The organism is Janthinobacterium sp. GW822-FHT07H11 (genome assembly GCF_058798615.1).
Genome location: NZ_CM179507.1, coordinates 5,180,270 through 5,405,765 on the forward strand (window position 1 = coordinate 5,180,270; position 225,496 = coordinate 5,405,765).

General features: G+C 64.3%; 209 protein-coding genes and 2 tRNA genes (2 of these 211 cut by a window edge). 126 read left to right on the plus strand and 85 right to left on the minus strand.

Annotation, left to right across the window (positions count from 1 at the left end):
- From AC3RCJ_RS22785 to AC3RCJ_RS22800, 4 genes are all read left to right on the plus strand, one after another.
- Positions 1-618, plus strand: partial view of a protein kinase domain-containing protein gene (locus tag AC3RCJ_RS22785; protein ID WP_492961074.1) — the 3' portion only. It extends 1,623 nt beyond the left edge of the window; only the last 618 of its 2,241 coding nucleotides appear in the window; its start codon lies beyond the left edge, outside the window; its stop codon occupies positions 616-618.
- On the plus strand, positions 615-1,172 hold the full coding sequence (locus AC3RCJ_RS22790) for a hypothetical protein (protein ID WP_492961076.1): 558 nt from the start codon (positions 615-617) through the stop codon (positions 1,170-1,172). Before AC3RCJ_RS22785 ends, AC3RCJ_RS22790 begins: the two co-directional genes overlap by 4 nt.
- A gap of 395 nt (positions 1,173-1,567) precedes the next feature.
- Positions 1,568-4,258: a DNA mismatch repair protein MutS gene (gene mutS / locus AC3RCJ_RS22795; RefSeq protein ID WP_492961078.1), complete on the plus strand. Its 2,691-nt coding sequence runs from the start codon at positions 1,568-1,570 to the stop codon at positions 4,256-4,258.
- The gene (locus AC3RCJ_RS22800; RefSeq protein WP_492961080.1) at positions 4,255-5,307 is read left to right on the plus strand and encodes a hypothetical protein; all 1,053 of its coding nucleotides are present in this window, start codon (positions 4,255-4,257) and stop codon (positions 5,305-5,307) included. Before mutS ends, AC3RCJ_RS22800 begins: the two co-directional genes overlap by 4 nt.
- 182 nt (positions 5,308-5,489) lie before the next feature.
- Here the strand turns inward: AC3RCJ_RS22800 and AC3RCJ_RS22805 are convergent, their stop codons facing one another.
- Positions 5,490-6,035: an FKBP-type peptidyl-prolyl cis-trans isomerase gene (locus AC3RCJ_RS22805; RefSeq protein WP_034783360.1), complete on the minus strand. Its 546-nt coding sequence runs from the start codon at positions 6,033-6,035 to the stop codon at positions 5,490-5,492.
- A gap of 93 nt (positions 6,036-6,128) precedes the next feature.
- Between AC3RCJ_RS22805 and AC3RCJ_RS22810 the strand changes: the two genes are divergently transcribed.
- Complete coding sequence (locus AC3RCJ_RS22810; protein ID WP_492961082.1) at positions 6,129-7,250, plus strand: JmjC domain-containing protein; 1,122 nt, start codon at positions 6,129-6,131, stop codon at positions 7,248-7,250.
- A 354-nt stretch (positions 7,251-7,604) separates the two neighbouring features.
- A complete protein-coding gene (locus AC3RCJ_RS22815; RefSeq protein ID WP_071650198.1) occupies positions 7,605-7,859 on the plus strand; it encodes a hypothetical protein in 255 nt (84 codons plus the stop codon).
- Between the two features lie 173 nt (positions 7,860-8,032).
- Here AC3RCJ_RS22815 and bamC read toward each other — a convergent pair whose 3' ends face one another.
- The 8 genes from bamC to AC3RCJ_RS22855 form a co-directional block, all read right to left on the minus strand.
- On the minus strand, positions 8,033-9,226 hold the full coding sequence (bamC, locus tag AC3RCJ_RS22820; protein ID WP_492961084.1) for an NlpB/DapX family lipoprotein: 1,194 nt from the start codon (positions 9,224-9,226) through the stop codon (positions 8,033-8,035).
- 81 nt (positions 9,227-9,307) lie between these two features.
- Entirely contained in the window at positions 9,308-10,186 is an 879-nt protein-coding gene (gene dapA, locus AC3RCJ_RS22825) for a 4-hydroxy-tetrahydrodipicolinate synthase (RefSeq protein WP_492961086.1), read from the minus strand.
- A gap of 84 nt (positions 10,187-10,270) precedes the next feature.
- Positions 10,271-10,843, minus strand: a complete 573-nt coding sequence (locus AC3RCJ_RS22830; RefSeq protein WP_492961088.1) for a class I SAM-dependent methyltransferase — start codon at positions 10,841-10,843, stop codon at positions 10,271-10,273.
- Positions 10,844-10,885: 42 nt separating this feature from the next.
- The gene (locus AC3RCJ_RS22835) at positions 10,886-11,563 is read right to left on the minus strand and encodes a site-2 protease family protein (protein ID WP_492961090.1); all 678 of its coding nucleotides are present in this window, start codon (positions 11,561-11,563) and stop codon (positions 10,886-10,888) included.
- 83 nt (positions 11,564-11,646) lie between these two features.
- Positions 11,647-12,270 carry an L-threonylcarbamoyladenylate synthase gene (locus tag AC3RCJ_RS22840; RefSeq protein WP_492961092.1) on the minus strand — a complete coding sequence of 208 codons (624 nt, stop codon included), beginning with the start codon at positions 12,268-12,270 and terminating at the stop codon, positions 11,647-11,649.
- Between the two features lie 38 nt (positions 12,271-12,308).
- Complete coding sequence (htpX, locus tag AC3RCJ_RS22845) at positions 12,309-13,193, minus strand: protease HtpX (protein ID WP_492961094.1); 885 nt, start codon at positions 13,191-13,193, stop codon at positions 12,309-12,311.
- Between the two features lie 219 nt (positions 13,194-13,412).
- Positions 13,413-14,246, minus strand: a complete 834-nt coding sequence (locus AC3RCJ_RS22850; RefSeq protein WP_492961096.1) for a 3',5'-nucleoside bisphosphate phosphatase — start codon at positions 14,244-14,246, stop codon at positions 13,413-13,415.
- Positions 14,247-14,336: 90 nt separating this feature from the next.
- Positions 14,337-15,212: an alpha/beta fold hydrolase gene (locus tag AC3RCJ_RS22855; RefSeq protein ID WP_492961098.1), complete on the minus strand. Its 876-nt coding sequence runs from the start codon at positions 15,210-15,212 to the stop codon at positions 14,337-14,339.
- Positions 15,213-15,441: 229 nt separating this feature from the next.
- Here AC3RCJ_RS22855 and AC3RCJ_RS22860 point away from each other — a divergent pair, with 229 nt between their 5' ends.
- The 5 genes from AC3RCJ_RS22860 (at position 15,442) to AC3RCJ_RS22880 (ending at position 21,074) form a co-directional block, all read left to right on the plus strand.
- On the plus strand, positions 15,442-15,966 hold the full coding sequence (locus tag AC3RCJ_RS22860; RefSeq protein ID WP_492961100.1) for a gamma carbonic anhydrase family protein: 525 nt from the start codon (positions 15,442-15,444) through the stop codon (positions 15,964-15,966).
- Positions 15,967-15,970: 4 nt separating this feature from the next.
- Positions 15,971-16,951 carry an Hsp33 family molecular chaperone HslO gene (gene hslO / locus AC3RCJ_RS22865; RefSeq protein WP_492961102.1) on the plus strand — a complete coding sequence of 327 codons (981 nt, stop codon included), beginning with the start codon at positions 15,971-15,973 and terminating at the stop codon, positions 16,949-16,951.
- A 150-nt stretch (positions 16,952-17,101) separates the two neighbouring features.
- Positions 17,102-19,510, plus strand: coding sequence for a TonB-dependent receptor (locus tag AC3RCJ_RS22870; protein WP_492961104.1), 2,409 nt, complete (start codon positions 17,102-17,104; stop codon positions 19,508-19,510).
- Positions 19,510-20,640, plus strand: a complete 1,131-nt coding sequence (locus AC3RCJ_RS22875) for a glycerophosphodiester phosphodiesterase (protein WP_492961106.1) — start codon at positions 19,510-19,512, stop codon at positions 20,638-20,640. The genes AC3RCJ_RS22870 and AC3RCJ_RS22875 overlap by 1 nt, the downstream gene beginning before the upstream one ends.
- Positions 20,641-20,792: 152 nt before the next feature.
- On the plus strand, positions 20,793-21,074 hold the full coding sequence (locus AC3RCJ_RS22880; protein ID WP_058049567.1) for a hypothetical protein: 282 nt from the start codon (positions 20,793-20,795) through the stop codon (positions 21,072-21,074).
- A 235-nt stretch (positions 21,075-21,309) separates the two neighbouring features.
- Here the strand turns inward: AC3RCJ_RS22880 and ftsB are convergent, their stop codons facing one another.
- The 3 genes from ftsB to pyrG all read right to left on the minus strand — a co-directional run bounded on the left by ftsB (position 21,310) and on the right by pyrG (position 24,773).
- Entirely contained in the window at positions 21,310-21,633 is a 324-nt protein-coding gene (ftsB, locus tag AC3RCJ_RS22885) for a cell division protein FtsB (protein WP_492961108.1), read from the minus strand.
- Between the two features lie 61 nt (positions 21,634-21,694).
- Positions 21,695-22,978, minus strand: a complete 1,284-nt coding sequence (gene eno / locus AC3RCJ_RS22890; protein ID WP_492961110.1) for a phosphopyruvate hydratase — start codon at positions 22,976-22,978, stop codon at positions 21,695-21,697.
- A 142-nt stretch (positions 22,979-23,120) separates the two neighbouring features.
- The gene (pyrG, locus tag AC3RCJ_RS22895; RefSeq protein WP_492961112.1) at positions 23,121-24,773 is read right to left on the minus strand and encodes a CTP synthase; all 1,653 of its coding nucleotides are present in this window, start codon (positions 24,771-24,773) and stop codon (positions 23,121-23,123) included.
- A gap of 247 nt (positions 24,774-25,020) precedes the next feature.
- Here pyrG and AC3RCJ_RS22900 point away from each other — a divergent pair, with 247 nt between their 5' ends.
- Positions 25,021-25,428 (plus strand): PRC-barrel domain-containing protein, encoded by a 408-nt coding sequence (locus AC3RCJ_RS22900; RefSeq protein ID WP_492961114.1) that lies wholly within the window; start codon positions 25,021-25,023, stop codon positions 25,426-25,428.
- 52 nt (positions 25,429-25,480) lie between these two features.
- Here the strand turns inward: AC3RCJ_RS22900 and AC3RCJ_RS22905 are convergent, their stop codons facing one another.
- The 5 genes from AC3RCJ_RS22905 to AC3RCJ_RS22925 form a co-directional block, all read right to left on the minus strand.
- Complete coding sequence (locus tag AC3RCJ_RS22905; protein ID WP_492961116.1) at positions 25,481-27,736, minus strand: TonB-dependent receptor domain-containing protein; 2,256 nt, start codon at positions 27,734-27,736, stop codon at positions 25,481-25,483.
- 40 nt (positions 27,737-27,776) lie between these two features.
- Positions 27,777-28,574, minus strand: coding sequence for an energy transducer TonB family protein (locus AC3RCJ_RS22910; RefSeq protein ID WP_492961118.1), 798 nt, complete (start codon positions 28,572-28,574; stop codon positions 27,777-27,779).
- Positions 28,571-28,996 (minus strand): TonB system transport protein ExbD, encoded by a 426-nt coding sequence (gene exbD, locus AC3RCJ_RS22915; RefSeq protein WP_492961120.1) that lies wholly within the window; start codon positions 28,994-28,996, stop codon positions 28,571-28,573. The genes AC3RCJ_RS22910 and exbD overlap by 4 nt, the downstream gene beginning before the upstream one ends.
- Positions 28,997-28,999: 3 nt before the next feature.
- Positions 29,000-29,761, minus strand: a complete 762-nt coding sequence (exbB, locus tag AC3RCJ_RS22920; RefSeq protein WP_492961122.1) for a tonB-system energizer ExbB — start codon at positions 29,759-29,761, stop codon at positions 29,000-29,002.
- Positions 29,762-29,902: 141 nt separating this feature from the next.
- Entirely contained in the window at positions 29,903-30,820 is a 918-nt protein-coding gene (locus AC3RCJ_RS22925) for a ChaN family lipoprotein (protein ID WP_492961124.1), read from the minus strand.
- 182 nt (positions 30,821-31,002) lie between these two features.
- Between AC3RCJ_RS22925 and AC3RCJ_RS22930 the strand changes: the two genes are divergently transcribed.
- Positions 31,003-32,412 carry an FAD-binding oxidoreductase gene (locus AC3RCJ_RS22930; RefSeq protein WP_492961126.1) on the plus strand — a complete coding sequence of 470 codons (1,410 nt, stop codon included), beginning with the start codon at positions 31,003-31,005 and terminating at the stop codon, positions 32,410-32,412.
- An 86-nt stretch (positions 32,413-32,498) separates the two neighbouring features.
- Here the strand turns inward: AC3RCJ_RS22930 and AC3RCJ_RS22935 are convergent, their stop codons facing one another.
- Positions 32,499-32,972, minus strand: a complete 474-nt coding sequence (locus tag AC3RCJ_RS22935; RefSeq protein WP_492961128.1) for a GNAT family N-acetyltransferase — start codon at positions 32,970-32,972, stop codon at positions 32,499-32,501.
- A 39-nt stretch (positions 32,973-33,011) separates the two neighbouring features.
- Positions 33,012-36,158, minus strand: coding sequence for an error-prone DNA polymerase (locus AC3RCJ_RS22940; RefSeq protein ID WP_492961130.1), 3,147 nt, complete (start codon positions 36,156-36,158; stop codon positions 33,012-33,014).
- 97 nt (positions 36,159-36,255) lie between these two features.
- Between AC3RCJ_RS22940 and AC3RCJ_RS22945 the strand changes: the two genes are divergently transcribed.
- Together AC3RCJ_RS22945 and AC3RCJ_RS22950 are read left to right on the plus strand one after the other, a co-directional pair.
- The gene (locus AC3RCJ_RS22945) at positions 36,256-37,041 is read left to right on the plus strand and encodes a PhzF family phenazine biosynthesis protein (RefSeq protein ID WP_492961132.1); all 786 of its coding nucleotides are present in this window, start codon (positions 36,256-36,258) and stop codon (positions 37,039-37,041) included.
- A gap of 177 nt (positions 37,042-37,218) precedes the next feature.
- Positions 37,219-39,621, plus strand: coding sequence for a TonB-dependent receptor plug domain-containing protein (locus AC3RCJ_RS22950; protein WP_492961134.1), 2,403 nt, complete (start codon positions 37,219-37,221; stop codon positions 39,619-39,621).
- Between the two features lie 75 nt (positions 39,622-39,696).
- Here the strand turns inward: AC3RCJ_RS22950 and AC3RCJ_RS22955 are convergent, their stop codons facing one another.
- Positions 39,697-40,323, minus strand: a complete 627-nt coding sequence (locus AC3RCJ_RS22955; protein WP_492961136.1) for a hypothetical protein — start codon at positions 40,321-40,323, stop codon at positions 39,697-39,699.
- A 129-nt stretch (positions 40,324-40,452) separates the two neighbouring features.
- Here AC3RCJ_RS22955 and AC3RCJ_RS22960 point away from each other — a divergent pair, with 129 nt between their 5' ends.
- Together AC3RCJ_RS22960 and AC3RCJ_RS22965 are read left to right on the plus strand one after the other, a co-directional pair.
- Positions 40,453-42,651 (plus strand): OsmC domain/YcaO domain-containing protein, encoded by a 2,199-nt coding sequence (locus tag AC3RCJ_RS22960; protein WP_492961138.1) that lies wholly within the window; start codon positions 40,453-40,455, stop codon positions 42,649-42,651.
- Positions 42,652-42,666: 15 nt separating this feature from the next.
- On the plus strand, positions 42,667-43,275 hold the full coding sequence (locus AC3RCJ_RS22965; RefSeq protein WP_492961140.1) for a 2-hydroxychromene-2-carboxylate isomerase: 609 nt from the start codon (positions 42,667-42,669) through the stop codon (positions 43,273-43,275).
- 42 nt (positions 43,276-43,317) lie between these two features.
- Here the strand turns inward: AC3RCJ_RS22965 and coaD are convergent, their stop codons facing one another.
- From coaD to AC3RCJ_RS22995, 6 genes are all read right to left on the minus strand, one after another.
- Positions 43,318-44,466: a pantetheine-phosphate adenylyltransferase gene (coaD, locus tag AC3RCJ_RS22970; RefSeq protein WP_492961142.1), complete on the minus strand. Its 1,149-nt coding sequence runs from the start codon at positions 44,464-44,466 to the stop codon at positions 43,318-43,320.
- 118 nt (positions 44,467-44,584) lie between these two features.
- Positions 44,585-45,919, minus strand: a complete 1,335-nt coding sequence (locus AC3RCJ_RS22975) for an ATP-binding protein (protein ID WP_492961157.1) — start codon at positions 45,917-45,919, stop codon at positions 44,585-44,587.
- Between the two features lie 2 nt (positions 45,920-45,921).
- Entirely contained in the window at positions 45,922-46,581 is a 660-nt protein-coding gene (locus tag AC3RCJ_RS22980) for a response regulator (protein WP_071322464.1), read from the minus strand.
- 31 nt (positions 46,582-46,612) lie between these two features.
- The gene (locus tag AC3RCJ_RS22985) at positions 46,613-48,127 is read right to left on the minus strand and encodes a Do family serine endopeptidase (protein WP_492961144.1); all 1,515 of its coding nucleotides are present in this window, start codon (positions 48,125-48,127) and stop codon (positions 46,613-46,615) included.
- 252 nt (positions 48,128-48,379) lie between these two features.
- Complete coding sequence (locus tag AC3RCJ_RS22990) at positions 48,380-48,841, minus strand: Hsp20 family protein (RefSeq protein ID WP_152284172.1); 462 nt, start codon at positions 48,839-48,841, stop codon at positions 48,380-48,382.
- Positions 48,842-48,985: 144 nt separating this feature from the next.
- Positions 48,986-49,207: a helix-turn-helix domain-containing protein gene (locus AC3RCJ_RS22995; protein ID WP_492961147.1), complete on the minus strand. Its 222-nt coding sequence runs from the start codon at positions 49,205-49,207 to the stop codon at positions 48,986-48,988.
- A 287-nt stretch (positions 49,208-49,494) separates the two neighbouring features.
- Here AC3RCJ_RS22995 and AC3RCJ_RS23000 point away from each other — a divergent pair, with 287 nt between their 5' ends.
- The 5 genes from AC3RCJ_RS23000 to AC3RCJ_RS23020 are packed head-to-tail and all read left to right on the plus strand — an operon-like array spanning position 49,495 to position 56,027.
- Positions 49,495-50,103, plus strand: coding sequence for an RNA polymerase sigma factor (locus AC3RCJ_RS23000; protein ID WP_492961149.1), 609 nt, complete (start codon positions 49,495-49,497; stop codon positions 50,101-50,103).
- Entirely contained in the window at positions 50,096-50,713 is a 618-nt protein-coding gene (locus AC3RCJ_RS23005; RefSeq protein WP_492961151.1) for a hypothetical protein, read from the plus strand. The genes AC3RCJ_RS23000 and AC3RCJ_RS23005 overlap by 8 nt, the downstream gene beginning before the upstream one ends.
- The gene (locus tag AC3RCJ_RS23010; RefSeq protein WP_492965227.1) at positions 50,710-52,425 is read left to right on the plus strand and encodes a caspase family protein; all 1,716 of its coding nucleotides are present in this window, start codon (positions 50,710-50,712) and stop codon (positions 52,423-52,425) included. Before AC3RCJ_RS23005 ends, AC3RCJ_RS23010 begins: the two co-directional genes overlap by 4 nt.
- Positions 52,422-55,634, plus strand: coding sequence for a CHAT domain-containing tetratricopeptide repeat protein (locus AC3RCJ_RS23015; RefSeq protein ID WP_492965229.1), 3,213 nt, complete (start codon positions 52,422-52,424; stop codon positions 55,632-55,634). Before AC3RCJ_RS23010 ends, AC3RCJ_RS23015 begins: the two co-directional genes overlap by 4 nt.
- A gap of 42 nt (positions 55,635-55,676) precedes the next feature.
- Positions 55,677-56,027, plus strand: coding sequence for a hypothetical protein (locus AC3RCJ_RS23020; RefSeq protein ID WP_035827997.1), 351 nt, complete (start codon positions 55,677-55,679; stop codon positions 56,025-56,027).
- Positions 56,028-56,093: 66 nt separating this feature from the next.
- On the opposite strand, the gene AC3RCJ_RS23025 is transcribed toward AC3RCJ_RS23020, so the two are convergent.
- The 4 genes from AC3RCJ_RS23025 to imuA all read right to left on the minus strand — a co-directional run bounded on the left by AC3RCJ_RS23025 (position 56,094) and on the right by imuA (position 59,831).
- Positions 56,094-56,852 (minus strand): alpha/beta hydrolase family protein, encoded by a 759-nt coding sequence (locus tag AC3RCJ_RS23025; protein ID WP_492965165.1) that lies wholly within the window; start codon positions 56,850-56,852, stop codon positions 56,094-56,096.
- A gap of 70 nt (positions 56,853-56,922) precedes the next feature.
- Positions 56,923-57,627 carry a glutathione binding-like protein gene (locus AC3RCJ_RS23030; protein WP_492965166.1) on the minus strand — a complete coding sequence of 235 codons (705 nt, stop codon included), beginning with the start codon at positions 57,625-57,627 and terminating at the stop codon, positions 56,923-56,925.
- 76 nt (positions 57,628-57,703) lie between these two features.
- A complete protein-coding gene (locus AC3RCJ_RS23035; protein WP_492965232.1) occupies positions 57,704-59,191 on the minus strand; it encodes a Y-family DNA polymerase in 1,488 nt (495 codons plus the stop codon).
- Positions 59,121-59,831 carry a translesion DNA synthesis-associated protein ImuA gene (gene imuA / locus AC3RCJ_RS23040; protein WP_492964801.1) on the minus strand — a complete coding sequence of 237 codons (711 nt, stop codon included), beginning with the start codon at positions 59,829-59,831 and terminating at the stop codon, positions 59,121-59,123. The genes AC3RCJ_RS23035 and imuA overlap by 71 nt, the downstream gene beginning before the upstream one ends.
- Before the next feature lie 206 nt (positions 59,832-60,037).
- Between imuA and AC3RCJ_RS23045 the strand changes: the two genes are divergently transcribed.
- On the plus strand, positions 60,038-61,303 hold the full coding sequence (locus AC3RCJ_RS23045; RefSeq protein ID WP_492964802.1) for a putative Na+/H+ antiporter: 1,266 nt from the start codon (positions 60,038-60,040) through the stop codon (positions 61,301-61,303).
- Between the two features lie 50 nt (positions 61,304-61,353).
- Here the strand turns inward: AC3RCJ_RS23045 and AC3RCJ_RS23050 are convergent, their stop codons facing one another.
- The 3 genes from AC3RCJ_RS23050 to AC3RCJ_RS23060 form a co-directional block, all read right to left on the minus strand.
- Positions 61,354-63,384: a GNAT family N-acetyltransferase gene (locus AC3RCJ_RS23050; RefSeq protein ID WP_492964803.1), complete on the minus strand. Its 2,031-nt coding sequence runs from the start codon at positions 63,382-63,384 to the stop codon at positions 61,354-61,356.
- Positions 63,385-63,462: 78 nt separating this feature from the next.
- Complete coding sequence (locus AC3RCJ_RS23055; protein WP_492964804.1) at positions 63,463-64,677, minus strand: MFS transporter; 1,215 nt, start codon at positions 64,675-64,677, stop codon at positions 63,463-63,465.
- 319 nt (positions 64,678-64,996) lie between these two features.
- The gene (locus AC3RCJ_RS23060) at positions 64,997-66,211 is read right to left on the minus strand and encodes an extracellular catalytic domain type 1 short-chain-length polyhydroxyalkanoate depolymerase (protein ID WP_492964805.1); all 1,215 of its coding nucleotides are present in this window, start codon (positions 66,209-66,211) and stop codon (positions 64,997-64,999) included.
- A gap of 239 nt (positions 66,212-66,450) precedes the next feature.
- Here AC3RCJ_RS23060 and AC3RCJ_RS23065 point away from each other — a divergent pair, with 239 nt between their 5' ends.
- On the plus strand, positions 66,451-67,029 hold the full coding sequence (locus AC3RCJ_RS23065; protein ID WP_492964806.1) for a PRC-barrel domain-containing protein: 579 nt from the start codon (positions 66,451-66,453) through the stop codon (positions 67,027-67,029).
- Between the two features lie 145 nt (positions 67,030-67,174).
- Here the strand turns inward: AC3RCJ_RS23065 and hrpA are convergent, their stop codons facing one another.
- Complete coding sequence (hrpA, locus tag AC3RCJ_RS23070) at positions 67,175-71,413, minus strand: ATP-dependent RNA helicase HrpA (protein WP_492964807.1); 4,239 nt, start codon at positions 71,411-71,413, stop codon at positions 67,175-67,177.
- A 57-nt stretch (positions 71,414-71,470) separates the two neighbouring features.
- On the opposite strand from hrpA, the gene argA reads away from it, so the two are divergent.
- Entirely contained in the window at positions 71,471-72,781 is a 1,311-nt protein-coding gene (argA, locus tag AC3RCJ_RS23075; RefSeq protein ID WP_046685875.1) for an amino-acid N-acetyltransferase, read from the plus strand.
- A gap of 44 nt (positions 72,782-72,825) precedes the next feature.
- Here the strand turns inward: argA and kdsA are convergent, their stop codons facing one another.
- Positions 72,826-73,671 (minus strand): 3-deoxy-8-phosphooctulonate synthase, encoded by an 846-nt coding sequence (gene kdsA / locus AC3RCJ_RS23080; RefSeq protein WP_034750794.1) that lies wholly within the window; start codon positions 73,669-73,671, stop codon positions 72,826-72,828.
- A 219-nt stretch (positions 73,672-73,890) separates the two neighbouring features.
- Between kdsA and AC3RCJ_RS23085 the strand changes: the two genes are divergently transcribed.
- Both AC3RCJ_RS23085 and AC3RCJ_RS23090 read left to right on the plus strand, forming a co-directional pair.
- Positions 73,891-74,163 carry an oxidative damage protection protein gene (locus AC3RCJ_RS23085; protein WP_034750797.1) on the plus strand — a complete coding sequence of 91 codons (273 nt, stop codon included), beginning with the start codon at positions 73,891-73,893 and terminating at the stop codon, positions 74,161-74,163.
- Positions 74,164-74,336: 173 nt separating this feature from the next.
- On the plus strand, positions 74,337-74,861 hold the full coding sequence (locus AC3RCJ_RS23090; RefSeq protein WP_492964808.1) for a DUF6622 family protein: 525 nt from the start codon (positions 74,337-74,339) through the stop codon (positions 74,859-74,861).
- Positions 74,862-74,897: 36 nt separating this feature from the next.
- Here the strand turns inward: AC3RCJ_RS23090 and rpiA are convergent, their stop codons facing one another.
- Positions 74,898-75,575 carry a ribose-5-phosphate isomerase RpiA gene (gene rpiA, locus AC3RCJ_RS23095; RefSeq protein ID WP_492964809.1) on the minus strand — a complete coding sequence of 226 codons (678 nt, stop codon included), beginning with the start codon at positions 75,573-75,575 and terminating at the stop codon, positions 74,898-74,900.
- A 224-nt stretch (positions 75,576-75,799) separates the two neighbouring features.
- On the opposite strand from rpiA, the gene AC3RCJ_RS23100 reads away from it, so the two are divergent.
- The 23 genes from AC3RCJ_RS23100 to AC3RCJ_RS23210 all read left to right on the plus strand — a co-directional run bounded on the left by AC3RCJ_RS23100 (position 75,800) and on the right by AC3RCJ_RS23210 (position 95,866).
- Positions 75,800-76,168 (plus strand): response regulator, encoded by a 369-nt coding sequence (locus AC3RCJ_RS23100; protein ID WP_492964810.1) that lies wholly within the window; start codon positions 75,800-75,802, stop codon positions 76,166-76,168.
- Positions 76,169-76,170: 2 nt separating this feature from the next.
- Positions 76,171-76,794 (plus strand): chemotaxis protein CheC, encoded by a 624-nt coding sequence (locus tag AC3RCJ_RS23105; RefSeq protein ID WP_492964811.1) that lies wholly within the window; start codon positions 76,171-76,173, stop codon positions 76,792-76,794.
- A gap of 5 nt (positions 76,795-76,799) precedes the next feature.
- Positions 76,800-77,759 carry a diguanylate cyclase gene (locus AC3RCJ_RS23110; RefSeq protein WP_492964812.1) on the plus strand — a complete coding sequence of 320 codons (960 nt, stop codon included), beginning with the start codon at positions 76,800-76,802 and terminating at the stop codon, positions 77,757-77,759.
- A 207-nt stretch (positions 77,760-77,966) separates the two neighbouring features.
- Positions 77,967-79,634 carry a sensor histidine kinase gene (locus tag AC3RCJ_RS23115; protein ID WP_492964813.1) on the plus strand — a complete coding sequence of 556 codons (1,668 nt, stop codon included), beginning with the start codon at positions 77,967-77,969 and terminating at the stop codon, positions 79,632-79,634.
- Positions 79,631-80,332: a response regulator gene (locus AC3RCJ_RS23120; RefSeq protein ID WP_492964814.1), complete on the plus strand. Its 702-nt coding sequence runs from the start codon at positions 79,631-79,633 to the stop codon at positions 80,330-80,332. Before AC3RCJ_RS23115 ends, AC3RCJ_RS23120 begins: the two co-directional genes overlap by 4 nt.
- A gap of 254 nt (positions 80,333-80,586) precedes the next feature.
- Positions 80,587-80,733, plus strand: a complete 147-nt coding sequence (locus AC3RCJ_RS23125; protein ID WP_492964815.1) for a hypothetical protein — start codon at positions 80,587-80,589, stop codon at positions 80,731-80,733.
- 83 nt (positions 80,734-80,816) lie between these two features.
- The gene (locus AC3RCJ_RS23130) at positions 80,817-80,990 is read left to right on the plus strand and encodes a Flp family type IVb pilin (protein WP_492964816.1); all 174 of its coding nucleotides are present in this window, start codon (positions 80,817-80,819) and stop codon (positions 80,988-80,990) included.
- 94 nt (positions 80,991-81,084) lie between these two features.
- Positions 81,085-81,258 (plus strand): Flp family type IVb pilin, encoded by a 174-nt coding sequence (locus AC3RCJ_RS23135; RefSeq protein ID WP_492964817.1) that lies wholly within the window; start codon positions 81,085-81,087, stop codon positions 81,256-81,258.
- Complete coding sequence (locus AC3RCJ_RS23140) at positions 81,255-82,325, plus strand: phosphatase PAP2 family protein (protein WP_492964818.1); 1,071 nt, start codon at positions 81,255-81,257, stop codon at positions 82,323-82,325. The genes AC3RCJ_RS23135 and AC3RCJ_RS23140 overlap by 4 nt, the downstream gene beginning before the upstream one ends.
- A complete protein-coding gene (locus AC3RCJ_RS23145; RefSeq protein ID WP_492964819.1) occupies positions 82,322-82,909 on the plus strand; it encodes a prepilin peptidase in 588 nt (195 codons plus the stop codon). Before AC3RCJ_RS23140 ends, AC3RCJ_RS23145 begins: the two co-directional genes overlap by 4 nt.
- A gap of 42 nt (positions 82,910-82,951) precedes the next feature.
- The gene (locus AC3RCJ_RS23150; protein ID WP_492964820.1) at positions 82,952-83,572 is read left to right on the plus strand and encodes a methyltransferase family protein; all 621 of its coding nucleotides are present in this window, start codon (positions 82,952-82,954) and stop codon (positions 83,570-83,572) included.
- Between the two features lie 32 nt (positions 83,573-83,604).
- A complete protein-coding gene (locus tag AC3RCJ_RS23155) occupies positions 83,605-84,951 on the plus strand; it encodes a DUF8689 domain-containing protein (protein ID WP_492964821.1) in 1,347 nt (448 codons plus the stop codon).
- Positions 84,948-85,793, plus strand: coding sequence for a Flp pilus assembly protein CpaB (gene cpaB / locus AC3RCJ_RS23160; protein ID WP_492964822.1), 846 nt, complete (start codon positions 84,948-84,950; stop codon positions 85,791-85,793). Before AC3RCJ_RS23155 ends, cpaB begins: the two co-directional genes overlap by 4 nt.
- A gap of 22 nt (positions 85,794-85,815) precedes the next feature.
- Positions 85,816-87,393: a type II and III secretion system protein family protein gene (locus AC3RCJ_RS23165; RefSeq protein ID WP_492965236.1), complete on the plus strand. Its 1,578-nt coding sequence runs from the start codon at positions 85,816-85,818 to the stop codon at positions 87,391-87,393.
- 9 nt (positions 87,394-87,402) lie between these two features.
- Positions 87,403-87,681, plus strand: coding sequence for a pilus assembly protein (locus AC3RCJ_RS23170; protein WP_492964899.1), 279 nt, complete (start codon positions 87,403-87,405; stop codon positions 87,679-87,681).
- Positions 87,682-87,726: 45 nt separating this feature from the next.
- Positions 87,727-89,274: a pilus assembly protein TadG-related protein gene (locus AC3RCJ_RS23175; protein ID WP_492964900.1), complete on the plus strand. Its 1,548-nt coding sequence runs from the start codon at positions 87,727-87,729 to the stop codon at positions 89,272-89,274.
- Between the two features lie 7 nt (positions 89,275-89,281).
- Complete coding sequence (locus tag AC3RCJ_RS23180; protein ID WP_492964901.1) at positions 89,282-89,749, plus strand: TadE/TadG family type IV pilus assembly protein; 468 nt, start codon at positions 89,282-89,284, stop codon at positions 89,747-89,749.
- A 10-nt stretch (positions 89,750-89,759) separates the two neighbouring features.
- Complete coding sequence (locus AC3RCJ_RS23185; protein ID WP_492964902.1) at positions 89,760-90,278, plus strand: TadE/TadG family type IV pilus assembly protein; 519 nt, start codon at positions 89,760-89,762, stop codon at positions 90,276-90,278.
- 22 nt (positions 90,279-90,300) lie between these two features.
- The gene (locus AC3RCJ_RS23190; RefSeq protein ID WP_492964903.1) at positions 90,301-91,452 is read left to right on the plus strand and encodes a CpaE/TadZ family protein; all 1,152 of its coding nucleotides are present in this window, start codon (positions 90,301-90,303) and stop codon (positions 91,450-91,452) included.
- 38 nt (positions 91,453-91,490) lie between these two features.
- Complete coding sequence (locus AC3RCJ_RS23195) at positions 91,491-92,858, plus strand: TadA family conjugal transfer-associated ATPase (protein WP_492964904.1); 1,368 nt, start codon at positions 91,491-91,493, stop codon at positions 92,856-92,858.
- A gap of 19 nt (positions 92,859-92,877) precedes the next feature.
- Positions 92,878-93,852 carry a type II secretion system F family protein gene (locus AC3RCJ_RS23200; RefSeq protein WP_492964905.1) on the plus strand — a complete coding sequence of 325 codons (975 nt, stop codon included), beginning with the start codon at positions 92,878-92,880 and terminating at the stop codon, positions 93,850-93,852.
- An 18-nt stretch (positions 93,853-93,870) separates the two neighbouring features.
- The gene (locus tag AC3RCJ_RS23205; protein ID WP_492964906.1) at positions 93,871-94,818 is read left to right on the plus strand and encodes a type II secretion system F family protein; all 948 of its coding nucleotides are present in this window, start codon (positions 93,871-93,873) and stop codon (positions 94,816-94,818) included.
- Between the two features lie 13 nt (positions 94,819-94,831).
- Entirely contained in the window at positions 94,832-95,866 is a 1,035-nt protein-coding gene (locus tag AC3RCJ_RS23210; RefSeq protein WP_492964907.1) for a LytR C-terminal domain-containing protein, read from the plus strand.
- A 6-nt stretch (positions 95,867-95,872) separates the two neighbouring features.
- Here AC3RCJ_RS23210 and AC3RCJ_RS23215 read toward each other — a convergent pair whose 3' ends face one another.
- The 3 genes from AC3RCJ_RS23215 to edd all read right to left on the minus strand — a co-directional run bounded on the left by AC3RCJ_RS23215 (position 95,873) and on the right by edd (position 98,994).
- On the minus strand, positions 95,873-96,385 hold the full coding sequence (locus AC3RCJ_RS23215) for a Rhs element Vgr protein (protein WP_492964908.1): 513 nt from the start codon (positions 96,383-96,385) through the stop codon (positions 95,873-95,875).
- 62 nt (positions 96,386-96,447) lie between these two features.
- Positions 96,448-97,077, minus strand: coding sequence for a bifunctional 4-hydroxy-2-oxoglutarate aldolase/2-dehydro-3-deoxy-phosphogluconate aldolase (gene eda, locus AC3RCJ_RS23220; protein ID WP_070222407.1), 630 nt, complete (start codon positions 97,075-97,077; stop codon positions 96,448-96,450).
- 3 nt (positions 97,078-97,080) lie between these two features.
- Positions 97,081-98,994, minus strand: a complete 1,914-nt coding sequence (edd, locus tag AC3RCJ_RS23225) for a phosphogluconate dehydratase (RefSeq protein WP_492964909.1) — start codon at positions 98,992-98,994, stop codon at positions 97,081-97,083.
- 319 nt (positions 98,995-99,313) lie between these two features.
- Between edd and pgi the strand changes: the two genes are divergently transcribed.
- Entirely contained in the window at positions 99,314-100,978 is a 1,665-nt protein-coding gene (pgi, locus tag AC3RCJ_RS23230; protein WP_492964910.1) for a glucose-6-phosphate isomerase, read from the plus strand.
- Between the two features lie 12 nt (positions 100,979-100,990).
- Entirely contained in the window at positions 100,991-101,887 is an 897-nt protein-coding gene (locus tag AC3RCJ_RS23235) for an SMP-30/gluconolactonase/LRE family protein (RefSeq protein WP_492964911.1), read from the plus strand.
- Positions 101,888-102,013: 126 nt separating this feature from the next.
- Here AC3RCJ_RS23235 and AC3RCJ_RS23240 read toward each other — a convergent pair whose 3' ends face one another.
- Entirely contained in the window at positions 102,014-102,967 is a 954-nt protein-coding gene (locus tag AC3RCJ_RS23240) for a chemotaxis protein (protein WP_326457957.1), read from the minus strand.
- Positions 102,968-103,513: 546 nt separating this feature from the next.
- Between AC3RCJ_RS23240 and zwf the strand changes: the two genes are divergently transcribed.
- The 3 genes from zwf to tal all read left to right on the plus strand — a co-directional run bounded on the left by zwf (position 103,514) and on the right by tal (position 107,018).
- Positions 103,514-104,986 carry a glucose-6-phosphate dehydrogenase gene (zwf, locus tag AC3RCJ_RS23245; RefSeq protein WP_492964912.1) on the plus strand — a complete coding sequence of 491 codons (1,473 nt, stop codon included), beginning with the start codon at positions 103,514-103,516 and terminating at the stop codon, positions 104,984-104,986.
- 111 nt (positions 104,987-105,097) lie between these two features.
- A complete protein-coding gene (locus AC3RCJ_RS23250; protein WP_071075885.1) occupies positions 105,098-105,952 on the plus strand; it encodes an SIS domain-containing protein in 855 nt (284 codons plus the stop codon).
- 130 nt (positions 105,953-106,082) lie between these two features.
- Complete coding sequence (tal, locus tag AC3RCJ_RS23255; RefSeq protein WP_492964913.1) at positions 106,083-107,018, plus strand: transaldolase; 936 nt, start codon at positions 106,083-106,085, stop codon at positions 107,016-107,018.
- A 68-nt stretch (positions 107,019-107,086) separates the two neighbouring features.
- Here tal and AC3RCJ_RS23260 read toward each other — a convergent pair whose 3' ends face one another.
- Positions 107,087-107,914, minus strand: a complete 828-nt coding sequence (locus AC3RCJ_RS23260; protein WP_492964914.1) for a hypothetical protein — start codon at positions 107,912-107,914, stop codon at positions 107,087-107,089.
- Between the two features lie 211 nt (positions 107,915-108,125).
- On the opposite strand from AC3RCJ_RS23260, the gene AC3RCJ_RS23265 reads away from it, so the two are divergent.
- The 3 genes from AC3RCJ_RS23265 to AC3RCJ_RS23275 all read left to right on the plus strand — a co-directional run bounded on the left by AC3RCJ_RS23265 (position 108,126) and on the right by AC3RCJ_RS23275 (position 112,344).
- The gene (locus AC3RCJ_RS23265; protein ID WP_492965237.1) at positions 108,126-109,199 is read left to right on the plus strand and encodes a patatin-like phospholipase family protein; all 1,074 of its coding nucleotides are present in this window, start codon (positions 108,126-108,128) and stop codon (positions 109,197-109,199) included.
- A gap of 117 nt (positions 109,200-109,316) precedes the next feature.
- Positions 109,317-111,059: a methyl-accepting chemotaxis protein gene (locus tag AC3RCJ_RS23270; RefSeq protein ID WP_492965043.1), complete on the plus strand. Its 1,743-nt coding sequence runs from the start codon at positions 109,317-109,319 to the stop codon at positions 111,057-111,059.
- A gap of 109 nt (positions 111,060-111,168) precedes the next feature.
- Positions 111,169-112,344, plus strand: a complete 1,176-nt coding sequence (locus AC3RCJ_RS23275; RefSeq protein ID WP_492965044.1) for a tetratricopeptide repeat protein — start codon at positions 111,169-111,171, stop codon at positions 112,342-112,344.
- 5 nt (positions 112,345-112,349) lie between these two features.
- Here the strand turns inward: AC3RCJ_RS23275 and hemW are convergent, their stop codons facing one another.
- The 3 genes from hemW to rph form a co-directional block, all read right to left on the minus strand.
- On the minus strand, positions 112,350-113,624 hold the full coding sequence (gene hemW, locus AC3RCJ_RS23280; protein WP_492965045.1) for a radical SAM family heme chaperone HemW: 1,275 nt from the start codon (positions 113,622-113,624) through the stop codon (positions 112,350-112,352).
- The gene (gene rdgB, locus AC3RCJ_RS23285) at positions 113,621-114,205 is read right to left on the minus strand and encodes an RdgB/HAM1 family non-canonical purine NTP pyrophosphatase (protein ID WP_492965046.1); all 585 of its coding nucleotides are present in this window, start codon (positions 114,203-114,205) and stop codon (positions 113,621-113,623) included. Before rdgB ends, hemW begins: the two co-directional genes overlap by 4 nt.
- Positions 114,206-114,377: 172 nt before the next feature.
- Positions 114,378-115,106 (minus strand): ribonuclease PH, encoded by a 729-nt coding sequence (rph, locus tag AC3RCJ_RS23290; RefSeq protein ID WP_492965047.1) that lies wholly within the window; start codon positions 115,104-115,106, stop codon positions 114,378-114,380.
- A gap of 304 nt (positions 115,107-115,410) precedes the next feature.
- Here rph and AC3RCJ_RS23295 point away from each other — a divergent pair, with 304 nt between their 5' ends.
- From AC3RCJ_RS23295 to AC3RCJ_RS23315, 5 genes are all read left to right on the plus strand, one after another.
- Entirely contained in the window at positions 115,411-116,301 is an 891-nt protein-coding gene (locus AC3RCJ_RS23295) for a YicC/YloC family endoribonuclease (RefSeq protein ID WP_099403009.1), read from the plus strand.
- Between the two features lie 4 nt (positions 116,302-116,305).
- Positions 116,306-116,629, plus strand: coding sequence for a hypothetical protein (locus tag AC3RCJ_RS23300; RefSeq protein WP_492965048.1), 324 nt, complete (start codon positions 116,306-116,308; stop codon positions 116,627-116,629).
- 121 nt (positions 116,630-116,750) lie between these two features.
- On the plus strand, positions 116,751-117,389 hold the full coding sequence (gmk, locus tag AC3RCJ_RS23305) for a guanylate kinase (protein WP_492965049.1): 639 nt from the start codon (positions 116,751-116,753) through the stop codon (positions 117,387-117,389).
- A 55-nt stretch (positions 117,390-117,444) separates the two neighbouring features.
- Entirely contained in the window at positions 117,445-117,648 is a 204-nt protein-coding gene (rpoZ, locus tag AC3RCJ_RS23310) for a DNA-directed RNA polymerase subunit omega (protein ID WP_010400723.1), read from the plus strand.
- A gap of 82 nt (positions 117,649-117,730) precedes the next feature.
- Entirely contained in the window at positions 117,731-120,004 is a 2,274-nt protein-coding gene (locus tag AC3RCJ_RS23315; protein ID WP_492965050.1) for a RelA/SpoT family protein, read from the plus strand.
- Positions 120,005-120,060: 56 nt separating this feature from the next.
- On the opposite strand, the gene greB is transcribed toward AC3RCJ_RS23315, so the two are convergent.
- A complete protein-coding gene (gene greB / locus AC3RCJ_RS23320; RefSeq protein WP_492965052.1) occupies positions 120,061-120,627 on the minus strand; it encodes a transcription elongation factor GreB in 567 nt (188 codons plus the stop codon).
- Between the two features lie 115 nt (positions 120,628-120,742).
- Here greB and AC3RCJ_RS23325 point away from each other — a divergent pair, with 115 nt between their 5' ends.
- From AC3RCJ_RS23325 to AC3RCJ_RS23385, 13 genes are all read left to right on the plus strand, one after another.
- The gene (locus AC3RCJ_RS23325) at positions 120,743-121,333 is read left to right on the plus strand and encodes a hypothetical protein (protein ID WP_492965238.1); all 591 of its coding nucleotides are present in this window, start codon (positions 120,743-120,745) and stop codon (positions 121,331-121,333) included.
- 14 nt (positions 121,334-121,347) lie between these two features.
- Positions 121,348-122,823: a sensor histidine kinase gene (locus AC3RCJ_RS23330; RefSeq protein WP_492964881.1), complete on the plus strand. Its 1,476-nt coding sequence runs from the start codon at positions 121,348-121,350 to the stop codon at positions 122,821-122,823.
- A gap of 33 nt (positions 122,824-122,856) precedes the next feature.
- Complete coding sequence (locus tag AC3RCJ_RS23335; protein ID WP_492964880.1) at positions 122,857-123,504, plus strand: response regulator; 648 nt, start codon at positions 122,857-122,859, stop codon at positions 123,502-123,504.
- A 194-nt stretch (positions 123,505-123,698) separates the two neighbouring features.
- Positions 123,699-125,294 carry a GGDEF domain-containing protein gene (locus AC3RCJ_RS23340; RefSeq protein WP_492964879.1) on the plus strand — a complete coding sequence of 532 codons (1,596 nt, stop codon included), beginning with the start codon at positions 123,699-123,701 and terminating at the stop codon, positions 125,292-125,294.
- 310 nt (positions 125,295-125,604) lie between these two features.
- Positions 125,605-127,059, plus strand: a complete 1,455-nt coding sequence (locus AC3RCJ_RS23345; RefSeq protein WP_492964878.1) for a flagellin N-terminal helical domain-containing protein — start codon at positions 125,605-125,607, stop codon at positions 127,057-127,059.
- 466 nt (positions 127,060-127,525) lie between these two features.
- Positions 127,526-128,977: a flagellin N-terminal helical domain-containing protein gene (locus tag AC3RCJ_RS23350; protein ID WP_492964877.1), complete on the plus strand. Its 1,452-nt coding sequence runs from the start codon at positions 127,526-127,528 to the stop codon at positions 128,975-128,977.
- 85 nt (positions 128,978-129,062) lie between these two features.
- A complete protein-coding gene (locus AC3RCJ_RS23355; RefSeq protein ID WP_492964876.1) occupies positions 129,063-129,431 on the plus strand; it encodes a flagellar protein FlaG in 369 nt (122 codons plus the stop codon).
- 120 nt (positions 129,432-129,551) lie between these two features.
- On the plus strand, positions 129,552-131,558 hold the full coding sequence (gene fliD / locus AC3RCJ_RS23360) for a flagellar filament capping protein FliD (RefSeq protein WP_492964875.1): 2,007 nt from the start codon (positions 129,552-129,554) through the stop codon (positions 131,556-131,558).
- A gap of 23 nt (positions 131,559-131,581) precedes the next feature.
- The gene (gene fliS / locus AC3RCJ_RS23365) at positions 131,582-132,034 is read left to right on the plus strand and encodes a flagellar export chaperone FliS (protein WP_492964874.1); all 453 of its coding nucleotides are present in this window, start codon (positions 131,582-131,584) and stop codon (positions 132,032-132,034) included.
- 3 nt (positions 132,035-132,037) lie between these two features.
- Positions 132,038-132,364, plus strand: coding sequence for a flagellar protein FliT (locus AC3RCJ_RS23370; RefSeq protein WP_492964873.1), 327 nt, complete (start codon positions 132,038-132,040; stop codon positions 132,362-132,364).
- 17 nt (positions 132,365-132,381) lie between these two features.
- Positions 132,382-133,563 (plus strand): flagellar hook-length control protein FliK, encoded by a 1,182-nt coding sequence (gene fliK, locus AC3RCJ_RS23375; RefSeq protein WP_492964872.1) that lies wholly within the window; start codon positions 132,382-132,384, stop codon positions 133,561-133,563.
- On the plus strand, positions 133,553-133,879 hold the full coding sequence (locus AC3RCJ_RS23380; RefSeq protein ID WP_492964871.1) for an EscU/YscU/HrcU family type III secretion system export apparatus switch protein: 327 nt from the start codon (positions 133,553-133,555) through the stop codon (positions 133,877-133,879). The genes fliK and AC3RCJ_RS23380 overlap by 11 nt, the downstream gene beginning before the upstream one ends.
- A gap of 10 nt (positions 133,880-133,889) precedes the next feature.
- On the plus strand, positions 133,890-134,651 hold the full coding sequence (locus AC3RCJ_RS23385; protein ID WP_492965239.1) for a flagellar brake protein: 762 nt from the start codon (positions 133,890-133,892) through the stop codon (positions 134,649-134,651).
- 139 nt (positions 134,652-134,790) lie between these two features.
- Here AC3RCJ_RS23385 and fliE read toward each other — a convergent pair whose 3' ends face one another.
- Complete coding sequence (fliE, locus tag AC3RCJ_RS23390; protein WP_492964869.1) at positions 134,791-135,132, minus strand: flagellar hook-basal body complex protein FliE; 342 nt, start codon at positions 135,130-135,132, stop codon at positions 134,791-134,793.
- A 277-nt stretch (positions 135,133-135,409) separates the two neighbouring features.
- Between fliE and fliF the strand changes: the two genes are divergently transcribed.
- The 13 genes from fliF (at position 135,410) to fliR (ending at position 146,760) form a co-directional block, all read left to right on the plus strand.
- Positions 135,410-137,125, plus strand: coding sequence for a flagellar basal-body MS-ring/collar protein FliF (gene fliF / locus AC3RCJ_RS23395; RefSeq protein WP_492964868.1), 1,716 nt, complete (start codon positions 135,410-135,412; stop codon positions 137,123-137,125).
- Positions 137,118-138,116: a flagellar motor switch protein FliG gene (fliG, locus tag AC3RCJ_RS23400; RefSeq protein WP_492964867.1), complete on the plus strand. Its 999-nt coding sequence runs from the start codon at positions 137,118-137,120 to the stop codon at positions 138,114-138,116. The genes fliF and fliG overlap by 8 nt, the downstream gene beginning before the upstream one ends.
- A 43-nt stretch (positions 138,117-138,159) precedes the next feature.
- Positions 138,160-138,873 carry a flagellar assembly protein FliH gene (gene fliH, locus AC3RCJ_RS23405; protein ID WP_492964883.1) on the plus strand — a complete coding sequence of 238 codons (714 nt, stop codon included), beginning with the start codon at positions 138,160-138,162 and terminating at the stop codon, positions 138,871-138,873.
- Positions 138,874-138,956: 83 nt separating this feature from the next.
- Entirely contained in the window at positions 138,957-140,273 is a 1,317-nt protein-coding gene (gene fliI / locus AC3RCJ_RS23410) for a flagellar protein export ATPase FliI (protein WP_492964882.1), read from the plus strand.
- A 32-nt stretch (positions 140,274-140,305) separates the two neighbouring features.
- Positions 140,306-140,746, plus strand: coding sequence for a flagellar export protein FliJ (gene fliJ / locus AC3RCJ_RS23415; RefSeq protein WP_492964866.1), 441 nt, complete (start codon positions 140,306-140,308; stop codon positions 140,744-140,746).
- Between the two features lie 19 nt (positions 140,747-140,765).
- Positions 140,766-142,025, plus strand: coding sequence for a flagellar hook-length control protein FliK (locus AC3RCJ_RS23420; protein WP_492964865.1), 1,260 nt, complete (start codon positions 140,766-140,768; stop codon positions 142,023-142,025).
- A 186-nt stretch (positions 142,026-142,211) separates the two neighbouring features.
- A complete protein-coding gene (gene fliL / locus AC3RCJ_RS23425) occupies positions 142,212-142,724 on the plus strand; it encodes a flagellar basal body-associated protein FliL (RefSeq protein WP_492964864.1) in 513 nt (170 codons plus the stop codon).
- Between the two features lie 6 nt (positions 142,725-142,730).
- Positions 142,731-143,717, plus strand: coding sequence for a flagellar motor switch protein FliM (gene fliM / locus AC3RCJ_RS23430; RefSeq protein ID WP_034754035.1), 987 nt, complete (start codon positions 142,731-142,733; stop codon positions 143,715-143,717).
- 48 nt (positions 143,718-143,765) lie between these two features.
- The gene (gene fliN, locus AC3RCJ_RS23435) at positions 143,766-144,200 is read left to right on the plus strand and encodes a flagellar motor switch protein FliN (RefSeq protein WP_034754038.1); all 435 of its coding nucleotides are present in this window, start codon (positions 143,766-143,768) and stop codon (positions 144,198-144,200) included.
- The gene (gene fliO / locus AC3RCJ_RS23440) at positions 144,197-144,802 is read left to right on the plus strand and encodes a flagellar biosynthetic protein FliO (RefSeq protein WP_492965240.1); all 606 of its coding nucleotides are present in this window, start codon (positions 144,197-144,199) and stop codon (positions 144,800-144,802) included. Before fliN ends, fliO begins: the two co-directional genes overlap by 4 nt.
- Positions 144,803-144,809: 7 nt before the next feature.
- Positions 144,810-145,595 carry a flagellar type III secretion system pore protein FliP gene (fliP, locus tag AC3RCJ_RS23445; RefSeq protein ID WP_492965197.1) on the plus strand — a complete coding sequence of 262 codons (786 nt, stop codon included), beginning with the start codon at positions 144,810-144,812 and terminating at the stop codon, positions 145,593-145,595.
- A gap of 9 nt (positions 145,596-145,604) precedes the next feature.
- Positions 145,605-145,874 (plus strand): flagellar biosynthesis protein FliQ, encoded by a 270-nt coding sequence (fliQ, locus tag AC3RCJ_RS23450; RefSeq protein WP_071322392.1) that lies wholly within the window; start codon positions 145,605-145,607, stop codon positions 145,872-145,874.
- Between the two features lie 22 nt (positions 145,875-145,896).
- The gene (gene fliR / locus AC3RCJ_RS23455; RefSeq protein ID WP_492965241.1) at positions 145,897-146,760 is read left to right on the plus strand and encodes a flagellar biosynthetic protein FliR; all 864 of its coding nucleotides are present in this window, start codon (positions 145,897-145,899) and stop codon (positions 146,758-146,760) included.
- Here fliR and AC3RCJ_RS23460 read toward each other — a convergent pair whose 3' ends face one another.
- The gene (locus AC3RCJ_RS23460) at positions 146,761-147,414 is read right to left on the minus strand and encodes a LysE/ArgO family amino acid transporter (RefSeq protein WP_492965242.1); all 654 of its coding nucleotides are present in this window, start codon (positions 147,412-147,414) and stop codon (positions 146,761-146,763) included.
- Between the two features lie 73 nt (positions 147,415-147,487).
- On the opposite strand from AC3RCJ_RS23460, the gene AC3RCJ_RS23465 reads away from it, so the two are divergent.
- The gene (locus AC3RCJ_RS23465; protein WP_492965055.1) at positions 147,488-148,390 is read left to right on the plus strand and encodes a LysR family transcriptional regulator ArgP; all 903 of its coding nucleotides are present in this window, start codon (positions 147,488-147,490) and stop codon (positions 148,388-148,390) included.
- Positions 148,391-148,399: 9 nt separating this feature from the next.
- On the opposite strand, the gene AC3RCJ_RS23470 is transcribed toward AC3RCJ_RS23465, so the two are convergent.
- The 13 genes from AC3RCJ_RS23470 to flgB all read right to left on the minus strand — a co-directional run bounded on the left by AC3RCJ_RS23470 (position 148,400) and on the right by flgB (position 161,290).
- Positions 148,400-149,659: an MFS transporter gene (locus AC3RCJ_RS23470; RefSeq protein WP_492965056.1), complete on the minus strand. Its 1,260-nt coding sequence runs from the start codon at positions 149,657-149,659 to the stop codon at positions 148,400-148,402.
- A 48-nt stretch (positions 149,660-149,707) separates the two neighbouring features.
- The gene (locus AC3RCJ_RS23475) at positions 149,708-150,151 is read right to left on the minus strand and encodes a MarR family winged helix-turn-helix transcriptional regulator (protein WP_492965058.1); all 444 of its coding nucleotides are present in this window, start codon (positions 150,149-150,151) and stop codon (positions 149,708-149,710) included.
- Positions 150,152-150,330: 179 nt separating this feature from the next.
- Complete coding sequence (gene flgL, locus AC3RCJ_RS23480) at positions 150,331-151,572, minus strand: flagellar hook-associated protein FlgL (RefSeq protein WP_492965059.1); 1,242 nt, start codon at positions 151,570-151,572, stop codon at positions 150,331-150,333.
- A 51-nt stretch (positions 151,573-151,623) separates the two neighbouring features.
- Positions 151,624-153,591: a flagellar hook-associated protein FlgK gene (gene flgK, locus AC3RCJ_RS23485; RefSeq protein ID WP_492965061.1), complete on the minus strand. Its 1,968-nt coding sequence runs from the start codon at positions 153,589-153,591 to the stop codon at positions 151,624-151,626.
- 88 nt (positions 153,592-153,679) lie between these two features.
- A complete protein-coding gene (flgJ, locus tag AC3RCJ_RS23490) occupies positions 153,680-154,597 on the minus strand; it encodes a flagellar assembly peptidoglycan hydrolase FlgJ (RefSeq protein ID WP_492965063.1) in 918 nt (305 codons plus the stop codon).
- A 10-nt stretch (positions 154,598-154,607) separates the two neighbouring features.
- Positions 154,608-155,723 carry a flagellar basal body P-ring protein FlgI gene (locus tag AC3RCJ_RS23495; RefSeq protein WP_492965064.1) on the minus strand — a complete coding sequence of 372 codons (1,116 nt, stop codon included), beginning with the start codon at positions 155,721-155,723 and terminating at the stop codon, positions 154,608-154,610.
- 2 nt (positions 155,724-155,725) lie between these two features.
- Positions 155,726-156,376, minus strand: a complete 651-nt coding sequence (locus tag AC3RCJ_RS23500; protein ID WP_492965066.1) for a flagellar basal body L-ring protein FlgH — start codon at positions 156,374-156,376, stop codon at positions 155,726-155,728.
- 50 nt (positions 156,377-156,426) lie between these two features.
- Positions 156,427-157,209 carry a flagellar basal-body rod protein FlgG gene (gene flgG, locus AC3RCJ_RS23505; protein WP_099408910.1) on the minus strand — a complete coding sequence of 261 codons (783 nt, stop codon included), beginning with the start codon at positions 157,207-157,209 and terminating at the stop codon, positions 156,427-156,429.
- Positions 157,210-157,281: 72 nt separating this feature from the next.
- Entirely contained in the window at positions 157,282-158,025 is a 744-nt protein-coding gene (locus AC3RCJ_RS23510; protein WP_492965068.1) for a flagellar basal body rod protein FlgF, read from the minus strand.
- Between the two features lie 99 nt (positions 158,026-158,124).
- Entirely contained in the window at positions 158,125-159,672 is a 1,548-nt protein-coding gene (locus tag AC3RCJ_RS23515) for a flagellar hook protein FlgE (protein WP_492965243.1), read from the minus strand.
- A 61-nt stretch (positions 159,673-159,733) separates the two neighbouring features.
- Positions 159,734-160,432: a flagellar hook assembly protein FlgD gene (locus tag AC3RCJ_RS23520; RefSeq protein WP_492964690.1), complete on the minus strand. Its 699-nt coding sequence runs from the start codon at positions 160,430-160,432 to the stop codon at positions 159,734-159,736.
- Positions 160,433-160,445: 13 nt separating this feature from the next.
- Entirely contained in the window at positions 160,446-160,847 is a 402-nt protein-coding gene (flgC, locus tag AC3RCJ_RS23525) for a flagellar basal body rod protein FlgC (protein ID WP_492964692.1), read from the minus strand.
- A gap of 2 nt (positions 160,848-160,849) precedes the next feature.
- A complete protein-coding gene (gene flgB, locus AC3RCJ_RS23530; protein WP_492964694.1) occupies positions 160,850-161,290 on the minus strand; it encodes a flagellar basal body rod protein FlgB in 441 nt (146 codons plus the stop codon).
- 191 nt (positions 161,291-161,481) lie between these two features.
- On the opposite strand from flgB, the gene flgA reads away from it, so the two are divergent.
- The 3 genes from flgA (at position 161,482) to AC3RCJ_RS23545 (ending at position 163,073) form a co-directional block, all read left to right on the plus strand.
- The gene (flgA, locus tag AC3RCJ_RS23535) at positions 161,482-162,177 is read left to right on the plus strand and encodes a flagellar basal body P-ring formation chaperone FlgA (RefSeq protein WP_492964696.1); all 696 of its coding nucleotides are present in this window, start codon (positions 161,482-161,484) and stop codon (positions 162,175-162,177) included.
- Between the two features lie 111 nt (positions 162,178-162,288).
- A complete protein-coding gene (gene flgM, locus AC3RCJ_RS23540) occupies positions 162,289-162,597 on the plus strand; it encodes a flagellar biosynthesis anti-sigma factor FlgM (RefSeq protein ID WP_492964698.1) in 309 nt (102 codons plus the stop codon).
- Between the two features lie 8 nt (positions 162,598-162,605).
- Positions 162,606-163,073 carry a flagella synthesis protein FlgN gene (locus AC3RCJ_RS23545; protein ID WP_492964700.1) on the plus strand — a complete coding sequence of 156 codons (468 nt, stop codon included), beginning with the start codon at positions 162,606-162,608 and terminating at the stop codon, positions 163,071-163,073.
- A gap of 22 nt (positions 163,074-163,095) precedes the next feature.
- On the opposite strand, the gene AC3RCJ_RS23550 is transcribed toward AC3RCJ_RS23545, so the two are convergent.
- The 12 genes from AC3RCJ_RS23550 to AC3RCJ_RS23605 all read right to left on the minus strand — a co-directional run bounded on the left by AC3RCJ_RS23550 (position 163,096) and on the right by AC3RCJ_RS23605 (position 174,756).
- Positions 163,096-163,356 carry an acyltransferase family protein gene (locus AC3RCJ_RS23550; protein WP_492964701.1) on the minus strand — a complete coding sequence of 87 codons (261 nt, stop codon included), beginning with the start codon at positions 163,354-163,356 and terminating at the stop codon, positions 163,096-163,098.
- Positions 163,357-163,359: 3 nt separating this feature from the next.
- Positions 163,360-164,211: a hypothetical protein gene (locus tag AC3RCJ_RS23555; protein ID WP_492964702.1), complete on the minus strand. Its 852-nt coding sequence runs from the start codon at positions 164,209-164,211 to the stop codon at positions 163,360-163,362.
- A 75-nt stretch (positions 164,212-164,286) separates the two neighbouring features.
- Entirely contained in the window at positions 164,287-164,649 is a 363-nt protein-coding gene (locus AC3RCJ_RS23560; protein ID WP_492964703.1) for a translation initiation factor Sui1, read from the minus strand.
- A 65-nt stretch (positions 164,650-164,714) separates the two neighbouring features.
- Entirely contained in the window at positions 164,715-165,503 is a 789-nt protein-coding gene (gene motD / locus AC3RCJ_RS23565; RefSeq protein ID WP_492964724.1) for a flagellar motor protein MotD, read from the minus strand.
- 5 nt (positions 165,504-165,508) lie between these two features.
- Entirely contained in the window at positions 165,509-166,255 is a 747-nt protein-coding gene (locus AC3RCJ_RS23570) for a flagellar motor protein (RefSeq protein WP_492964704.1), read from the minus strand.
- Positions 166,237-166,968, minus strand: coding sequence for an RNA polymerase sigma factor FliA (locus AC3RCJ_RS23575; protein ID WP_492964705.1), 732 nt, complete (start codon positions 166,966-166,968; stop codon positions 166,237-166,239). The genes AC3RCJ_RS23570 and AC3RCJ_RS23575 overlap by 19 nt, the downstream gene beginning before the upstream one ends.
- A gap of 45 nt (positions 166,969-167,013) precedes the next feature.
- Positions 167,014-167,877, minus strand: a complete 864-nt coding sequence (locus tag AC3RCJ_RS23580; protein WP_492964706.1) for a MinD/ParA family ATP-binding protein — start codon at positions 167,875-167,877, stop codon at positions 167,014-167,016.
- Positions 167,870-169,183, minus strand: a complete 1,314-nt coding sequence (flhF, locus tag AC3RCJ_RS23585) for a flagellar biosynthesis GTPase FlhF (protein WP_492964707.1) — start codon at positions 169,181-169,183, stop codon at positions 167,870-167,872. Before flhF ends, AC3RCJ_RS23580 begins: the two co-directional genes overlap by 8 nt.
- 352 nt (positions 169,184-169,535) lie before the next feature.
- Complete coding sequence (gene flhA, locus AC3RCJ_RS23590) at positions 169,536-171,632, minus strand: flagellar biosynthesis protein FlhA (RefSeq protein WP_492964708.1); 2,097 nt, start codon at positions 171,630-171,632, stop codon at positions 169,536-169,538.
- Positions 171,629-172,822 carry a flagellar biosynthesis protein FlhB gene (gene flhB, locus AC3RCJ_RS23595; RefSeq protein WP_492964709.1) on the minus strand — a complete coding sequence of 398 codons (1,194 nt, stop codon included), beginning with the start codon at positions 172,820-172,822 and terminating at the stop codon, positions 171,629-171,631. Before flhB ends, flhA begins: the two co-directional genes overlap by 4 nt.
- Positions 172,823-172,961: 139 nt before the next feature.
- On the minus strand, positions 172,962-173,960 hold the full coding sequence (locus AC3RCJ_RS23600; RefSeq protein WP_492964711.1) for a fumarylacetoacetate hydrolase family protein: 999 nt from the start codon (positions 173,958-173,960) through the stop codon (positions 172,962-172,964).
- Positions 173,961-174,045: 85 nt separating this feature from the next.
- Positions 174,046-174,756 carry a pseudouridine synthase gene (locus AC3RCJ_RS23605; RefSeq protein ID WP_492964713.1) on the minus strand — a complete coding sequence of 237 codons (711 nt, stop codon included), beginning with the start codon at positions 174,754-174,756 and terminating at the stop codon, positions 174,046-174,048.
- A gap of 240 nt (positions 174,757-174,996) precedes the next feature.
- Between AC3RCJ_RS23605 and AC3RCJ_RS23610 the strand changes: the two genes are divergently transcribed.
- Positions 174,997-175,389, plus strand: a complete 393-nt coding sequence (locus AC3RCJ_RS23610) for a hypothetical protein (RefSeq protein WP_492964714.1) — start codon at positions 174,997-174,999, stop codon at positions 175,387-175,389.
- A 391-nt stretch (positions 175,390-175,780) separates the two neighbouring features.
- On the opposite strand, the gene AC3RCJ_RS23615 is transcribed toward AC3RCJ_RS23610, so the two are convergent.
- The 4 genes from AC3RCJ_RS23615 to AC3RCJ_RS23630 form a co-directional block, all read right to left on the minus strand.
- Positions 175,781-176,779: a S49 family peptidase gene (locus tag AC3RCJ_RS23615; protein WP_492964715.1), complete on the minus strand. Its 999-nt coding sequence runs from the start codon at positions 176,777-176,779 to the stop codon at positions 175,781-175,783.
- Between the two features lie 41 nt (positions 176,780-176,820).
- The gene (locus AC3RCJ_RS23620; RefSeq protein ID WP_492964716.1) at positions 176,821-177,198 is read right to left on the minus strand and encodes a Rieske (2Fe-2S) protein; all 378 of its coding nucleotides are present in this window, start codon (positions 177,196-177,198) and stop codon (positions 176,821-176,823) included.
- On the minus strand, positions 177,195-177,854 hold the full coding sequence (locus AC3RCJ_RS23625; RefSeq protein WP_492964717.1) for an HAD-IA family hydrolase: 660 nt from the start codon (positions 177,852-177,854) through the stop codon (positions 177,195-177,197). Before AC3RCJ_RS23625 ends, AC3RCJ_RS23620 begins: the two co-directional genes overlap by 4 nt.
- A gap of 86 nt (positions 177,855-177,940) precedes the next feature.
- On the minus strand, positions 177,941-178,936 hold the full coding sequence (locus AC3RCJ_RS23630; protein ID WP_492964718.1) for an RluA family pseudouridine synthase: 996 nt from the start codon (positions 178,934-178,936) through the stop codon (positions 177,941-177,943).
- A 679-nt stretch (positions 178,937-179,615) separates the two neighbouring features.
- Here AC3RCJ_RS23630 and AC3RCJ_RS23635 point away from each other — a divergent pair.
- The 6 genes from AC3RCJ_RS23635 (at position 179,616) to AC3RCJ_RS23660 (ending at position 189,310) form a co-directional block, all read left to right on the plus strand.
- On the plus strand, positions 179,616-182,753 hold the full coding sequence (locus tag AC3RCJ_RS23635; protein WP_492964719.1) for an Rne/Rng family ribonuclease: 3,138 nt from the start codon (positions 179,616-179,618) through the stop codon (positions 182,751-182,753).
- A gap of 84 nt (positions 182,754-182,837) precedes the next feature.
- Entirely contained in the window at positions 182,838-184,178 is a 1,341-nt protein-coding gene (gene chrA, locus AC3RCJ_RS23640; protein ID WP_492964720.1) for a chromate efflux transporter, read from the plus strand.
- 35 nt (positions 184,179-184,213) lie between these two features.
- Entirely contained in the window at positions 184,214-185,335 is a 1,122-nt protein-coding gene (gene moaA / locus AC3RCJ_RS23645) for a GTP 3',8-cyclase MoaA (protein WP_492964721.1), read from the plus strand.
- Between the two features lie 62 nt (positions 185,336-185,397).
- A complete protein-coding gene (gene moeA, locus AC3RCJ_RS23650) occupies positions 185,398-187,245 on the plus strand; it encodes a molybdopterin molybdotransferase MoeA (RefSeq protein ID WP_492964722.1) in 1,848 nt (615 codons plus the stop codon).
- A 304-nt stretch (positions 187,246-187,549) separates the two neighbouring features.
- Positions 187,550-188,467, plus strand: a complete 918-nt coding sequence (locus AC3RCJ_RS23655) for an MHFG family PEP-CTERM protein (RefSeq protein WP_492965244.1) — start codon at positions 187,550-187,552, stop codon at positions 188,465-188,467.
- Between the two features lie 87 nt (positions 188,468-188,554).
- Positions 188,555-189,310, plus strand: coding sequence for a hypothetical protein (locus tag AC3RCJ_RS23660; protein WP_492964389.1), 756 nt, complete (start codon positions 188,555-188,557; stop codon positions 189,308-189,310).
- A 27-nt stretch (positions 189,311-189,337) separates the two neighbouring features.
- On the opposite strand, the gene AC3RCJ_RS23665 is transcribed toward AC3RCJ_RS23660, so the two are convergent.
- Both AC3RCJ_RS23665 and AC3RCJ_RS23670 read right to left on the minus strand, forming a co-directional pair.
- Complete coding sequence (locus AC3RCJ_RS23665) at positions 189,338-190,699, minus strand: DNA recombination protein RmuC (RefSeq protein ID WP_492964388.1); 1,362 nt, start codon at positions 190,697-190,699, stop codon at positions 189,338-189,340.
- A gap of 4 nt (positions 190,700-190,703) precedes the next feature.
- On the minus strand, positions 190,704-191,099 hold the full coding sequence (locus tag AC3RCJ_RS23670) for a group II truncated hemoglobin (protein ID WP_492964387.1): 396 nt from the start codon (positions 191,097-191,099) through the stop codon (positions 190,704-190,706).
- A gap of 132 nt (positions 191,100-191,231) precedes the next feature.
- On the opposite strand from AC3RCJ_RS23670, the gene AC3RCJ_RS23675 reads away from it, so the two are divergent.
- The 3 genes from AC3RCJ_RS23675 to AC3RCJ_RS23685 are packed head-to-tail and all read left to right on the plus strand — an operon-like array spanning position 191,232 to position 193,385.
- Positions 191,232-192,500: an MFS transporter gene (locus tag AC3RCJ_RS23675; protein ID WP_492964386.1), complete on the plus strand. Its 1,269-nt coding sequence runs from the start codon at positions 191,232-191,234 to the stop codon at positions 192,498-192,500.
- A gap of 12 nt (positions 192,501-192,512) precedes the next feature.
- The gene (locus AC3RCJ_RS23680; RefSeq protein WP_492964385.1) at positions 192,513-192,860 is read left to right on the plus strand and encodes a GIY-YIG nuclease family protein; all 348 of its coding nucleotides are present in this window, start codon (positions 192,513-192,515) and stop codon (positions 192,858-192,860) included.
- Between the two features lie 60 nt (positions 192,861-192,920).
- Positions 192,921-193,385 (plus strand): MarR family winged helix-turn-helix transcriptional regulator, encoded by a 465-nt coding sequence (locus AC3RCJ_RS23685; RefSeq protein ID WP_492964384.1) that lies wholly within the window; start codon positions 192,921-192,923, stop codon positions 193,383-193,385.
- 10 nt (positions 193,386-193,395) lie between these two features.
- On the opposite strand, the gene cqsA is transcribed toward AC3RCJ_RS23685, so the two are convergent.
- Complete coding sequence (cqsA, locus tag AC3RCJ_RS23690) at positions 193,396-194,640, minus strand: alpha-hydroxyketone-type quorum-sensing autoinducer synthase (protein ID WP_492964383.1); 1,245 nt, start codon at positions 194,638-194,640, stop codon at positions 193,396-193,398.
- 166 nt (positions 194,641-194,806) lie between these two features.
- Here cqsA and AC3RCJ_RS23695 point away from each other — a divergent pair, with 166 nt between their 5' ends.
- A complete protein-coding gene (locus AC3RCJ_RS23695) occupies positions 194,807-196,114 on the plus strand; it encodes a sensor histidine kinase (protein WP_492964382.1) in 1,308 nt (435 codons plus the stop codon).
- Positions 196,115-196,117: 3 nt separating this feature from the next.
- The gene (locus tag AC3RCJ_RS23700; protein WP_492964381.1) at positions 196,118-197,125 is read left to right on the plus strand and encodes a response regulator; all 1,008 of its coding nucleotides are present in this window, start codon (positions 196,118-196,120) and stop codon (positions 197,123-197,125) included.
- Here AC3RCJ_RS23700 and AC3RCJ_RS23705 read toward each other — a convergent pair.
- Both AC3RCJ_RS23705 and AC3RCJ_RS23710 read right to left on the minus strand, forming a co-directional pair.
- Positions 197,122-199,653 carry an ABC transporter permease gene (locus AC3RCJ_RS23705; RefSeq protein WP_492964380.1) on the minus strand — a complete coding sequence of 844 codons (2,532 nt, stop codon included), beginning with the start codon at positions 199,651-199,653 and terminating at the stop codon, positions 197,122-197,124. The genes AC3RCJ_RS23700 and AC3RCJ_RS23705 overlap by 4 nt on opposite strands.
- Before the next feature lie 23 nt (positions 199,654-199,676).
- On the minus strand, positions 199,677-200,708 hold the full coding sequence (locus tag AC3RCJ_RS23710; protein ID WP_492964379.1) for an adenosine deaminase: 1,032 nt from the start codon (positions 200,706-200,708) through the stop codon (positions 199,677-199,679).
- 582 nt (positions 200,709-201,290) lie between these two features.
- Between AC3RCJ_RS23710 and AC3RCJ_RS23715 the strand changes: the two genes are divergently transcribed.
- The 14 genes from AC3RCJ_RS23715 (at position 201,291) to AC3RCJ_RS23780 (ending at position 218,322) form a co-directional block, all read left to right on the plus strand.
- On the plus strand, positions 201,291-203,213 hold the full coding sequence (locus AC3RCJ_RS23715; RefSeq protein WP_492964378.1) for a PrkA family serine protein kinase: 1,923 nt from the start codon (positions 201,291-201,293) through the stop codon (positions 203,211-203,213).
- Between the two features lie 70 nt (positions 203,214-203,283).
- Positions 203,284-204,552 carry a YeaH/YhbH family protein gene (locus tag AC3RCJ_RS23720; protein WP_492964377.1) on the plus strand — a complete coding sequence of 423 codons (1,269 nt, stop codon included), beginning with the start codon at positions 203,284-203,286 and terminating at the stop codon, positions 204,550-204,552.
- A complete protein-coding gene (locus AC3RCJ_RS23725; RefSeq protein WP_492964392.1) occupies positions 204,552-206,153 on the plus strand; it encodes a SpoVR family protein in 1,602 nt (533 codons plus the stop codon). The genes AC3RCJ_RS23720 and AC3RCJ_RS23725 overlap by 1 nt, the downstream gene beginning before the upstream one ends.
- Positions 206,154-206,679: 526 nt before the next feature.
- Positions 206,680-207,336, plus strand: coding sequence for an energy transducer TonB (locus AC3RCJ_RS23730; protein WP_034754161.1), 657 nt, complete (start codon positions 206,680-206,682; stop codon positions 207,334-207,336).
- Positions 207,337-207,422: 86 nt separating this feature from the next.
- A complete protein-coding gene (locus tag AC3RCJ_RS23735) occupies positions 207,423-208,349 on the plus strand; it encodes a MotA/TolQ/ExbB proton channel family protein (RefSeq protein WP_492964376.1) in 927 nt (308 codons plus the stop codon).
- A 5-nt stretch (positions 208,350-208,354) separates the two neighbouring features.
- Positions 208,355-208,783, plus strand: a complete 429-nt coding sequence (locus tag AC3RCJ_RS23740; protein WP_131371532.1) for an ExbD/TolR family protein — start codon at positions 208,355-208,357, stop codon at positions 208,781-208,783.
- Positions 208,784-208,888: 105 nt separating this feature from the next.
- Positions 208,889-209,320, plus strand: coding sequence for an ExbD/TolR family protein (locus AC3RCJ_RS23745; RefSeq protein ID WP_436569735.1), 432 nt, complete (start codon positions 208,889-208,891; stop codon positions 209,318-209,320).
- Positions 209,321-209,398: 78 nt separating this feature from the next.
- The gene (locus AC3RCJ_RS23750; RefSeq protein WP_492964375.1) at positions 209,399-210,610 is read left to right on the plus strand and encodes a tetratricopeptide repeat protein; all 1,212 of its coding nucleotides are present in this window, start codon (positions 209,399-209,401) and stop codon (positions 210,608-210,610) included.
- 211 nt (positions 210,611-210,821) lie between these two features.
- Positions 210,822-211,793 (plus strand): bifunctional riboflavin kinase/FAD synthetase, encoded by a 972-nt coding sequence (locus tag AC3RCJ_RS23755; protein WP_492964374.1) that lies wholly within the window; start codon positions 210,822-210,824, stop codon positions 211,791-211,793.
- A gap of 69 nt (positions 211,794-211,862) precedes the next feature.
- Positions 211,863-214,763, plus strand: a complete 2,901-nt coding sequence (ileS, locus tag AC3RCJ_RS23760) for an isoleucine--tRNA ligase (protein WP_492964373.1) — start codon at positions 211,863-211,865, stop codon at positions 214,761-214,763.
- Positions 214,764-214,973: 210 nt separating this feature from the next.
- Positions 214,974-215,483, plus strand: coding sequence for a signal peptidase II (lspA, locus tag AC3RCJ_RS23765; protein WP_492964372.1), 510 nt, complete (start codon positions 214,974-214,976; stop codon positions 215,481-215,483).
- A 17-nt stretch (positions 215,484-215,500) separates the two neighbouring features.
- Positions 215,501-216,721: a bifunctional phosphopantothenoylcysteine decarboxylase/phosphopantothenate--cysteine ligase CoaBC gene (gene coaBC / locus AC3RCJ_RS23770; RefSeq protein WP_492964371.1), complete on the plus strand. Its 1,221-nt coding sequence runs from the start codon at positions 215,501-215,503 to the stop codon at positions 216,719-216,721.
- Positions 216,722-216,760: 39 nt separating this feature from the next.
- On the plus strand, positions 216,761-217,210 hold the full coding sequence (gene dut / locus AC3RCJ_RS23775) for a dUTP diphosphatase (protein ID WP_492964370.1): 450 nt from the start codon (positions 216,761-216,763) through the stop codon (positions 217,208-217,210).
- An 8-nt stretch (positions 217,211-217,218) separates the two neighbouring features.
- The gene (locus tag AC3RCJ_RS23780) at positions 217,219-218,322 is read left to right on the plus strand and encodes a M48 family metalloprotease (RefSeq protein ID WP_492964369.1); all 1,104 of its coding nucleotides are present in this window, start codon (positions 217,219-217,221) and stop codon (positions 218,320-218,322) included.
- A 117-nt stretch (positions 218,323-218,439) separates the two neighbouring features.
- Here the strand turns inward: AC3RCJ_RS23780 and AC3RCJ_RS23785 are convergent, their stop codons facing one another.
- Positions 218,440-218,580, minus strand: a complete 141-nt coding sequence (locus AC3RCJ_RS23785) for a hypothetical protein (protein WP_492964368.1) — start codon at positions 218,578-218,580, stop codon at positions 218,440-218,442.
- 100 nt (positions 218,581-218,680) lie between these two features.
- Between AC3RCJ_RS23785 and AC3RCJ_RS23790 the strand changes: the two genes are divergently transcribed.
- The 5 genes from AC3RCJ_RS23790 (at position 218,681) to AC3RCJ_RS23810 (ending at position 222,426) form a co-directional block, all read left to right on the plus strand.
- Positions 218,681-219,688 carry an XdhC family protein gene (locus AC3RCJ_RS23790; RefSeq protein ID WP_492964391.1) on the plus strand — a complete coding sequence of 336 codons (1,008 nt, stop codon included), beginning with the start codon at positions 218,681-218,683 and terminating at the stop codon, positions 219,686-219,688.
- A gap of 68 nt (positions 219,689-219,756) precedes the next feature.
- On the plus strand, positions 219,757-220,671 hold the full coding sequence (locus AC3RCJ_RS23795; protein ID WP_492964367.1) for a DNA-3-methyladenine glycosylase family protein: 915 nt from the start codon (positions 219,757-219,759) through the stop codon (positions 220,669-220,671).
- 57 nt (positions 220,672-220,728) lie between these two features.
- Complete coding sequence (locus tag AC3RCJ_RS23800) at positions 220,729-221,094, plus strand: COG4315 family predicted lipoprotein (RefSeq protein ID WP_492964366.1); 366 nt, start codon at positions 220,729-220,731, stop codon at positions 221,092-221,094.
- A 22-nt stretch (positions 221,095-221,116) separates the two neighbouring features.
- Complete coding sequence (locus AC3RCJ_RS23805; protein WP_492964365.1) at positions 221,117-221,641, plus strand: RNA polymerase sigma factor; 525 nt, start codon at positions 221,117-221,119, stop codon at positions 221,639-221,641.
- The gene (locus AC3RCJ_RS23810) at positions 221,638-222,426 is read left to right on the plus strand and encodes an anti-sigma factor family protein (RefSeq protein WP_492964364.1); all 789 of its coding nucleotides are present in this window, start codon (positions 221,638-221,640) and stop codon (positions 222,424-222,426) included. Before AC3RCJ_RS23805 ends, AC3RCJ_RS23810 begins: the two co-directional genes overlap by 4 nt.
- 144 nt (positions 222,427-222,570) lie before the next feature.
- On the opposite strand, the gene AC3RCJ_RS23815 is transcribed toward AC3RCJ_RS23810, so the two are convergent.
- Positions 222,571-223,779 carry an MFS transporter gene (locus tag AC3RCJ_RS23815; protein ID WP_492964363.1) on the minus strand — a complete coding sequence of 403 codons (1,209 nt, stop codon included), beginning with the start codon at positions 223,777-223,779 and terminating at the stop codon, positions 222,571-222,573.
- A gap of 109 nt (positions 223,780-223,888) precedes the next feature.
- Between AC3RCJ_RS23815 and AC3RCJ_RS23820 the strand changes: the two genes are divergently transcribed.
- A complete protein-coding gene (locus tag AC3RCJ_RS23820) occupies positions 223,889-224,689 on the plus strand; it encodes a helix-turn-helix transcriptional regulator (RefSeq protein WP_492964362.1) in 801 nt (266 codons plus the stop codon).
- 46 nt (positions 224,690-224,735) lie between these two features.
- Here the strand turns inward: AC3RCJ_RS23820 and AC3RCJ_RS23825 are convergent.
- A tRNA-Met gene (locus AC3RCJ_RS23825) sits at positions 224,736-224,812 on the minus strand.
- A 140-nt stretch (positions 224,813-224,952) separates the two neighbouring features.
- Positions 224,953-225,029: transfer RNA gene (locus AC3RCJ_RS23830), tRNA-Met, on the minus strand.
- Between the two features lie 186 nt (positions 225,030-225,215).
- Between AC3RCJ_RS23830 and AC3RCJ_RS23835 the strand changes: the two genes are divergently transcribed.
- Positions 225,216-225,496, plus strand: partial view of an NUDIX hydrolase gene (locus tag AC3RCJ_RS23835; RefSeq protein ID WP_492963681.1) — the 5' portion only. It continues 298 nt past the right edge of the window; the window shows 281 of its 579 coding nt (coding positions 1-281); it begins with the start codon at positions 225,216-225,218; its stop codon lies beyond the right edge, outside the window.

Consider the following 225,496-nt stretch of genomic DNA (forward strand, 5'->3'; position numbering starts at 1 on the left):
CTCAGCGCCACGCTTGACCGTTTGAATCGCGGCGATGAAGCACTGCAAGCCCTGCAACAAGGATTGCAGCAGCATCCTGACTGGGAACTGTATACCAACCTGGGCAATGCTCTGTTCAACAGGGGAGACTATCTGGGAGCAGTACATGCATTCAAGAATGCCGTTTCCGAAAAAAAAGGCAGTCCAGGCAATTACCTGTTGTGGGCGAACCTCGCAGACGCCCAACGCTGGGTGCCCGGTCAGATCGAGTTATCGCGCGACTCCTACCGTCGTGCCATCACGCTGATCAAGGTCGTGCTGCAACGCTCTCCGGACGATCCAAAGGTCAACTCACGGCTAGCTCTGTATTCAGCCTACTCGGGCTTGCGAGACGATGCGCTGAAGCACGTCGCACAAGCCGTCCTACTTGCTCCCACTTTGCCGGACATTCACTTCAGAGCGTCGCTGACCTATGAGCTGCTAGGCAAGCGCAACGAAGCGATGGCAGCTGTGAGACAGGCAATAGAGCACGGCTACCCTATCAACCTGATCGAATCGGCACCCGATCTGTTGACACTGCGGCGAGATGTTCGCTACCAAAAGCTACTTATTGACATGGAAAGAAATCAGAAAAAATGACGTACGAAAAACCTTGGATGAAGTTGTCTATCCACTTTGATGCTGATCAAATCACCAACCAGCTCGACTATGCATTTACCTCCTGCGACGGCAGCGCTGACCCGCGCCACGGTCCCTACATGGGCGGCGTGCACTTCCAGCAAGGCCAGCACGTCTACCTGGAAGTCAATTGCTGTGGCACAAAAAAGAGCGGTTTCACCGCCTTTCAAATCGTGGACTGCTGTCTTATCACCGTACCCCAACTGACCCAGATTGGCCCCGATGTCCCGACCCGCTACTCACTGCCTTCACCGTTCTTGCAATCTATCGGCGCGACTTATCAGTTTCCACTCGATTTCGAGTCCCATTTGCTGCCCCAAGATCCAGCCTTGCCCGATCTGATTCGTATCAGCCAGGATTGGAAGCACAATCTTGACGTCGGCCAAAGCAAGGGCCGCTGGGAACTCTCATTTGTACTGACAGTGCGCATCATTCGCGGCGAGCAAGACTTGCCAGAATTGCGTGTTTTCAGTTTTGATCCAGAAGCATCGGTGGGTGGCAAAGTCGAATTGTAAGCCGTACAGGAAAACACCTGGCTTCCAACGGCCAAGCGCATCGAATGAGCAAGGATAGGACCTGGAAAGGCTGGGAGCAGAACGCGGCAGCAATTGCCCGACCGGTGCCTTAAGCCTTTCCGTCCAGCCAGCTACACCGCTTCAATGGCAGGAATGGACGAGGCCCGGCAGTAGATGCTCAATACCATGATCGAGAAGATACCAGGCCGCGCCACCTCCACCGGCGCGGCTTTTTCACATCCGCACGCAATACGCCGCCCCGCCCGCCGAAAGCGGTAAAATGACGGCCTTGAACCCAAGCTCCGCCCCCCTGGCGCGGCCTGGCACGCACACAGCACCACCCACAGCCCGGCAGGCATGCCTTTCCCTGCCGCCGGACCAACGACAAAGAACACATGACCACCGTCCCAAAAGAAATCAACGCCGCCGCGGCAAAGAAAAATTCCGCTGAAAAGCTCACGCCCATGATGCAACAATATTTGGGCATCAAGGAAAACCACCCGACGATGCTGGTGTTCTACCGCATGGGCGATTTCTACGAGCTGTTTTTCGAGGATGCGGAAAAAGCGGCGCGCCTGCTGGGCATTACCCTGACGGCGCGCGGCGTGGCCAGCGGCAACCCGATTAAAATGTGCGGCGTGCCGTTTCATTCGCTCGATGGCTACCTGGCCAAGCTGGTCAAGCTGGGCGAGTCGGTGGCCATCTGCGAACAGATCGGCGACCCGGCCACCAGCAAGGGCCCCGTCGAGCGCAAGGTCATGCGCGTCGTCACGCCCGGCACCCTGACGGATGCGGACTTGCTGCCCGAGAAGGCCGAGCGCCCGCTGCTGGCCATGTGCAGCATCACGCAGCGCAAGACGGTCACCACGGGCCTGGCCTGGCTGTCGCTGGCCAGCGGCGCACTGAAACTGATGGAGTTTTCCGGCGACAGCAGCACCGTGGCTGCGCGCCTGCAGCAGGAACTCGAGCGCATCGTGCCGGCGGAAATCCTCAGCGGCGACAATGGCAACCTGTTCGACGACTACGCGGGCACGCACATCAACCGCGTGCCGGACTGGCATTTCGACGTGGTGGGCGGCCACAAGGCCCTGCTCGACCAGCTGGGCGTGGCGACACTGACGGGTTTTGGCGCCGATGGCCTGGGCGCCGCGTTCGGCGCGGCCGGCGCGCTGCTGCGCTATGCGCAGTCGACGCAGGGGCGCGGCTTGCAGCACGTGCGCTCGCTGACAACCGAGACGGAAAGCGAATTCATCGGCCTGGACGCGGCCACGCGGCGCAACCTGGAATTGACGGAAACCATCCGTGGCCAGGAATCGCCGACACTGTTTTCCCTGCTGGATCATTGCCGCACGGCCATGGGTTCGCGCATGCTGCGCCACTGGCTGCACCATGCGCGGCGCGACCAGAACGTGGCGCGCGCGCGCCATGAAGCCATCGCCGCGCTGGCGCAAAGCGAAGCGGCGGGGCCGCTCGCCGCCACCCTGGCGCAAGTGCCCGACATCGAACGCATCACCACGCGCATCGCCTTGCTGTCGGCGCGTCCGCGCGACCTGGCCGCCCTGCGCGACGGCTTGCTGCAACTGCCGGCCCTGCGCGGCGACGTAGTCCGTTGTTATGGACCTGGCCAGGGCGGCGAAAGCGGCTTGCTGGCCGCCATCCACGCGGCCCTGGCGACACCGACGGCCTGTCTGGACTTGCTGGTGCGCGCCGTGGCGCAGGAACCGGCCGCCATGGTGCGCGACGGCGGCGTGTTTGCCACCGGCTTCGATGCGGAACTCGATGAATTGCGCGCGCTGTCGGAAAACGCGGGCCAGTTCCTGCTCGACCTGGAAACGCGCGAACGCGCACGCACGGGCATCGCCAACCTGCGCGTCGAATACAACAAGGTGCACGGCTTCTATATTGAAGTCACGCACGGCCAGACGGACAAGGTACCGGACGACTACCGCCGCCGCCAGACCCTGAAGAACGCCGAGCGCTACATCACGCCTGAACTCAAGGTGTTCGAAGACAAGGCCCTGTCCGCGCAAGACAAGGCCCTGGTGCGCGAAAAACTGCTGTACGAGCTGCTGCTGGCCGAGCTGGCGCCGCACATCGGCACCTTGCAGACGATTTCGCAGGGCCTGGCCCAGCTCGATACCCTGAATGCGCTGACGGAACATGCGCAGCAGCACAACTGGGCCGCGCCGCAGCTGGTCGACGAGCCGTGCATCAACATCGTCGAAGGCCGCCACCCCGTGGTGGAAAAGCAGATCGAGCGCTTCATCGCCAACGATTGCCGCCTCGTCAACGAACGCCGCCTGCTCTTGATTACCGGTCCGAACATGGGCGGTAAATCGACCTTCATGCGCCAGGTGGCATTGATCACCCTGCTGGCCTACGTGGGCAGCTACGTGCCGGCCGCCTCCGCCACCATCGGCCCCATCGACCGCATCTTCACGCGCATCGGCGCCACCGACGACCTGGCGGGCGGACGCTCGACCTTCATGGTGGAAATGACGGAGTCGGCGGCGATTTTGAACGGCGCCACCGAGCACTCGCTGGTGCTGATGGATGAAGTGGGCCGCGGCACCTCGACCTTCGACGGCCTGGCATTGGCGTGGGCCATCGCGCGCCATCTGATCGACAGCAGCCGCAGTTTCACCCTGTTTGCCACGCATTACTTTGAGCTGACGCAACTGCCGGACAGCCACCCGAGCGCCGCCAACGTGCATTTGTCGGCCGTCGAACACAAGGACAGCATCGTCTTCCTGCACGCCGTGCAGGCCGGTCCCGCCTCGCAAAGCTACGGCTTGCAGGTGGCGCAGCTGGCCGGCGTGCCGCAGCCCGTGATCAAGGCCGCGCGCAAGCACCTGGCGCGCCTGGAAGCGCAGGCGCTCGACGCCACGCCGCAGCGCGACCTGTTCGCCGCCCCGGCTGCCGATCCGTATGCGCAGGAGGAAGAAGAGCAAGCGGCGCCGCTGGCCGCGCTGAACGCGGCGCAGCAGGCCCTGCTGGACGCCATCGCCGACCTCGATCCCGATGCGCTGACGCCGCGCGACGCGCTGGAGCAGCTGTACCAGTTGAAACGGCTGGCCGCCGCATGACCAGCGGGCGCCGCTTCGTTCGCCTGTCCCTGCTGGCGGCCGGCCTGCTGGCCGCCAGTCTGCAGGGACAGCCGGCGCTGGCCGCCCCCGCCGACCAGCCCGGCTTCGAGTTTGCCGTGCTGGGCCACTCCTTCAAGGCGGGACCGGACGACGCGCCCTTGAAAAAGGCGATAGCCGAGACGAGCGCCTTCAATGCTTCCTTCGTGGTGGCCACCGGCATCAAGGCGGCCAGCGAATCGTGCAGCGACAAGCTGTACAGCCAGCGCAAGGACTTGCTCGATGCCAGCGGGCCGCCGCTGATCGTCTCGCTGTCGGCCAGCGACTGGGCCAGTTGCCGCAATTCGCGCGGCCGCATCAACGCCATCGAACGCCTGAACCGCCTGCGCGACGTGTATTTCGCCGACGACCAGAGCCTGGGCCAGCGCAAGCTGACCCTGTCGCGGCTGTCATCGACGGCAAAGTTCCGCAGCTATGCGGAAAATGCCCACTGGGAATACGGCGGCGTGCTGTTTGCCACCGTCAACCTTCCCGCGAATAACAACCATTTCCTGCCAGAAGCGGGACGCAACAGCGAGTTCGAAGACCGCCTGGTGGCCAACCGTTCCTGGCTGCAGCGCCTGTTCGCCATGGCGCAGCGCAAGAAACTCGACGGCATCGTGCTGTTTTCCGACGGCGACGTGGGCGTGCTGGACGAAGACGACAATTCGCTGCTGCCCAGCTTCAGCTCGAAGCAGGACGGCTTTGCCGGACCGCGCAAGCAGATCCGCACCCTGGCGAAGAAATTCGGCGGCAAGGTCTTGTTGGTCGATACGCGGCGCGATGGCGAAGCGGACGGCAAGGAAGGCAAGGAAGGCAAAAGTAAAAAGGCCGCGGCCAGGACGGGGGCGCCGACAATCCGCTGGAAAGGCAACCTGGGCCACGTCAGCATCGACAACGACTGGTCCGCCATCGCCGTACGGCCCGGCAAGACGCCCTTCTTTGAGGTGCGTCAACGTGCCACGCGCCCATCGGCGCAAGCGCGGGCCAAGGCGTCGACTGTGCGCCGATAAAAAATAAGGCCGACGAAGTCGGCCTTTATTCATTCAATCCACCAGCGTCACGACGCCTGACAAAACCGTCGCGAGCAGCTGCGCGGCGTGGCCGAGAAGCGCCCCCGTACTCGGTACGGGGGCGCCGAGCCGGTGAGCATCGCCGGCCGCAAAGCGCGCCGCGCAGCAGGTTTGGTCAGGTGTCAGTGAATCGGGTGAGTGCGGAAGTGATCGCCCTCTTCGCCTTCATCATCCTCATCGCCATGGTCATGGCCATGGGCGCCATGCACGTGGCCATGGGCGATTTCTTCGTCGGTGGCTGCGCGCACGTCGGCGACGGTCAGCGAGAAGCGCAGCGCGATGCCGGCCAGTGGATGGTTGCCATCCAGCACGACCTTGTCGTCGGCGATATCGGTGACCGTGAAGATCATCGCTTCTTCGTCCGGCGAGTCGCTTTCCGGCATGCCTTCGAACTGCATGCCCACTTCCAGCGGCTCAGGCAGGCGATTGCGCGGCTCGACCTTGACCAGGGCCGGATCGTATTCACCGAAAGCATCATCCGGTTCGATCTGGATCGTGTTGGAATAGCCGACTTCCTTGCCGTCGAGCTCTTCTTCGATCTTCGGCAGGGTGTTTTCATAATCACCATGCAGGTAGACCATGGGCTGGCGGCCATCTTCGATCAGATTGTCTTGCGCGTCTGACAGTTTGTAGTTGACAGTCACGACCGTATTCTTGGCAATCTTCATTATGCTTCCTTTCATTGTATAAGCTGGCAAATTATACCTTTACGCCGCCAACGACAGGCGCATTCCTGCATTTCCGGTTGTTATAATGGGCGCATGAAAACATTAACTCTCCTCGGCGATATCACGCCGGCGCAATTTTTGCGCGACTACTGGCATAAAAAGCCCCTGTTGATCCGCCAGGCCGTGCCCGGCTTCAAGGCCCTGTTCGATGTCAAGGCCCTGGCCGAACTGGCCACGCTGGACCACGTCGAATCGCGCCTGGTCAGTCACGCGGATGGCCACTGGAACATGCAGCAAGGTCCGCTGGCCAGCCTGCCCTCGCTGAAACAGAAGGAATGGACCTTGCTGGTGCAGGGCGCCAACCTGCACAGCGCCAAGGCCGACGCCCTGCTGCGCCAGTTCCGCTTCCTGCCGGATGCGCGCCTGGACGACCTGATGGTCAGCTTCGCCACCGACGGCGGCGGCGTGGGTCCGCATTTCGATTCCTACGACGTATTCCTGCTGCAAGGCCAGGGCAAGCGCCACTGGCGCATCGGCGCGCAGAAGGACTTGAGCCTGATCGACGGCTTGCCGCTGAAAATCCTCAGCAACTTCACGCCCGACGAAGAATTCACCCTGGAACCGGGCGACATGCTGTACCTGCCGCCCCACTACGCGCACGACGGCGTGGCCATCGGCGACTGCCAGACGTATTCGATCGGTTTCCGCTCGCCCACGTTCCAGGAACTGGGCGAGGCCTTTTTGCAATTCATGGCCGATTCGATCGACTTGCCGGGCATTTACAGCGATCCGGACCTGAAAGCCTCGGGCAAGCCGGCCGAGATTCCGCGCGACATGCTCAGCACCATCACGGAAGAACTGAACAAGGTGCGCTTCACGGAAGAAGACGTGACCATCTTCCTGGGCGAACACCTGTCGGAACCGAAGCACAATGTGTTTTTCACGCCGCTGTCCAAGCCCTTGACGGTGGGCCGCTTCACGCAGGCCGCGCACAAGAAGGGTGTCGTGTTGTCACGCAAGACGTTGATGCTGTATCGTGGCAAGAATGTCTTCATCAATGGCGAATCGTTCGCCATTGGCCGGGCCGACAAAGCGGCCCTGGAGACCCTGGCCAATGAACGCGCGCTCGATGGCGCGGCTGTGGCACAGGCATCCGATGATGTGATGGATGCGTTGTATACCTGGTATCAGGATGGCTGGATCGAACTGGCCTGAACGAGCGTAGCGTAGGCAAAGTGGTATTACAAGGGCAGCGAGATCGATGTCTGCGCTAGCGCAATGAAACATATTATTTTTATATCGTTTTGTCGCGCTTTCGCAAAACACTTACACTTGCTTGCAATTTGCCTCGGCAATTATTGCGATATCACAAAATAGTTGCGAATTTGCCTCTTGCTCCTATTGCGACGCACCAAAAATCGCTATAATATTCGGTTAGGAAGTTTCCGTTGTCTGGCAGGCACCACCTGGTACGAAAAGCCTTCGAAGACGACCTAACGAGCGATAATTACCGGTAATTATTCATCGCAACAATGTTGATTTATTTTTTGAAATAATTAAGGAAAACAAATGAAAAAATCCCTGCTGATCGCCTCCCTGATGGTTGTTGCTCTGGCTGCTTGCAGCAAAAAAGAAGAAGCTCCTGCACCAGCACCAGTAGTTGAAACCCCAGCACCAGCACCAGCAGTTGAAGCTGCTCCAGCTGCTGCTGCTGACGCTGCTGCTTCGGCCGCTACCGACGCTGCTGCTGCTGCTTCGAGCGCTGCTTCGGCCGCTTCGGACGCTGCTGCTGCCGCTTCGGCTGCTGCATCGGCTGCTAAGTAATTAGCACCCAGCACTAGAGAAAGCCGGCCCTCGGGCCGGCTTTTTTGCGTCCGGGACTTATCCGCAGGATAAAGCCCCGGACGCGGCAGGCATTAAAAAAGGCTGACCCGGTTTCCCCGGGCCAGCCTTTTTTAATAGGCGGCAGGTTTTACAAGCTGCCGCTATCACCCTGCTTATTTCAACTGCTCGTTCAGCAGACCCAGGATCTTCTCGGCCACTGGCGAAGTATCGGGCTTGCCTTCGTTGCTGAGGATGCTGACCAGGCTGGTCGAACCATTGCCGGCCTTGACCAGCACGCGGTAGCGTTGCGCTTCCTTGTCCTTGTCGGACGACGAGCCCCAGCTGAACAGTTTCGAGAAGAAACCATCTTTCTTGGTGACATCAGGATCGACGTAACGCACGAAATACGTGCCTTGCGTGCGGTCGCGGTCTTCCACGGTGAAGCCGACCCGGTCCAGCGCCAGGCCGACGCGGCGCCAGGCGCGGTCGAAGCCCTCATCGACTTCGATGGCGCGCTCCGGCGTGGCGGCATCGCCCACCAGCTTGGCGTGCTGCGGCTGCACGATGGCGGCGTCGACGGCTGTCTTGGCCTGTGCTTCGTCGCTGGCCGCGCCCAGGCGCGTCATCAGCTTGGCCAGGAATTGCGCTTCCAGGCCGGGATCGTTCGGACGCGCGGTCCAGGTGGTGGTTTCCTTGTCGCGGCCCGTGACCACTTCTTCCACGCCACGGTGGCTGATGTAGATTTCGGTCGAACCGTCGGCCAGGCGCTCCACGCGGGTGCGGAACTTGTCCTTTTCGCCCGTCGAGTACAGCGAATCGAACGCCTTGCCAATGGTATTGCGGATAAAGTCCTGCGGCAGCTTGGCGCGGTTTTCATTCCACTCGGTTTCCAGGATGCCGGCCGTCGGCTGGTCGACGGCGATGGTGAAGCCGGAATCTTCCCAGAACTGCTTCAACTGCGGCCACAGCACTTCAGGCGACTGCTTGACCACCAGCCAGCGCTGGTTGCCAGCGCGCTCGACCTTGACGGCGCCGGCAGTAACGGGCACGACACCGACCACGCCATCGGCGCCCACGACGACCGGCGTACCAGCGGTGGCATTGCGCTGCGCGTTATAGCCGGAAGCCGTGGCCACGCCGTTTTTCGCGTCGGGCAAGGAGTAGCGGTTGTCCTTCTGCAATTGCGTCAGATCGGGCGGCACGTCCAGGGTGCTGGCTTTCTTGACCGACTTGTAGTCGACCTTGTCGCCACCGACCACCGAACTGATCATGCCACAGCCCGCGAGGCTGGCTGCGACGGCGCCGATGACGATGCCGCGGACGGCGAGGGTGGCAGGCGCCGGGTTGGTTTTCTTGCAATTAGTCATGTCGTTACTGGATAAGAAGCTAAATAGCAGCTGAAATCAGGGAAGGTCCGGACTGGTCGAGTCCGGGCTTAAGGTCCGGGCTTAAGACAGGACGCCGGCGTCGCGCAAGGCATCGCGCACCGTCGCATGACAGTGTTCAGCCAGCGGCACCAATGGCAGGCGTATGCCGCCAGGCATCATGCCCATTTCGGCCAGCGCCCATTTGACGGGCACCGGATTGGGCTCGACAAACAATTTCTGGTGCAGGGGGAAGACTTTGTTATTGATGGCAATGGCCGTGGCACGCTCGCCCGCCATGGCGGCAACGCACATCTCGTGCATGGCGCGCGGCGCGACGTTGGCGGTGACGGAGATATTGCCGTGGCCGCCGCAGAACATCAGCGCCATGGCGGTCGGATCATCGCCCGAATACACGGCGAAATCGCTGGGCACGAGGCGCAGCAGGTCGATGCCGCGGCCGATATTGCCGGTAGCATCTTTCACGCCAACAATATTCGGGATGGCCGACAGGCGCACGATGGTCTCGTTGCTCATGTCGGCAACCGTGCGGCCCGGTACGTTGTACAGGATGACGGGAATGTCGACGGCTTCGGCGATGGCCTTGAAGTGCTGGTACATGCCTTCCTGGGTCGGACGGTTGTAGTACGGCACAACTTGCAAGACGGCATCTGCGCCCGCTTCTTTCGCGTAGCGCGTCAGTTTGATGGCCTCGGCCGTGGAATTGCCACCGGCGCCGGCGATGATAGGAATGCGTCCCTTGGCATGCTCGACGGTCAACTGTATCAGTTCGCAGTGTTCTTCCACGCTCACTGTTGCCGATTCGCCCGTGGTGCCAACGATGACGATGCCATCCGTCCCCTCGGCGATATGCCAGTCGATCAGCTTGCGCAGACCTGGAATGTCCAGACTGCCGTCTGCGTGCATCGGGGTGACGATTGCTACAATGCTGCCCTTGATCATAGTAAGTTTATAGCGCCGATAAATAAAACAACGATTGTAGCGGATAGCCCGCGCCTGTGGTGCATTCTGCCTTAGAAAGCCCGCTCAAAACGGTGCCAACAAGGCTGCCAACCGTGGAAAATCTGGCCGAACGGCACAAATTCGTTGCACTAGAGCAGCTTTTGGCTGCTCCACGCGCCCATCTTCATACGCTACCACACGCAAGCCCTGTCCGGCTGCCCAGGCCAGCATTTCGCCTTCCTTCAGCAAGAATTTCGGGTTCGACGGCTTGCCGAACTGCTCATTGCCTTCGGCAAAGGTTTCGTACAGCAACACGCCATCGGGCGCCAGGCTGGCGACCATCGCCTCGAGCAGCGGGCGATGCAGGTAGTTGGTGACGACGATGCCGGCAAAGCGGCCGGGGGCGAACGGCCACACGGCACCCGGCGCTTCCAGGTCCACCAGCGAGGTGGTGATGCCCGTCCCGGCCGCCTTTTCCAGCATCTCCGGATCATGGTCGAGTGCGATCACAGGATGGCCGAGGCTGACCAGGTGGCGCGCATGGCGGCCGGCGCCGCACGCCAAGTCCAGCACTTCGCCGCCCGGGATCAGGCATGCCCAGCGGCGCACCCAGGGAGAAATCGTTTCGGTCTCTACTAATTGTTCAGTTGCTTGCATCGGTAGTTCCATCAGTTATTTGCGTGCATCCGCTTGCGGGCATCAAGTCAATATGGCGGTCAGCGGCGTGACCAGCGTGACAAAAATGCCAATGACAAATTCGATCGCCGCCAGCAAGAAGCGGTTCAGGATGCCTGTGTACATCAGCAGCACCAGCGCCCCAAACACGTACAGGCCATAGCGCTCGATGCTGGCGTAAGGACGCGCCAGGTGCATCGGCAACAGGCCAGTGACGATGCGCCCGCCATCGAGCGGCGGCACGGGAATCAGGTTGAAGACGAACATGGCCGCGTTGACGCTGACGCCGGCACCCGCCATCTTGCGGAAGAACATGCCCATTTCCGTCGGCGGCAGGACGCTGAGCACGACAAAGGCGATCATCCAGGCCAGGCCCATGACGAAATTGGAACCGGGGCCGGCAAACGCCACCCAGGCCATCTGCTTCTTCGGATTGCGCAGGCGACTGAAGTCGACGGGCACCGGCTTGGCGTAGCCGAACGGCACCTGGATCGTAAAATACAGTATCAGCGGCAGCAGTATCGTGCCGAAGGGATCGATGTGCCGGATGGGGTTCAGGCTCAGCCGGCCCTCGTTCGAGGCCGTGGGGTCGCCGAAATATCTGGCGGCGTAGCCATGCGCTGCCTCATGCAGGGAAATGGCAAAAAGTACCGGCACCAGGTAGACGGCAACGGTTTGGACTATCGTATTGAAATCGCTCATGACCGCGATTCTACCAGAGGCGTACTGGAGCCTTTCTTACGTTGCCATTAAAGACAGGTAAATCCGGCGCCCTGCACCGGCCACTACAAGCCCAGCACGGCCGGATCACCGCGCCCCAGGCGCACCACTTCCGGTTCCGGACCCGTCAAGTCGATCACCGTGCTGGGACCGTGCGCGCAGACGCCGCCATCGATGATCAGGTCGACCAGCTTTTCCAGCCGTTCGCGGATGGTGTCGGCGTCCGTCAGGCTGTCTTCATCGCCGGGCAGGGTCAATGTCGCGCCCAGCAGGGGCTGGCCCAGCTCTTCCAGCAGGCACTGCACGATGCGGTGCTGCGGCACGCGCAGGCCGATGGTCTTGCGCGAAGGATGGCTGAGGCGGCGCGGCACTTCCTTGGTCGCTTCCAGGATGAAGGTGTAGGCGCCCGGCGTGGCCGCCTTGAGCAGGCGGAACTGGCGGTTGTCGACGCGCGCATACACGCCCAGCTCGCTCAAGTCGCGGCACAGCAGGGTCAGATGATGCTTTTCATCCACGCCACGGATGCGGCGCAGGCGCTCGACGGCGCCCTTGTCGTCGAGCTGGCACACCAGCGCGTAGCAGGAATCCGTGGGCAAGGCCACGACGCCGCCGGACGCGATGATCTGTGCCGCCTGCTTGATCAGGCGCAATTGCGGATTGTCTGGGTGAATCTGGAAAAATTGACTCATGTGTCAGCGTTCTGGCGAACCAGCTTGTTAAGTTAATATTATTGTACGCCGCGCAGCGCGGCGATGCGTTGTTCGATCGGCGGATGGGTGGCGAACAGCGCACCCCAGCCGCCATTGCCGCCGCTGATGCCCAGCGCCTGCATCGATTGCGGCAGTTCGCCCGGCGGCACGCCGCCGAGGCGGGCCAGCGCATGCATCATCGGCGTCGGGCTGCCCAGCAGCTTGGCCGAACCGGCGTCGGCGCGAAATTCGCGCTGGCGCGAGAACCAGGCGACGATGATGGAGGCCAGCAAGCCGAAGATGACTTCGCACACCATCACGGTCACAAAGTAACCGATGCCGCGCCCGCCGCCTTCGCGGTTGTTATTTTTCAACAGCACATTGTCGACAAAGAAACCGACCACGCGGGCCATGAAGACGACGAAGGTATTGACCACGCCCTGGATCAGGGTCAAGGTCACCATGTCGCCGTTGGCGACGTGGGCAATTTCATGGCCCAGCACGGCTTCGACTTCATCGCGGTTCATGCTTTGCAGCAAGCCGGTGGAGACGGCCACCAGCGCCGAATTCTTGAAGGCGCCCGTGGCAAACGCATTCGCGTCGCCTTCGTAGACGGCCACTTCCGGCATGCCGATGCCGGCCCGCTCGGACAGCGCGCGCACGGTATTGACCAGCCACAACTCGGTCGACGAGGTCGGGTTGTCGATCACGCGCGCGCCCGTGCTCCACTTGGCCATGGGTTTGCTGATCAACAGGGAAAAGATGGAACCTGTAAAACCCACCACCAGCGAAAACACCAGCAGGCTGCCCAGGTTCAGGCTACTGCCGCGCGCCGGATTGCCCACGCCCAGCAAGCTGAGCACGAGCGACAGCACCAGCATCACGGCCAGGTTGGTTGCAATAAAAAGGACGATACGTTTCATGGGCGATGGCTCCAGATGACTATGTATGACAAGAATAACAAAAAGATATGTACGCTAATGCACGTTTCAAGCAACTCTGGCTACACGGCGGCGCATCGCCAGCCAGGAAAATCGTCGCGAGCGGCAGTGATTTGTGGCCGAGAAGCGCAGCTGTACTTGAGTACAGCGAGCATCGCCGGCCGCAAAGCGCGCCGCGCAGCAGATTTGCCTGGCTGTCAGCTAAAACCAGTCGTGCCAGATGGGCGTGACATTCGATGGCAACGGCGGCAGCATGGCAAAATCCACGCGCGATTCGCCCGGCGCATGGAAATCCGTGCCGCGCGAAGCGAGGAAGCCGTAGGCGTTGGCCAGTTGCGCGTATTCCGGATACTGGTCCGGACTGTGGCTGCCCGTGACGACTTCGATGCCCACGCCCCCCAATTGCTTGAATTCATCAAACAGCACGCCCTGCGCCATGTCGCTGAAGCGGTAGCGGCCCGGATGGGCAATGACGGCCACGCCGCCCGCGCCGCGTATCCAGGCCACGGCCTCGGCCAGGGTGGCCCAGCGGTGCTCGACGTAACCGGGCTTGCCTTCTGACAGGTATTTCTTGAACACGTCGGGAATGTTCGCGCATTTGCCCGTTTCCACGATGTAGCGGGCGAAGTGTGTGCGCGACATCAGGTCCGGGTTGCCGACAAACTTCAAGGCCCCTTCATAGGCATCGGGAATGCCGGCCAGGTCCAGCTGGCGGGCGATCTCGCGGCCGCGCGCATCGCGCCCCGAGCGCGTCTGGTGCAAGCCCTGCACCAGGCCCGGATGGTTTTCATCGACTTGCAAGCCGACGATGTGCACGGTTTCGCCGGCCCAGGTGATGGAAATTTCCACGCCGGCCACGAAGCGCATGCCCAGGTCCAGCGCGGCCGTGCGCGCGGCGGCGATGCCAGACACTTCATCGTGGTCCGTCAGCGCCCACACGTCGACGCCGGCCTTGCGTGCGTAAGCGGCCACGGCGGCAGGTGCCAGTACGCCGTCGGAAATATTCGAATGACAATGCAGGTCGACTTTAAGCATGTGACAACAATACCCTGCACGGGCTCAGCATGGAAGAAGCTTTCATTGTACGCTGCTTGTCAAATCGCGCTGCGGCGTTCCTGACACACCTCAGGCCAGAAAGGCTTCCACCAGCCGCGCCAGTGCCGCAGGTTGATCATGATGCAGCATGTGGCCCGCGTCCGCCATCATCTCGCAGCGCACATCCTTGATGCAGGCCAAACGCCGGTCGATCTCGATGCGCGCCTGTTCCTTGGGTCCCATCCACTGCCACATATTTGTGTCATCGGCCTCCACCCACAGCACGGGCGCCGTGATGCGGCGCCAGCAGGCCATCACTTCTTCCACCTGATACAGGATGGGATTGACGCGCTTGTGCTGCGGGTCGCCAAGGATATCCCATTCGCCCGCCTCGTTCTGCGCCGACCAGTGTGCGGCGAGAAAAGCCGCGCGCTCGTCCGGCAGGCGCGGATTGGTCTTTTGCAGGCGCTCGGCCACGGCCTGTTGACTCGGATAACTGCGCATGGCGGGCGGCTCGCGCAATTCGTCCAGCCACTTCGCATAGCGGCCCGGCGCCTGCTCCGGCTGCGTTGCCATCATGCCGAAGCCTTCCAGGTTGATGAAGCGGCCGATGCGTTCCGGGCGCACGCCCGCGTACAGGCCCGCCACGTTGGCGCCCATGCTGTGGCCGAGCAGGTTGACGGGCGCGTCCGGCGAATAGTGCAGCAGCATGGCGTCCAGGTCGGCCAGGTAGTCGGGGAACCAGTAGGTATCGGACTGCGTGTAGTCGCTCAGGCCAAAGCCGCGCCAGTCGGGCGCGATCACGTGCCAGTCGCCTTGCAACTCGTCGACGACGAACTGGAACGAGGCGGCCACGTCCATCCAGCCGTGCACCATGAACAGCATGGGCGCGCCTACACGGCCCCAGTGGCGCACATGCGTGCGCGCGCCGCGGATGCTGATGAATTCGGAACGGGAAAGTTTCATGGGTTTCATCTCATTGCCTGCCTTGAAAGTGGCGCGGATGGCGCCACATGCTGTGTCTGTGGATAGTGCGCATATAAAAGTACGACCGTTCGATAATTATACCGGATTGGCGCTCGGCGGCAGGACTTGCCCTGCAACAGCGTAAAATAGCGTACGCAGTAGATAAGCAAATAAGTAAAACTTCCGCGTCCGGCCAGCCCGGCGCTTCCACCACCGCCACAGGCTAACGATGACACTCTACCAATTGGGCGACTATGCGCCACAGATTGACGCTTCCGCTTTTGTCGCCGACACGGCCAACGTGATCGGCAAAGTGACCCTGGGCGCGAACAGCTCCGTATGGTTCGGCGCGACGATTCGCGGCGACAATGAACGCATCACGGTGGGCGCCAACAGCAATGTGCAGGAAGGCGCCGTGCTGCATACGGACCCCGGCTATCCGCTGGACATCGGCGAGAACGTGACCATCGGCCACCAGGCCATGTTGCACGGCTGCACCATCGGCGATGGCGCGCTGGTCGGCATCCAGGCCGTGATCCTGAACGGCGCGAAGATCGGCAAGGGCTGCCTGGTCGGCGCGGGCGCCCTGGTCACGGAAGGCAAGGAATTTCCCGACAATATGCTGATCCTCGGCTCTCCGGCGAAAGCCGTGCGGGCCCTGACGGCGGACGATATCACCAGGCTACAAGGCAACGCCGTGAACTATGTGCAGCGCGGCCAGCTATTTAATACGCAACTCAAGAAGATTGGATAAGAGAATGACGATTGAAACCACGGGCGCCGTCAGCGCAGCCGCCACCGGCCAGGATACCCTGCAAAAGTTTATTTTTGACAATGCCGCCGTGCGCGGCCAGTTCATCGACGTATCGGCCACCTGGCAGGAAGTGGTGTCGCGCCACGCCTATCCGACGGCCGTGAAAAAAGTGCTGGGCGAAATGGTGGCCGCCGCCGCCCTGCTGTCGGCCAACCTGAAATTCAACGGCTCCATCATCATGCAGATCCATGGCGACGGTCCCGTGCGCCTGATGGTGGTCGAATGCGATTCGGACCTGCGCCTGCGCGCCACGGCCAAGCTGGACCCGGACGCCGCCATCGCCGACGGGGCCACCGTGCCGCAATTGCTCAACGCCACGGGCAAGGGCCGCTTCATCATCACCCTGGACCCGGCCGACAAGGTGCCGGGCCAGCAGCCGTACCAGGGCATCGTGCCGCTGGACGGCGACGACATGGCCACCGTCATCGAAAACTACATGCTGCGCTCGGAACAGCTCGATACGCGCCTGTGGCTGGCCACGGACGACACCGTCTCGCGCGGCCTGCTGCTGCAAAAACTGCCGCACCATGGCGGCAAGGCCGAAGCGACGCCCGTCTCGGAAGAAGACGCGCTCGACACGTGGAACCGCGCCGTGATGCTGGCCTCGACGCTGAAAGAGGCAGAAATCCTGTCGACCGACATCGACACCCTGATGCAGCGTTTATTCTGGGAAGAGACGATCCGCGTCTTCGACCCGCTGCACCCGAGCTTCCACTGCACCTGCACGCGCGAAAAAGTGGGCAATATGCTCAAGATGCTGGGCGAGGAAGAAGTCAACAGCACCCTGGAAGAAGTGGGGCAAGTAGGCGTGAACTGCGATTTCTGCGGCCAGCACTACGAGTTCGACAAGGTCGATTGCGCGCAGCTGTTCATCACGGATGCGCCGGCCGAGGTCTTGATTCCGCCAGCCGCCAGCATCAACTAAGCATTACAGTTTCGCCATAATCCCCCGCGCCGCCCTTGAGGCGGCGCAATTGTTTCCACTGTCATCGTTCCGTCATCAGTTCGTCATCAGCCCGTCACGGTGCGCCGTTACGCTGCGCAGCTTGTATTGCTTCCCACTTTCCACAGGCTGATGATGACACCCCACTTGACGCTGGCCCTGCGCCGCCATTCCTTCCACGTGTTGCTGGGCGCCTGCGCCGCAGGCTTGAGTTTGCCTGCCCTGGCGCAAACGGCCGTGGCCGCCGCCGTGGCGTCCGCCGCCACCGAGATGGCCGCCGCCCCGGCCGCCGACGACAACGCGCCCATGGCCACCGTGGAGATTTCCTCGCGCAAGACGCGCTCTTCGGTCGCCCTGAGCAAGAATGAAATCCAGAAAATCCTGCCCGGCACGAACCCGCTGAAGGCATTGCAAACCCTGCCCGGCGTCAGCTTCCAGACGGCCGATCCGTGGGGCAACAACGAGCAAAACCTGTCGCTGTTCGTGCACGGGTTTTCCGGTCAGCAACTCGGCTACACCATGGACGGCGTGCCGCTCGGTGACCAGCAGTACGGCAACTACAACGGCCTGTCGCCGCAGCGCGCCGTCATCAGCGAAAACGTGCGCAGCGTCGTGCTGTCCTCGGGCGCGGGCGACCTGGCGACGGCCTCGACCAGCAACCTGGGCGGCACCATCGAAACCTATTCCAGCGACCCGCTGGCCACGCAGGGCGGCAGCCTGCAGCAGACGGTGGGCAGCCACCGCACCTCGCGCACCTTTGCCCGCTACGACACGGGCGCCTTTGGCGACGGCAGCAGCGCCTATTTTTCCATCCTGCACCATGAAGCACGGGCCTGGGACTTCGATGCGCGCCAGGGCGGCGACCAGTTCAACGCCAAATACGTCAACCGCAGCGAGGCGGGCAAGCTGACCCTGTTCTTCAATTACTCGGACAAGATCGAGCCGAACGAAGACAGCACCGTGCACGTGAAGGGCGAGACGAGCGCGCCCTACACGCGCCCCTTCCTGTACCCGGACTTCAAGGCGGCCCTCAATTACCTGTCGCCGACGGGCGCCACGCCTGCCGCCGACGGCAACAATTACCGCAATTACTACAGCGATGCACAGCGCACCGATTACCTGGCCTACGCCAAGTTCGACGCCAACCTGTCCGATGGCATGACGTGGTCGAACCAGGTGTATTACCACAAGGATGACGGCGCAGGCGTGGTGGCCGGCCCCATCGGCGTGGCCGGCTTGCCGGGCCTGTTCAGCGTGTACTACCCGAAACAGAATCTGAAGGAAGTCTTCGGCAACTCGGGCTACGCCGTGCGCACGACGGAATACGACATCAAGCGCGGCGGCTTCCTTTCCACCGTGCGCAAGGAGCTCGGCGAACACCAGATCGAGGCGGGCCTGTGGCTGGAACAGAACCGTTCGTCCGCCTACCGCCGCTGGTATGCGCTCGACGTCAATAACCCCACTTCGCCGTATGACCGCCCCGGCAATCCCTTGATCACGCAGTACGGCAGCGAGATCGACAACAAGGTGGTGCAGCTGCACTTGCAGGATGAATGGCGCATCCGCCCCGATATCGCGCTGCAGGCCGGCTTCAAGTCCAGCCTGCAGTTTGCCGATGGCCAGTTCCCCGTGCAGCCGGCCAAGGGCGCCATTGCCGGCGGCTCGACCGCCCTGCCGGTCGGCACCATCAACACGAAAAAATGGTTCTTGCCGCAAGTGGGCGCGCGCTGGGATGTCACGCCGCAAGACCAGCTGTACTTCAATATCCAGAAAAACATGCGCCAGTTCGTCACCTATGGCGGCGGCGGCGCGTCGCCATGGAGTTTGTCGAGCCAGGCCGCGTTCGACCTGTTCAAGCGCGACGCCAAGCCGGAAACGGCCCTCACCTATGAAGTGGGCGTGCGCGGCAGCCACGCCTTGAACCTGGGCGCCATCACGGCCATCGATGGCCAGGTCAACGTCTATCACGTAGATTTCAGCAACCGTTTGCTGCAGATCAGCCCGACGCCCGTGATTTCCTCCATCATCGGTGGCAACCCCGTGCTGGCCAACGTGGGCAGCGTGCGCACGGATGGCATCGATATCGCCGGCACAGTGCACTTTGGCAACAACTTTTCGTTCTACAATGCCCTGTCGTACAACCGTTCCCAGTATGCGGATAATTACTACAACGGCGCCGCGCTGGTGCCGACGGCGGGCAAGAACGTGCCCGGCTCGCCGGAATGGCTGAACAAATTTGTTGCTTCCGCCACCTTTGGCGATATCGAAGTGCAGCTGACGGGAGACTATGTGGGCAAGCGCTACGCGACCTACACCAACGATTTGTCCGTGCCCAGCTATTTCCTGATGGGCCTGGGCGTGTCGGGCAAGCTGCCGGCCCTGGCCGGCTGGCTGAAGAACCCGCGCTGGCGCTTGAACGTCAGCAACCTGGCCAACCGCGAAGGCGCGCTGAACGTGGTGGTGGGCGCGGCCGACAAGACGTACAACACCTTCCCGATCGCCCCGCGCCAGGGCTTTTTGACCTTGACGGCGGATTTCTGATGCGCGCGCCCATCCTCCCGCAACGGCACTTTTCGCGCCGCAGCTTCGTCCAGGCGGCCGTGGGCGGCCTGGCCCTGGCGGCCGCGCCGGGCTTTGCCGCCGGCCTGCTGGCCCCGCCCCCGAGCCGCCCGCTCGTGTTCGCCCACCGGGGCGCCAGCGCCCTGCGCCCTGAACACACCTTGGCCTCGTACGCCAAGGCCATCCTCGATGGCGCCGACTACGTCGAGCCGGACCTGGTGGCCACGCGCGACGGCATCCTCGTGGCGCGTCACGAAAGCAATCTGATCGACACCACCGACGTGGCGCGCCGGCCCGAGTTCGCCAGCCGGCGCGGCAAGAAACTGGTCGACGGCGAATGGCACGAAGGCTGGTTCGTCGACGATTTCACCCTGGCCGAACTGAAGACCCTGCGCGCCATCGAACGCTTGCCGAAAGTGCGCACCGGCAACACCTTATACGATGGCCAATTCCAGATCCCGACCTGGGAAGAAATCATCGATTTTGTTGCAGCGCAATCTGCCGCCAGCGGCCGCGTCATCGGCCTCGTGCCCGAGCTGAAAAGCTCGACCTACTTCCGCGATGCGGGCCTGGCGCTGGAAGACCGCTTCCTGTCGACCATGCTGGCGCACGAGTACACGCGCCGCGCGCCGATCGAGATCCAGTCGTTCGAAGTGGCCAATTTAAAATACCTGCGCGAGAAGCTGGGACGGCGCGCCAACGTGCGCCTGATGCAGCTGGTGGTGGGCGGCGACGTGCGCCCCATGGACGTCGTCAAGGCGGGCGGCAAGCTGACGTTTGGACAAATGACGACGCCGGCCGGCTTGCGCGACATCGCCGCCTATGCGGACGTGGTGGCGCCGCCCACGCGAGCAATCATCGCGCTGGGCGCCGACCAGCGCCTGGGCAAACCCACCGCCATCGTCGACGATGCGCACCAGGCGGGCTTGCTGCTGCACACATGGACCTTCCGCCCGGAAAACCGCTTCCTGGCGGCCGACTTCCGCGACGGCAATGGAGAAAATGCGCGCAACGAAGCGGGGTCCGTGGCGGAAATGCGGCGCTATATCGAGACGGGACTGGACGGCTTTTTCAGCGACGATCCGGGTTTGGGACGCATCGCCGCCGGATAAACATTTGGTAACAAATTCTTTTTCAGGGCGTGGCCGGCGGCTACGCCCTTATTATGCGTTTCTTGAATTTCTGAAATTGGAATTTGGAATTAGACATATATCGCCAACTCCATTATTGTGCAATGCAACAACAGACCATTCATGGAGGGCATATGTCCACTTTTACCAACACCTACAGCAACGACAACGACAACTACTTCAGCAACCTGGGCCGCGCCACGCGCGCCTTCCTGGGCGCCCTGCTCGCTTCCAAGCCGTACAGCGAACTGGCGCAGAAGGAAGTCATCGCCACCGCGACGACCAGCGCCGACGACGAGCGCTATGTGCGCCCAAGCAAGCGCGATTTCGCCCTGCTGAACTCGGAAGCGAACCGCTACGAAAAGCTGATGCCGAATCTGGCAGCCGAACTGCGTTTCCTGGCTTCGCGCGGCTAACTCAATACTCTGAAAGGATTTTTATATGATGTTTCTCGAAACCGCACTGATCGCCGTAGCCGTCGTCGTTACCGGCATCCATTTCTACCTGATCTCGACCGGCAAGGCGCGTTTCTGATCAGCAAGCAGCAAGGCAATAGCGTGCAGCAGTACAAGGTAACAAGGTAACAAGGTAACAATATGACATGTCAGCCTGGCAATCGGTCCAGGCTGGCAAGCGGGAAATGTGTATGACTTAGTGCGGCGCGGCAGCGTCCACCGGCGTTTCCAGCAGTGGCGGGGTCTGACCCTTGCGCACGATCTGCACGAAAATCTCATTCTGCTTGACCATGCCCAGCTCATAGCGGGCACGCTCTTCGACGGCGCCCGTGCCATCCTTCAGGTCGCGCACTTCGGATTCGAGCTTGGCGTTGCGCGCCTTCAATTCCAGATTCTTTTTATTCGCCACCGCCACTTGGGCTTCCATGTCGGCAACACGCAGCCAGCCGCCTTTACCCAGCCAGAGGGGAAATTGGATCAGCAGCAGCAGGGCTGCCAGGGCGAGCGTAATCAGGCGCATGGGACATTCAGTTAAAAAACCGGCCGGATATCTCCGGCCGGCCAGTGGGTTTTACTTCAGCTTACTTCAGATTATAGAACGCATCGCGGCCAGGGTAGCTGGCGATGTCACCCAGGTCTTCCTCGATACGCAGCAGCTGGTTGTACTTGGCCATGCGGTCCGAACGCGACATCGAGCCGGTCTTGATCTGCAGGGCGTTGGTAGCCACGGCGATATCGGCGATGGTCGAGTCTTCCGTTTCGCCCGAGCGGTGCGAGATGACGGCCGTGTAGCCGGCGCGCTTGGCCATTTCGATGGCGGCGAAGGTTTCCGTCAGGGTGCCGATCTGGTTGATCTTGATCAGGATCGAATTGGCGATGCCTTTCGAAATGCCTTCTTTCAGGATCTTGGTGTTGGTGACATACAGGTCGTCGCCGACCAGTTGCACTTTCTTGCCCAGTTCCTGGGTGAGGATCGCCCAGCCGTCCCAGTCGCCTTCGTGCATCGCGTCTTCGATCGAGATGATCGGGTACTTGTCGCACCAGGTCGCCAGCAGGTTGGTGAACTCGGTGGCGCTCAGGCTCAGGCCCTCGCCTTCCATTTCGTACTTGCCGTTCTTGTAGAACTCGGACGCGGCGCAATCGAGGCCGATGGCGATCTGCGTGCCTGGCTCGTAGCCCGCTTCTTCGATGGCCTGGATGATCAGCTTGATGGCTTCTTCATGGTTGGCCAGCGATGGGGCGAAACCGCCTTCGTCGCCCACGTTGGTGTTCAGGCCCTTTTTGTGCAGGATCTTTTTCAGCGTGTGGAACACTTCCGCGCCGTAGCGGACGGCTTCCTTGAACGACGGGGCGCCCACGGGAATGATCATGAATTCCTGGATGTCCAGGTTGTTGTCGGCGTGTGCGCCGCCGTTGATGACGTTCATCATCGGCACTGGCATCTGCATGGCGCCCGAACCGCCGAAATAGCGGTACAGCGGCAAGCCCGCTTCTTCGGCGGCAGCCTTGGCCACGGCCATGGAGACGGCCAGGATGGCGTTGGCGCCCAGGCGCGATTTGTTTTCCGTGCCGTCCAGGTCGATCAGGGTACGGTCCAGGAAAGCCTGTTCATTGGCGTCCAGGCCCATGATGGCTTCGGAGATTTCGGTATTGATGTTTTCGCATGCTTGCAGCACGCCCTTGCCGAAGTAGCGCTTGGCGTCGCCATCGCGCAATTCCACGGCTTCGCGCGAACCGGTCGAGGCACCCGACGGCACGGCGGCACGGCCCATCACGCCCGATTCCAGCAACACATCGCATTCGACGGTCGGGTTGCCGCGCGAGTCCAGGATTTCGCGACCGATAATATCAACAATAGCACTCATGTCATTCTCCAAAGTTAAGCGTAACAGGGGGCTGCACACTGCGTTCTGATGCGCAATTGCACAAAGGGGGCAAAGAAACTCCCGGCGGGAACGATCTGGCCGGGAGCTGTCTTACGGGTAATACTGTCGCAAGCGACCCGCGTTATTCCGCAGCGGCGTTGGCTTCCTTGTGCGCCAGCGCTGCCTTGATGAACGAGGTAAACAGCGGATGGCCGGTGCGTGGCGTCGACTTGAACTCGGGATGGTATTGCACGCCCATATACCATGGGTGGGCATTTTCACCCGTGCGCGGCAATTCCATGATTTCGCACAAGTCTTCGCTCGGCGTGCGGGCCGAGACGATCAGGCCAGCCGCTTCGACACGGGCCAGGTAGTGATTATTGGCTTCGTAGCGATGGCGGTGACGCTCGGTCACCACGCTGCCGTAGATCTCGGCGGCGAGGGTGCCCGGATTGACGGCGCAGGTCTGCGCGCCCAGGCGCATGGTACCGCCCAGGTCCGAGTTTTCATCGCGCAACTCGACTTTACCATCGTGGTTTTGCCACTCATTGATCAGCGCAACGACGGGTTGATCCGTATCAAGGTCGAACTCGGTCGAATTCGCGTTCGGCATGCCTGCCTTGTTGCGCGCGTATTCGATCAGGGCCACCTGCATGCCCAGGCAGATGCCCAGGTAAGGGATCTTGTGCTCACGGGCGAACTGGGCCGCCTTGATCTTGCCTTCCACGCCGCGCTTGCCGAAGCCGCCCGGCACCAGGATGGCATCGTACTTGCCAAGGCCGTCGCAACCGGTCGTTTCGATTTCTTCCGAATCGATGTACTCGATGTTGACGCGGCTTTCCGTGTGGATGCCGGCGTGGCGCAGCGCTTCGATCAGCGACTTGTACGACTCGGTCAGCTCGACATACTTGCCGACCATGCCGACGGTCACTTCCGCCTTCGGGTGCTCCATCGTGTAGATCAGCTTGCTCCAGATCGACAGGTCGGCCGGTGCGGGATCGAGGTCCAGCGCGTCGCAGATGATCTTGTCGAGGCCCTGGTCGTGCAGCATTTGCGGCACTTTGTAGATGGTGTCGACGTCCCACACGGAAATGACGGCGTCTTCCTCGATGTTCGAGAACAGCGAGATTTTCGCGCGCTCGTCTTCCGGGATGGCGCGGTCGGCGCGGCACAGCAGCGCGTTGGGCAAGATGCCGATTTCGCGCAGCTTTTGCACCGAGTGCTGGGTCGGTTTGGTCTTCAGTTCGCCGGCCGAGGCGATGTAAGGCACCAGGGTCAGGTGGACGAAGGCCGTGTTCTTGCGGCCGGCGCGCAGGCTCAGCTGGCGTGCCGCTTCCAGGAAGGGCAAGGATTCGATATCGCCGACGGTGCCGCCGATTTCGCACAGGGCCACGTCGTAGCCTTCGGCGCCACGGCGGATGTAATCCTGGATTTCATTCGTGATATGCGGAATCACCTGCACGGTCTTGCCCAGATATTCGCCCCGGCGTTCCTTGCGGATCACCGATTCATAGATCTGGCCGGTGGTGAAGTTATTCACCTTTTTCATGCGGGTGGAGATGAAGCGCTCGTAGTGACCGAGGTCGAGGTCGGTTTCGGCCCCGTCATCGGTGACGAAGACTTCACCGTGCTGCATAGGGCTCATCGTGCCAGGATCGACGTTGATATACGGGTCGAGCTTGAGCATGGTGACTTTAAGGCCGCGCGATTCGAGGATCGCGGCGAGGGAGGCGGCGGCAATCCCTTTTCCAAGGGAAGACACAACGCCGCCAGTGACGAAGACAAATTTGGTCATTGCAGATGGTGCCGAACGGCACGTGCGGGAAATTGAAATTATACACTAAAGCCCGCCTCTGGCGCTCCCCGCGCGTGGATATTTGCGCCAAATGCCGACTATTCCTCCCTCTCCTGCTGTCTACGCGCAACAAAATTACCCAATGGCAATAATTGAAATATTTCCAGTTCCATACTTTGTGTGGGCGAGCGAACAGACCCTGCCGCGCCGTGGCGGCAGACTGGGATTTTTCAACAGGAGGTCCACCATGAGCTACGAAGAACGCGACGCCTACGGCATGTATGTCAACCGCGGCCACAAAGGCCCCGGCCCTGAACTGATGGGTGCCGATACCCTGATCGGCGACCATGTGCACAACGCCAAGGATGAACACCTGGGCGAAATCAAGGAAATCATGATCGACATGCGCAGCGGCAAGATCGCCTACGCCGTCATGTCGCACGGCGGTGTCTTCACCATCGGCGAAAAGCTGTTCGCCGTGCCCTGGGAAGCGCTGCTGCTCGACACCGTCAACAAGCGTTTCACCCTGAACGTCGACAAGGAGCGCATCGAAAACGCACCCGGCTTCGACACCGATAACTGGCCGGACATGGCGGACCAGACGTGGGCGAATTCCATCCACAGCTACTACGGCACCACGCCGCGTGAGTATTAAACAGTCGTCCTCATTTGGGGTCAGACCCGCCGGGTCTGACCCCAGCTTTAAATTAAAACCGGTACTCCAGCCCCGCCACATACGTCCTGCCCCGCGCCGTGCTCAGCGGCGTATTTTCCTGCGACTGCGACGGCATCGAGTTCAGGCGGTTCAGCGCTTCCGAGAAATCCTTGTTCATGGCGTTCTGCACGGACAGGCGCAGGAACAGATTCTTGCTGACCTGGTAACTTGCATACAGGTCGATCACGGCCGGGATCTTCGGATTGTCGGCCTTCACCACTTCGCCCGTCGCTTCATCGGCTTCATTGTCCGGCGACAGGCGGCGGTTCGAGCCCGTGTGCTTGAGGATGGCGCCCACTTCCAGCTTGTTCTCGAGCAGGCGCGTGCCCACGTCGAGGTTGTAGTACACGCTGGGCAGCTCGCTGATGTCGGCCGCGCCGAACCAGGCGCTGGCGATCGAGGTGGGCTGGCGCGTCGTTTCACGCGTGTACGACAGGCGCGCATACGCCGGTCCCAGCTGGTATTGCGCCTCCAGTTCCCATCCGCGCGTATACACGGGCGTGGCCGAGTTGATGTAGATATACATATTGGTCATGTAGTCATCGACATTGCGCCAGTCGTTGGCGAGCACTTCCGCGATATTGCACTTGCGGCCGCGGTCGCACACGAGGAAGGACTGGCTGGTGATATAGCCGTCGATCTTGCTCTTGAAATACAGGGCCTTGAAGTTCAGCACATCGTTCTTGCCCAGCAAGCCATGCAGGCTGGAATTGAAGCCCAGCTGATAAGTGCTGGCCCGCTCGCCTTTCAAAAACGGGTTCATCGAGGCCCCGCCGTCATTCGAAAAAAACACTTCCTGCGGATTCGGCCCGCGCATGGTGCGCTCGGCGCTGGCAAACGGCTGGAACCACGGCATCACTTGCGCGGAAACGAGCAGTGAAGGGTTGATGCCATGTTCCTTCAGCGCAATGTGCGACGCCCCCTGCGGGAAACACTGCACGCGCGGATCGCAGGCGGGCTTGTAGCCGCTCAAGTCAAAGTGCGTATAGTTGAGGCCCGCATTGACCTGAACAATGCCGCGGTTGTATTGCAGGCCCGCATACAGGCTGTTGATCTTTTGCACGCCTTCGGGGCCGAAGGTATTGTTTTCAATCGACTGCTGGTTCGCGTCCGGGTTGTCCGGGTCGTCGACCAGGCTTTCCACGTGCTTGCTGTATTTATTACGCATCAACTTGCCGCCGACCGTCACCAGCGCGTCGCCGCCGGCCAGCTTGAAACTGCTCGTGTTGTTGATGTCAAAGGCGTCGGCGCGGTTGGCCGCATTCGTGTTGATGAAATTGGTCAACGCCTCGGGCATGTATTTCTGGTTGCCACGGCTGCTGCTGGCCACCACATTGAGGTCGATCAATTCGGAAAACGGCGTGTAGTGATATTTGACGTAGTAGTCATTGCTCTGGATATCGCGGCGCGTAAACGTGCTGCGGTAGTCGCGCGCCGACAGTTCCAGGGCGTGGAAATCGCTCAATGTGAGGTCCAGCTTGAGCAGCTGCGACTTGGGCTTTTGCTTGTAATAGCGGTTGTAGCCGAAACCGAATTCCTCGCTGTTGACGCCCTTGGCATTCTTGTAGTTGTTGCCGATCACGCTGGCGCTGGTGGCGACCATGAAGCCCACGCTGCCGCCATCGAAGGCCGGGTTTTTCATGGCCACGGCCAGCATGGCGCTGCGCCCCACGCCATTATTTCCGGCCGACATCTTCGTGCGCGCACCGGTTTTTTCACCGGCGAAGACCACGTCATCGACGCCGATGGTGCGGAAGTTGGCGCTGCCGGCCAGCGCATTGACGCCGTCGCCACCGACGACATTGCCGCGCGACACATCCACGCCGATGATGAAGTTCGGGTCGATCAGGGCGCCGAACTGGCTGCTGGGCACGCCGCCGTGCGACACGGACGAGGGCGCGCTGCCATAGTAATTCTGGCTCACGCCATCGACCATCATGTTCACGCGGCCCAGGCCCGACAGGCCGCGGATGTTGACGCTGACGGCGCCCTGCGCCGGATCGATCTGGGTAAACGTGCCCGGCATGCTGCGCACGATCTGGTCCACCGGCTGCAAGCGCGTGTCCGGCCCGCGCGCGCTGACGGCGCCCGGTTTTTCCAGCGCCTGCTGTTCCACGGGCACCGTTTCACCCGATACATTCAGCGGCGAAAATTCCACCTTCCCGCTTTCCTGCGACTGCGCCCATGCCTGCTGCGCCAGCAAGGCCAGGCAAACGCCCACGGCCTGCGTCATTGTCTTGATATGCATACACCCTCGATTTCTTATGTGATTGAAATATTGCGAAATATCAGCCGGCGCCGTGGCCGCTCTCGGCGTCGAGCTTGAACGACACGGGCAAGGTCACCGTCACCGTGCCCTGGCGCAAGACGCTGGCGGGCGGCGCGGGCAGCGGCTGCGCGCGCTCAAGCACTTGCAAGGCTTCGCGGTCGAGCAGCACCGTGCCCGAGGACGTCACCAACTCGCTGGCCAGCAGCTTGCCGTCGCGGTCCACCTGGAAGCGTACCCAGGCGGCGCCGGCCCGCTTGCGCTGGCGCGCGTCGCCCGGATAGCGCTTGAAATGGGCCAGGTGGCCAAGCACCCGGCTTTGCCAGCTGGCCGGTGCCGCGCTGGCGGGCGGCGTGTCGCTGTCGAACGGCGCCGCCTGCGGACCGCGCACGGGGCTTGGCGCCGGCGTGGCGCTGCTGCTGGCCTGCGCGGGCACGGCAGCTTCCTTGGCGGCATCCTTGCCGGGATCAGTCGACGGACTGGTTTCTGCCTTCGCCTCTTTGTCGGCGGTGACGAGGTCCGGCGCGGCGGCGCGTGCCAGCACGGGCAGCGCTTCTTGCCTGATTGCACTCTTGGGCGGCCGGGCGGCGCTGGACGCGGCCGACTGGCGCGCCCCGACCGCTGCCGCCTGTTGTGTCTCCGGCGACATCGCCTGCGCGGCAAATACCAGCATCACGCTGGCCGCCGGATTGGCGGACGCCACGCTGACGGGCTGCCAGCCGGCCCACAGCAGCAGCACCAGCGCGGCGGCCACCACCAGCGACGTGGCGATGCCCCAGCTCAATATCGGACGCAGTTCCAGCGTGTACGGCCCTTTCACCCGCCCTCCCGGCCCACCAGGCCCACTTTCAGATAGCCGGCCTGGCGCAGGGCATCCATCACGCCCAGCACATCTTCATACGCGGCTTGCTTGTCGGCCTGGAAAAACAGGGTGCGCTGGCGGTCGCCGCCCGTCTGCGCGTCGAGCAGGCTGCCCAATTGCTCGCGCGCCACGGAGGCCTCGCCCAGGTACAGGCTGCGGTCGGCTTTCAGGGAAATGAACAGGGCTTGCTCGGGGCGCGGTTCGGGCTTGGCCGTGGCGGCCGGCAAGTCGATCTTCAGGTCGACGGTGGCCAGCGGCGAGACCACCATGAAGATGATCAAGAGCACCAGCATCACGTCGATGAAGGGCGTGACATTGATCTCGCTCAATTCCGGCATGTCGGCCGTATCGTCATCCTGGGAAGGAAACAGGGACGCCATGGTTCAGGCCTGCTGGCGCATGTCGAGGTCGCGGCTCAGCATCAGCAGCACTTGCGCGGAAGCGGCGCGCAGCTGCGCCTTGAGCTGATTGATGCCACGGCTCAAGACGTTATAGATGACGACGGCGGGTATCGCCGCCACCAGGCCCAGCGCTGTCGCCAGCAAGGCTTCCGCGATACCGGGCGCGACGGTCGCCAGATTCGTGCTCTGGCTGGCGGCGATGCCGATAAAACTGTTCATGATGCCCCACACGGTGCCGAACAGGCCGACGAACGGTGCCACGGCGCCTATGCTGGCCAGCAAACCGATGCCTTGCGTCATGCTGCGCACGTGCTGCGCAATGAACTGTTCCTGGCGAAAGCCGGCCCGCTCCTTCAAGGCTGCGGCCGGCGCGCTGGCGTGCGACAGCCCCAGTTCCTGCTGCACCTCGGCCAGCAGCTGCTGCGCCAGCGAATTACTGCCTGCGCCCTCCACTTTGACTGCCGCGTCCGGCAAGGACGTTGCCGTCTTCAGCACGGCGACGGCTTGCGCCGCCGCGCGCCGCGCTTGCAGCAAGCTGGCGCCCTTCACCAGCAAGACCACCCAGGTGGCCAGCGCGGCGAGCAACAAGCCGATGAGCACGCTTTTGACGACCTGGTCGGCGGCAACGAACATGCCCAGCGGCGACATATCGTGCGGCAGCGCGGACGCTTGCGCGGGGGCATGCAACAGGGCAAGAAATACGCCGCCGACGGCGGCTTTGACATACAACAAGGGGGTACGCATGGTAGCTTCTACAGTTAACAGGCATGGCTGCGCCAACGGCGCGCACGCGCATGCAAAAAAATCGGACGAACTACCTGGCTGCTGCGAAGAGGCTTGCTGGGGAGGAGTGCCGGGCTGAACGCCCGGCGGAGTTACAAGGGATTACCTGGCGCTGGCGACGGCGGGCGCCGCCACTGGCGTGTACCAGACGAAATCGGCCTGTGGCGCCTGCACCGTGGCGCCCTGCTGCGCCAGCACCAGCACCAGCGGCGCGGGGCCGCCCGTCAAGTCCTGCACGTGCAGCGGCACGCCCAGGTCCTTGTACGCATGATAGGCGCCGGCGATCAGCACGGCGGGCGCGGGCGCGGCCAGCAGGCGCTCGGCCATGCGGCGGTCGCGCTGCTGCTGCACCGACAGCATGGCGGCCAGGCGCGGCGCGTCGATCTGGTTGTCGTGCATGTCGCGGATGATGTCTTTCAGTTTGTCATGCACCTTGCCATCGTTGGCCAGGTTCGAATGCTTGCCCTGCACGGCCGGCTGGTCGATGAACAGCTGCTTGATTTCGCTGCGGTCCAGGTTGGCCGACCAGACGGGATACGGCGCGCGCATCACGGTCATGACCAGGTCGCCATATTGCGCCCACTTCCAGCCCGGTTGCCAGGCCAGCAGCTCGGCCACATGCTCGGGGCGCACGACGGGGTCCGTCTGCAACCACGGCTTGACCTTGTCCACCTTCGCTTGCTGGTCCGGGTTCAGCATTTCCAGCAGCACGCTGCCTTGCGGGCGCTGGCCCTGCAATTGCTGCAGCAGCCATTGCTCGATCCGGTGGTGGCTGAGCTGGTCATGCTGCTCGCCGACGATGACCCTCGGGGCGGCGGCCAGCCGGGCCAGCAATTGCTCGGCAGTCAGGCGCTGGCCGCTGCGCAGGTCGACGATCTCGCCCAGCTGGCGCACATCCTGCGCAGCGGACGTCGCGGCGCTACCCGTGGCCGCGCCGTTCACGGGGGCGACACTGCTGCAGGCGCTCAGCGCCAGCACGCAGGCGGGCAGGACGGCGGCGAGGGACAGGGGGAATTTCATGGCATGGCCTTTCGGGTGGAAGCATGCATTGCAAAATAACTACTGGCGGGCATTCTAATAGAAATGATTCTCATTTACAACCCATGCAGGGCGCGCCATGCGGATTTTTTTACAACTGGCAAAAATGGTGCTTCGGTGAAATCCCCGGGCGCGGAGTAGAATAAAAAAAACGGAGGACTCGCGTGAATCAAACTGACCAGTTGGCGGTGCTGAAAAAACCGCTGCCCGCATCTCTTGCTGCCGTACTTTCCCTGATCTTTGCCGACCGCTTTTCCATGACGCAAGCCATGCGCGCACACCATGGCCGCGACGAGTCGAGCTATCCGCCCATGCTGCCCGATGCCGTCATCTTCGCCCATTCCACCGAGGAAGTGGCGGCCGCCGTCAAGCTGTGCAGCGCGCATGACGTGCCCGTCATCGCCTACGGCAGCGGCACCTCGCTCGAAGGCCACGTGCTGGCCCTGCATGGCGGCGTGACGATTGATCTGTCGCAAATGAATCAGATGGTGGCAGTGCATGATGAAGACTTGACGGCCACCGTGCAGGCGGGCGTGACGCGCAAGCAGCTGAACGAGGACATCCGCGACACGGGCCTGTTCTTCCCCATCGACCCGGGCGCCAATGCCTCGCTGGGCGGCATGGCGGCCACGCGCGCCTCGGGCACGAACGCCGTGCGCTACGGCACCATGCGCGAAAACGTGCTGGCCCTGACGGTGGTGACGGCCGATGGCCGCATCATCAAGACGGGGACCCGGGCGAAAAAATCGTCGGCCGGCTACGACCTGACGCGCTTGTTCGTCGGCAGCGAAGGCACCCTGGGCATCATCACGGAAGTGACGGTGAAACTGTATCCGCTGCCGGAAGCGATCTCGGCGGCCGTGTGCTCGTTTCCCGGCACGGGCGAAGCCGTCAGCGCCGTGATCCAGACCATCCAGATGGGTATTCCTGTGGCACGGGTCGAGTTTCTCGATGAAAACGGCGTCAAGGCCATCAACGCCTACGACAAGATGGCCCTGCCGGAAAAGCCGCTGCTGCTGTTCGAGTTCCACGGCACGCCAGCCAGCGTGGCCGAGCAGGCGCAGCTGGTGCAAGCCATCACTGCCGAGCACGGCGCCAGCGATTTCGCGTGGGCCAGCCGCCCCGAAGAGCGCTCGCGCCTGTGGGCCGCGCGCCACAACGCGTACTTCGCCCTGCTGCAGATGCGCCCGGGCAGCCGCGCCATTTCCACCGACTGCTGCGTGCCCATTTCGCGCCTGGCCGAATGCATCCTCGCCACCAAGGCCGATTGCGAGGCGCAGGGCCTGGTCTACGCCATCATCGGCCACGTGGGCGACGGCAATTTCCACGTGCAGATGCTGGTCGACCCCGACGACCCGGCCGACGTCGCCCGCGCGGAAAAGGTCAACAGCGACATGGTCACGCGCGCCATCGGCATGGACGGCACCTGCACGGGAGAACATGGCGTGGGCATGCACAAGATGGCCTTCCTCGTGGAAGAGCATGGCGAGGGCGCCATCGACACCATGCGCGCCCTGAAACATGCGCTGGACCCGAAGAACATCATGAATCCGGGCAAGATTGTCAGATGGTAGGTCGCTCCCTTCGGGATCGGCATTTTCCCCACTGGGAAAAATGCCCCCTCAGGGTACGATCCCAGTCCTTGCCATTGGGTTAATTTTTACAATTCCATGCGCATCGGTACAAACGCAATCCCGCCCGTCTCCACCTTCGGCCCCGTGGCGACAAAGCCCAGGCTTGTGTACAAAGGCAAGGCATACAGCGAGGAATTGACGGTAAACGCCGTCACGCCGCCCCTGGCCAGCGACGCATCGCGGGCTGCCTGCCACAGGCGGCGCGCCATGCCGCGCCGGTGCAGGGCGCGCGGCACGAACATGTGGAACAGATGCGTGTTGTCGCGCATGGCCACCACGCCGGCCAGCGCGCCGTCGATATGCGCGAGCTGGTAATGGTAATTCGGCAGCGACAGGTAATTTTCGATGGCGGGCTGGCGGCAGTTCTCGATGAACTTTTCCGCCCCGGCGCCGTCCGGGTGCAGGGTCAAGAAGGGCATCAGGTCGTCGATCAGGGCGACGATGGCGGGCGCGTCGGCGACCAGGGCGGGACGCAGTGTCGGTTCGGGTAAAGTAGTCATATGACAATCATGCCACCGCCTGCACGATGTTGACAAGCCTCAACAAAAATCGCGGCTGCTCGTGCGCAGCCGCCCCAGCAAATGCGACATGTCGACCAGGCGCCTGGCCACCAGGTTGCGCACGCTACCCTCCCTTTGCCACACGCCGTACACGCCCAGCAGCGGCGCGCTCAAGACCTCGCGCCGCTGGCTTTCCACCAGGTCGGGCCAGACGATGACGTTGACGGTGCCCGTCTCGTCTTCCAGGGTCATGAAGATGACGCCCTTGGCCGTGCCGGGCCGCTGGCGCACGGTGACGATGCCGCAGGCGCGCGCCAGTTGGCCATCCGTGTAGCTGGCCAGCGCGGACGCCGGCAGGAAGCGCTGCTCCAGCAATTGCCTGCGCAGCAGCGCCAGCGGGTGGCGGCCCAGGGTCAGGCCTTGCGAACGGTAATCGCCGACGATGCTCTCGCCTTCCGTGGGCGCGGCCAGCACGGGCAAGTCTTCCTCCGGCGTGGTGGCGCGCAGCAAGTCCCTGTCGGGCACGGCGCCGGCCGCCTGCCACAGCGCTGCGCGCCGGTGGCCGGCCAGCGCATGCAGGGCGTTGCCGGCGGCCAGCACCTGCAAGTCATGGCGGTCCAGGCCGCCACGCCGGGCCAGGTCGGCCACGTCGACAAAGGCGGCGATGGCGCGCGCATCCTCGATGCGCTGGGCGGCCTCGGCGCGCATGCCGAACAGGCTGTTCAAGCCCAGGCGCACGGCCGGTGCCTCACTCAGCCCGGCCTGCTCTTCCAGCGCCGCCTCCCAGCCGCTGACGGCCACGTCGACGGGCAGCACCTGCACGCCATGGCGGCGCGCATCCTGCACCAGTTGCGAGGGACTGTAAAAGCCCATGGGCTGGCTGTTGAGCAAGGCGCACAGGAAGGCGGCCGGTTCGTGGCATTTCAGCCAGGAACTGGCGTACGTCAGCAGGGCGAAACTGGCCGCGTGCGACTCGGGAAAGCCGTATTCGCCAAAGCCCTCGATCTGGCTGAAGATGGCGTCGGCAAACTCTTTTCCATAGCCATTGTTGACCATGGCGCTGACGATGCGCTCCTGGTAATTGTTCAAGCCGCCCTTGCGTTTCCAGGCCGCCATGGCGCGCCGCAACTGGTCCGCCTCGCCGGGCGTGAAATCGGCCGCGATGATGGCCACCTGCATCACCTGCTCCTGGAAGATCGGAATGCCCAGGGTGCGCCCCAGCGCCTCTTCCAGGCCCTTCGGATAATCGACCGCTTCTTTCTGCTGGCGCCGCTGCAGATACGGATGCACCATGCCGCCCTGGATGGGACCGGGGCGCACCAGCGCCACCTCGATGACGAGGTCGTAGAATGTGCGCGGGCGCAAGCGCGGCAGCATGCTCATCTGCGCGCGCGACTCGATCTGGAACACGCCGATGGTGTCGGCCTCGCACATCATGTCGTAGGTGGCGCGGTCTTCGGCGGGAATATCCTGCAGGCGGAATGGCTCGCCGCGCCGCGCCCCCACCAGTTCCAGGGCGCGGCGCAGGGCCGACAGCATGCCCAGCGCCAGCACGTCGACCTTCATCAACCCCAGCTCTTCCAGGTCGTCCTTGTCCCACTCGATGACGCTGCGCCCGGCCATGCTGGCGTTTTCGATCGGCACCAGGCGCGACAGTTTTCCGTGGGCGATGACAAAGCCGCCCGGATGCTGCGACAGGTGGCGGGGAAAGCCCAGCAGCAGCTGCGCCAGGCCGGCCCACTGCTGCGACCATGCCGCCTCCGGGTCCAGCCCGCATTCGGCCAGGCGGCTCAATAAATCGTGCTTGCCGTCGAACCAGCGATGCGCCTTGGCCACTTTTTCCACGATGGCCAGGTCGATCCCCAGCGCCCGCCCGCTGTCGCGCAAGGCGCTCTTGGGCCGGTAGCTGATCACCACGGCCGCCAGCGCGGCCCGCTCGCGCCCATATTTAGCGTAGATATATTGAATCACTTCTTCGCGCCGCTGGTGCTCGAAATCGACGTCGATATCGGGCGGCTCGTTGCGCTCGCGCGACATGAAGCGCCCGACCAGCGAATTGCCGCGCGCAGGGTCCACTTCCGTGATGTGCAGGCAATAGCAGACGGCAGAATTGGCGGCCGATCCCCGGCCCTGGCACAGGATATCTTGCGAACGCGCAAAGCGCACGATGTCATAGACGGTCAGGAAATATGCCTCGTAGGAAAGATCGCGGATCAACTCCAGCTCCAGCTCGATCTGCTCCTGCACCTTGGCCGGCATGCCCTGCGGAAAGCGGACGCGCGCGCCCGCATAGGTTTCCTGGCGTAAATACGTCGCCGGCGTGTGGCCGTCCGGCACCAGCTCGTCCGGATAATCATAGCGCAGGCTGCCGAGGGAAAATGTGCACAGCTTGGCGATGCGCACGGTTTCCGCCAGCGCTTGCGGCGGATACACATTGGCCAGGCGCAAACGCGCGCGCAGATGCTGCTCCGCGTTTTGCGCCAGCGCATAGCCGCACTCGCCCACCGGTTTACCCACGCGTATCGCGCACAGGGTGTCGAGCAGGGGCTTGCGCGAACGCACGTGCATGCACACATGGCCGACGGCCACCACGGGCAGGCCCAGCGCCTGCGCCGCGTCCTGCACGGCGCCGCGGTGCGCGTCATCCTGCGCCCGCTGCAGCAGGTTCAGGCCGATCCAGCTGCGCTCGCCGCCAAAGGTGGACGCCATCCACGCGCCTTGCGCGCGCACGGTTTCCGCCTCGGCCGCATAGCCGGGCAGCAAGACCATCAGGCAGCCGGGCAAGCCCTGCAAATGGGCGAATTGCGCCGCAGGCGCGGCGAAATCGTCGGGCGTCAGCAGATAGCGTCCCTTGGCCGCGCGCGTGCGCGCCATGGTGATCAGTTCAGACAGGTTGCCATAGCCTTCGGCGTCCCGCACCAGCGCCAGCAGCGACGGCCCCGGACTGCCGTCGGCCTGCGTCAAATGAAAATGCGCGCCTATGATCAAGGGGAAACCAGCCCGCTTGGCCACCGCATGGGCGCGTACCACGCCGGCCAGCGAACACTCGTCCGTGATGGCCAGCGCGTGATATCCGAGCTGGACTGCGCGCGCCACCAGCTCTTGCGCATGCGACGCGCCATGCAAAAAACTGAAGTTGCTCAGGCAGTACAACTCAGCATACTCGGGTAAGACGGCGCCCCACATGATCCACCTCAATACTGTACATAAACACAGTATATTATACGCATCTGGAATCGCTCTTATCGTTTATGCTGGGGTTTTACCTTTTGCCTCGAGCGCCATGATCGTCCACTTATTAAAATGTTTCGGCGCCGAGCCCGGCGGCGGCAATGCGGCCCTGGTCGTGGAAAACGACGGCGGCAGCGAAACGGCGCGCCAGGACTTCGCCCGCGAACGGCAAGTGAGCGCCTGCGTCTTCATCGACCGGCAAGCGGACGGCGGCATCGTGCTCGACTATTTTTATCCGCACACGCGCAGCCCGCTGTGCCTGCACGCCACCCTGGCGGCCGCGCATGTGCTGCTGACGGCGCCCGGCGATCCGGCAACCTTGACGGTGACGACGGCCATGCGCGGACAGGCCTTGCAGCTGGTGCGCGGCGCAAGCGGCCTATTCATCGGCCTGGCGCCGCAGCCGGCGCCTGCCGTGACGCTGGAAAAATATGTGCCGTCGGAACTCATGGGCCAGCACATGCACTTGCTGTCGCCGCCCGTGATCGCCTCGGTCGGCAGTCCGAAGCTGCTGCTGGAAGTGGCCGACCGCACCACCCTGCGCGCGCTGCGTCCCAACCTGGAACTGATCGCCGACTGGAGCGCCTTGCACAAGGTCAGCGGCTGCTATGCGTATTGCCGCACGGGCGAGAGCGCATACGAGGGGCGCAACTTCAACCACCTCGATCCCGCGCTGGAAGACAGCGCCACGGGCGTGGCGGCGGGCGCGCTGGCAGCGCACCGACAACAGTCGCTGAGCCTGTCGCAGGGCCACGTGACGGGGCAAGCCTGCTTGATCCAGGCACAGTACGGCGAGGGAATAATCTGGGTCGGCGGCATGGTGCAGGCAAGCACCTGAACGGGGCATCATGCACCAGCAGCATGCAAGAAAACAAGGGCGATCGGCATAGCCAACAAGGAAACAACAGTTACCTGTAATTTGTAACAACAAAACAAATTAAGGCTGGTGGACGATGAAATGCTGGCACTAGAATCGAGTGACGAATCTAGCCCATCAGCCACTTGGAGATACTGCGTGCCGCCACTCACCACCTTGCGTAAAGCCATACTTATCAGCCTCTACGGCAGCGCCGCCCTGGCCGCGTTCAGTCCCGCCGCCATGGCCCAGAGCAACGAAGCGGGCGCCACGGAAGGTCCCGTACAAACGGTCAGCGTGGTCGGCTCGCGCCGCGTCGCCAGTTCCGCCACCGACACCATGGTGCCGGTCGATATCATCCCGATTTCCAGGGTGGCCGAGCAAGGCGGACAATTCGACCTGGCGCAGTCGCTGCAATACATCTCGCCCTCATTCAATTCCACGCGCCAGACGGGCGCCGACGGCGCCGACCTCGTCGATTCAGCCGCCCTGCGCGGCCTCGGTTCCGACCAGACGCTCGTGCTGGTGAACGGCAAGCGGCGCCACACGACGGCCCTGGTCAACCTGTTTGGCGCGCGCAACCGCGGCAACACGGGCACGGACATGAATGCGATTCCGCTGCTGGCCATCAAGAATGTGCAAGTGCTGCGCGACGGCGCTGCCGCCCAGTACGGCTCGGACGCCATCGCCGGCGTGATCGACATCGAACTGAAGAAAAACCTGGGCTGCGAAGCGGTGGCCGGCTACAGCCAGTACTCGGCCGGTGACGGCAAGAATTACCTGACGTCCGCGTATTGCGGCATCGCGCTGGGCGACAAGGGCACCTTGGCCATCACGGGCGAATACCTGGACCGTGGCCGTTCGAACCGCGCCGACGCGGACACCCTGCGCACCATCGGCGACACCAAGGCCAAAAACAAGACCCTGTACATCAATGGCGACTACGCCACCGGCGCCACGGGCAAGCTGTACTTCACGGCCGGCGCGCAGACGCGCGACGCCTCGAGCGCCGCGTTTGGCCGCGAAGGCATCGGCAGCAACGACATCCCTGCGCGCAATTCGGCCGCCATGTACCCGGACGGCTTCGTGCCTTTTATTAATGGCAAGATCGACGACCAGTACGCCACGCTCGGCCACCGCAGCCAGATCGGCGAATGGCATGCTGACTTTTCGCAAACCTATGGCTACAACAAGATGCGCTATGACATCAGCAACACCTTGAACGCGTCGATCGCCAACCTCGATTTATTGAACGGCGGCAAGGGCGTCAGCGCCACCCGTTTCGACGCGGGCGGCTTCTCGTTCCAGCAACTGACGAGCAACGCCGATTTCAGCCGCTACTACGACACGGTGTTGCGCGGCATGAACCTGGCCTTCGGCGCCGAATACCGCAGCGAGGAATACAAGATCATGGCCGGCGAACCGGGCTCCTACATCGACGTCGACGGCGTGGGCGTGGGCGGCAACGGGCGCAGCCAGGGTTTTCCCGGCTTCCAGCCCGGCGACGTGAGCAAGGCCAAACGCCACAGCATCGCCGCGTATGGCGACGTGGAACTGGACTGGACGGAACGCCTGAAAACCCAGGCCGCCCTGCGCTATGAAAAATTCAGCGACTTCGGCTCCACCGTGACGGGCAAGCTGGCCGCCAGCTACAAGGTGGCGCCCGACGTGCTGCTGCGCGGTTCGGCCAGCACGGGCTTCCGCGCGCCGTCGCTGCAGCAGGTGTATTTCTCGTCCACCTTCACCGACTTCGTCGGCCTCGTCGCCACCGACGTGGTGCTGGCGCCGAACGGCGGCGCCGTCGCCAATGCGGCCGGCATCCCCAAGCTGAAGGAAGAAAAATCCACCAGCTTTACCTTCGGCACCACCTGGACGCCGACGCAGGCCATTTCCGTCACGGCCGACCTGTACAACATCAAGATCAAGGACCGCATCGTGCTGTCGGGCCGCTTCAATGCGGGCAACTACCCGGACCTGGCCGCGCGCCTGGCCCTACTGGGCGTGACGGAAGCGCAATTTTTCGTCAATTCCGTCGACACGCGCACGCGTGGCCTGGACCTGACGGCGTCGCACAAGGGCGAACTGGCCGGCAACCGCCTGAACACCTTCCTGGCCTTGAATTTAAGCAAGACGGAAGTGACGAAGGTCAAGACGCCTGCCTCGCTGACGGGCTTCGAAGACGTGCTGCTGTCCGAGCGCGAGCGCCTGTTCATCGAACAGGGCGGCCCCCGCTCGAAAGCCACGCTGGGTGTCGACTACATCACGGGCAAGCTGGAATCGGACCTGCGCATCATTTATTTCGGCCCGCAAACCCTGGGCACCTACAGCGGCACGGCCAATGGCGTGCCCAACGCCCATTACGCGGCCAAGACCTCGGCCGACCTGAGCTTCACCTACAGCATCAACAAGAACACCAAGCTCACTTTCGGCGGCAACAACATCTTCAACGTCAAGCCCACCACGCAAAACGCGGGCGAGACGGACAACGGTTTCAAGTACGACAGCGTGCAGTTCGGCCTGAACGGCGCCTCGTATTTCGGCCGGCTGTGGGTGAAGTTCTGATCACCGTGTCCACCTGAAAAACAGCGGCTGCGCCAGCATGGGCAGCCGCTGTTTTTTATGCCGGCATCCACGTCTTCACGTCCAATCCGGATTGTCGCTTGACTTGAAATGATGAAACAGCGAATCGTAACGCCAGCCATCCTCGGCCACGACACTGCAATCGGTGGCGCGTACGCAGTCATGCAACAATTTGACTGGATCAGCAATAACAGGAACAGGTAATGTATCCAATATCCGTTTCATGGCAGCAGGAAACTCGGCGTATTCCTCTGCAAAGTCCTGTTCGCTGAACCGAGCGGTCCGGCGTATCTCTTGCAAGTTGCCACGATCTGAAAACTTGAGCAGGTCGCGCCAGTAAGGCAGCGCCAGCATCATGGCAATCAGCTCCGTGAGATTGGCGGCGATACAGCCCGCCTGCCCCTCGGATGTAACATACAGGACAGGGCGTCGGTCGACCTCGCCATCGCCGTACGCCAGAAAAACGCCACCGCTGCTTTCACCGGCCAGTACCATGAAAGGATGTTCTGGCTGCAGCGTGATCCAGGAGCTGTCCCGAGCGGCGCGGCCTAGGTCAAAATCGCAATACGATGCGAGCTCGTCCATCACAGTTTGCGATTTTTGTATATCAGCAAGAATAATCATAATAGAGAAACAACCTTCAGTGCGATAGGTGAAAAGCCATGGACTATCCGCTTGCTTCATAGCGGAACGTGCCTCCTTGGCCCGCCCCAGCGGCTCCCGGCCAGCACCACCGCGGTGAACAATCTTTGCCCTGCGGCGGAAAGCACGGATAATAGCGCCTAACTCATAAGCACAGTATTGGATTACCTCATGGAAATTAAAGTCAACTTTCTCGACAAGCTGCGTCTCGAAGCCAAGTTCGACGATTTTACCGTCATCGCCGACCAGCCCATCCGCTACAAGGGCGATGGCTCGGCGCCTGGCCCGTTCGATTACTTTTTGGCATCATCGGCCTTGTGCGCGGCGTACTTCGTGAAGTTGTATTGCGATACGCGCAATATTTCCACCGAGAATATCCGCCTGTCGCAAAACAATATCGTCGATCCGGAAAACCGTTACCAGCAGATTTTCAAGATCCAGGTCGAGCTGCCGGCCGATATCTCGGCCAAGGACCGCCAGGGCATCCTGCGCTCGATCGACCGGTGCACGGTGAAAAAAGTGGTGCAAGCGGGCCCCGAGTTCGTCATTGAAGAAGTCGAGAACCTGGACGCCGATGCCCAGGCCTTGCTGACCCTGAATCCGGACCCGGGCGCGAGCACCTATATCGTGGGCAAGGACTTGCCGCTGGAACAGACCATCGCCAACATGTCCAGTCTGCTGGCCGGCCTGGGCATCAAGATTGAAATCGCCTCGTGGCGCAACATCATTCCCAACGTGTGGTCGCTGCATATCCGCGATGCGCACTCGCCCATGTGTTTCACCAACGGCAAGGGCGCGAGCAAGGAAAGCGCGCTGGCGTCGGCCCTGGGCGAGTATATCGAGCGGCTCAGCAACAACCATTTCTACGCCGGTGCCTTCTGGGGCGAGGACATCGCCAACGCGGATTTTGTCCATTACCCGAACGAGCGCTGGTTCAAGCCAGGCCGCAAGGATGCGCTGCCGAAGGAAATCCTCGACGCATATTGCCTCGAGATCTACAACCCCGATGGCGAGCTGCGCGGCTCCCACCTGGTCGACACCAACTCCGGCAATGCCGAGCGCGGCATCTGTTCGCTGCCGTATGTGCGCCACTCGGACGGCGAGGTCGTGTATTTCCCGTCCAACCTGATCGAAAACCTCTACGTCAGCAATGGCATGAGCGCCGGCAATACTTTGGTTGAAGCCCAGGTGCAATGTCTGTCGGAAATTTTCGAACGGGCCGTCAAGCGCGAAATCATCGAAGGCGAAATCGCCCTGCCCGACGTGCCGCAGGAAGTGCTGGCGAAATACCCGGGCATCCTGGCGGGCATACAGGGGCTGGAAGAACAGGGTTTCCCCGTGCTGGTAAAAGATGCGTCGCTGGGCGGCGTGTACCCGCTGATGTGCGTCACCCTGATGAACCCGCGCACGGGCGGCGTGTTTGCCTCGTTCGGCGCGCACCCGAGCCTGGAAGTGGCGCTCGAGCGCAGCCTGACGGAATTGCTGCAGGGCCGCAGCTTCGAAGGCTTGAACGACTTGCCGCAGCCGACCTTTGCCAGCGAAGCCGTCACGGAGCCGAACAACTTCGTCGAACACTTCATCGATTCGAGCGGCATCGTCTCGTGGCGCTTCTTCAGCGCCAAGGCCGATTACGATTTCGTCGAATGGGATTTCTCCGGCCACGGCGAGAATTCGAATGCCGAGGAAGCGGCGACCCTGTTCGGCATCCTCGCCGACATGGGCAAAGAAGCGTACACGGCCGTGTATGACCAGCTGGGCGCCACCGCCTGCCGCATCCTCGTGCCAGGTTATTCGGAAGTGTATCCGATCGAGGATTTGATCTGGGACAATACCAACAAGGCGCTGCTGTTCCGCGCCGACATCCTGAACCTGCATCAACTCGACGATGCCAGCCTGGAAGACCTGCTCGACCGCCTGGAAAACAGCGAGCTTGACGAGTACGGCGACATCGCCACCCTGATCGGCATCGAGTTTGACGAAAACACGGTGTGGGGCCAACTGACGACCCTGGAATTGAAGCTGCTGATTCATCTCGCCTTGCAGCAATTCGAGGAAGCGAAGGAGCTGGTGGAAACCTTCCTGCAGTACAACGACAACACGCTCGAGCGCAAGCTGTTCTATCAAGCCTTGAACGTGGTGCTGGAAGTGGAACTTGACGACGCGCTGGAACTGGACGACTACGTCGTCAATTTCCGCCGCATGTTTGGCAAGGAACGCATGGACGCGGCGCTGGGCTCGGTGGACGGCAGCGTGCGCTTCTTCGGCCTGACCCCGACCAGCATGCAGCTGGAAGGCCTCGACAGGCACCAGCGCCTGATCGACAGCTTCAAGAAACTGCACGCGGCGCGCGCCAGGGCAGCGGCCGCCTGACCTGGGAGCGATACCATGGCGGCACTGGAATTCTGGTTCGATTTCGGCAGCAACTACAGCTACCTGAGCGCCATGCGCATCGAAGCGCTGGCGCGTGAAAAGCAGGTCCATGTGATCTGGAAACCCTTCCTGCTGGGCGTCGTCTTCAAGGCGCTGGGCTGGGAGACGTCGCCCTTCGTCCTGCAAAAAATCAAGGGCGACTACACGTGGCGCGACATGGCGCGCCAGTGCGAAAAGTACGGCTTGCCATGGCGGCAACCGGGCACCTTCCCCCGCACGGCCCTGCTGCCCATGCGCGTGGCGCTGATCGGCGCGGACCAGGGCTGGATTGCGCCCTTTGCGCGCCGCATGATGGCGATGAATTTTGCCGCGGACCGCGATATCGACAACATCGCGGCCGTCAGCGAGGCCCTGGAGGAACTGGGCCTCGATGCACGCACCATCCTGGCGCTGGCTTTGACGCAGGACAACAAGCTGCGCCTGCGCCGCCAGACTGAGCAGGCACAAGCGCTCAAGCTGTTCGGCGCCCCCAGTTTCATCAGTGAAGGTGAATTATTCTGGGGCAACGACCGGCTCGACGATGCGCTGGCGCATGCGGCGGGCGTACGGCCACTGTCAAGGTAAGATCACCGCGTATTTCCGGCGTCCGGCGGACCGGACTTTGGCTCAGGCGCCCGCCAGCGCCGCGATCTCCTTCTGCATGTTGTCAATCGCCCGCTCGTTGTACTGGTCGGCGAAATACGCGTCGCCAAACAACTGGCCCGCCTGTGCCTTGCTGCATAAATGCTGCAGGGCCAGTCCCCGCTGCTGCTTGAAGCGCACCGGGTCCACATGCGCGTATTCGCGCACGATGGCTTGCGTGTAGGCCTGGTACACCTCGTCATCCTGGCCCAGGATGGCCAGGTCGGCGCTGAGCATGGCGTCTTTCAGCGCATGGCTGATGGCTGCCCCCTGGAAATGGTCGGTGACGCGTATCAATTGCGCCACATCAAGGTTATCGCCCGCATCGAGGCCGCTGGCCAGCCACAGCTGGGCGCTCGCTTCCTCGCTGGAAAACAGCGCGTCTTCGTCGTGGCTGTAGACGGCATCGTGGAACCAGAACGCCTTCTTCACCAGCGCGCTGTCGCGTTTCGAGGCATAGGTGTTGTCGGCCCACACGCGGATTTCGGACAGGCCGTGCACCAGGTGGTCGAGGTTGTGATAGTGGCGGTCCGGGCCGCCATACGCCTGCGGCCCCGTCAGGTGCGCGAACCAGTGATCAAACAGGGCGATGTCATCTTGCGACGCGGTCGCGTAGTGCCACAGCGCTTCCCATTCCTTGCGCAGGCAGTCGAGTATCCATGCGTGGTAGGCGGGGCCGGGAACGAATTTCTTCATGGTCCAGTTCCAGCCGACCGGCCCTTCCAGCGCCTTGACGAAGCTGGAACTGACGGAACCGAGGTCGCGCGGCGGCATGACGAAGATCGTCTTGGCGCCCTGCAACACGTCCACATTCGTTTGCTGGATCAGGTTTTCATAGTCGAAATCGGCCGTCGTGCGGATGCCGCGTATCAGGTAGTCGCAGCCGTGCTTTTTTGCCGCGCGCGCCGTGTAGTCGCCCTTGACGATGACCACCTGGACATTGTCCCAGCCGCACTCGCGCGCGCTCTGCTCGATGATGCGCTTGCGGTCTTCGGCGGCAAACTGCGGCCGCTTGGCGGGGTTTTGCGACAGGAAGACGATCACCTCGTCGGCAAGCGAACGCGCTTCGCCGATCACCCACATGTGGCCGTTGGTGATGGGGTCGAGGGTTCCTGAAAATCCGATTCTCTGCATGTGCGCTCCGTGGTCTGGTTCTGCTTGTTTCGCAGACAATATAGGGCCACGGCGCGCGCGTCAATGCGCCCGCTTAAAGATCCGCCTCACGCAGGCAGCGTTCTGAGGGATATCTGCCTCATTTTTTCGCCGGCAAGGGAAATTCCACGCGCACGCACAGGCCGCCCAGGCGCTCGGATTTGTCCAGCACCAGGCGCGCGCCATGGCGCTCGGCGATGGCCTTGATGATGGCCAGCCCCAGGCCGCTGCCGTTGGCGTCCGTGCCGGGCACGCGGTAGAAGCGGCTGAAGACGCGCTCGCGCTCCTCGGGCGGGATGCCGGGGCCGCTGTCTTCCACCGACAAGGTCACGCCGACGGGGCTGGCGCGCAGGTCGATGTCGACCGTGCCGCCCTGCGGCGTGTACTTGATGGCGTTGTCGACCAGGTTGCGCAGCATGATGTTGAGGGCGTCGGCCTGGCCGGCCACCCTGGCCGCATCCATGTGGTGCAGGCCCAGGTCGATCTTGCGCGCCTGCGCGATGCCGGCCATGTCGCCCAGCGCGCGCTTGACGACGTCGTTCAAGTCCACCGCCTGCAACTGGTCGCCGCTGGCGGCGCTCGCTTCCTGGCGCGCCAGCACCAGCAATTGCTCGACCAGGCGCGTGGCCCGCTCGATGCCGGCGCTGACACGCGAAATGGCCAGGCTGCGCTTTTCCTCGGATTCGGCCCTTTCCAGGCTCAAGACCTGCAGTTTCAAGGCCGCCAGCGGCGTGCGCAATTCATGCGCGGCGTCGGCGACGAAATGCTGCTGCGCGTCGAACGCCGTTTTGACGCGCCCGAACAGCAGATTCAATTCATGCACGAGCGGGCGCACTTCGTCGGGCAGGCCCGCTTCCGAGACGGGAGATAAATCATCGGCCTGGCGCGCCGCCACCTGCTTGCGCACGCGCGAGACGGGCGCCAGCGAACCGCTGACGACCCACCAGACGACGAGCATCAATATCGGCGCCATCAGCGCGATGGGACCGACCGTGCGCAGCGCCAGGCTGCCGGCCATGCGCTTGCGCACGGCCATGTCCTGGGCGATCTGCACGGTCTGGGAACTGGTTTGCACGGAAAAGATGCGGTAGGTGGTGCCGTTGGCTTTCACGTTGGAAAAGCCCAGCACGGCGCGCTGCGGCAGTTCCGCGCGCGTGATCGAGCGGAACACCTGCACGCCGTCCGGCGTCCACACCTGCACCACCATGTCGTTGTTGACGGGGTCGGCCGGCAAGGCTTCCGCGTGGTTGGCCAGCGGCGCGCCGGAGCGCAGCGACAGGGCCATCTGCTGCATATGATAGTCAAAGATCTGGTCGGCGTCGTACAGGGCGCTGCGGTAGGCGATCGACGCCTGCGCCAGGGCCGCCATGATGATGGCCGCCAGCAAAAACCACAGCAGGCGGCCGCGCAGCGAATGCGTCACCGTGACCTTCATCCTCATGCCTTCGGCACCATGTAGCCAAGGCCGCGCACGTTCTGGATCAAGTCGCTGCCCAGCTTCTTGCGCAAGCCGTGGATATACACTTCCACGGCATTGCTGTTGACTTCATCTTTCCAGCTGTACAGCTTTTCTTCCAGCTGCGCGCGCGACAGCACGATGCCGGGACGCGCGATCAAGGCTTCGAGCACGGCCCATTCGCGCGCCGACAGGTTGACGGGGTGGCCATCGGCGATCACTTCGCGCGTCAGCGGATTGATGGAGACGCCCTGATGTTCGAAGATCGGCTCGGGACGGCCCGAGGCGCGCCGCAGCAGGGCACGTATGCGCGCCAGCAATTCGTCGAGGTCATACGGTTTCAGGACGTAGTCGTCGGCGCCCGCGTCGAGGCCCGCGATGCGCTGCTCGACGGCGTCGCGCGCCGTGGCCACCAGCACGGGCGTGTCGAGCTTGCGCAAGCGCATCGAGCGCAGCACGTCGAGACCGTCCTTGCGCGGCAAGCCCAGGTCCAGCAGCACCAGGTCATAGGTTTGCGTCTGCAGGGCCGTGTCGGCCATGTCGCCATCCTTGACCCAGTCCACCGCGTAATGCTCGGCGCGCAGCAAGTCGAGCACCACCTCGCCGATCATCGTGTCGTCTTCTACCAGCAATAAGCGCATGGCTTACCTCTCTATCTCGTTATTCTTGTACTCAACCCAAACGCACGGGAATAAAAATCTTGTCCGGGCCGCGCTGTATCAGCAAGGCCACCGACTTGGCGGATTTCTCGACCACGTCGCGCACCTGCTCGACCGTGTTGACGGGGCGGCCATTGACCGACAATAACACGTCGCCCGGCTGCACCCCGGCATTCGCGGCGGCACCGCCGGCGTCTTCCACCAGCAGGCCGGCGCTGATGCCCGCCTCGCGTTTTTCATCCGATTGTAACGGACGCAGGGCCAGGCCCAGCTTTACCTTGCCGGCGGCGCTGTCGTTCTTCGCCACGTCGGCCACCTTGTCGGCCGCATTGCCCAGCGTCGCCGTCAGGCTGACGATCTTGCCGTCACGCCAGACGTCCATGCTGATCTTGTCGCCTGGCAAGGACGTGCCCACCAGCGCCGGCAAGTCGGCCGAGCCGATGATGCGCTGGCCATTCACCTTGCGCACCACGTCGCCCGATTTCAGGCCCGCCTTGTCGGCCGGGCTGCCCCGCTCGACATTGGCCACCAGCGCGCCTTCCGGCGTGGCCAGCTTGAACGAGTCGGCAAAGCCCTGGTTGACTTCCTGCACCGTCACGCCCAGCTTGGCGTGGCTGGCCTTGCCCGTGGCGACGATCTGGTCCTTGATGCGGCCGGCCAGGTCGATCGGGATGGCGAACGACAGGCCCTGGAAGCCGCCCGTCTGGCTGTAGATCTGCGAATTGATGCCGACCACTTCGCCACGCGTGTTGAACAGGGGGCCGCCCGAGTTGCCGGGGTTCACCGCCACGTCCGTCTGGATGAAGGGCACATTGCTGTCGTCGGGCAGGGAGCGGCCCTTGGCGCTGACGACGCCCGCCGTCACCGTGCTGTCGAAGCCATAAGGCGAACCGATGGCCAGCACCCACTCGCCCACTTTCAGGTCGCTCGAATGGCCGAGCGGCACGATGGGCAGGTTGTTGGCATCGATCTTCAGCACGGCGATGTCCGTCTTCGGATCCGTGCCCAGCACCTTGGCGCGGAATTCGCGGCGGTCGTTGAGCTTGACGGTCACTTCGCGCGCATCGCGCACCACATGGGCATTCGTCATGATGATGCCGTCCGGGCTGACGATGAAGCCGGAACCGAGGCCGTGCGTGGGCACGTCGCGGCCACCGCGCTGGCCGCCCTGCGGGCCCTGGAAACGGCGGAAGAATTCAAAGAAAGGGTCGTTGCCGAAGTCGTCATTGCCGGCCTGGGCCGAGGGGTCATAGGCCACCTTGGTGCTGCCCGTGACGCTGATATTGACGACGGCCGGGCTGTTGCGCGCGGCGATCTGGCTAAAGTCGGGCAAGGCCACCAGCGGCGCGCCAGCGGCGGCGGGCGCCACGGCAGCGGCCACGGGGGCGGCGGGCACGGCGGCGGCATTCGCGCCGGCATTGTTCTGGTGGATCACCATGGCGCCACCGGCGCCCAGCACACCGATCGCGGCCAGCGCGGCTACGGTGCGTTTGATGTTCAGGGATGCGGTATTTGCTTGCTGTTCCATGAATTGCTCCTCATTCAATGAGATTTTGATGTATGCAATAGTGGGCCACGAGTCTTAGGCGGTGCTTAACATTTTTCCATTTGGAAACAGGCATTTGCGCCTTTAAGCATCGCTTAATCTTGCGTGCCGCACGCGCATCGCATGGCGGGCTATGGAAGGGCATACCGGGCCTGGACGTGACACTGGCCGGATCAACCGGCCAGTATTTTACTGCATGGGGCTGCCCGGGCGCCCGGGGGCGCCGCGATCAGATCAGGCTGCCTGGCGCTGCTCCAGCGTGCTGACGGTGGCGCCGCTGCCGGTGCCGATCTCGATCTTGCGCGGTTTCAGCGCTTCCGGCACTTCGCGCACCAGGTCGATGGTCAGCATGCCGTTTTCAAACGTGGCGCCCGTGACCTTCACATGGTTGGCCAGCTGGAAGCGCTGTTCGAAATCGCGGGCGGCGATGCCACGGTGCAAGAACGTGCGCTCGACGCCATCCTTCTGCTTGCGGCCCGTGACGTGCAGCGAGTCGCGTTCCGTGATGATGTCGATTTCCTCGCGCGAGAAGCCGGCCAGCGCCATCACGATGCGGTACTTGTCTTCCGACACCAGTTCGATATTGTAGGGCGGGTAGCTGGGCTGTGCATCGGCGCGCTGTTCGTTGAGCAGCTGTGCCAGGCGGTCGAAGCCGATGGCGGAACGGTACAGGGGAGCAAGGTCAAAAGTACGCATGATAACTATCCTTTTCAAATGAAGCGATAAGAGGGGCGGACCTCACCGTGAGCATCCGCCTGCTACCAATCTAAGGACGATCAAGCGGCCTTCAAGGCCTTGAAAAAGATGATTTTTGCCCCAGTGCCGAAAATAATTTTGAGGCTAGCCGTCGGTGCGCAAGGCGCAGGCCAGCGCCGTCCGGTTGCTCACGCCGAGCTTGCGGTAGATCATATGCAGCTGGTTGCGCACGGTGGCTGGCGACTTGTCGAGCGCGCGGGCGATGGATTTGTAGGGCGTGCCGCGCATGGCCATGGCCGCCACCAGCCGCTCGGCTGGCGTCAGGCGCTGCATGGCAACGTTGCCGGGGAGCATATTTTCATGCATGGGCTGGCTCCCCGCCCCTGCCGGCATCGCGCAAGGTCTTGTCGCGTTTTCTCATGATGGGACTGTCCTTTTCGGCTTGGCGGACCAGCGGCAATGCGGCCCTTCATGCTCTTGTTCGCAGCGCGCCCCCATCCGGTTCAATCTTTTTGCAATGAAATTGCGCCAGTCCCTGCGTCCACGCCTTTGCAGGCTTCGCCCTTAACAATACTGCACTATTTCCCCGATGCTATAATCGCCACGACGCAATTGCCTGCCGTATCCATTCAACCTGCCCCGCCCCCGTCACCATGAGCGCATTGCCTGTCAACCCTGCCGAACTGCTGGCTGCCATGGCAGCGGGCGACCAGCGCGCGCTCGATGTCCTGTACCGCGCCTGGTCGCCGCGCGTGCGCGTGTTTGCGCGCCTGCAACTGTCCGGCTCGGGGCTTGATGTACACGCGGTCGCCGACGAAGTCACGGTGGACGTGTTCCACGATATCTGGCGCGCGCCCATGCGCTACGACGGCCGGGTGGCGTTCGGCACCTGGCTGCTGACCCTGGCCCGCAACAAGGCCATCGACCAGATCCGCCGCCACGGCAAGCGCCTGGCCCGCGAAACGCCGCTCGACGGCGATGACGACGAGCAAGAGCCAGCAGAGCACGATCCGGGGCCGCAGGCGCAAACGGAAACCGTGCAGCGGCGCCATGCCGTGCTGAAATGCCTGCAGCGCCTGCGCAACCCGATGCAGCGCGAAAGCCTGACCCTGTGGGCGATCGACGACCTGTCGGTGGCCGACATCGCGCAGATCCAGCAGGCGCCGGCCGGCACCGTCAAGACGCGCCTGTTTCATGGCCGCATTAACTTACGCCAGTGCATCGAGCGCTGGTTTGTCCAGGAAGGCGGACGCCATGGCTGATCCCCGCGATCCCCACGAGCAGGCGCTGCGCGCCATGCTGCCCGATTACCTGAATGGCCATGCGCCGGCGGCCGACGCCAGCCGCATCGCCGCCCGGCTGCGCGATGATGCGGAATTGGCCGCCGATGCCGACTGGCTGCGCGAGATCCGCGCCGCCATCGGCGACGAAGCGGCCAGCCTGGACCCGGACGCGGGCCTGGCGCAACTGCACGGCCGCCTGGCGCGTCCCAGCCCGTGGCGCCGCCTGCTGCGGCGCCTGTCGCTGCCGGCCCTGGCGCCCATGGCGATCACGGCGCTGGCCAGCGTCTGCATGGTCCAGGCCTGGCTGCTGTGGCAGGCGCCGGCCGCGCCGGTGGAACAGCTGAGCTGGCGCGGCGCGCCCGGGGCAGCGGCGCCGCAGGCCAGCCTGCGCGTGCAATTCTTGCCGCATGCCAGCATGGAGCAGGTGGCGGCGGCGCTGGAGCAGGCGCAGGCGGGCATCGTCGCCGGTCCCCTGCCCGACCGCAGCTACCTGCTCGATGCGGCCGATCCGCAGGCGGCCCTGCGCAGCCTGCAAGCGAGCGGCGTGGCGGGCGAGGCATCGCGCGTCGACGCGCGCACCGCGCCATGAGACGGTTGCGGCGCCGGCAGGCATGGCTGCTGCTGTCCTGCCTGCTGGGCGGCACGGCGCTGGCGGGCGAACGCCATGCCTTGCTGATCGGCGTGGCGGACCTGCCCGCCATGCCGCGCGGCAGCTGGCTGGCCGGTCCCACGGCCGACGTGAGCGCCATGCGCGCGGCATTGCGGCAGCAGGGTTTCGCCGATGAGCGCATCCATCGCCTGGCCGACGATGCGGGCGCCAGCCAGGCGCCCACGCGCGCGGCCATCCTGGCGCGCCTGGCGCAACTGGAAAGGACACTGGGCAAGGACGACTTGCTGCTGCTGTACTGGTCCGGCCACAGCGTGCTGCTGCCCGCCTATCCGGGCCAGGCAGCCGCGCCGCAGGGACGGCGCACGCGCTTGCTGACGCGCGACAGCCAGGTCAGCCACCAGGGGCGGCAGCTCGATGGCGGCATCGGCAGCAGCGAACTGGGGCGCGCCATCGATGCGTTTGCCGCGCGCCAGACCCAGGTCGTGGCCATATTCGATACCTGCCATGCGGCGGCCGGCACGCGCAGCGGCGACGGCCTCGCGTGGCGGGGGCTGGCGGCGAGCGACATCGGCTGGCGCCCCGCGCCCGGCGCGCCGGCCGCCAGCCGTGGCGCCGCGGCCGACGCGCCACGCGCGCGGCCGCGCTTTGTCGCCTTCTACGCGTCCGAAGCCCAGCAGCGCACGCCGGAAGCCGCTGCGGCCGCCTCGCCGGGCCAGGCGGCCGGCCTGTTTACGCGGGCCGTGATCGCCGCCCTGCAAAGCCAGCCGCAAACCTATGCCATGTGGGCCGGCGCCGCCACGCAGCAATACCGGTCCGCCTTGCGCGCCTACCAGCTGCCGCGCTCCGCCTGGCCCTCGCCCGTGTATGCGGGCGCGCTCGACGCACCGCTGTGGCAGGGCGACGGCGCCGGCGCGGCGCCGCTGTGGCCCGTGCAGCGCGACGCGCAGGGCTGGCAAGTGCCGTATGGCCTGCTCGACGGCCTACGCGAGGGCGACCTGTTCCGGCAGGCCGGCGCGCGCTGGCGCGCCGCCACGGTCGGCTGGGGAGAAACGCGGCTGGCGCTGCTGCCCGGCGATGGCGGCGACAGCGCCGCGCCGGGCTGGGCCAGCCGCACGCCCGCGCCGCTGCCGGCCGGCGCCGCGGGCCGCGACGGACAACGTCTGGCCACCCTGCTGGCGCTGCCCGCCACGCCGGGCCCGCCCCTGCTCGACGCGCGCGTCGAACTGACCCTGCCGGGCAAGGCGCCGCGCCAGCTGGCCTTCGCCGATGGCGACCTCGGCGTGCTGCCGGCCGGCACGCGCATCCGCCTCAGCGTGGAAAACCGCAGCGCCGCTTCCGTCGACCTGGGCCTGGCGCACTTGCCGCTGGACGGCCCCGCCGCGCGTATCTATCCGGCCCTCGACGGCGACAGCAACCGCATGCCGCCCGCCATCGGCGCCGGCATCAGCCGCTTCGAGCGCAGCTTCGTCGTCAGCGGCCCGCGCTTCGGCGTGGAATGGCTGGCGCTGGTGGCCGCGCCGGCGGAAAATGGCGCGCCGCCGCGCCGCTTCGCCATCCTCGAGGCGCTGCACGGCCAGGCCGGCACGCGCGGCGGCGCCGCGCCGCGACCTGCGGCGGCGGCGCCGCAGGCTGCGGCGGGCCATCCCGACCAGGCCCAGGTGGCCCGGCTGTCCTGGCGCTCCGTCCGATGAGGCGCCTCGTCCTGGGCCTGCTGCTGGCCGTAGCGGCCTTGCCGCAAACGGCATCGGCCGGCACCTGCCAGGCCGTCATCGCGCCATGGCTGGCGCAGGCGAACGACGCCAATGAGAAGGAACAGCCGGCCGTCTCGCTGCCCCTGTTCCAGCGCAGCGTGGCCGCCTGCCGCGCGGCGGACGACCGGGCCGGCATCGCCACCGGCCTGCTGGGCGTGGGCCAGAGCCTGCACATGCTCAACCGCTATGCCGAGAGCGAACAGGCCCTGCTGGAAGGCTGGGCCATCCGCCAGGCGCTGGACGACGGCGACCCCGGGCGCGAAAGCATGTACTACCCGAGCGAACTGATGTACCTGTACCGCCAATGGAGCCGCTTCGACCTGGCCTGGCAATGGGGCGACATCGCGCTGGCGGCAAAAGCCCGCCTGATCGGCAAGGACACGGTCTCGTATGGCACCAGCCTGTCCAACCTGTCCGGCGTGGCGCTGCAGACCAAGGAATATGCGCGCGGCCTGCCATATGCGCGGCAAGCCATGGAGACGTGGGCCCGCACCTCGGGCGAGAACAGCACCGACCATGCGTGGGGCATGCGCGACGTGGGCGTGCTGCTGCTGCGCATGGGCCGCATGGAAGAAGCCTACGGCTACCTGGAGCACGCCTACCGGATACGCCTGGCGGCCTTCGGCGAAAACCGCACCGAGACGCAGACCAGCGTGACCGACATGGCCAACTGGTACACCCTGAGCGGCAACGATCGCCAGGCGCTGGCATTCGCCCAGCGCGCGCTGGCCATGGCGGTGCAGCGCTCGGGGGCCGACTCGATGCAGGCCAGCGTGGCCCTGAACCGCCTGAGCGGCATCCACCTGCGCCTGGGCGAAAGCGGCAAGGCATGGCAGGAAGCGGAGGACGGGCTGCGCATCCGCCGCGCCCTGTTCGGCGACCGCCATGCCAACACCGTCAGCGCCTGGCAGGACGTGGCGCTGACGGCGCTGGCGGACAATCAGCTGGGCCGCGCGGAAGTGGCCGCCGCCGCCGCGCTCGAGCATTGCCGCGCCGTGTATGGCGAAGCGGCCGCCACCTGCGCCGCGTACCAGCTCGCGCATGGCAGCGCGCGCATGGCATTGGGGCAGTACCAGCAGGCGCTGGAAGCGGCGCAGGCGGCGGCGCGGCTGGCCATGTCCGGCGGCCAGGCGCTGCCGGCCGACGAAGCCGATGCGCTGCTGCTGGCGGCGCAGGCACAGGCCGCGCTGGGACTCCAGGACGAGGCGGAAACGGGACTGGCCGCCCTCGAGGCGCGGCTGCTGCAAACGCCTCCCGCCACGGCCGGCATGCTCGACACGGTGCGCCAGGCACGCCTGCAGGCGCGCGCGGAGCACGCCGGCATCGGCGCGGCCGAACTGCAGGCGCTGGCGCGCGAGGCGGGCGCCATGGCGCGCCAGCTGGCCGCCACGCGCGGCGCGGCCCATCCCGCCCATGCGCAGGCCTTGCTGGACGCGGCCGGACTCAATGCGCGCGCGGGCGATGTCGCCACGGCGCGGTCCCAGTCGGCGCGCGCGCTGGCCATCGGCATGGCGCATGCACAGACCATGCTCGAAGCGCGGGCGGCGGCGCAGCTGGGCGCGCTGGAACCCGACGCGGCCGGCATTTTCCTCGGCAAGCAGGCAGTCAATGCGCTGCAAGCCACGCGCGCCGGCACGGCCAGCCTGCCCGTGCCGCTGCGGCAGGGCTTTGTGCGGCAAAAACGCGCCGCCTACGGCCAGCTGGCGGACCGCCTGCTCGACCAGCGCCGCATCCACGAAGCGGAAACCGTGCTGGCCATGGTACGCGAGGACGAATTCCACAGCCTGGTGCGCAGCGCCCCCGATCCGCGCGCCACGCGCCTCGGCTACACGGGCGCGGAGGGCGAATGGCAGCGCCAGTTCGACGCGCGCGCCGCCGCCCTGCGCGCGGGCGCCCAGGCGCTGGCCATGGCGCGCGAACGCCAGGCGCAGGGCGTGGCGCACGCCGACGACGCATGGCGGCGGGCGAACGACGCCATGACGCTGCTGCTCGATGGCGCCACCGAGGCGCTGGCGGCGCTGCCGGCGGGCAGCGTGGCCACGCCCGCACCGGCAGGCAAGGCTGGCATGGCGCGGGCCGAGCCGCTCAAGCGGGGCGTGCTGCACCTGACTTATCTGGTTACCGACACGCGCCTGCGCATCGTCGCGCAGCGCGGCGGACGGAACGGCAGCACCATCCACGACGTGGCCATCGACGAGCGCGCGCTGGCGCAGCGCATCGCCCGCCTGCGCCGCAGCGCGCAAGACCCGGGACAGGACGCGCGCGCCGATGCGCAGGCGCTGTATGCGCTGCTGCTGGCGCCGGCCAGCCGGGAACTGGACGGCGCCACCTCGCTGTCGCTGTCGCTGGACGGCGTCTTGCGCTACCTGCCGTTCGCCATGCTGCATGACGGGCGCCGCTGGCTGGTCGAACGGCTGCCCGTCTCGCTGCATGCCAGCGGCGGCGAACAGGCCGGCGCGCAGGAAGCGCCGCGCCGCGCGCCATCGCTTGCCCTGTTCGGCCAGACGCGCGCCAGCGGCGAACTGCCGGCCCTGCCCTTCGTGCAGCGCGAACTGCGCGCCGTGCAGGCGTCCGGACACGCGGCGCACATCCCCAGCCAGGTCTACCTCGATGGCGACTTCACCGGCGCGGCGCTGCAGCGCGCGCTGCCCGCCAACAGCAGCGTGCACATCGCCAGCCATTTCGTGCTGCGCTCGGGCGCGGGCGCGGACTCCTACTTGCTGCTGGGCGATGGCGGCAAGCTCAGCCTGGCGGAACTGGCGCAGGACGGCTACCGCTTCGCCGGCCTGGACCTGCTCACCCTGTCGGCCTGCGAAACGGCCGTGCCGGCCGGCACCGACGCCACGGGACGCGAACTGGAAGGCCTGGCCTGGCTGGCCCGCCAGCGCGGCGCGCGCAATGTGCTGGCCAGCCTGTGGCGCGTGTCGGACCAGTCGACGGCCACCCTGATGGGCGATTTTTATGCGGCGCTGGCGCAAGGCAAGGGCAAGCCGCAAGCCTTGCGCCAGGCACAGTTGCGGCAGATCCGCGCCGCCCGGCACACCGTCACGGCGACGCGGGGCCTGACGCCGCTCGACGCCGCCGGCGACAGCGGCGACGCGCGCGGCCATCCCTTCTACTGGGCCGGTTTCATCCTGCTCGGCTCCTGAGCGCCGCACGACGCAAGGCCGTTTTTGGTGTATGCTGGCGGCATGAACAATGACACCGACATCCAGCTCAGCGGCCCCTTCAAGGCCACCGACGGCTCCGGCCGTGCCCACGACATCAAGGCCATCCGCATCTTCGACGAAGGCTACGGCATCATCGACGTCTACGTCGATTTCGCCGCCCCGCTCGAGGCGGGCGCGTACAAGGACAAGACCCTGGTCGGCCACATCCTGGCCCGCTTGCGCAGCCTCGGCTACGTCGGCCCCGACTTCGGCCATGGCGACCTGGGCTTGCAAGACAAGAAACTGATCGTCCTGGAAGCCCCCGAGGAATTTTCGGCCTTTGCAATCAGTAAAGGCTGGAAGGATCTTTCGGCCGAGTTCGACGAGGACTGATCCGTTTTCTCTCCATCTGCGCCGTACCCGCGACTTGCCGGTACGGCGTTTTTCATGGGCGGCGATTTATACCAGGTAACGCGCGCTCCAGGCGGCGATGACATTGGCGACATAGGCCGCATCATCGCGCCCCGTCAACAAGTGATCGGCATCGTCGAGCGAGACGAAACTTTTCGGGTGCTTCGCGGCCGTAAAGATCTCCATCGCGTTCGACAGGCTCACTGTCGTGTCATTGGGCGCGTGCATCACCAGCAGGGCGCGGCGCAGGCCGGCGATGTGCTCCTTTAAACTGTGGCTGCCCGCGTCGTCGACGAATTGCTGGCGGATGCGGAAGGGCCGCCCTTCCAGCCGCACCAGCGCCTCGCCCTCGGCGGCGATTTGCTCCAGGTGGTCGCTGAACATGCGCGTCACATACGCGGGCGTGCTCGGCGCGGCCAGGGTCACCACGGCCGTCGCTTCCGGCACGTGCGCGGCGGCGGCCAGCACGGCGGCGCCGCCCAGGCTGTGGCCGATCAGCAATTGCGGCGCAGCATGTTTTGCCCGCAAGAAATCGGCGGCAGCGAGCAAATCGTCCACATTCGACGAGAAATTCGTGGCGGCAAACTCGCCTTCGCTGGCGCCCAGTCCCGTGAAGTCGAAGCGCAGCACGGCGATGCCGTGTTCCGTCAAGCCTTGCGCGATGCGCCGCGCGGCCAGCACGTCCTTGCCGCAGGTAAAACAGTGGGCGAACAGCGCGTAGGCGCGGATGGCGCCGTCGGGCGCGTCGAGGCGCGCCGCCAGCACATGGCCATGCGCGCCGGGAAAATCTTGCCGGGTGGATTTCATTGTCTCAGATCAAAGCTGCCGCGCAGGGCGGCCGATCGCGCATTGTAGCGCCGGCCGGCCGCCTCGGGCTTTAAGCGCGCTTGGGAATATCCACGCCCCTGGCAACGGCTGGCCTGGCCAGGAAGGCGTCCAGCACGCGCCGCACGTTCGGGAAATCGTTAAAACCGACGAGCTCGCCGGCGCCATAGAAGCCCACGAGGCAGCGCACCCACGGGAAGATGGCGATGTCGGCAATCGTGTACTGGCTGCCCATGATCCAGTCGCGGCCCTGCAGGCGCTGCTCGAGCACGCCCAGCAAACGCTTCGCTTCGCCCAGATAGCGCTCGAGCGGACGCTTGTCTGCGTAGTCCTTGCCGGCGAATTTGTGGAAGAAACCCACCTGGCCGAACATGGGACCGATACCGCCCATCTGGAACATCAGCCACTGGATCGTTTCATAGCGCAGGCCCGCGTCCTGCGGCAGGAACTTGCCCGTCTTTTCCGCCAGGTACAGCAGGATGGCGCCCGACTCGAACAGGGCCAGCGGCTTGCCGCCCGGACCGTCCGGGTCGAGGATGGCGGGAATCTTGTTGTTGGGATTGAGGGACAGGAAGGCGGGCGACAGCTGGTCGTTCTGCTCGAAGCTGACCAGGTGCGGCTCGTATGCCAGGCCCAGCTCTTCCAGCAGGATCGAGACCTTGATGCCGTTCGGCGTCGGCAGCGAGTACAGCTGCAGGCGCTCGGGATGCCGGGCAGGCCATTTACCGGTGATGGGAAAATCGGAGAGTTGTGTCATGGATATCCTTCAAATAAAGACGCGGCGCAAGCCAGCCAGTATAGCCAAGCATGGCCGTTTCAGCAGGACAGCGCCTTCAGCCAAACAAACCGTGCAAAAACCAGCGCGGCGCGGCGTCTTCTCCGCTGCCGGCGATGCGTTCGCGGTAGACCCAGTAATGGGCGTGGTCGAGGCCTTCGGCAATAAAATAATCGCGCGCCTGCGACTGGCCCCACCAGCCCGCCTCGATGCGTTCGGCCACGGACACCATTTTCAGGGGCGATCCATAGAAGGGCCGGTGCTCGCGCATCAAGAGGGCGATGGGCTGGGCCAGCAGCCAGGCGGGACGGGGCATGCCGGGCAAGCCGGGCGGCAAGTCGGGCGGCGCGCTTCTTGAAACGGGCTTGGCCGGCAGCGGCAGCCACCGGTTGGCCGCCTCGGGACGGTAATCGGCGCGCGGGGATGCCTGCAAGACATTTTCCATGCCCAGGCGCGCCACCAGCAATTCCAGCAGGCGCTGGCGCTCCTGCGGCGTGCCGCCCGGCTCGGGAAACAGGCTCTCGCTGGGCGGCGCCATCGGCTGCACCTGCAGCGCTTCCAGGCTCAAGCCGATCACGGGCGCCTCCAGTACCAGCTGCGCCAGGCGCTCCTTGAGCAAACGCAACAGATGCTCGTCGCGCCAGACGGCCTCGCCCAGCGCCAGGTCGATGACGGTGGGCGGGCGCGCCACCCGGCCCCGCTCGTGCGCCAGCAGCAATTGAATGCGCTCGACGGCGAATTGCCGCGCGCACAGCCAGCCCGTCATCTGCTGCAGCAGGCGGCGCGCGCCGAACAGCAGCGCGTCGGCGTGCTCGACGCGGTCGAACAGTTCCAGGCTGGCGCGGAACGTGGGCGGCGCTTCGATCCATGCATACAGTTCCGTGCCGTGGCCATGCGCATCGTCCAGCATGTCGAGCAAGGCGGCGCCGCAACGGCGCTGCAGGCCGGGCCGGGGCAAGTGGCGCAGCTGCCCCAGGGTACGGCAGCCGATGCCGTCCAGCCAGTCGAGCCAGGGGCGCGCGGGCGGCAGCAAGGCGCACGGCAGGCCGTCGAGGCGGCGCACCAGGCTGGCCATGCCCAGCACGCGGCCGCGACGCGTGCTGGCGCGCGCCAGCAGCCAGGCGCCGCGCGCCGTGGGGGCGCACGACAGCTGGGCCGTGTAGCCGAGCGCGCGCAAGCTGGCCGCGATCTGCCGGCACAGGGCGCGCACGCCGCCGAACAGGCGCAGGCTGGCGCCCGCGTCGACCAGCAGGGTCGCCTCCTCGCCCTGCGCCACCAGCGGCGAATATTGCAGCAGCGCCAGCGCCACCGCCTGCAGGGCCTGCGCTTCCAGCCCGGGCGAGCGCTCGTGCAAACGCGCCTGCGGCGCCAGCATCAGCACGCCGCCACGGCGCATGCCCGGCCGGATGCCTGCCGCCCGCGCCAGCGGCGACACGGCCATCACTTGCTCCTGCTCCAGCACCACGCCAAGGCTGTCAGCCGACCAGCGCGGGCAAAACACTTCGAGCGGGAGCCGGGGCAGGCACAGGCCGATCCAGAGTCGCATGACGTAGCAATAAGGAAGGAAGTTGCAGGGGCAGGAACAACGGCGCGTCGCGCTGCGGTCCCCGGCGCTTGATGAAGCCGATCTCGATGCCGCCGGCGGCCGGGCGCACGGACAGGCGCAAGGGCGCCGGCGAGGCATCCTGCGCGCCGTGCAAGGGGCGCAGCATGCAGAACAGGGTGTTGCCCGACTGGGCCGCCAGGTGCAGGCGGCGCAGGCTGTCGGCGCGCACGTGCGATTGCCAGAACAGCAAGGCGCCGCAACTGCCGCTGCGCAAGATATTTTCCGCCGCCCACAGGGCATCCTTGCTGCCGGCGCTTTTGAGCCACAGCAGCTGCGACGGCGCCAGTCCCTGCGCGGCCAGGGCCAGCGCCTGCGGCGGGTGCGGCGGCTGCAGCAGCACGATGGGCAAGCCCGGCAGCTGGGCCAGCGCGGGCGCCAGCAGCCGCAATTCGCCGCTGCCCGGCTGCTGCACCAGCAGATCGATGAGGCTGCCGCCGGGCCAGCCGCCGCCGGGCAGTTGCGCGGACAGGGTGGCAAAGCCCGTGTCCAGGCAGCGCGCGGCGCCCTGGCCCAGCTGCGATGCCCGCCATAAGGACGGGTGCAAGGCTTCCGGCGATGCCATCAATTCGGAATGTTGCATAAAAATACCCAAGCAAGAATACTGTACAAATACACAGTACTATTCGGGCGCGATTTTGGCAAGGCTTATCTGCTCGGGCACCTTGCGGCAGTGTCCGCGCGCATCCGAAAAACCCCGTTTTGCACGGCGATTGCTGTACCATAAGCACTCTCCTTACCGTCGGGCCATGCACCCGGCGACCCTTTTTCTCCATAAGGAAAGCTCATTTGACCACCATACAACTGATCAGCGCGATCATCTTCGGCCTGGCCCTCATCCACACCTTCGCCGCCAAATCCTTCGAGGAACTGGCGCACCGCCATCCGCGCCATGCGGGGCTGCTGCACCTGCTGGGCGAAGTGGAAGTCGTGTTCGGCTTCTGGGCCTTCATCCTGGTCATCGTCATGGCCTTTGTCTCGGGCGGCGATGCGGCCATCGAGTATGCCGAGTCGCGCCAGTACACGGAACCGCTGTTCGTCTTTGTCGTCATGGTTGTGGCCGCCTCGCGCCCCGTGCTCGACGCCGTGCAGCGCCTGTTGAAAGGCGTGGCGCGCGTGATGCCGCTGCGCACGGAACTGGCCCTCGTCTGGCTGGGCCTGGCGCTCGTGCCCCTGACCGGCTCCATGATCACGGAACCGGCCGCCATGACCCTGGCCGCGCTGATGCTGGCGCCGCAAATCTTTCGCCCGGGCATACCCGAATGGCTGAAATACGGCGCTTTGGGCGTGCTGTTCGTCAACGTTTCCATCGGCGGCACCCTCACCTCGTATGCGGCGCCGCCCGTGCTGATGGTGGCTACCACGTGGAACTGGGACAGCGCCTACATGGCCAGCCATTTCGGCTGGAAGGCCGCCATCGCCGTGCTGGTCAACGCCACGGGCGTGAGCATCTTGCTGCGCAAATACCTGCACAGCAATACCTCCGACATCAAGCCGAAAGCGGGCGAGGTGGAAGCGCCGGCAGTGCCGCTGGCCGTCAGCCTCGTGCACATGATCGTGCTGGGCGGCGTGGTGGCCCTGGCGCATCATCCCGTGCTGTTCTTCGGCCTGTTCCTGTTCTTCCTCGGCTTCGTGCAGGCATATGAGCGTTATCAAAGCCCGCTGATCCTGAAAGAGGGTTTATTGGTCGGCTTCTTCCTCGGCGGCCTGGTGGTGCTGGGCGGCATGCAGCAATGGTGGCTGCAGCCCATCGTTTCCAGCCTGAAGCCGCTGGCCCTGTTCTTCGGCGCCCTGGGCTTGACGGCGATCACGGACAATGCGGCCCTCACCTACCTCGGTTCGCTGATCGTCGGCATGACGGAGGAAGCGAAATACATGCTGGTGGCCGGCGCCGTGGCCGGCGGCGGCCTGACCGTCATCGCCAATGCCCCGAACCCGGCTGGCGTCTCCCTGCTGCGCCGCGGTTTCAAGGATGAATCGATCGGCGCCGTCGGCCTGCTGGCGGGCGCCCTGCTGCCGACGGCCGTGGCGGCCCTGGCCTTCCTGGCTTTGTAAGTCTCATCGCGGGGCGGCTGCCGGCCGCCCCCGCCCCCTCAGCTTCGTCCTCAATTTCCTTCATACACGAGAAAGTGCAGGCGGTCATAGAACAGGCTGTAGGCATAGTCGAACGTGCCCACGCTGCGAAAGCCCTTGTGCAGATACACTTGCAGCGCTTCGCTCTTTTCCCACACCGTCAGGGTGATGCGCGCACAGCCCTTGCGGCCGGCCAGGTCGCGGATTCCATGAAACATTTGCCGAAACAGGCCCTGGCCCCGGTATTTCTCGTCGATGGCCAGGCTGCTGACGAAACAGTCGTCGGCGCGCGCATGCGCGAGCACGAAGGCGTCATACGCATCGTCGAGCGCCTTCATGTCATCTCGGTAATACGAGACGGCGCCGCAGGCCTGGAACTCGGCCATCGTCGCGGCCGTGAAAAAGCCGATGAAGCGTTCGTCCTCGTCATGCAGGCCGTGGATGTGCGCCAGGTAGGGGTCGATATTCTGCCGCCGCTGCAATTGAACGAACTGCAGATTGAGTTTATTACCGAACGAGCAGTATTCGAGGTAACTGGTGGCAAACAGCAATTTGGCCATGCGGTTCTTCGTCTCGTCGCCCAGCAGTTCACCTGCCACCAGCCTGAGCGGCGCATGCGACAGCAGGCCCGCCTGCGCCTCGTCACCGGGTGGCGCGGCGCAGGCGGGCGGCATGCGGCTGCCGTGGCGGCCCACGGTGGGGCGCCAGAAGCTGCCGGCGGCAATCTGCTGCGAACGGCGGGCCAGCAGGTAGCGGCAAAAAACGTCGTTCACGCGGTCCAATAGCGGGTCGTCCGACAGCACCGAGTAATAGTGAAAGTGGTCGATATCCGCCCGCAGCTGGGCAGCATACGCCATGCGCGGCACTTCCTCGATGTCGAACACGTCGACGATATTGGGCAAGATCAAAGGATCGTCGAGCTGCCAGCCGATGTCATCGAGCCGGGCCACGCAGCGCGCATACGCGCGGCGCTCCTCGTCGCTCAAGGGGACGTGCATGCCGGTGATGATATCGTCCAGCAGCCGCATGCCGCGGATGCCGCCCGCCACCGCTTCGCGCACGCCGTCATACAGCACGCAGTAGCGCTGGTAGAACTCGGCGTGGCTGAGCACAGTCACGCCCAGGTTCTTCTTCCATTCGGCATAGAACTGGCCGAACAGCCGGGCCTCGAATTGCGGGCAGGCACGGGGGATTACCCCTTCGATACCCGCATACGCGAGGTTCACCTTGCGCTGGATCACGCGCAGCGCCCCATCGTTCTTCTTGGCGATCAGCATGCCCGTTTCATCGAGAAACAGATTCATCCAGCTGACGTGCCGGCGCTCTGCGCTGTCATCGCCCCCGCGCTGGAAATAGTCGGGCACTTCCGGCTTCATCAGGAAAATCGTCGCCGGATTGTGCGGAATCGTATCGACATCCATGTAGATGCCGCCGTATTCGCACATGATAAGGATGCGGAAATAATCGGACAGGGTGGCGAAGTAGCGCTGCGCATGCAGGGTATCGAGGATGCCGAAGCGGGCCGGCGCGAAATCGAGCGCCAGCGCGCGCAGCGAGTTGATGTGCAGGGTCGTGCCGCCGATGGCATAGCGGCCTATCGTGTAGCGCCCGGTGCCGCCCGTGGGGCTGAAGCGTTCGTCATTGCGCAGCTGCTGCGCATCCCACACCCACAGGATGGAGACATACGGCGCGCCGCCGTTGTGCCGCACCTCGTCGAGCGCCGCGCCCCACTGCCCGATCGCGTCAAATGCGATGGCCGGCAGCGGCCCGCCCATCCAGATGCGGTGCAGGTAGCGCTCGTCGTCGCCGAGCGCGCGCGTGGGGATGCAGCTGAGCGAGGAACAACTTGCCGCATTGAAATGGTTGAAGTTCAGGGCGACGAAGCTGCGCAGGGCCGCGATGCCCGCCTGGTGCTGCGCGGCCAGTTGTTCCAGATCAATGTCGGGAGGCCGCACGTCGGCCAGGGTGATGTAATCGAGTTTCAGCCGGTGGATGCGGAACTCGTATTCCAGGCTGAAAATCTTTGCTTGATCGTCTTTCGAGGCCAGGTCATCTATTTTCATGGGCGCACCATCTTCCGCAGTAAAGTGTCAATAAACGTCGCAGGAGGTAAAACAAGGTCGGGAACACGCGCTGCGCCATCAGTGCCGGGCCAGCCGCACCCCGCTTTCCCGGCGCCCCGCCATGCCCCGCGTAAACACCAGCAGGCAGGCGGCGATGACCACGATGACGGGGATATTGAGCAGCGCATAGGTTTCCAGCGCATAGCCGATGCGCTGGCACAGCACGTTGTACAGCTGCAGCCAGGCGGACAGATAAATGCAGTACAGCAAGCTCATGGCGGCCGTCGTCAAGGTCATCGATTCCTTGCTGGCCGTGAGCGCGCTGCGTATCAGGGCGCCGTTGAACAGGCCAAAGCCGATGGAATAGACAAACATGCACGCGGCGAACACGTCGACGTGATGGCGGCCCGCGCCCGCGCCCAGCATGCCGGCGGCCGCGACCAGCCCGCCCAGGCGCAGCAGATGGACGAGCGGAAAATCCTGGCGCAGGCGCTGGATGGCGATGCTGCTGAGGACAAAACCGGACAAAATCACGCATTGCAGCGCGATATACGTGGCGTAGGAGGCGCCCATTTCCTGCAGCACGAAGATGGGCGAAAAGCCGATCCAGGCCGTCAGGGGCACGGTGGCCAGCCCGGCCGTGAACATGCCGAACATGAAGCGCCCGTTGCTGAAAATGGCGGCATAGCTGCGCGCGATGGCGGCAAGGTCCAGGCGCGCGACCGTCGGCGCCGTGCGCGGCATGGTCTTGGACAGGCCCAGCAGGGACAGCAGCGCCAGCAGCGCGGAGAGAAAAAACACATAGCGCCAGTCCAGCCGGCTGATGATGGCGCTGCCGAGGATGGGACCGGCCAGGGGCGCGAGGATGGTGGTGCTCGACAGGATACTGCTGAGCTTGACGGCCGCCATGTCGTCGAACAGTTCATGGATCATGGCATAGCCGACGAAGATGAAGCAGCAGCCCATGCCCTGGATGAAGCGCACGGCGAGAAATTGCTCGATGGAAGTGGCAAACGGCACGGCCAAGGTGGCCAGCAGGAACAAGGTATTGCCGGTGAGCACAAGCTTGCGCTTGCCGATGGTATCGGCCAACGGCCCGAGGAAAATCTGCAGTGCGCTGCCGCCCAGCAGATACAGGCTCAGGGACAGCGGGACGCATTTTGCCTCCGCCTTGAACTCGTCGACGATGCCCAGCATCGCCGGCATGATCATGTCGTTCGACAGATAGATATTCAACTCAAAAACGAGGAAAAACGCAAAAAACCACAGCAACTGCCTGGACTGGATGGACATGGCGCGTTCCGTAACGTGGGTGGCTGCCATCAGTGCGTATCTGCCGTCGGGGCATGGGGCGGCGGACATGGCTTCACACTGAAACGTGTACCAATTGTATACCAATTATCGGTTTTACCGCCTGTTTTTACACTTTTCAAATACCGCAACAATACCACTTATGCGGCATCTATGGCATGACGATATGCGCCTGCGGGGGCTGAAAAGGTGCGCCAGGCGCGCCGGCGCAGCCTGGCGGCGGCCGGACGGGCCCTGCGGGGAAGAGAGAAACGATGCCTACCAGTGCCTGCCGCGCCGCGGCGGCGCGCGGCACGGCGGCTCAGCGGCGGCGGTGGCTGGCGAAGAAATCGAGCAGCATCTTGCTGGCGTCGGGCCTGGCCTTGTCGTTGAACGGCAGGCTGGCGTCGCCGCCGCTCCAGGCGTGCTCGAGGTGCTCGACCTGCGCCACGCGCAACAGCACCTGCTGGCCCACCTGGTAGTCGTGCAAGGCATACGCATGGGCCGGATTGCGCCCGCCGGCCGCGCCGCCGGGCAGGCGCTGCGCCGTCACCAGCGTATCGGCTGGCATGCGGTTCACGCGCACGCTCTGGCGCACCAGTTGCGTCTGGTTGATGGACCGCACCACCTTGTCGGCCTGCCCTTGCAGCAGCATCGTGGGCAGCCGTGGAAAGTCCGGCTGGCGCGCCAGCACTTCATCGATGGCCGCGTCGGCGCGGGCGGCGGCGCCATGCTGCATCACCTGCAGCGCGCCGATCAGGCTATGCCCGGCGCCAAACACGGGCCCCGAATGCAAGCCCACGGCGGCAAACAGATGAGGATGGTTCAGGGCCACGATGTGCGCCATGCCGGCGCCGGCGGAAATGCCGCAGATATAGATGCGCGCGCGGTCGATCGCATGGCGGGCCGCCACCTGTTCGATGGCGCCGACGATCAGGCGCGCGTCGCCGCCGCCCTCCTGCGTCAGCTTGTCGTACCATTTCCAGCAGCGGCGCGCATGCGAGCGCAGCGATTGCTGCGGATACAGCACGGCATAGCCCTTGCGTTCGGCCAGGCGGTTCATGCGCGTGCCTTCGGCAAACTGCGTGGCGCTCTGCTCGCAGCCATGCAGCATCACCAGCAGCGGCCGGCCCCGGCTGCGCATGGCGGCATTCGGCGGCTTGTCAGGCCAATACAGAAAGTATGGCAGGCGCCGGCCCGGCAACTGCCCCAGTTCCGGCAGGGGCGCATAGTGGGCGGCCAGCCACTTGCCCGGCGCGGGCGCCGCTCGCTTGCGCACGCGCGGTGGCGGCAGCGGCGTGGCAAACGGCGCCAGCGCTGGCAGCGCGTCGCCGGCGGGCCTGGGGCGCGGCTTGGCGGCGGTTTTCACCGCGGCCTTGGCCCCGGTTTTGTTCACCGCCTTGTTCACGGTCTTGCGGGCCTTGGGCTTGGCCGGCACCGGGCCGAACAGCACCTTGGCCAGTTTGGTTGCCGTGCGCTGCTGCGCCTTGCCGGCGCGCAGCAAGCCGCGCAACCACTTGGTAGCGGGCTTCACCATGGACGCCTGCCTGCGCGTTGCCGTGGCGCCTGGCGCTTGCCCATCCCATTGCGTCGTTGCGTCATCAGCATGTACGGCCTCCCCGGTTGAAAGCATAGAGTACCGCACTTGGCCACGCGCTCTGTGCGCTTGCGCTCTTAAGAAGTGCCCTGGGCACAATTGAGACATATCAAGCGAGACTTCGGTCGCCTGCTTAATCTGGGCACTCGATCCGCACTTCACCCACAGGAGAAAATACCATGAGCTATCTGGACCGCGATATCTTGGGCATGTACCGTAACCACGACGGCCCAGGGCCCGCCTTGATGGGGGCAGACACCCTGATAGGCGACGACGTCTACAACCACAACGACGAGGAACTGGGCGACATCAAGGAAATCATGCTCGACATGCGCACCGGCCAGATCGCCTATGCCGTGCTGTCGTTCGGCGGCATCCTGGGCATGGGCGACAAGCTGTTTGCCGTGCCCTGGGAGCGCCTGACGCTGGACACCGTCAACAAGCGCTTCCTGCTGAACGTGGAAAAAAACCAGTTGAAAGACGCGCCGGGCTTCGACAAGAACAACTGGCCCGACATGGGCAGCGAGGCATGGAACCAGCAGATGGAAGCGTTCTACGGCAGCGGCGTGCGCTATGGCAGCATGGCTGCAACACGCATGCAGTCCGGCAGCGAGCTGCGCGGCGGCGCCAGCCTGCAATCTGGCAGCGAGGGCAATATGTCCGGCTCCTCCATGAGCGGCAGCCGCGCCGGCACGGGCAACCCCGGTGCGCGCTCCTCGCTCGGCGATGATGGGAGCGACGAGCGCAGGTCGGACTAGAACGCAGGTCGGGCAGATCGGATGAACGGCGCAGCCGCGCAATCCGACACCACCAGCGACATCATTGACACCATTGACACCGCGCCAGCGGTCGGGCCAACGATGACATCGGATTACGCGCGCCCTGCGGACGCGCTCATCCGGCCTACCGCTGCATCGATTCCCATACCTTCTGCAGGCGCTTGGCAGACACGGGCATCGGCGTGCGCAATTCCTGCGCAAACAGCGACACGCGCAGCTCTTCCAGCATCCAGCGGAACTCGACGAGCTTCGGGTCCGTGTTCTTGCCGGCCTGGCGATCCTTGGCCTGGCGCAAATACGGTGCGGCCGCCGATTGCCATTCGGCCATCAACTTCGTATCGCGGGCGGGGTCGGCGCGCAGTTTTTCCAGGCGCACATTGATCGCCTTCAAATAGCGGGGAAAATGCGCCAGTTGCGTGTACTCGTTTTCCGTCAGGAAGCGTTTATGCACGAGGCCCTGCAGCTGCGCCTGGATATCGGTGGCCGCCGCTGCGGGAATATTCTGCAGGCGCTTGGGCAAGCCGTGGAATTCCGTCAGCACTTGCGACAGCAAACGGGCGATTTCATTGACCAGCAACACCAGGCGCGACTTGCCTTCCGCCTGGCGCTTGGCAAACGAGGCGGCGTCCAGCGGCAAGGGATCTTGCAAACACGCGATATCGAGCGCCTTGTTGATAATTTGCTCGCGCAATTCTTCCTGCGAACCGAGGGCCATGAACTGCATGCCCATCTGCTGCAAACCGGGGATGCTTTTCTCGACGTATTTGATCTGCTCCTTCATTTGCAGCGCGAACAGGCGGCGCAAGCCCACCTTGTGCGTGCGCGCGGCCACGGTCGGGTCGTCAAACACTTCCAGGTCGCAATGCGTGCCCTTGTCGACCAGCGCGGGGAAGCCGATCAGGGTCAGCTTGCCCTGCACGATTTCGAGCAGCTCCGGCAATTCGCCGAAGGTCCAGGCCGTCAAGCCCATGTGCTGCGAGACGGTCGCATTCGGAGAAGCGGACGCGGCTGGGGCAGCGCCCTTGACCGGCGCGCTGCCGCCCTTGGCGCTGGCGGGGTTCTGCGCTTGCGCCTGCAGCCGCGACGCCACTTGCGCGCCCGCCACCTTGGCACCGGGCGTGCCCGTGCCCGAGACGCCCGACACTTCGGCCAGCTTCTGGAAGCTCTGGCGCGCCTGGCCGCCGAATTCCGCCTGCAGGGTGGCCAGGTTGCGGCCCATGTCCAGTTGGCGGCCATGCTCGTCAATCACCTTGAAATTCATGAAGTGATGGGCAGGCAAGGTTTCCGGCTTGAAATCCGTCGTCAGCACGTTGATCGTGATCTGCGCGCGGATGTCAGCGATGATGGCGTCGACCAGGTCGCCCCGGCCGAACACGCCCGCAGCATGCACGCGCTCGCAGAATTTCGCCGCATAGTCGGGCAGCGGCACGCAGTGGCGGCGCAGCTTTTGCGGCAACGATTTCAACAGCAGATGCACTTTTTCCTTCAGCATGCCCGGCACCAGCCATTCGCAGCGCTCGCGCGGCAGCTGGTTCAGCGCATACAGCGGCACGGATAAGGTCACGCCATCGCGCACGCTGCCCGGCTCGAAGTGATACGTCAAGCCCATTTCCAGGCCCGTCACGGACATGGTTTTCGGGAACAAGTCGGTGGTCACGCCGGCTGCCTCGTGGCGCATCAGCTCTTCGCGGTTCAGGTACAGCAGCTTCGGGTTTTCGCGCGTGGCCTCTTTATGCCACTTCTCGAAGCCGGCGCCATTGCACACGTCCGCCGGCAGCAGCTGGTCGTAGAAGGCGGCGATCAGCTCATCGTCGACCAGCACGTCCAGGCGGCGCGATTTATGTTCAAGGTTTTCGATATCCTTGATCAGTTTATGGTTGTGCGCAAAGAACGGCGCGCGCGTGTCGAAGTCGCCGCCGACGAGGGCGTCGCGGATGAAGATCTCTCGCGCTTCCGGCAAGTTGAAATTGCCGTAATTGATGCGCCGCTGGCTGTACACCACCAGCCCATACAAGGTCGCCCGTTCGGACGCCGTCACCTGCGCCGAACGTTTTTCCCAGCGCGGCTCGCCCCACGATTTCTTCAGCAGGTGCTCGCCCACTTTTTCCAGCCACTCGGGCTGGATCTGCGCCACGCAACGCGCGTACAGGCGCGTCGTGTCGACCAGCTCGGCCGCCATGATCCACTTGCCCGGCTTTTTCAGCAGCGAGGAACCGGGCCAGATGTGGAACTTGATGCCGCGCGCGCCCAAATACCCGGCGCCCGGCTCGTCCTCGCCCTTGAAGCCGATATTGCCCAGCAAGCCGGTCAACAGCGCCATGTGCAGGTTGTCATAGGTGGCCGGTGCTTCGTTCAGGCGCCAGCCCTGTTCCTTGACGATGGTCAACAACTGCGAGTGCACGTCGCGCCATTCGCGCAAGCGCATCTGCGACAGGAAATTCGTGCGGCAATTATCCTGCAGCTGGCGGTTGGTCTTCTTGTGCTCGATGGCCGATTCGAACCAGCGCCAGATCTTCAGATAGCTGAGGAATTCCGACTTTTCATCGGCGAACTTCTTGTGCGCCTCGTCGGCCGCCTGCTGGTGCTCCATCGGGCGGTCGCGCGGGTCCTGCACGGACAACGCGGAGGCGACGATCAGCACTTCGGTCAGACAGGCGTTATCGAGCGCGGCCAGGATCATGCGGCCCACGCGCGGGTCCAGCGGCAGCTTGGCCAGCTTGTTGCCCAGCGGCGTGAGCTTATTGACTTCATCGACGGCGCCGAGTTCCTGCAGCAACTGGTAGCCGTCGGCGATGGCGCGCGCCAGCGGCGGCTCGATGAAGGGGAAGGTCTCCACGTCCGTCAGGTGCAAGGACTTCATGCGCAGGATGACGGCGGCCAGCGAGGAGCGCAGGATTTCCGGCTCCGTGAATTTGGGCCGCAGCAGATAATCCTGCTCTTCATACAGGCGGATGCACACGCCGTCGGCCACGCGGCCGCAGCGCCCGGCGCGCTGGTTGGCGGCCGACTGGGCGATCGGCTCGACCTGCAGTTGCTCCACTTTATTACGATAGCTGTAGCGTTTCACGCGCGCCAGGCCCGCATCGACCACGTAGCGGATGCCGGGCACCGTCAGCGAGGTTTCCGCCACGTTGGTGGCCAGCACGATGCGGCGCGCATTGCTGGTCTTGAAGACCCGCTCCTGCTCTTCGGCCGACAGCCGGGCGAACAGCGGTAAAATTTCCACGTGCGGCGGGTGGTGCTTGCGCAGCGCTTCGGCGCAGTCGCGGATTTCGCGCTCGCCGGGCAAGAACACGAGCACGTCGCCCGAGCCGATGCGGCACAGTTCCTCCACGCCATCGACGACGGCATCCATCAGGTCGCGCTTTTCGCGCGCGGCTACACGTACATTCGCCGTGCGCTGGCCCGGCTTGTCCGCGCTCGCGGCACCAGGCATGGCCACCTGCTCGCGTTCCACGGGACGGTAGCGCACTTCCACCTGGTACAGGCGGCCCGACACTTCGATCACGGGTGCCGGTTTTTCCGGCGTGCCGAAATGGCGCGAGAAGCGTTCCGCGTCGATGGTGGCCGAGGTGATGATGATTTTCAGGTCGGGCCGGCGCGGCAGCAGCTGTTTCAGATAACCAAGCAGGAAGTCGATGTTCAGGCTGCGTTCGTGCGCCTCATCGATGATGATGGTGTCGTAATTTTTCAACAAGGGGTCGGTCTGCGTCTCGGCCAGCAAGATGCCGTCCGTCATCAGCTTGACGGACGCGCCACGGCTCAGGGTATCGGTAAAGCGCACCTTGAAACCCACGGTTTCGCCCAAGGGCGTGCCCAGCTCCTGCGCGATGCGCTTGGCCGTCGACGAGGCGGCGATACGCCGCGGCTGCGTGTGGCCGATCATGCCCTTCTGGCCGCGTCCCAGTTCCAGGCAAATCTTCGGCAGCTGCGTCGTCTTGCCGGACCCCGTCTCGCCCGAGACGATGATGACCTGGTTTTCCATCAGGGCCTTGGCGATTTCTTCACGCCGGCCCGACACGGGCAAGTCTTCCGGATAGGTAATCGGTGGCAGCGGATTGCGGAAAGCCTTTTCCGCTTCGCGCGCGGCGCGGGCCGCGTCGCGGGCCTCGCGGCTCTCTTTGCTCTCGCGGCCGGCTGCCTCGTTGCGCGGCGCCTGCCCCTCGCGCGGCGGGCGCTGCTGCTGTTGCTGCTGCTGTTGTACTTTCGGCTGCTCCGCGCGCGGCGCTTGCTGCCTTTGCTGGCTCACGGGCGGGCGCTGGCGGCCCGGCGCAGGCGTGGCGGCAGGCGTGGCAACATCGCCGCTGGCGGGCACATTTGCAACGGTGGAAGGAGGGGAAGACTTATTGCTGGCTGAAGACATTGTTTTTTTACAGGTATTTTAAGCGCGCACATCGCGCAGCGAATTATAATGCGCTTAATGGAAAACCCTACCCAATTCGTCCAATGGCTGCGCTCCGTCGCGCCCTACATCCACGCCTTTCGCGGCAAGACCTTCGTGGTCGCCTTCCCCGGTGAACTCGTCAGCGCCGGGGCGCTGCAGGTGCTGGCCCATGATTTGTCCCTGCTGCATGCGCTGGACATCAATGTCACCGTCGTCTACGGCTCGCGGCCGCAGGTGGCGGAACAACTGGCCTTGCGCAACGTCGAAGGCCGCTTCCACAACGGCGTGCGCATCACCGACATCGCCGCGCTGGAATGCGCGAAGGAAGCGGCCGGCGAGCTGCGCCTCGATATCGAGGCCGCCTTCAGCCAGGGCTTGCCGAACACGCCGATGTCGCATGCGGCCATCCGTATCATTTCCGGCAACTTCATCACGGCGCGCCCGCTGGGCGTGATCGATGGCGTGGACCTGGAACTGACGGGCATCACGCGCAAGGTCGACGCCGAAACCATCCATTCCATCCTCGGTTCGGACGGCCTGGTGCTGCTCTCGCCCCTGGGCTTCTCGCCCACGGGCGAAGCGTTCAATCTCACCATGGAAGACGTGGCGTGCAGCGCCGCCATCGCCCTGCATGCGGACAAGCTGATCTTTATTACTGAAACGCCGATGATGGAAGACGCCACGGGCGTGGAAATCCGCGAACTGTCGTCGCACCAGGCCGAAGCCGTGCTGATGGCGGGCTTCCTGCCCGACGCCACGGCGTTTTATTTGAAACATTGCGTCAAGGCATGCCACAACGGCGTCGAGCGCTCGCACATCGTGCCCTTCTCGATGGACGGTTCCGCCCTGCTGGAATTGTTCACCCATGATGGCGTGGGCACCATGATCAGCCATGAAAACCTGGAAAGCCTGCGCCAGGCCACCATCGAGGACGTGGGCGGCATCATCAAGCTGATCGAACCGCTGGAAGCGGACGGCACCTTGGTCAAGCGGGGCCGCGAGCTGATCGAGCGCGAAATCGATTATTTCTCCGTCATCGAGCATGACGGCGTGATCTTCGGCTGCGCCGCCCTGTACCCGTTCCCCGCGCAAAAGATGGCAGAAATGGCCTGTTTGACGGTCAATCCGGAAGTGCAAGCCCAGGGCGACGGCGAGCGCATCCTGAAACACATGGAAAACCGCGCGCGCGCCGCCGGCCTGAACAAACTGTTCGTGCTGACCACGCGCACCTCGCACTGGTTCAAGAAACGCGGTTTCGTGCCGGCCACCGTCGACGACTTGCCGAAGGACCGCCAGCATATGTATAACTGGCAGCGCAAGTCGCAAGTGTTGATCAAGACACTGTAAAACTGAAAAAGCCCGGCATGCCGGGCTTTTTCACAGTCGGATCGTTATTTGATATTCAATGGCGCAAACGATTTCACCAGGTCGTCGAGCGCCTTCAATTGCGCCAGGAACGGTTCCAGCTGGTCCAGCGGCAAGGCGCTGGGGCCGTCGCAGCGGGCATTGTCCGGGTCAGGATGGGCTTCCAGGAACAGGCCGGCGATGCCGACGGCCAGGCCGGCGCGGGCCAGGTCCGCCACCTGCTGGCGGCGGCCGCCCGACGCGGCGCCGCCAGGGTCGCGCTGCTGCAGCGCGTGCGTGACGTCGAAGATGATGGGCAGGTCGTCGCAAGTCTTTTTCATGACGCCAAAGCCCAGCATGTCGACCACCAGGTTGTCATAGCCGAGGCAAGTGCCGCGGTCGCACAGGATCAGCTGGTCGTTGCCCGCTTCCTTGAATTTCTCGACGATATTGGCCATCTGGCCAGGGCTCAAAAATTGCGGCTTCTTGATGTTGATGACTTTACCGGTTTTCGCCAGCGCCACGACGAGGTCCGTCTGGCGCGCCAAAAAGGCGGGCAATTGCAGTACGTCCACCACTTCGGCCACCTGCTGCGCCTGCCAAGGTTCGTGCACGTCGGTAATCACGGGCACGCCAAAGGCCGCCTTCACGTCCTGGAAGATGCGCATGCCTTCTTCCAGGCCGGGACCGCGGTAGGAATGGATCGACGAGCGGTTGGCCTTGTCGAAACTGGCCTTGAACACATAGGGAATGCCCAGTTTTTGCGTGACGCGCACATATTCTTCGCAGGCGCGCATGGCGAGATCGCGCGATTCGAGCACGTTGATGCCGCCAAACAGCGCGAAGCTGCCGGTATTGCTGACATCGATGCCATGGACTTTCACTGAGGTCATAGGGATTCCATATTGGTTAATTGTTACTGCTTGCTTGGAAGAGGCGCAGCCAGCGGCTGGCGCAATAAGGCATCTTACTAGCTGGGGCGGCGCAGATCAAATTTGATCCAGCGCAAGGGCGCGGCAAACGGCGCGCGGCCAGGCCGCGACGGCCCCGCGAGGGCGGGCGCAAAGTGCCTTATAATCACGCTTTATCTCTACACTGATTCAGGAGCACAGATGGCCCGCACTATCCATTGCATCAAACTCAACAAGGAAGCCGAAGGACTGGATTTCCCGCCATACCCGGGCGAACTGGGCAAGAAGATCTACGAATCGGTGTCGAAGGAAGCCTGGGCGGCCTGGCTCAAGCACCAGACCATGCTGGTCAATGAAAACCGTTTGAACCTGGCCGACGCGCGCGCCCGCAAATACCTGGCCACGCAGATGGAAAAGCATTTCTTCGGCGATGGCGCCGATGCCGCCATGGGCTACGTGCCCCCTACCGAGTAAGTTTCAAGCATTCCCGCCCGTGGCCGCCGCGTCACGGGCAGTGTCACCTGCGTTTCACGCCCTGCCCCGCCGTTTCACGGCACCGCCTCCCTGTTTCGTCGCACACCGCTCGCCGCCCCTGCCGCCGGCTGGCACAGTACGTCCATCGACAAACTCATTCCAAGGCGGACACCATGTTGCAGCACATCTTCAGCCACACTCCCTTCTACGTCTGGGCCATCCTGGGCTTGCTCGTCTACCGGGGCGTGCTGGCCAGCCGCGCGCGCGAGGTGACCTTGCGCAAGCTGTGCATCATTCCCCTGGTCATGCTGGCCCTGTCGCTGAGCGGCGTGCATGGCAGTTTCGGCTTCGCCGGCGTGGCGCCGTTCGCCTGGGGCGCCGGCGCCCTGGCCGGCGCGGCGCTGGCCTGGTCGCTGACCAAGACAGACACCATCGTCGCCATTCCCCAGCGGAGCAGCGTGCAGCGTCCCGGCAGCTGGGTGCCGTTGATCTTGATGATGAGTATTTTCTGCATGAAATATGCGGTCGCCGTGACCCTGGCCATCGCCCCGGCCTATGCCCATGCGGCCGCCTTCATGGTGCCCGTGTGCCTCGCCTACGGCTGTTTCAGCGGCCTCTTCCTCGGTGGCTTGCTGCGCACCGTGGCCGTGTACCGGGCGGTGCAAATGACAAGCGGCCCGCAAGGGGCCGCCGTGTAAGACAGGTGCGGATGCCGGCGAACGCCGGCGATCACTTTAGTACGCCAGGGTACGCACGCCTTCCGGCATGCCCAGCAGGCAAACGTTGGCGCCGCGCACGGCAAACAGGCCGACGGCGATGACGCCGACGATCTGGTTGATCTGCTGCTCCAGCGCCACCGGGTCGGCAATTTTCAAGCCCAGCACATCGAGGATCTCGCCGCCGTTGTCGGTAAGGAACGCATCCGTGCTGCCCGCCTTCAGGCGCAAGCGGGGCGTGCCGCCCAGCGCGGCCAGCTGGCGCGCGACGGCGGCGCGCGCCATCGGCACCACTTCGACCGGCAGCGGGAAGGCGCCCAGCGTCTCGACCAGCTTGGAACCGTCGGCGATGCAGACGAATTGTTGTGACACGGATGCAACAATTTTCTCGCGCGTCAAGGCCGCGCCGCCGCCCTTGATCATGGCGCCGCTGGCCGTGATCTCGTCGGCGCCGTCGATGTAGACGGCGATCGACTCGACGTCGTTCAAGTCGAAGACGGGAATGCCATGACCGGCCAGGCGTGCCGCCGTCGCTTCCGACGAGGCGACGGCGCCCTTGATGCTGTCCTTGATCTTGGCCAGTTCGTCAATGAAAAAGTTGGCGGTGGAGCCGGTACCGACGCCGATGATTTCTCCCGCCACCACATACTCGATGGCGGCGCGGGCTACGGCTTGCTTCAATTCGTCTTGGGTCATGGCAAAAAAGGCATAAAGTGGGAATACCGCTATTTTAACGGATCGCCAGCCCGGCAAGCCGTCCATGGCGGCGGCCGCCCGATATTTCGGGTAGGCTGTCGTTTCAAAGGCATGGCATGGCGAATATTTTACTTATGAGCAATTCCTTGTCCAATTACTCCGTATGCCCGTTAAAATATGCGAAAATGCCCCTATTGACACATATGACGTTTCAGGAATAGCAAATGAATCACAGTAAACAGGTACTTGTTGTCGATGACAGCCGGGTTTCACGTTTGATGTCGCATCAGTTCATTCTCAGCAAACATGCCGACTGGCAGGTTACCGAGGCGGCAACGGGGGAGGAAGCTCTGGAAAAAGTCAAGGCAATCACCCCTGTGCTGATATTACTGGATGTCAACATGCCCGGCATGGGCGGCGTGGCGGCCGCGGAACAATTGCGCCTGCTGTACCCGCACACGCATATCATCCTCGTCACGGCAAATGTGCAAAACGCCATCCGCAACCGCGCCACCGAACTAGGCGTGGGCTTCATGGAAAAACCGATCACGGAAACGCGCATCCATCAGCTGATCGAATCACTGGGACTGTGAACATGATCAATCTCTCCGAACTCGAAAACGATGCCCTGGTAGAGATATTCAACATCGGGGTGGGCCACGCGGCAGCCGCGATGAGCGAGATCGTGAATGAAGAAGTCACCATGTCGGTGCCGTCGATCACCTTCCTGAACCGTGCCGATGCGGCCGCCCTGCTGGGCAGCAAGAAGGATGGCGAGCGCATCTGCGGGGTCAGCCAGCATTACGATGGCGCCTTCGCCACCGAAGCCATCCTGATGTTTCCGGAAGATAAAAGCCTGGAAATCGTGCGCCTGATGGTGGGCGACGCCATGCCGCTGCAGGAACTGACGGAGATGGAACAGGAGGCGATGAGCGAAATCGGCAACATCATCCTCAATTCCTGCGTGGGCACGCTGGCCAACCTGTTCAACAGCGAGCTGCATGGCTCGCTGCCGCTCTACCACGTGGGCACCAGCATGGAGATACTGTCCGCGTTCGGCGGCCAGGAAGACGCCGTCGTGCTGATGCTGCATATCGACTTCGTGCTGGCCAAGCACCAGATCCACGGCTATGTGGCCTTCGTACTCGACCTGTCCGCCCTGCACGACCTGAAAGAACAGGTCAGCCGCTACCTGGCCAAGGTCCTGGGGCAGGCGTGATCATCATGCCGGATGCCTTACATCGACTCGCCCTGCTCGAAAGCATACTCGGCGCCGTCAACCTGGGTGCCATCGTGCTCGACGAGAACGGCCGCATCGTGCTGTGGAACCACTGGATGGCGCGCCACTCCGCCTGGCAGCCCGCCATGGTGCTGGGCCGCGAGTTTTTCGACGTCTTCCCGCAGTTGCGGCACAAGCGCATAGCCTCGGCCATCACCCAGGCCCTGCGCGACAACTTCCAGTCGCTGCTGTCGCAAACGCTGCACAAGGCGCCGTTCGAGCTCTACACGCACGGCACCAGCGAAGGACAGGAACGCATGCAGCAGGCGATCGCCGTCACACCGATCAATTTACCCGCTTCGCCGCGCCACTGCCTGATCCAGATCAACGACGTCACCATCGCCGTGGGCCGCGAAAAGTTGCTGCGCGAACAAACCATGGTCTTGCGTTCGCAAACCTTTTCCGACGGCTTGACGGGCATCGCCAACCGCCGCCATTTCGACGTGGCGATCGAGAAGGAAATGCGGCGCGCCATGCGCACCAGCAGTCCGCTGTCGCTGCTGATGATCGATATCGACCATTTCAAGGATTATAACGACCATTACGGCCACCAGCAGGGCGACGGCTGCCTGATACGCGTGGCGGCCGAACTGGCGGCCATGCTGCAGCGCCCCACCGACTTGCTGGCACGCTACGGCGGCGAGGAATTTGCCGCCATCCTGCCCGATACCGATGCCGGGCAGGCACTGCGCATGGCCGAGGCGATCCGCGAACGCGCGGCCGCGCTGCGCATTCCGCATGAAAAAACGGGCAATGCGCTCAAGCACATCACGGTCAGCATCGGCATCGCCACGCAGCATCCGCAGCAGGTGCTGGAAATTGCCACGCTGATCGGCGCCGCCGACAGCGCCCTGTACCTGGCCAAGCGCTCGGGCCGCAACCGCGTGATGGTGCAAGCGCCCTGAGAGCCGCTCCTGGCCCGCGCGGCGACAGCGATTGTCGCGCGCGGCCAACGCAGGCGGCGTGCATGCGTGCAGCGCACAATTCCAGTAGACATCTTTGCGGCGGGTGCGTAGACTCGGCATTGATTGCAGCAAAAACAACAAGAATTTATCCGCAGTATCCATTCATGCGCATGGTCCGTTTATGCGGGGATACGGCCAGGAGTGCTTGTGAACCTCGATCCGCCCCTCAAGTCTGGCTTGCCTGGCGCCGGCATGGATACGACCATGGTCAACGGCATGCGCTTGCTGTTGTCCAGCGCCACTTTGCTGACCTTGTTCATCGATCCCGAAAGCGCCGGCAGGCTGACGAAGATCACCTGGCTGATTTTTTCCGCCTACACGCTGCACAGCCTGCTGCTATATGTGCTGGCCCTGATCGGCGTCAACCTGCCACAAGACCCGCTGCTGTACTGGCTGGACGTGGCCTGGTATGCGCTGATCGTGTTTTCCACCAGCAGCCACAACAATCTGTTCTTCCTGTTTTTCTTCTTTGCCATCCTGATCTCCTCGTTCCAGCGGGGCTTCGAGGAAGGCGCCCGCATCACGCTGGCGTCGGCCGGCCTGTTTGCCGCCACGGCCCTGTTCGGCGAAACGGATGCAGAACTGTCGCGCCTGCTGCTGCGCACCACCTTCCTGCTGGCGCTCGGCTACATGATCGCCTACTGGGGCGGCTCGGCCATGACCCAGCGCAGCCACCTGGCGCTGCTGCGCGATGTCAGCCAATTGTCCAATCCCCGCTTCGGCGTCGACCAGACCATCACATCGGTGCTGGAAAAAACACGCAGTTATTTCAACGGCCGCAGCTGCCTGCTGGTGATGCAGGACAAGGGCGAACGGATCTGGTCGCTGCGCAGCGTCATCCATACGGGAGACGGCGTGGTGCACACCAGTTCGCTCCTCAGCGACGATGCGGCCAGCCCCCTGCTCGCCTTCCCTTCCGACAAGATCGTGCTCTACAACCAGCCGCCGGGGCCGTGGCTGCCGCTGGTGGGCGGCAGCCGCATGCTCGACGTGGACAGCGGACGCTGGCTGCGCCATGACGCAGCCGCGGGCGCCAGCCTGGCCGAGCTGCTGGAAGCGCACTCCTTCATCAGCGCGCCCCTGCCTTTGCGCAATGGCAAGGGCCGCATCTATATCGTCTCGGCGACCAGCCTGGGCAAGACCGATGCCCTGTTCCTCAGCCATATCGGCGCGCAAGCGTTTCCCGTGATCGAGAACATCGAACTGCTCGACCGCCTGGCATCGCAGGCCGCCTCGCGCGAACGGGAAAAGATGGCGCGCGACCTGCATGACACGGCCATCCAGCCGTATATCGGCCTGCGCCACGGCCTGGCCGCCCTGCGCAACGAAGCGGCGCCGGGCAACCCGCTGCTGCCCGAACTGGAAAAACTCATCGCCATGTCGGGCCAGGTGATCGCCGACCTGCGCAGCTATGCGCGCACCTTCAAGAATGGCCAGGTGCAGAGCGAGCCGGAACTGCTGGTCGCGCTGCGCCGCCAGGCAAACCAGATCCGCGAATTCTATGGCATCGACATCACCCTGCACATCGAGGGCGAACTGCACATCAACGACCGCCTGGCGGCCGAAGTCTTCCAGATCGTCAATGAAGGCATGAGCAATATCCGCAAGCATACGTCGGCGCGGCACGGCGCCGTCCGGCTCACCTGCGAGCAGGGCGCGCTGCATATCAGCATCGAAAACGAATGCGCGGCCGCCCATGTCCCCGACTTCCTGCCCGACTCGCTGGCCGAGCGGGCCGCCGCCCTCGGCGGCGCCGCCCATGTCACCCACGGCACGCTGGGCAATACCTCCGTGCAAATCGAGATCCCCATATGAATGAAACGCAACACAGGCCATCGGCCAGCCATACCATCAGCGTGATGCTGGTGGACGACCACAAGACCATGCTGTGGGGCCTGGAGCGCCTGATCGGCGGCGAACACTCGGGCATGCGCGTGATCGCCACGGCGTCCGACAGCGCCGAGGCGCTGGCGCTGGCGACGACGCTGGAACCCGATGTCATCGTGCTCGACCTGGACCTGGGCGGCGTCAGTTCGCTGGCCATCCTGCCGGCACTGGTACAGCGGGGCAGCACGCGCATCCTGGTGCTGACGGCCAGCCACGACCAGGCCACGCTGGACCAGGCCGTATTGAAAGGCGCGCGCGGCATCATCAGCAAGGATGCGCCCGCGGAGATGGTGCTGAAAGCCATCGAAAAGGTCTACCACGGCGAACTGTGGCTGGAACACGCCATGCTGGGACGCATGCTGACCCAGCTGACGCAACCCGGCGGCGGTTCCGCGCATGCCGTCGCCGTGGCCAGCCTGACCCTCAAGGAAAGGAAAATCATCGCCGCCCTCGTGCATGGCAGCGGCACGCCGGCCAAGCTGCTGGCGGAGCAGCTGTTCATCTCCGAGCATACGCTGCGCAATCACCTGACCTCGATCTACCGCAAGCTGGGCGTCTACAATCGCCTGGAACTGTACGCCTACGCCACCAAGCACCACCTGGGCGAACTGCCGCCCAACGCCTGACCCGCCCCCACCTCGCGGCGCCGGCCTGGCCGCGCCTGCCCGCCCTGTCCCTGCACTGCCCCTCCCCCCGGCGCCAGCCTGGCCGCCGCGCCCGTGCGCCAAGCTCGGCCATGACAATTGTCCCGAAAAAAACGAGCAAATCCTCCCTGCAGGAAAAGGAGGTTCTTCTGATGTAGATCAAGTTGCTGACTTCTATAGTGGACTTACCGGAGTGCAGATGACGCGCCACCGCCCACCACGACACGGAGCACAGCATGCGCCTTGACAAGTTCCTTCCCGCGTCCCTGGCCACCTATCTACAGGGCAAGGAAAAGGCGGCGTTCTACCGCTATGCCCTGGTGGCGGCGCTGCTGGCCGTGGTCTGCATCATCGGACTGCTGGCACTCGGCGAAAGCCCATGAAACAGCCGGACCGAAGCACCAGGAAGCAAGACTGTCATGCCGTTTTACCCACCGCTGTACCTTAACCACCGCTAGGAGTTGTCATGAACCTCATCAAAAACTTTATCCGCGAAGAAGATGGCGTGACCGCCATCGAATACGGCCTGATCGCCGCCCTGATTGCCGTCGTGATCATCGCCGCCGTCACCATTGTCGGCACGCAGCTGAAAAAGACCTTCAGCAGCATCGGTACCTCGCTCAAGACGGCAAACGGTTGAGCGCATGCAAACCGGGCAGGCCCAGTGCCAGCCCGGTTACCGCGCTCCAGCTTTCCCGCCACGTTCACCCTGCTTAAGTATCCCGAGGCCCATCGTGAAATCTCTCCTTACCCGTTTATCCGACGAGTCGGCAGTCACGGCGATCGAGTATGCGCTGCTGGCGGGGCTGATAGCGGCAGTGCTGGTGCTTAGCATCACCTTGCTGGGCGACCAGGTCAGGCTGATGTTTGTCTACGTCAAGGACCAAGTGGTCCTGGCCCTGTCATGAACACCTTGCGCGCCTCGCTGCGCACCCACCGCACCCTGCTGCTGATCGTGCTGCTGTACGCCGCCGCTGCCGCGCTGCTCGCTGGCAGCCTGCCCAGCGCCGCGGACATTCTCAACGTGCTGGCCGGCTTCCTCGTCGCCACCCTGACGGGCCCCGTTTTCGTGCTGTGCGGCTACACCATGCATGTGATGGCGATGAAGCGCCCGGACCGCCTGTGCCACTATCTGTACCACGACCTGCGCCGCTACCTGAGCAACGAACGCCTGCTGCACGCGCTGCCGGCCATGCTGCTGATCCCCGTCTTCGCCTCCAGCTTTACCGTCTTCAAGGCCGCCATCCCGCGCCTGCACCCCTACACCTGGGACACCACCCTGTCCGCCTGGGACATGGCCCTGCATGGCGGCATGGCGCCGTGGGAACGGCTGCAGCCGCTGCTGGGCCACCCTCTGGTAACGGGCTTGCTCAACTTCGCCTACCATTTCTGGTTCTTCCTGTTTTACGCCCTGCTGTACTGGCTGATCCTCGACGCCCGCCGTCCGCTGCTGCGCATGCAGTTCCTGCTCAGCTTTGCGCTGACCTGGATCGCGCTGGGCAGCATCATGGCCGTGCTGTTCGCCTCCGTCGGTCCCTGCTACTACGGCCACCTGCACGGCATCGATCCATATGCGCCGCTGATGGCCTACCTGCATGAAGCCAACCGGCACATCCCCGTCTGGGCCCTGCAAGTGCAGGACATGCTGTGGCAGGGCTACCAAAGCAAGGGCGCCAATGGCGAACTGGGCATCTCCGCCATGCCCAGCATGCATGTCGCCACGTCCGTGCTGATGGCCATCCTGGGCTGGCGCATCAGCCGCCTCGCCGGCATCGCCCTGTCCGCCTTCGCCGTACTGATCATGCTCGGCTCCATCCACCTGGGCTGGCATTATGCGCTCGATGGCTATGTGGGCGCGGCCGGCGCGGCGCTGGTATGGCACTTGGTCGGCCTGGCGCTGGGCAGCCGCGTGGCGGTGCCCTCCATGCCGCTGGCCGCCGCCCCCTGCATGGGCAAGGGAGGGCTGACATCATGAGCGCCCGCCTGCCCATGCTGCTATGCCTGGCCGTGCTGGCCACCCTGCTCGGCGCCGCGCTGTGGCATGACTTGCGCACGCGCCGCATCCCCAACCGGCTGGTGCTGTGGGGTACCCTGTCCGGACTCGCGCTGAACAGTTTCCTGCCTTCCGGCGCCGGCCTGTTCGACACGCCGTTCGGCGGCCTCGGCCTGCTGCAGGCGCTCGCCGGCGCCGGCGCCGGACTGGCCCTGCTGCTGCCCATGTACCTGCTGCGCGCCCTGGGCGCCGGCGACGTCAAGCTGATGGCCATGTGCGGCGCCTTCCTGGGCCCCGACGCCGTGCTGGAAGCGGCGCTGCTGACCTTCCTGGCCGGCGGCGTGCTGGCCCTGGCCGCCGCGCTGGCCGGGCAGCGCCTGCGCCAGGTACTGAAAAACACCTATCACATGATGCTGGGCGCGCTGCTGCACAGCCTCGCTGGCGGGCCTGCCACGATCGCCGAGCCGCCACCGGCCACCGGCAAGCTGGCCTACGCGTTTGCCATCGCCAGCGGCACCGCGCTGCAGCTGTTCCTGCATTACACGCACCTGTGGAGCTTGCGCTGAAACGCGCCGCTCCGGCACCGCCACCCACCACTGGACACGACCATGGAAACCATCGCCACCTTCTTCAGCTCCCGGCGCGCCAGCCTGCTCACCGGCGTCGCCATGGCCTGCCTGTGGGCCGTCTTCGCCAGCGCCCACGTGCTGGCCTTCCTGCATAGCGGCGACTGGAGCTATTTGCTGTTCTGTACCGCCGAAACCCTGGCAGCCCTGTTTTTCATCGTGCGCTCCGCGCCCGTCAGCGTTTCCGCCGACGCGGGCGACTGGCTGCTGGCCATCGGCGCCACCTTCGCCCCGTTCTTCCTCGCCCCATCCGACATGACCATCTGGCCTGGCGCGCGCTACCTGCTGGCCGCCGGCAGCCTGCTGCAGATCGCCGGGCTGCTGTCGCTGAACCGCAGCTTCGGCCTGGTGGCGGCGCAGCGCGGCATCAAGACAGGCGGCATGTACCGCGTGGTGCGCCACCCCGTGTATGCCAGCTACCTGGTCTCGTCGAGCGCCTACCTGCTGACCAATGTCTCGGCCGCGAATGGCGCCGTGTACGTGCTGGCCATGCTGATGCTGGTGGCGCGCCTGCTGCGCGAAGAGCGCTTCCTGTCCACCGACGTGCGCTATCGCGTCTACATGCGGCAAGTGAAATACCGCCTGCTGCCCTTCGTTTTCTGACATCCGGCCACCCAGCAAGAGGAGCACAGATCATGCCCGATACCTATCCAGAACGCAGCGACGGCGGCGGCACCGCGCCGGCGGCCAGGCGCGCGCCGCGCACCGTCGATGAAACGGGACTGCCCTTCCTGTTCCTGGTCGAACTGCTGGTGAAGATCCTGTTCCAGCGCGGCCAGGTCGGCCTGCCCGCGCTGTCGACGCACGTCAAGCTGGGTGCCGGCGTGCTCGAACCGCTGCTCACCTTCATGCGCGCCGAAAAACTGTGCGAAGCGCGCCGCAACGGCAGCAGCGGCACGGACGCCGACCTGTACTACCAGCTGGGCGACCAGGGCCGCCTGCGCGCCGCCGAATACATGCGCCGCAACGCCTACAGCGGCCCGGCGCCCGTCACCCTGGCCGATTACAGCAACCAGGTGCTGGCGCAAAGCGTGGCGCACATGCACGTCACGCGCGACGACGTGCTGCGCGAATTTCGCGACGTGGTGGCCAGCACGGCGGTGCTCGACCAGCTGGGCGCGGCCATGAATTCCGGGCGCGCCCTGTTCTTCCACGGTCCCGCCGGCAGCGGCAAGAGCTACCTGGCCGAGCGCCTGAACGGCCTGCTCAGCGGTACCATCGCCCTGCCGCATGCCGTGATGGTCGACGGCGAGGTGCTGCCCTTCCTCGACCCGATGCTGCACGCCGTGCGCGGCGATGCGCCCGTGCCGTCCGACCCGCGCTGGGTGCGCGCGCAGCGCCCCGCCGTGCTGACGGGCGGCGAACTGACGCTCGACATGCTGGACCTGCAGTTCGATCCGGGCGCCCGCCTGTACCAGGCGCCGCCGCACCTGAAGGCCAACAACGGCATCTTCATCATCGACGACCTGGGCCGCCAGCGCTGCTCGCCGGTGGAACTGATGAACCGCTGGATCGTGCCGATGGCGCGCCATATCGACTACCTGTCGCTGCACACGGGCTACAAATTCCCCGTGCCCTTCGACGTCATCGTGGTGTTTTCCTCGAACCTGGCGCCGCAGCAGCTGGCCGACGACTCCTTCCTGCGCCGCATCGGCTACAAGATCCATGTGGGGCCCCTGAGCGCCTACCACTACCTGGCCGTGTTCCGCAGCACCTGCGCCCAGCTGGGCATCGATTTCGACGAAGCCTCCTACACCTACCTGTTGCACCTGCATGGCCTCTACAAGCGGCCGCTGCTGGCCTGCTATCCGCGCGACATCCTGGCGCAGGTCTGCGACAAGGCGCGCTATGAAGGCCGTCCGGCGCGGCTAGACCCGGAAGTGCTGTACTGGGCGTGGAACAACTATTTCGGCAGCGACGACAACCTTGCAAGCACACACACCGGACCGCTCGAGGTCCAGCACAAAGGGGAAGCAAAATGAGAAACGCACGCGCTCTGACGATGATGGCCATCGCGGTCATCCTGGCGTTCGCCGCGGTCATCGTGGCCGCGCGCTGGATCAATGCCCAAGCCTCGGGCAACATCAACAAGGTGGCCGTGGCCCAGGTCGACATCAGCCTGGGCGCGCGCCTGACGCCCGATATGGTGCGCATGGTGGACTGGCCGTCGAACGCGCTGCCGCCGGGCGCCATCAACGATCCCAAGCTGCTCGAAACGCGCGTCACGCGCACCAGCATCCAGCACGGCGAACCTATCATGGAAGGCAAGCTGGCGCCGCCCGGCACCCAGGGCGGCCTGTCCGCCGTCGTCGCCGAAGGCAAGCGCGCCATGACCGTGCGCGTCAACGACGTGGTCGGCGTGGCCGGCTTCGCCCTGCCCGGCAACTTCGTCGACATCCTCGTCAACACCCAGGGCGAGGGGGCGCGCAAGACGCCGGACCGCGACCCGAACATTTCCAAGATCGTGCTCGAACGCATACTCGTGCTGGCCATCGCCCAGGAATCGAACCGCGACGACACCAAGCCCAAGGTGGTCAACGCGGTGACCCTGGAACTGACGCCGGAACAGGCGGAAAAACTCGACCTGGCGCGCAGCGTGGGCACGCTGTCGCTGGTGCTGCGCAACCAGGTCGAGGACAAGCCCGTCAACACGGAAGGCGCCACCAAGACCAGTTTGCTCGATGAGAAAGTCGCCGCCGCGCCCGCTGCAATGGTGCAGGCCAAGCCGGCCCCGCGCCGCCGCGTGGCCGCCGCGCCGCCAGCGCCAGCGGGCACCCGCGTCGATGTCATCAAGGGGCTGGAACGCAGCTCCCAACAATTCTAACCTGTCGCAGAGGAGCCATGCCATGAGCACATATTGCACAGCAAGCGGAAGCCGGGTACTGAGCCTGGCGCTTGCCCTCGCCATGATCGGCGCGCTGGCGCCCCAGGCGCGCGGCGAACCCGTCGCCGCCGAAGCGGGCGCTGCCCGCAGCAGCCGCGCCGCCGCCCGTCCCAGGGCCACGCCGCCGCAAAGCGAGTCGCGCGCCGGCCGCACCGAGATGGCGCCGCAAATGAGCCTGGCCGAAGGCAAGTCCACCCTGATGCGCCTGCCGTTTGCCGCCAGCCGCATGTCCGTCGGCGACCCGCGCATCGCCGACGTGATCCTGCTCAACCCCAACGAGGTGTACCTGCTGGGCCGCTCCGTCGGCACCACCAACCTGATCCTGTGGAACAAGGCCAACGACGCCACCATCATCGACCTGGCCGTGGGCATCGACAGCAGCAGCCTGCAGGCACGCATGGCCGAGCTGCTGCCGAACGAAAAGATCCACGTCACGGTGGCGGGCGATACGCTGATCCTGTCGGGCATGGTCAGCGATGCCGTCAAGGCCGAGCAGGCGCTGTCGCTGGCGAACGCCTACGTACAGCGCAGCGCGCGCGGCAGCCCCGGCGCCGCGCCTGCCGCCCCTGCCGCCGGCACGCCCACGCCGGCACCGGCGGCCGCGGGACAGGACGGCGGCACGCCGCGCGTGATCAACCTGCTGTCGATCGCCGCGCCGCAGCAGGTGATGCTGGAAGTGAAGGTGGCCGAAGTGTCGAAGGTGCTGGTCGACCAGCTGGGCGCCAGCCTGGGCATCAACAAGACCATCGGCAGCTGGTCGTATTCGCTGCTGTCCAGCCTGCTCAGCAACAATCCCAGCGGCTTGAGCGGCGCCAGCAAGAACAATTTCTTCAACCTCGACGCGCAAAAACGCGATGGCCTGATCAAGGTGCTGGCCGAACCGAACATCATGGCCATCAGCGGCCAGGAGGCCAGCTTCCTGGCCGGCGGCAAGATCTTCATCCCCGTCAGCCAGAGCAACAATAACGGCGTGCCCACCATCACGCTGGAAGAGAAGGAGTTCGGCGTGGCCGTGAAATTCACCCCCACCGTGCTCGAAGGGGGACGCATCAACCTGAAGGTGGCGCCGGAAGTGTCGGACCTGAACAAGGACGGCATCGGCATCACCGCCACCGGCATCTCGGCCACGGCCATCCTGCCATCGTTTACGACGCGGCGCGCCACCACCACGGTGCAGCTGTTCGACGGCCAGAGCTTCGCCATCGGCGGCTTGATCAAGAACAATGTGACCAGCAACATCAAGGCCCTGCCGGGCCTGGGCGAAGTCCCCGTGCTGGGCGCCCTGTTCCGCAGCACGGACTTCCAGACGGACCGTTCGGAACTGGTCTTCATCATCACGCCGCACCTGGTCAAGCCGCTGCCGCCCGACTACAAGCTGCCCACCGACGGCTACATCCAGCCGACGCGCGGCGACATGTTCATGCAGGGAAAAATGGAAGGCAGCGCGCCCGCCCCTGCCGCCGCCCCCGCAGCGCCGGCGGCGCCCACGCCGCCGCAAGCGGTCGCGCCCCAGCCCGTCGCCGGCTTCGACCTCAACTAGGAGAACACCATGAAAACCGCACATTGCCTGCCTGGCGCCGCCCTGTTATGCCTGCTGGCCGGCTGCGCCGCCACCACCACGCCCGTGCTCGATTCGCATTTCGGCGAATCGGTGGCCCTGCTCAAGGCGCAGCAGATCATGTATCCGGACGCCTACCGCAACACGGACCCCGTCAGCGGCATCGACGGCAAGTCCGGCGTGAGCGCCTACCAGCGCTACCAGAAGTCATTCGCCGCGCCGGAGCCGCAGCCGAACGTCTTCACCATCGGCGTGGGCGGTCGCCAGTAGGCGCCCGCCGGACGGTCCACTCCCCCAGGCCACCAGGAGAAACTCATGAAAACAGCATTCCGCAGGCACGACAGGCAGCAGGGCGCGATCGCCATCGTGCTGGGGCTGACCCTGGTGATCCTGTTTGCCATGGGCGGCCTGGTACTGGACCTGGGCCACCTGTACATCGCCAAGGCCGAACTGCAGAACGGCGCCGACAGCGCCGCGCTGGCAGGCGCCATGGAGCTCAATCAAAGCGCGGCCGGCATCGACAATGCGCAGACCAAGGCCATCGCCATCGCGCAAAAGAACCGCTACGACTTTTCCACCACGCTCACCATCACGGCCGCCAACATCAGCTTCGGCCCCGGCCCGGACGGTCCCTGGTCATCCGGCGCCAGCGCCCGTACCAGTCCCCAGGGCCAGACCTTCATCCGTATCGACACGGGCGGCAAGACCTTCGCCACCTACCTGATGGGCATCGCCGGCATCGCCAGCACCAGCACCTCGGGCGTGGCCGTGGCGGGCCGCTTCGTCAACGACGTCACGCCGATCGGCGTGTGCGCCGTCGATCCGGCCAACAAGACGGCGCAATACACATATCCGGCCGCGCCGGCAGGCACGGGCCTGACGGAGCTGGTGGAATTCGGCTTTCGCCGCGGCGTCACCTATAACCTGTTCGGCCTCAATCCGCTGGGCGGCCCGTCCGACCCCTACCTGATCAATCCCGTCGACGCGCCGCCCGGCAGCTGCAGCGCCGCGCATTCGAGCGCCGCCTCCACCGCGCCCTTCATGTGCACGGGCAGCAGCGCCGTCATCACCGGCGGCTCGGGCCAGGTCTACACCAACACGGGCATGACGGCCTCGCTGGCCGCCTCGCTCAATTCGCGCTTCGACGACTACGGCGGACCGTCCGTGTGCGACCCCGTGTCGGCGCCGCCCGACACCAACATCAAGGAATACCCTTGCGTGGGCAGCTCGCCGTGCGCCGCCAGCGCCGCCAACTCGCCGCCCACCGGCTGGATGCAGCCAGGCGCGAGCACCGTGCCCAGCCAGCAGTCCGTCAGCCTGGCCGGCAACAAGCCGAACTACCAGCTGCCATCGGCAGGCAGCGTGCCAGTTCCCTCGGCCACGTTCGCCCAGTTCGCCGGCTACGGCGTGCTGTGGTCCTACGGTCCCGCCTACCAAAGCAACGGCGCCAGCCCGGCCAAGGCCGGCACGGCGTATAGCGTCACGGACGGCAACGCCAATCCCCTGTACAGCACGGCCAAGGCGAATTACTTCGACACGACCGGCTACCCCGTCAGCGCAGGCGCAGGCTTTCCTGCCGGCACGCCACCTTCGCCGTACAACCAGACCAGCGGCGCCACGTTCCAGGCACCGTCGGTAGCCCATCCGGGCCAGCGCAACCGGCGCATCCTCAACGTGGTGCTGGTCGACTGCCGCACGGCGCCCGTGGGACCGTCTTCGTGCGGCACCATGAACGCGGTCGGCATCGGCAAGTTCTTCATGACGATGAAGGCCGATTTCAGCGGCGGCACCAAGCGCCTCGACGTCGAGTTCGCGGGCCTGATCGAGCCCGTGCCGAATTCCGAAATCAAGCTCTACAAGTGAGGCGGCCATGCGTACTCCCCTTTCCCATCTCAGGCAGCGCGGCGGCGCCGCCGTCGAATTCGCCATCGTGCTGGCGCTGCTGGTGACCCTGCTGGCCGGCATCTTCGGCTTCGGCCGCGCCTTCTGGTACTACGACGCGCTGACCAAGGCCACGCGCGACGCGGCGCGCAACCTGTCCGTCAAGGCCAAGGCCAGCATCGCCTCGCAGGGCGTGCCGGCGGCCAAGCAGACGGTGGTCGATGCAGCCACCAGCGCCGGCATCGGCGACTTCACCACGGCCAACGTGACGGTCACCTGTCTCGATGCGAGTTTCAGCGACAGCAGCTGCAGCGACGGCACGGCACCGGGCGGCATCCGCGTCGAGGTCGTCAACTACACGCTGTCGGTGGGCCAGTACCTGCCCTTCGTGATCGGCTCGGCCAGCAGCTATGCCACGCCGCTCTCGCCGCGCACCACCATGCGCTACATGCTGTAAGGAGAACGCCATGCGCCATCGCCTTCCACTTGCACCCCGGGCCGGCCGCCAGCGCGGCGCCGCCGCCGTCGAATTCGCCCTGGTGGCGCTGCTGTTTTTCACGCTGCTGTTCGGCATCCTGGAATTCGGCCGCCTGCTGTACCTGTACAACACGGTGCAGGAAGTGAGCCGCCGTGCCGCGCGCGAGGCGGTGGTGCGCTGGATCGACCAGACCGACGCCGTCAAGACGCTGGCCCTGTTCGGCGGCACGGCCCTGCCGGCAGCGCCCGAGGTCACGGCCGCCAATATCAGCATCCGCTACCTGAACAAGAGCGGCGCCGAAGTGACCTTGCCGCCGACTGACCCGGGCGACAACCTGTCGGCTTGCGGCGACATCACGCGCAGCGCCAGCTGCATCGACAGCGTGCGCGTCTCGATCGATAACGTCAGCTATACGCCGATGGTCAGCCTGTTCGGTTTCCTCAATATCGCCCTGCCCGCCTCGGTGGTCGTCATGCACGCCGAAAGCCTGGGCTTCCAGATCAACTGAACGCCATTACCGGGAGCACCAAGTGAATATCGTCATCGTCTCGAAGAATGAAGTCCAGCTCAAGCGGCTGACCCGTTTGCTGCGCGAGCGCAGCACGGCCGACCGCGTCGCCCTGCTGGCGAGCACGCCGGATGTATTCGACAACGGCGTCACGCCGGACCTGCTGCTGCTGGAGCAGGAGCACATCGGCGAGGACGAGCTGGAGCGCCTGGAACTGCTGGGCGGCCGCCATCCGAGCCTGGCCATCATCGTGCAATGCCCGCAGCAGAATCCGCAATTCCTGCTGCGCGCCATGCGCGCCGGCGTGCGCGAAGTGCTGCCGCCCGACGACGACGCGGCCCTGTGCGCGGCGCTGCGCCGCATCGAGGAGAAGCTGCAGAAGCAGGTGACGCGCAAGGGCCAGGTGCTGGCCTTCGTCTCGTGCAAGGGCGGCAGCGGCGCCACCTTCATCGCCGCCAATCTCGGCTACGCGCTGGCCGCCGGCGAGCAGCGCAAGGTGGCGCTGTTCGACCTGAACCTGCAGTTCGGCGACGCCGCCCTGTTCGTCTCGGACCACAAGCCGGCCACCACCTTGTCGCAGCTGTCGCAGCAGATCGTGCGCCTGGACGCTTCACTGCTCAGCGCCAGCATGATCCAGATCACGCCCAACTACAGCGTGCTGGCCGCCGCCGACGATCCCGCCCATGCGGCCGACGTCGAAGCAGAGCATATCGACCGCTTGCTGGCCCTGGCGCGCAGCCAGTACGACTACATCCTGCTCGACGTCGGACGCGGCCTCGATCCCGTCAGCGTGCGCGCGCTGGACCGGGCCGACCTGATCTTCCCCGTGCTGCAGGCCACCTTGCCGTATGTGCGCGACGGCAAGCGCCTGCTCGACGTGTTCCGCGGCCTCGGCTACCGCGAAGACAAGATCCGCCTGATCCTGAACCGCTACGCCAGCAGCGACAGCATCCGCGTGGCCGACCTCGAGGCAGCCTACGGCAAGCACGTCTACAAATCCATCCCCAACCACTACGAGGCGGTGGCGGCTTCCGTCAGCCAGGGCGTGCCCATTCTCAAGCTGGCGCCGCACAATCCCGTCTCGCGCGCCCTGCAGGAACTGGCCGCCAGCCTGGCCGGCGAAACCCCGCCGGCCGCGCAAGGCTGGGTGGCGCGGCTGCTGGCACGCGCCTGAGGTTCCAACCAGATACCCCCATACACCGGAGACCGACCATGACTGCCGAAAAACTCACCCTGCGGGACCGCCTGGGTTATGCCCAGGATGACGCCAGCCTGAACGACGGTGCCGCGCACCAGGGCGCAGCCAGCCACAGCTACCAGCAACTCAAGCACCGCACCCACCAGGCCCTGCTCGACAGGGTCGACCTGGAGGGCATGCAGCGCCTGTCGCGCGAGCAGATCCGCGAGGAGCTGAAAATTCTCGTCAGCGACGTGCTCACGGAAGACAATGTGGTGATCAACGACCTGGAACGGCGCTCGCTGATCCGCGACATCCAGGACGAGGTGCTGGGCTTCGGTCCGCTCGAACCGCTGCTGGCCGACCCCAGCGTGTCCGACATCCTCGTCAACAACTACCGCCAGGTGTATGTCGAGCGCCACGGCCGCCTGGAACTGAGCGACATCTGCTTCACCGACGACGCGCATTTGATGAAGATCATCGACAAGATCGTCTCGCGCGTGGGCCGCCGCATCGACGAATCGAGCCCCATGGTCGATGCGCGCCTGCCGGATGGCTCGCGCGTCAACGCCATCATCCCGCCGCTGGCCATCGACGGCCCCGTGATGTCGATCCGGCGCTTCTCGGCCCAGCCCCTGCGCCTGGCCGACCTGATGCTCAAGCACAGCCTGACCGAGGAAATGAGCACCATCCTGCAGGCGCTGGGCAAGGCCAAGATGAACATCCTGATCTCGGGCGGCACGGGCAGCGGCAAGACCACCATGCTCAACGCGATTTCCGGCTTCATCAGCACGGCCGAGCGCATCGTCACCATCGAGGATGCGGCCGAGCTGCAGATGCAGCAGCCGCACGTGGTGCGCCTGGAGACGCGCCCGCCCAACATCGAGGGCAAGGGCGAGGTGACGCAGCGCGCGCTGGTGCGCAATGCGCTGCGCATGCGCCCCGACCGCATCATCCTGGGCGAGGTGCGCGGCGCCGAGGCGCTCGACATGCTGGGCGCCATGAACACGGGCCACGAAGGCTCGATGGCCACCATCCACGCCAATACCCCGCGCGACGCGCTGACGCGGCTGGAAAACATGATCAGCATGGCCTCGGCGGCCCTGCCCGTGAAAGCCATGCGCCAGCAGATCAGCTCCGCCATCAGCGTGGTGGTACAGGTGTCGCGCCTGACGGACGGCAAGCGCAAGGTCACGTCGATCCAGGAAATCACGGGCATGGAAGGCGAGATGATCACCATGCAGGAAATCTTCACCTTCCGCCAGACGGGCATCGGCGAGGACGGCACGGTGCAGGGCCATTTCCATGCCAGCGGCGTGCGCCCCCGCTTCCTCGAGCGCCTGCGCGCCTTCGGCATCAGCCTGCCGGAGACCCTGTTCGATCCCGCCCGCCAGTACCATTAAGCCATTCAGGGGAACTGCCATGGACTACCTTTACTACGTGTTCGCCATCCTCACCTTCATCGCCGTGGTGCTGCTGATCGAAGGCCTGTACCTGGCGTGGAATGCCTCGCGCGGGCCGGAGGCGGAGCGGGTGGCGCGCCGCCTGCGCATCATGTCGGCCGGCGCGCACGGCGAGACGGGCAGCTCGATGATCAAGAAGCGCCTGCTGAGCGACACCCCGGCCCTGCAGCGGCTGCTGCTCAGCGTGCCGCGCGTGCATGCGCTCGACCGCCTGCTGGAGCAGTCGGGACTGAGCTGGAGCGTGGCCAGCTTCGCCGGCGTGATGCTGGCCACGGCCGGCACCGCCCTGCTGCTGCTCGGCTATTTCGGCGTGCCGTGGGCGCTGCGCCTGCCGCTGCTGGCCGGCGCGGCCCTGCTGCCGCTGCTGCTGGTCTTGCGCGCCAAGGCCAAGCGCCTGCAGCGCATCGAACAGCAGTTGCCCGACGCGCTGGACCTGATGGCGCGCGCCCTGCGGGCCGGCCACGCCTTTCCCACGGCCCTGAAAATGGTCGGCGATGAAATGAACGCGCCGCTGGCAGTGGAATTTCGTGCCGCTTTCGACGAAGTCAATTTCGGCATCGCCATGCCCGATGCGCTGATGAACCTGGCCACGCGCGTGCCCAGCACCGACCTGCGCTACTTCGTCATCGCCGTGCTGATCCAGCGCGAAACGGGCGGCAACCTGGCCGAATTGCTCGACAGCATCAGCCGCATCATCCGCGAGCGCATCAAGCTGCTGGGACAGGTGCGCGTGCTGTCGGCCGAAGGCAGGCTGTCGGCCTGGATCCTGTCGCTGCTGCCCTTCGGCGCGGCTGCCATGATCCACCTGACCAATCCGCAGTTCCTGGAAATGCTGTTTGTCGATCCCGGTGGCCGCAAGATGCTGATCGGTGCCCTGCTGATGATGGTGTGCGGCATCTTTGTCATGCGCAACATCATCCGCATCCGCGTCTGAGCCGCAAGGAGAACCCTCATGAATCCCGTACATATCGCCTTTCTCGCCCTGCTGTTCATTGCCGTGTTCGGTACGGCGCTGGTCGCCCTGCGCAGCTTTTCGCCCGACCCGCTGCGTCAGCGCATCGACAGCGCCAGCGGCAAGGCGGCACCGTCGCCGGGTGCGCCGCCCCCCAATCCCTGGCTGGCGCGCGTGGTGCGCCTGACAGGACCGCTGGCCAAACTGTCGCTGCCCGAGCAGGGCTGGGAAAACTCCGTGATGCGCCGGCGCTTCATGAATGCCGGCCTGCGCCAGGCTGCCACGCCCATCCTGTTCTTTTCCGCCAAGACCATGCTGGCCATCGGCCTGCCGCTGCTGCTGTTCCTCGGGCTGAGCGCATCGGGCCATCAGATGGCCGGCAAGGCGATCCTGTTCTGGCTGCTGACTGTGGCCGCCATCGGCTATTACCTGCCCAATATTGTGCTGGCGCAAATGATCAAGCGGCGCCAGCGCGAGATTTTCGAAAGCTTTCCCGATGCGCTGGACCTGATGACGGTGTGCGTGGAAGCGGGCCTGGCCATGGACGCGGCGCTGGCCCGCGTCGCCGCCGAGATCGCCCTGAAAAGCACGGTGCTGGCCGAGGAACTGCACCTGGTGATATTGGAGCTGCGCGCCGGCAACACCAAGGAGCGCGCGCTGCGCAACCTGGCCCTGCGCACGGGGGTCGAGGATGTCGACGCGCTGGTGGCCATGCTGATCCAGGCCGAGCGTTTCGGCACCAGCATCGCCGCCTCGCTGCGCGTGCAATCGGACCAGTTGCGCACCAAGCGCCGCCAGCGCGCCGAGGAAGAAGCGGCAAAGATCGCCCTCAAGCTGCTGTTCCCGCTGATCTTCTTCATCTTCCCTTCGCTGCTGGTCGTCCTGATGGGGCCAGCCTTCCTGCAAATCTACCGCGTGCTGCTGCCCAGCATGGGCAGCGGCAGCTGACCGGAGAAACGCCATGTCACAGCACACCTCATTGATGCTCATGCTGGCCTGCGCCGGCCTGCTGCCCGCCTGCGCCAACCTGCCCGCCCCGGCCGGCCACGCAGGGCTGCCGCAGGCACGCATCGACGACAGTCCCGCCACGCGCGCCAGCGCCTACTGCAAGCTGGGCAGGCGCATGCAGGAACTGGGCGACCCGCGCGCGGCGCTGGCCGCCTACCGCGAAGCGCTGCTGCTCGACCCCGCCTCGCCCGATGCGCGCAATGGCGCCGCCGTGCTGCAGGCGCAACTGGGCCAGCTGGCAACGGCGCGCACCATGCTGCAGGCGCTGGCGCAGGAGGCGCCGACGGCCAGGACGTACAACAACCTCGGCTACGTGCTGTACCTGCAGGGCGACTACGCCCAGGCGGCGGCCGTGCTGCGCCAGTCGCTGCAGCTCGACAACGGCCAGCAGCCGGCGCGCGCCAACCTGGACCTGGCCATCGCGGCGCTGGCGCGCAGCGTCAGCACGCTCGACACGGCCACGGCGGCCATCGCGCCCGACCTGGCGCCAGCGCCCACCCGCGCGCCGCCGTCCACGCGGCTACAGTTGACGCAGTTGCAGCCGAATATCTTTGTGCTGGGCTGGCGCGACGCGCCCGCGGTGCCCACCGCGCCCATGCCGGCAGCCGCCGCAAAGGCCGCGCCAGCGCCAGCGGTGGCGCTGGCAAGCAAGGCGAGGCTGGAAGTGATCAACGGGAATGGTGAAGCGGGCCTGGCCGCGCGCATGCGCAAGCTGCTGGGCGGCATGGGCATCGCCGTCTTCAGGCTGGGCAACCAGCGCCCCTACGGGCAGCAGGCCAGCAGCATCGTCTACCGGCCCGGCCATGCCGCCGAGGCGGCCGCGCTGGCGCAGGCGCTGGGCGGCCTGCCGCAATTGCAGGCGGCGACGGACAACGGCACGGGCATCGGCGGCAGCGCCGACCTGCGTCTGTTGCTGGGCAAGGATGCCGTGGCCGTCGCGGGCTTGCGCGCGCCGGCGCCGCTGCTGGCCTCGAACCTGGCGCCCTAGCAGCGCTTAGCGGGGCAGCAGCGTGCGGTCGGCGGGATCGAGCAAAAAGCGCTGCAGGATGTCCTGCAGCTGCGGCAGCTGCGCCACGTAGGCGGGAATGCCCAGCTGGCGCGCGCCGAAGTAGTGGGCGATGATGTCGCCCTGCTGCTCCATGTTGAAATCGGACAAAGTCCCGCCCGCGCTCGCATCGTAGCGGTAGGCGCGCTGGCCGATGTAGCCGCCGCGCAGCGCCAGCAGCACGCCATGCAGCAGCACGCCGTAGCCGAGCTGGTACTGCCACACGTGCACCATTTCATGGATGAAGAACAGCTTGCCGCCGTTGCCTTCGCGGGAAAAGTCGTCGCGGTACTGGGCCGGCATGAAATGCAGGCTGCCGCGCGGCGTCATGGCCGTGTTCTCGTCCTGCAAGCCGAACGGTAGAAAGGAGCCGCGCACGACGCGCACGCGCGCGTAGTCGATGGCGCCCTGGAAGACGCTGCAGGCCATGGCGGTTTCGCCGATGGTGAGGGGGCGGCGCAAGACTCGCATAAGAAGAAGAGAAGAAAGCGCGGCAAGCGTAAAGCCTGCCGCGCCGGTGCCGCTTAAGCCAGTCGAAGACCGCTGGCAGCCTTGGCGATTTCCGTGATGCGGTCCCAGTTGCCGGCCGCGATCGCGTCTTTCGGCGTCAGCCAGGAGCCGCCCACGCAGGCGACGTTCTTGCACGCCAGGAACTGCGACGCCGTCTCTTGCGAGATGCCGCCCGTCGGGCAGAACGTGATGTCGGGCAGCGGGCCGTAGATGGCGTTGAGCATGCCGATGCCGCCGGCCGGCACGGCCGGGAACAGTTTCAGCTGCTGGAAGCCGTTTTCACGCGCCGCCATCACTTCACCGGGCGTCATCACGCCTGGCAGCAGGGGCAGGCCGCTGCTTTTCGCCGCCGCCACCAGGGCCGACGTCAGGCCCGGCGACACGCCGAAGACGGCGCCCGCATCGCGCGCCTGGACGAATTCCTCGGGACGGGTCAAGGTGCCCACGCCGACGATGGCGCCCGGCACGGCCGACATGGCGCGGATCGCTTCGAGGCCGTGCTTGGTGCGCAGGGTCACTTCCAGCACGCGGATGCCGCCCGCCACCAGCGCGCGCGCCAGCGGTACGGCGTGTTCAGGATCGTCGATCGCAATCACGGGGATCACGCTCGAGGTGCGCATAATTTCCAGTAGTGTCATGGTCATCTCTTATTTCCTAGCCAAAAAGTCTTCATCGGAACCCGGCACGGTATCGCCGACATTGTCGGCGTCGTGCAAGGCGACGGTGGTGGGAATCGGCGACGGCAGGCCGAAGGTGGTGGCACCCTCTTCCGCCGCGCTGACGGTGGAACGGAACATGGAAAACAGCTCGCGGCCCATGCCGACGTGGTTCGGCGACAGGTCGGCCGTGACCAGCGCACGCGCATGCCAGACATCGGCCGGCACCAGCGCCTCCAGTACGCCCGTGAAGGCGTCGAGGCGGATGATGTCGCCGTCGCGCACCAGGCCCAGCGGGCCGCCGGCGAGGATTTCAGGCGAGACGTGGATGGCGGCCGGCACCTTGCCCGACGCGCCCGACATGCGGCCATCGGTGACCAGCGCCACGTGGCGGCCCGCATCCTGCAGGTTGGCCAGCGCGGGCGTCAATGCATGCAGTTCCGGCATGCCGTTGGCGCGCGGGCCCTGGAAGCGCAGCACGGCGACGAAGTCGCGGTCCAGCGTGCCGGCCTTGTAGGCGGCCATGAAGTCTTCCTGCGAATTGAACACCAGCGCCGGCGCTTCCACCGTGCGGTGCTGCGGCTTGACGGCCGAGACCTTCATCACGGCGCGGCCCAGGTTGCCTGCGACGAGGACCATGCCGCCGTCCGGCGCGAACGGGTTCGAGGCGGGGCGCAGCACGTTCTCGTCGGCGCTGGCGGCCGGTGCATCTTTCCAGAAGACCTTGCCGTCTTCGCCGAGGAAGGGCTCCATGCAGTGCGCGCGCAAGCCGTGGCCCAGGATGGTGTTGACGTCCTCGTGCAGCAAGCCCGCGTCCAGCAGTTCGCGGATCAGATAACCGGTGCCGCCGGCCGCGTGGAAATGGTTCACGTCGGCGTCGCCGTTCGGGTAGATGCGCGTGAGCATGGGCACGATGGCCGACAGCTCGTTGAAATCGTTCCAGTCGATGACAATGCCGGCCGCCTTGGCAATCGCCACCAGGTGCAGGGTGTGGTTGGTCGAACCGCCCGTGGCCAGCAAGCCGACGACGGCGTTGACGATACATTTCTCGTCAACAATATGGCCGACTGGCAAGTAGCTGCCGCTTTGCGCCGTGATGCCGGCGGCGCGCTGGGCGGCGGCCCTGGTCAGCGCATCGCGCAGCGGCGTGTTCGGCGTGATGAAGGCGGCGCCCGGCAAATGCAGGCCCATCACTTCCATCAGCATCTGGTTGCTGTTCGCAGTACCATAAAAAGTACAGGTGCCGGCGCCGTGGTAGGCTTTCGACTCGCCTTCGAGCAAGTCTTCGCGCGTGGCCTTGCCTTGTGCGTACAACTGGCGCACCTTGGCTTTTTCCTGGTTCGACAGGCCCGACGTCATCGGGCCGGCCGGCACGAAGACGGCCGGCAAGTGACCGAAGTGCAACGCGCCGATCAGCAGGCCCGGCACGATCTTGTCGCACACGCCCAGGTACAGGGCCGCGTCGAACATATTGTGCGACAGCGCCACGGCCGTCGACATGGCGATGGTGTCGCGCGAGAACAGCGACAATTCCATGCCCGGCTGGCCTTGCGTCACGCCATCGCACATGGCGGGCACGCCGCCGGCGAACTGGGCGACGGCACCCACTTCGCGCACGGCTTGCTTGATGATCTGCGGAAAGCCTTCGAAGGGCTGGTGCGCCGACAGCATGTCGTTGTACGAGGAGACGATGGCCACGGACGGCTTCTTGTATTCCTTCAGCGACAGCTTGTCGTTGGCGGGAAAGGCGGCGAAGCCGTGCGCCAGGTTGGTACACGACAGGGCGCCGCGCTGCACGCCCTGGATGCGGGCCGCATCCAGATGCGCCAGGTAGGCGCCGCGCGATGGCCGGCTGCGCGCGATGATGCGCGCTGTTACGGATTCGACTACTGGATGCAGCGCCATATGGATTTCCTTAAAAATGAGTATTTCGTGAAATTTTACTACAAAATGGTCGCACAGAAGCACTCTTGCCGTGGCCGCTGGCGAAAATAATCCATTTTTCCGCGCGCTTTCAAGGCAAGACAACAACGTGCCACGTCCATCCGTCTTGCTTTCCTATCTAATGCAGCACGGAGAACACGCTGAAAAAACGCTGAAAATGCCATGCGCCTGCACAAACTGTAGTGAAATTACGTTTTTCTGATGTATTATTCTCATATCAACGCCGCCACACCGATGCGCCGCGCCCCTTCAACCGAGACAAGCACCCAAGCCGACCGCCATGCGCCTGCCAGCACCTACCCCCGCCATCACCGCCACCGCCAGTTTCCAGTCCCTGCAAGCGCATAGCGCCAGCCTGCGCGAAGTGCATCTGCGCCAGCTGTTCGCGGCGGACCCCGCGCGCTTTTCCAGCATGACGGTCGATGCGGCCGGCCTGCTGCTCGATTACTCGAAGAACCGGGTCGACGCCACCGCCATGGCGCTGCTGATGGACCTGGCCCGCGAACGCGGCGTGGAAGCGCAGCGCGAAGCCATGTTCACCGGCGAGAAAATCAATCTTACCGAACATCGGGCCGTTCTGCATACGGCCTTGCGCGCGCCGCGCGGCACGCAGCTGGTGGTCGATGGCCAGGATATCGATGCTGACGTGCAAGATGTGCTGCAACGCGTCAAGGCGTTTACGGACAAGGTGCGCAATGGCAGCTGGCTCGGCTACACGGGCAAGCCCATCTGCGACATCGTCAACATCGGCATCGGCGGCTCGGACCTGGGCCCGAAGATGGCGTGCCTGGCGCTGCGCTCGTATGCCAATCCGGGCCTGGAAATGCACTTTGTTTCCAACGTCGACGGTCACGACATGGAAGCGACCCTGTCGAAAGTCGATCCGGAAACGACCTTGTTCATCGTGGCCTCGAAAACCTTTGTTACCGCTGAAACCATGCTCAACGCCAACACGGCGCGCGCCTGGTTCCTGCTCGAAGGCGAAGAAAAGGATCTGGCACAACATTTTGTGGCCGTGTCGACCAACACGCAAGCCATCGTCGACTTCGGCATTTCGCCGGACAATATGTTCCCGTTCTGGGACTGGGTCGGCGGCCGCTATTCCGTCTGGTCCTCGATCGGCCTGGCCGTGGCCCTGTCCGTCGGCTTTGAATATTTCAGCGATTTCCTCGCCGGCGCGCATGCGATGGATCAACACTTCCGCCAGGCGCCGCTGGAAGACAACATGCCCGTCGTGCTGGCCATGGTCGGCTTCTGGAACCGCCAGTTCCTCGATTGCGGCTCCGTTTCCATCGCACCGTATCACCAGGACTTGAGCCGCTTTGCCGCCTATCTGCAACAGCTGGACATGGAAAGCAACGGCAAGCGCGTCACCAAGGATGGCGTGCCCGTCGACGTGCCGACCGGCCCCGTCATCTGGGGCGATTGCGGCACGAATGCCCAGCATGCGTATTTCCAGCTGCTGCACCAGGGCACGGACATCACGCCCATCGACTTCATCGCCGCCCTGCGCGCCACGCACGACTTGCCGGGCCACCACGACGCCCTCCTGGCCAACTGTTTCGCCCAGTCGGAAGCCTTCATGACGGGCAAGACGGCCGAGGAAGTGCGCCTTGACCTGCAGGCGCAGGGCTTGCCGGAAAGCGAGATCGAAGCGCTGGTGCCGCACAAGACCTTCCCCGGCAACCGCCCCAGCAACACCATTTTGATGGACCAGCTGACCCCGACCACCCTGGGCGCCCTGATCGCGCTGTACGAACACAAGACCTTCGTGCAGGGCGTCTTGTGGAACGTCAACAGTTTCGACCAGTGGGGCGTGGAACTGGGCAAGGTGCTGGCCAAGAAAATCCAGGCCGAACTGACGGGCGAAGCCCGTCCCGACCACCACGACAGCTCGACCAATGGCTTGATTGCACTGGCTAAAGCCGCAAAAGCCGCATACTAAATAAAGAGATAGATGAATATTTACGAGATCAAGGTAGTCAGCGACAAGCCCATGCAAGTGGGTGAATGCCCGCTATGGCATGGCAAGGAAGCGGCCCTGTACTGGGTCGACATCGATGGCCGCGCCGTGCACCGGCTGCACCCGGCCAGCGGCAAGCATGAGCAATGGAACATGCCGACGGAACCGTCGGCGCTGGCCATCAATGCCGGCGGCGGCCTGATCGTCGCCCTGCGCAGCGGCTTTGCCCACCTCGACACCAGGACGGGCAGCCTGGCCGAAATCGCCGCGGCGCCGTTCGACATGGCCACCACGCGCTTCAACGATGGCAAGGTCGACCCGGCGGGCCGCTTCTGGGTCGGCACGATTTTCGAGCCGCGCAACGCGGATGCGGCGGAAATGTTCGTGCTGGAAAAAGGACAAGTGCGCAAGGTCTGGTCGGGCGGCATGACCGTGTCGAACGGCCTGGGCTTTTCCCCCGACAAGCGCACCATGTACCACTCGGATACCACCACGCACCGCATCGACCGCTTCGATTTCGATGCGGCGACAGGCGCCATTTCCGCGCCGCAGCCGTTCCAGCGCTTTTCCACGGACAAGAAGGCGTTTGATTACGGCGGCCGCCCCGATGGCGCGGCCGTCGACAGCGAAGGCAATTACTGGGCGGCCATGTTTGAAGGCGGCAAGATCTTGCGCTTCGCCCCCGACGGCCAACTGCTGGGCGAAATCGCCGTGCCCGTGCGCTGCCCCACCATGGTGACCTTTGGCGGCCCCGACCTGCGCACCCTGTACATCACCAGCGCCAGCCACAACAGGTCAAACGCCGAGCTCGCCGACTACCCTTTGAGCGGCCACGTGCTGTCCGTGCGCGTGGACGTGGCGGGCCAGCCGGAAACGCCTTACCAGGCGTAATTGTTTCAAACATGAAAAAGCGCCGGCACCTGCAAGGGTCCGGCGCTTTTTTTACGCTCACTGTTGGCCATGGTGGCGTCGGATGACGCGGCGTACGCCGCCAATCCAACCTACAGTTGCTTCAGCTTAGCGCGCCAGCACCTTGCGTATCGTTTCCGCCAATTCCGCCGCCACAAACTTGGCCACATAACCATCGGCGCCCACGCCCTTGACGTGGTCTTCGTTGGTCGAGCCCGTCAGCGACGAGTGGATCACCACGGGAATCGACGAAAAGCGGCCATCGTTCTTGATGTTGCGCGTCAGGGTAAAGCCATCCATTTCCGGCATTTCCAGGTCGGTCAGCACCAGCGCGACCTTGTCTTTCGCCGTCTTGCCTTCCGTCGCGGCCTGGGCCGAGATCGCCTGCAGGCGTTCCCACGCTTCCTTGCCCGTCTTGGTCATGATGAAGGGCACGCCCATCGCTTCGAGGCCCTTTTCGATCAGCGAGCGGGCCAGCGAGGAATCGTCGGCGGCCAGGATCACGGCACCGGCTGGCAAGCGCACTTGCGGGCCGATGCTGTTCTCGTCCACGTCCGGGTCGCCCGATGGCAGCACGTTGCGCAGGATCTGCTCCACGTCCAGCACTTGCGCCAGGCGCGTCTTGTCCGTGTCGCCATCGAGGCGCGCGATGCTGGTGACCAGGCCGCCGCCCACGCTCGACTCGGCCGACAAGACCTGGTTCCATTCCAGGCGCACGATTTCATCGACCTCTTCCACGGCAAACGCCTGCGTCGAGCGGGCAAATTCCGTCACCATCAGGATCTTCAAGCCGCTGCTCTTGCAGCCGACCGCCATCGGCAGGTCGATCACGGGCACGATCTGGCCGCGGATGTTGACCACGCCCAACATATGGGGATGGGAACCGGCTACCGCGGTGATAGCCGGCATTTCCATGATTTCGCGCACCTTGAACACATTGATGCCAAACAGTTCGCGACTGGTCGAATGGTCGCTGGTGCCCAACTTGAACAGGAACAGCTCAAACTTGTTATTGCCTGTCAGGCTGGTACGTTCATCGACGTCTTGCTGCATTGAATTCATTGTGTCCCCTTGTGCCGTCTTGTAAAGTGAAGTCTGTCTGCCCGCCATGTAGTCATTTGCGAAAAACAGGGTGCGCTGGCGTCGGGAGGCGGGTTCGGGGCATGGCCGGCGCGCGGTGCGATATTCGTGCGACCAATAGTCATGATCGCTTCAAGTCTGATTATACGATTTTTTACTTTCCTCAAAGCTACTTTCCGCGGCCAACAGCCATCCTGGCGGGATTTCTTGATTTCCCTGTTGCTATAGCGCAAATCGTGCTCTGAAGAACAGGATATTTCCCTTGCAACCATGGTCGCTTTGAAAAGCATGCGCTGCACCCGGCACCGGCGAACGGCATATAATGAGCAGGCACGCACGACACAGGCGAGCAGGCGTGGCGAAAGTCCACGAAAGTCCACGCGCCCCTGATGAATGTAGTAAAATTTCTTGCAATTGCCACTTCTACGTAGTAAATTTACACCACTGATTTACAGTAGCGACAGACTGGCACTTCCGGTCGGCCTCCTCCCCGCTCCGGCTCTTTTACTTTTGCGACGACACTCACTTATGGCTCTTACCGATTTTGACCTGGTCCTGTTTGGCGGCAGCGGCGATTTAGCAATGCGCAAATTGCTGCCTGCCATGTATGCGCGCGACGTCGCGAACGATTTGCCGCCGACGGCGCGCATCATTTGCGTGGGCCGCCAGGACAGCGGCCAGGAAGCCTTCTTGAAAATGGTGGAGAGCAACTCCCGTCCGCATATCAAGGCCAGTACCCTGAACGCCGCCACCTGGAGCAAGTTCTGCGCGCGCATCGTGTACGTGTCGCTCAATGCCAGCGATGCGTCGACTTACGCGCCGCTGGTCGAAGCGCTGCGCGGCGACGCCGAGCTGACCCGCGTGTACTACCTGGCCACGCCGCCGCATCTGTTCGCCTTGATCTGCGACAACCTGGAAGAAAACGGCCTGGTCACGCCGAACTCGCGCGTGGTGCTGGAAAAACCGCTGGGCCGCGACCTGGCCAGTGCCAAGCAGATCAATGCCGAAGTGGGCAAGGTCTTCCAGGAATCGCAGATCTACCGTATCGACCATTACCTGGGCAAGGAAACCGTGCAGAACCTGCTGGCCCTGCGCTTCGGCAATATCCTGTTCGAACCGCTGTGGCGCCGCGAATGGATTTCCGACGTGCAGATCACCATCGCCGAGAAACTGGGCGTGGGCAACCGCATGGGTTACTACGACACTTCGGGCGCACTGCGCGACATGCTGCAGAACCACTTGCTGCAACTGCTGTGCATCGTCGCCATGGAACCGCCGACCTCGATCGCGCCGGACGCCGTGCGCGATGAAAAGCTGCAAGTGTTGCGCTCGCTCAAGAAATTCACGCCGACCACCCTGGCGCAGAACATCGTGCGCGGCCAGTACCGCGCCGGACACGTGGACGGCGTCACGGTGCCGAGCTACCGTGACGAGCCCGATGCGCCCGAACATTCGCGCACCGAGACCTTCGTCGCGCTGAAGGCGGAAATCGACACCTGGCGCTGGGCCGGCGTGCCGTTCTACCTGCGCACGGGCAAGCGCATGGCCGACAGTCTGGCCGAGATCGTCGTGCGCTTCAAGCAGATCCCGCATTCGATCTTCAACCAGCCCACGTCGAGCTTCCAGCCGAACTGCCTGGTGATCCGCTTGCAGCCGGACGAAGGCCTGCGCATGAACCTGATGGCGAAAACCCCGGGCGACGGCATGCGCTTGAAGCCGGCGGAACTGGAACTCGATTTCCGCGAATCGTTCAAGACGCCGCGCATGGACGCCTACGAGCGCCTGCTGCTCGACGTCCTGCGCGGCCAGCTGACCCTGTTCATGCGCGGCGACGAACTGGAAGCGGCCTGGGAATGGGTCGAGCCCATCCTCGACAACTGGGAACAGAACGACAGCGCGCCGATCCCGTACACGGCCGGCACCTGGGGCCCGGCCGCCGCCAGCGCCCTGATCGGCCGCGATGGCTTGCAGTGGCGTGAAGAGGCGCTTCCTGAAGACTAGTTTAGAAGCGCAAGGAGCCTGCCCATGCATGGGCAGGCCGTTACGCAGGCGCGGAGCTTTGCTCCGCGAATTCCCTGCTTCACCGCTTCCCGAAGACAGAAGACTAATTTAATGCTGCTTGACTCCATCCGCACCCAGCTCGATTCGCTCTCCAAGTCGGAGAAGAAGGTCGCGCTGGCCGTGCTAGACCAGCCCAACCAGACGGTCAGCCAGAACATCACGGCGCTGGCGAAAAGCGCGCAGGTGTCGGAACCGACGGTGGTGCGCTTTTGCCGCACCCTGGGCTACGACGGCTGGCATGAATTCAAGCTGAAGCTGGCGCAGGGCCTGGCCCTGGCCATGCCGGGCGCGAACGAGCAGCCGGCGCAGGACGACCTGGCGGCCGACCTGGTGAATAAAATCTGCAGCCGCTCGATCAATACCCTGCTCGACCTGCGCAACAACCTGAACCCGGAAGCGATCCAGCGCGCGCTCGATATCCTGTCGCGCGCCAGCAAGATCGAATTCTATGGCCAGGGCACCTCGGGCATCGTGGCGGCCGACGCGCAGCACAAGTTCTTCCGCTCGGGCGTGCCGACGGTGGCCTACAGCGACCCGAACATCCACAGCATCGCCGCGGCCCTGCTGCGCGGCGGCGACTGCCTGGTGGCCATCTCGCAGCGCGGCAACAGCCCCGCCCTCGTGCGCTCGGTGAAACTGGCGCGCCGCGGCGGCGCCGACGTGATCGTGCTGGCGCCGTCCGGCACCCCGCTGGCCGACCTGGCGACCGTGCTGATCCCGATCGACCTGGTCTTCAACACCGACCCCTACACCCCGATTTCGGCGCGCCTGGCCTACCTGGTGGTGATCGACGTGCTGGCCGTGGGGCTGGCCCTGCAGCGCGGGCCGGAATTTCGCAAGAAGATGCAGAATGCACAAAAGGCGCTGCAGGAATTCGACATGCAGTTTGATTCGTTTATTGGCTGAAAAGCGGCAATCCGGGGCCAGACCCGCCGGGTCCGACCCCGGCACTTCAGCCCTTGGCTTAAAAGCGCCGCCACCGTCCCGCATTCGGTACAATACCCTGGCAAGCCCATTCACTCTTTCCTGTGCAGCCATGAACCAACTCGAACAACTGAAGCAATTTACTACCGTGGTGGCCGACACCGGCGACTTCCAATCGATCCAGGCCTACACGCCGCGCGACGCGACGACGAATCCTTCGCTGATCCTGAAGGCCGTGCAGAAGGATGAATACAAGCCGCTGCTGGAAAAGGCCGTGCGCGACCATCCGAACGCGTCCAACGGCGACATCATCGACCGCCTCCTGATCGCGTTTGGCGTGGAAATCCTGCAAACCATCCCTGGCCGCGTCTCGACCGAAGTCGATGCGCGCCTGTCGTTCGACACGGAAGGCACGGTGGCCAAGGGCCGCGACCTGATCGCCCTGTATTCGAACGCGGGCATTCCACGCGAGCGCGTACTGATCAAGATCGCCTCCACCTGGGAAGGCATCCGCGCCGCCGCCATCCTGGAAAAGGAAGGCATCCGCTGCAACATGACCCTGCTGTTCTCGCTGGCCCAGGCCATCGCCTGCGCCGAAGCGGGCGCGCAGCTGATTTCGCCCTTCGTCGGCCGCATCTACGACTGGTACAAGAAATCGACCGGCATCGACTACATGGGCGCGGAAGACCCGGGCGTGCAGTCCGTCAAGCGCATCTACAACTACTACCGCAAGTTCGGCTACAAGACCGAGGTGATGGGCGCGAGCTTCCGCAACACGTCGCAAATCCTCGAACTGGCCGGCTGCGACCTGCTCACCATCAGCCCCGACCTGCTGCAAAAGCTGGCCGACAGCGATGCGCCCGTGGAGCGCAAGCTGAGCGCCGAGGCGGCGCCGTCGACCAACATCGTGCAGATGTCGCTGAACGAAGAAGCGTTCCGCTTCATGATGAATGAAGACGCGATGGCGACGGAAAAGCTGGCCGAGGGCATCCGCGCCTTCTGCGTCGATTCCGGCAAGCTGAAACAGATGATCGCGGCGCTGCGTTAATTCCATCCTGCGTAAAAAAAAGCGGCGTCCGTGCAGTGCACGGCGCCGCTTTTTTCATGCAGGACCGATCAGGAGCAACGGAAGGTCGCCACGCCCTGATAGTTGCCGCCGTTGGCCAGTTGCACCTTGTAGGCCGCCAGCAGCAGGTAGCGGCCGGTGCCGCCGTCGCCCAGCACCAGCTGCGCGCCCGTGCCACCCGACAGATAGCCGCCGGTGTAGCCGCTCGATGCCGCCGAAGCCAAGGTCGTCGATGCCGAGATCCTGCCCGTGCTGCCGCCGGCGCTGGCGTCGATGGCCAGTACGATCCTGGCGCCGGAGGCATCGAAAGCCATGCTGGCATTGCCGCTGGCCGTGCCGAAGTCGGCGCCCGACGGGACGCTGTTGCCGCCCGTGTAGCTTGGCGCCGTGAACGTGCCCGCATCGCAGGTGAACGTGCCGCTCGCTGGCAGCGCGGCGAGCACGTTATAGGCGACGTAATGCGCGCTGGCATTGTTGCCGGACAAGGTCGTGGCGCCAGTGCTGCTGCTGAACGCGCCCTTGAACCAGCGCCCCTGCGCGAAGGTCGCGTCGCCGCTGATCTCGCGCGTCACGGGCGGGTTGCCGGTAAAGACGATGCCGCCGAGGGTGCTCAAGGCGCCGGACGCATCCTGTACCAGCGTGCCAGCCTTGCCATTGCTCTGCAAGCCGATCGACGTAAAGACGAAACGGCTGTTGTCGCCACTGGCAAAACGGGCGCTGACGGAACCCGTGCTGTCGCCACCGGCCGTTGGCGCGACGGGCACCACGGGCGGGTTCACGGCGACAGCCGGGTCCGCCGGGGAAGACGAGCCGCCACCGCCGCAGGCAACGAGTGAGCCGGCGACGAGGGTCAAAACAAGAGTGTGATTCAATTGCATGCTGTTCCAGTAAAAAAAGCGTGACGCATCCTTGGCACATGCCAAAAATGTAACGGCGAGTATTATGCAATATTTCTCAAGAAAATTCTTTCTCAAAAGAAAATTACTAATGCTAACAATGTGACTATAGCGCGCACAACTGTGTCACGGCGCCACGCTGAAGGTAGAATACAAAGCTACAGTCCGCCTCTCGCTTGCCAACTTCAACGCCATGCAATCACCGATCACCATCCGCCTGGGCCGCCGCGCCCGTGCCCGTATCGCCGACCAGGGCTTGCGCGCGCTCGACGTCGCCATCGTGCCCGCCGCCGCGGGCGGGCCGAAAGGCTTGATCCTGCACCAGCTCGATTGCTGGCTGTTCGGCGACTTTCTGGCGCAGGCGCCGCGCCCGCGCCAGTTCGTCGGCGCCTCGATCGGCGCCTGGCGCATGGCGGCGGCCGTGTTTGCCGACCCGGTGGCGGCACAGCGCCGCCTGGTGCGCGAATACGTGGGCCAGCGCTATCCGGACAGGCCCGATGCGGCCCATGTCAGCCGCACCTGCCGCGCCCTGCTCGATGCCGTGCTCGATGGCCAGGATGGCCAGGTGCTCGGGCACGCGCGGCACAGCCTGGCCGTGCTGGCCGTGCGCGGCATCGGCGCGCTGGCGCGGCCGGGCAAGTGGCGCGACCGGCGCGGCTTCCTGCTGGCGGCGGCCGGCAATGCCGTGGCGCGCGCGCGCCTGGCGGCGACCCTGGAGCGGGCCGTGTTCCATGCGGGGCCCGACGGCGCCGGCTGGCTGCGTTCGCGCTTCGACGCCTTTCACTCGCATTTCGTGCCGCTGGCGCAGGACAATCTGCGCGATGCGCTGCTGGCCTCCGGCTCCATCCCGCTGGTGCTCGACGCGGTGCGCGACATCGCCGGCGCGCCGTCCGGGCGCTACTGGGACGGCGGCCTGATCGACTATCACCTGCACCTGCCCTACCAGCGCGAGCCCGACCTGGTGCTGTATCCGCATTTTGCCGACCATATCGTGCCGGGCTGGCTGGACAAGGCCATGCCGTGGCGCCGCGCGCGCGGCCCCGATCCCGCGCTCGACAACATGATCCTCGTCTCGCCCTCGCCCGCCTTCGTGGCGAGCTTGCCAAACGGCAAATTGCCGGACCGGCGCGATTTTCCCCATTACGGCCAGGACCATGCGGCGCGCATGCGCGACTGGCGCCGCGCCATCGCCGAAAGCGAGCGCATGGCGGCCGCCTTTGCCCGCTGGGCCGAACGCCCGGACCTGGGCCAGGCGCTCGAGCTGTAGCGGGCAGGCTGCCGCAGGAGAAAAAAAACAGCGTTTTCTTCGCTCGCCTGGCGCTCACTTATCGGTGCATACTATATCGCACAGGCAATCCCCCTCCCCTGCGACAGGAGTTCGACCATGCACGCTCTCTCCCATCTTCGTATCGGCACGCGCCTGGCAGCAGGTTTCGCGCTGGTGCTGCTGCTGTCCGTCTTCTCCACCGCGTATGCGCTGTATAGCGGCCACATCAATTCCGAGGCGACGCGGCAAATGATGGAAAAACCGCTGGCCAAGGAGCGCCTGGTATCGGACTGGTATGTGCTGATCTATTCAGCCATCGCGCGTACCTCGATGATCGCCAGGAGCACGGACGAAACCCTGTCGAGCGTGTTTGCCGACACCATCGCCGACAGCACCAGGCAGGGTGGCGAACTGCTGAAGAAAATCGAAACCCTGCTCGTCAGCGAGGAGGAAAAGGCCATCTTCAAGGCATCCATCGAGGAGCGCGTCAAATACCAGGATGCCAAGACGCTGGTGATGAATGCGCGCAAGGGCGGCAACGCGGCGCAGGCGGAAAGCGCCTACCGCGACAGCTTTGCCCCGGCGGCGGCCAAGTACCAGAACAACGTCAAGGCGCTGCTGGCGCAGCAGCGCCAGGCCATCGACGCGACCGCGCACGCCATCGAGGCGGCCAACGAGCGCAGCTTCACCCTGCTGGTGTTGCTGTGCGCCCTGGTGGTGGCACTGGGCAGCGTGTGCGCGTGGCTGATCACGCGTTCGATCACCGCGCCCCTGCAGGCGGCAGTGAAGGTGGCCGAGACGGTGGCCGCGGGCGACTTGCGCACGCATTTCGGCCAGGCCGCCAGCGACGAAATCGGCGACCTGATGCGGGCGCTGCAAGGCATGAACGAGGCGCTGCGCAAGGTAGTGTCGGAAGTACAGACGGGCACCACCGCCATCGCCACGGCATCGGGCGAAATCGCCACCGGCAACGCCGACCTGTCGGCGCGCACGGAACAGCAGGCCAGTTCGCTGGAAGAGACCGCCTCGTCGATGGAAGAATTGACCAGCACCGTGAAGCAGAACGCCGACAATGCGCGCCAGGCCAACCAGATGGCCGTGGCCGCGTCCAGCGTGGCCGAACGGGGCGGCAGCATCGTCAGCCAGGTGGTCGACACCATGGGCGCCATCGACACGGCATCGACGAAGATCGTCGACATCATCGGCGTGATCGACGGCATCGCCTTCCAGACGAATATCCTGGCCCTGAACGCGGCCGTCGAGGCGGCCAGGGCCGGCGAGCAGGGACGCGGCTTTGCCGTCGTCGCCACCGAGGTGCGCAACCTGGCGCAGCGTTCGGCGGCGGCGGCGCGCGAAATCAAGACGCTGATCGGCGACTCGGTGGAACAGGTCAACAACGGCACGCGACTGGTGCAGCAGGCCGGCAGCACCATGGGCGAGGTGGTCGACAGCGTGCGCCGCGTCACCGACATCATGGCCGAGATCACGGCCGCCAGCGCCGAGCAAAGCATGGGCATCGACCAGGTCAACCAGGCCATCGCGCAGATGGACCAGGTGACGCAGCAAAATGCGGCCCTGGTGGAGGAAGCGGCGGCGGCGGCCGAAAGCATGCAGGACCAGGCGGCGCGCCTGGCGCAAGTGGCGGCCGGCTTCCAACTCGAGCACATGACCAGCGCGCCAGCGCGGACGGCGCGTCCCGCGAAGGCAGCCGGCGCCGACGTGCCGGCCGCGGCGCGGATCGGCGCGCCCCGCGTTCCGCAGGCGAAGGCCAGGCCGGCAGGCACGCCCAGGCCGGCGTCCGCCGCCACGCATCGTCCCCCCGCGCATATTTCCGGGGAGCAGGACTGGGAAGAGTTTTAAGCCCGGCCTAAAGTATTTGACAGCGCCGCCGGGCGCGCCGATACTGGTTTCAGGTGGGACTGGCGCGCCACCGCGAAGCAAGACAGCCGGCGCCTTCCAGGGAGAGATCATGCGCCCCTATCTTTTTACCGCCCGGTGGCTCCTGCGCCTTGGCGCGGCCATGCTGTGCGGCGCCTTGGCGGGCTGCGCCGCAACACCGGCGGCAAGCTTGCCGCCCGTCTTCAACGACGCCGACTTCATGCCGGCCGCCGCCATCGATGCGAGCCGCGTGTTCGCCCTCAGCGACGCCATGCGGCACTACGTGCAGACGGAAGTGCTGCGCGAGACCCGCAACAAGAATCCCCGCAGCGCGCTGTATGACGCGCTGTACGACAAGAGCCGGCTGAAACTCGAATACGACGCGGCCATGACCCGCAATGCCGGCGAAACGTTTGCCGCGCGCAGCGGCAACTGCCTGTCGCTGGTGATCATGACGGCGGCGCTGGCGCATGAAATGGGCTTGAGCGTGCGCTACCAGGAGGTACTGGGCGAAGAAAGCTGGAGCCGCAGCGGCGACATGTATTTTGTCGCCGGCCACGTCAATCTGGTGCTGGGCCCGCGCCTGGGCGACAATCCGAATAATTACGACGCCAAGGGCATGATGGTGATCGATTTCCTGCCGTCCGGCGACGTGGCGGGCTACCGCACGCGCGAAATCAGCGAGGCGACCATCCTCGCCATGTACATGAACAACCGCGCCGCCGAAACCATGAGCGAGGGCCAGCTGAACCAGGCCTACTGGTGGGCGCGCAGCGCCATCGTGCAAGACCCGTCCTTCAGCGGCGCCTATAACACGCTGGGCGTGGTCCAGCTGCGCCATGGCGACCTGGCGATGGCGCGGCGCACCCTGGCGCACGCGCTGGAGCGCACGCCCGACAACACCGCCCTGCTGTCGAACCTGGTGCAGGCACTGGAGGCATCGGGCATGGCTGCGGATGCCGTGCCGCTGCGGCGGCGCCTGCTGGCGCTGCAGCCGCAGCCGCCTTTCCATTATTTCAATCTGGGCAAGGCAGCCATGCAAAAGGGCGATGATGCCGGCGCGATCCGGCTGTTTTCGCGCGAAATCGCGCGCGATCCCTACTATCACGAGTTCCACTTCTGGCTGGCGCAGGCGTATGCGCACCTGGGACAACTGGCCCAGGCAGGCCGGCAGCTGGAACTGGCGATGGACAACAGCGTCACGCGCAACGACCATAGCTTGTATGCGGCCAAGCTGCAGCGCCTGCGCGCCGCCACCACGCATTAGCGGCCTCAGTCCTCCAGGAACATCTGCTGCAGGTCGTTCAGGAAGCGCAGCCCCAGTTCCGTCGGGCGTATCAACTGGTGATCGCGGTACAGCAAGCCCTTGGCCTCGGCCGCGTTGAGCGGCTTGTCGATGGCATTGATGGCCAGGCCCGTGCGCTCGGCGAACAGGTTGGGCGAGAAGCCCTGCGTCAGGCGCAGGGTATTGAGCATGAATTCGAAACCCATCTCTTCGCGTGCCAGCTCGCGCTCTTCCTGTACCGGCCGGCCCGCCTGCACCGCCTCCATGTACGCCTTCGGCTGCTTGTAGCGGGCCTGGCGCAAGACGCGGTGCGGGAACGAGATCTTCGAATGGGCGCCGGCGCCGATGCCGAGATAATCGCCGAATTCCCAGTAATTGCGGTTGTGCCTGGCCTGGCGGCCCGGCTGCGCATACGCCGACACTTCATAGCGGCCGTAGCCTGCCTGCGCCGAGCGTTCGGCCACCATGTCGGCGATATCGGCGCTCTCGTCGTCGTCCGGCAGCGCCGGCGGATACTTGGCGAACAGCGTGTTCGGCTCCAGGGTCAGGTGGTACAGCGACAAATGCGGCGGCGCGAACGCCAGCGCCGTTTCCAGGTCCTGCTGCGCCTCGGCCAGCGTCTGCGTGGGCAGCGCATACATCAGGTCGAGATTGAAGTTGTCGAAGTTCGCGTGCGCGATGTCCACCGCGCGGCGCGCCTCGCTGTCGTCATGGATGCGCCCCAGCGCCTGCAAATGGCGGCCGTTGAAGCTCTGGATGCCGACCGACAGGCGGTTGATGCCGCTGGCCCGGTAAGACTTGAATTTTTCCGCCTCGAAGGTGCCCGGATTGGCCTCCATGGTGATTTCGCAATCGGGCTCCAGGGGCAGCAGGGTGCGCACGTCCGACATCAAGCGGTCCAGCCCCGCCGCCGACATCAGGCTGGGCGTGCCGCCGCCGATGAAAATCGTGTGGATCTTGCGGCCCCAGATCAATGGCAGCGCCATTTCCAGGTCCAGGCGCAGGGCCGCCAGGTATTGCTCTTCCGGCAAGTCGCCGCGCACCTCGTGCGAATTGAAGTCGCAATACGGGCATTTTTTCACGCACCACGGAAAATGGATGTACAGCGACAGCGGCGGCAGCGCCGTCAGGTTCAGCGCGCCCGGCTGCAGGTACTTCAGGGCCGCCCCGGCGGCGCCGGAGATACCTTCCTGCGGCGCCGGGGCGGCGCCGGGCTTGGCTGCGGACTTGGCAACGGCGCCCACCAGTTTGATCGGGATCATCGCAGCTTTTCCACCAGCGCGCGCAGGGCCTGGCCCCGGTGCGACAGCGCGTTCTTTTCGTCGGACGTCAGTTCGGCCGCGCACTTGCCCAGCGCGGGAATGAAGAAATGCGGATCGTAGCCAAAGCCGCCGTTGCCGCGCGGCAAGGCGATCATCTCGCCGTTCCAGCGCCCGTCGGCGATCACCGGCTGCGGGTCGTCCGCATGGCGCACGTACACCAGCACGCAGTAGTAATACGCGGACTTGTCGGCATGCGCCTCGAGGTCGGCGATCAGTTTGGCGCTGTTGGCCGCATCCGACTTCGGCTCGCCCGCATAGCGGGCCGAATACACGCCCGGCGCGCCGCCGAGCGCATTGACGCACACGCCGGAATCGTCGGCCAGCGCCGGCAAGCCCGTCAGGCGCGCCGCGTGGCGCGCCTTTTGCAGGGCGTTTTCAACGAAGGTGTGGAACGGTTCGTCGCTTTCAGGCACATCGTATTCGCCCTGGGCGTGCACGGAAAAACCGATGGTCGAGAGCAGCTCGTTGAATTCCTTGAGCTTGCCGGCGTTGTTGGAGGCGAGGATGAGGCGTTGGGTCATTGACAATATCCGGGTTGAGCCAGCCCTGCGCGGAACTGCGGGGCTGTATGAAGTGCCGATATTGTAAACCTTTTGCGCCCCCCTCACCTCGCCCCGCCGCTGCCGCCAGAAGTGGCAGGCGTGGGCTTTTTGCCCGGCGCGGCGGGCAATCAGATGTAAATCTGTGTAAAGATCACATCCCGAGAGCCTGCTTCTGCAGGGCGATCAGGTCGGCGATGCCGCCCTGCGCCAGGTCCAGCAGGCGGTTCATGCCGGCGCGGTCGAACGCCGCGCCTTCGGCCGTGCCCTGCACTTCGATGAAGTGGCCCGCTTCCGTCATCACCACGTTCATGTCCGTGTCGCAGCCCGAGTCTTCCACGTAATCGAGGTCCAGCACCGGCATGCCCTGATAGACGCCCACCGAGATGGCGGCAACGAAGCTTTTCACGGGAATGGCGGCGATCGCACCGCGCGCCTGCAATTGGGCAAACGCGTCATACGCGGCCACCATGGCGCCCGTGATGGAGGCCGTGCGCGTGCCGCCATCGGCCTGGATCACGTCGCAATCGAGATGCAGGGTGCGTTCGCCGAAGGCTTGCAAATCGAAAGCGGCGCGCAGCGAGCGGCCGATCAGGCGCTGGATTTCCTGCGTGCGGCCGGACTGCTTGCCGCGCGCCGCCTCGCGGTCCATGCGCGTGTGCGTCGAGCGCGGCAGCATGCCGTACTCGGCCGTCAACCAGCCCTGTCCCTTGCCCTTCAGGAAGCCCGGCACCTTGTCTTCGATGCTGGCGGTACAGATGACCTTGGTGTCGCCGCACTCGATCAGCACCGAGCCTTCGGCATGCTTGGTGTACTGGCGGGTGATGCGGATGGCGCGCAGCGCGTCGACGGCGCGGCCGCTCGGGCGGGATTCGAATGTCATGGAGTGTCCTGTGTGATTGGGGGATGCGGCAGCGATTCTAACACCGCGCGGCCCCCTCATTTGCAGCCATGCAACAGCACGGGGCAGCAATGGCGGGGGCTGCACACATGATCCCTACAATCCTGCCCCGCCAAACACAATTTTCTTTACAATGCCGTAAAACGCACACTATTCAGCAATTTTCAGGCCATCGCCGTATCGGGCACTGTTTTACGGCGCGGGCGGTCTTGCCTGCGCTGGCTGATTAAGTGTATAAGTGACTGTATACAAGACCAAATCGGGGAATCCTTTGAGCATTTCAAGCATGACAGGCTACGCGGTTGCCACCAGCGAAGGTGCTGCTGGCACGCTGACAATTGAAATCAAGAGCGTCAACTCGCGCTTTCTCGACCTGCAATTCCGCATCAACGACGATCTGCGGGCACTGGAGCCCGACTTGCGCGCCGCCGTCATGTCCGCCATCACGCGCGGCAAGGTCGAGGTACGCCTGAGCTTTGGCCGCAAGGCCGCGACCGCCGGCACGCAGGCGCTGAACCTGCCCCTGCTGGCCGAACTGGCGCGCCTGCAAAACGAAGTCGGCCAGCATTTCGTCTCGGCTCCCGTCATGACGGTGGCTGAACTGTTGCGCTGGCCTGGCGTCATTGAGGAAGCGCAAGTGGGACAGGAATCCCTGCAGGCGGACGTGGGCGCGCTGACCCGCCGCACCGTGGCCGCCTTTGTCGACAGCCGCAAGCGCGAAGGCGCCGCGCTCGAAGCGGTGCTGGTGTCGCGCATCGAGGCGATGGAAGCCATCGTCAAGCGCATCACGCCGCTGATCCCGCAAGTGGTGGCGGCCTTCCAGCAAAAAGCCATCGAACGCATGCAGGATGCGCTGGGGCTGGCCAGCCAGGGCTCGAACTCGGCCCTGTCGCGCCAGGACGCCATGGAACGCATCCGCCAGGAAGTGATCCTGTACGGCATCCGCATCGACGTGTCGGAAGAACTGGCGCGCCTGTCGGCCCACCTGGGCGAAACGCGCCACATCCTGACCAAGGGCGGACAAGTGGGCAAGCGCCTCGACTTCATGATGCAGGAACTCAATCGCGAAGCCAATACGCTGGGCGCCAAGGCGTCCGTCAAGGAACTGGCCGACGCCTCGATGGACTTGAAGCTGCTGATCGAACAGATGCGCGAACAGGTGCAGAACCTGGAGTAAGCGCATGCAAACCTTGCAGCAATGGCTATTCGCCGCCGGCCTGGCGGCGCTGACGACGGGCGCCCTGGCGCAGGCCGGGCAGCCGCCCTCGCCCTATGCGATCGAGGCGTGCACGGCCGGCTGCTTCCTGCTCAAGGAACGGGGCGCCGCCATCTATACGGGCGCCGACGCGGCCTCGTACCGCATTTGCGCGCGCGGCGGCCTGGGCGTGGAACTGTCGGTCGATGGCACCCTGGTGCGCATCAACAACCGCGACTGCACCGATGTGAACGGACGCGCCATCGTGCTCAACGCGGGCGAAGTCATGCTGGGCCGGCTGCCGCACTGAGCGCCGCTGGCCCCATGGCCGCTGTAATTGATGACTGGCAAGGGCAGCTCTTGGTAAAATACGCGTTTGGGCGCGGGCCGGACTAGCCAGGCGCCAACAATACAGACATGGAAAGATCCGCATGACTCACCCTACCGCCTTCTCCGGCAGCCTGTTCGTGGTCGCCGCGCCGTCCGGCGCCGGCAAATCGACGCTGGTCAATGCGCTGCTGGCGCAGGAACCCGGCATCAAGCTGTCGATCTCGACCACCACGCGCGCGCCCCGCCCGGGCGAGCAGCATGGCCGCGAATACTACTTCACGACGGCGGAAGACTTTATCGCGCGCGCCGACCAGGGCGAGTTCCTGGAATGGGCGGAAGTGCATGGCAATTACTACGGCACTTCGCGCATCATGGTGGAACAGCAAATGCTGGCCGGCACCGACATCCTGCTGGAAATCGACTGGCAGGGCGCGCGCCAGGTGCGCAAGCAATTCCCGCGCGCGGCCGGCATTTTCATCCTGCCGCCGTCCATCGACGCGCTGGAAGAACGCCTGAACAAGCGCGGCCAGGACGAGCCGCACGTGATCACGCGCCGCCTGCTGGCGGCCGGCGGCGAAATCGCACACGCTCCCGAGTTCGAGTATGTTATTATCAATGAAGAGTTTACGGTCGCTTTGTCCGAACTGAGCGCGATCGTGAGAGCGGCCCGTTGCCGGTTTGCGCAACAAGCGGCCCGCAACGCATCGCTATTCGCCCAGCTGGGCCTGCACGCCGAGTAATCAGCCTGCACGCCAGTTCATACACTGCACCACGCACAAAAATTTAGGAGTTACTATGGCCCGTATCACAATCGAAGATTGCCTGAAGCAGATCCCTAACCGCTTTCAGCTGACCCTGGCTGCAACGTATCGCGCACGTCAGTTGTTGCAAGGCCACACTCCGAAGGTGGAAGCCAAGGACAAGCCGACCGTCGTCGCACTGCGTGAAATCGCTGCCGGCAAAGTCGGCATCGAAATGCTGAAAAAGGTCCCGATGTAAGTGGGAACCCGCGTGCCGGAACAGTGCTGACCCCTGGTTCTACCGTATCCTTTATTCACACTGTGAAGCAACGCGACGTTTTATGAGTCTGACCCCAGCCGACACGACTTCCGCAGCACTGCCGCCCCTGGCCCCGCGCCAGGCGGCAAAAACACCGGGCGCTTCCGCGTCCGGCGTCGGCACGCCCGGCGGCGGCGCCTCGGCGGCGCCGGCCCCGGGCGTGGCCTCCGTCAGCCACCTGGCCGACAAGCTGGCCGAATACCTGTCCCCCGCCGACCTGAAAAAAGTCAAGGAAGCCTACCGCTTCTCCGACGAAATGCACCTGGGCCAGATGCGCCGCTCCGGCGAGCCGTATATCTCGCATCCGATCGCCGTCGCCGAAATCTGCGCCGACTGGAAGCTCGATGCGCAAGCCATCATGGCCGCCCTGCTGCATGACGTGATGGAAGACCAGGACGTCAAGAAGGATGAATTGATCGAACGCTTCGGCGCGCCCGTGGCGCACCTGGTCGACGGCCTGTCGAAGCTGGAAAAGATCGAATTCCAGAGCCAGATCGAAGCGCAGGCGGAAAACTTCCGCAAGATGCTGCTGGCCATGGCCTCGGACGTGCGCGTGATCCTGATCAAGCTGGCCGACCGCCTGCACAATATGCGCACGCTGGACTTCATGACGGCGGCCAAGAAGCGCCGCATCGCCAGCGAGACCATGGAAGTGTACGTGCCGATCGCGCACCGCCTCGGCCTGAACAATATCTACCGCGAACTGCAGGACCTGTCGTTCTCGCACCTGTACCCGATGCGCTACCGTACCCTGGCAAAAGCCGTCAAGGCGGCGCGCGGCAACCGGCGCGAAGTGGTCAACAAGATCATGGAAGCGGTGAAAAGCACGTTTGCCATGGCGGAAATCGATGCCGAAGTCACGGGCCGCGAAAAGACCCTGTACGACATCTATAAAAAGATGCGCAGCAAGCATTTGTCGTTTTCCCAAGTGCTGGACGTCTACGGCTTCCGCGTGGTGGTGGGCAGCTTTGCCGAATGCTATGTCTCGCTGGGCACCCTGCACAGCCTGTACAAGCCCATGCCGGGCAAGTTCAAGGATTACATCGCGATCCGCAAGCTGAACGGCTACCAGTCGCTGCACACGACCGTCATCGGTCCGTATGGCACGCCGGTCGAATTCCAGATCCGCACGCAGGAAATGCACCGCACGGCCGAATCGGGCGTGGCGGCGCACTGGCTCTACAAGAGCGGCGAATCGAACCCGTCCGACCTGCAGCAGCGCACGCACGCCTGGCTGCAGTCCTTGCTCGACATCCAGCAGCAGACGGGCGACTCGGCCGAATTCCTCGAACACGTGAAAGTCGACCTGTTCCCCGACTCCGTCTACGTGTTTACGCCGAAGTCGAAGATCATCGCCCTGCCGCGCGGCGCCACGGCCATCGATTTTGCCTATTCCATCCACACGGGCATCGGCGACCAGACCGTGGCCGTGAAAATCAACAACGAGACCTCGCCGCTGCGCACCGAGCTGCACAATGGCGACATCGTCGAGATCATCACCGATTCCTCGTCGCGCCCCAGCCCGACGTGGCTGTCGTTCGTGCGCACCGGCAAGGCCCGCTCGGCCATCCGCCACCATTTGCGCACGATCAACCTGCCCGAATCGATCGCCCTGGGCCAGCAATTGCTGTCGCAGGCGCTGCAGACGCTGAACATCGACGCCGACCTGCCGGCGCCGCTGGTGGAACGCCTGCTCAACGAATCGAGCGCCAATTCCATGGACGAACTGTACGCGGACATCGGCATCGGCAAGCGCATGGCCACCCTGGTGGCGCGCCACATCTTCGGCTTGATCGGCGGCGAAGCGGCCAGCATGCCGGTGGAACACAATAGCGGCAGCGAGCTCGACCCGGTCACCATCTGCGGCAGCGAAGGCGTCTCGGTGCAGCTGGCGCCGTGCTGCCTGCCGATACCCGGCGACCAGATCATCGGCCAGCTGCGCCGCGACCAGGGCTTGCTGGTGCACACCAGCGACTGCACGCAGGCCAAGCGCCAGCGCGCCAAGGAACCGGACCGCTGGATCGCCGTGCGCTGGGGAACCGAACTGAACCGCCGCTTCGACTGCCGCATCAAGGTGCTGATCAACAGCGAGCGGGGCATCCTGGCCCGCGTGGCAGCCGAAATCGGCGAATCCGACGCCAACATCATCTATGTGGGCATGGACGAAGACAAGGACAACGTGCTCGACCAGCTGCGCTTCACCGTGCAGGTCAAGGACCGGGTCCACCTGGCCGCCCTGCTGCGCAATGTGCGCCGGGTCGCCGGGGTCAACCGGATACTCCGGGAGCGCAATTAAAAAAACGGCTGGCCAGATTCTCTGCCCAGCCGTTTTTTCATGCCGATAGCATCAGCTCAAGTTTCCCCCGGCGCCGGATACGTCACCTCCAGCAATTCCAGCTCCTGCTCGCCCTGCGGCGTATTGAGGGTGAGCACATCGCCCTCGCGCGCCTTGGTGATGGTGCGCGCCATGGGCGAAACCCAGCTGATCTTGCCGTTCAGGGGGTCGAATTCGTCGATGCCGACGATGGTGATGGTATGCGTTGCGCCGTCGCCGGTGCGGTAGGTGACGGTGGCGCCGAAGAACACCTGGTCGTTGCCATGGTGCACGCTGGGATCGACGATGGCGGCCAGGTCCATGCGTTTCGTCAAAAAGCGGATGCGGCGGTCGATTTCGCGCAGCCGGCGCTTGCCGTAGATATAGTCGCCATTTTCCGAACGGTCGCCGTTCGACGCCGCCCAATGGACGATGCGCACCACTTCCGGACGCTCGACGTCGATCAGCTGCAGCAGCTCGTCCTTGATGCGCTGGTAGCCGGCCGGCGTGATGTAGTTCTTGGCGCCGGCGGGAATGGCCAGCGCCAGCGCGGCCGCTTCTTCATCGTCGTCGTTGTCGGATTCTTTTACAAAGGCTTTATTCATCCGTCTATTGTAGCCGCGCCAGGAAGCCATGGGCACACCGGATGCGGAGGCGGGCGGGCTTTTTTGACGTATCATCGTGGCAATCGCGGCAAACCTGCGCCGCACACGGAGACGGATGAAAAAATTCTACAGAGTCAGGCGCTGGCTGTTCGCGCCGCTGGTCTACCTGGCCGCCATCTTCCTGCTGATCGAAGAGTGGCTGTGGGCGACCGGCGCGCGCATCATGCAGGTGATCGCGCAATTTCCGCCCCTGCATGCACTGGAAGCGTGGATCAAGCGCCTGCCGCCGTACTGGGCGCTGGCCATCTTCGTGCTGCCCGCCGTGCTCTTGTTCCCCGTCAAGCTGCTGGCCCTGCTGGCGATCGCGCGCGGCCATGCGTTTTCCGGCATCGGCGTGATCGTCCTCGCCAAGCTGGGCGGCGCGGCGGCCGTGGCGCGCCTGTACAGCCTGACGCGCCCCACCCTGCTCGGTTTGCCCTGGTTCGCGCGCTGGCACGGTGTATTCATGGAAACCAAGGACCGCTGGATCGCCCGCCTGCGCGCCACGCGCCCGTGGCGCAGGGTCAGCCGCCTGTCGGCCGCGCTGGGCCGCGCCCGCCGGGCCTGGTGGCAACGCCTGCGCAGCGGCGCGCCCGGCCGCCATAATTCGCGCCCGGCGCGCGTGCTGCGCCGTTTCGCCGCCTTCTGGCGCGCGCGCCGCCGATGAAGGAAGGCCAGACCATGCACGACACTCCCACCCTGGCCGCCGCCATGCGCGCGGCGGCGCCGGAAATCTACCTGTACGACGCGGCCAGCCTGCAGTTGCTCGACGCCAACGATGCGGCCTGCGCCAACCTGCAATACGCGCGCGAAGAACTGCTGGCGCTGGCGCCGCCGCTGCAGGCGCCGCAACTGGCCTCGCTGGACGAGGCCATCGGCGCCCAGCTCGTCGTGCACCGCCTGCAGCGGCGCCGCGACGCCAGCGAGTATTCGCAGACCGTGCACCTGTCGCGCGCCAGCCACCGGGGCCGCGCGCTGATCCTGGCCGTGGGCGAGGACTTGCGCACGCCGCAGGCGACGGCCGCCGCCCTGGCCCAGGTGCAGTCGCGCTTCAACGCCATCGTCTCGAATACGCCGGGCCTGGTGTACCAGTTCTGCCTGCATGCGGACGGCCGCGCGTCCTTTGCCTACCTGAGCGACGGCTGCCAGGCCTTGCTGGGCCTGAGCCCGGCGCAGCTGCATGCGCGCCCGGAACTGTTTTACCAGCTGATCCTGGCCGACGACCGCGCCTCGTATCTCGACTCCATGCAGGTGTCGAAAAACGCCCTGTGGAGCTGGAATTGGGAAGGCCGCATCTGGGTGGACGCCTGGAAGGACGTGAAATGGATCAACCTGCGCTCGACGCCGCGCGCGCTGGCCGACGGCACGGTGCAGTGGGAAGGCATCATGACGAATATCACGGAAAGCCGGCTCGAGCAGATCGAAGTGCGGCAATCGCGCGCGCGCCTGGCCGAGCTGACGGCGCATATCGACAAGGTCAAGGAACATGAACGCACGCGCCTGGCGCGCGAACTGCACGACGACTTGGGCGGCAACTTGACGGCCATCAAGATGGCGCTGGCCATGCTGGTGCGGCGCCTGCCGCCAGCAGACGCCCTGCTGCAGGAAAAGGCCGAATATGTCGATGCGCTGGTGGACCGCAGCATCGACGCCGTGCACCGCATCTCGCTGGACTTGCGCCCCTCGATGCTGGACCTGGGCCTGGTCGCCGCGCTGGACTGGCAGGTGAAGGAGTTCGCGCGCCAGGCCGGCATCGCTTGCCAGTTCATCTCGAACCGCAAGGATATCGACCTGGAACTGGACCAGGCCACCAGCCTGTTCCGCATCGCCCAGGAAGCGCTGACGAATATCGCCAAGCATGCGCAGGCCAGCAAGGTCACGGTGCGCCTGGCCCGCCAGCGCCAGCACATCAGCCTGAAGATCGCCGACAATGGCGTGGGCATGCGCCTCTCGGACCGCGCCAAGCCGCAATCGTTCGGCATCCGCGGCATGGCCGAGCGCGCCAGTGCGCTGGGCGGGACATTGACCTTGATGGACGCGCCGGACGGCGGCACGGTACTCACCATAAAAATCAGGCTGGCGACGCCGCGAGAGGCGATAATAGCGGCTGCAGCCAGTGCGCCAGCACATGCGAGGCCGCCGCAAGACGCAGCCTAGCGTCGGCGAACCAGATAAGAAACGAATGCAGTCATGAAAGAAAAAGCCACCATCCGGGTATTCATCGCCGACGATCACGCGATCGTGCGCGAAGGCTTGAAGCAGATCCTCGCCGATACCCGCGACATCATCGTTGCCGGCGAAGCGGAAAACGGCCACGACGCCATCAAGCTGTTCCGTGGCTCGAAATGCCAGGTAATGCTGCTCGACATCTCCTTGCCCGACCGCAGCGGCATCGACGTGCTCAAGCAGATCAAGAAGGAAAAACCGGAGCTGGCCGTGCTGATGCTGTCCATGCATCGCGAAGACCAGTATGCGATCCGCTCGCTCAAGGCGGGCGCGTCGGGCTACCTGACGAAGCAGAGCGCGCCGCGCGAACTGGTGACGGCCATCCGCCAGGTCGCGGAGGGCTTGAAGTACATCAGTGCCTCGCTGGCCCAGGAACTGGCCAATAGCGTGGGCGAAGACCATGAAACGGCATTGCACGACACCCTTTCCGACCGCGAATACCAGACGCTGGTGATGATCGCCTCGGGCAAGACCGTGGGGGCCATCGCAGCCGAACTGAGCTTATCGGTGAAGACCGTCAGCGAGTACCGCGCCCGTCTTCTGTTAAAGATGAAACTCAAGAATAGCGCCGAACTGACCCACTATGCCATCCGCAACCAGCTGGTCGATTAGCGGCAAGCTCGCCGCCGGCAGCCGCATGCGGGCGGGCGGCATCCGGCGAATTGGGCCGACTTCTCCTTGCTTCTCGCACAATAAGTTCTTTGCCAACTCGCATATCATGGGGATAATTAGTAGATATCTAAAAAGGCCGTGCCTACATGTCCAGTAAATTGCCATCTTCGCCAGCAAACGCTCCCACTGGCGCCATGAACACCCCCGCCGGGACGCCCATGAATCCGGCCGACATCGCACGCGAAGCCTTCCGGCGCCTGGCGACGCGGCGCATCGCCCCCACGCCGGGCGCCTACCGCGACATCTACAATGAAATCGCCGGCATCACCGAAGCGGCCGACGACCCGGCCACTCCGGCCGCCGTGCTGGCGGCCAGCGCCCCCACGGAGCATGGCGCGGAAAACGTGCTGGCGCAGTTTGCCGCCAAGATGAGCGAATCGGCGGGCGAGCTGGGCGACTTTGGCCGCCGCTTCCAGCGCGCCCTGAAGGCACGCGACTGGGACAGCTATGCACGCACCCTGGCGCAGCTGGCTGAAAAACAGGTGAGAAAGGGCGGCGACATCGAATTGCCGCCCTTGCCCGACGGCGAACAGACGCGCACCCTGCGCGAATTGCTCAGCCGCACCCTGGGTTTTGCCGTTGCCACCCTGCTGACCGGCACGCCGGCGCTGGTGGAAGAGGCCGAATCGCTGGGCGCGGCCATCAAGCAGGCGCATACCGAAGAGGCGCTGAACGACGCGGCGCTGCGCCTGAAGCAGCTGTGCTACCAGATCGAACTGAAGAGCGGCGACACGGCCGAACAGCAAGAGTTGCTGCTGCGCCTGTTCAAGTTGCTGCTGGACAACGTCAGCCAATTGCTCGACGACGACAGCTGGCTGCGCGGCCAGGTCGATGCCGTGCAAAACCTGATCGCCGGCCCGCTGGACCAGCGCGCGCTGGAAGACGCCACGCGCAGCCTGAAGGAAGTCATCTACAAGCAGAGCCAGCTCAAGCACAGTTTGTCCGACGTCAAGCTGACGGTCAAGAACATGATGATGACCTTCATCGACCGCCTGGGACAGGTGGCGGCCAGCACGGGCGACTTCCACGAGAAAATCGGCGGCTATTCGGAAAAGATCAGCCAGGCGGAAAATATCAGCGAACTGAACCATGTGCTCGACGAAGTCTTGCGCGAAACGCGCATGGTACAGAACGAAGCGTTGCGCGCACGCGACAAGATGGTGCTGGCACGCCAGGAGGTGCAGGATGCGGAATTGCGCATCCACACGCTGGAAGCGAAGCTGCAGCATATGAGCGAACTGGTGCGCGAAGACCAGCTGACGGGCAGCCTGAACCGCCGCGGCCTGGACGACGTGTTCGAACGCGAAACGGCCCGCTCCGACCGCCGCGGCACGCCGCTGTGCATCGCCATGCTGGACCTGGACGATTTCAAGCGCCTGAACGATACCTATGGCCACCTGGCCGGCGATGCAGCCTTGAAACACCTGGTGAAAATCGTCAAGGAAACCCTGCGCTCGATGGACGTCATCGCCCGCTTCGGCGGCGAAGAATTCCTGATCCTGCTGCCGGAGACGACCGTGGAAGCTGCCGCTTCGACCATGACGCGCCTGCAACGCGAGCTGACCAAGCACTTTTTCCTGCACGACAATGAAAAAGTCTTGATCACCTTCTCCGCCGGCGTGGCCCTGCGCCATCCCAACGAAGAGCAGGCCGAACTGGTAAAACGCGCCGACCGCGCCATGTACCAGGCCAAGCAGACTGGCAAGAACCGCGTGGTGGTAGCGGACTGAGCGCACCAACGAACGCCCGCCATGCGGCGGGCGCTACTGCTTCTTTTGCCACGTTTCCATCCGCATGCCTTCTGCCGCCGCATGTCTTGCATAAAAATGACTTCCCCTCACGTCTGTTAAAAAACTGCCGTATGGGCCAGCGTCGGCAGCCAGGAAGGAAAATAACTTTAAAATAATTACTTTTTACCCCTCAACTTTTTCAATCAGGCACCGATAACCATTACAACTACGGTTTGAGTGCCCAGGAACGGATGGGCAAACCAAGGTAAATAGGCACAGAGCCAAAACCCAGCAGAACCGGGAGCTTCAAATGGCCGCAGTTATCAATACCAATATCGCATCGCTCAATTCGCAACGCAACCTGAGCACTTCCCAATCCGCCCTGTCCACCTCCCTGCAACGCCTGTCGTCTGGTCTGCGCATCAATAGCGCGAAAGACGACGCTGCAGGCCTGGCCATTTCCGAGCGCTTCACTTCGCAAATCCGTGGCCTCGATCAGGCGCGGCGCAACGCCAACGACGGCGTGTCGCTGCTGCAAACGGCCGAGGGTTCGCTGCAATCGACGGGCACCATCCTGCAACGCGTACGCGAACTGGCCGTGCAATCGTCGAACGCCACCAACTCGGCAGGCGACCGCAAGGCGATCCAGGCCGAGGTAGGCCAGTTGCTGTCGGAAGCGGACCGTATCGCGCAAACGTCGGAATTCAACGGCTTGAAGCTGCTCGACGGCTCGTTCGGCACGGCCACCTTCCAGGTGGGCGCCAACGCCGGCCAAACCATCCAGGCCACGACCGCCAACTTCCGTACGAATAACTACGGCAATAACGAAAAAGTGTCGAATGCGCCGACCACCGTTACCGGCAGCACGGCCACCGCCTACACGGCTGGCTCGTTCAGCCTGCAAGGCCTGTCCAGCGCCACCATCAACGTGGCGGTCACCGACACGGCACAGACCCTGGCCGCGACCATCAATGGCTCGACCGACAAGACCGGCGTCACTGCCACGGCGAAAACCGACCAGAGCGCCGCCTTCACCCCCGGTGGCGTGTACTCGCTGGCCATCCAGTCGGACAACGGCACCGCATCGAACGTGTCGTTCACCGTCGGCGCCACAGCCAATGCACAAGGCCTGGCTGCCGCCGTCAGCGCGTTCAACGATGTGTCGTCGACCACCGGCGTGACCGCCAAGCTCAATGCCAGCAACAATGGCTTGATCCTTTCGAATGCTGCCGGCAACAACATCAGCATCACGAACAACAGCCTGACGGCCACCCTGGACGTCGGCGCGCTCGATTCCACCGGCGCGGCCAACGGCAGTGCCGTGACGGTTGCTGTTGCTGGTTCGGCAACGACACTCGGCTATATCTCGATGAACTCCGACAAGGGTTTCTCGATCGGCAACGTTACCGGCACCAATGCCGTCAGCGCCGGCGGCGCCACGCTGAACACCGTATCCGGAATCGATGTATCGACCGTCAAGGGAGCCAACGATGCATTGCGGGTGCTCGATTCGGCTTTGTCCAACGTCAACAGCCAACGCGCATCGTTCGGCGCATTGCAGTCGCGCTTTGAAACGGCCGTCAGCAACCTGGAATCGACGTCGGAAAACCTGTCGGCCTCGCGTAGCCGCATCCAGGATACGGACTTTGCGGCGGAAACGGCCAAGCTGACGCGCGGCCAGATCCTGCAACAAGCCGGTACCGCGATGCTGGCCCAGGCCAATACCCTGCCGAACGGCGTGCTGTCGCTGCTGCGCGGCTCCTAAGGGCACATCCCGGTAGCGAGCGCCTTCGGCTGACGGCGCAAGCAGCGCGGACAAGACGTGCGGAGCATGCGTGGCGGGCGAGGCAACGAAATCGCCGCTTCCGAGAGGCCCGGCAGGGGTTGCATTTCCATCTGCTTGAAGACGCGTTGAATACCGCCACGTTCCAGCCCTTCCCTGGCCTGTTTCGATCCTTGATCGAGATCCGCCAGGGATTTTTTTCAGTTTTCCCTGGCAAAAAAGAACAGAAAAGAAAACATCTCCCCTCAAGTTTTCACCAACGCTGCCGTATAACGCCACAGCCAGCGGCAACTTGAGGGCGAAATTAAAAAATATATTGGCTTTATTTCACTAAACTTTCCACAGAGCACTCCGTTAATAACTATAACTGCGGTGTGAGTGTCCCGGAACGGAGGGGCAGACCAAGGTACAAGGCACATAGCCAAAACATATAGCAAGGAGCATCAAAATGGCTGCAGTAATTAATACCAATATCTCGTCGCTCAATTCGCAACGCAACCTGAGCACCTCCCAGTCGGCCCTGTCCACCTCGTTGCAACGCTTGTCCTCGGGTTTGCGCATCAATAGCGCAAAAGACGATGCTGCAGGCCTGGCGATTTCCGAGCGCTTCACTTCGCAAATCCGCGGTCTCGATCAAGCCAAGCGCAACGCCAACGACGGCGTGTCGCTGCTGCAAACGGCTGAGGGTTCGCTGCAATCGACGGGCACCATCCTGCAACGCGTACGCGAACTGGCCGTGCAATCGTCGAACGCCACCAACTCGGCAGGCGACCGCAAGGCGATCCAGGCCGAGGTAGGCCAGTTGCTGTCGGAAGCGGACCGTATCGCGCAAACGTCGGAATTCAACGGCTTGAAGCTGCTCGACGGCTCGTTCGGCACGGCCACCTTCCAGGTGGGCGCCAACGCCGGCCAGACCATCCAGGCCACGACCGCCAACTTCCGTACGAATAACTACGGCAATAACGAAAAAGTGTCGAATGCGCCGACCACCGTTACCGGCAGCACGGCCACCGCCTACACGGCTGGCTCGTTCAGCCTGCAAGGCCTGTCCAGCGCCACCATCAACGTGGCGGTCACCGACACGGCACAGACCCTGGCCGCGACCATCAATGGCTCGACCGACAAGACCGGCGTCACTGCCACGGCGAAAACCGACCAGAGCGCCGCCTTCACCCCCGGTGGCGTGTACTCGCTGGCCATCCAGTCGGACAACGGCACCGCATCGAACGTGTCGTTCACCGTCGGTGCCGCAGCCAACGCACAAGGCCTGGCTGCCGCCGTCAGCGCGTTCAATGATGTGTCGTCGACCACCGGCGTGACCGCCAAGCTCAATGCCAACAACAATGGCCTGGTATTGTCGAATGCATCGGGCAACAACATCAGCATCACGAACAACAGCCTGACGGCCACCCTGGACGTCGGCGCGCTCGATTCCACCGGCGCGGCCAACGGCAGTGCCGTGACGGTTGCTGTTGCTGGTTCGGCAACGACACTCGGCTATATCTCGATGAACTCCGACAAGGGCTTCTCGGTCGGCAACGTCGTCACCACCAATGCCGTTACTGCAGGCTCGGCATCCCTCAACACGGTGGCCGGCATCGACGTAACGACAGTCAAGGGATCGACCGATGCGCTGAAGATTCTCGACTCGGCCCTGGCCAACGTCAACAGCCAACGCGCATCGTTCGGTGCATTGCAGTCGCGCTTTGAAACGGCCGTCAGCAACCTGGAATCGACGTCGGAAAACCTGTCGGCCTCGCGTAGCCGCATCCAGGATACGGACTTTGCGGCGGAAACGGCCAAGCTGACGCGCGGCCAGATCCTGCAACAAGCCGGTACCGCGATGCTGGCCCAGGCCAACTCGCTGCCGAACGGCGTGCTGTCGCTGCTGCGCGGCTAATCACCGCCCAGCTGTCAAGCTCTCCCCGGCCGATCCAGATGCTGCATCTTGATCCGCCGGGGAATTTTCGTTAGAGGACACTATCATGGACATCCAGGCAACAGGCAGCGCCACTCCCGCGCCAGCGCGGATAGCGGCCCCCCATACCGCGCCTGCGGCACCCGCAGCGAAGGCCGGCGCCACCGCCGCACCCGACGCTGCCGCCGTGGACAAGGCCAGCCCCGAACCGGACTTGAAAGACGTCAGACAAGCCGTCAGCGATATCAACAAGGCCATGCAATTCATGTCGCGCGAACTCGAGTTTTCCGTCGATACCGACAGCCAGCGCACGGTCGTCAAGATCATCGACCAGCAAACCAAGGAAGTCATCCGCCAGATGCCCACCGCGGAGGCGCTGGAAATCGGCAAGGCATTAGAAAAAGTACAAGGTTTGCTGATCCGGCAAACGGCGTGACACGGCCAGGCGCCGTACCCGGCGTGGCATAAGGTAAACAGGCGGCCAAATACCCCTCTAAAGTCTCGATCGAATATGCCGTTAACTGCGTATATTCATGCTTTTCCATAGGAGGTTATTGTGGCTGTTTCAACCGTCAGTACTGGTGGCGTTCTCGACGTAAATGGCCTGGTCAGTCAGCTGATGGCGGTCGAGAGCCGGCCCTTTGTCGCCATGCAGGACAAGGAAAAGGCCATTACCGCCCAATTATCGGCCTATGGAACCCTGAGCGGCGCGGTGGGCGCCTTCCAGACCACCGTCACGGCATTGTCCGACTCCTCGAAATACAAGGTGTCCAATGCCACCTCTTCCGACAGCGCCATCCTCACCGCCTCCGCGGGCAAGGACACCGTCAAGGGTAATTACAGCGTCAATGTCTCGCAGCTGGCACAGGCACAGACCATTACCGCCGCCGGCCAGGCCAGCACCAGCGCGCTGATCGGCACTGGCACGAGCACCGTGCTGACGTTCGAATTCGGCAGCATCACGGGCGGTACCCTGACCAACGGCAACTATGCCGGCGCCACGTTTGCCCAGGACCCCTCGCGCGCGGCGCGCACGGTCACCATCGATTCGAGCAACAACTCGCTGCAAGGCATCCGCGACGCCATCAACAAGGCGGGCATCGGCGTGACCGCCAGCATCATTTCCGACGGTAGCGACAAGCCCAACCGGCTGGTGCTGACTTCGGAAAAAAGCGGCGAAACGTCGAACATGCGCATCGCCGTGGCCGGCGATGCGGCCCTCAGCGACCTGCTGTCCTATGCGCCCGACGGCACGCAAAAAATGACCCAAAGCAATGCCGGTCAAAATGCCAAGCTGACCGTCAATGGCGTGGCCGTCACCAGCCAGACCAACAATGTCGACAATGCCATTCCGGGCGTCACCATGAGCCTGGTCAAGGCGGGCACCAGCAACGTGGGCATCAGCAGCGACACTTCGGGCATCAAGACGGCCCTGACCAACTTCGTCAAGGCCTATAACGAACTGAACGCCACCATCAACGGCTTGACGGCCGTCACGCCGGACCTGAAGCAGGGCGCGGCGCGCACCGGCGGTCCGCTGGTCGGCGATTCGACCACGATCAGCCTGCAAACGAGCTTGCGCAAGATGTTTGGCTCTTCCGTGCCTGGCCTCGACAGCAGCTTGACCAGCCTGAGCCAGCTTGGCGTGGCCTTCCAGAAGGACGGCACCCTGAAGCTCGACACCGGCAAGCTGCAGACGGCGATCGACAAGAATTCGGACGATGTCATCAAATTGCTGGCCACCTCCGGCTCCACCACGGACAGCCTGGTCAGCTTCGTCAGCTCGACCAGCACGTCCACCGTCGGCACCAAGGGCATCTCGATCTCGCGCCTGGCGACCCAGGGCAGCCTGGTCGGCAGCGCGCCAGCCGGCCTGACCATCATCGCCGGCGTCAATGACAACCTGTCGATGAGCATCAATGGCGTCGTCACCAAGGCGACCCTGATCCCCGGCACCTACACGGCCGACAGCATGGTCAGCCACCTGCAGTCGCTGATCAACGGCGCGGCCGGCATGTCGGCCGCCGGTTCGGGCGTGACGGTGAAGCAGCAAAACGGCGTCATCAGCGTGCTGTCGAACAAATATGGCTCGTCGTCGAAGGTAGAGATTTCCGGCAATGGCGCCGATGAATTGTTCGGCGCGCCGGCGCTGACCACCGGCGTGGACGTGGCCGGCACCATCGGCGGCGCCGTCGCCGTGGGCAGCGGACAGACGCTGACCGGTTCGGCCGGCTCCGGCAGTGCCGGCATTGCCGTGCTGATCAATGGCGGCAACCTGGGCGACCGCGGCACGGTGAATATCTCGAAGGGCGTGGGCGCCCTGTTCGGCGGCGTCACCGACAGCTACCTGGGGTCGACAGGCTTGATTCAAAACAAGAATGATGGCTTGAACAAGAGCGTGGCCGACATCGCCAAGCAACGCGACGCCCTGAACGTGCGCCTGACCCTGACGGAGGCACGCTACCGCAAGCAATACAGCTCGCTCGACGTGACCCTCAGCGCCATGAACAGCACCACCAATTTCCTGACTCAGCAATTGGCTTCGCTGGCCAACTTACGCTAACGAAACCCTACCAGAGGAATACTATGTTTGGATCTTCGAATAAAGGCGCGCAATCGTACGCCAAGGTCGGCCTGGAAACGGGCATCGTCTCGGCCTCGCCGCACAAACTGATCGTGATGCTGTATGACGGCGCGCTGGTGTCGGTACTGAGCGCGCAGATGCACATGAAAGCGGGCAATATCCCCGAAAAGGGCAAGGCCATTTCACGCGCCATGCAAATCATCGACAACGGCCTGCGCGCCAGCCTGGACAAGGACGCGGGCGGCGAGATCGCGGAAAACCTCGACGCCCTGTACGAATACATGGGCGCCCGCCTGCTGACGGCCAACTTGAAAAACGATGTATCCCTGCTGGAAGAAGTGCAGCGCCTGCTGACGGAACTGCGCGACACCTGGAATGCCATCGGCACGCCCGGCGCCAGCATGGCGGCCACCGAACCCCCGGCATCCCGCATGCCCAACTTTGCGAGCGCCTGATCCATGATGACGAATCAACAAGTACTGGACACTTACGAAGCCATGCAAGCGCTGACCCGCCAGATGCTCGCCGCCGCCGGCAATGCCGACTGGGACCAGCTGGAAGTGCTGGAGCAGCAGATCAGCGCGCATGTGCTGCGCCTGAAGGCGAATGAAGAAAAAGTCGTGCTGGAAAGCGCCGGCCGCCTGCGCAAGGTGGCCCTGATCAAGCAGATGCTGGAAGACGACCGCAAGATCCGCGACCTGACCATGCCATGGATGGCGCATCTGTCCAAGCTGATCAACAGCACCGGCACCGAACGGCGGCTGGCCAACGCCTACGGCATTTAAACGAGCAAGGGGGCGTCATGCTGCCGAAGATGGATGCCATCGGCATGACGCCCTTGACCCCGGTCAAGGCCACGCGTCCGGCCGACACCGTCGCCGACCCGCGCCAGGCCGAGTTCCAGCGTTCGCTGCAGGGACTGATCGGCAAATCCATGCAGGGACAGGTACTGGCCCGCATGGGCGACGGCAGCTATCTGGTGCGCGTGGCCGGCACGCCGGCCCGCATGCAGTTGCCGGCCGGCGCGCAGCCCGGCACGGACGTCCCCCTGACTTTGCTCGGCATCAATCCCCGCCCCTCCTTTCAAATCGGCAATAACCGCGATGCCGGCGCCACCCTCACGTATGCCGAGGCCGAGGCCGAACCGGAAGCGGCTGCCACGCATGGCGCCCAGGCGGGCGTGCGCACCGGCAGCGCGGCCGCCACCTTGCTGAGCCGGGCACCGATGACGCCGGCCAGCCTGCTGCCATCGCTCGATGCGAATACGCCCGCCCCCGAATTGAGCAGCACCGCGCGCGCCATCAGCAGCGTGCTGAGCCAGGCCGAAAGCGCGCCCGGCGCGCCGCTGTCGCTGGTCGGCAAGACGCCGCTGATGGGCGCGCCGGGTGCTGACCCCGCGCAGGTGGCGCGAACGCTGCGCGATGCCGTCGCCAGCAGCGGCCTGTTCTATGAATCGCATGTGGCCGAATGGGCCGAGGGCAAGCGCCCGCTGGCCTCGCTGATGCTGGAGCCGCAGATGCAAAAGGCCCTGCAGGGCGAAAATCTGCGCCAGGGCACCGACCTGGCCTCCGCGCAACTGATCAACCTGCAGCTGCACACGCACGAACAGGCGCGCGTGCAGTGGCAGGGCGAGGCATGGCCGGGACAGAAAATGCAGTGGGATATCGCCCGCGACGCGCCCGAAGGACAGCAGCCGGGCGGGCAGGACGAGGCGGAAGAGGCGACGGCCTGGCGCGGCGGCGTGCGCTTCCAGTTCCCCATGCTGGGAGACATCGCCGCGCAGGTGGTGCTGCAGGGCGGCCGCGTGCAGATCCAGATGCAGGCCGGCAGCGAGGACAGCGCCGCGACCCTGCGCCGCCACGCGGCGCGGCTGCAAGCATCGCTGGACGCGGCCGGCTGGCCCCTGTCCTCGTTGACGATCGCGGGCACGGACACGGCCGAAGCGGCAGCGGCAGCGGCAGCGGAAGACGACGATGCTCGATGACGGCAAGCGCAAGGTGCCGCAGACGGCCGTCGCGCTGGCCTACCAGAGCGGCACGCCGGCGCCCAGGGTGGTGGCCAAGGGCAGCGGCCTGATCGCCGACCAGATCATCGCCACGGCGCGCGAGCACGGCGTGTTCGTGCACGAGTCGAAGGAATTGGTGGCGCTGCTGATGGATGTCGACCTGGACCGCCAGATTCCGCCCGGCCTGTATCGGGCGATTGCGGAACTGCTGGCCTGGTTATATCATATTGAATCTGCGAATGGCGGGCCCATCCCTCCGCCGCCCGACACCAGCTTTCTTCCCATCGATACATAGACAGGCATCAATGCAAGCACATATTATGGATTCCGGCCTCGAAAACTGGCATGACTTTGAAGTCGAATCGCGACGGGAAATCATCGCCTTGCTGCGCGGCATAGGCGAAAAGAACCAGTTGATCCGCATGCTGATCCACGGCGAATCCGATGTGTGCGTCACTTCCATCCTGGAAGTCGATGCCGAGCGCAACACCGTCATCCTCGACCGTTCCGTGAACCAGGAACAGAACCGGCGCATGGTGGCCGCCACGGGCATCTCGTTTGAAACCTCGCTCGACAAGATCCGCATCCTGTTTTCCAGCGCCTTGGTGGAAGAATGCAATTATGGCGGCACGCCAGCCTTGAAGATCGCCGTGCCGGAAACCCTGATCCGCCTGCAGCGGCGCGAGTATTACCGCATGACCACGCCGGTGAGCAATCCCGTGCGCGTGTCGATTCCCCTGCCGCCGGCGCTGGGCGGCGCCGACACCGTGTTCCCGCTGTCCGACATCAGCTGCGGCGGCATCGCCATCATGGATAACAAACTGATGCTGGGCGAAACCATCGGCCGCGATTACCCCGGTTGCCGCATCGACTTGCCGGACGTGGGCATCGTCACGGCTACCTTGCAGATCCGCAATTCGCTGGACATGACCCTGCTCAACAACAAGCTGAACCGCCGCCTCGGCTGCCAGTTCATCGACCTGCCGCGCGGCATGCTGGCGCACGTGCAGCGCTATATCACGCGCCTTGAACGAGAACGCAATGCGCGCATGGCGGGGCTGGGTTAATTCAATCCAGCGTCAAAGCTTAACGTTTCGCAAAAGCGTAGCGGGCGGCGATGATTTGCGGCCGAGACGCGCAGCTGTGCTATGGCACAGCGAGCATCGCAGGCCGCAAAGCGCGCCGCGCAGTAGCTTTGGCGATACGTTACACCTGCATATTCATGATTTCATGATAGGCAGCCACCAGTTTATTCCTCACCTGCACCGTGGCCTGGAATTCGATGCTCGACTTTTGCATCGCTACCATCACGTCCGACAGGCTGACCTTGTCGTCGCCCATGGTAAAGCGCTTGCCCAGGTCCGACGATGCCTTTTGCGCGCCGCTGACGGATTCCAGCGCGCCCTTGAAGGCATCGGCAAAATTCACCTTGGCCGCCGGCGCCTCGGTCTGGATCGCCGGCACCTTCGCCTCCGGTCGCGTGGCCGCCGCCTTCAGCTGCGCGATCATCGCCTCGATCCTGCTGCTATCGATACCGCCTGTTCTCACCTTGCCTCCCGATTCTCATGTATTCCTGCTTGTTGCTTCCAAAGAACAAAACTCTGGCCTGCAAGGCAACGCCGGGTACAATAACTTCCACCACGTGTTGCCAGGGTTCCACAATACCAGCGCAAAAGCCAGCCGCTCGGCCGAGCAGGCGGCGAAAGCGCCCTCTATTTGGACGATTGAAGCGCGTGACAGTGGCGGATAATTCTGCATATCGCCCCCTCCTCCACAGGAAGCGGCCCCCACTCACCACAGAATACAAGCGCCACGGAAGGCAATCATGGCTGTAGCGGAAGAAATCGATGTGAACCAGATCCCCCCGGCACCGCCTCCCGCGCGCACGCCGGTGGAGTCCGTGCAGGCATTCGCCAAGACGCCGATGGGCAAGAATTTCCTGCGCGGCCTGGGCGTGGCGGCATTGATCGCCGTGGGCGTGGCCCTGTACATGTGGAACCAGCCGCCCGAATACAAGGTCCTGTTTTCCAACTTCACGGACCGCGACGGCGGCGCCATCACCGCCTCGCTGGACCAGTTGGGCATCAAGCACAAGTTTTCCGAGGGCGGCGGCGCCATCCTCGTGCCATCCGAGCAAGTCCACGATGCGCGCCTGAAACTGGCGGCGCAAGGCTTGCCGAAGGGGGGCAACGTGGGCTTCGAGCTGATGGAAAACCAGAAGCTGGGCGTGTCGCAATTCCTGGAACAGGTCAATTTCCAGCGCGCGCTGGAAGGCGAACTGGCAAAATCGATCGAATCGGTGTCCGCCGTCGACACGGCGCGCGTCCACCTGGCCCTGCCCAAGCCGTCCGTCTTCGTGCGCGAACAGCAAAAACCGACGGCTTCCGTGCTGCTGAACCTGCATCCGGGCCGCGGCCTGGACCAATTGCAGGTGAGCGCCATCGTGCACCTGGTGGCGTCCAGCGTGCCGGAGTTGTTGCCGATCAATGTCACCGTCGTCGACCAGGCCGGCACCTTGCTGTCGAACCAGGAAAAGGACAAGGACCGCGCCAACGGCGTGAAAAGCCTGGACCCGAACCAGCTGAAGTACGTGCAGCAATTGCAGCAAAGCGTGATCAAGCAGGTCGAATCGATCCTGCTGCCCATCGTCGGCGAAGGCAATGTGCGCGCCGAAGCGACGGCCGACGTGGATTTTTCGCAAAGCGAGCAGGCGGCCGAAACCTACAAGCCGAACTCGCCGCCGGAAGCGTCGACCATCCGCAGCCAGCAGACGAGCGAATCGACGGGCGCCGGCAATGCCAACCCGTCCGGCGTGCCCGGCGCGCTGTCGAACCAGCCGCCCGGCGTGGCCACGGCGCCATTGACGGCCGAGGCGCCGGGCGCCCCGGGCGGCGCGCCGACCCTGCCTTCGCAAAAGGAATCGACGACGAACTATGAAGTCGACAAGACCGTGCGCTACGAACAGAAGTCCATGGGCGGCCTGCGTCGCCTGTCGGTGGCCGTGGTCGTCAACTACCGCCGCAGCATCGGCAAGGATGGCAAGGTCACGGTGACGCCGATCTCCCCCGCCGAAATGGTCCAGATCAACAATCTGGTCAAGGAAGCCATGGGCTACAACAAGGAGCGCGGCGACAGCTTCAGCGTGGCCAACTCGCCGTTCGACGGCATCGACCGCGCGCCGGAAGGCAAGCTGGAATGGTGGCGCGACCCGGCCAACTTGCCGCTGGCCAAGGAACTGGCGAAATTCCTCATCACGGCGCTGATCCTGCTGTATATCTTCATCAAGATCGTGCGCCCGATGCTGCGCCCGGTGATGCGCAAGATCGACGATTTCGGCGCGCCGCCGCCCGTCATCGAGCCGGAACTGCCGAAGACGGACGAAGAAAACGAGGTCCTGCTCAGCGAAGCCGAGCTGGAAGAACTGGAAGAAGACACGGCCCGCGGCTATCGCGAAAACCTGGCGATGGCCAGGAAACTGGCGCAGGAAGACCCGCGCGTGGTGGCCAACGTGATCAAGGCATGGGTAGGCAATAATGACTGAAACAACGGGCTTGCAAAAAGCGGCCATCCTGATGCTGGCCCTGGGCGAAAGCGAAGCGGCCGAAGTGATGAAGTTCCTCGGCCCGCGCGAAGTGCTGAAACTGGGCGCGGCCATGGCCACCATGAAGGGCATCGCGCACGAACAGGTGGTCGAAGTGCTCGACGATTTCCGCGCGCAGACGGAGCTCAATTCCACCGTCGGCCTCGATTCGGACGAATACATCCGCCAGGTGCTGACCAAGGCGCTGGGCGACGACAAGGCTTCCGTGCTGCTGTCGCGCATCCTGGGCGGCAAGGACGCCTCCGGCATCGAATCGCTGAAGTGGATGGATTCGCAATCCGTCTCCGAGCTGATCCGCAACGAGCACCCGCAGATCATCGCCACCATCCTGGTCCACCTGGAACGCGACCAGGCCTGCGAAATCCTCGGCCACTTCACGGACCGCCTGCGCAACGACGTGGTGCTGCGCATCGCCACCCTCGACGGCGTGCAGCCGGCCGCCTTGCGCGAGCTCAACGATGTGTTGACGAAACTGCTGTCGGGTAACGAAAACATCAAGAAATCGTCGCTGGGCGGCGTGCGCGCGGCGGCCGAGATCCTCAACTTCATGAGCGGCGAGCAGGAAGGCTCCGTCATGGACAATATCAAGAACTACGACAATGACATGGCGCAAAAGATCATGGACGAAATGTTCGTGTTCGACAACGTGATCGATATCGACGACCGCGGCATCCAGCTGCTGCTGCGCGAGGTACAGTCGGAAATGCTGATCATCGCCCTGAAAGGCGCCTCGCAGGAGCTGCGCGACAAGATCTTCAAGAACATGTCGCAGCGCGCCGGCGAGATGATGCGCGAAGACCTGGAATCGAAAGGCCCCGTGCGCCTGTCGGAAGTGGAATCGCAGCAGAAACAGATCCTGCAGATCGTGCGCCGCCTGGCGGACGAGGGGCAGATCGTACTGGGCGGAAAAGGCGAGGATTCGTTTGTCTAATTTGATCCCCAAAGAGCAGCAAACGGCCTACCAGCGCTGGGAAATGACCTCGTTTGGCGACGAGCGCCCCAGCGTGGTGGCGGCGCGCAAGCTGCTCGAACCGGAGCCCGAGCCCGGGTTCGACCCGGAAAACGATGCATACGGCGAACGGCAGGAAGAAGAGCCGGCGCCGCCGCTCGAGTACCCGACGCAGGAAGAACTGGACGCCATCCGCGAGGAAGCGCGCGCCACCGCCTTCGACGAAGGCCGCGCGGCCGGCTATGCGGAAGGCCATGCGGCCGGGCACGCCGACGGCCATGCGCAAGCCTACGCCGAAGGCCGGCAGGCGTCGGCCGTGGAACTGGCCCACCTGCAGAGCATCGCCGTCGAGTTCGGCACCGCCGTGCAGCACGCCGACGAACTGATCTCCAATGAGGTGATGGAACTGGCCTTGCAGCTGGCCAAGGGCATGCTGAAAACCGCACTGCCCGTGCGTCCCGAACTGATGCTGCCGATGGTGCGCGAAGCCATCGAATACCTGCCCGTGCTGCAACAGCCGGCGCTGCTGATGCTCCATCCCGACGATGCGCAAGTGGTGCGCGACGGCATCGGCGATGAGCTCGACAAGGGCGGCTGGCGCGTCATCGAAGACCCCAGCGTGGAGCGCGGCGGCTGCAAGATCGATACGGCCAGCAACCAGATCGATGCGCAAACCTCGACCCGCTGGCAGCGCCTGACGCATGCGCTGGGCAAAGACCTGGACTGGCTGGCGCCGTGAGCGACGCCCCGGCCAACACGCATGCGGCGCGCTGGCGCGCCTACCTGGGCGACTGCGCGGCCGTCGTCGGCTTCGTCGAGCCGATGCAAGTGTCGGGCAGGGTCACGCGCGTCGCCGGCCTGGTGATGGAGGCGGTGGGCTTGCGCCTGGCCGTCGGCGCCGCCTGCACCGTGCCGCTGCCCAATGGCGGCCGGGTCGAGGCGGAAGTCGTGGGCTTCGACGGCGACCGCCTGTTCCTGATGCCGCAAAGCGATGTCGAAGGCATCGTGCCCGGCACGCGCGTATTTTCCGTGGAACCGGCCATTCCCCGCCCCGGCAGCGTGGCGCATCCGCGCCGCCGCCCCAGCGACCGCGCGCGCCACCTGCCCGTCGGGCCGCAGCTGCTGGGCAGGGTGCTCGATGGCGCGGGACGCCCGCTCGACCAGCTGGGCCCGCTGCACACGACCGACAGCGCCCCCATCAACGTGCGCCCCGCCAATCCGCTGGGCCGCGCGCCCATCGTCGACACGCTCGACGTGGGCGTGCGCTCGATCAATGCCATGCTGACCGTGGGCCGTGGCCAGCGCATGGGCCTGTTCGCCGGTTCCGGCGTGGGCAAGAGCGTGCTGCTGGGCATGATGGCCCGCTACACGGAGGCGGACGTGATCGTCGTCGGCCTGATCGGCGAACGGGGACGCGAAGTAAAAGAATTCATCGAACAGATCCTGGGCGCCGACGGCCTGGCCCGCTCGGTGGTGGTGGCCGCGCCGGCCGACACGCCGCCGCTGATGCGTTTGCAGGGCGCCGCGTATGCGACGGCGATTGCCGAGCATTTCCGCGACCAGGGGCAAAACGTGCTGTTGATCATGGATTCGCTGACCCGCTATGCGATGGCGCAGCGCGAAATCGCCCTGGCCATCGGCGAGCCGCCCGCCACCAAGGGCTATCCGCCGTCCGTCTTCGCCAAGCTGCCCGTGCTGGTGGAGCGGGCCGGCAATGGCGAGGAAGGCGGCGGCTCGATCACCGCCTTCTACACCGTGCTGACGGAGGGCGACGACCAGCAGGACCCGATCGCCGACTCGGCGCGCGCGATTCTCGACGGACATATCGTGCTGAACCGGCGCCTGGCCGAAGCGGGCCACTATCCGGCCATCGACATCGAGCAATCGATTTCGCGCGCCGCCCACTCGATCACCACGCACGCGCACCAGCAGCAGGCACGCAAGCTGAAACAGCTGTATTCGCGCTACGAGCGCAGCCGCGACCTGATCAGCGTGGGCGCCTACAGCGCGGGCACCGACCCCGTGCTGGACCAGGCCATTGCCCTGCATGAAAAGATTGAGGCATTTTTGCAACAGCAAATCACCGAGCGGGTCAGCATGGACGAGAGTTTGGGGCAACTTACCGCTCTATTCGACTGATCGGGGCTTGCAAGCGGGGAATATAATCAGCCATGGCCTCTCCTTCCCAACTCGAAACACTGATCGATCTCGCCCAGCGCGAGACCGACGATTGCGCCAAGCGCCTGGGCGCCGCCCTGAAGGCGCTCGACGATTGCCAGCAGAAACTGGACATGCTGTCCGGCTACCGCGATGACTATGCCAGGCGCTTCGAGGAAAGCATGGCCAATGGCATCACGCCCATGGCCTACCGCAACTTCCAGGCCTTCATGCTCAAGCTCGACAGCGCCATCCTGGGCCAGCAGCAAGTGGTCAACCATGCGCAAGCGCGCAGCGAGAATGAAAAGTCGCGCTGGCAGTTGGCCGAGCGCAAGCGCATGTCCTATACCACCCTGGACAAGCGGGCACAGGAACAGGCGCTGAAGCTGGAAAACAAACGCGACCAGAAGGCCATGGATGAGCACGCGGCTCGACAAGCCTATTACAAACGCTAAGCGACACGAAGGCAGCACTATGCAAACCCTGCACACTCCGATTTCCCAGATTGTTTCGCCCAATGCCACGCCCGCTCCCGCCAACCGTGCCCTGCCGTCTGCGGGCAGCGCCGATGGCGACTTCCAGCGCACGCTGAACCGCCAGATGGAACAGCGCCAGGCCAGCCGCAATGCGGCGCAAGCCCAGGCATCCCCGCCCCGCCCCGCGCCTGCGGCGGCGGCCCAGCCCGCTGCGACGCCGGCCGCCAAGCCGCCTGCCGCCGATTCCCGTCCGGCGCCAGGCGAACGGCCTGCGGCGCCTGAGGCGCAAGCCAAGCCGGCCAGCGAAGCGAACGCCGCCGCCGGCAAGGACGGCAGCGCCAGGACGGATGACGCGACAGAAGAAGAGACCGCGCCAGCCGATCCGGCCGCCCACATGCTGGCCCTGGTGGGCAGCATCCAGCTGGCCATGCAGCAACCGGCGACGGCAAGCAAGAGCACGCAGGAACCGGCCGCGCGCGGCATCAAGGCCGACGGCAAGAGCCTGGCGGCCAGCCAATTGCTGGACGCAAGCCAGGCCGGCAAGGACAGCCCCGAGGCCGACGCATTTGCCGACAGCCTGGCCCAGGTCCGGGGCAAGGGTGGCGCCGCGACGCAAGCGGCTTCCACCCCGCAAGGCGGCAAGGCCGAGGCCGGCAAGTTGGCCATCGATGCCCAGCTGGCGGCCAGCGTCCGCAGCGGCGCGCCACTGGCCGAAGCCGTGCTCAAGGAAACACCGGCCGACCTCGCCCGCCTGGCGGCGCAATTGCAGCCGGGGGCGCTGCAGCAGGCAGCCGCAGCCGCGGCCGTGCCGTCGGACAAGCTGACGGGCCGCGTCGGCACGCCGGCCTGGGACCAGCAACTGGGGCAAAAAGTCGTGTGGATGGCGGCCGGCGGCGACCAGAGCGCCACCCTGACCCTGAATCCGCCCGACCTGGGCCCCGTGCAGGTGGTCTTGACGGTCACCAACGACCAGGCCGACGCCGCCTTCATGTCGGCCCAGCCGGAAGTGCGCCAGGCGCTGGAGGCGGCCATGCCGCGCCTGCGCGAAATGATGAGCGAGGCGGGCATCGCCTTTGGCAATGCCAGCGTCTCGGCCGGCACGCCGGGACAGCAGGAGAGTGGCCAGCGCGAAGCGTCGGGCGACGCGCGCCGTGGCGGTGGCCAGGGCGGCGCCGTGACGGGCGGCGAAATCAGCATCGCGCCGTCCACGGCCGGACGCGGCCGCGCCACCTTGGGTGCCGTGGATACCTTTGCATAGCAGAAATTCGTCGCCGCCAGGCCACAGCGGCGCGACGGACTGGAACTTTTCGCGCAGAAACAGTGAGTTGAGCGCGCTTCCCCCCTCTTTTCGACGCATCCTTCTGCGCAGAATTTGCCGATAATGACATAATGGCGTCGTGATCCACTTCCACGCACTCGAGTACCATTGAAAGCAAATCCAAAAATGAAAGCAGATCCGAAAGCAGATGGAGCCCTGGCACCAGCGGGCGCGTCAAAAAAGAAGCTTCTGATCATTGTGCTGGCCTCGGTACTGGTTGCCGGCGGCCTGGGCGGCGGCGCGGCCTGGTATTTCCTGCATGGAAAATCTGACAAGGAAGAAGCGGCGCCCAGCAAGAAGAAACATGCGGCTTCCAAGGCCGGCCCGCCCGTCTTCGTGCCCATCGACGCCTTCACCGTCAACCTGCAGCCGGAAAATGGCGAGCAATATCTGCAGATCGCCTTCACCTTGCAGGCCAGCAGCCCTGAAGAAATGGACTTGATCAAGGTCAACATGCCGAAAGTGCGCAGCCGCCTGCTGCTGCTGCTGTCGGGTAAAAAGGCCTCGGAACTCAATACCGTGGAAGGCAAGCAGCAACTGGCGGCCGAAATCATCGGCCAGGTGAACCAGCCGTTCGAGGACAAGGGGCCGGAGCAGGACGTGACGGACGTATTATTTACAGCATTCATCATTCAATAAGCAGCCATGGCCGATAATTTCCTCTCCCAGGAAGAAGTCGATGCCCTACTCAAGGGCGTCAACGGAGACCAGGACGACGCGCAGGCGCCGGAAGACGTCACGGGAGTTCGCACCTACAACCTGGCGACCCAGGAGCGCATCGTGCGCGGCCGGATGCCGACGTTGGAAATTATCAACGAGCGCTTCGCGCGCCTGCTGCGCGTGGGCCTGTTCAACTTCCTGCGCCGCAGCGCGGAAGTGTCGGTCGGCTCGGTGCGCGTGTCCAAATACAGCGAATTCATCCGCAACCTGGTGGTGCCGACCAATCTGAACCTGGTGCACATGAAGCCGCTGCGCGGCACGGCCCTGATGGTCTTCGATCCGGGCCTCGTGTTCCTGCTGGTGGACAACCTGTTCGGCGGCGACGGACGCTTTCACACGCGCGTCGAGGGCCGCGACTTTACGCAGACGGAGCAGCGCATCATCCTGCGCATCCTCGATATCGTCTTCGAAGCGTATACCAAGTCGTGGGAACCGGTCTTCCCCGTCGAGTTCGAATATATCCGTTCAGAAATGAACACGCAGTTCGCCAACATCGCCACGCCGAACGAGGTCGTCGTCGCCTCCACGTTTACGGTGGAACTGGGCTCCGTTTCCGGACAGATCCACTTCTGCATGCCGTATTCGATGATCGAGCCGATCCGCGATTCGCTCACCTCGAGCCTGCAGGGCGAGGCGCTGGAAGTGGACAAGCGCTGGATCCGCCTGATGACGCAGCAGATCCAGATCGCCGAAGTCGAACTGGTGGCCTCGCTGGGCACGGCGCGCGTGTCGTTCGACGAGATTTTGAACATGAAGGTGGGCGACATCATCCCGCTGAATATTCCCGAACTGATCGCCGCCACCGTCGACGGCGTGCCCGTGATGGATTGCACGTATGGCGTGTTGAACGGACAATACGCATTGAAGGTGGAGAAACTCCTCGCCAATGCCGACAATATGAATAACCATTAAGAAATACCCGGGCCGTTGCGGCCCGCATCAGTACAACAGGAGAAACACATGTCTGACAACCAAGACGACCAAAGCGCGGAAGACGATTGGGGCGCGGCCATTGCCGAGCAGGCCAAGGCGGAAGCCGAGGCGCTGCAGAACCAGGCCGCCAATACGGCCAGCGCGGCCAGCGCCGCCGTGTTCAAGGACTTTTCCAAGCAGGCATCGAAGTCGGAAACGCACAACGATATCGACTTCATCCTCGACATCCCGGTGCAGCTGACGGTCGAACTGGGCCGTACCAAGATCGCCATCAAGAACCTGCTCCAGCTGGCGCAGGGTTCCGTGGTCGAGCTCGACGGCCTGGCCGGCGAACCGATGGACGTGCTGGTGAACGGCTGCCTGATCGCCCAGGGCGAAGTGGTGGTGGTCAATGACAAGTTCGGCATCCGCCTGACCGACATCATCACGCCTTCCGAACGTATCCGAAAACTCAATAAATGAAGCCTGGCCTGTTAATTTCCATCATGCTGCCGTTCGCGGCCGCATGCTGCATTGCCCAAGCGGCACCGGCACCGGCACCGGCGTCCGCGTCCTCGGCGCCTGCGGCGGCCAGCGCCGCCGTTGCCGGCGCGCCGGCCGAAGTTGCTGTTGAGAAAGCTGCGGCCGTCGCCGCCGTCGCCGACACGGCCCCCGCGCCCGCCGCCGCCCTGCCCGCCATGCCGCCCGGCGCGCCGATGACGATGGCGCCGGCGGCATCGGCCGGCAGCCTGCTGCAAACCATACTCGCCCTGGTCTTCGTGCTGGCATTGCTGATCGGCCTGGCCTGGTTCATGAAGCGCTATGGCCCGAAGACCCTGGGCGGCAACAACAAGATGCGCATCGTCAGCTCGCTCAACCTGGGCGGACGCGAACGCATCGTCCTCGTCGAAGTGGCCGACCAGTGGATCGTCGTGGGCGCCTCGCCCGGACGCATCAACGCGCTGGCCACCCTGCCGCGCCAGGAAGGCGAGCTGTCCCAGCTGGCCACGGCGCAGAACGGCCCCGCGGCCGCCAATTTTTCCGAATGGCTGAAACAGACCATCGAAAAACGCAATGGGAAATAAGCAGGCAATGAAGCACGTAACGCGGACGCAAGCGCAGGTATTGAGCAATATCAAGACTCCCCTGGCCTGGCTGCTGGCGGCCGCCGCCCTGGCCCTGCCGCTGTGGGCACTGGCCGAACCGGGCATCCCGGCCTTTACCAGCACGCCGGCGCCCGGCGGCGGCCAGAACTATTCACTGCCGGTGCAGACGCTCATCCTGATGACGTCGCTCACCTTCCTGCCGGCGGCCTTGCTGATGATGACCTGCTTTACGCGCATCATCATCGTGCTGTCGCTGCTGCGCCAGGCCATCGGCACGCAGTCGGCGCCGCCCAACCAGGTGATGGTGGGCCTGGCCCTGTTCCTCACCCTGTTCGTCATGGGTCCCGTGTTCGACAAGATCTATACGGATGCGTATCAGCCATATCAGGAAAACAAGATTACCATGCAGCAGGCCATGGACAAGGGCGTCGAGCCGCTGAAGACCTTCATGCTCAAGCAGACGCGCCAGGCCGACCTGGCCCTGTTTGCCAAGATGTCGCGCACGCCGGCCCTGCAAGGCCCGGAAGAGGTGCCGCTGCGCATCCTCGTGCCCGCCTTCGTCACCAGCGAGCTGAAAACGGCCTTCCAGATCGGCTTTGCCATCTTTATCCCGTTTTTGATCATCGACATGGTGGTCGCCAGCGTGCTGATGTCCATGGGCATGATGATGATGTCGCCGGCGACGATCTCGCTGCCGTTCAAGCTGATGCTGTTCGTGCTGGTCGATGGCTGGCAATTGCTGCTGGGCTCGCTGTCACAGAGTTTTTACTAGGGGAATGCGATGACACCCGAAAGCGTCATGACCCTGGGCCGCCACGCCATGGAGATCACCCTGATGGTGGCCGCGCCCATGCTGCTCGTCGCCCTCATCATCGGCCTGATCGTCAGCATCTTCCAGGCGGCCACGCAGATCAACGAGGCGACCCTGTCCTTCATCCCCAAGCTGGTGGGCATTTTCATCGCCATCGTCGTGGCGGGGCCGTGGATGCTGTCCGTCATGCTCGACTACATGCGCCAGGTCTTCACGGGCATCCCGAACCTGGTCGGCTAGGCATGGGGCCACGGCATACGCCATGCTGACCCTGTCGAGCATCGAACTGAATACCTGGATCGCAGCACTGCTGTGGCCGCTTAGCCGCATCCTCGGCCTGCTGGCGGCCGCGCCCCTGTTCGGCAACGCGGCCGTGCCCATCACCGTCAAGGTATCGCTGGGCGCCCTGCTGGCCATGATCATCGCGCCCACCGTGCCGGCCCTGCCCGCCGCCGACCCGATGTCGCTGGCCGGACTGCTGATCCTCACGCAGGAGATGCTGGTCGGCCTGGCCATGGGCTTTTCCATCCGCATCGTGTTTGCCGCCATCGAGATGGCCGGCGAGATCAGCAGCCTGACCATGGGCCTGGGCTTCGCCTCGTTCTTCGATCCGCAGACCAAGGGCCGCTCGTCCGCCATCAGCCAGTTCCTCGTCATGCTGGCCACGTTGATGTTTCTCACAGTCAATGGCCACCTGGTCTTGCTGGCGGCGCTGGCGGAAAGCTTTGTCAGCCTGCCCATTTCCGCCAGCCCCATCAGCGGCGGCGGCTTCCAGCAGCTGGCCGCCTGGGGCGCGGAAATCTTCCGTTCCGGCGTGCAGATTTCATTGCCCATCGTGGCGGCCCTGCTGCTGACCAACGTGGCGCTGGGCATCCTGACGCGGGCCGCGCCGCAGCTGAACATTTTCGGCATCGGTTTCCCCGTCACCCTGGGCGTGGGCTTGCTGGTGATCGGCATGGTGCTGCCCTACCTGGCCACGCCGTTCCAGAACATGTTCCTGCGCGGCATAGAAACGGCGCGGCTGCTGCCGCGCGGATTTGCCACGCGCGACCGTCCGCCCCCGCCCGCGCCGCCGCATCCGCTGCGCCCGGCGCCGCCTGCACCGGCGCCGCCGCCCGCGCGCTGATCAGGACGCCCCGCCCAGCGCGTGGCGCAGCAGCAGGGCCGACAGCACGAACATGCTGACGCCGATCAAGCCGTCAAGCACTTGCCAGGCCCGGGGCCGCGCAAACCACGGCGCCAGCCGGCGCGCGCCATAACCGAGCACGGCAAACCACAGCAGGCTGGCCGCGCTGGCGCCGCCCATAAACCAGCCGCGCAGCGCGCCCGGCTGCTGGGCGCCGATACTTCCCACCAGCAATACCGTATCCAGGTACACATGCGGGTTAAGCAAGGTAAATGCGGCCGCCTGGGCCAGCGCGGCGCCCGCGCCCAAGGCATGCCCGCCTGCGGTGGCGCGCAGCTGCTGCGGCTGGCGGGCGCGCCGCAGCGCTTGCCAGCCGTAGCCGGCCAGGAAAGCGGCGCCGCCCAGCGCCAGCGCGCCGGCCAGCAAGGGGCGCTGCCCCAGCGCATGGGCCAGGCCCAGCACGCCGGCGGCGATCAGCGCCGCGTCCGCCAGGGCGCAAAACAGCACGATCTTGCCCACATGTTCGCGCCGCAGGCCTTGTCGCAAGACAAAGGCATTTTGCGAGCCGATGGCAACGATGAGTCCCAGGCCCAGGGTCAAGCCCTGGAGAAAGACGGAAAGAGCGAGTGGGGCGGTGGCGGTCGAGAGTGTCATGCGGCGATCTTGCCAGCCGCACACAATGAAGGCAAACTACCTTTACTACAGCAAGTTAAGGAAAACTTCATCCATGCTCGACTATGCATCGCTGGGCGCCCTGGCTGCCGTCATCCGGGAAGGCAGTTTCGAGCGCGCGGCGCGCGCCTTGCACGTGACGCCATCGGCCATTTCGCAGCGCATCCGCCTGCTGGAAGAGCGCGTCGGCTGCGCGCTGGTGATACGCGACCAGCCCTGCCGCGCCACGCAGACGGGCCGGCGCCTGTGCCAGCATGTGGACCAGGTGCAACTGCTCGAGCAGGATTTGCAGGCGACCGTGCCGGCACTGGCGCTGACGGCACTGGGCGCGTCGCGCGCCACTGTGCCCGTCGCCGTGAATGCCGACAGCCTGGCCACCTGGCTGGCGCCCGCCATCGCCGCCTTCGGGGCCGCCCACCCGGTGCTGCTGCACGTGGCCGTCGACGACCAGGACCATACGGCCGAATGGCTGCGCAGCGGCGCCGTGCTGGCCGCCGTCAGCGCCACGGCGCGGCCCGCGTCGGGCTGCAACAGCCGCCCGCTGGGCGCCATGCGCTACCTGGCGGCGGCCAGTCCCGCCTTCCTGCAGCGGTATTTTGCCCATGGCGTCGGCGCCGCTAGCCTGGCGCTGGCGCCCAGCCTGGTGTTCAATATCAAGGATGAATTGCAGGCGCGCTGGGTGCGGCGCCTGTGCCACCGGCACGTGGACCTGCCGCGCCATGCCCTGCCCTCGCCGCAGGCCTTCGTCACGGCGGCGCTGGCGGGCATGGGCTGGGGCCTGCATCCGCAGGCGCTGATCCAGCCCCATCTTGACAATGGCAGCCTGCTCGAACTGCTGCCGCAAACCCCGCTCGACGTGCCCCTGTACTGGCATACGGCGCGTGCCGCGTCCGGCCTGCTCGATGGCTTGAGCGACGCCATCCGGGCCGCCGCCCGCACGGGCCTGCTGCCGCCCTGATGGACAGCCTCAATGCCGCTCGCTGCCGAGCGCCAGGCGCCAGCGCCGCAGGTCGAGATTCAGGCGCAACTGCTGATGTTTCACCAGGTAGAACACGCCGACGAGGGCCGCCGCCAGGCCCGACAGGGCGGCGATGCCCAGCGCCCAGCGCGGACCGAAAGTGTCGGCCACCCAGCCCACGATGGGCGCGCCCAGCGGCGTGCCGCCGGCCGAGATGGCCAGCACGATGGCCATCACGCGGCCCCGCATGGCGGGCGCCGTCGACAGTTGCACGCTGCTGTTGACGCTGGTGGTAAACGTTTGCGCGGCGATACCGATCACCACCAGCATGATGCCGAACAACCAGTAATTGGGCATCACGGCGGCCAGCGCGCAGCCCAGGCCGAACAGCGCCGCCGCGCCCAGCAGCAAGGCCAGGGTGGGCCGGCCGCGCCCGGCCGCCAGCAGGGCGCCGGCCACGGAGCCGCACGCCATGATGGAACTGAGCACGCCATACTGGCCCGCGCCCGCATGGAAGGCCGTCACCGACATGGTCGAGAGGAAAATCGGGAAGTTCAGGCCAAAGGTGCCGATCAGGAACAGCATCAGCAGGATGGCCATCAGGTCGGGCCGCTGGCGCACGTAGCGGAAACCCTCGCCCAGGCTGGCGCGCGTGGCCTTGACGCGCGGCGCATGGCGCAGCAGTTCCACGCGCAACAGCAACAGCGAGCCGATCACGGCGGCAAACGAAAATGCATTGATGATGAAGACCCAGCCGCTGCCGACGCTGCTGATCAAGAGCCCCGCCACAGCCGGCCCCAGCATGCGCGCCGCGTTGAACGAGGTGGAATTGAGCGCCACGGCGTTGGTCAAATCTTCCTCGCCGACGATGTCGGCGACAAAGGTCTGGCGCACGGGCGCATCGAAGGCCGTCACGCAGCCCAGCAGGAAAGCAAAGCCATACACGTGCCACAGTTGTACCAGGCCGCTGATGCACAGTATCCCGAGTCCCAGCGCCAGCAAGCCCATGGCCGCCTGCGTGCACAACAACAATTTCCTGCGATCGAGCAGGTCGGCCGCCATGCCCGTCAGGGGCAGCAACAGCAGTTGCGGGCCGAATTGCAGGGCCATGACGATGCCGACGGCGCTGGCATTGTGCTGCGTCAATTCGCTCAGCACCAGCCAATCCTGCGCCGTGCGCTGCATCCAGGTGCCGACATTCGACACCAGGGCGCCACCGGCCCAGATACGGTAATTGGGATTGCGTAGCGAGCGAAAGGTATTGTTCATCTGGGCGTGCGGGCTCCTTGCCGGGGTCGTGGTGAAAAATTCAGCGGATCACTCCGCCAAGCGTTTGAGTAATGCCACCGCACGGTTCAGTTCGGTGACTTCGGCCGGCGCGAGCCGGGTTTCGATGGTCCGTGCCAGCCAGTCCTCGCGCGCGGCGCGGCTGGCCGCGATCCAGGCGCGGCAGCTGTCCGTCAGGGTCAACAGCGTCTGCCGGCCGTCGAGCGGATCGGGCGCCCCCGTCACCAGCTGCGCTTGCGTCAAGGCTTGCACGGTGGCGGCCATCGATTGCGGCCGCATGCCTTCGGCGCGCGCCAGGCTGCTGGCGGTGGCCGGGCCGTCGCGCTCCAGGCGGCTCAGCACGGATGCCTGCGACATGCTGACATCGCCCAGGTGCGCCTCTTCGCGCAGGCGGCGCCGCAGCTTGCCCACCAGGATGCGCAATTCGCCGGCCAGTTGCAGCACTTGTTCGTGTTCGTCGTCGATAGGAGGCATGGGCAGCGTGTAGGGGATCGATAGGCTCTACTATAACAGATATGCAGGTAGACTGCTCAGTTTGCCTGCATATCTTGCTATCAGCAGCATATTGCGGGCGCAAAAAAGCCGGGGGCGGAAATCATTCCGCGCCCCGGCTCGCCCCCGCAGGGGATGGGCTCACCTACCGCAACAAGCGCTTAGCTGATGTAATTGAACAGCGACAGGCCGGAAATCTGCGTGAAGGATTTTTGCGCCGCCTGCAGCGTGATCTGCTGCTGCGTGAAGAGCGAGACCGTCTTTACCATGTCGAGATCCTGCAGGTCGGACAAGGTGCTCGAATACTGCAAGTCCAGGTCGTCGCCAGCACTGCCGAGATAATCGAGTTCCTTCATGCGCGCGCCCACGTCCGCGCGCACGGACAGCACATTGTCGTACGCCGTGCTGAGGATGCTGCTGGCCGCGCTCAGGCCATTTGCCAGCCGCGCCTGGCCCGCGTCGCCGGTGGCCGTGGTGCGCAGCACGCCGATCAGGTTGGTAATGGTGGAAAAGATCGATTCCTTGGCGCTGGGCTCGATGGCAAATTTATCCTGGTTTGCCGGTTTTCCCGTCAGCACGACTTGCTGGCCATCGAAATTGATCGCCTCGCCAGCCTTGTAGGGCACGGGCACGGCCGGATTGGGAATCGTCTGGCCCAGCGTGGTGTCGCTGATGGTATAGGTGGTCACGGCCGCTTCGCCCGTTCCCGTGACGCTGAAATTGATCTCGTACTTGTGCCCCGTCAAGGCCGACGGGTCCGTCACGGTGCCGCTGGAAATGATGCCGGCGCCGCCGCGCGCGAAATTGCCCGCATCCGGCGTCGCCTTGAACTTGCCATTGCCCGTCATATTGTTTTCAAACACGGTGCTGCCCGCGTCGCTGGTCGGCAGGTAGCGCGCCGATCCCACTTGCAGTTCGCGCTGGCCCTGGTCGCCCGAATACGTGGCGCCCGTGGGTGTCTGGCTGAACGGCTGCGTGGTGGATTTATAACCGGAGAACAGGTAGCCGCCGGCGCCATCGGCCGTGTTGGCAATGCCCAGCAAGTCCGTCAGCCGGCCTTCCAGTTCCTTCGCCAGCAGGCCCCGCTCTTCGTCACGCAAGCCGGGATTGCCGGCCTTGACCACCAGTTCCTGCACATCGGCCAGCAAATTGGTGGTGCTGCCCAGCGCCAGCTCTTCCTGCGACAGGAAATTCGTGGCATTCGACCGGTTGGTGACGAACTGGGTATTGATCGATTGCGACTGCGTCACTTCCAGCGCGCGCGCGGAGGCGATGGGATCGTCGGCCGGCGTCAGGTTGCGGCGGTTCGACGACAGCTGCATCTGCGTGCGGTTCAGCGCAGACTGCAAATTATTGAGCTGCGTGCTGCCGGCCTCATAAATCATTTTGGTACTGATACGCATGATGCTGCCCTTCCTGTTGGCGGCGGCGCACAACGCTGCCGCTCAAAAAAATTAACGTCCGAGGCCGATCACCACGTCGAACAGGGTGCTGGCGATCTGCATGACCTTGCCGCACGCCTGGTAGGCTTGCTGATAGCGCAACAGGTTGGCCGCCTCTTCATCGAGGTTGACGCCCGACACCGCCTGCTGCTGCGTCGTGGTCTGCTGCAGCAAGGCCAGGCTGGCCAGGCCGCTGACCTGCACTTCGCGCGTCTTGTTGCCGACGAAGCTGACCGTTTCCGCGTAGGAACCCTGGAAAGTGGCATTGCCGCCATCGAGGATATTCTTCGTCTGCAAGCCAGCCAGCAGGGCCGCATTGCGGTTGTCGCCCACGCCGCCCGTATTGGGCTTGATGTTGAATTTATCGCCCTGGGCCGGCACGCCCGTCATGCTGACGTTGACGCCGCCAAAGCTGAAACTGTCGCCCGGCGCATAGGGAATGTTCGCCGTGCCCGCCGGATACGTGGTGCTATTGCCATTCGTGCCCTTGACCGTGACCGCCTGGCCGGCGGGAAAGCCCGACAGCGCGTTGTTGGTCTTGTCGTAAGTCAAGGTCACGGGCGCCGTCAAGGCGTTGCCCGGCGTCAGGTATGCCTTGTCGACGGAACCTGCGCTGAGCTTGCCCGTGCCCGTATTCGTGACAGGCGCATCCGTGGCGATGGGCGCGCCCGCGGCCAGCTTGTTGCGGTCCGTCACCAGCACGGCCAGGCCGGCGGCGCCATTCGCCGTCGGTTTGATGACGTAATTATCGCCTTCGGCCGCCGTGCCCGAGATCGAGAAATCGACGCCATCGATGGTTTGCGGCCCCGTTTGCGGGTACGGGTTGATGACGGTGCGCGCGCCGTCGGACTGGCGCGTCACCACATAGTTGCTGCCGTCATATTTCAAGCTGTAATCGCTGGACGTCAGCCGGGTCGGATCGCTGACCTTGGCCGACAGCACGGTCGTGTTGCTGGAACTGTTGCGGCGGTCGGCGCCGATGACGGGGTCGGGCACCTTGAAGAAATCGCCGCCCATGTCGCCATTCAAGTCCTGCCCCAGCTTGTGCTGCTCGTTGAAGGTGCTGGCCAGCGCGATGGCGACCTTGCCCAGCGAATTCTGGACACGGTCCAGGCTGCCGCTGCGAAATTCCAGCAAGCCGCCCAGGGAGCCGCCGCTCAAGGCATTGTCGCCCAGCACGGAAACCGTCGTGCCCGTGACATAGCCCACTTCCATGCGGCTCGGGTCCGTCAATGACGGCGTGGCCGCCAGTTCGAAGCTGTGGTCCGCCACCACCAGCGGCTGGCCGGAACCGATGGACACGGTCAGGGTATTGTTGGAGCCGGGCTGCACCGTCGCCTTCACGTACTTGTTCAGTTCCGTCACCAGCTGGTCGCGCTGGTCCATCAAATCGTTGGGCTGGTTGCTGGCGTCGACCGTCAGCTGGGAAATCGACTTGTTCAGCTCGGCGATCTGCTTGGCATAGGTATTGATCACCGCCACGTTGGAGGTGATCTGCGAATTGACGCCGTCGCCGATTTCCGCCAGGCGCGCGCTCAAGCCCTGGAAGCGCGAAGCGAGCGAACCGGCGCTCGACAGCAGCGCCTGGCGCGAAGCGACCGACGACGGATTGGCGCTGAAATCCTGCACGCCCTTGAAAAAGTCCTGCAGCGCGGGCGACAGGCCCGCCGTGGAGTCGGCCAGCAGATTGTCGATCTGGCTGATCTGCGTGTAATAGGTGTCGAGCGAACTGGTGGCGCTTTGCGCCGCGTTGACCTGGGTCGACATGAAGCTGTCGTACTGGCGCTTGATCTGCGACACTTCCGTGCCCGTGCCCACATAGCCGTAGCCGGCATAGTTCGACTGCGAAGTCTGCTGCAGCACCGTCTGCCGATTGTACCCGGGTACATTCGCATTGGTGATGTTATGCCCGGTCGTCGACAGGCCCACTTGCGCTGCAAGCAGCCCGCTTTTGCCGATGCTGAGTAGATTCGATGTCATGGTGTCTTATTGGTTCCTGTCCAGATTGTTTACGGCCGCGATGGCGAAAACTTGAAGCGCGGCGCCGCTGCAGGCCCACCGCGCACGGTTAGCCCACCAGCGAATTCTTGATAATCTTAGTCAACTTGGCAGCGTAGTTCGGGTCCGTCGCATAGCCGGCCTTTTGCAAGCCCTGGGCAAAGGTGCTGGCGTCGCCCGCGCTGGCGAGCACTTTTTCATAGCGTTTGTTGTTGGTAATCAACTGCGCATAATCCTTGAAACTGTCGGCATAGCTGTCGTAGGCACGGAATTTTTCCACCTTGCGCTGCGCCTTGCCGTTCACGTATTCGGTCGTGACGGCTTCCGTGACCTTGCCCTTCCAGTCGTTTGACGCCTTGATGCCGAACAGGTTGTGGCTGCTGCTGCCGTCGCGGCTGATGATTTCGCGCTTGCCCCAGCCCGTTTCCAGCGCCGCCTGGCCCAGCATGAACTTGGCCGGGATGCCGGTGGCGCGGCTGGCTTCTTCCGCATGCACGCCCAGCTTTTCCTGGAAGGCGCGCACATGCGGCGCCTGCGTGGCGTTGGCCTTGTCGCTCAGGGTCTTGCCGCCCGTGGCGCCGTCGGTGACGGCGCCCTGCTGCTGGCGGAACGCGGCCAGCGCCTGCGCCATGCTCGAGGAACGGGGCGATGCCGCATCCGCCGTGCCGTCGACGGCCAGCGCCTGGCTGGACGACGACAGCTGGCGGATCAACACGTCGGCCAGGCCCGTGCCCCGCTTGGCCAGGTTCTGGCTGGTCTGCTGGTCCAGCATCGAGGTGTACATCTTGCTTTGCTGGCTATCCATGATGCCGTCCTGCGGCGTGGCATCGCGCATGCTTTTCATCATCATATTGATGAACATGGCTTCGAATTGCGTGGCCGCCTCTTTCAGCGCGGCGGGGTCGCGCGCCTTGGCGGACTGGCGCAAGCCATCCATGCCCTTGACATCGTAGGCGGCGGTATTGCTGAGGTCGGTTTGGCTGATCATGGCGTGCCCATCAAATAATTTCAAGTTCGGCGCGCAGCGAGCCGGCCGCCTTCATCGCCTGCAGGATGGCCAGCAAGTCTTGCGGCGAGGCGCCGATGGCGTTCAAGGCCTTGACCACGTCGGACAGCGAGGCGCCGCCCTTGACCAGCATGACCTTGCCCGGTTCCTTCTTGATATCGATCTGCGCCGTCTGCGTGACCACCGTGCGCCCGCCCGACAGCGGGGCCGGCTGGCTCACCTGCGGTTCGACGTTGATGGTGACGGACAGGTTGCCGTGCGAAATGGCGCACGTTTCCAGGGTCACGGACTGGTTCATCACCACGGAACCGGTGCGCGCATTCATGATCACCTTGGCCGCCAGGCGGGCCGGATTGACCTCGATGCTTTCCAGCTGGCCCAGGAACGCCACGCGCTGGTCGCTGCCGCCCGGCGACTGCACCTGGATCACGCGGCCGTCGAGCGCGGCGGCCGTGCCGGCGCCATAGCGGCTGTTGATGGCCTCGACCACGCGGCTGGCGGTGGCGAAATCGGTGGCATTCAATTCCAGGCGGATGGTGTTGTTGGCGCCCAGCACCGAAGCGACGCTGCGCTCGACCGTGGCGCCGCCCGAGATGCGTCCCACGCTCAGGTGATTGATGACGACGGAACTGCCGGCCGCCTGCGCGCCCACGCCGCCCACCAGCACGTTGCCCTGCGCCATGCCATACACCTGGCCATCGGCGCCCTTCAGCGGCGTCATCAACAAAGTACCGCCGCGCAAGCTTTTTGCATTGCCCATCGACGACACGGTCACGTCGAGCAGCTGGCCCGGCTGGGCAAACGGCGGCAAGGACGTCGTCACCATCACGGCGGCCACGTTCTTCAGTTGCAGGCTCGTGCCTTGCGGCAAATTGATGCCCTGCTGCTGCAGCATCGCCGCCACGCTCTGGATGGTGAACGGGGTCTGCGTGGTCTGGTCGCCGCTGCCGTCGAGGCCGACGACGAGGCCATAGCCCATCAATTGGTTCTGCCGTACGCCGGCGATGCTGGCCAGGTCCTTCAGGCGCTCGGCCTGGGCCACTGGCGCCAGCAGGGCGCAAGCCAGGCCGCAGGCGAGCAGAAAACGGGGGAAGGTCAAGGTGGCCATGATCAGAACGGCAACAGGCTGAGGAAGAAGCGCGAGGCCATCGAGGCCATTTCGGCACGGTCGATCTGGCTGTTGGTGCGGTATTCCACGCGCGCATCGGCCACCTGGGTCGACGGCACGACGTTGCCGATGCCTATCGTGTCGGGATTGACCATGCCCGAGAAGCGGATGAATTCCGTGCCCTTGTTCATGGCGATCTGTTTCTCGCCCGCCACGATCAAGTTGCCGTTCGGCAGTACTTCGATCACCGTCACGCCGATCGTGCCCGAAAAGGTGTTGCTGGCGGACTGGTTGTCGCCATCGGCAAACTTGGTCGCGCCATTCGCCGACACGGTGCCGCCCAGGCGGCCCTGGGCGAACCCGGGCGTGCTGAAGCCCACGCTGCCGGACTTGTTGCCCGAGCTGGCGCCCGCCTTGACGGCATTCGTGCGCTCGGTGATGGCGATGGTCATGGTGTCGCCCACGTGGCGCGCGCGCCGGTCTTCGAAGGCGGGACGGTAGGTCGATGGCTGGTAGATGGAGCCGTTGCTGACGACCACCGGCTCGGGCATCGGCGCGCGCGTGGTGGTCGGATACTGGACGATCGAGGTGGGCGTGATGGCGCAGCCGGACAACAGGGCTGCGGCACACAGGGCGATGATGGGGTATTGCATGGCTTACCTCCGCTGCCGTCCAGCAGCGGACGGCATGACGACTATGAAAATTAAAGTTGCGACAATTTCTGCAGCATCTGGTCGGATGTGGTGATGGCCTTGCTGTTGATCTCATACGCGCGCTGCGTCTGGATCATGTTGACCATTTCCTCGGCCACGTTGACGTTCGAGGTCTCGATATAGCCCTGCATCAGCACGCCGGCGCCGTTGGTGCCCGGGGTATTCGTCTGCGCCACGCCGGACGCGCCCGTTTCCATGTACAGGTTTTCGCCCTTCGACTCGAGGCCGGCCGGATTGACGAAGGTGGTCAGCTGCAGCGAGCCGATTTGCGATGGCGCAACCGTATCGGGCAAGGTGACGGAAACCGTGCCGTCGCGCGCCACGGTCAGGCTCAGCGCATTCGTCGGCACGGTGATGGCGGGCTGGATCACAAAGCCTTCGGACGTGACCAGCTGGCCATTGCTGTCGGTCTGGAACGAGCCGTCGCGCGTGTAGGCGGTGGCGCCATCGGGCAGCAGCACCTGGAAGAAGCCGGTGCCGTTGACCATCACGTCGCGCGAGTTGCCCGACGCCTGGGGATTGCCTTGGGTATGGATGCGCTCGGTGGCCACGGTGCGCACGCCGGTGCCGATCTGCAAGCCCGATGGCAGCTGGGTTTGCTGCGACGATTGCGCGCCCGGCTGGCGCACGTTTTGATACAGCAAGTCTTCGAAGACGGCGCGCGACTTCTTGAAGCCGGTGGTGCTGACGTTGGCCAGGTTATTGGCGATCACGTCCATCTGCGTCTGCTGCGCTTCCAGGCCGGTCTTGGCTATCCAAAGTGAACGTATCATGTTTTTTCTCCAATAACAGCGCTTGCCAGCCCTGTAGACAATTTCTATGTGACCATTATGCGGGCGCCCCTATCAATTCAAAGCGAGGATCTGGGTGGCTTTCGCCGCGTTATTCTCGGCATTCTTCAGCAAGCTCATTTGCGTTTCGAACTGGCGTGCCAGCGCGATCATGCTGACCATGGAGTCGACGGGGCTGACATTGCTGCCCTCAAGCGCGCCCGTGGTCAGCTTGACGGCCTGGTCGGCTTGGGCCGTGCTGCCATCCTTCAGGCGGAACAGGCCGTCGTCGCCGCGCACCAGTTGCTGCTCGGGCGGGTTGACCAGCTTGATGCGCCCCAGCACCGTCGACGGCCCCGGCGGCACGTCGGTGGAAATGGTGCCCACCGTGCCATCGCTGGCGATGGCCACCGTGACGCCGGGCGGAATGGCCAGCGGCCCCGTATCGCCCTGCACCATCAGGCCCGACTGCGTCTGCAGCATGCCGTTTTCATTCATCTTCAAGGCGCCGTTGCGCGTGTAGGCTTCGGAACCGTCGGCCGACTGCACCGCGATCCAGCCCGCGTTTTCCACGGCCACGTCGAGCGCGCGGCCCGTGTGCTGCATCGGACCCTGCGTGAAGTCGGAACCGACCGTCGAATCGACGACGAAGGCGCGCGTCGGCATCATGCCGTCGCCCACCACGGGCACGGCGCGGAACGAGTCGAGCTGGGCCCGGAAACCCGTGCTGGTGGCGTTCGCCAGGTTATTCGTGGTGGTCGCCTGCTTGTCCATGATGTGCTTGGCGCCCGAGCCGGCGGTGTAGATGAGACGGTCCATGTGTTTCTCCGTGCAAAACAAAAGCTGGGGTCAGACCCGGCGGGGGAATGCGCCGCAATGCGGCACATTCCGGTCACGAAGTGACTGACTCCCTGATTATTAGCGCAAGTTCACCAGGGTTTGCAGGACAGAGTCCTGCGTCTTGATGGTCTGCGCATTCGCCTGGTAGGCGCGCTGGGCCGTGATCATGTTGACCAGTTCGGCCGTCAAGTCCACGTTCGACACTTCCACCGCCGAGGCGCGCAGGTCGCCCAGGGTGCCCGTGTTCGGTTCGCCCGTCAGCGGGCCGCCCGAGGCCGAGCTTTCGGCCCAGGCGTTGTTGCCCAGCGGTTCCAGCCCATTCGGGTTGGTAAAGGTGCTCAGCACCACCTGGCCCAGGTCGCGCGTCTTGCCGTTGTTGTACTGCCCCTGGATGATGCCATCGGCGCCCACCACGAAACGGCTCAACTGGCCAGCCGCATAGCCATCGGCAACGGTCTTCTTTTCGCTGGTGGCGCTGCCGAGCTGGCTGGAGTTGGTGAAATCGACCTTGATCGCCATGTTCGAGTTCGCGCCCGTCGCGGGGAACACCGGGACGTTCACCGTCACCGGCATGCTTTGCGGCGGCACCAGGGCCAGCATGGCCGCCTTGTCCAGGCTGCCGACGCTGTTGAACACGAGGGAGCCCGTCTTCACGGCAGGCACCACGGTCACCGAGGAAATATTCGCGTCGATCTGGTCCGGCGTCAGGTTCGAGTTGATGCCGTTAGGAACGGCGCTGCCGTAGGTGCCGCTGATGGCGGCCAGCTGGGCGGCGCTGGCGCCGGCCGTGACGGCGGCGGCGCGCACGGCGGCGCCGGCCGCGTTGCCATAGGCAACGGCGGCGGCCGTGACATTCGCGGCCACCAGCGGTACCGCCGTGGCGGCGGCCTGGTAGGCGGCGCGCGCAGCCAGCGACGCGGGGTCGGTCTGCGCCGCGGACGCCACTTTCTTGCTGGTAATTTCCATGCCGTCACTGGCCGTGTACACGTCCCAGGAATTGGTGCCGGTCTTGACATAGAACATGGACATGGTATGGGCATTGCCCAGCGAATCGAAGACACCGACGGGGAACTGCTTGCTCCACGACTTTTGCTCGGCCACGCTGAACGGCACCACGGTCGGCATGGCCGTGTTGGAATCGAGGTTGATCTGGGTGTCGACCTTGGTGGTCGCCTGCGGCTTCATGTCGGACGGGTCGATCTGCAGCGGCACGGCGGCGCCGGCCAGGATCTTGCCGTTCGCATCGGCCGCGTAGCCGGTCAGCTGGGCCTTCTGGGCATTGATGATGAAGCCGTTCTTGTCGACCTGGAACTGGCCATTGCGCGAATACTGGATGGCGCCGTTCACGCTGGTGCGGAAAAAGCCGCCGCCATTGATGGCGACGTCGAGCGGATTGGACGAGGTTTCCAGGTTGCCCTGGGTAAACAACTGCGCCACCTGCGACACGGCCACGCCGATGCCGGCCTGGCTGCCCGCCACGCCATACAGCGAATTGGCATAGATATCGGCAAATTGCGCCTGCGACTGCTTGAAGCCCACGGTGCCCGAGTTGGCGATATTGTTACCGATGACGTCCAGCGATTTGGCGGCGCCATTCAAGCCGCTCAGGCCTTGTTGGAAAGACATGCTGTTCTCCTGTTAGGAATTGGATACGGTGCAGCAAGGCCGCACGATTGACAAAATAGGCTTACAAAATCTGCTTGACGTCGGCCATGGTGATGCTGCCCACGCCCGGCACATTCAGTTTCACGCCGGCCGCGCCGGTCGACACGCTGGCCACGGAACCGAAGGTCAGCGGAGCGGCATCGGTGAGCTTGGCGCCGCCGCGCGTGGCCACCACTTCAAATGTATACGCGCCATCGGCCAGCACCACCGGCTTGCCGTCCTTGTCGAGCTCGTCCGTGCTGCCATTCCAGCCCAGCGGCAAGGTGCCCGCCTTCTGCGCGCCCAGGTCGATGCTATGCACTTCCTTGCCCGTGCTGTTATAGATGACCACCTTGACGTTGTCGGCCGGCGTCGCCAGGTCGACGCCCAGCAGGGCGGCGCTCTTGCTCAAGGTAATGCCCTTGCCTGCCGTGAGCACGCCGTGGCCGATGATATTGGCCGCCTGCATGGACTCGGCCTGCTGGTAGCTGGTCTTCAGGGTTTCCAGGGTCGTATTGAGCTTGTTGACGCCCGTCACCGTCGACAACTGGGCCAGCTGGCTGGTCAGCTGCGCATTGTCCAGCGGATTCATCGGGTCCTGGTTTTGCAGCTGGGTCACCAGCAGGGTCAGGAATTTGTTCGTTTCCTCTTCGACGCTGCCCTTGGCGGCCGTCGTCTTCTTCGGATTCATTGTCGCCATCAGGTCGGTGACGGTGGCGCTGTTGGTATCGATGGTTGCCATAATGAGTGCGGCCTTATTGGCCGAGCGTGAGGGTTTTCAGGAGCAGCGACTTGGCCGCGTTCATGGTTTCCACGTTCGTCTGGTACGAGCGCGAAGCGGACAGCATGTTGACCATTTCATCGACCGTATTCACGTTGGGCATGGTGACGTAGCCCTTCTCGTCGGCCAGCGGGTTCTTCGGGTCGTACACCAGCTTCATCGGCGAAGGGTCGTCGATCACCTTTTGCACCTTGACGGCCGTGGCGCCATTGGCCATCGGCACGGCTTCGAACACCACCTGCTTGGCGCGGTAGGCTTCACCGCTGGCACTGGTGGCGCTGTCCGCGTTGGCCAGGTTGCTGGCGACCGTGTTCAGGCGCTGCGCCTGGGCACTCATGGCAGAACCGGAAACATTGAAAATATTAAATAGCGACATGATTATTGTCCTCCCTGGATGGCCGTGAGCATGCCCTTGATCTGCGCATTGAGCAGGGTGATGCTGGTCTCGTAGCGGATGGAGTTGTCGGCAAATGCATTGCGTTCGAGATCCATGTCGACCGTATTGCCGTCGACGGCGCCCTGGGCCGGCGCGCGGTACAGCAGCGGCGTGCCGTCGGCCAGCGTTTCGACCTTGCCGCCGGCCGCGCCAGCCGTGCCCTTGCCGGCCAGGTGCTGCGGCGCCGTGCCCCTCAAGGCGGGCGGCGTGCCGTCGTTGCGCGCCAGCGCCCCCTTCAGGGCACTGGCGAAATCGATGTCGCGCGCCTTGTAGTTGGGCGTGTCGGCATTGGCGATATTCGAGGCGAGCAATTCCTGGCGCGTCGAGCGCAAGCTGAGCGCCGTCTCGTTGAAGCGCATGTAATCGTCGAGTTTCCCTATCATGTCAGGCTCCGGAAAGATCTGCCACTGGCGCCCGAGATGGCGGAAGGATGGCGATATAGTGATGACAGGAAACATAGTAAGGTCCCCGCCCGCAAGGCCATCGCCGGATCAGACCGCACTTTTACCCCCTAATCGGCGCTTCGAATGGGGCGCTGCGGACTATCATGGCACCATTCCAGAGGCCTATCACCATGAAAACTCCGCTCACATTCCTACTCGTTCTGGCCAGCCTGCCACCGCTGGCCCAGGCACAGACCGCCGGGCGCCAGACGCCGGAAGCGTTGCGGCAAAGCGTGGAACAATTTCTGCAGGTACAAAGCGTTGGCTTGCCCGGCAAGGTCACCGTCACCGTCGGCGCCGTCGACCCGCGCCTGAACCTGGCCGCCTGCCCGGCGCCACAGGCGTTCATGGCGCCCGGCAGCCGGGCCTGGGGCAAGACCACCGTGGGCGTGCGCTGCACCGCTCCGGCGAACTGGACTATCTATGTGCAAGCCAATGTGGCCGTCGTCGGCGACTACGTGGCCAGCGCCGTGCCGCTGGCGCAGGGACAGGCCATCGATGCCGGCCAGCTGGTGACCATGCAGGGCGACCTGGCAGCCTTGCCTGCTGGCATAGCCACCGACATGGCCCAGGTGGTGGGTGCCAGCACGAATATTTCCTTGCCTCCCGGCACGCCGATGCGCCTCGATACGCTGCGCCGCAAGCCGGTGGTAATGCAGGGCCAGCTGGTGCGCGTCGTTTCCAGTGGCAACGGTTTCCAGGTAGCATCAGAAGGACGCGCCATCGGCAGCGCCGGCGATGGCCAGACGGTGCAGGTACGCACGCAGAGCGGCCAGCAGATCAGCGGCGTGGCGCGCGCGGGAGGCATGGTGGAGGTGGCGTTCTAAACGCGGATGGACAGCGATATTGTGGCCTGGCACACTAAAGTTTCGCGACAAGGTGCCGATAATGACACATATCCCGGAGTTTTTTGACTTCGACCAGACGAGGATCACGTTGTGAAAATTACCGACACCACCATTAAAAGCAATCCCGGCCTGCCGGTAGCGCCCGCGACCACCTCGGGCGCCCGCAATGCCGAGAAAGCGCAGGCAACGCCGACGACGTCGGACAATGTACGCCTGTCCCCCCAAGGACAGGCATTAGCGGCCAGTGCAACTGCCGGCAGCGGCGCCGTGTTCGACACGAAAAAAGTCGAACGCATCAAGCTCGCGATCGCCGACGGCCAGTTCCAGGTCAATTCTGAAAAAGTGGCGGACGGTCTCCTGGACACAGTCAAGGACTTGCTGCACTCACGAAATAGATAGGTTTCCTCATGCAATCAGTGACTCCGTTTTCCAGCCTGCGCGACGAGCAACAGCTCATGACCACATTGCTGGCATTGATGAAAGAAGAACAGCTGCATCTGGTTGCGGCCGACATCGATGCAATCACGGAGCTCACCGCGCGCAAGACGGCGCTGGTAGGACAATTGAGCCAGCTGGCGGCGCAGCGCCACCAGGCACTGGCGGCAGCCGGCTTCACGGCCGCCGAAGCGGGCATGGAAGACTGGCTGGCCGCGGCCCACGAGCCGCAGGCGGCGCCGCTGTGGAAAGCCCTGCTCGACGCCACGCGCCAGGCCAAGGAACAGAACCGTTTGAACAGCTTGCTCGTCAACAAGCACATGCTGCACACCCAGGGCGCGCTGAACGCCATGCGCCCCACCGCCCAGAGCGGCAACTTCTACGGCCCCAGCGGCCAGCCCACCAGCAATGCCGTGAACCGGCGCGTCGTCATCGGCTGAGTCCCGGCGCGGCAGCGCGAAACTACGTCAATTGTTGCAATCCATTAACATGCATGGGCGCGGGCGAGGCGCCAGCGGCCCACGGCCGCAGCAATTGCCAGCCGATCAGGTAGCCGCTGAGGACGAAGAACAGGTCCACGCCCATCCAGCCGTAGGCGACAAAGGGCCCGGGCAGGCGCACGCCATAGCTTTCCAGGTGATACAGCATGATCCAGGCGATGGCCAGCGCGCGCAGGAAATCGAGGCCCGGCAGGCGCACGCCGCCGGCAGCGGCCAGCGTCAAAGGTCAGCCATGCGCGGCACGCCCCGCATGCTGGCGGAATTTCGCCGCGATGGCCTGTCCCCTGGCTGCGGCGGCGGCCTGCTGCGCCGGCGTCAGCTCGTCGCGCAGCCAGTGCCAGTACTCATCCTGGTAGGGATTGGTGCTGCCGGGCGCCAGGGTGTCGTCGTAGACGAGGCGCAGGGCCAGCAGGTAGCCATACGCCTGCGGCGCGTCTTTCTGCACCACCTCGCCATCGCGCAAGTAGGCCATCATCAGGGTCGATACGCTGCTCAGCTCGGCGTCATCCGCCTGCGCCGTCAGCTGGGCGATGGCTTGCCGCTTCCACGCCTGCACCAGCGGGTCGTCGGGACGGTTGCGCAGCGCGCTGCGGTCGCCGAACGGGCCTTCCGACAGGAACAGGGTGGCGGCGCCCGGCACGCCCGCCTTCGCGGCGCTGGCCAGATAGCCGAGGCGGTCCTCGCGCTGGCGCTGCGTCAGGCCCGCGCACAGCTGCTGGTGGGCGATTTTTTCTTCCGCCGTCATCTCGCGGCCCAGTTCGAATTCCAGCCCCGGCAGCCGGCTTTCGCGCTGGAAGACGATGCAGTCATCAAGCAGATTGTAGGCGGCAAACGCATCTTCCGGCCTGCCGCTGGCGGCCAGGCGTTCCAGCTGCTGCGCCAGGGTGACGGGGGCGGCGGCGGCCGGCACGGGGGCGGCATCGATATTGAAATACGCCGCCAGGCTGCGCCCTTGCGCGGCGGCAGGCGCCCCGACGGGCGGCGGCGCGGCGGTGCCGTCGCCGGAGGCGGGCCAGTACGCCAGCGCCAGCGCCGCAGCGACGGCCGCAATGGCAATACCGGTGAGTTTGACATCCATGATGGCGTGGCGAGATGGGGCTGGAACCGCACGTTACCACACGCGCCTGCCGCTGTGCCGCACGCGCGGAAAAAATCAGCCGCCGGCCTTTTTCGGCTGGTGGCCCAGCTTGAGCAGCGCGGCCAGGATGGCATCGACATGGTCGCCCTGCACTTCGATCACGCCATCCTTGACGGTGCCGCCGGAACCGCATTGCGTGCGCAGCTGCTTGCCCAGCAGGGCCAGCGCGATGGCGTCCAGCGGCAAGCCCTTGACCACGGTGACGCTCTTGCCGCCGCGGCCCTTGGTCTGGCGCGACACGCGCACCGCGCCGTCGCCGGCGGGCGCCGCTTTCGCTTGCGCCTTGCACGCGCATTGCGCCAGCGGCTGGCGGCACGCGGGGCACATGCGGCCCGTTTCGGTGGAATACACAAGGCCGCCCTGGGAACTGCTTTTCATGATGGAGAGATAAAAAGGGAAAGGCCGCGATTGTACCAAGCAATGCCGGGGCCAGACCCCGCCAGTCAGTTTGCCGGCGCGGGCGGCGCGGCGGGCGGCGGCGTCGGCACTTCCGTCACCGTTTCCGGAATGCCCGACAGGATCGTCACGGCGACGCGGCGGTTGCGCGCGCGCCCCTCCGGCGTGGCGTTGGGCGCGACGGGGATATTGTCGGCGTGGCCGACGGCCGTCAGGCGCGACGCCTGCACGCCGCTGGCGATGAACAGGCGCACCACGGCGCTGGCGCGCGCGGCAGACAGCTCCCAGTTCGAGGCGAAGTTCGAATTGCTGATCGGCTGGACGTCCGTATGCCCTTCCACCTGCACGTCGTGCGTGTCGTCCTTGAGCAGCACGGCCACGGCGCGCAGGGCCTGGTCCGACTCCATCGTCAGGCCGGCCGCGCCCGGATCGAACAGCACGCTGGCGTTGATTTCGACGCTCACGCCGCGGCTCGTCTGCGTCACGCGCACCTTGCCCTCCTTGACCAGCGGCGCCAGGGTGGATGTGAGGTCCTGCGCCAGGCGCGTCATGTGCTCGCGCTCGCGGCGGATGGCTTCCGTGCGGCGCTTCAGGGCGGGGTTCGGCAAGGCAATGGCTTGCGGCGCTTCCATGATGATGGGCGGCGCGCCCTTTTCCAGGCTGAATGCCTGGCCGATGGCGCTCTGGAAGACGCGGTACTTGCCCTCGTTGACTTGCGAAATCGCATACATGACGACGAAAAACGCGAACAGCAGGGTGATGAAGTCGGCGTACGAGATCAGCCAGCGGTCCTGGTTGTCCGGGTCTTCGTCATACTTCCTGCGCGCGCGCCGCATCATGCTCAGTGCTCGTGCAGCAGGCTCGATACGCGCTCTTCGATGATGCGCGTATGGTCGCCGGTGGCGATGTCGTACAGGACCGCGGCCGTGATTTCATACTGCACCACGCGGCGCGAGACGATGGCCTTGAGTTTATTGGCCACCGGCAGGAACAGCAGGTTGGCCAGGCCCACGCCATAGATCGTCGAAACGAAGGCCACGGCGATGCCGCCGCCCAGTTTACTGGGGTCGGTGAGGTTTTCCATGACGTGTATCAAGCCCAGCACGGCGCCCAGGATGCCGATGGTGGGCGAATAGCCGGCCGCCGACTCCCACACCTTGACGGCCTGGCGCTCGGCCATCTCGTAGGCGGAGATTTCCACGTCGAGCAGCTGGCGCAGCTTGTCGGGCGCGATGCCGTCGACAATCATTCTCAGTCCCTTCGCGCTGAAGCGGTCGGCCGTGTTTTCCATCAGGCGCTCGAGCGCCAGCGGGCCGTCGCGGCGCGCCGTCAGGCTCCAGGCGCCGATGTCGCGCGCCAGCGCGGCGCGCGTGTCGGGCGGCGGCAGGAAGACCCAGCGCAGCATTTCCAGGCCGCGGACAAAAGTACGCAGCCGCGTCTGCAGCAGCACGGCGCCGAAGGTGCCGACGATGACGATGGCGAAGGCGGCCGGCTGCAGCAGGGAGGCCATCTTGCCGCCCTCGAGTGCCTGGCCGACCAGGAGGCCCGCCAGCGCCAGCGCCAGCCCGATTACGCTGGACCAGTCCACGCCTGCTCCCTCAAGGTTGCGCGCAGGCGCGCGACGGCCTGGGTATGCAGCTGCGAGACGCGCGATTCGGAAACGCCCATCACCGCGCCGATCTCCTTCAGGTTCAGCTCTTCTTCGTAGTACAGGCCCATGAGTATTTTCTCGCGTGGCGGCAGCGCATCGATGGCATCGATCACGGACTGCCGGAAATCGGTATCGAGCAGGGAACGCAAGGGGTCGCTGTCTTCATCCACGCAATGGCGGTCGAGGAAGCTGTCATTGCCGTCCGGGTCATGAAAATCTTCGTAGTACACCAGCTGGTGGCCGCCGCCCTCGCCCAGCATTTCCTGGTAATCGGACAGCGACATCTTGAGCAGCTTGGCCACTTCCGACTCCGTCGGCGGGTGGCCCAGGCGCTGCTGCAGGGTGCTCATCGCCTCTTCGATCTTGCGCATGTTCTGGCGCATGCTGCGCGGCAGCCAGTCGCTGGTGCGCAGTTCGTCGAGCATGGCGCCGCGGATGCGCAGCACGGCATAGGTCTCGAACTGCGCGCCATGCGTTTCTTCGTAGCGCGTGATGGCATCGAGCAGGCCGATCATGCCGGCCTGGATCAGGTCATCGACCTCGACCGAAGGCGGCAATTTCGCCTTCATATGGTGCGCCAGACGCTTCACCAGCGGAATGTGCTCCGTCAGCAAATAGTCCTTGTTCGATTTCCCTTTGACCGTGTACATAGGCTGCTTGTTATCTTATCTGCTTATCGTGTGCTGATGATGAATTCAGGCGCTGAAATGGTGTGCACTCCCCGTCTGATACAAGGTGCTGCCCAGCACGGGCGCCGCCGAACGCACCAGCCGCTCGGCCAGTCCGCGAAACGCCACCGATGCGCCCGCCAGCGGGAAGGCATCGACCACGCTGCGCCCCAGCCGCGCCGCGCGGTGCAGGTACTCGTCGGCCGGCACGGACCCCATCGAGGTCAGTTTCACGGCCAGGTAGCGGCTTGCCGCCTGTGCCATATTATCGTATACCACTTTTGCCTCGGATTCGGAAGCGCCGGTAACAAGAATTCCAAACGGGCGCCGTCCCAGTTCCTGGTTCAGGCGCTTGATCAGGCAATACGCCGCCTTGATCGAGGTGGCGCTATTGGACACCTGCACCACGATGTCGGCCGAGGCCATCAGCGGCACGGGAAAGCAGGCGCCCTGCTCGGCCACGACGCCGTCGACCAGCACGATGCCGCTCTGGCGCGCCATGACCTCGAAGGTCTTGGCCAGGCGCCGCGATTCATCCTCGCCCGCGTAATCGACGCTATCCATCAGATAGTTGCGCGCGCCCAGGTGGGTCACGCCGAAGCCCTGCGGCACCTGGTGGATCACCTGGTTCAGGCCGCACTGCTGGCGCGCCACGTCGAGCAGGCTGGCGCCGTGCGCCAGGCCCAGGCGCGCGGCGACGCCCTCGCTGCCGCCGCTGGCGTCCACCAGCAGCACTTCATTGCCCGCATGCGCGAGCGACGCGCCCAGGTTGACCAGCATGGCGCCCTTGTCATCCTGCGGCGTGGCCGACAAAAAAGTCATCACGCGCGGCTGCGGCCCGGCCAGCATGCGGCGCAGGCCCTCGGCCTGGTCGAAATCGAAATTAGCCAAGATGCACCCCGCGCGCTTCGTTGTTGCGGGCGGCCGCCTGCGCCATCAGCAGCGGCAGTTCGGCGTCGGAAAACTGGGTCGCCGCCGTATCGCGCTTGAGCTTGAAGGCGCGGTCGATCAGGTAGGCGCGGTCGGCCAGGTGCAGGTCTTCCGGCACGCGCTGGCCGTTCGACACATAGAACAGGTTGAGCTTCTGGCGGATCACCACGTCGAGCACATTGCCGATCGACGCCGCTTCATCGAGCTTGGTCATGATGCAGCCGGCCAGGCCGCTGCCCTGGTAGGCGCGCACCACTTCGTTCAGGGTTTCCTGCGTCGCCGTGGAATTGAGGCACAGCAGGCGCTTGACGTCGGCGCCGGCGCCCGACAGCATGGCCACCTGCTCCGTCACCATCTGGTCGCGCTGGCTCACGCCCACCGTATCGATCAGCACCGTGTGCTTGTTTTTCAATTCCTTCAGGGCGATGCGCAAGTCCGCCTCGTCCTTCACCGAATGCACCATCACGCCGAGGATCTTGCCATAGATGCGCAGCTGTTCGTGCGCGCCGATACGGTAGGCGTCGGTGGTGATCAGGGCCAGCTTTTCCGGGCCGTGGCGCATCACGCAGCGCGCCGCCAGCTTGGCCGTGCTGGTGGTCTTGCCGACGCCGGTCGGGCCGACCAGGGCGAACACGCCGCCCTGCTCCAGCATGGCGTCTTCATTGGCCACCGTGTTCAGGTTACGGCTGAGGACAGTCTTGATCCAGCGCATGCTTTGCGCGCCGTCCAGGCCGGCGGGCAGCTTGTCGATCAGGTAGCGCGCCAGGCTGGCCGAGAAACCGGCTGCCAGCATTTCGCGCAGCACGACGGCCTTCTGCGGCTCGCGCTGCTGCGTCGAGCCCCACGAGATTTCCGCCAACTGGGTTTCCATCATGCCGCGCATGGCGCGGATTTCATTCATCATGCCGCTCATCTCGGCGGCGGCATTCTCTTTGACGTGCGCCAGGGCGCTGGCCATCATCTGCTGCATGCGGGCCATGTCCACTGGCTCGGACGCTGCGTGGCGCGGCGCGGCGGGGCGCTGGGCCGGCGCGGCAGGACGCTGCGGCACGGCGAATTGCGTCTGCAACTGCGGGCGCGGCTGGGCCATTTCGGAGGCGGCCGGCGGCGATGCCAGCGAGGCGGCATCGTCATTGGCCAGCGCGAGGATCTCCACCACGCCATCGGCCTGGCGGTTCGACAGGATCACGGCATCGGGACCGAGCGCCTCGCGCACCTTGCGCAGCGCATCGCGCGACGACGCGCCGGTAAATTTCTTCACATTCATGACCGGCCTCCCAAGGCGGGGGTGGCGCAATATTGGCTGAATTGTGTGACCATCATCGACTCCTGTTGCGTGAGCGCTGTCTTCCACATGGAACACAGATCACTCGGACAGTTTCCATTATTAGCGATGCTTGCTGGAAATGATCGAAGGAACAGGACGGGAAAGTCCCCGTTATTCAGTTTGCCGGCAGGAAATTGATGTTTATTTGACCAAAAGCAAGGGCTGGGGTCAGTCCCCCACTAACGCTAACGACATCTGGGGTCAGACGGGGACGCCGAGTCCCCCTCGCACCTTGGCGATGACCTTCATGTTGGCGGTGTGGAGGGTCTGACCCCGGCATTAACTATGTCCACTACTGCGCGCCCACCAGCGCCGTGACGCGGATCGTCTTGGTTTCCGGCACTTCCGCATGCGACAGCACTTTGAGCTGCGGCAAGGCGCGGCGCAGGAAACGCGACAGCAGGGCGCGCAGCGGGGCCGGCACCAGCAGCACCGGCGTCAGGCCCAGCGCTTCCTGCTGCTGCGCGGCCAGGCCAGCCTGCTGGGCGATGGTGTCGGCCAGGCCAGGCTCGATGCCCGCGCCGTCGCCGCCGGCGCCCAGCGCCTGCATCAGCAGGCGTTCCAGGCGGTTGTCCAGGGTCATCACGGACAGCTCGGCCGCGCCGGGGAACAGTTGCTGCACGATGGCGCGGCCCAGGGCCACGCGCACCAGCGCCGTCAGGTCGTTGGCATCCTGCGTATGCACGGTATGTTCGGCCAGGGTTTCGATGATGGTGCGCATGTCGCGGATGTGCACGCCTTCCATGAGCAGGTTCTGCAGCACTTTCTGCAAGGTCGACAGCGACAGCATCTTCGGCACCAGGTCTTCCACCAGGCGCGGCGCATCCTTGCCCAGGTGGTCGAGCAGGGATTGCACCTCGGCCCGGCCCAGCAGCTCCGACGCATGCGACGTGATCAGGTGATTCAGGTGCGTGGCGACCACCGTGCCCGCATCGACCACCGTGTAGCCCATCGATTGCGCCTGGTCGCGCAGGCTGGCCTCGATCCAGGTGGCCGGCAGGCCGAACGCGGGGTCGCTGGTGGCCACGCCAGGCAGGCTGCCGCTGGCCATGCCGGGATTAATCGCCAGGAACTGGCCATTGAACGCCTCGCCCGTGCCCACTTCCACGCCCTTGAGCGTGATGCGGTAGGCCGACGGCTTCAATTCCAGGTTGTCGCGGATATGCACGGGCGGCGCCAGGAAGCCCACTTCCTGCGCGAATTTCTTGCGGATGCCTTTGATACGCTTGAGCAATTCACCGCCCTGGCTCTTGTCGACCAGGGGAATCAGACGGTAGCCCACTTCCAGGCCCAGGGTGTCGACAGGCATGATGTCTTGCCAGCTGGCTTCTTCCTGCTCAGGCGCCATGGTGGCTTGCGGCACCTCGGCCGGCTTCTCGGCCGCCTCCTTCGCTTGTGCGCGCTTCTTGCTGATCAGGTAGGCGCAGCCGGCCAGCAGCGACGCCAGCAGGATGAAGACCATGTTCGGCATGCCGGGAATCAGGCCCATGCCGCCGATGATGCCGGCAGTAATATACAGTACTTGCGGTTTCGCAAACAATTGCCCCACCAGCTGGGTGCCGATGTCCTGTTCGCTGGCCACGCGCGAGACGACGATACCGGCCGCCGTGGAAATGATCAGCGAAGGAATCTGCGCCACCAGGCCGTCACCGATGGCCAGCAGCGTGTAGTTCTTCAAGGCATCGGCAAAGCCCATGTCGTGCTGGATCAGGCCCACCAGCAAGCCGCCCACGATGTTAATCACGGTGACCATGATGCCGGCGATGGCATCGCCGCGCACGTATTTGCTGGCACCGTCCATGGCGCCGTAGAATTCCGCTTCCTGCGCCACTTCCGTGCGGCGGCGGCGCGCTTCGTCCTCGCCGACCAGGCCCGCGTTCAGGTCGGCATCGATGGCCATCTGCTTGCCCGGCATGGCGTCCAGCGCGAAGCGGGCGCCCACCTCGGCGATACGGCCCGCACCCTTGGTGACGACGGTAAAGTTGATGATGGTCAAGATGATGAACACCACGATACCGACCGTGTAATTGCCGCCAATCAAGAAGTGACCGAAGGCTTCGATCACCTTGCCGGCCGCGTCGGCGCCCGTATGGCCTTCCGTCAGCACCACGCGCGTGGAGGCCACGTTCAGCGACAGGCGCAGCATGGTCGACACCAGCAGGATGGTCGGAAAGGCCATGAAGTCGAGCGGCTTGACCGTGTACAGCGCCGTCAGCAGCACGATGATGGACAGCGCAATATTAAAGCTGAAGAAAATGTCGAGGATGAAGGCCGGCAGCGGCAGCACCATCATCGCCAGCAGCATGATGATGATGACCGGCGCGGCGATGCCCTTGCTGGCGTTGCCTTTCAATCCGCTGAGCCAGGCTGGCATGGTCAGGCCGTTCATGGTGTGCTTCCTTTATTCTTGTTTGCCGCGTCCGCCGCGGCTTTGGTCTGCGATGCGGGGTCGAGCGGGTCGAGCTCGGGCGGCACGTCGAGTTTCTTCGGCTTGTCCGGGCGCTGGCCATGGCCGCTGCCGTAGCTGCGCAGCTGGAACACATAGGCCAGCACTTCGGCCACGGCGCCGTACAGCGCCTCGGGAATTTCATCGCCGATGTCCGTGTGCTGGTACAGCGCGCGCGCCAGCGCCGGCGCTTCCAGGATGGCGACCTTGTGTTCGCCGGCCAGTTCGCGGATCTTCGCCGCCACCTCGTCGATGCCCTTGGCCACCACCTGCGGCGCGCCGCGCGAATTCTCGCCATACTTGAGCGCCACCGCGTAGTGCGTCGGATTCGTCACCACCACGTCGGCGGTCGGCACGTCGGCCATCATGCGGCGGCGCGACATCTCGTGCTGCATCTGGCGGATCTTTTGCTTGATCTGCGGATTGCCGTCCGATTCCTTGGCTTCCTGCTTGACTTCCTGCAGGGTCATTTTCATCTTGTTGGCGTAGTGCCACATCTGGTACGGACCATCGATGGCGGCGATCAGGCCCAGCGCGCCGACGATGATCAAGAAGGCGCTGATCAGCAGGCTGATCAGGTGAGCCGAGCCGGCGCGCAGCGATTCCACGGACAGGCCCAGCACCGCGTCCTTGTGATGCTGCATGACCATCCAGGCGACGATGCCGACGACGATGGTCTTGGCGATGGCCTTGAGCAATTCCACCAGCGCATTCTTCGACACCATATTGCCCAGGCCGCGAATCGGGTTGAGCTTGCCAAAATTGGGGGTAAATGCCTTGGAGCTGAACAGCCAGCCGCCCACCAGCAGCGGCGACGCCAGCGCGACGACCATGATGGCCACCGCATACGGCAGGCAGGTCAGCAAGACCGAGCCCACGTCGTAGCCGATGCGCAGCATCATCGCATCGGGATTGAGTATCTGTTCCCGGTCCAGCGACAGCCCGGACACCATGACGGCCGTCAGCCGGCGCACGATGGCGTCGCCGGCAAACCACAGGCAGCAGCCGGACGCCATCAGCACCGTGAACGTCGCCACTTCGCGCGATCGCGGAACGTCGCCTTCCTCACGCGCCTGCTCGAGGCGCTTCGGTGACGCGGCTTCGGTCTTTTCTGCGTCGCTGTCTTCCGACATCAATCAACTCCGGTGAAGTCCCGCGGCCTGGCTAGGCGCAATACGGACTGGGCATGACGCATTATCGGTTCAAGCGGGCGCGCGCCATCGGCGGAACAGGGGGGCAAATCCCCTGTATTTCCTTTACTCTCCAGTAACCTTAGCGGGACTTGCGCGCCTCGGCCTGTTTCACAGTCTGTTCTATCGCGCCAAACAGCGACTTGCCGTCATCGCCCAGCATTTCCAAACGAACAACATCACCAAACAGCAAATACGGCGTGCTGGCGACGCCATCGGCGATCATCTCCTGGTTACGTCGCTCAACGATGCTGGAAAATCCCTTCTTGACTTCCTTGTTGGCGATACCGCCCGCACTCACCACGCTGCCGGCGCGGGCCTGGCGCGTGCGGCACAGGTGGGCCAGCAACTGCGGATAATTGAAGGCCATGTCGGCGCCGGCGTGGGGCTGGCCCGTCAACTTGCCGTTCAGGCTGCAACGCACGGCGTAATGCACCTTGCCGCCGCGCCAGGCGTCGCCCAGTTCGTCGGGCGTGATGGCGACAGGGGAGCAGGCCATGGCCGGTTTCGCCTGCAAAAAACCGTAGCCGCCGGCCTGCTCGTCGGGCGCCAGCCTGCGCAGGGTGACGTCATTGACCAGCATCAACAGCTTGATGTTCAGGTGCGCCTGGTCCGGCGTGGCGCCCATGGCCACGTCGTCCGTGATGGCGGCGATGCCGGCCTCGTAGTCGATGCCCCACTGCTCGTGCGCCAGGCTGATGTCGTCGTGGGCGCCCAGGAAGTCGTCGCTGGCGCCCTGGTACATCAGCGGCGCCTCGCGCAGCTTGGCGGGCGCCTCCAGGCCGGCGGCCTTGCAGGCGCGCTCGATCTGCTGCAGGTAGGCTGCGCCGGCCACGCGCAGGCTGCTGCGTGGCAAGGGCGCCATGCAGTGCGCGGGGTCGAAGTCAAAGGCGCGATGGCCACGGCCGCTGTTGATGGTCTGGTACAGCAAGTCCAGCTGCGGGGAAATGAAACTCCAGTCGTCGAGCGCCTTTTGCAGGGTGGGGGCGATGCCGTCGGCCAGGTGGGCCGTTTTCAGGTCGCGCGAGACAACGGCCAGCTGGCCGTCGCGCGTGCCGTCCTTCAGTGTAGCTAATTTCATGTACGGAAAACTTCGTCAAATGCAGGCAGTGGAGGCCAAATACGCAAAAAAGCCGGGAAAACCCGGCTTCGGCGCTCAGGAGGAGTTATGCCAGGAGGGCGATCTGCTCCGGGGTCAGGTAGCACCACTCGCCTTCGGCGATGCCCAGCGACTCCAGGGTCAGGCTGCCGATGGCGGAACGGTGCAGCCCGCTGCAATGGTTGCCGGCGGCGGCCAGCATGCGCTTGACCTGATGGTATTTACCTTGCTCGAGCACGATTTCCAGCTGGAATTCCCCGCGCTTGACGCAAACGAGGGCCGCCAGCGGTGCGGGCTCGTCATGCAATTGCACGCCGGCCAGCAGCAGCGCCACCAGTTCATCGGTCACCGGCTCTTGCGTGGTGGCCTGGTAAATCTTCGGAACGTGCCGCTTCGGCGACGATTGTGCGTGGATAAATGCACCATCGTCGGACATCAGCAACATGCCGGTCGTGTCGTGGTCGAGCCGGCCGACGGGTTGCACTTCGCGCCAGCTGAACTGTTCCGGCAGCAGGGTCAGCACGCCGGGGTGGTGGCTCGGTTTGCGCGAACATTCGAAGTTGGCGGGCTTGTGCAGGGCCAGGTACAGGCGCTCGCGGTAGGCCCACTCTTCTTCGAAGACGTGCAATACCAGGCCTTCGGTCTCGACGGTAGTGCGGTAATTGGTCTGGGTCACGCCATCGATGACGACGTCGCCATCGTCGATGAGGGAACGGCAATATTTGCGGGTGCCAAAGCCCTGCGATTGCAGGATGCGGTCTAGGGATAATTTACTCATGGGCGTGACTTTAACAGATGCGGCTAGCCAGGTGAAGACGCCGCATGCGGCGCCGGCGCGGCGCCCGATGCAGATGCGCGACAAAATACAATGCCTGTTTTCAGCACGAACGGTTGGTTCCTTTGAGATATGTCAAGCGCTCGGAATATTGCATTGTTAGACTGAAACTTCGTTAGGAATCCGCCTAACGTACTTTAGGAATAATGGCAGTAACCACCCACGACCTCACAAGGACATCGTATGCAGCACATCGACACCATTGCCTTACAAGGCAGCATCGACGAGATGCGCACCCGTATCGCCATCGAACAGAGCGCGATGCATAAAGTCAAACTGGGCGTGGCCCGCTGGCGCGGCGACTTGCCGGCGCTTGGTGCGGACGCGCCGGCCACGCAAGCGCCGGCCTGCGCCGCCAGCCAGGTCCGCTGGCATGCCGAGGCGCAATGCCATTTCATGTGCTGGCTGGCGGATGGCGGCTTTGCCCGTGAAGACGAGGACGTGGAAATGCCGGGCCTGCCTGCGCTTGCGCAGCAAACGGTCGCGGCGCAAGCCATGCCAAAGGAGACGACAGCGCAGGCGAAGCCATCCGCCACCCCGATCTTGCCTGCGCATTGCAACGACTGCCCCGCCTGAATGAAGGCTGAACCGCGCCAGACATGCCTGGTTCCCGCATGCCTGGCACTTCTTCCCTCGCGTCGCGTCATGCCGGGCGGCCGCGTGGCGGCGGCAGGACATCGACGCACACGATGCGCCAAAAGGGAACGGCGGCATTGCGCCGCCGTTCCCAAGCCCCATCGGGACTTTAGTGAGGAATGTAAATTCACTCAAAACCGCATCTGCGATACGGCGAGTAGTTCCAGGACCTGCCCATCAAGTTAGTACTGACAACATAGTAGATATATCGCCCCTCCTTGAAAAGAACTACCCTTCCACTATAGCCCAAGCGGGTCGATTTTCAAGGCAAATCACCATCTTATTGAAAATCATTCTCGATTGGCTTGCCAAGTTATTACGAGAGATATCTTCAACGCAATGCCGGCTGTGCCTGCTGCACGGCCGCCTTCATGGCCCCCGCGCCCATGGCCGCGCCGAATTTCTTCAGCACCCGCTCGGGCAAGCCTTCATGCTGCGTGTAGTCGACGATGTCTTCCGCCTTGACGACATCGCGCGCCACGCTGTCGACCGTGCCGAAATCGTCGGCCAGGCCCATCTCGACGGCCTTGGCCCCCGTCCAGTACAGGCCGGAGAAGGTATCCGGGGTTTCCTTCAGGCGCTTGCCACGGCCGGCGCGCACCACCTCGATGAATTGCTGGTGGATGTCATTGAGCATGCCCTGCGCGTGGGCCTTGTGTTTTTCCGTCAGGGGGCTGAACGGGTCCATGAAACCCTTGTTCTCGCCGGCCGTCAGCAGCCGGCGCTCGACGCCCACCTTGTCCATCACGCCCGTAAAGCCGAAGCCGTCCATCAGCACGCCGATGGAGCCGACCACGCTGGCCTTGTTGACGTAGATGCGGTCGGCGGCGGCCGCGATGTAATAGCCGCCCGAGGCGCACATTTCGTCGACCACCACATATAAAGGCTTGTCCGGATAGCCCTTGCGCAGGCGCACGATTTCATCGACGATCATGCCCGCCTGCACGGGGCTGCCGCCCGGGCTATTAATATGCAACACCACGGCCACGGAGCCGCTGTCGGAAAACGCCTTGTCCAGCGCGGGGATGACCACGCCGGCCGAACCGCTGCCTTCGGACTCGATGGCGCCGCTGATGTCGATCAGGGCCGTATGGCGGCCCAGGGTCTCGCCGTCGTCGGTGCTGTTGTAGTCATAGAACACCCACAGGGCGAACAACACGATCAACAGGCTGAACACCTTGAAGAAGACGCTCCAGCGGCGATGCGCGCGCTGCTCCTGCAAGGTGGCAAACACCAGCTTTTCCAGCACCTCGCGCTCCCAATGGCCGGCGGGGGCGCCGTTGCCGGCTGCCGCACCAGTGTCCAGCTTGTCATTCGTGTTATCGCTCATAGTTCACTTTGCTTAAATTGCAAAAAAGCCAGCGCCTGGCATCACGCCGGCACGGGCCTGACATAGTCGTCCGCCTGCCAGTACAACTGGCCGTCGCGCTCGGCGACGGGAATCGGACGCAAGCGGCCGCCCTTGCAGGGGCCGCCCGCGCAAAAACCGCTATCGGGCACATAGATGGCGCCATGCGTCGAGCACATCAGGTACAGGCCGCTCGATTCAAAAAACTCGCCTTCGGCCCAGTCCAGCTCGATCGGCACGTGGGCACAGCGGTTCAGGTAACCGTAAACCGTGCCGTCATAGCGCACGACAAAGCCGGTGGTCGCTTCGCCGCCGGCCAGCACGGGAAAGCGCACGCCCTTGCCGCCCTCGGCCACCGCCTCGGCGGGACAGATCAATATTTCCACGACATCGCTCATCATGCGTTCTCGCTCAGCCATTGATGCAAATCGGCCACCGTGGCGGCCGAGTACAGTGGCTTGCAAGCCTGCAACTGTTCCACCGGATGCGCACCATACTCTACGGCAATACCGGCCGCACCGGCATTGCTTGCCATCAATAAATCATGGCTGGTATCGCCGATCATCACGGTACGGCGGATATCCTGTCCCAATTCGCGCGTGATTTCCTGCAACATGGCCGGATGGGGCTTGGAAAAAGTTTCGTCAGCGCAACGCGTGGCGTCGAACAGGGACAGCAGCTTGACGGCATTCAGCGAGCGGTTCAGGCCAACCCGGCTCTTGCCCGTGGCGACGGCGAGGAAATACGCGTGCTGCGACAAGTCCTGCAGCATCTCCTGCACGCCGGGAAACAGGATCAGCTCATGGTCGCGCGACAGATAGTGATAACGGTAGCGCTCCACCATGCGCGCATGGTATTTCGGCTCCACGTCGGGCATCACCAGCTGCATCGCTTCCTGCAGGCCCAGGCCGATCACGTGCGAGGCGAGCAGGTCGGTGGGAACAGGCAAGCCCAGGTCTTTGGCCGATGCCTGGAGACACTTGACGATGGTCGAGGTACTGTCCATCAAGGTACCGTCCCAATCGAAGACGATCAGATCAAATTGCTTTCTTGCCATGTTTCCCGACGACATAGTCGCCGGCTCCTTGAAAATGAATGATGGCGACTGACTACCTTGTGAGTAGCGTCGCGCACGCGATGGATTTATCGTGCGGCAACAGCCAATGGTTTGCCCAAGCTTACCAAGAAACGCTGGCATTCGGCAGCCAGCGGCGCGTTCAGGGTCATCGTCTTGCCCGTTTCCGGATGCGTAAACGTGATCTGGTGCGCGTGCAGGAACATGCGCTTGAGGGCGCCGCGCGTGCTGTCGGCCTTCAACAGCGCACGGTTGAGGGCGAAGTCGCCATATTTATCGTCGCCGGCGATGGGGAAGCCGGACGAGGACAGGTGCACGCGGATCTGGTGCGTGCGGCCCGTCTTCAATTCCGCTTCCAGCAGGGCGAAATTGTGATATTTATGCAACAGCGAAAACACCGTGTGCGATGCCAGTCCATCGGCCTGCACGGCCACCCGGCGTTCGCCCTCGGCCGTCGTATATTTATGCAGCGGCAGCTTGATATGCTGGCGCGCATTCTTCCAGTCGCCCGCCACCAGCACCAGGTAGCGCTTGTCCGTGACGCCGTCGCGCATCTGCTCGTGCAAGTTCGTCAAGGCCGAACGTTTCTTTGCCAGCAACAGCAAGCCGGACGTGTCGCGGTCGAGGCGGTGCACCAGTTCCAAAAACTTGGCGTCGGGGCGCGAGGCGCGCAATTGCTCGATCACGCCGAACGACACGCCCGAGCCGCCGTGCACGGCCACGCCGGCCGGCTTGTCGATGACGAGCAGCTGCGCATCTTCGAAGATGATGGCAAATTCGGCGGCCGGCGCGCCCGTGGGCGCCTTTTCCGCCACGCGCACCGGTGGAATGCGCACCACGTCGCCGGCGGCAAGACGGTACAGCTGATCGATACGGCCTTTATTCACCCGTACTTCTCCCGATCGCAAGATCCGGTAGATGTGGCTTTTAGGCACTCCCTTGCACACTCTTAATAAGTAGTTGTCAATACGCTGGCCTGCTTCTTCTTCAGCGATCGTGACGAATTGGGCTTGCGGCTGAACCGGGGGTGTTGAAGGGGGAACAACATCATTTTGACTCTTCATTTACTATGTCTTCCCAGAAATCTCTCTAAGTCCTTCATTTTGAATATATAATTGTTTTTGCTGCGGCCCTGGCTGCTGCGAGTGTAAGAATAAAAGCACATTTTACACAGGGGCGTCTCCACCGGCCTCGCCAAATTGCAAATTCGGTGGAAAAAAATGTATATGCACCATCCCCGCGCGAATCAAGGTTGCACCGTAGTTGTAATCGGATAAGGCGTGGAGATGCTGAAGTGAGTGTGGGATTATAAGGATAAGTACCCGTTAGCGCGACTTATCGAGTCGGGCTCGCGGGTTGATGAAGTTGATAACGCTTGCCGTTTTCGCCAAACCCCGTATGCGGCCACCTGAGGTTGTCGATGAATAGGCTGAGGCCAAGCCTCGCCATCGCGATCCCTGTAATGAGCCTGCTTACGATTTGGCTCTGAATTTGCTGACCACTTGCATTCTCTGCCCCCGGCATCCGGGCTGTTTCAGATGAGTTGCAAGTGTCCCGTGCACTCGGCATGACGATCGACCTCACCGCGCCTGTTGCGGCCGTAACGTATACCTCGTACGCGTTGTTGCTCCGCACGCCTGGGCATTTCCCCCGCCAGCACTCCCGTTCTCGCATATATCCCTGTACTTCGCCGCTTCCCCGGAAGCGGCTTTGAGATGGCCTACGGGTCGCGGAGTTATAAAAATGAAACGCATGTTGTTTAATGCCACGCAGCAAGAAGAACTGCGCGTAGCGATTGTCGACGGACAAAAACTGATCGACATCGATATCGAGACAGCCGGGCGCGAACAGCGCAAATCCAACATCTACAAGGGCGTGATCACGCGCATCGAGCCTTCGCTCGAAGCGTGCTTCGTCAGCTATGGCGAAGACCGCCACGGCTTCCTGCCGTTCAAGGAAGTTGCCCGCACGTATTTCCGTGAAGGCGTCGACGTGCGTAACGCTTCCGTCAAGGAAGCGCTGCGCGAAGGCCAGGAAATCATGGTGCAAGTGGAAAAGGAAGAGCGCGGCAACAAGGGCGCCGCCCTGACCTCCTTCGTTTCGCTGGCCGGCCGTTACCTGGTCCTGATGCCGAACAACCCGCGTGGCGGTGGCGTATCGCGCCGCGTGGAAGGCGAAGAGCGCCAGGAATTGCGCGAAACCATGGATAAACTGGACTTGCCTGCTGGCATGTCCGTCATTGCCCGCACGGCAGGCATCGGCCGCAACGTCGATGAACTGCAGTGGGACTTGAATTACCTGATGCAACTGTGGCGCGCCATCGAAGGCGCCGGCAAGTCGGCCAACGGCGCTTTCCTGATCTACCAGGAATCGTCGCTCGTCATCCGCGCCATCCGCGACTACTTCCAGCCCGACATCGGCGAGATCCTGATCGACACCGACGAGATCTACGACCAGGCGCACCAGTTCATGAGCCACGTGATGCCCGACATGGTGCACCGCGTGAAGCGCTACAGCGACGACGTGCCGCTGTTCTCGCGCTTCCAGATCGAGCATCAAATTGAAACGGCGTACAGCCGCACCGTGCCGCTGCCATCGGGCGGCGCCATCGTCATCGACCATACGGAAGCGCTGGTCTCCGTCGACGTCAACTCGGCGCGCGCCACGCGCGGCTCGGACATCGAGACGACCGCCTTCAACACCAACTGCGAAGCGGCCGAGGAAGTGGCCCGCCAGCTGCGTTTGCGCGACCTGGGCGGCCTGATCGTCATCGACTTCATCGACATGGAAGTGGCGAAGAACCAGCGCGAAGTGGAACAGCGCTTGAAAGATGCGCTGCACCATGACCGTGCCCGTGTACAAATGGGCAAGATTTCCCGCTTCGGCCTGATGGAGCTGTCGCGCCAGCGCCTGCGCCCTTCGCTGTCCGAAGGCTCGCACGTGACGTGCCCGCGCTGCTCCGGCACCGGCCACATCCGCGATACGGAATCGTCCGCCCTGCAGGTGCTGCGCATCATCCAGGAAGAGGCGATGAAGGAAAACTCGGCCACCATCCACGTGCAGGTGCCCGTGGACGTGGGCGCCTTCCTGCTCAACGAAAAGCGCGGCGAAGTGCTGAAGATCGAGAACCGCCACCGCATCGCCGTGATCCTGATCCCGAACAAGCATCTGGAAACGCCGCACTACAAGCTCGAACGCATCAAGCACGACGATCCGCGTCTGGAAGACAGCCAGGCCAGCTACAACCTGGCCGAAAGCGCTGAAACCGACATGGCCTACAGCAAGCGCCAGAAGGAAGAAGCCAAGCCGCGCCAGGAAGCCGTCGTCAAGACGATCACCCCTGACCAGCCGGCCCCGATGGTCGAGCGCAAGCCCGTCGAAGTCAAGCCGGCGCCTGTCGCCGCGCCTGCCGCGCCGCAAGGCCTGATCGCCAAGATCATCAGCTTCTTCACGGGCGCCCCGGCCGCACCGGCTCCGGCCCCCGCCCCTGCCGCTCCCGTCAAACCGGCCGGCAATGCCGACCGCGGCGACCGCAACAGCCGTGGCCCGCGTGGCCGTGGCCGCAACGGCAAGCCGGGCCGCGAAGAGCGCGAACCGGGCCAGGGCCGACCAGCCCAGGATGATGCAGCCAAGGAAGCCGAGGCACTGGAAAAGGCGGCCCGTCCGCCACGCCCGCCGCGTCCGCCACGCGAACCGCGTGAAGCTGGCGATGCAACGGCCGCACCACGCGAGCGCGGCGAGCGTCCTGAGCGCGCAGAGCGCCCGGAACGCGCCGAACGTCCGCCGCGCCAGCCACGCGAAGCGCGCGAACCCCGCGCCGACAAGGCTGTTGTTGCTGAAGTGAAAGCTGACGAACTGGCCCTGCTTGGCGCCACCGCCAGCGCCGTCACCGTGGTCGTGGCATCCAACGGCCCGGAATCCGACGCCGCACCGGCAAACCTGCTGAAAGCGCCGGCGAATGCCGGTCCTGAAGGCGAAGAGACGGAAAACGACGTGGAAGGCGAAGAACCGCGCCGCCGCCGTCGCCGTGGCGGCCGCAACCGCAACCGCCGCGACCGCGAAACGGGCGAGCTGATCGAATCGGCAAACGGCGACAACGAAGGCCAGGACGCACCGGCGATCAGCTTCACGGTCGCTCCGGCGCCGGAAGCGGCCGCCGCTGCCGATGCTGCGCCAGTCGCCATCGTGGCTGCCGCCGCTGTCATCGCCGTTGCTGCGCCAGTGGAAGCTGCCGCCGCTGCGCCAGCCGTCGTGGCTGAAGTGGTTGAAGTGGTTGAAGTGCATGAAGTGGCCAAGGTCGCGGACATCGCCAAGACCGAAGAAGCCGCTCCTGCCGCTGACGCCGCAGCAGTTGCTGAAGTGATCGTGCCGGCAGCCCCTGTTGAGGCAGTCGTTGCTGCAGCACAAGCTGAACCAGCCGCTGCCGAACCGGCACCAGTTGCCGAGTACAGCTTTGCCGAGAAAACGGACGCTGCGCCTGCGCCTGCGGAAATCATCGTCGAAGCCGTGCCTGTCGCCGTCGTGGAAGCCGCGCCAGTGGTGGAAGCTGCGCCGCTGGTGGAAGCCATCGCCGTGATCGAGGAAGCGCCAACAGCTGAAGCAGCACCTGCCGTCGTGGAAGCCGCTCCCGTGGCTGCCGCGCCGGCGCCGGCGCCCGCAGTTGCTCCTGCTCCTGCCGCCGCCGTGGCGGCGCCACTGGACTTGAACGCGGTACTCGGTTCGGCCGGCCTGACCCTGGCCGCCACCGATCCGGAAAAACTGCGCCTGGCACGTGAAGCTGCGGCCAAGGCCGTCGCTCCCGTGCGCAAGCCGCGCGAGCGCAAGCCATTGCCGCCACAATCGGACGAGCCGTTGATCCAGGTCAACACGCAGCGTCCATAAGCGCGCCGGGTTCGCCCAGCCGTCAATGATGAAAGGGGGAGCTCAGGCTTCCCCTTTTTTATGTCCACTCGCCAGCCAGCCGCCATGCACGAGAACCCCACTACCACGCCTCCGTCCCCCGTCAGCCTGCGCAGCGCCTTCTGGTACTGGCTCAAGCTGGGCTGCGTCAGTTTCGGCGGCCCGGCCGGCCAGATCGCCATGATGCATGCGGAACTGGTGGAAAAGCGGCGCTGGATTTCCGAGCAGCGCTTCCTGCATGCGCTCAATTACTGCATGCTGCTGCCGGGGCCGGAAGCGACCCAGCTGGCCATCTACATCGGCTGGCTGATGCACCGCACGCGCGGCGGCATCGTGGCCGGACTGCTGTTCCTGCTGCCCTCGCTGCTGCTGCTGATCGTCCTGTCCTGGCTCTACATGGCCTACGGCCATGTCAGCGCCATCGCCGGCATCCTGTACGGCATCAAGCCGGCCGTCGTCGCCATCGTCGTGGCGGCCGCCTGGCGCCTGGGCCGGCGCACCTTGCGCAGTCCCGGCCTGATCGCCATTGCGGCGGGCGCATTTGTCGCCATCGCCGCGCTACGGCTGCCATTTCCACTGATCGTATTCGGTGCCGCCGTGCTGGGCGTCATCGGCGGCTACCTGTTGCCAGGGCAATTCCATGGCAAGGGCGGCGCGCATGGCAGCGCCGTGCGCCATGGCCCCGCGCTGATCGACGACCAGACGCCGACGCCTGCGCATGCGCGCTTCACGTGGACGCGCCTGCTTGTCACGAGTGCGCTGGGCCTCGCGCTGGGCGTGCTGGCCTGGTCGGCGCTGGCCATGCTGGGCGGACGCGAGCAGCCGCTGGCGCAGATGGGCGTGTTTTTCAGCAAGGCGGCCCTGCTCACGTTCGGCGGCGCCTATGCCGTCCTGCCCTACCTGGTGCAGGGCGCCGTCGAGCACTACCACTGGATCAGCAGCGCGCAGATGATGGATGGCCTGGCACTGGGCGAAACCACGCCCGGCCCCTTGATCATGATCGTCGCCTTCATCGGCTTCGTGGGCGGCTGGAGCCACGCCGTGCTCGGCGAACACCTGTGGCTGGCCGGCATCGGCGGCGCCGTCGTCGCGGCCTGGTTTACCTTCTTGCCTTCGTTCATCTTCATCCTGGCCGGCGCGCCGCTGGTGGAGGCCACGCGCGGCAACCTGCACCTGAACGCGCCGCTGAACGCGATATCGGCCGCCGTGGTGGGCGTGATCGCCAGCCTGGCCCTGTTCTTTGGCCGCCATGTCTTCTGGCAAGAACACCCGCTGCCACAGTGGGACTGGCTGGCCATCGCCATCGCGCTGGCGGCCGGCGTGGCGCTGATAAAATATCAAACAGGAACGATAAAACTGCTGCTCGCCTGTGCCATCTTCGGCCTCGTGCTATCGTATCTGCCTTGAACGACTTAACGTAACTGGTAACTGGCATCACCTTCATGGCTGACAAGATCATTTTCCTCGCCGAGGCCCGCAATGGCGCCCCGGCGATACCGGACCGGCTGGAAAGCCCCAGCGGCCATGTCGCCGACCGCCTGGGCCGGCCCCTGCACGACCTGCGCATCTCGATCACCGACCGCTGCAATTTCCGTTGCGTGTATTGCATGCCGAAGGACGTGTTCGACAAGAACCACGCCTACCTGCCGCACACGGATCTGCTGTCCTTCGAGGAAATCACGCGCATCGCGCGCCTGTTCGTCGCCCACGGCGTGGAAAAGATACGCCTGACGGGCGGCGAACCCTTGCTGCGCAAGAATATCGAAAAGCTCATCGCCATGCTGGCCTCCCTGCGCACGCCGTCGGGCCGGCCGCTGGACCTGACCCTGACGACCAATGGTTCCTTGCTCGCCAGAAAAGCGCAAGCCTTGAAGGATGCGGGCCTGAACCGCGTCACCGTCTCGCTCGACTCGCTCGACGACGCCACGTTCAAGCGCATGAACGACGTCGATTTCGCCGTCGCCGACGTGCTGCACGGCATCGATGCCGCGCACCAGGCGGGCCTGGGGCCGATCAAGATCAATATGGTGGTCAAGGCCGGCATGAACGAGCGCGAAATCGTGCCCATGGCGCGCCACTTCAAGGACACGCCCTACATCCTGCGCTTCATCGAATTCATGGACGTGGGCGCCTCGAACGGCTGGAACCTGCAGGAAGTCATCCCTTCGGCCGACATCGTGCGGCGCATCGCCGCGCACATGCCCTTGCTGCCCATCGACCCGAACTACACGGGCGAGACGGCGGCGCGCTGGCGCTATATGGACGGCAGTGGCGAAATCGGCCTCATTTCCAGCGTCACGCAGGCCTTCTGCGGTGACTGCAGCCGCGCCCGCCTGTCAACCGAGGGCAAGCTGTATACCTGTTTGTTCGCCAGCAGCGGCCACGACTTGCGCAGCCTGCTGCGCGGCGGGCATAGCGACGAAGAAATCTCCTCGGCCGTGGCGCACTTGTGGCGCGGCCGCGGCGACCGCTATTCGCAATTGCGCACCAGCCAGACCGCCTTGCCGGGCGGCGCGCTTGAGCCTGGTAAAAAGAAAGTGGAAATGTCGTATATCGGCGGCTGAATCGGGCGCCATGCATGCGCGCCGCTGCTACCATGGCGGATGCGCCTCAACTACCAATGAACATGATCGATAAACAACTCATTACCGGCCTGGTCCTGGCAGGCGGCCTCGGCACGCGCATGGGCCACGGCGACAAGGGCATGCTGCCCCTGCATGGCCAACCCCTGGCCCGCCACGTACTGCAGCGCCTGGCGCCGCAAGTGGGCCGGCTGGCCATCAGCGCCAACGCACATGCCGCAGACTACGCCCGCTTCGGCCTGCCCGTGTGGCCCGACCTGCTGCCTGGCCAGCTGGGCCCGCTGGCTGGCTTGCACAGCGGCATGCGGCACGCCGATACGCCCTACCTGCTGTGCGTGCCATGCGACTCGCCCCTGCTGCCGCCCGACCTGGCGGCGCGCCTGGCGGCCGGCTTGACGCAGGACAATGCCGACCTGGCCATCGCCGTCACCGAAGAGCTCGACCCGGCGACGGGAGCGACGGTGCGCCGTCCCCATCCCGTCTTTTGCCTGGTGAAAACATCGGCCCTGTCCCAGCTCGATGCCTACCTGCGCGGCGGCGAGCGCCGCATGCGCACCTGGCATGGCCCCTTGAAGCTGGCCGAAGTGCTGTTCGAGGACGGTGCCGCCTTCGGCAACATCAATACCCCGGACGAGCTGGCCGCGCTGCAGGCGCAAGGCTTGTCCGTGCCGCAGGCACAAGCCATCCTGGCCGATGCCGTGGCGCCCGTCGCTGAGCTTGAACATCTGCCGCTGCCGCAGGCGCTCGAGCGCATCCTGGCGGCCGACATCGTCTCGCCCATCAGCGTGCCCGCGCACGACAATTCCGCCATGGATGGCTATGCGCTTTACGGGGCTGACCTGGGCGGCGACACTGCTGTCACCCTCACCGTGGTCGACACCATCCTGGCCGGCCGTCCCGGCACCGTCAACGTGGGGCGCGGTCAATGCGCGCGCATCATGACGGGCGCCGTCATGCCCGACGGCTGCGACAGCGTGGTGCCGCAGGAACTCGTGCTGCAAGCGGGCGAAACCAGCATCACGCTGGCGCCGGACTGCATCCGCCCCGGCGACAACCGGCGCTTCAAGGGCGAAGACTTGATGCAGGGCCAGCCGGCCCTGCTGCAGGGCAAGCGCCTGGGTCCGGCCGAACTGGGTTTGCTGGCCTCGCTGGGCATCGCCACCGTGCCCGTGCGGCGCCGGCTGCGCGTGGCCTTCTTTTCCACGGGCGACGAATTGCGCTCGCTCGGCGAGTCGCTCGACGCCGGCTGCATCTACGACAGCAACCGCTACACCCTGCTGGGCATGCTGACGCGCCTCGGCTGCGAGGTGCTCGACATGGGCATCGTCAAGGACCAGCCGCAAGCGCTGGAAGCGGCCCTGCGCGGCGCCTGCGCCAAGGCCGACGTGATCATCACCTCGGGCGGCGTGTCCAGCGGCGCGGCCGATTTTACGCGCGAGATCCTGGCGCGCCTCGGTGACGTGGCCTTCTGGCAGATCAACATGCGCCCGGGCCGCCCCATGGCCTTTGGCCGGATTGCCAGCGAGGGCGACACGGCCTTGCTGCTGGGCTTGCCCGGCAATCCGGTGGCCGTGATGGCGACGTTTTATTTCCTGGCGCGCCCCACCCTGCTGCGCCTGATGGGCGCCGATGCGGAGACGGCGAATCTGCCCCTGCTGCAGGCGGCGGCGCAAGCGCCCATCCGCAAGAAGCGGGGGCGCACGGAATACCAGCGCGGCATCGTCGAGCGGGGCGCGGACGGGCGCCAGCACGTGCGCGTGACGGGCGCGCAAGGCTCGGGCATCCTGCGCTCGATGACGCAAGCCAATTGCATGATCGTGCTGCACGCAGCACAAGGCCATGTCGCCGCCGGCGACCTGGTCGATATCGTGCTGTTCCATGGATTGACCTGATGCCGTACTCCCGGCCAGGCTGACGCGCTGGCCGGGCCGCATTCGACGTCCCCCCTCCCTTCCACGACGGCCCGCCTTGCGCGGGCCGCTTGTATTGCCCCTTCGCAATCAATTTCCCCCGGCGGGCAGCCATTCCACTATCGAGATAATAATATTAATTATTTCCCAATGTAAAATATTAAAAAATACAACATAAATTGCAATAATTTTATTTATTAGTTGATATTGAAGTTTCTTCGGTGATAACATTCGAACTCGTACAAAAAAGTTCAATTTTGATATTGTTTTCACGAGGAAACTACCAATGAAACACGGCCCATGGATAGCGGGCACCTGCATGCTGGGTGCGGCAGTCATATTTGGCATGTTGTCCCTGGCCCCCTTGCCCGCCAGCGCGAAAGGCATGGCCCGTGCCGACGTGCTCGATAACTGCAACTGGAACCGCCCCGGCGTCGACCCGTTCATGGGCGATGTGGTGGCCGCCGTCGACCGGTATACGGATATCGCGCCGCAGGTGCGCGAACAACTGAAGGAGCGCATGCGCGCGCGCCAGTACGATGAAATCGTCGTGATCAGCCGCGACGCCATCCGCGGCAAGGGCAACTACAACGCGCGCATCAGCGAGATGCATTTCGGCCCTGGCCGCGTGTGCCGCAATGTCACGCGCGCGGGATGGAGCGAGCAGATGCAGGAACGGGGGCTCGTGTATTGCGTGCAGGGCCAGTGCATCCTGGTGCCGACCATCTGCCGCAACGTCAGCCGCATCACGCAGGCGCCGGCCTCGGCGCCGGCGGCGGCAGGCGGTGCCGGCGGCGGCGGTGGCGCCCCGGTTGCCGCCGCGCCCGCCGCCCCGGAAGCGGCAGGCGTGCCCGTGATCGACAATCCCGACGCCTTGCGCGGCGGCTCCTTCACGGGCGGCGCCATGCCGCCCGAGGTGGCCAGCACTCCTTTCCTGCCCTTCGATTATGTGCGTACGGCCGGCGCCATCGCGACACCGGCCGGCATGGGCGGCGGCGGCGGAGGTGGTGGTGGCGGCAGGCCGCCAGACCAGGGCAGCAGCATCATCGTGCCGCCGACCGTGATCCTGCCTACCTTGCCGCCCACCGTCCCGACTGTCTTGCCGGCCGTGCCCGAACCGCACACCTGGGCCATGCTGCTGGCGGGGCTGGCGCTGACGGCCTTCGCCGCCAGCAAGCGCCAGGCCGGCAAGCATGCCGCCTGAGGCGTAGCCAGCCGGCTGCGGACTTGTTACTATGATGCATTCCAGACAAGGACCGCCATGCCCGATATCGATAGCCGTTTGACACGCATGACTGCGCTACGCAGGGAAGGCCGGCATGCGGAAGCGCTGCCGCTGCTGCTGCAGCTGTTCGCCGACGCCGGACGAGTCGTGAATCCGGCAAGGTCGAGCTATTTCATCCCCATGCTGGAGTGGAAGTTTTTGGCCGAGGCCTACGCGCCGGCGTACACCGCGCTGCAGCTGGAGCGTGATGCACAAATACGGCTGCTGCTGTCAGGCGAGCGCGATTTCGGACGCCACGACAGCAGCGTGCCGCCGGCCAGCAACGCGTCCGGGCGCGTATCGCGTTTTTCTCTTATCGTCGAAATGAACGAGACGCTGGGCGATGTCCATTCCACCGCCAACCTGTTCGCCCGGCTGGACGCCAGCGCACCGGAACTGGCGCGCCGGTACGCCTGGCAAGCGCTGCCAGCCGTCGTCGAAACGGGCAATTTTGCGCTGGCGGAGCGCTACCGCTGCCGCGCCCCGCTGGCAGAGCTCGAGACTGTCAATGCCCTGGCCGCCAGCCAGCCCCTGCTTCCTGCGCCGGGCACGGCACCGCGCCTGGCGGCGGAGTTGACGAATCTGGTGAAAGAGGTGTGGATCGCCGCTGCCGTACTGCGCGGCCAGGAACAGGCCGCCGAGGCCGACGCGCTGTGCGCCGCCTTGCTGGCCGGCCTGGCGAATGACGCCATGCGCGCGCTGGCGCGGCGCGAACTCGATGCGCCAGGCAGCATCACCGCTGTAATCGTCAAGCTCCAGATGGAGCAGGAACCACAGGCTTAGCCGGCCCCTGCGGCGAACAGGGCGGTGCTATTCGCCGTCCGCCTTACCCAGTAGCAAGGCGGCCGCCTCGCCCGGCAAGGCTTCCACGGATTTGAGCTTGCGCGCCATCTGCCGGCTGCGCACTTCCGCGCTTTCGATATTTTTCGCCGCCCGCTCCAGGGTCAGCTTGGTTTGCGACAGCACGTCGCCGAACTTGCCGAACTCCGTCTTGACGGCACCGAGCACCTGCCACACTTCGGACGAACGCTTTTCCAGCGCCAGCGTGCGGAAACCCATCTGCAGGCTGTTGAGCAAGGCCGTCAGGGTCGACGGTCCGGCGATGCTGACACGGTGCACGCGCTGCAGTTCGTCGGCCAGGCCGGGCCGGCGCATCACTTCCGCATATAAACCTTCCGTGGGCAGGAAGAGGATGGCAAAGTCGGTGGTCTGCGGCGGCGCCAGGTATTTCTCGGCGATGGTTTTCGCCTCGCCGCGCACGGCCCGTTCCAGCTCGCGCCCGGCCAGGGCCACGCCGTCGGCGTCGGCCCGCTCGGCCGCCTCCACCAGGCGTTCGTATTGCTCCTTGGGGAATTTCGCGTCGATCGGCATCCACACGGGCGGACCGCCCTCGACCATGCCCGGCAATTTCAGGGCAAATTCCACGCGCGCGCCGCTGCCGCGCACGGTTTCCACGTTCTTCGCATACTGTTCGACAGTGAGCACCTGCTCCAGCAGCATTTCCAGCTGCACCTCACCCCACGTTCCGCGCGTCTTGACGTTGGTAAGCACCCGCTTCAGGTCGCCCACGCCCAGCGCCAGCTGCTGCATTTCACCGAGCCCCTGGTGGACTTTTTCCAGCCGCTCCGACACTTGCTGGAACGAGGCGGAAAGCCGCGTTTCCAGCGTCGCGTGCAGTTTTTCATCGACCGTCTTGCGCATCTCTTCCAGGCGCGCGCCGTTGTCGGCCTGCAAGTCGCGGATCTTGTTTTCCAGCGTGGCGCGCACTTCCAGCATGCGCTGCGCATGCGATTCCGTCAGCTGGGACAAGGTTTGATTGGTGCTGTCGGCAAAGCGCGCCAGGCTTTGCGCCTGTTCCTCGCGCCCGACCTTGCCCTGCGCCTGCATCTGCGTGCGCAGGCTGTCGAGCTGTTGCAGGGTGGCCGCCTGGAATTGCGCCAGGCCGGCCGCCAGGTCTTGCCGCGTGGCTTGCGCCGACGCCTGCAGCTGCAGCCGCACTTCGCGCTCGACCCGGTCGATGCGTTCCAGGCTTTGCTGCTGGTGCTGCTGCACCAGCGCCAGGGTGGTGGCGCCGTCGCCGGCCGCGCCACGGGGGCGCAGCAGCAGCAAGAGCAACAGGACGATGGCGGCGATGGCGGCGCCCAGCAGGCTGTAAAACTCGATAGGGCTCATGGGATCAGTCAGCTTTGTTGCGCATCCAGTCGGCCGTCTGGTAGAACGACTCCATCAGGCGCACGCGCAAGGATTCTTCGATGCCCGTGTCTTCCATGGCCCAGGCCATGGCGCGCAGCCACTGGTCGCGCTCGCTGGTGCCTATGGCGTAGGGCAAGTGGCGGGCGCGCAGGCGCGGGTGGCCGAATTTCTCGATATACAAGTCCGGTCCGCCCATCCAGCCCGTCAGGAAGAAATACAGCTTGTCGCGCGAACCTTCCGTCGAAGGCGGATGCATGACGCGGATGCCGGCGAACTCGGGCTCGAGCTCCATCAAGTCATAAAAACGGTCGACCATGTCGCGCAGCACGGGGGCGCCGCCGATGGTCTCGTACAGGGTGGGGGCAGTGGTATCAGTCATGGCCGCCATGATAGCGCAAGCGCAGGTGCCCCACGCGGCGCCTGCGGCCCTTGCCGCAATAAATGGCAATATACTTGACCACTCAAGCTTATATCAACTACTATGCAATTTTTAAACAGGAACAAGACCAACATGCCATCCGCCACAGACACCGATTTGCTGCGCAATACCAACTTCCGCTGGCTGCTGGGCGGCGGCCTCGTTTCCATGCTGGGTGACCAGTTCAGCCTGCTTGCCCTGCCCTGGCTCGTGCTGAGCCTGACAGGCGATAGCCTCAGCCTGGGCATCGCCGTGGCCCTGATGGGGGCACCGCGCGCCGTGCTCATCTTGCTGGGCGGCACCATCGCCGACCGCTACTCGCCCCGGCGCGTGCTGCTGCTGAGCAAATATGCGAACGCCGCCATCCTGCTGGCCCTGTCCGGGATGCTATGGCTGGACCAGGCCAGCCTGGCGCTCGCGTATGCGGCCGCGCTGGCGCTCGGCATCGCGTCCGCCTTTGGCATTCCGGCCGGCACGGCCATCCTGCCGCAAGCCGTGCCTGCATCATCATTGCAGAAAGCCAATGGCTTGCAGATGGGGGTGCGCCAGCTGTCCTTGCTGGCCGGTCCCCTGCTGGCGGCGCTCGTGCTGGGTGCCCACGGTAACGGGCAGCACACCTCCATGGCGGCGCTGGCCGCCGCCTTTGCCATCGATGCGCTGACGTTTGTGTTTTCCGCCTGGACCTTGCGCCAAGTCAAGCTGCAGCCCCTGGCAGCGGCGGCCACGGCGCAAGGCATGTGGCGCGACATGGCGGCGGGCCTGGCCATGGTGTGGCGCGACCTGCCCCTGCGCAGCTGTTATGCCTACTGGGCCGTGGTGGCCTTCTTCGTCATGGGGCCGCTGCAGGTGGCCTTGCCCGTGCTGGCCAGCGAGCGCCTGCATGGCGCCCCGGCGCTGGGCCTGCTGGTGGGCGCGCACGGCGCGGGCACCCTGGCCGGCATGCTGTCCTCCAGCCTGGGCGGCACCTGGCTGCGCCGCCATTTCGGCGCCACCCTGCTGCTCGCCGACGCCATCGTGGGCTGCCTGCTGATGGCGCTGGGACAAATCAGCACGGCCTGGCACGGCGCGGCCCTGCTGGCCGTCACGGGCCTGCTGTCCGGTTACTTGCAGGTGGCCATCTTTACGTGGATACAGCGGCGCGTGGCGCCCGCCATGCTGGGCCGGGCGATGGCTGTGTTCATGGGCATCTTCCTGGGGCTGGCGCCGCTGTCGGCGGCGGCCACGGGCGCGCTGCTGCGCCACGTCAGCGTGGGCGAGCTGTTCTGCGGCGGCGGCGCCCTGCTGCTGGCCGCCGCCGTGGCTGCCGCCCTGTGGACCGACATTCCCCGCATCGCGGGCACCCCTTCGATATCTTCACCTTGAGAAAGCTTCGCCATGGATAAAACACGACAAGCGGCCCTGAAAGCGGCCTACCGGCAACAGGCACCCGCACTGGGCATCATCGCGCTGCAGCACCTGCCCAGCGGGCGCACCCTGCTCGAACGCAGCCGCAATGCGCCCGGCGCGCTGAACCGCCACCGCTTCGAACTCACGCTGGGCACGCACCGCAACGCCGGCCTGCAGGCGGACTGGCGGCGCGACGGCGAGGCGGCGTTCCGCCTTGAGCTGCTCGATACCGTCACGCTGCCCGACGACCCCGCCTTCGATGCGGACGCCGAACTGGACGCCCTGCTGGCGCTGCACCTGGCGCAGTTGCGGGAGCAGGGCCAGGCGCTGTATTGAATTGCCATCGGTTACACTTGCGCACTCAAGCACTTCGCAGCGAATTGAAAGGATGTCATTATGCAACACCCTCCCCCTGCGCCGGACGGCGCCGGCGCGCTGGACTTCTGCCTGCGCCTGGCGCGCGCCCAGGCGCTCATCGTGCGCCGCTTCGACAGCATCCTGGGCAATCTGCATGGCCTGAGCTTTGGCGATTATCAATTGCTGTACCACTTGCAGCGCGCACCGGGCGGCCGCCTGCGCCGCATCGACCTGGCCGAGCGCCTGGCGCTGACGGCGTCGGGCATCACGCGCTCGCTGATGCCGCTGGAAAAGATCGGCCTGGTGGCGCGCCAGGCCGATGCGCGCGATGCCCGCGTCGGCTACGCCGTCATCACCGAGGCGGGACAGGCCCTGCTGGCCCATGCCGACGTGACGGCGCAGGCGCTGGGCCAGGAATTGCTGGGCAGCGCCAGCGCGCAACAGCTGGCACCGCTGTCCATGCTGCTGGCCGGCATCGCCGGCAGCCAGCCCGCCAGCGGCTGAGGCGCCGCCCCTACACCAGCGCCAGCTTGCGCATACGCCGCGTCGATGGCCAGCGCGCCATGCCCACCTCGTCGCGGATGGCGGCGCAGGCGGCCAGCACCCTGGCGCACTCGTCCTCGCGCAAGCCCGCATTCAGGGTCAGGCGCACCAGCGCGCGGTTCTTCGGCGTGGCGGGCGCGCAAAAGACGGCGCCATAGATGCCGTGCCGTTCCAGCGCCTTGCGCAGGATCAGGGTGTCCGGTTCGCTGCCCGCCTCCAGCGCGATGATCTGCTCGGTGCCATCGCTGACGTTGTAGCCGAGATCCATCAAGCCCTGGCGCAGCTGCACGCTGTGGCGGCGCAGGGCGGCGCGACGGCCGTCGGCGGCGCGGATGAAACCGAGCGCCGCATCAAACCAGGCCAGTTCATGCTCGAGCAGGCAGGAACTGAAGATGGCGGGCCGCGAGGCGGACAGGAAATACCCCTTGAAACGGGCGGAACAGGTGATCAGCCCGGCCCGGCCCGCAAAGGCCTTGGCCAGCGAGGCCGTGCGGAAATGCACCCTGTCGGCCAGGCCCAGCTCCACCACCAGTCCCGTGCCCTGGGGACCGTGCGTGCCCAGCGAATGCGACTCGTCGACGATCAGCATGCTGCCGCTGCGCTCGGCGATCTCCACCATGTCCAGCAGCGGCGCCACGCTGCCGTTGGTGCTGTACAGCGCATCGACGACGATGATGCCGGGACCATGCTTGTCGATCTGGCGCTGCAGGTGGGCGCCATCGTTGTGCAGGAAGGCCACGGGCACGGCTTGCGCCGATTGCACGCCTTCCCACAATGAGGCATGCGCCTGCATGTCCAGGTACACGGGAATGCCGGGCCCGGCCAGGCTTTGCAGCAAGCCCACGTTGGCCGCCCAGCCCGACTGCGCCAGCACGCAGGCCTCGCTGCCGAGGAAGTCCGCCAGCTTGCGCTCGAGCCGGTGCTGGCGGCTGCCGTCCTGCAGGAAGACGGACGACATCAGCATGGCGCCGCCGCCCTGCAACACTTGCGCCTGGGCCGCCAGCAGGGCCGCCTCGCCGGCGATATGCAAGTAATCATTACCTGCCAGCATGACCGCACCGGCCGGCATCGCTTGCCACTCATGCAAGTGTTCGCCGCCCAGCAGCTTTTCAATGCGCTCGACATAGTGCTCGTCCATGCGCTGGCGCACGAAGGCCGGCAAGCATTGTTCAGCGTGGACAGCGGCGGAAGACAGGGGGAAAAGGGCGTTCGACATGGAGGACTCCTGGAATGGTTGCGGTGGGAACTACCGCGTCCAACATGCGCGAGCCATCCGGCACGAGATTGATACATCTCAACAGTTAGTGCGATACGGCTCTTTTTCAGGAAGAACACGCCGATCATGTTGTATTGATTCGCCTCAACGAACACGCCCCTCCACCATGACGCATGCGCAGTCCCCGACGGGAAAACGATGGCAAGGCAAGATCTTCCAGCCTTTCCTGCATTTCCACGATGCCATCGAACACACGCCCATGCGGCGTGCGCAGGTGCGCATGCTGGCAGTCATCGGGGCGCTCGGCATGCCCCTGTATTACACGCTGTGGCACTACAGTTTTCCGCAGGAGTACGAATCGCTGGCCCTGCGCGCGGTGGCCGCCGCGCTGTTCCTGCCCGCGCTGTGGCCCGGGCGCTTCAGCAATACCGGCTTCAGCCTCTACCTGTTCCTGGGCCTGACCTTCGAACTGCCCTTCTTTTTCACGTATATGTTCCTGATGAACCACGCGTCGGCCCTGTGGGCGCATTCGCTGCTGGTGGCGCTGGTCGTGCTGTTCCATTTCGATACGCGCATCGCCGTGCTGGCCTACCTGGGCGGCACCGTACTGGCCTGCCTGGCCTTTGCCCTCGCTGGCGATCCCGCCTTCCTGCTCAGCCGCGAGGTATTGCAGCAGTTGCCCGTGCACTGGTTCACGATTGCCGTGCTGTCGGTGGTCAAGGTGGGGCGCCACGTGGGCGCGCAGGAAAAGCTGGCGGGCCTGGCCGCGGGCCTGGGCAGCGTGGCGCACGAATTGCGCACGCCGCTGGTCAGCGTCGAAGCCAATGTGCGCGGCCTGCAACGCCGGCTGCAAGGCGAAGCGCAAGAATTGGTGCCGGACGCCCCCAGCCAGGAAGCGCTGGCGCGCATCCAGTTCGAAGTGCGCCATATGCACCACATGATCGACCTGTTCCTGCTCAGCGCCAGCGCCGTCAACCGCAAGCTCGAAGCGAGCGAAGCGGTGGCCATGCACGACAGCGTGGCGGCCGTCCTGCGCCGCTATCCGTTCACCAGCACGGCGCAGCGCGACATCGTCAGGGTCGATGTACGCGCCGATTTCACCTTTCCCGGCCAATCCGAGCTGTGCGTGGTGATCCTGCTGAACCTGCTGCGCAATGCCTTGAAAGCCATCCAGCGGGCCGGCAAGGGCCGCGTGCGCATCATCATCGATGGCGCGCGCCCCGTGCCGCGCCTGCTGTTCATCGATACGGGCTGCGGCATCGCGCGCAACCGCCTGCCGCTGATCTTCGACCGTTTCTATTCCTATCCCGCGCACAACGGCAGCGGCGTCGGCCTGGCCCTGTGCCGGCAAATCATGCAGGCCTGGCAGGCGCGCATCAGCTGCATCGCGCGGGAAGGCGCCTACACCATCTTCGTGCTGGAGTTTCCGCAACCGGTGCCCAGCCGCTTCCCCCCCATCCACCGCGCGAGGTGACGCATGCAACTGCCCGTCTACACCCATCCCACGCTGACCGTCCTGATCGACGACAGCGACTCTTTCCTGAAAAGCCTGGCGTTCCAGCTCGATCCTGCGCTGGCGCGCAAGACTTTCCACGACACCAGCAGCGCCCTGCACTGGCTGCGGCATAGCCCGCACCCGGGCGACATGCCGCTGCACGTCAACTTCGACACGCAAAACCTGCTGCCCGACCAGTGCAACGTGGCGCTCGACATCGAACGCATCTGGCGCATCAGCGGCCAGGCGCAGCGTTTTGCCATGCCGTCCGTGCTGGTGGTCGACTACTCGATGCCGCAGATGAATGGCCTGGAATTCTGCCAGGCCGTGCGCGACCTGCCCTGCAAGAAAATCCTGTTTACGGGCGCGGCCGATGAAAAGGTGGCGGTGACGGCCTTCAACCGGGGCTTGATCGACCGCTACATCAAGAAGAGCGACGACGATGCGCTCGACATCCTGGAACAGGAAATCCATGCCCTGCAGCGCGAATTCTTCCTGCAACAATCGGACACCGTGCGCGACGTGCTATTGCTGCATGACTACAGTTTCCTGAAAGACGAAGCCCTGGCCGCCGTGGTGCACGAGCTGTGCCGGCGCCATGGCTTCGTCGAATTCTATATTTTCCCGAATCCCGCCGGCATCCTGTTTTTCACGCGCGACGGCCAGGCCAGGCTGATGATCATCGAGACGGAGCGCAGCCTGCACACGCAATATGAAATGGCGCGCGACAGTGACGCGCCCGATTCATTGCTGCTGGCCCTGCTGGAAATGCGCGTGATCCCCTACTTTTCCGACCCCGACAGCGACGGCATGTATTCCAGCCAGATCGGCGAAAACTGGTTCCGCTACTGCGCCGCGCCCCACATCTGCCAGGGCCGCGAACCGTATTTCTGGGCCCTGTTCGACCTTCCCGCGCACCTGCTGGCGCAGCCGGCGCCGTCCTACGCCCAGTTCCTGCGCGCGCAGGCGGGCGACAGCATCGCGTCCTAGGATGCGCGCAAGGTCTGCAAGGGCGGATGCTTGAGTACATTGCGCAAGCCCAGCCAGCCGCCGGCGATCGCGCACAGGGCGCCGGCCAGCAGGCCGAAGGCCCACACGCCGGGCGCGAAGCTCCAGGCGAACTTGAACTGGTACGTGGCCAGGGCCCAGCCCATGGCCGCCGCGCCCGATGCGGCCAGCAAGCCGGCCAGCGCGCCGACGAGCGAGAACTCGATCAGCTGCGCCTGCGCCAGCTGGCGCCGCGTGGCGCCCAGCGCGCGCAGCAGGCCCGCTTCGCGCGTGCGCTCGTCCTGCGACCCCATCAGCGCCGCATACAGCACCAGCAAGCCCGAGGCCAGCGTAAAGGCGAACAGGAATTCGACGGCCGTCACCACCTGGTCCAGCACGCCCTGGATCTGTTTCAATACGCCGCCCACGTCGACCACCGTCAGGTTCGGGTAGTCGCGCAGCAGGGCATTGCCCAGGTCCGCCTGCGCGGGCGGCAGGTGGAACGCCGTGATCCACGTCTGCGGCGTGTCCGCCATGGCGGCCGGATTGAGGATGACAAAGAAGTTGACGCGCATCGAGCCCCATTCCAGCTTGCGCAAACTCGTGATGGCCGCTTCCACGCTCTGGCCGGCGATGTCGAAGCGCAGCTTGTCGCCCAGTTTCAGCTTCAAGGTCTTGGCGATGCCCTCTTCCACCGACGCCTCCGCCGGCGCGCCGGGCTTGTCGCTGAACCACTTGCCCGCCACCAGCTTGTTTTCTTCCTGCATGGCCGCCATCGTCGACAGGTTGAATTCGCGGTCGGCCAGGCCCTTGGCGCGGTCGTCCTCGTAGGTGCTTTCCGTGATGGCGTTGCCGTTCACGGCCACCAGCCGGCCGCGTATCATCGGATACAGCGGGGCGTTGGCCACGCCGGCGCGGGCCAGGCGCGCGGCGATCGGCTCTTTTTGTTCCGGCAGGATATTGATCATGAAGCGGTTCGGCGCGTCGGGTGGCGTGGCGTTGCGCCAGGCCACCATCAGGTCGCCGCGCACCACCGTCAGCAGCAGCAAGGCCATCAGGCCCAGGGCCAGCGACACCACCTGGATCACGGTGGCGCCCGGCCGGCGCTGCAAGGACGTGACGGCAAAGCGCCAGCCCTGGTGCTTGAAAGCGCCGCGCAGGGTTTTCAGCGAGCGGATGCCCAGCCAGCCGGCCAGGGCGAACAGGGCGAAGCCGCCGAGGAAACCGGCCGCCGTCAGCAAGGCCAGCTTGACGTCGCCCGCCTGCCACAGCAGCAGCACGACGAAGGCGGCAATGCCCAGGCCATAGGTGGCCAGGGCCAGCGCCTGCGGCGGCTCCTGCTCGCGGCGGATCACGCGGTTATGGGGAACATTGCGCAATTGCAAAATCGGCGGCAGGGCAAAGCCCAGCAGCAAGAGCATGCCGGTGGCCACGCCCTGCAGCGCGGGCAGCACGGAAACGGGCGGCAAGTCGCTCTGCACCAGCTTGCCCAGCAGCTCGAGCAGCACCAGGTGGCCGCCGTAGCCCACCATCACGCCGACCAGGCTGCCCGCCAGGCCCACCAGTAAAAACTCGATCAGGTACATGGCCGTGACCTGGTTCTGCGTCAGGCCCAGGCAGCGCAGCATGGCGCAGGCATCGAGGTGGCGCAGCATGAAGCGGCGCGCCGCCATGGCCACGGCGACGGCCGCCAGCATGGCCGACAGCAGGCCGACGAGCGACAGGAAACGGTCGGCGCGGTCCAGGGTCGATTGCATCTGCGGGCTGCCCGACTCCAGCGATTCGATGCGCACGCCTTTTATCGACTGCGCCTTGATCCGGCTTTCCAGCCAGGCTTGATATTGCACAAGCTCGGCCGCCTTGGCCGGCGGCGCCGACAGCAGCAGCCGGTATGACACGCGCGAGCCGTTCTGCACCAGCGCCGTGGCGGCCAGGTCGCTCAAGGGCAGCATCACGCGCGGGGCGAAATTGAGGAAGGACGCGCCGCGGTCCGGTTCGCTGGCGATCAGTTGCGTCACCGTAAATGCCTTGTCGCCCAGGGTCAGGGTGTCGCCCAGCTTCGCGTTCAGGCTGGACAGGATCGCCGCATCGACCCACACGGTGCCGGGCGCCGGCACCTGGTCCGTCGGCTGGCCCACGGCATCCTGCGCTTCGCTCGCCTTGGTGGTGATTTTCAGCTTGCCGCGCTGCGGGTAGCCGGGCGAGACGGCCTTGATGGACGCCAGCTGCGACGTCGACTGCTCGCCCTGGCCCGCCTGCGCCATGCTGGGAAAGGTCACAGTGTCGGCCAGGATGAAGCCGCGCTGCTGCGCTTGTGCGCGCCATTCGGCATTGACGGGCTGGTCGGCGCTGATGACCAGGTCGGCCCCCAGCAACTGGTGCGCGTCGCGGTTCAGGCCCGCGCGCAGGCGGTCGACGAAGAAGCCCACGGCCGACAGGGCCGCCACGGCCACGATCAGGGCGACGAGCAGGAAACGCAGTTGCCCGGCGCGCCAGTCGCGGCCGGTCATTTTCAAAGAGAGGCGGAACATGGGCGGCGGGTCTTTATCAGAATTTATTGCGTGGCGCCGTGGGCGGCGGCGTGCTGGGCGAAATACGCATCGACGGTGGCGAGGAAGGCGTCTTTTTCCGCCTGCGGCAGGAAGGCGGCGATGAAACCATTGCGCGCCAGGCGCTGCGCGTGGGACAGGCCCAGCGGCAGCGCGTCGAAGATGGCGTCGAAATTGTCGTTCATGTAGCCGCCGAAATAGGCGGGATCGTCCGAGTTCACCGTCACCAGCAGGCCGGCGTCAAGCAGCTGCACCAGGTTATGGTCGTGCATCTGGTCGAACACGCGCAGCTTGGTGTTCGACAGCGGGCAAACGGTCAGCGCGACCTGTTCGCGCGCCAGGCGGGCCGTCAGGTCCGCGTCTTCCAGGCAGCGCACGCCATGGTCGATGCGTTCGACTTTCAAGTCGTCGAGGGCCGTGCGGATGTAGGCGGGCGGGCCTTCCTCGCCCGCGTGGGCCACCAGGTGCAGGCCCAGTGCGCGGCAGCGGGCGAACACGCGCGAAAATTTCTCGGGCGGGTTGCCCACTTCCGAGGAATCGAGGCCGATGCCGATGAACTTGTCGCGGTGCGGCAGCGCGTCTTCCAGGGTTTCAAAGGCCTCGTCCTCGCTCAAATGGCGCAGGAAGCACAGGATCAGGGCCGCGCTGACGGGGCTGTCCTGGCAGGCGCGGTAAATGCCATTGATGACATCGGCGATGGCCACGCCGCGCGCCGTGTGCGTTTGCGGGTCGAAGAAGATTTCCGTGTGCAAGACGTTATCGGCCTCGGCGCGCAGCAGGTAGGCGCGCGTCATATCGTAAAAATCCTGCTCTTTCAAGAGAACGCTTGCGCCAGCGTAATAAATGTCGAGAAAAGACTGCAAATCCGTAAAAGCATAGGCGCTGCGCAAGTGTTCCACAGATTCATAGCCCAGAGGCACGCCATTGCGTTCGGCCAGTGCGAAAATCAGTTCAGGCTCGAGCGAGCCTTCTATATGGATATGCAATTCGGCTTTCGGCATGCCGCGTACGATCGCGCGCAATGGGGGGTTCATCATGGGAGGTCCTTAAATGGTGACGATAAAAAGGCTGGCGCCCCTGCGGCGCGGGTGCGCCGAGGCGGCAGGCCCGGGCGGGGCGCCATCAAACATGCAGGCATCTTATCGCAAGATGGCGGCCCTCACCGGCGCCGGGCCGCCGCGGCCAGGCATGGCCCGCGTCGGCGCAGGCCTGCAAATTGTCGTATGATGATTATAGAAGCAGTAAAAAGTTCATTGAAATCACTGGAAAATTTGTAGATTTATCCAATTAAATCAATAATTTACACACATGTATTAAGGATATTACGACATATCTTTTGACTTCCTGATCCTTTAGAGCAATAATTAATTTCAAGGGGTAAGGGTAAGTGCTTCAAGCGCTATCAGCACATGAAAAAAAAGCCGGCTGACCACGTCAGCACACGGCATCAAGCGCCAGTTTTTTGGTCCGGGCAATCCGGACTCGCAAAGACAGCCGGGCTTGAAACAACAAGAAAAACGATACGGGGGTAAGGAAAATTCAAGCGGCAAGCCCAGGCGAGTGCCAGGCGGGCGGCCATGGTGACTGGCAGGTTGGTTTTACATTAAAGGACATTTGACATGACCATTTTTGACAACTACGCAGCACGCTACGAGCGCACCCGGGAAGAGGAAATGTCGCTCACCGAATACCTGGCCCTGTGCAAGAAGGACAAGCTGACCTATGCCAGCGCGCCCGAGCGCATGCTGGCCGCCATCGGCGAGCCGCAACTGGTCGACACCCGCAACGACACGCGCCTGTCGCGCATCTTCGCCAACAAGGTCATCAAGATCTACCCCGCCTTCCGCGAGTTCTACGGCACCGAGGAGGTCATCGAGCAAGTGGTCTCGTATTTCCGCCATGCGGCGCAAGGGCTGGAAGAGCGCAAGCAGATCCTGTACCTGCTGGGGCCTGTCGGCGGCGGCAAGTCGTCGATCGCGGAAAAGCTCAAGTCGCTGATGGAACACGTGCCCTTCTATTGCCTGAAAGGCTCGCCCGTCAACGAATCGCCGCTGGGCCTGTTCAACGAGGAAGAGGACGGCACCATCCTGGAAGAGGATTACGGCATCCCGCGCCGCTACCTGCGCAACATCCCCAGCCCCTGGGCCGTCAAGCGCCTGCATGAATACAATGGCGACATCAACCAGTTCCGCGTCGTCAAGCGCTACCCGTCCGTGCTGAAACAGATCGCCATCTCGAAGACGGAGCCGGGCGACGAAAACAACCAGGACATTTCCTCGCTGGTGGGCAAGGTCGACATCCGCAAGCTGGAAGACTATGCGCAGGACGATCCGGACGCCTACAGCTATTCCGGCGGCCTGTGCCTGGCCAACCAGGGCCTGATGGAATTCGTGGAGATGTTCAAGGCCCCGATCAAGGTCTTGCATCCGCTGCTGACGGCCACGCAGGAAGGCAACTACAAGGGCACGGAAGGCTTTGGCGCGATTCCGTTCGACGGCATCATCCTGGCCCACTCGAACGAGTCGGAATGGAAGACGTTTAAAAACAACCGCAACAACGAAGCGTTTCTTGACCGTATCTATATAGTCAAGGTGCCGTACTGCCTGCGCGTGACCGATGAAATCAAGATCTACGACAAGCTGGTGGCCAATTCCTCGCTGGTCAAGGCCCCGTGCGCGCCCGGCACCCTGCGCATGATGGCGCAGTTCGCCATCCTGTCGCGCCTGAAAGACCCGGAAAACTCCAGCATCTTCTCGAAGATGCTCGTCTACGATGGCGAAAACCTCAAGGACACGGACCCGAAAGCCAAGTCCATGCACGAATACGTCGACTATGCGGGCGTGGACGAAGGCATGAACGGCCTGTCGACGCGCTTTGCCTTCAAGATCCTGTCGAAAGTATTCAACTTCGACAACTCCGAAGTGGCCGCCAATCCCGTGCACCTCTTGTATGTGCTGGAACAGCAGGTCGAGCGCGAACAATTCCCGCCAGAACTGGAACAACGCTACTTCTCCTATATTAAGGAGCACCTGGCGCAGCGCTACGTGGAATTCATCGGCAAGGAAATCCAGACGGCCTACCTGGAAAGCTATTCCGAATACGGGCAAAACATTTTTGATCGCTATGTGACGTTTGCCGACTTCTGGATACAGGACCAGGAATACCGCGATCCGGACACGGGCGAAAGCTTCGACCGCGAATCGCTGAACAACGAACTCGAGAAGATCGAGAAGCCGGCGGGCATTTCCAATCCGAAGGACTTCCGCAATGAGATCGTGAACTTCGGCTTGCGCGCGCGGGCCTCGAACGGTGGCAAGAATCCTGCCTGGACCAGTTACGAGAAGTTCCGCACCGTGATCGAAAAGAAAATGTTTTCGAATACGGAGGAATTGCTGCCCGTAATTTCCTTCAATGCCAAGGCCAGCGCCGACGATGCCAACAAGCACGCCGACTTCGTCGCCCGCATGGTGGAAAAAGGCTATACGGCCAAGCAGGTACGCCTGTTATGCGAATGGTACTTGCGCGTACGCAAGTCATCCTAGCCAGGACAGCGGGCGCGCTCCCGCCCGGTCACTGGCGGGGCGCGCAAGACGAGAAGCAAGGAGGCACCCTTTGACATACCTCATCGACAGGCGCTTGCAAAGCAAGAACAAGTCAGCCGTCAACCGCGAGCGTTTCCTGCGGCGCTACAAGGGCCAGATCAAGGATGCCGTGGGGCGCGCCATCAAGGGGCGCTCGATCACGGACGTTGAAAATGGCGAAAAGGTCAGCATCCCCGTCAAGGACGTGGGCGAACCGTCGTTTGGCCACGCGCATGGCGGCGTGTGGGAAGTGGTCAATCCCGGCAACAAGGAATACCTGAAGGGCGACCAGATCGCGCGGCCCAAGGGCAGCGGCGGCAGCGGGCGCGGCAAGGCCGGCAACAGCGAGGAAACCAGCGAAGATGATTTCATCTTCGAACTGTCGCGCGAAGAATTCATGAATTATTTCTTCGAAGACTTGGAATTGCCGCACATGGTGAAAACCCAGCTGACGGCCACCACGGAATTCAAGAACCAGCGCGCCGGCTACAATATGTCGGGCACGCCGTCGAATATCCACGTGCTGCGCTCGCTGCGGGGCGCGCTGGGCCGGCGCATCGCCGTCGGCGGCGGCGCCCGCAAGCAATTGGCGCAGGCCGAGCAAGACCTGGCCGCCCTGCTGCTCGACGGCGTGGCCGAGGACGACGTGCTGGTGCAGGAATTGCGCCGCCTGATCCACCACATCCACACGCGCCTGCTGGCGATTCCCTTCATCGACCCGTTCGACTTGCGCTACAGCAACCGCATCAAGGTGCCCAAGCCCATGACGCAGGCCGTGATGTTCTGCATCATGGACGTCTCCGGTTCCATGGACGAATCGCGCAAGGACACGGCCAAGCGCTTCTTCATCCTCTTGTATCTGTTCCTCAAGCGCGCCTACGACAAGATCGAGGTGGTCTTCATCCGCCACCATACGGCCGCCGCGGAAGTGGACGAGCACGAATTCTTCAATTCGCGCGAATCGGGCGGCACCGTGGTGTCGTCGGCGCTGCACCTGCTCAACAAGATCATCGACGAACGCTATGGCGCCGGACAATGGAACAGCTATGTGGCGCAGGCATCCGACGGCGACAACTGGGACAACGATTCCGTGCTGTGCCGCCAGTTGCTGATCAACACCATCATGCCCAAGGTGCAGTACTACACCTACGTCGAGATCACCGACGGCCCGCAGCAAAACCTGTGGGAACAATACGCGGGCGTCCTCGACCACCACGCCCATTTCGCCATGCAAAAGATCGTCACGCCGGCCGATATCTATCCGGTCTTCCGCGAACTGTTCAAGAAACAGGTGAAATGATGAGTGCAGCCTTTGACCGCGCCAGCAATACCCCCGGCGAGCCCTTCGTGCGCGTGCGCCACCCGAACGCGCTGCCCGAGCAGTCCGAATGGACGTTCGAGCTGATCGAGCAAATCCACGAGGAAATCCGCCGGGTGGCCAGACAGTTCGGCCTCGATACCTATCCCAACCAGCTGGAAATCATCACGGCCGAACAGATGATGGATGCCTACACCTCGGTCGGCATGCCCGTTTCCTACAATCATTGGTCTTTCGGCAAGCATTTCCTGTCCACCGAGAAAAGCTACAAGCGGGGTCAGATGGGCCTGGCCTACGAAATCGTCATCAACTCGAACCCGTGCATCGCCTATTTAATGGAGGAAAACAGCCTGACCATGCAATCGCTGGTGATCGCGCATGCGGCCTACGGGCACAACTCCTTCTTCAAGGGCAACTACCTGTTCCGCGCCTGGACCGATGCGGACGCCATCATCGACTACATGGTGTTTGCCAAGAACTACATCAGCGAATGCGAGCAGCGCCATGGCGTCGATGCCGTGGAATTGCTGCTCGACTCGTGCCACGCCATCCAGAACTATGGCGTGGACCGCTACAAGCGCCCGGCCAAGCTGTCGATGGCCAAGGAATATGCACGCCAGAAGGAGCGCGAAGAGTACGTGCAGTCGCAGATCAACCAGCTGTGGCGCACCCTGCCCCGCCGCGAGGAGGACGAGGAAGAGGAAGACCAGCGCAAGGCCGTGCCCCGCTTCCCGCCCGAACCCGAGGAAAACCTGCTGTACTTTATAGAGAAGTATGCGCCGCTGCTGGAACCGTGGCAGCGCGAGATGGTGCGCATCGTGCGCAAGATTTCCCAGTATTTCTATCCGCAGCGCCAGACCCAGGTCATGAACGAGGGCTGGGCCACGTTCTGGCACTACACGATATTGAACCAGCTGTACGACGAAGGCGTGGTGGGCGACGGCTTCATGATGGAATTTTTGAAAAGCCATACCAACGTGGTGTATCAACCGCCCATCGACAGCCCGTATTACAGCGGCATCAACCCGTATGCGCTGGGTTTCGCCATGATGAGCGACATCCGCCGCATCTGCGAACACCCGACGGACGAAGACCGCGCCTGGTTTCCCGACATGGCCGGCAGCGACTGGCGCAAGAGCCTGGACTTTGCCATGCGCAATTTCAAGGATGAAAGCTTCATCGCCCAGTACCTGTCGCCCCGGCTGATACGCGAATTCCACTTCTTTGCCGTGCTCGACGACGACAAGAACGAGAAGCTGGCCATTTCCGCCATCCACGACGATGCCGGCTACCGCTACGTGCGCCAGCAACTGGCCGAGCAATACAACCTGGGCAACCGCGAACCGAACATCCAGGTGTGGTCCGTCAATACGCGCGACGACCGGGCCCTGACCTTGCGCCATACCCAATTCCAGCGCCGGCCCCTGAACCAACAGGCGGCCGAAGTACTCAAACACGTAGCGAGGCTATGGGGCTTCGATGTGCACCTCGATACGGTCGATCCCCAGGGGCAAGTGCTGGGCACGCTCAACTGCCGGCGCGAAAAACGCAACCGGCGCGACGACCCGGCGATCCGCGTCTGAGGGTTTTTGGGCGCAATCGCATAAGCGCGCCGTATGCCCGCATAATAATTCCGTATGGCCGGACGACCTCGAAATCGGGGTCGCGGTCGCGTTTTTTCCGCCGCGCGGACACTTTGCCGCACCTGTTTGGTGCAGCGGAAAGGCTAAGTGGTCTGGTTCCGGAGCAAAATGTTCCCGAAAAGAAAGAATTTTCTCCAAATTTAGCGGTTTCCATATTCAATATCACGAAATAAAATTCCGCGAGATTGGCACATCGGAGAACTTAGCAGCGGTGGCCCGAAACGGCTGTAAAAAACCGATAAGACCGCCTTTTTTTATGTCCGAAAGCGTGCAAAGATGGCATAAGCAAGTACGTTTTCAGGGCGCAAAAGCGCCAAAAATTTAACCGGTTTTAGGCGTTAAAAATCTGTGTAAAATAAAGAATTCGTATGTATAATTCGGCGACGTCCCGGATACGGCTGGAGCTTTGTGTCGTCATTTTGGGGTTCAGTTGCAAGACAAGAGATGGTATTTGGAGAAAGCAGGCATGAATTTTTCGAACGAGAAAAGTCCCAAGAACTACACAGGCATCACTATCGTTGTCCTGCTGCACGTTCTCGCGGCTTACGGGATCGTGACGGGCTTGGGCAAGCGGTTGGTCACCAAAATGATGGAACCGGTTGAAACCAAGATTATCGAGGAAGTCAAACCGCCTCCACCGAAGGATCTTCCACCGCCACCACCGCCGCCAGAAATGAAGGCACCACCGCCGCCATTCATTCCGCCAGTCGAGGTGAACGTGCAGCAGCCGCCGCCGCAACAGAACGTGATTGCGAACACGACTGCTGTCAAGCCAGCCACCAATGTATTGGCACCGCCAGCACCGCCTGCACAGCCTGCGCCAACTCCTGGACCAGCCAAATCGGTGCGTACGCCGGCCGTGGTTGACTTCAGCGTCTGCGAAAAGCCGGCCTATCCGAAGTCGTCGCAGCGCAATGAGGAAACCGGTGTCGTGACACTGTCGTTCCTGATCGGCGTGGACGGCAAGGTCGCTGATTCGAAGATCGTGAAGTCAAGCGGCTTCAGGGACCTGGACAAAGCTGCGGTGCAAGGCATCAGCCGCTGTACATTTAAACCGGCAACGGTCGACGGCAAGCCGGAACAAGGCTGGCAACAAATGCAATACGTTTGGTCGCTGGATTAAAACCCGAGACAGTTATCCCCTGTCTCACACCATGATTTCGTTGTCATCACGTTCAGCGATCTGTTATTTTTAATTTTGGAGGAAGCATGTTTAAGAATACCCGTTTGTCCGCATTTTTTGCCGCGGTTCTGTTGTCCGTCACCGCTACTACCGCACTGGTAGCAGCACCAGCATTCGCTGACGCGCCAGCATCGGCAGCCGCTTCGGCTCCTGCGGCAGACGCTGCACCAGCACCAGCTGCTGACGCAGCAGCTCCAGCAGCAGACGCGGCCGCTCCAGCCGCCGACGCAGCCGCTCCAGCCAAAACCGAAGAAGTCCACAACCCGTTCGGCCTGCAAGCCGTATGGGACGGCGGCTTCGTGCCACGCGCCACCCTGATCATCATGGTCATCATGTCGATCGGTACCTGGTACATCATCATCACCAAGCTGATCGATCAAATGAAGATCTTCAAGCAAGCCAAAGAAGCCGCTGCCAAATTCTGGAAAGCACCTTCGATCGCTGCTGGTTCGGCAACCCTGGAAGAAGGTTCGCCATTCCGCTTCATCGCTGAATCGGGCACCAAGGCAACGGCTCACCATGACGGCGCCCTGCTGGAACAAATCGATCTGTCGACCTGGGTGACGATGTCGATCCAGCGCGCTTCGGACAAAGTGCAATCGCGTCTGCAAGATGGCCTGTCGTTCCTGGCAACCGTTGGTTCGACCGCACCGTTTATCGGTCTGTTCGGTACCGTTTGGGGTATTTACAACGCACTGACCGCTATCGGCATGACCGGTAACGCATCGATCGACAAAGTCGCAGGTCCGGTTGGTGAAGCACTGATCATGACCGCTTTCGGTCTGCTGGTCGCCGTTCCTGCCGTTCTGGGTTACAACTGGCTGGTGCGTCGTAACAAAACCGCAATGGAAGACATCCGCTCGTTCAGCGCCGACGTTCACTCGGTCCTGGTTTCCGGCGTAATGTCCACCAGCGAAGCTGGCCGTGCTGCCGGCGCTAAAAAGATCGGATAAGAATCATGTCGATGTCCGTCGGCTCCGACAGCGGAGAACAAGATCAGGTAATGTCAGAAATCAACACGACGCCGCTTGTCGACATCATGTTGGTTTTGCTGATCATTTTCTTGATCACGAGTCCGGTTGTCCTTAAGCTGCAGAAAATCGATCTGCCGATTGAGGCCAATCAAGCCCTTCAAACCAAGCCGGAAAACGTTAACATCGTTGTTAACAAGGATGGCGAGATTTACCTGGGCCAGACCAGACTGAAAGACACGAACGAGCTGTTCGATTATCTTAAAGTTGAAGCAGTGAAAGTACCGCAGCCGGAAGTACACGTTCGTGGCGATCAAGAAACACGCTACGAATCGATCGGCCGGGTTATTTACACGACCCAACGTGCCGGGATCCAGAAGGTCGGCTTCATCACCGAACCACCTGACAAGGGCTGATAGCGACTGACAGGGGCGTCCCGGCAACACGGGGGCGCCACTGAAGGAAGCTTGCCGGGCGGCAGTCTCGCCCGGTGCTTCGTTGGACTTCTTAAAGGAAACACTATGAGTATGAATGTCGGTTCGGGAAGCGCAGCAGGCGCCGATCCGGAACCAATGATGGAACTGAATATGACGCCCCTCATCGACGTGATGCTGGTGCTGATTATCATGTTGATCATCACGATTCCTAAGCAAAACCACTCGGTGAACCTGAACATGCCGGTCGGCACCCCGCCGCCACCGACAACCGAACCAGTGGTCGTCACGATCGATGTCGATTTTGATGGCACTATCTTGTGGGACAATCAGGTCGTACCTGACCGGAATACGCTGGAAGCCAAGCTGAGCAACATCGCTGCGCAAGCAGACCAGCCGGAAGTGCATCTGCGTCCCAACAAGCTGGTGGAATACAAAGTCGTCGCCGGCGTGATGGCGTCGGCGCAGCGTCTGGGCGTGACCAAAATCGGTCTGGTCGGCAACGAGCAATTCCAGTAAGCTGCAGCAATCAGGTTATCTTTACATCCGAATAGGCAGGACTTCCTGCCTATTCGCTTTTTACTGAAAGACTTTCTCATGTCCAAGTTTCGTCTCGCTCATCTCGGCCTCGTCATGGCCGCTATCGGTTTTACCGCAGCAACTCCCGTAATCGGCCTGGGCTCGCTGGCATATGCCGCGGACACCGTGCGCGCCGAAGTGGGCAAGCCACTGCAAGAAGCGCAAAAACTCGCTAGCAGCGGCAAAAACAAGGAAGCGCTGGCCAAACTGCGCGAAGCAGACAGCGTCGGCGGCAAGACTGCCTTTGAGAGCTACCAGATCGAACGCGTGCGCGCCTCGGCCGCAGCGGGCGCCGGCGATACCGCCACCGCCATCAAGGCCTTCGAAGCCGTCATCAATTCCGGCCGCCTGAGCGCCGCCGAAGCCCCCAAATTCACGCAGGGCCTGGCCGGCATGTACTACCGCGCCAAGGACTGGCCGAACGCCATCACCTGGTTCAACCGCTCCCTGAAAGACAAGGAAGATCCACAGACGCGCGACTACCTGATCCAGGCCTACTACTCGAGCGGCAACTACGCGGCCGCGGCGAAAGAGCTGCAATCGCGCGGCGGCAACTCGGAAGGCAGCCTGCAAATGCTGGCCAACATCCAGCTGAAGCAAAACGACAAGGCCGGCTATGTGGCGACCCTGGAAAAGCTGGCCGCGAATTATCCGAAGACCAGCTACTGGGCTGACCTGCTGAACCGCGTATCGGGCAAGCCGGGCTTCTCGCAACGCCTGGGCCTGGACGTCCAGCGCCTGCGCCTGGCCAACGGCCTGTTCACCAAGCCTTCCGAATACATGGAAATCAGCCAGCTGGCACTGCAAGCGGGCAATCCGGGCGAAGCGCTGAAAATCATCGACCAGGGTTACAAAAAAGGCATCCTGGGCGTGGGCGCCGATGCGCCGCGTCACCAGCGCCTGAAGGAACTGGCCCTGAAGACCCAGGCCGACCTGAAAGCCGGCGCCGCCAAGTCGGAAGCCGACTACATCAAGAACAAGGATGCCGACAGCTTGAGCAAGCTGGGCTTTGCCCTGGTTTCCGATGGCCAGACCGACAAGGGCCTGGACCTGATGAACCAGGCCGTCAAGATGGGCACCGCCAAGTATCAGGAAGAGGCGCAATTGCACCTGGGTATCGCTTACGGCGTGGCTGGCAAGAAAGCCAATGCCCACACCGCGCTGAAGGCGGTCAAAGGCACGGATGGCGCCGCTGACCTGGCCCGCTACTGGTCCCTGATGCTGAAATAAGTCGGCATCGCAGCCACGGCGCGGCGCGGCTGGCGTCAACGCAGCGCGCGTCGCATACCTGGTTCGCTCAAAAGCGTTGCCGGCTTACCCGCCGGCAACGCTTTTTGTCCATTTCAGGGGGGAAATTACCGCTCTGGCCGCCCTTGCGGCTGTGCATCCCTGAAACAGTCCGTATAATCCCCCATTTGGCACAGTTTTTCATCAGATTCCTATGAAGGTATTCCGCGGACTTCCCAATGCCCAGGCACGAGCGCCCTGCGCTCTGACCATCGGCAATTTTGACGGTGTCCACATCGGCCATCAGGCCTTGCTGGCGCGCGTGCGCGAAGCTGCCACCGAACTCGGCATTGAAGCGGCCGTGATGACGTTCGAACCGCATCCGCGCGAATTCTTCGCCCAGCGCGCGGGCGACCTGTCGAAAGCGCCGCAGCGCATCGCCAACCTGCGCGACAAGCTGCAATCGCTGGACGACGCCGGCATCGACCGGGTCGTCGTCGAACACTTCAGCGCCCAGTTCGCCGCCTTGACGCCGCAGGAATTCACGGAAAAAGTCCTCGTCGACGGCTTGCACGTGAAATGGCTGATGGTCGGCGACGACTTTTGCTATGGCGCCCGGCGCGCCGGCGACGTGGCCATGCTGCAGGAAGCGGGCCGCCAATATGGTTTCCATGTAGAAACCCTAGCCACCGTGATGAATGGCAGCACGCGCATTTCCTCGTCGGCCGTGCGCCTGGCCCTGGCCGATGGCAATTTCCCGCTGGCCAAGCAGTTGCTGGGCCATCCGTATGCCATTTCCGGCCATGTGATCCACGGCCAGAAACTGGGCCGCACGCTGGGATTTCCCACCCTGAACCTGCGCGTGGCGCACCGCCCCGCCCTGTCCGGCGTCTTCATCGTGCAGGTGCACGGCCTGGGCCCGCAGCCGCTGCCGGCCGTGGCCAGCCTGGGCGTGCGCCCCACCGTCGATGACAGCGGCAGGGTCTTGCTGGAAGTGCATCTGTTCGACTTCGCCCAGTCCTGCTACGGCAAGCTGGTCCGCGTGGAATTCCTGGAAAAGCTGCGCGACGAAGAAAAGTACGACGACCTGCCCACCTTGACGGCCGCCATCGAGCGCGACTCGAACCAGGCACGCGCCTATTTCGCCCAGCGCCGCAGCGCCATTACCGCCACCGACCGAATTTGATCCTGGCCAACTCTTGCGCGCGGCGGGTTTCCCCGCCACAGAATTTCACTCCATACAGTAAAGAAGAATATGTCCGACCAAAACAAGCCAGCAGCCCCCAAGCAGAACAAGAAAGCGGAAAGCAAATACCCGGTCAACATGACGGAAACCCCATTCCCGATGCGCGGCGACATGGCCAAGCGCGAGCCGCAATGGGTGCAGCAATGGCAAGACAAGAAAATCTACGAGCGCGTGCGCAAGGCTGCCGCCGGCCGGCCGAAATTCATCCTGCATGACGGCCCGCCGTACGCGAACGGCGACATCCACCTGGGCCACGCCGTCAACAAGATCCTGAAGGACATGGTCGTCAAGTCGCGCTCGCTGGCCGGCTTCGACGCGCCGTATGTGCCGGGCTGGGATTGCCACGGCATGCCGATCGAGATCCAGATCGAAAAACTGCACGGCAAGAACCTGCCGACGGCCGAAGTGCTGGAAAAGGCGCGCGCCTACGCCAACGTGCAGGTCGAGCGCCAGAAGAAGGACTTTATTCGCCTGGGCGTGCTGGGCGAGTGGGATAACCCGTATCTGACCATGGCGCACGGCAATGAAGCCGACGAACTGCGCGCGCTGGGCAAGCTGCTGGAAAAAGGCTATGTCTACCGCGGCCTGAAGCCCGTCAACTGGTGCTTCGACTGCCAGTCGGCGCTGGCCGAGGCGGAAGTGGAATACGCGGAAAAACGCGATCCCGCCATCGACGTGGGGTTCAAATTCAAGGAATTTGAACGAATCGCGCAAGCCTTCGGCCTGCCTGCCCTGCCGACCGAGAACGGTTTCATCGTCATCTGGACCACCACGCCGTGGACCATCCCGTCGAACCAGGCGCTCAACGTGCACCCGGAAGTCAAATATTCGCTGGTGAAGGCCGAGCGCGATGGCCAGCCGCTGCTGCTGATCCTGGCGCAAGACCTGGTCGTGGCCAGCCTGGCGCGCTTCAAGCTCGAAGGCACGACGATCGCCACCTGCGACGGCGCGGCCCTGGCCGGCATCAGCTTCCGCCACCCGCTGCACGCGGCCGACGCCTTCTACGACCGTTTGTCGCCCTTGTACCTGGCCGAATACGTGACCACGGAAAGCGGCACGGGCGTGGTGCACTCGGCGCCCGCCTACGGCCTGGACGACTTCATCTCGTGCAAGGCGCACGGCATGAAGGATGACGACATCATCAAGCCCGTCATGGGCGACGGCAAATTCGCCTCGACCCTGCCCCTGTTCGGCGGCATGACCATCTGGGAAGCGTCCAAGCCGATCTGCAGCGCCTTGCGCGAAGCGGGTGCCTTGTTCGAAGTCAAGATGTTCGACCACAGCTACATGCATTGCTGGCGCCACAAGACGCCGATCATCTACCGCGCCACCTCGCAGTGGTTCGCCGGCATGGACGTGACGCCGAAGGACGGCGGCGCGACCCTGCGCGAGACGGCCTTGCAAGGCATCGCCGACACCGAGTTCTTCCCGGACTGGGGCCAGGCGCGCCTGCACGGCATGATCGCCAACCGTCCCGACTGGACCCTGTCGCGCCAGCGCCAGTGGGGCGTGCCGATGGCTTTCATCGTGCACAAGGAAACGGGCGACCTGCATCCGCGCACGCCGGAATTGCTGGAGCAGGTGGCCAAGCTGATCGAAAAAGGCGGCATCGAGGCATGGCAGGCGCTGGATTTGAAGGACCTGATCGGCGACGAGGCGGCCATCTACGCCAAGAACAAGGACACGCTGGACGTGTGGTTCGATTCCGGCGCCACGCACCAGACGGTGCTGGGCGGCCCGCAGGCGCACGGTTCGCACTCGACGCAGCTGCAATTCCCGGCCGACCTGTACCTGGAAGGCTCGGACCAGCATCGCGGCTGGTTCCACTCGTCGCTGCTCGTGTCGTCGATGCTCAATGGCCGTCCGCCGTACAAGGCCCTGCTCACGCACGGCTTCACGGTCGACGGCGAAGGCAAGAAGATGTCCAAGTCGCTGGGCAACACGCTGGCGCCGCAAAAGATCTCCGATACCCTGGGCGCCGATATCCTGCGCCTGTGGATCGCCTCGACCGACTACACGGGCGAGCTGTCGATCTCCGACGAGATCCTCAAACGCGTGACGGAATCGTACCGCCGCATCCGCAACACCCTGCGCTTCCTGCTGGCGAACACCTCGGACTTCAATCCGGCCACGGATGCCGTGCCGGTGGCGGAGATGTTCGAAATCGACCGCTATGCGCTGGCCAACATGGCGTCGCTGCAGCAGCAGATCGAAAACAACTATGCGCGCTACGAATTCCACCCGGTGGTGTCGAAGCTGCAGACCTACTGCTCGGAAGACTTGGGCGGCTTCTACCTAGACATCCTGAAGGACCGTTTGTACACCTCGGGCTTGACGTCGCACGCGCGCCGCTCGGCGCAGACGGCCCTGTGGCATATCACGCAAAGCCTGCTGCGCCTGATGGCCCCGGCCCTGTCGTTCACGGCCGAAGAAGCGTGGGCAGTCTTCGCCGGCGCGGAAGCGTATGCCGCCAGCGATGAAACCATCTTCACGCAAACCTGGTGGCAGCTGCCGGAAGTGGCGGATGCGGCCGCCCTGCTGGAGAAATACACGGCCCTGCGCGCCGTGCGCACGGACGTGACCAAGCAGCTGGAAGACTTGCGCACCTCGGGCGCCATCGGCTCCTCGCTGCAGGCGGAGCTGACGATCAAGGCCGCGCCGATGAAGTACAAGCTCTTGACGACCCTGGGCGATGACTTGAAGTTCGTCTTCATCACCTCGCAGGCCACCGTGGCCGAAGTGCTTGAGGAAGCGGCCGAGGAAGTGGTCGTGGCCGCGTCGACGGCGCCGAAGTGCGAGCGCTGCTGGCACTACCGTAGCGACGTGGGCACGGACGCCGCGCATGCCACCCTGTGCGGCCGCTGCGTCAGCAACCTGTTTGGAAAGGGCGAAGTTCGCCGTTTCGCCTAAACAACGTCGTCAAAATCTACTGCGCGTCGCGATTTGCGGCCTGCGATGCTCGCTGCCTCGGCGGCCCCGTACTAAAGTACAGCTGCGCGTCTCGGGCCAACGGGGGCGCCGAGCCTCGCTGCCGCTCGCTACGATTTTGCCCGTCGTTGTATGCTATGAGTCCAACCGCCGCCTGCCGCCAGGCGGCGGCTTTATCTTCCCTGGAAAAATATGGCCACTAAAAACCGTTTTTCATCGAAATCGTCCTCCTCGGCGTCACTGGTGCCCTGGCTGGGCATTGCCGCCATCGTCATCCTGTTCGACCAGATCACCAAGATCACGATCCTGAAGACCTTCCGCTATGCGCAGGAAATGGTCATCACCTCGTATTTCAACCTGGTGCTGGCGTATAACAAGGGCGCCGCGTTCAGCTTCCTGTCCGACCAGGGCGGCTGGCAGCGCTATTTCTTCACCGGCATCGCCCTGGTAGCCGCCATCTACATCATCTACCTGCTGAAAAAGCACGCGGGCCAGCGCATGTTCTGCTGGGCCCTGGCACTGATCCTCGGCGGCGCGCTGGGCAACGCCATCGACCGCCTGATGTACGGCCACGTGGTCGACTTCCTCGACTTCCACTGGAAAAGCTGGGGCCATTTCCCCGCTTTCAATATCGCCGACAGCGCCATCTGCATCGGCGCGGCCCTGTTCATCATCGATGAACTGCGCCGGGTAAACAAATAAACAAGCAGGAGAACGGCATGGAATTGTCCGGCAAAAAAATCGTCCTGGGACTCTCGGGCGGCGTCGCCTGCTACAAGGCGGCGGAACTGTGCCGCGCGCTCACCAAAGCGGGCGCCTCGGTGCAAGTGGTGATGACGGATGCGGCCAGCCACTTCATCACGGCCGTCACGATGCAGGCCCTGTCCGGCCACCCCGTGCATACCAGCCAGTGGGATGCGCGCATAGCCAACAACATGGCGCACATCGATTTGACGCGCCACGCGGACGCCATCCTGATCGCGCCCTGCTCGGCCGATTTCCTGCGTAAACTGGCCCATGGCGTGTGCGACGACCTGCTGTCGACCCTGTGCCTGGCCCGCCCGGCCCAGCTGCCCCTGCTGGTGGCGCCGGCCATGAACGTGGAAATGTGGCAAAACCCGGCCACGCAGCGCAATGCGCAGCAGTTGCGCGACGACGGCATCCAGATCTTCGGCCCGGCGGCCGGCGAACAGGCCTGCGGCGAAACGGGCCTGGGCCGCATGCTGGAACCGGAACAGCTGCTCGCCGAGCTGATCGCCGCCTTCCAGCCGAAAGTCCTGGCGGGCAAGCGCGTGCTGGTCACGGCCGGCCCCACTTTCGAAGCCATCGACCCGGTGCGCGGCATCACCAATCTGTCGTCCGGCAAGATGGGCTATGCCGTGGCGCGCGCGGCGCGCGAGGCCGGCGCCGAAGTGCTGCTCATTTCCGGCCCGACGGCCCTCGATGCGCCATTCGGCGTGCGCCGCATCAATGTGCAAAGCGCGCAGCAGATGCATGATGCCGTATTGGCGCAATTCGACGAGCAGCACATCTTCATCGCGGTGGCCGCCGTCGCCGACTGGCGCGTCGTCAACGCCAGCGAGCAGAAAATGAAAAAGCAGGCCGACGGCTCCGTGCCGGAGCTGAAGTTCGCGCAAAACCCCGACATCCTGGCCACCGTGGCGGCGCGCACCAACCTGGCAGGCTATCCGTATTGCGTGGGTTTCGCCGCCGAATCGGAAAACCTCGTGGAATTTGGCGCCACCAAGCGCGAAAAGAAGGGTATCCCCCTATTGGTCGGCAATATCGGCCAGAACACGTTTGGCCAGGACGACAATACCATCATCCTGTTCGACGAAGACGGCCACACGGTGCTGCCGCGCGCCTCGAAACTGAACCTGGCGCGCCAGCTGGTATCGGAAATTTCCAAGCGCCTTGCGCGCAATTCGCTGCTCAAGTGAGCAGTTTCACCTTTTTATCCGTCCTACCGTAAAGCTTCAATGAAAAACATCGACATCAAAATCCTCGACACCCGCATGCAAGACCTGCTGCCGGCCTACGCCACTCCCGGCAGCGCGGGCCTGGACCTGCGCGCCTGCATCGACGCGCCCATCACCATCGAAGCCGGCCAGACGGTGCTCATCCCCACCGGCCTGGCCATCCACATCGGCGACCCCTCGTATGCGGCGATGATCCTGCCGCGCAGCGGCATGGGCCACAAGAACGGCATCGTGCTGGGGAATCTGGTAGGCTTGATCGACTCCGATTACCAGGGCCAGTTGATGGTATCGACCTGGAACCGGGGACAGGGCGCATTCACGCTCAACCCCATGGAACGCCTGGCGCAACTGATTATCGTGCCGGTGCTGCAAGTGGGCTTTACCGTCGTCGAGGAATTCGGCGACAGCGAACGCGGTGTTGGCGGTTTCGGCAGCACCGGCAAACACTAAGGAATATCATGCCAGGTTCACGCCATCTGATCTCAGCCAAAACTCCGCTGCGCCATCTGGCCTCGCCGCTGCTGGCGGCCAGCCTTGCCATTCTGGGCGGCTGCACCACGCCGGCGCCGCATGTCAGCGGCCCGTTCAACGTGGTGCCGGCGCCCGATGCGCCCGCGCCGACGGCGCAGCAAAAGGCGGCGCAAGAGGAACTGCTGAAGATGGTGGCGCTGCAGGACCGCCTGTCGAAGGTGTCGGCGCCCCTGCTGATCAACAATGCGGACCTGTGCAAGACCTACGCGCGCAACCTGCTGGGCTTCACGGCGCAAAACAAATACTCGTACCCGGGCATCTATGCCGATGCGGCGCAGGCGGCGCTCGGCTATGGCGAACAAATGCAGGTGTCCGGCGTGCTGCCGGGCAGCGGCGCGGCGCGCGCGGGACTGCGCCGTGGCGACGGCCTGCTGGCGGCCGAAGGCAAGCCGCTGCCGGCAGGACCGAACGCGGAAGGGCCGTTCGGCGCCATCGTCGGGCCGCTGGCCTCGAAAAGCGCAAGCCTGAACATGACCATCGCCCGCGACGGCCAGCAGCAGGACCTGAAGATTCCCGTCACGCGCGCCTGCGCCTTCCGCGTGGCCCTGGGCAATGCGGACAACGTCAACGCGTATTCGGACGGTACGCGCATCATGCTCACGCGCGGCATGATCAATGCGGCGCAAAACGACGAAGGCATGGCCTTCGTGATCGCCCGCGAAATGGCGCACAACATCCTCGACCACGCGCGCGGCCAGCACACGGCCGGCACGGCCGGCAGCATCATCGACAGCCTGGGCGCCGTGCAGCCGGATGTATCGATGCTGACGGGTTCTGCCGGCATCAAGGCCATGCCGCAGGAACTTGACGTACAGGCGGACACGCTGGCCATCTACCTGCTGGCGCGCGCCGGCTACAATATCGACAATGCCGCCCGCTTCTGGCAGCGCCTGGCCACGCAAGTGCCGGCCACAGTGGCCAATGGCTACACGGCCCTGCACCCCGGCACCAATTCGCGCATGGCGGCCATCAACCGCGCCGTCGCCGACGCGCGCGCCAAGCAGGCGGCGAAGAAGCCGCTCAAGCCTTAAACACAGGCGCGCCTGGCAACACCGGCGCGAACGGCAGCGATTCGCCGTCCAGACGCGCCCCCGTACCTTAGCAGCGGCGCGCATCGCTGGCCGCAAAGCGCGGCGCGGCAGGCTTGCTCAGCCGCCCGGGAAGTTGGGGAAATAGGTGCCCATGATCCAGGTCAGGGCGCCGCAAAACACCACGGCCAGAAACAGGGCAACGAGCAGCTTGCCGAACTTGGGAATACCCTCTTCTTGCGTCTTGACTTCATTTGACATGAAAATTCTCCGCAGGGTGGTGGAACAGGTAGTATATCCACAATCTTGAACACTATTCCATACTTTGCCGCAAACATGCGGCATGCAACCCTCGCGCCCCATGGACAGCATCGACCTTGAAGTTCTGAAAACCAGTGCCGCCTGGCTCGCCGCAGGCCACCGCTGCGAGCTCGTCACCGTCATCAGGACCTGGGGTTCCAGCCCCCGCCCCGTGGGCGCCACCCTGGCCATCTGCGACGACGGCACGGTGGTCGGTTCGGTCTCCGGCGGCTGCATCGAGGATGACCTGATCGATACCGTGCGCGTGCACGGCATCGTGCGCGCACTGCCGGAAATCGTCAGCTACGGCATCAGCGCGGACGAGGCGCACCGCTTCGGCCTGCCCTGCGGCGGCACCATCGAACTGGCCATCGAACCGCTGCATGCAGGCAGCCGCGTGGCCGAACTGCTGGCGCGCCTGGAGGCGCACGAACTGGTCGAACGCCGCCTCGACCTGCGCACGGGCGCCGTCACCCTGCGGCACGCCACGCCGGGCGCCGTGCTGGCACTGGACGATGGCGTACTCACCACGCAGCACGGGCCGCGCTGGCGCCTGCTGATCATCGGCGCCAGCCAGCTGTCGCGCTTCGTGGCGCAGATCGCCATGGCCATGGATTACCACGTCATCGTCTGCGACCCGCGCGAGGAATACCGGGGCGGCTGGAACGTGCCCGGCGTGCCCCTGCTGCACGCCATGCCGGACGACCTGGTGCTGGAATTAAAGCTCGACAGCCGCAGCGCCGTCGTCGCCCTCACGCACGACCCCAAGCTGGACGACCTGGCCCTGATGGAAGCGTTGAAATCGCCCGCCTTTTACGTGGGCGCCATCGGCTCGCGCGCCAACAATGCCAGGCGCCGCGAGCGGCTGCTGCAATTCGACGTCAGCGCGGAACAGCTGGCGCGCCTGCACGGCCCCATCGGCCTGTACATCGGCAGCAAGACGCCGGCCGAAATCGCCATTTCCATCCTGGCCGAACTGACGGCCGTCAAGAATGGCGTGCCCGACGCGCTGCAGATCCAGCATGCGGCGGCATTGACGCCGCCCACGTCCGACACCTGCGCGCGCTGAAGGCAAACAGCAAGAAACGCGGTGCCTGCGCATCGTCCCCCTGATACCTTTCCTGATTTTGGCCCGCCATGACCCTGCTGCACTGGACCCTCCCCCTGCCTGCCGGCTACCGCCGCGACGACGTGCTCGCCTTCCACGGCCGCGATGCGCAAGGCCTGGCCGAACGAGTCACCGCCACGGGACTGCGCAAGGGCATCCTGCTTGGCGGCGCCGCCGTCGTGCTGGACGTGGCCTTCGTCGACGATGCGGCCGTCTGCCGCGCCGAGATCGATGGCGATGCCGCAGGACTGCAAACGCCGCTGCACGGCGCCCTGCTCAACATCCTTGGCCTGCGCATCGACCCGCGGCCGTTCGCCCGACTGGCCGCCGGCGATCCGCTGCTGGCGCCTTTGATACGGCTCAACCCGGGCCTGCGCATCGTGCAGTCGGCCAGCCCCTTCGAGGCCCTGACCTGGGCCATCATCGGCCAGCAGATCAACCTGCCGTTCGCCATCGCCCTGCGCCGCACCTTCATCGAACAGGCGGGGCGCCGCCACGCCAGCGGCCTGTGGTGCTACCCGCAGGCGCGCGACGTGGCGCGGCTGGAAATCGAGGATTTGACCAGCCGCAAATTCTCGCGCGCCAAGGCGGAAACCGTGCTGCGCCTGGCGCGCCTGGTCGACGCGGGAGAATTGTCGCTGGAGCTGCCCCCCTCCGGCGACGTGGAAGCCATCTCGCAGGCGCTGCTGGCCGTGAAGGGCATCGGCCCGTGGACCGTCAACTACGCGCTGCTGCGCGGCTACGGCTATGCCGACTGCTCGCTGCACGGCGACGTGGCCATCCGCGCCGCCCTGCAAAAGCTGTTCGGCGAAGAGAGCAAGCCGGACATGGCGCGCACGGAACAGTGGCTGCGCCAGTATGCGCCGCACCGCACCATGGCGGCCGCCCACCTGTGGGCCAGCCTGCATGCGCCGGCAAAAAATAGTTTGGAAGAGCGGGAATAAACGGCGGGCGGCAGGCGTCCATCCCTTGCAAGCCCCCAAAACCTCAAGGAGACCATCATGCGCCTTACCACTATCGCCACCCTCGCCGCCCTGTTTGCCGCCCCGCTGGCCTTCGCCGCCGACGTCATGCCCGCCAACGGCATGCTGGTCAACGCCAGCGGCATGACCGTGTACGTATTCGACAAGGATGTCGCCGACAGCGGCAAGAGCGCCTGCAGCGGCGGCTGCCTGCTCGCCTGGCCGGCCGTCATCGCCACCGAAGCGGCGCCCGCCGCCCCCTACGGCAGCATCCAGCGCGAAGACAACGGCGCCATGCAGCTGACCTACAAGGGCAAGCCCCTGTACCTGTACAAGGAAGACAAGAAGCCGGGCGACGTGGCCGGCGACAATGTCAAGAACGTGTGGCACGTCGTCAAGCCGTAAGCCCCCCCTGCCCGCCGCCACGATGAGCGCCTTCGACGACAGCCGCCAGCTGCAGGCCTGCCTGCCCGGCCTGCGCCGCTATGCGCGCGCGCTGGCCGGTCCGCTGCATGCGGACGACCTGGTGCAGGACACCGTGGAGCGGGCCTGGCGCAAGCTCGATCAATGGCAGCGCGGCGGCGAAATGCGTCCATGGCTGTTTTCCATCATGCATAACCTGCACGTGGACCAGCTGCGCCGACCCGGGCTGGACCTGCTCGACATCGACGACGACGCGCTGCTGCCCGCGCCCGAGCGCGCGCCGGGACAAGCCATCGCCATCGGCGAAATGGACGCGGCGCTGGCCCGCTTGCCGCTGGGGCAGCGCGAAGTGATCCTGCTCGTCGCGCTCGAGCAGATGCCGTACGAGCAAGTGGCCGCCACGCTGGCCATTCCCGTCGGCACCGTCATGTCGCGCCTGTCGCGCGGGCGCGAGAAACTGCGCGCGCTGCTCGATGGCGGCCCTGCCGGCAGCCAGGACAGCCCACCCACCCTGAAAGTCGTGAAATGACAAGGCAAGCCATCAGCGAAGCGCAATTGCACGCCCTGGCCGACGGCGTGCTGCCGGAAGCGCAGCGCGCGGCCGTCGATGCCCACCTGCGCGCGCATCCGCAGGACGCCGCCCGCGTCGAGGCGTGGCGCGAGCAGAACCGCCAGTTGCGCGCCCTGTTCGACCCCGTGCGGGAGCAAGCCGTGCCGCAGCACTTGCTGCAGGCGGCGGCGCCGCCGGCGGCGAACGGCGCCTGGCGGCGCCCCGCCATGCAGGCGGCGGCGGCCGTCGTGCTGGTGCTCGCGGGCGGCGCGGGCGGCTGGCTGCTGCGCGGCGACGCCGGCAACGGCGACGCTGGCGCCAGCCCGCGCATGCTGGCGCGCAGCGCGGCCATCGCCCACGCCGTGTACACGCCCGAAGTGCGCCATCCGGTGGAAGTGGGCGCGGAACAGGAAGCGCACCTGGTGCAGTGGCTGTCGAAACGCCTGGGCACGCAGCTGCGGCCGCCCATGCTGTCGCCGCTCGGCTACCAGCTGATCGGCGGGCGCCTGCTGCCCGGCGACGGCGACGGCCCCGTGGCGCAATTCATGTACCAGGATGGCGGCGGCAAGCGCCTGACCCTGTACGTGGCGAAGGAGCGCGCCGGCAGGCAGGAAACGGCCTTCCGCTACGCGCAGGAAAAGGACCTGGGCGTGTTTTACTGGATCGACGGCCAGCTCGGCTACGCCCTCTCGGCGAACCTGCCCAAGCAGGAGCTGGGCAAGATCGCCGAGGCCGTGTATGCGCAGCTGGAGCAGCCGCGCTGACCCTGCGATCACCGCCGGGACAGCAGCGCCTCCACGCCCGGATCGGGGCCGCAAATACCAGCGGCAGGCCCGGTTCCGTCATGCGGCGGAACAGGACTGGACTGCCATGCGAGGCGCTCGGGCATAAAAAATGCGCGCCCGCGCTTACGCGCCCGGCCTGCGCCATAGCGCCAGCTGCAGCAGGACTGCCATGGCGGCCACCGCCGCCGCGCCCAGGCCCAGGCTCCAGGCGCTCCAATCCAGCAGCAACAGCAGGCCGCCGCAGGCGGCGCCGATGGCACTGCCCAGGTACAGCGCCGATTCATTGAGGGCGATGGCCAGGTTGCCGTCGCCCTGACGCGCGCGCACGGCCAGCAGCTGCTGGTTCTGCGGCACCTGCAAGGCCCAGCCGGCCGCGCCCCACAGCACGATGGGCGCCAGCATCAGCGACGCCGACCAGCCGGCCGCCAGCGGCAGCGCGCCCAGGGCCAGGGCCAGCAACAGCAGGATGAACAGGGCCAGCTTCGGCGCCCGCACCTTGTCCGCCAGCGGCCCGACCAATACGCTGCCCGCGATGCCGCCCACGCCCCAGGCCCACAGGAAGGGCGTGGCGGACATCGCTGCGCCCTGCGCGGACCACGCCAGCAGCGGCGCGATGAAGGTGTACATGCCCAGGCTGGCAACGGCCGCCAGCAGCGACACGAGCAGGATGGCCAGCACCTGCCCGTCGGCCAGCAAGGCCAGCTTGCGCCGCAGCGCCAGCGCCGGCGCCGCCGGCAGCGCGGGCAGCTGCCACAGCAAGCCCGCCAGCGCCAGCGCGCCCAGCGCGGCGACCAGCCACAGGGCCGCCGACCAGCCCAGCTGCTGCGCCAGCAGCAGGCTCAATGGCACGCCCAGCACCGTGCCGCTGGCCATGCCGCCCATGATCGCGCCGATGGCCTGGCCGCGCTGCCGCGGCGCGGACACGGCGGCCGCCGCCGCGATGCCCAGCGCCAGGTAGACGCCGGCGCCGACGCCGGCAATGGCCCGCAGCGCCAGCAAACTGCCGAAGCCGGGCGCCAGCGCGCTGGCCCCGTTCGCCAGCACGAACACGGCCAGGGCGACCAGCAGGCCCGAGCGCTGGGCCTGCGCCGGCAGCAAGGCCACTGCCAAGGGCGAGCCGAGGCCATAGGCCAGCGTAAACGCCGTCACCAGCTGCGCGGCCATCGCCACGGACACGGAAAACGCGCCGGCGATCAGCGGCATCAGCCCGGCCGTCACATAGGACGCCATGCCCAGCGCAAACGCGCCCACGGCAATCAGGTAAACGGCCGCTGGCAGACGCGCGGTGCGGGCGGCAGGCGCGGGGGCGCCGCAGGAGGAGGAATCGTGCATGGGACAGCTTTCAGGAAGAAAGCAGGCATTCTGGAATACAATATAAACAATTACAATTTAACTGTTTATGCTATTACTGATAGCGACAGGCTCATAGAAAGACCGCAGCATGCGCACTCTGGCCCGCACCCGCCACGAACTGGCCGCCTACCTGCTGGCGCGGCGCGCGCGCCTGTCGCCCGAAGACGTGGGCCTGCCCGGCGGTGGGCGGCGCAGGACGCCGGGCTTGCGCCGCGAAGAGGTGGCAGCGCTGGCCGGCGTGGGACTGACCTGGTACACCTGGCTGGAACAGGGGCGCGACATCGGCGTCTCCAGCGCCTTCCTCGACAAACTGGCCGAAGTGCTGAAACTGGACGCGGGCGAACGCCGCCACCTGTTCCTGCTGGCGCACGCGCGTCCGCCTGCCGAAGCGGGCAAGACCTTTTGCGTGGTACCGCCGCCGGTGCGCCGATTGATGCACGAACTGGCGCATCCGGCCTATGTGCTCAACCTGCGCTGGGACGTGCTGGCATTCAATGCCCACGCCGACGCCCTGTTCGGCTTTGGCGCGCATGCTGCCGCGCGCCGCAACCTGCTGTGGCTATTGTTTACCGATCCGCTGCTGCGCTCGCGCTTCACGCCCTGGGAAGAGCAGGCGCCGCTGATGCTGTCGGGCTTTCGCCGCGACTATGCGCGCGCCACGCAGGAAGCGGACATCCACGCGCTGGTGGAGGAACTGGAAAAGGTGTCGCCGGAATTCAGGCTGTGGTGGCGCCGACACGACGTGCATGCAGCGTGCGACGGCGTGCGCCAGCTGACAATCGACGGCGGGCAGGTCGCGTATGAGCACACCTCGCTGACCATCGATGCGGACCGCCACTTGCGGCTGGTCGTGTATGCCCGCCAGCAGGTGGAAGACACCGCGCCGTAAACGAAAACACCGCTGCCCCTCTTGCGAGGAAGCAGCGGCTTCGAATTGGTTGCGGGGACAGGATTTGAACCTGTGACCTTCGGGTTATGAGCCCGACGAGCTGCCAGACTGCTCCACCCCGCAGCAGAATTATATACCAGATTGTTGCGGGACGTAAAGGGCGTGAATTGACAATGTTACTCATCCCCGCCTGCCGTCGTTTGCCGCCGGGCAGAAATGAAAAAGCCGCTGATCTTTTGCAAGAGTCAGCGGCTTTCCGGTATTGGTTGCGGGGACAGGATTTGAACCTGTGACCTTCGGGTTATGAGCCCGACGAGCTGCCAGACTGCTCCACCCCGCACTCGAATTATAAGGGCAAACGGGTGGCTTAGGCAATAGCTATCTCAAATTCAACCGCAATAGACCAATCTAATCAATACGCGAGCGATATGATCGCCGGTCAATCGTGCCTGCGCAGCTCGCCACGCGGCACGCAATCGGTGTACAGTAAGCGCTACACCAGACATCCATTTTCCAAAGCCCGCCCATGAAATTCTGTTCCGAATGCGCCCATCCTGTCAGCCTGTCCATCCCGGAAGGCGACAACCGTCCGCGCTATGTCTGCGCCAACTGCGACGCCATCCATTACCAGAACCCGAAAATGGTGGTCGGCTCCATCCCCGTGTGGGAAGAGGATGGCCGGCTGCAGGTCTTGCTGTGCAAGCGGGCCATCGAGCCGCGCTACGGCTACTGGACCCTGCCGGCCGGCTTCATGGAAAACGACGAAACGACATCCGACGCGGCCGAACGCGAAACGGTGGAGGAAGC

What these genes read in the sequence shown, in the direction of transcription:
- AC3RCJ_RS22790 (WP_492961076.1), top strand. Translation starts at nt 615, where the DNA reads ATGACGTACGAAAAACCTTGGATGAAGTTGTCTATCCACTTTGATGCT.
- mutS (WP_492961078.1), top strand. Translation starts at nt 1,568, where the DNA reads ATGACCACCGTCCCAAAAGAAATCAACGCCGCCGCGGCAAAGAAAAAT.
- AC3RCJ_RS22800 (WP_492961080.1), top strand. Translation starts at nt 4,255, where the DNA reads ATGACCAGCGGGCGCCGCTTCGTTCGCCTGTCCCTGCTGGCGGCCGGC.
- AC3RCJ_RS22805 (WP_034783360.1), bottom strand. Translation starts at nt 6,035, where the DNA reads ATGAAGATTGCCAAGAATACGGTCGTGACTGTCAACTACAAACTGTCA.
- AC3RCJ_RS22810 (WP_492961082.1), top strand. Translation starts at nt 6,129, where the DNA reads ATGAAAACATTAACTCTCCTCGGCGATATCACGCCGGCGCAATTTTTG.
- AC3RCJ_RS22815 (WP_071650198.1), top strand. Translation starts at nt 7,605, where the DNA reads ATGAAAAAATCCCTGCTGATCGCCTCCCTGATGGTTGTTGCTCTGGCT.
- bamC (WP_492961084.1), bottom strand. Translation starts at nt 9,226, where the DNA reads ATGACTAATTGCAAGAAAACCAACCCGGCGCCTGCCACCCTCGCCGTC.
- dapA (WP_492961086.1), bottom strand. Translation starts at nt 10,186, where the DNA reads ATGATCAAGGGCAGCATTGTAGCAATCGTCACCCCGATGCACGCAGAC.
- AC3RCJ_RS22830 (WP_492961088.1), bottom strand. Translation starts at nt 10,843, where the DNA reads ATGCAAGCAACTGAACAATTAGTAGAGACCGAAACGATTTCTCCCTGG.
- AC3RCJ_RS22835 (WP_492961090.1), bottom strand. Translation starts at nt 11,563, where the DNA reads ATGAGCGATTTCAATACGATAGTCCAAACCGTTGCCGTCTACCTGGTG.
- AC3RCJ_RS22840 (WP_492961092.1), bottom strand. Translation starts at nt 12,270, where the DNA reads ATGAGTCAATTTTTCCAGATTCACCCAGACAATCCGCAATTGCGCCTG.
- htpX (WP_492961094.1), bottom strand. Translation starts at nt 13,193, where the DNA reads ATGAAACGTATCGTCCTTTTTATTGCAACCAACCTGGCCGTGATGCTG.
- AC3RCJ_RS22850 (WP_492961096.1), bottom strand. Translation starts at nt 14,246, where the DNA reads ATGCTTAAAGTCGACCTGCATTGTCATTCGAATATTTCCGACGGCGTA.
- AC3RCJ_RS22855 (WP_492961098.1), bottom strand. Translation starts at nt 15,212, where the DNA reads ATGAAACTTTCCCGTTCCGAATTCATCAGCATCCGCGGCGCGCGCACG.
- AC3RCJ_RS22860 (WP_492961100.1), top strand. Translation starts at nt 15,442, where the DNA reads ATGACACTCTACCAATTGGGCGACTATGCGCCACAGATTGACGCTTCC.
- hslO (WP_492961102.1), top strand. Translation starts at nt 15,971, where the DNA reads ATGACGATTGAAACCACGGGCGCCGTCAGCGCAGCCGCCACCGGCCAG.
- AC3RCJ_RS22870 (WP_492961104.1), top strand. Translation starts at nt 17,102, where the DNA reads ATGATGACACCCCACTTGACGCTGGCCCTGCGCCGCCATTCCTTCCAC.
- AC3RCJ_RS22875 (WP_492961106.1), top strand. Translation starts at nt 19,510, where the DNA reads ATGCGCGCGCCCATCCTCCCGCAACGGCACTTTTCGCGCCGCAGCTTC.
- AC3RCJ_RS22880 (WP_058049567.1), top strand. Translation starts at nt 20,793, where the DNA reads ATGTCCACTTTTACCAACACCTACAGCAACGACAACGACAACTACTTC.
- ftsB (WP_492961108.1), bottom strand. Translation starts at nt 21,633, where the DNA reads ATGCGCCTGATTACGCTCGCCCTGGCAGCCCTGCTGCTGCTGATCCAA.
- eno (WP_492961110.1), bottom strand. Translation starts at nt 22,978, where the DNA reads ATGAGTGCTATTGTTGATATTATCGGTCGCGAAATCCTGGACTCGCGC.
- pyrG (WP_492961112.1), bottom strand. Translation starts at nt 24,773, where the DNA reads ATGACCAAATTTGTCTTCGTCACTGGCGGCGTTGTGTCTTCCCTTGGA.
- AC3RCJ_RS22900 (WP_492961114.1), top strand. Translation starts at nt 25,021, where the DNA reads ATGAGCTACGAAGAACGCGACGCCTACGGCATGTATGTCAACCGCGGC.
- AC3RCJ_RS22905 (WP_492961116.1), bottom strand. Translation starts at nt 27,736, where the DNA reads ATGCATATCAAGACAATGACGCAGGCCGTGGGCGTTTGCCTGGCCTTG.
- exbD (WP_492961120.1), bottom strand. Translation starts at nt 28,996, where the DNA reads ATGGCGTCCCTGTTTCCTTCCCAGGATGACGATACGGCCGACATGCCG.
- exbB (WP_492961122.1), bottom strand. Translation starts at nt 29,761, where the DNA reads ATGCGTACCCCCTTGTTGTATGTCAAAGCCGCCGTCGGCGGCGTATTT.
- AC3RCJ_RS22925 (WP_492961124.1), bottom strand. Translation starts at nt 30,820, where the DNA reads ATGAAATTCCCCCTGTCCCTCGCCGCCGTCCTGCCCGCCTGCGTGCTG.
- AC3RCJ_RS22935 (WP_492961128.1), bottom strand. Translation starts at nt 32,972, where the DNA reads ATGACTACTTTACCCGAACCGACACTGCGTCCCGCCCTGGTCGCCGAC.
- AC3RCJ_RS22940 (WP_492961130.1), bottom strand. Translation starts at nt 36,158, where the DNA reads ATGTGGGGCGCCGTCTTACCCGAGTATGCTGAGTTGTACTGCCTGAGC.
- AC3RCJ_RS22945 (WP_492961132.1), top strand. Translation starts at nt 36,256, where the DNA reads ATGATCGTCCACTTATTAAAATGTTTCGGCGCCGAGCCCGGCGGCGGC.
- AC3RCJ_RS22955 (WP_492961136.1), bottom strand. Translation starts at nt 40,323, where the DNA reads ATGAAGCAAGCGGATAGTCCATGGCTTTTCACCTATCGCACTGAAGGT.
- AC3RCJ_RS22960 (WP_492961138.1), top strand. Translation starts at nt 40,453, where the DNA reads ATGGAAATTAAAGTCAACTTTCTCGACAAGCTGCGTCTCGAAGCCAAG.
- AC3RCJ_RS22965 (WP_492961140.1), top strand. Translation starts at nt 42,667, where the DNA reads ATGGCGGCACTGGAATTCTGGTTCGATTTCGGCAGCAACTACAGCTAC.
- coaD (WP_492961142.1), bottom strand. Translation starts at nt 44,466, where the DNA reads ATGCAGAGAATCGGATTTTCAGGAACCCTCGACCCCATCACCAACGGC.
- AC3RCJ_RS22975 (WP_492961157.1), bottom strand. Translation starts at nt 45,919, where the DNA reads ATGAAGGTCACGGTGACGCATTCGCTGCGCGGCCGCCTGCTGTGGTTT.
- AC3RCJ_RS22980 (WP_071322464.1), bottom strand. Translation starts at nt 46,581, where the DNA reads ATGCGCTTATTGCTGGTAGAAGACGACACGATGATCGGCGAGGTGGTG.
- AC3RCJ_RS22985 (WP_492961144.1), bottom strand. Translation starts at nt 48,127, where the DNA reads ATGGAACAGCAAGCAAATACCGCATCCCTGAACATCAAACGCACCGTA.
- AC3RCJ_RS22990 (WP_152284172.1), bottom strand. Translation starts at nt 48,841, where the DNA reads ATGCGTACTTTTGACCTTGCTCCCCTGTACCGTTCCGCCATCGGCTTC.
- AC3RCJ_RS22995 (WP_492961147.1), bottom strand. Translation starts at nt 49,207, where the DNA reads ATGCATGAAAATATGCTCCCCGGCAACGTTGCCATGCAGCGCCTGACG.
- AC3RCJ_RS23000 (WP_492961149.1), top strand. Translation starts at nt 49,495, where the DNA reads ATGAGCGCATTGCCTGTCAACCCTGCCGAACTGCTGGCTGCCATGGCA.
- AC3RCJ_RS23005 (WP_492961151.1), top strand. Translation starts at nt 50,096, where the DNA reads ATGGCTGATCCCCGCGATCCCCACGAGCAGGCGCTGCGCGCCATGCTG.
- AC3RCJ_RS23010 (WP_492965227.1), top strand. Translation starts at nt 50,710, where the DNA reads ATGAGACGGTTGCGGCGCCGGCAGGCATGGCTGCTGCTGTCCTGCCTG.
- AC3RCJ_RS23015 (WP_492965229.1), top strand. Translation starts at nt 52,422, where the DNA reads ATGAGGCGCCTCGTCCTGGGCCTGCTGCTGGCCGTAGCGGCCTTGCCG.
- AC3RCJ_RS23020 (WP_035827997.1), top strand. Translation starts at nt 55,677, where the DNA reads ATGAACAATGACACCGACATCCAGCTCAGCGGCCCCTTCAAGGCCACC.
- AC3RCJ_RS23025 (WP_492965165.1), bottom strand. Translation starts at nt 56,852, where the DNA reads ATGAAATCCACCCGGCAAGATTTTCCCGGCGCGCATGGCCATGTGCTG.
- AC3RCJ_RS23030 (WP_492965166.1), bottom strand. Translation starts at nt 57,627, where the DNA reads ATGACACAACTCTCCGATTTTCCCATCACCGGTAAATGGCCTGCCCGG.
- AC3RCJ_RS23035 (WP_492965232.1), bottom strand. Translation starts at nt 59,191, where the DNA reads ATGCGACTCTGGATCGGCCTGTGCCTGCCCCGGCTCCCGCTCGAAGTG.
- imuA (WP_492964801.1), bottom strand. Translation starts at nt 59,831, where the DNA reads ATGCAACATTCCGAATTGATGGCATCGCCGGAAGCCTTGCACCCGTCC.
- AC3RCJ_RS23050 (WP_492964803.1), bottom strand. Translation starts at nt 63,384, where the DNA reads ATGAAAATAGATGACCTGGCCTCGAAAGACGATCAAGCAAAGATTTTC.
- AC3RCJ_RS23055 (WP_492964804.1), bottom strand. Translation starts at nt 64,677, where the DNA reads ATGTCCATCCAGTCCAGGCAGTTGCTGTGGTTTTTTGCGTTTTTCCTC.
- AC3RCJ_RS23060 (WP_492964805.1), bottom strand. Translation starts at nt 66,211, where the DNA reads ATGGTGAAGCCCGCTACCAAGTGGTTGCGCGGCTTGCTGCGCGCCGGC.
- AC3RCJ_RS23065 (WP_492964806.1), top strand. Translation starts at nt 66,451, where the DNA reads ATGAGCTATCTGGACCGCGATATCTTGGGCATGTACCGTAACCACGAC.
- hrpA (WP_492964807.1), bottom strand. Translation starts at nt 71,413, where the DNA reads ATGTCTTCAGCCAGCAATAAGTCTTCCCCTCCTTCCACCGTTGCAAAT.
- argA (WP_046685875.1), top strand. Translation starts at nt 71,471, where the DNA reads ATGGAAAACCCTACCCAATTCGTCCAATGGCTGCGCTCCGTCGCGCCC.
- kdsA (WP_034750794.1), bottom strand. Translation starts at nt 73,671, where the DNA reads ATGACCTCAGTGAAAGTCCATGGCATCGATGTCAGCAATACCGGCAGC.
- AC3RCJ_RS23085 (WP_034750797.1), top strand. Translation starts at nt 73,891, where the DNA reads ATGGCCCGCACTATCCATTGCATCAAACTCAACAAGGAAGCCGAAGGA.
- AC3RCJ_RS23090 (WP_492964808.1), top strand. Translation starts at nt 74,337, where the DNA reads ATGTTGCAGCACATCTTCAGCCACACTCCCTTCTACGTCTGGGCCATC.
- rpiA (WP_492964809.1), bottom strand. Translation starts at nt 75,575, where the DNA reads ATGACCCAAGACGAATTGAAGCAAGCCGTAGCCCGCGCCGCCATCGAG.
- AC3RCJ_RS23100 (WP_492964810.1), top strand. Translation starts at nt 75,800, where the DNA reads ATGAATCACAGTAAACAGGTACTTGTTGTCGATGACAGCCGGGTTTCA.
- AC3RCJ_RS23105 (WP_492964811.1), top strand. Translation starts at nt 76,171, where the DNA reads ATGATCAATCTCTCCGAACTCGAAAACGATGCCCTGGTAGAGATATTC.
- AC3RCJ_RS23110 (WP_492964812.1), top strand. Translation starts at nt 76,800, where the DNA reads ATGCCGGATGCCTTACATCGACTCGCCCTGCTCGAAAGCATACTCGGC.
- AC3RCJ_RS23120 (WP_492964814.1), top strand. Translation starts at nt 79,631, where the DNA reads ATGAATGAAACGCAACACAGGCCATCGGCCAGCCATACCATCAGCGTG.
- AC3RCJ_RS23125 (WP_492964815.1), top strand. Translation starts at nt 80,587, where the DNA reads ATGCGCCTTGACAAGTTCCTTCCCGCGTCCCTGGCCACCTATCTACAG.
- AC3RCJ_RS23130 (WP_492964816.1), top strand. Translation starts at nt 80,817, where the DNA reads ATGAACCTCATCAAAAACTTTATCCGCGAAGAAGATGGCGTGACCGCC.
- AC3RCJ_RS23140 (WP_492964818.1), top strand. Translation starts at nt 81,255, where the DNA reads ATGAACACCTTGCGCGCCTCGCTGCGCACCCACCGCACCCTGCTGCTG.
- AC3RCJ_RS23145 (WP_492964819.1), top strand. Translation starts at nt 82,322, where the DNA reads ATGAGCGCCCGCCTGCCCATGCTGCTATGCCTGGCCGTGCTGGCCACC.
- AC3RCJ_RS23150 (WP_492964820.1), top strand. Translation starts at nt 82,952, where the DNA reads ATGGAAACCATCGCCACCTTCTTCAGCTCCCGGCGCGCCAGCCTGCTC.
- AC3RCJ_RS23155 (WP_492964821.1), top strand. Translation starts at nt 83,605, where the DNA reads ATGCCCGATACCTATCCAGAACGCAGCGACGGCGGCGGCACCGCGCCG.
- cpaB (WP_492964822.1), top strand. Translation starts at nt 84,948, where the DNA reads ATGAGAAACGCACGCGCTCTGACGATGATGGCCATCGCGGTCATCCTG.
- AC3RCJ_RS23165 (WP_492965236.1), top strand. Translation starts at nt 85,816, where the DNA reads ATGAGCACATATTGCACAGCAAGCGGAAGCCGGGTACTGAGCCTGGCG.
- AC3RCJ_RS23170 (WP_492964899.1), top strand. Translation starts at nt 87,403, where the DNA reads ATGAAAACCGCACATTGCCTGCCTGGCGCCGCCCTGTTATGCCTGCTG.
- AC3RCJ_RS23175 (WP_492964900.1), top strand. Translation starts at nt 87,727, where the DNA reads ATGAAAACAGCATTCCGCAGGCACGACAGGCAGCAGGGCGCGATCGCC.
- AC3RCJ_RS23180 (WP_492964901.1), top strand. Translation starts at nt 89,282, where the DNA reads ATGCGTACTCCCCTTTCCCATCTCAGGCAGCGCGGCGGCGCCGCCGTC.
- AC3RCJ_RS23185 (WP_492964902.1), top strand. Translation starts at nt 89,760, where the DNA reads ATGCGCCATCGCCTTCCACTTGCACCCCGGGCCGGCCGCCAGCGCGGC.
- AC3RCJ_RS23195 (WP_492964904.1), top strand. Translation starts at nt 91,491, where the DNA reads ATGACTGCCGAAAAACTCACCCTGCGGGACCGCCTGGGTTATGCCCAG.
- AC3RCJ_RS23200 (WP_492964905.1), top strand. Translation starts at nt 92,878, where the DNA reads ATGGACTACCTTTACTACGTGTTCGCCATCCTCACCTTCATCGCCGTG.
- AC3RCJ_RS23205 (WP_492964906.1), top strand. Translation starts at nt 93,871, where the DNA reads ATGAATCCCGTACATATCGCCTTTCTCGCCCTGCTGTTCATTGCCGTG.
- AC3RCJ_RS23210 (WP_492964907.1), top strand. Translation starts at nt 94,832, where the DNA reads ATGTCACAGCACACCTCATTGATGCTCATGCTGGCCTGCGCCGGCCTG.
- eda (WP_070222407.1), bottom strand. Translation starts at nt 97,077, where the DNA reads ATGACCATGACACTACTGGAAATTATGCGCACCTCGAGCGTGATCCCC.
- edd (WP_492964909.1), bottom strand. Translation starts at nt 98,994, where the DNA reads ATGGCGCTGCATCCAGTAGTCGAATCCGTAACAGCGCGCATCATCGCG.
- pgi (WP_492964910.1), top strand. Translation starts at nt 99,314, where the DNA reads ATGCGCCTGCCAGCACCTACCCCCGCCATCACCGCCACCGCCAGTTTC.
- AC3RCJ_RS23235 (WP_492964911.1), top strand. Translation starts at nt 100,991, where the DNA reads ATGAATATTTACGAGATCAAGGTAGTCAGCGACAAGCCCATGCAAGTG.
- AC3RCJ_RS23240 (WP_326457957.1), bottom strand. Translation starts at nt 102,967, where the DNA reads ATGAATTCAATGCAGCAAGACGTCGATGAACGTACCAGCCTGACAGGC.
- zwf (WP_492964912.1), top strand. Translation starts at nt 103,514, where the DNA reads ATGGCTCTTACCGATTTTGACCTGGTCCTGTTTGGCGGCAGCGGCGAT.
- AC3RCJ_RS23250 (WP_071075885.1), top strand. Translation starts at nt 105,098, where the DNA reads ATGCTGCTTGACTCCATCCGCACCCAGCTCGATTCGCTCTCCAAGTCG.
- tal (WP_492964913.1), top strand. Translation starts at nt 106,083, where the DNA reads ATGAACCAACTCGAACAACTGAAGCAATTTACTACCGTGGTGGCCGAC.
- AC3RCJ_RS23260 (WP_492964914.1), bottom strand. Translation starts at nt 107,914, where the DNA reads ATGCAATTGAATCACACTCTTGTTTTGACCCTCGTCGCCGGCTCACTC.
- AC3RCJ_RS23265 (WP_492965237.1), top strand. Translation starts at nt 108,126, where the DNA reads ATGCAATCACCGATCACCATCCGCCTGGGCCGCCGCGCCCGTGCCCGT.
- AC3RCJ_RS23270 (WP_492965043.1), top strand. Translation starts at nt 109,317, where the DNA reads ATGCACGCTCTCTCCCATCTTCGTATCGGCACGCGCCTGGCAGCAGGT.
- AC3RCJ_RS23275 (WP_492965044.1), top strand. Translation starts at nt 111,169, where the DNA reads ATGCGCCCCTATCTTTTTACCGCCCGGTGGCTCCTGCGCCTTGGCGCG.
- hemW (WP_492965045.1), bottom strand. Translation starts at nt 113,624, where the DNA reads ATGATCCCGATCAAACTGGTGGGCGCCGTTGCCAAGTCCGCAGCCAAG.
- rdgB (WP_492965046.1), bottom strand. Translation starts at nt 114,205, where the DNA reads ATGACCCAACGCCTCATCCTCGCCTCCAACAACGCCGGCAAGCTCAAG.
- rph (WP_492965047.1), bottom strand. Translation starts at nt 115,106, where the DNA reads ATGACATTCGAATCCCGCCCGAGCGGCCGCGCCGTCGACGCGCTGCGC.
- AC3RCJ_RS23295 (WP_099403009.1), top strand. Translation starts at nt 115,411, where the DNA reads ATGACAGGCTACGCGGTTGCCACCAGCGAAGGTGCTGCTGGCACGCTG.
- AC3RCJ_RS23300 (WP_492965048.1), top strand. Translation starts at nt 116,306, where the DNA reads ATGCAAACCTTGCAGCAATGGCTATTCGCCGCCGGCCTGGCGGCGCTG.
- gmk (WP_492965049.1), top strand. Translation starts at nt 116,751, where the DNA reads ATGACTCACCCTACCGCCTTCTCCGGCAGCCTGTTCGTGGTCGCCGCG.
- rpoZ (WP_010400723.1), top strand. Translation starts at nt 117,445, where the DNA reads ATGGCCCGTATCACAATCGAAGATTGCCTGAAGCAGATCCCTAACCGC.
- AC3RCJ_RS23315 (WP_492965050.1), top strand. Translation starts at nt 117,731, where the DNA reads ATGAGTCTGACCCCAGCCGACACGACTTCCGCAGCACTGCCGCCCCTG.
- greB (WP_492965052.1), bottom strand. Translation starts at nt 120,627, where the DNA reads ATGAATAAAGCCTTTGTAAAAGAATCCGACAACGACGACGATGAAGAA.
- AC3RCJ_RS23325 (WP_492965238.1), top strand. Translation starts at nt 120,743, where the DNA reads ATGAAAAAATTCTACAGAGTCAGGCGCTGGCTGTTCGCGCCGCTGGTC.
- AC3RCJ_RS23330 (WP_492964881.1), top strand. Translation starts at nt 121,348, where the DNA reads ATGCACGACACTCCCACCCTGGCCGCCGCCATGCGCGCGGCGGCGCCG.
- AC3RCJ_RS23335 (WP_492964880.1), top strand. Translation starts at nt 122,857, where the DNA reads ATGAAAGAAAAAGCCACCATCCGGGTATTCATCGCCGACGATCACGCG.
- AC3RCJ_RS23340 (WP_492964879.1), top strand. Translation starts at nt 123,699, where the DNA reads ATGAACACCCCCGCCGGGACGCCCATGAATCCGGCCGACATCGCACGC.
- AC3RCJ_RS23345 (WP_492964878.1), top strand. Translation starts at nt 125,605, where the DNA reads ATGGCCGCAGTTATCAATACCAATATCGCATCGCTCAATTCGCAACGC.
- AC3RCJ_RS23350 (WP_492964877.1), top strand. Translation starts at nt 127,526, where the DNA reads ATGGCTGCAGTAATTAATACCAATATCTCGTCGCTCAATTCGCAACGC.
- AC3RCJ_RS23355 (WP_492964876.1), top strand. Translation starts at nt 129,063, where the DNA reads ATGGACATCCAGGCAACAGGCAGCGCCACTCCCGCGCCAGCGCGGATA.
- fliS (WP_492964874.1), top strand. Translation starts at nt 131,582, where the DNA reads ATGTTTGGATCTTCGAATAAAGGCGCGCAATCGTACGCCAAGGTCGGC.
- AC3RCJ_RS23370 (WP_492964873.1), top strand. Translation starts at nt 132,038, where the DNA reads ATGATGACGAATCAACAAGTACTGGACACTTACGAAGCCATGCAAGCG.
- fliK (WP_492964872.1), top strand. Translation starts at nt 132,382, where the DNA reads ATGCTGCCGAAGATGGATGCCATCGGCATGACGCCCTTGACCCCGGTC.
- AC3RCJ_RS23380 (WP_492964871.1), top strand. Translation starts at nt 133,553, where the DNA reads ATGCTCGATGACGGCAAGCGCAAGGTGCCGCAGACGGCCGTCGCGCTG.
- AC3RCJ_RS23385 (WP_492965239.1), top strand. Translation starts at nt 133,890, where the DNA reads ATGCAAGCACATATTATGGATTCCGGCCTCGAAAACTGGCATGACTTT.
- fliF (WP_492964868.1), top strand. Translation starts at nt 135,410, where the DNA reads ATGGCTGTAGCGGAAGAAATCGATGTGAACCAGATCCCCCCGGCACCG.
- fliG (WP_492964867.1), top strand. Translation starts at nt 137,118, where the DNA reads ATGACTGAAACAACGGGCTTGCAAAAAGCGGCCATCCTGATGCTGGCC.
- fliH (WP_492964883.1), top strand. Translation starts at nt 138,160, where the DNA reads ATGACCTCGTTTGGCGACGAGCGCCCCAGCGTGGTGGCGGCGCGCAAG.
- fliI (WP_492964882.1), top strand. Translation starts at nt 138,957, where the DNA reads ATGCAAGTGTCGGGCAGGGTCACGCGCGTCGCCGGCCTGGTGATGGAG.
- fliJ (WP_492964866.1), top strand. Translation starts at nt 140,306, where the DNA reads ATGGCCTCTCCTTCCCAACTCGAAACACTGATCGATCTCGCCCAGCGC.
- AC3RCJ_RS23420 (WP_492964865.1), top strand. Translation starts at nt 140,766, where the DNA reads ATGCAAACCCTGCACACTCCGATTTCCCAGATTGTTTCGCCCAATGCC.
- fliL (WP_492964864.1), top strand. Translation starts at nt 142,212, where the DNA reads ATGAAAGCAGATCCGAAAGCAGATGGAGCCCTGGCACCAGCGGGCGCG.
- fliM (WP_034754035.1), top strand. Translation starts at nt 142,731, where the DNA reads ATGGCCGATAATTTCCTCTCCCAGGAAGAAGTCGATGCCCTACTCAAG.
- fliN (WP_034754038.1), top strand. Translation starts at nt 143,766, where the DNA reads ATGTCTGACAACCAAGACGACCAAAGCGCGGAAGACGATTGGGGCGCG.
- fliO (WP_492965240.1), top strand. Translation starts at nt 144,197, where the DNA reads ATGAAGCCTGGCCTGTTAATTTCCATCATGCTGCCGTTCGCGGCCGCA.
- fliP (WP_492965197.1), top strand. Translation starts at nt 144,810, where the DNA reads ATGAAGCACGTAACGCGGACGCAAGCGCAGGTATTGAGCAATATCAAG.
- fliQ (WP_071322392.1), top strand. Translation starts at nt 145,605, where the DNA reads ATGACACCCGAAAGCGTCATGACCCTGGGCCGCCACGCCATGGAGATC.
- fliR (WP_492965241.1), top strand. Translation starts at nt 145,897, where the DNA reads ATGCTGACCCTGTCGAGCATCGAACTGAATACCTGGATCGCAGCACTG.
- AC3RCJ_RS23460 (WP_492965242.1), bottom strand. Translation starts at nt 147,414, where the DNA reads ATGACACTCTCGACCGCCACCGCCCCACTCGCTCTTTCCGTCTTTCTC.
- AC3RCJ_RS23465 (WP_492965055.1), top strand. Translation starts at nt 147,488, where the DNA reads ATGCTCGACTATGCATCGCTGGGCGCCCTGGCTGCCGTCATCCGGGAA.
- AC3RCJ_RS23470 (WP_492965056.1), bottom strand. Translation starts at nt 149,659, where the DNA reads ATGAACAATACCTTTCGCTCGCTACGCAATCCCAATTACCGTATCTGG.
- AC3RCJ_RS23475 (WP_492965058.1), bottom strand. Translation starts at nt 150,151, where the DNA reads ATGCCTCCTATCGACGACGAACACGAACAAGTGCTGCAACTGGCCGGC.
- flgL (WP_492965059.1), bottom strand. Translation starts at nt 151,572, where the DNA reads ATGCGTATCAGTACCAAAATGATTTATGAGGCCGGCAGCACGCAGCTC.
- flgK (WP_492965061.1), bottom strand. Translation starts at nt 153,591, where the DNA reads ATGACATCGAATCTACTCAGCATCGGCAAAAGCGGGCTGCTTGCAGCG.
- flgJ (WP_492965063.1), bottom strand. Translation starts at nt 154,597, where the DNA reads ATGATCAGCCAAACCGACCTCAGCAATACCGCCGCCTACGATGTCAAG.
- AC3RCJ_RS23495 (WP_492965064.1), bottom strand. Translation starts at nt 155,723, where the DNA reads ATGGCCACCTTGACCTTCCCCCGTTTTCTGCTCGCCTGCGGCCTGGCT.
- AC3RCJ_RS23500 (WP_492965066.1), bottom strand. Translation starts at nt 156,376, where the DNA reads ATGCAATACCCCATCATCGCCCTGTGTGCCGCAGCCCTGTTGTCCGGC.
- flgG (WP_099408910.1), bottom strand. Translation starts at nt 157,209, where the DNA reads ATGATACGTTCACTTTGGATAGCCAAGACCGGCCTGGAAGCGCAGCAG.
- AC3RCJ_RS23510 (WP_492965068.1), bottom strand. Translation starts at nt 158,025, where the DNA reads ATGGACCGTCTCATCTACACCGCCGGCTCGGGCGCCAAGCACATCATG.
- AC3RCJ_RS23515 (WP_492965243.1), bottom strand. Translation starts at nt 159,672, where the DNA reads ATGTCTTTCCAACAAGGCCTGAGCGGCTTGAATGGCGCCGCCAAATCG.
- AC3RCJ_RS23520 (WP_492964690.1), bottom strand. Translation starts at nt 160,432, where the DNA reads ATGGCAACCATCGATACCAACAGCGCCACCGTCACCGACCTGATGGCG.
- flgC (WP_492964692.1), bottom strand. Translation starts at nt 160,847, where the DNA reads ATGTCGCTATTTAATATTTTCAATGTTTCCGGTTCTGCCATGAGTGCC.
- flgB (WP_492964694.1), bottom strand. Translation starts at nt 161,290, where the DNA reads ATGATAGGGAAACTCGACGATTACATGCGCTTCAACGAGACGGCGCTC.
- flgA (WP_492964696.1), top strand. Translation starts at nt 161,482, where the DNA reads ATGAAAACTCCGCTCACATTCCTACTCGTTCTGGCCAGCCTGCCACCG.
- AC3RCJ_RS23545 (WP_492964700.1), top strand. Translation starts at nt 162,606, where the DNA reads ATGCAATCAGTGACTCCGTTTTCCAGCCTGCGCGACGAGCAACAGCTC.
- AC3RCJ_RS23555 (WP_492964702.1), bottom strand. Translation starts at nt 164,211, where the DNA reads ATGGATGTCAAACTCACCGGTATTGCCATTGCGGCCGTCGCTGCGGCG.
- AC3RCJ_RS23560 (WP_492964703.1), bottom strand. Translation starts at nt 164,649, where the DNA reads ATGAAAAGCAGTTCCCAGGGCGGCCTTGTGTATTCCACCGAAACGGGC.
- motD (WP_492964724.1), bottom strand. Translation starts at nt 165,503, where the DNA reads ATGCGGCGCGCGCGCAGGAAGTATGACGAAGACCCGGACAACCAGGAC.
- AC3RCJ_RS23575 (WP_492964705.1), bottom strand. Translation starts at nt 166,968, where the DNA reads ATGTACACGGTCAAAGGGAAATCGAACAAGGACTATTTGCTGACGGAG.
- flhF (WP_492964707.1), bottom strand. Translation starts at nt 169,183, where the DNA reads ATGAATGTGAAGAAATTTACCGGCGCGTCGTCGCGCGATGCGCTGCGC.
- flhA (WP_492964708.1), bottom strand. Translation starts at nt 171,632, where the DNA reads ATGAACGGCCTGACCATGCCAGCCTGGCTCAGCGGATTGAAAGGCAAC.
- flhB (WP_492964709.1), bottom strand. Translation starts at nt 172,822, where the DNA reads ATGTCGGAAGACAGCGACGCAGAAAAGACCGAAGCCGCGTCACCGAAG.
- AC3RCJ_RS23600 (WP_492964711.1), bottom strand. Translation starts at nt 173,960, where the DNA reads ATGAAATTAGCTACACTGAAGGACGGCACGCGCGACGGCCAGCTGGCC.
- AC3RCJ_RS23605 (WP_492964713.1), bottom strand. Translation starts at nt 174,756, where the DNA reads ATGAGTAAATTATCCCTAGACCGCATCCTGCAATCGCAGGGCTTTGGC.
- AC3RCJ_RS23610 (WP_492964714.1), top strand. Translation starts at nt 174,997, where the DNA reads ATGCAGCACATCGACACCATTGCCTTACAAGGCAGCATCGACGAGATG.
- AC3RCJ_RS23615 (WP_492964715.1), bottom strand. Translation starts at nt 176,779, where the DNA reads ATGAGCGATAACACGAATGACAAGCTGGACACTGGTGCGGCAGCCGGC.
- AC3RCJ_RS23620 (WP_492964716.1), bottom strand. Translation starts at nt 177,198, where the DNA reads ATGATGAGCGATGTCGTGGAAATATTGATCTGTCCCGCCGAGGCGGTG.
- AC3RCJ_RS23625 (WP_492964717.1), bottom strand. Translation starts at nt 177,854, where the DNA reads ATGGCAAGAAAGCAATTTGATCTGATCGTCTTCGATTGGGACGGTACC.
- AC3RCJ_RS23630 (WP_492964718.1), bottom strand. Translation starts at nt 178,936, where the DNA reads ATGAAGAGTCAAAATGATGTTGTTCCCCCTTCAACACCCCCGGTTCAG.
- AC3RCJ_RS23635 (WP_492964719.1), top strand. Translation starts at nt 179,616, where the DNA reads ATGAAACGCATGTTGTTTAATGCCACGCAGCAAGAAGAACTGCGCGTA.
- chrA (WP_492964720.1), top strand. Translation starts at nt 182,838, where the DNA reads ATGCACGAGAACCCCACTACCACGCCTCCGTCCCCCGTCAGCCTGCGC.
- moaA (WP_492964721.1), top strand. Translation starts at nt 184,214, where the DNA reads ATGGCTGACAAGATCATTTTCCTCGCCGAGGCCCGCAATGGCGCCCCG.
- moeA (WP_492964722.1), top strand. Translation starts at nt 185,398, where the DNA reads ATGATCGATAAACAACTCATTACCGGCCTGGTCCTGGCAGGCGGCCTC.
- AC3RCJ_RS23655 (WP_492965244.1), top strand. Translation starts at nt 187,550, where the DNA reads ATGAAACACGGCCCATGGATAGCGGGCACCTGCATGCTGGGTGCGGCA.
- AC3RCJ_RS23660 (WP_492964389.1), top strand. Translation starts at nt 188,555, where the DNA reads ATGACTGCGCTACGCAGGGAAGGCCGGCATGCGGAAGCGCTGCCGCTG.
- AC3RCJ_RS23665 (WP_492964388.1), bottom strand. Translation starts at nt 190,699, where the DNA reads ATGAGCCCTATCGAGTTTTACAGCCTGCTGGGCGCCGCCATCGCCGCC.
- AC3RCJ_RS23670 (WP_492964387.1), bottom strand. Translation starts at nt 191,099, where the DNA reads ATGACTGATACCACTGCCCCCACCCTGTACGAGACCATCGGCGGCGCC.
- AC3RCJ_RS23675 (WP_492964386.1), top strand. Translation starts at nt 191,232, where the DNA reads ATGCCATCCGCCACAGACACCGATTTGCTGCGCAATACCAACTTCCGC.
- AC3RCJ_RS23680 (WP_492964385.1), top strand. Translation starts at nt 192,513, where the DNA reads ATGGATAAAACACGACAAGCGGCCCTGAAAGCGGCCTACCGGCAACAG.
- AC3RCJ_RS23685 (WP_492964384.1), top strand. Translation starts at nt 192,921, where the DNA reads ATGCAACACCCTCCCCCTGCGCCGGACGGCGCCGGCGCGCTGGACTTC.
- cqsA (WP_492964383.1), bottom strand. Translation starts at nt 194,640, where the DNA reads ATGTCGAACGCCCTTTTCCCCCTGTCTTCCGCCGCTGTCCACGCTGAA.
- AC3RCJ_RS23695 (WP_492964382.1), top strand. Translation starts at nt 194,807, where the DNA reads ATGACGCATGCGCAGTCCCCGACGGGAAAACGATGGCAAGGCAAGATC.
- AC3RCJ_RS23700 (WP_492964381.1), top strand. Translation starts at nt 196,118, where the DNA reads ATGCAACTGCCCGTCTACACCCATCCCACGCTGACCGTCCTGATCGAC.
- AC3RCJ_RS23705 (WP_492964380.1), bottom strand. Translation starts at nt 199,653, where the DNA reads ATGTTCCGCCTCTCTTTGAAAATGACCGGCCGCGACTGGCGCGCCGGG.
- AC3RCJ_RS23710 (WP_492964379.1), bottom strand. Translation starts at nt 200,708, where the DNA reads ATGATGAACCCCCCATTGCGCGCGATCGTACGCGGCATGCCGAAAGCC.
- AC3RCJ_RS23715 (WP_492964378.1), top strand. Translation starts at nt 201,291, where the DNA reads ATGACCATTTTTGACAACTACGCAGCACGCTACGAGCGCACCCGGGAA.
- AC3RCJ_RS23725 (WP_492964392.1), top strand. Translation starts at nt 204,552, where the DNA reads ATGAGTGCAGCCTTTGACCGCGCCAGCAATACCCCCGGCGAGCCCTTC.
- AC3RCJ_RS23730 (WP_034754161.1), top strand. Translation starts at nt 206,680, where the DNA reads ATGAATTTTTCGAACGAGAAAAGTCCCAAGAACTACACAGGCATCACT.
- AC3RCJ_RS23735 (WP_492964376.1), top strand. Translation starts at nt 207,423, where the DNA reads ATGTTTAAGAATACCCGTTTGTCCGCATTTTTTGCCGCGGTTCTGTTG.
- AC3RCJ_RS23740 (WP_131371532.1), top strand. Translation starts at nt 208,355, where the DNA reads ATGTCGATGTCCGTCGGCTCCGACAGCGGAGAACAAGATCAGGTAATG.
- AC3RCJ_RS23745 (WP_436569735.1), top strand. Translation starts at nt 208,889, where the DNA reads ATGAGTATGAATGTCGGTTCGGGAAGCGCAGCAGGCGCCGATCCGGAA.
- AC3RCJ_RS23750 (WP_492964375.1), top strand. Translation starts at nt 209,399, where the DNA reads ATGTCCAAGTTTCGTCTCGCTCATCTCGGCCTCGTCATGGCCGCTATC.
- AC3RCJ_RS23755 (WP_492964374.1), top strand. Translation starts at nt 210,822, where the DNA reads ATGAAGGTATTCCGCGGACTTCCCAATGCCCAGGCACGAGCGCCCTGC.
- ileS (WP_492964373.1), top strand. Translation starts at nt 211,863, where the DNA reads ATGTCCGACCAAAACAAGCCAGCAGCCCCCAAGCAGAACAAGAAAGCG.
- lspA (WP_492964372.1), top strand. Translation starts at nt 214,974, where the DNA reads ATGGCCACTAAAAACCGTTTTTCATCGAAATCGTCCTCCTCGGCGTCA.
- coaBC (WP_492964371.1), top strand. Translation starts at nt 215,501, where the DNA reads ATGGAATTGTCCGGCAAAAAAATCGTCCTGGGACTCTCGGGCGGCGTC.
- dut (WP_492964370.1), top strand. Translation starts at nt 216,761, where the DNA reads ATGAAAAACATCGACATCAAAATCCTCGACACCCGCATGCAAGACCTG.
- AC3RCJ_RS23780 (WP_492964369.1), top strand. Translation starts at nt 217,219, where the DNA reads ATGCCAGGTTCACGCCATCTGATCTCAGCCAAAACTCCGCTGCGCCAT.
- AC3RCJ_RS23785 (WP_492964368.1), bottom strand. Translation starts at nt 218,580, where the DNA reads ATGTCAAATGAAGTCAAGACGCAAGAAGAGGGTATTCCCAAGTTCGGC.
- AC3RCJ_RS23790 (WP_492964391.1), top strand. Translation starts at nt 218,681, where the DNA reads ATGGACAGCATCGACCTTGAAGTTCTGAAAACCAGTGCCGCCTGGCTC.
- AC3RCJ_RS23795 (WP_492964367.1), top strand. Translation starts at nt 219,757, where the DNA reads ATGACCCTGCTGCACTGGACCCTCCCCCTGCCTGCCGGCTACCGCCGC.
- AC3RCJ_RS23800 (WP_492964366.1), top strand. Translation starts at nt 220,729, where the DNA reads ATGCGCCTTACCACTATCGCCACCCTCGCCGCCCTGTTTGCCGCCCCG.
- AC3RCJ_RS23805 (WP_492964365.1), top strand. Translation starts at nt 221,117, where the DNA reads ATGAGCGCCTTCGACGACAGCCGCCAGCTGCAGGCCTGCCTGCCCGGC.
- AC3RCJ_RS23810 (WP_492964364.1), top strand. Translation starts at nt 221,638, where the DNA reads ATGACAAGGCAAGCCATCAGCGAAGCGCAATTGCACGCCCTGGCCGAC.
- AC3RCJ_RS23815 (WP_492964363.1), bottom strand. Translation starts at nt 223,779, where the DNA reads ATGCACGATTCCTCCTCCTGCGGCGCCCCCGCGCCTGCCGCCCGCACC.
- AC3RCJ_RS23820 (WP_492964362.1), top strand. Translation starts at nt 223,889, where the DNA reads ATGCGCACTCTGGCCCGCACCCGCCACGAACTGGCCGCCTACCTGCTG.